Source organism: Solibacillus sp. FSL K6-4121 (genome assembly GCF_038002585.1).
GTDB lineage: Bacteria > Bacillota > Bacilli > Bacillales_A > Planococcaceae > Solibacillus > Solibacillus faecavium.
In genome coordinates this window covers 910,001-1,140,686 of sequence record NZ_JBBOCS010000001.1, presented here as the reverse complement: position 1 = coordinate 1,140,686, position 230,686 = coordinate 910,001, and the positions used below count along the sequence as shown (strand labels likewise).

Below are 230,686 nucleotides of genomic sequence, written 5' to 3'. Positions count from 1 at the left end.
CTTTCTATGGCTTATGGTCGCAAAACCTGACTTTTGGTGATATAGTCGGGTTTTTTCTCGTTTCTACGGGTATTACCTCTATTAATTTTGAAAATAAGAGTGGTACAATCACTATAAGAGATACTTTTTTAGGGAGGGATTTTCATAAATCGTCAACATTTAAGTGTAATTTTAGGGGGAATTCTATTTTTAGCTGTTGCTATGGGTATTAGCCGCTTTGCGTTCACGCCAATTTTACCATTCATGCGTGTCGATGAAAATTTATCCTTTACACAAGGTGGCTGGCTCGCTTCAAGTAACTATATTGGCTATTTTATTGGAGCATTGTGGGCCGGATTTATTTATAAATCAAAAAAGAACTTTCTATTATTAAATGTTGTCATGAATGTCAATTCGATCCTTTTAATGGGATTAGTAGATTCATACATCATTTGGATCGTGTTACGCTTTATTGCTGGCTTAACGAGCGGGTTTATCTTTGTCCTGACATTAAGCATCGTGATGGATTATTTGGCAGCACATTTACTAACGCGCTGGAGTGGTTATCTATTTAGTGGAATCGGCATTGGCATTGCATTATCAGGACTGTTAGTACCATTCTTTGAAGCAAGTTTTCGCTGGCAAGGTTCTTGGTTTGGACTCGGTTTGTTATCCGTATTGTTTTTAGCGACGACACTATTTTTATGGCGTCATTTACAAGTTCTTAATCATGTAAAGGCACCAAAATCAGAAGATAGCAATATTTGGAGAGGCTTCATGCCATGGCTGATTATTGCATATGGCTTAGAAGGATTGGGTTATATTATCACAGGGACTTTTCTTGTGGACATTATATATAATATCGAGGCACTTAGTGCATATGCAGGTTATAGTTGGGTATTGGCTGGACTGGCTGCCATTCCATCTGCACCGATTTGGATGAAATTGATGTCCCGTTATTCAACGATTTCTATGCTGGCTTTAGCTTATGCGATGCAAATAATCGGCATCCTGCTTCCTGTTCTGTCACAATCCGTCTGGAGCGTATTGTTGTCGGCCATTTCATTTGGTTTTACATTTGTCGGACTCGTTACTATGTCAACAGCATACGCAAGACAGTTATATCCAAAGCAAAGTGCGTACGTTGTTTCCATACTGACAACCTTTTATGCCATCGGGCAAATAATTGGTCCTGTTATTGCGGGTCGTTTGGAAACTTATTTCCTCACTTATAAAGCTCCCCTCCTTTTTGCTGGAGGAACAGTAACATTAGCTCTAATAATATTACTGGCCGGGTATTTTTATAGTAGGAAAAAGCCCATCCACGTTGGTCATGAAATGACGCAACCCTAATTTAATAAGAAATGAAATGAGATGAAATAGTGAAACGTATTCCCATATTTTATACTTCGATGTTACTCATATTGTTTGTATTAAGCGGATGCAGTCAAAATGCTGACTCAAAATTAAATATATTTCAATATAAAAATTCCTATGTAGGCGACAACAGTGCGGTTGGAAATATTGTAAATCAATTAGCTCATAGCAATGAGCTAAAACAAATTTCCCTTCATACGAAAGAACAACCATATGGCATTACTTTGGAATATAACGATATAACTGCAAAAAATGCAAATAAAGAAATAAAGGAAACTGTTATAGCAAATGCAACGTATCTTTTTGCCTTAATCCAAAATGTAGATTGGGTTACATTCAAATTTCCGGCTACTGAATTTACTGTAACCAAAACTGAAATTCAACATTGGTACAATATTCAACTGGACGGCTTTGAAAATGAAGAAGACTTAAAGAATCTAATAAAAGAACATTTAAATTCAGAGAACTCCGTAAATCAATTTTTTAGTAAGTAATCAATACTCTTAATAGGAAACTCTTAAGAAGTGTTTATTAAAAATTAAATTAATATTAAACCGTTGATTTCCATTCCGGGACCGATGCTTTCCCCGGGCACGGCTCCAGCTAACTAAATTGTGCCTACAACGGCAGGCACAATTTAGTGGATCTTCCGCGCGTGCGGTTCCCGGTGGAGTCACGGTCCCTCCACTCCAATCAACTTATTCATCGCTTTAAATAAAGTGAGATACGATATCTACGATGATTAGTAATCAATTCAAATTAATGAACGTGAACAATTTGTTTCTGCTAAGCATCTAGTTAAATTTATAATAAAAAGACAAACTCTCGAGACCATTTGTCGACAGTCTGAATCTGAAGACTTAAGTTTGTCTTCAGATTTTTTTCATAACTTCATTTACCTTCAAGCTCCTCCTTCCTGCTAATTTACCCAACTCAACTTTAATGCTACGATACCGTTAATAACGTATATCGGAGGCTATTATGGAAGAAAAACTTTACTCAATTGGAGAAGTATCGAAATTGGCAAATATATCAATACAAACACTCCGTTACTATGATCAAATCGGTTTATTTAAACCTTCACACGTCGATCCTAAAACAAATTACCGGTACTATAAAGACGCACAACTATACTATTTGGACATTATTAAATCACTGAAATATATCGGGGTTTCATTAGAAGAGATTAAAGCTGCACAGGCCTTTACCCCAGCAGAGTTATTATCCTTTTTACAGCAGCAGGAAAATGTAATTGAAAAACAGATAAACCGTATGTATGAAATTAAGCACTCCTTATATAAAACGAAAAAACAGATGGAGGAACAGCTCGCGATTGATATGCTTGATACGGTTTATTTTAAAAACGAGGAAGCAAATCGGATTTTATCGATCCATACAAATGAGCTAACACCGTACTATATACCGAACACATACTACAGCTCACTAATCAAAACGCTAGAAATTGAAAATAGTCTGTTAAGTAACCGATACGGGTGCATATATCCTTATCAGCCATATAATAGCTTGGATGAACTACATTATAGTCATATTTTTACCCCGCTTATTACAGACAGGTATATTACACACTTAACAACTGATATGGAAGTTAAAACAATTCCAGCAGGTCGTTATGTATGTATTGCTTTTATTTTCGAACAGGATACGTATCTCGTTCATTACCAAAAGTTATATCAATATATAGAAGAAAACCGACTAAAGGTAGTGCCCATCGTTTATGAAATTTTTATGCCTATAAATTACTCCCCTAATAAAGCAGACGAATTTATCGTTGAATTAAAAATTAAACTAAAGTAAATAGTTTTTTACAATAATTTAAATCTGAATTATTGACTCTATAGCTACTATAGGGTTTATGTTAGGAAGTGCGGATTATATCGCTACAGTCATTTTCAACTAAATAAGGAGCAACAACTATGAGAGAATATAAAGTAACGTTAGGGCTACTGTTATTAAACTTATTCATCGCTTTTTTAGGAATCGGTTTAGTCATTCCAGTACTTCCAACATTAATGAATGAACTGCAAATAAGCGGAACCGTTGTCGGATATTTAACTGCAGCGTTTGCTATTGCACAACTTATTGTTTCACCCCTCGCTGGTAAAGCGGTTGATAAATATGGACGTAAAATTATGATTGTCCTTGGATTGTTTATTTTCGGTATTTCAGAATTTTTATTCGGGTTAGGGAAAACAATCGAAGTATTATTTATTTCCCGTGTATTAGGCGGGATTAGTGCCGCATTTATTATGCCTGCTGTTACAGCTTTTATCGCTGATATTACTACGATGGAAACTCGTTCGAAAGCACTTGGCTATATGAGTGCAGCGATTAGTACAGGATTTATTATCGGTCCTGGCATCGGCGGATTTTTAGCGGATTTCGGTACACGTGTGCCTTTCTACTTTGCGGGAGCGCTCGGTACAACTGCGGCCATTCTGTCGATTATTTTACTGCGCGAACCAGAGCGCAATGAAGAAAATAATGAAAATGTGCCAAATCAAACATCTGGATTTAAACGTGTTTTGGAGCCGATGTACTTAATTGCCTTTATATTAATTTTTGTCGCATCATTTGGACTTGCGGCGTTTGAATCGTTCTTTAGCCTGTTCGTTGATCACAAATTTGGCTTTACCCCTACAGATATTGCCATCATCATTACCGGTGGCGCAATTGTTGGAGCGGTGGCACAAGTCGCATTGTTCGACCGGTTGGCCCAAAAATGGGGCGAAATTAAACTCATTCGCTATAGCTTAATTTTATCGGGCGTTTTAGTATTTTTAATGACGGTTGTCAGCTCGTACTTTGCGATTTTACTTGTTACTTGTATCGTATTTGTCGGATTTGATTTATTCCGCCCTGCTGTAACAAGCTATTTATCAAAAATTGCTGGCAATGAGCAAGGTTTCGTTGGTGGCATGAACTCGATGTTTACGAGTTTAGCGAATATTTTCGGCCCTATTTTAGGCGGCATGTTATTTGATATTGATGTTAACTACCCATATTACTTTGCAACGGTTGTCATCTTCTTCGGTATTCTGTTAACATTAATTTGGAAGAAACCTGCATCGTATATGTAGATTTTTCGTCTTATGTAATTGATTTCTCTGTTATAAAAGTAAATTTGCTTAAGGAGGATTTCATCATGACAACAAAATCAGAACAACTTATTTCAACTACTGAAAAATTCGGAGCGCACAATTATCACCCGCTGCCAATCGTCATCGAAAAAGCAGAAGGCGCTTGGGTGACAGACCCTGAAGGCAATCGCTACCTAGATATGCTTTCGGCTTATTCAGCGTTAAACCAAGGACATCGCCACCCTAAAATTATTCAAGCATTAAAGGATCAAGCAGATGCGGTAACATTAACTTCCCGTGCTTTCCATAGTGCGACATTAGGGGAATGGTACGAGAAAATGTGTAAGCTCACAGGGAAGAATATGGTACTCCCTATGAACACTGGTGCTGAGGCGGTTGAAACAGCGATTAAAATGGCTCGTCGCTGGGGTTATGAAGTAAAAGAGATCCCTGTAAATCAGGCCAAGATTATAGGCTGTAACGGCAATTTCCACGGTCGTACGATGGGTGCTGTATCGTTATCTTCAGAGGAGGAGTATAAGCGCGGCTTCGGCCCTATGCTGGAAGGCTTTACTTTAGTTCCATATGGAGATATTGAAGCTTTAAGAGCTGCCATTACTCCTGATACGGTAGCATTTATTATAGAGCCGATACAAGGTGAAGCCGGCATTATCATCCCGACTGAAGGCTATTTAAAAGCTGCCTATGAATTATGTAAAGCAAATAATGTTCTGTTTATTGCAGATGAAATTCAAACTGGTTTATCACGAACAGGAAAACTTTTTGCCTGTGAATGGGAAGACGTTATTCCAGATGTATATATTTTAGGTAAAGCGCTAGGCGGCGGTGTTTATCCGATTTCTGCAGTCGTTGCGAATGATGATATTCTTGGCGTATTCAATCCAGGCTCGCACGGCTCGACATTCGGTGGAAATCCATTAGCATGTGCTGTTTCCATAGCTGCAATTGATGTTCTGTTGGATGAGAAATTGACAGAGCGTTCACTTGAACTGGGCAATTATTTTAAAGAGCAACTACAAACGATCGATAATGCTGTGATAAAGGAAGTGCGCGGTCGTGGACTTTTCATTGGCTTGGAGCTTCATGAATCGGCTCGCCCGTATTGTGAAAAGCTTTCAGAACGTAAAGTACTATGCAAAGAAACTCATAACACAGTGATCCGCTTCGCCCCACCTTTAATCATTTCAAAAGAGGATTTAGACTGGGCCATCGAGCAAATTAAAGCTGTGTTCAGTGAATAAATAGATTTTAAGGGCACTGTGAATCCCATAGTGCCCCATTTTTTATCTTAAGGAGCGATTTATGATGAAATCACTTTATATTACCGGCTACCGTCCACATGAGCTTGGTATTTTTAACGATAAACATCCAGGTGTCCCTATCATTAAAACAGCCCTGCATAACCAATTACGTACCCTTATAGAGGATGGATTGGAGTGGGTTGTGATTAGTGGACAGCCAGGTGTTGAAACATGGGCCGCAGAGGTTGTACTGGAGTTAAAAAATGAATATTCCACACTTAAATACTCCATTATAACGCCCTTCTTAGAACAAGAGAAAAACTGGAATGAGCATAAACAAGCGGCCTATATGAATATAGTAAATAATGCCGACTTCGTAACAAGTGTGACGAAGCGTCCATACGAAGCACCTTGGCAGTTTATCGAAAAGGATAAATTCATCATCGATAATACGGATGCGACATTGCTCGTTTATGATGAGGAAAACGAAGGCTCCCCTAAATATGTGCTCCGACTCATCGAAAAGTATAAGGAACAGCATGATGAATATGAATTGTTCATGATCAATGCGTACGATTTACAGATGGTGGCGGAGGAAATGCAGCAAGGAGATAATTGGTAAAGATTCCGTTAATTTTCCCAATTCAGTAAATATTCAGATTATAAATCACCTTTTTGCGGTATAATATACTAAATGAACTTATATATCGAATAACAAGGAGGCAACATTATGAATCAATTATCGATGATTAACGAAACCACACCCGTAAATATCCCACACCATACGTATAAACGTGAATGTCGCTATACGAGAGGTATTAATATTCCCCTTACAGATATAGAAAAGATATTAAGTGAATTGGATAATGAGGCACACATCTATTTTGAATTCCATAATATTGCGAAGGAAATTAAGCAAGGGACGTTATTGAACGGCTACGCGGGCCTCGCAAGTACTATATCAGACTATTATAAGCGCGAAAAAAATATGGAAATTCCAGAATTAACGAACGGTCGGGATTTTTATGTGAAAATTGTTTAACTATTTATAAGGGGCTGACTTATAAGTGTATAACACAAATAGCGACGTCTAAAGCATCGATGAGGTTAATGCTTTGGACGTTGTTTTACATATTTTCTTCAAATTAAATAATTTTTCTAAAAATTAACGCGGTAATCTATTGACTTTCTAATTGATAAAGATTATCATTATCATTGTAAGGCAGACAAATTAGTTGTAGCATATTTTCGATACTGTTCCCCCCAGTTCAGATTCGAAACTCATTAATGACTTTACTCATATTTTGAAAAGATCTTTATCTTTTCTCCTGAAAGAATGGCAAATCCCCTCACACGATTTGCCATTTTTTTATCTAAATTTGGGTATACATATATTAAAGGAGATGATTTAATTGGAATTCCGTATTGAAAAAGACACTTTAGGTGAAATCCGTGTACCTGCAGATAAAATTTGGGGTGCACAAACACAGCGCAGTAAAGAAAATTTCCAAATTGGGACAGAAAGAATGCCCATAGAAGTTATCCGCGCGATGACGATCTTAAAGAAGGCAGCCGCACTCGCAAATAATAAATTAGGCAAGCTGTCTGATGTAAAAACAAAGGCAATTGTCGAAGCAGCAGACGAAATTCTGACAGGTAAATGGGATGACCACTTCCCTCTTGTTGTTTGGCAGACAGGTAGCGGTACACAGACGAACATGAACGTAAACGAAACAATCGCCTACTTAGCAAACAAAAAGTTAGCTGCAAGTGGTTCTGAAGAAAAAATTCATCCGAACGATGATGTAAATAAATCGCAAAGTTCTAATGATACATTCCCTACTGCACTGCATATTGCTGCAGTTGAAATTGTGGAAAGCTATTTAATGCCGAGACTGAAACTTCTTCAGGCAACTTTAAAAGAAAAAGCAATCGCATTTAACGATATTATTAAAATTGGCCGTACCCACTTACAGGATGCCACACCATTAACACTTGGGCAGGAAATCGGCGGCTGGCACCATATGCTGATAAAATGCGAAAAAATGATTATGGTTAATACACAATTTATGAAAGAGTTGGCAATTGGAGGCACAGCGGTAGGAACGGGAATAAACGCTCACCCAGAATTTGGGGCACATGCTGCAGCTGAGATCAGCAAGTTAACAGGGATTCATTTTACAACAGCTGAAAACAAATTCCATGCACTGACAAGCCATGATGAAATCGTTACAGCTCACGGTGCGCTAAAAGCATTGGCTGCAGATTTAATGAAAATCGCAAATGATGTGCGCTGGTTGGCAAGTGGACCGCGTTCTGGTATCGGTGAAATTACCATTCCAGAAAACGAACCAGGTTCATCGATCATGCCAGGTAAAGTAAATCCAACTCAAAGTGAAGCGATGACAATGGTCGTGACTCAAGTTGTCGGCAATGATGCCACAATTGCCTTTGCCGCATCACAGGGGAATTTTGAGCTGAATGTATTTAAACCGGTTATTATTTATAACTTCCTGCAGTCAGCACGCTTATTGGCAGATTCAATGAAATCATTTAACGACAACTGCGCAATCGGTATTGAGCCGAACATGGAAGTATTGGATGCGAACTTGAAAAATTCGTTAATGCTTGTCACGGCATTAAACCCTTATATCGGCTATGAAAATGCGGCCAAAATCGCCAAAACGGCTCATAAAGAAGGTACAACATTGAAGGAAGCCGCGATTGCGACGGGTCTTTTAACTGAGGAAGAATTTGACCGTTATGTCGATCCGAAAACGATGATTTACCCAAATGCTGAATAATTTTTAAATATCCAACACAACCTTCCAACATGTCTAGTCAATTACTCTTTACAGGTAATAAACTAATGTTGAGGAGGTTGATTTTTATTGAAAAAATTCGAGTTTATAAAGGATGGTTATGAAATAGTCATCAATATTCTCGTGAATATACAGAACGAAAACACTAAATACGTTGAAGCAGATGCCTATTATAAAGACTTCGGCAAATATCGCATATTAGTTTTAGCAGATTCCGTGGAAAAAGCGGTAGAAGTGGCAACATATGAATTACTCACGAATCACCCATTTGAAAAAGTTATTATAGATTATTAAGTCATATTTAAAGGGATGCTCCGAAATCGTATCAGAGCACCCCTTCTTTTAATTTATAGTAGCAAATTTAAATACATATCAATAATTTGTTCACCGTAAAAATACACAATGATTGTGGCAAGTGCAATGGATGGTCCAAATGGAACCGGAGTTTTACGCCCTTTACGTCGGACTTTTAAAATAACGATCCCAACAATCGTTCCAATAATGGACGCTATAAATAATGTTAACAGCGTATTATAAGTTCCCAGCACAAGACCGATTAATAAAAATAGCTTAATATCTCCGCCACCCATACCGCCTTTTGAAATAATGGCGATTAATAATAATAGCGAAAAACCAAGCACTGCCCCAACAATACTATCCCACCAAGGCTCCAGCGGGGAAAGAATCCTTCCGACAATTAATAAAGGCAGGAAAAACAATAGAATTTTATCAGGAATGAGCATGTACGCAATATCCGAAACATTAATAATAACCAGTAAGGAAATGAAAAGGAGCGCTACTGCGAGTTCCCATGTAATACCAAGCTGCCATGTAGCAAATGCGAATAAAAGACCTGTTATCAGCTCAGTAAATGCATAAATTGGCGATACTTTTACCCCGCAAGTCCGACATTTCCCTCGTAAAAACACCCAGGAAAGAACAGGTATGAGCTCAAAAGCGCGTAAACGGCGATTACAATTTACACAATGGGAAGGCGGTGTTACAATCGATTCCTTTTTCGGTACACGTAAACCGACTACATTATAAAAAGAACCGAACACTAGCCCGAATATTCCTGCGAAAATTGTATACATTATTTCCATTTTAAACGCTCCTTACCTTTACCTGCTTGATATTATTATTCGTAGTAGAATGTTGTGACTTGTACTTCTGCAGTTACTGCATCAGGCTCATCTGCCATAAGTTCTGCTTCTTCACCGGAAAGCTCAAACTCAACCCTATCTATATGCATAACACGTTCCAATTGTTCAATTTCCTTAATGAAATTCAGCAAGTTCACATCATTTGGTGATGTGACCCCAATTATAAATGTAACTAGTTTTAATGAAGGAGGTAATGTTTCTACAGCAATAGTCGAAACAGGTGCCTCCTCCTCTGTTGATTCCAAATCGTCCAGCAGGCCATCAAGGCTTTCCTGTTCTTCATCTACAGAAGGGTTCTGTATGGCTGAGTCTGAAACAAGAGCATCATAATTATTAAACTCAATACTTCGAATCTGAGAACCTGTTACATATTCAATTTCCTCTATCGACAAAATCAATGTGTCAATTTCACGGTCACTCGGAACTTTTTTACGTAATGCAAATTCATTTACATCCGTTTCGGAATATTGTGACTGATTGTCCCCTAGATTTTGCTCCAACGTTGAAATTTCCGTACGCATATAATTAATTTCTGTACGAATGGATTGTGCTTCTTCCTGCTTTGGCTTTATAACAAATGTATAAAGTGCAAATAAAAGTGCCATGGCAAAAGCAATAACTAGCAACAGCGTCCCATTTTTACTGCTTGTGATTGAATTCATTGCTCGTCACCTCCAGCAGCTAAATATGCTTTATCAATAACGAGGTTAATCTCCAGCTCATAGCGCGGCACTTCAGCAAATTGTTGCTCCAGATTTTTCTCATCATCAGAGGTGATAATTTCAAATGCTTCAATTACCCCTACTTGGACATCATTAAAATAGAGACTTTTTTTAAGCTCACTTACATAGGAAGAAATGGAGTTTAATGTTTCGAAATCCACTGTAGCCTCTACCCCTGTTTCAGAAAATACATAGGAACGTAAATATGTATTTAATGGCAATAAATTTCGCGTTTCAATAATAATAGGTGATACAGCATACGAAACACTTTCCACAAAAGTAACCGACTCCTCTAATGAGCCATTATTTTGCATTTCTGCAGAAGATACCTGTCCCTGCAGTGCATCACGTGTGGCAATTATTGTGGTGCGTGTTACTTCACTATCCGCTATTTCACTTTCTGCATTGAAAAAAATCCAGGCAAAAACAGCTAAAGTTAACAACGATAATATTCCGACTAGTATATATGCAAGTTTTAAACTCGTTTCACCCTTCTCTATCTTGGGCAGGAGGTTAATATCTGGAATCATTCGTTAACCTCCTTTAAAGCTAGTCCCAATAAAGTTGCATGCTTTGCCTTACAATTTGGGAATTGACTTGCTATGACATGATCATCCACAATGCGGATAGGTATTGGTAAATTATCGCCTAACAAAGCTTCAATAATATGGAGTAAAGGATGGTCTCCCATCACAATAATTTCATCTACTTCCTTCTCTCCTTTATGGAGTGAGAATCTAAAAAAGTTCATCATTCGGTCAATTTCAAGAACCTGGTCTGTAGCAGCTCCTCGGAAATCCTCCAAATCAGCCTTATAGGTAAATTGAACTTCCGCATCTTCCAGGACATCTCGTTGCCATTTTTCAGGGGCTGTATCAATCGTTTGGAAACGTAAAAATTCCACATTACCGTCAGAATAAATACAAATCGACAATTCATTGATCGACCAATCTGTCACTAAGTATGTACGGCTCTGATCAATAAACTGAATCTGCTCAAGCAATCTTAAATTGCACAATGCACGAATATCCGCAATTTGCGGATGTAAATGATTGTCCAACAACAGACCAATCATTTTCCCGACCTCATCAGGCGGCGCAGCAAACAGTACTGCCTTTCCATCCCCTTCAATCGGGTCATATATATCTATAAGGGGCTCCTTAAAAGGTAAATGGATGGATTGTCCTAGCTCCATCTGTACGTATTCCTTTAAATTTTTACCACTAATATCCACTGGATGCTCGAATGTTTTTAATAACACGGACGTATCCGGCACTAAAAACCGTACATTTTGTTTTTTGCCACCCCAGTTTGGCACATTTGCCTTTATCAATTCAAACATTGCCATTTCATCCATAATCGTACCTTCCTGCACAACATTGGCTGGCAATGGGATTTCATATATTATTGGTTGCTCCAGGCTTTGCCCTTTTGAAATGAGCGTACGAACAACATAATCATTATAAATAATTGACATATGCGATTTTTTCTTCATCTTAAACATAGAGGAACACCCCTTTTAGTTTAGCGCCAATTGTAATAAGAACTTGCTATTATACTAGCACAATCATCGCCCAATGGAACACCCAAGCGCTATGGGTTGGGTGTTCTTTGGGGGGTGATTATTCATCTATTGTATGACCAGCGTCAGGTATCTCACTACCTTTTGTTGAATCATTATTAATACCACTTATTGTAGCACCTGTAAAAGTGACAGTTTTACTTCCTGAAAATATTATTCCTCCATCTGTTGTTAATGACGTACTTGTAGAACCTGCTCCTTTTGTAATTGTACTTTCACTAGCCTTTATCTCAAATCCACCTGTGCTTTCTAAATAATTTGCTGCTTTCAAATCTGATACAGTAACGTCCGTTTTAGTAAAATCATCAGCGAAGTATAGGTTTGCTGCATTTAAAATATTTATAGCGTCTGACTTCACAGCATTATAACGTGAGTTCTCTATAATCCCCCCAATCGAAGGCACCGCAATTGCTGAAACAATTCCCAAAATAACAATAACCGCTAAAAGCTCAACTAAAGATAAACCTTTTTGATTTTTCAAGCGTTTTTTTAATAACTGTAACATAAAACATTTCTCCTTTTTATTAAAATATTATTTTTGCACAGACGCTTTGTTCCCCTTAGATGCCCCCTTGCAAAACGTCCTTAAATCTTTCCGTTTATAGTAATTACATATTTTCATAAAGGCTAAACATCGGCATGAAGATAGCCGCCACTATAAGCCCGACCGCCCCTGCCAGTATTGCAATCATTATTGGCTCGATCAGGGACTTTAATGTATCGACTGTTCGGTCAACTTCCTCTTCGTAAAAGTCAGCAACTTTTTCGAGCATATAGTCAAGTGAGCCTGTAGATTCCCCGATTCGTGTCATACTTGTAACCATTGGCGGGAAAATCCAGCTTTGTTCAAGCGGCTCGGTTAACGTGCTTCCTTTTTCGAGACTCGCTCGAGCGTCAAGTATGACCTTCCCGATGATAGGATTTCCGGAAATCTTTTCAGAAATCGTTAATGCTTGTAAAATTGGTACCGCACTACTAAATAAAGATGATAGATTACGAGTCAATCTCGCAATCGCACTCTTTTGTAAAAGCGGACCAAATATTGGCATCTTCAGTAGCGCATAATGTACAGAGTAGTGAAACTGTTTATTATTTTTATATAAATATTGGAATACTACAGCTCCTATGACAATGGCACCAATTAGCAACCACCAATATTGTTTTAACCACGTCCCTAACGCCACTGTTGCTACAGTTAATGCAGGGAGTTCTGTATCCATTTGTTCAAACGATTCGACAAACGATGGGACTATAAAGACGAGCATGAAAAACACTACTATTACTATTAGCACTAATAACATGGCAGGGTACGTTAGTGTAGACTGCACTTTTTTAATTAATCGGAAAGACTTTTCATATGAATTGGCTAACCGTTCTAACGTTTCATCAATATTACCCGTTGCTTCACCTGATTTCATCATATTAACAAATAACTCCGGAAAGACTTTTGGGTGCTTTCTTACTGCATCTGAAAAAGGAATACCTGCTCGAATATCCTCTTCCACATTTTCAAGTGCTTTTTTTAATGGTTTACTCGTCGCTTGTTTTGCTAAAATATTCGTTGCTTCCACAAGTGATACACCGGCTCTAATTAATGTAGCAAATTGTCGGCAATAGATAACAAAATCCTGCGTTTTCACTTTTCCGCCGCCTAAGCTGACTTCCTTGTGCCAAATGCTTTTCGATTCTTCAATCTCCCGCGGGTTAATTCCTTTTTCACGGAGCTTCGCTATAGCCGCAGTTTTACTCGCTGCGTCAATAGTACCTTTTTGTGTTGCTCCCATCTTCGTTCTGCCTACATATTTAAAGACGGTCAAATATATTCACCTACATTCAAAAATGGGCGCGCTTCCTCCAATGAAACTTTGCCCGAAGAAACAAGGGATTGAACTGATGTTTCTAATGTATGCATCCCCAGTGCCCGACTCGTTTGCATAATACTTGGAATTTGGTGGATCTTTTCATTACGAATCAAGTTGGATACCGCTGGAATACTTACTAATATTTCAGTTGCCGCTACCCGACCTGCCGCATCCTTCCGAACGAATAAACGTTGTGAAATAATTCCCTGCAATACGTTTGCCAGTTGTATACGGATTTGCCCTTGCTGATGAGGAGGAAAAACATCGATTATTCGGTCAATCGTCGTTGGTGCACTTGAAGTATGCAATGTACCGAAAACTAAGTGACCTGTTTCCGCTGCAGTGATGGCCGTTGATATCGTTTCCAAGTCACGCATCTCTCCGACTAAGATAATGTCCGGGTCCTGTCGTAGTGATGCACGAAGCCCATTGGCAAATGAACCTGTATCAACACCGATTTCACGCTGATTCACGATCGACTTTTTATGTGCATGTAAATATTCAATCGGGTCTTCCAAAGTTATAATATGCTTTGATTTCGTTTCATTAATATAGTCAATCATTGCAGCTAATGTAGTTGATTTACCGGAACCGGTTGGACCTGTTACTAAAATAAGTCCTTGAGGTTTTTCCGCCAATTCATAGAGCACTGCCGGCATATTTAACGATTCAATTGTTGGAATTTCACTTGATATCAAACGTGCAGCAATCGCTCCTGCATTTCGCTGATGATAGGCATTGACACGGAATCGGCAAAGCCCTTCCAACGAGTAATTAAAGTCTGTTTCGCCCTTTTCCTCAAATTCCGCTACTTTATACTTAGGTAAAATATCTTGTACCATCTGTTTGACCATATCTGTCGTAACATCCATAACACCATATTGCTTTAGTTGACCATTTATACGATAAACAGGAGGAATACCGATTGTTACATGTAAATCAGACGCTTTTTCATCATATGCATGTTGGAGTAGTTCTTGAATTGTTAATGTCATTTTATCGATTCCTCCTAGTCAATCGTCGCAACGCGTAGCACTTCTTCAGTGGTCGTCATACCGTCTTGTACCTTTAACAAGCCATCTTGTAGTAAAGTACGATATCCAGCTTTTCGCATATAATTATCTATTTCAGTAGTATTGGCTCGTTTTAAAATTAAATCTTTTAGCTCCCTGTCTACTGGTAATAGTTCATGAATAGCTACTCGACCTCTATAACCGGTATTTGCACATGCGGCACAGCCACGACCTTTTCTTAATTTTTCAATAACTAACCCATTATTGGAAAAAATTTCTATTTCCCGGTTAGTTGGTTCTACTTCCGTACTACAGTCTCTACAATTTTGACGGACAAGACGTTGTGCCAGTATTCCAACGAGTGAGGATGAAATTAAAAATGGCTCAATGCCCATATCCTGCAGACGGGAAACAGATTCAATCGCACTATTTGTATGCAATGTACTTAATACAAGGTGCCCTGTCAATGATGCACGGATTGCAATTTGGGCCGTTTCTACATCACGGACTTCACCTATCATGATAATGTCCGGATCCTGACGTAAAATGGACCGTAACCCTGTCGCAAACGTTAATCCTACTTCTTCTTTCACTTGAATTTGGTTAATGCCGTTCAACTGATACTCTACTGGATCTTCAACTGTAATAATATTGACACCCTCATCATTTAAATCTGAAAGTGTTGCGTATAATGTAGATGATTTTCCGGAACCAGTAGGACCTGTAATCAATACAATGCCATTTGGTTTAGAAACCATTTTTTTAAACAGCGTTTCATTTTCATTAGTAAAGCCTAGTTGCGATATATCTCTTGCAGCATTACTGATATCCAGAATACGCATAACAATTTTTTCGCCATAAACAGTAGGTAATGTCGAAAGTCGAATATCAATTCGTTTAAATTCAATATTTAATTTAAAACGGCCGTCTTGTGGAAGTCGGTTTTCAGTAATATTTAGTCCACCCATAATTTTCACGCGGGCTGTCATCATATTTTGCATATGTTTAGGAAGAGAGCGTTCAGTACGTAACACTCCATCGACACGATAGCGAACTTTATATTCCGTTTCCTGTGGGTCAAAGTGAATATCCGACGCGCGCTGTGCTACACCATTTGCAATAATTTGATTAACTAAACGAACAATGGGCGAATCTTCGTCGGTAATTTCCTGCTGCTGTACCTCTGTCGGATTTATCGCTGCTTCAGATAGAGCGGCGTCCATTGAAGCTTGTAAATCATAATATTTCGTAATTGTTCGATATAAATCGTCCTTCGCAGCGATACTTGTTTCGATTTGACAACCTGTTGCCATTCGGACTTCTTCAATCGCAAAATAATCCATCGGGTCAGACATCGCAATTAACAACTTATTTTTATCACGTCGAACCGGCATAATATTCGCACGCTTTGCCAGCTCTCTTGGTACAAGCTGCAACAGTTCAGGATCTATCGCATATTTATTTAGCGTTATGTGCGGGATACCAAGCTGAAATTCTAATACTTCTATTAATTGCTGCTCCGTCAAAATATTTTCCTTAATGAAAAAGTCCCCTAGTTTTTCGTTACGGCTTTTATTCTCAAGTGCAAAATTAAGCTGTTGCTCATTAATTACGCCTGATTCCAATAGTAGGTCTCCGAGACGTTTTCTTGACGACGATTTCATATTTGCTTCCTCCTTTTCTACGGAGTTATAAGATTTCCACCTTTATCGTAGTAACTACCTTTTGGAATATCTGCATCTTCTGACTGATTATTATTATTTGAACTTGGCTCTGAATTAGGGTTTTCAGGATTACCATTTTGTAAATTATCATTTGGTGGATTGCTATCCGGGAACCCATCCCCATCTAAATCAATTTCGTAATTTTCATTATCGTACAACTCATTATTAGCCGATGTAGGTACTTCAGGTAATTTAGTTGATTTTATGATAATTCGATTCACCGGAGGATAATAATCTCGACTTATTAAACTCTCTTCTCCGAAAACTGAACGGTACACGGAAACTCGTAATCCATTAATTCCTTTTTGCGTTTCCTCGGTTTGTCCGATAGCCAATTCATTTGAATAACGAGTAATTGTACGGGGCTGAATTTCCTCATCTCGTGTTACAGATACAGATACGTCGATTTCCTTCAACGACGTATAAACTTCAGTTAGTAAATTCTCTTCATCCATTGAAAGTCTCATTAATATAGGATTATTAGAACGATTTATAAACTTCAAATCCTTCTTGGTTAATATATCCACTTCCGCCTCAATTCCTGGCTTTAAATAGGAAGGAATTTTATTTTGTGAATGACGCTCCAATATTTCCCCATTTACATTAAGAGCTGCATTATATAAATTGGAAGCAACAAAATTGATTGCTTCACGATTTGCTAAGTTAATTGCATCTCCTAGTACATCAATTAGCGAAAACGTACTATTAGATTCAATAATAGTGTCGTTTAACGCTAATACAAGCTCATTGATTCCCATTGCACTTTTTGGCATTGGTTCTACTGATAAAGAAATACGGTCTGTTTGTAATGTTGTCAGCTCAATTACTACAGCTTCAATTTCGTTTGTACTTAAATATGATGCGTTTTGTTCAACTCGATTATAAGTTTCTTCTGTATCCCATGAAGATATCCTACTAATTTCATTCTTCACTATTTCGTTAGGGCGAATATTTAATGGCAGATGAACTGTTTCATTACTCATCCAAAATGCATACCATGGTTTAATGTAATTTTCCTCATAGTAATTAACTGTACTTTCAATATCAAATTGGAAAGTAGAAGAACTCACTAACATGGTATCACCACCACCGGAAACAGTTAAATTATGGCTATACCATTCATTCACAGCATTTGTTAGCGCAACTTTTAATTGTTCACCTTCCAACCCTCCGATTTCTACTCCACCTATAGTAGAGCCATTTGGCCTTTTATTATCAGAGTCTATAGGACTAGCGATAAAACGAGGTACCCACATTGCCAGTAATATTGCTATTAAAGAAAAGAGAATGGTAGATTTAAATACTATTTTCATTAACTCACCTCCGAAATACCATTAATATATAGTAAATGTAAATAAAATGTAAATTTAAGTTGCTAATTTCAAGTTGATTGGTGAAAATATATATAAAGAATATAAATTTAATAACTAATTAATTATATTCTTTATCAATATTATCCTATTTTGGCATTACGATATTATCTTCATAATACACGATTCAATACTTTATGACTACTATATTTAAAAAATTTGAAATTTATACATACTTAGGATCTTTTGTACTATTTTAAAAAAATCCCATAAAATTCTCTAATACTTTACAAAAGATAATAACAATAAAAATTTATGATAATTAAACATACTTTTATAACATATCTCAAATGATTTTATATACCATATCACCTTCAAAGATCGAAATGGAAACCCTAAAATATAATCACTGTTATTGAATTACAATAGAAAAATTTACCCTTTTTTAAAAATAAATAATACCTATAAATTATCTGATTTTAAATCACCTACTTTATTATGTTGATTGGAGTTATCACATATGAAAAAACACTTTAATAATGAAAATGGGGTATCCTTGCTAGAGGTTGTTGCCTCAATGTTATTATTAACCATTCTACTTTTATCATTCTTCTATTTATTCGTCCAAAATGCTAAAGTGACTTCTAATAATAATGTTAATTATACGGCGAGCACTGTTGCAAGAGAGTTATCTGCAGAAATCACTAAAAAGTGTTCGATTGTGAAGGTAGATAAAGCTTTATCAATATGCAATTATGGCACAGGCTTAACTCAAACAGGATTTATAGAGAAATTTCCTTACCAGCTCACCATTCAAGAAATGAAAGATTCATCAATTATTAAAACAGATTACTATAGGCTAAGAAAAGTTACTATTAAAGTCTGGGATGAAGATGATGATATTTTAACAACGCATCCGAAAACTATTACCTATACATTTCAACGTGAGGTGATCAAATAATGTTACATTCGAGTGAAGAAGGATTCACATTAATTGAAGTTTTAGCAGTTTTAGTAATTGGATCCATAATCACAATATTAACATTCAACATCGTCTCTTCTGGAATGGAAAATTCAAAACATATACAAGAGAAGGCCCTTATACAAAATGAATCAAATTATTTACTAGTTGTTTTAAGAGAATTTCATAAAAGAGGCGAGGAATATAGCATTATATTTAATGATGAAGAAATGATTATAGAGGATGTTAATCAAAAGCATACACTAGTATTCAATAATTACCATTATATAATAAATGGTGGGACGGAACCTATCTCCATTTCACCTAAAGATAATGATAAGTCCTTGAGAGTAAATTTAAAATTAATTAGCAAGAGATATCCTCATATTGAACAAATTACGAATACTATATTACATAGATTATAAGAGAGAGGTTTATCATATGGAAAAACATGAAAAAGGCTTTTCGTTAATAATCGTTTTATTTGCCGTTGTTATTTTTTCTGTAATGGGGCTCTCTCTTTTTACATTAAATTATATTAACGCAAAACAAATTAATCTAACAAAAGATGAATTACTCGCTACAGATTTAGCAGAAATGGGGATTATTTATTACGAGACACTTTATTCAGAACACAGTTTTACTACTTTAAATTCCGCAATAGAAGATGCTAAAAAAAAGATTGAAGATGAAAACAAAAGAAAAAAGTCTGGAGAAACAATCCCTATTAATTCTGAAAATTTACTAAACTATTTAAATAAAGATATCTTTCTAAATAACAATATTATAATCGGTGCAAACGTATTAAATAACTCAAATGGGAATTTTCGAATTACTTCCCATCAAAACGTTGGTTACAACAGTGCTAATAAATCTTTTAAAGTTATTTTCACAAGTGAGGGCTTCACTTATACCGGCAGCAAAGTCGAATTGGACGGTGAAATAATAATTAACTTTGAAAAATTTATCGATGATTATGTAGCGGGAGATATAAAGAATTCCTACAATGTCGTTATCCCAAAAATTGGAGAAATTGAAAATATAAAGAATATTCAAAACAAATGCTTAACAAATTTATTTATTTCCTTAGATAACTGTATTATAAAACAAAATGTAACAGTATATATTTCCCAAATCTACAAAAATAAAAAGGGTGTAATTGATGGGACACTTAAAATCCCCCCTATTACTGGAATAAGTATAAATAATTCTATTTTATATGTTAAAGACGATCTTATATTTAATAATTGGTTTGACCTCAAAGATTCCATAATATATTCAGAAGGTGAAGGAGAGTTTGGAAATGGATCCGGTCTTGATAACACTACTTTATATGTAAAAAATGGAGGATCTTTTGGAAATGTTACGGATGGTATAAGTGGTTCTAGAGTTTATAGTAATGGAGATTTTACTTTCGGGAATATTAGCCCATCCTTCTTTTATAATAATCCCATTAAAAATTCAAAATTTATTATAAATGGGAACTTAAATATGGGAAATATAAACGTTAATATTATGAATTCCACTTTTTATATTAAAGGCGAATTCAAAACCGGGAATATTAATAAATCTATCGACGATTCAACAATCATTTGTGCAGGATCCTTCTCAAGTAAAGTAGCAGAATATAAAAAGAAGAATCCTTCAAAAAAAATATATAATCCGCAATCAAATCCAGACCAATTTAAGGAAGGCGGATTATGTTATTTAGGTGGTGGAACCGGCGAGGTAATAAAAAGAGATCCTACTTCTTTACTGAATAATTTAGATGTAGACTATAATTAGAACTTCAATAATCGAGACAACAATATATCAGTAAAAGCATATACTATATTTCTTTTTATATAATAAGCACCTATTTAAACAATTGTTTAAATAGGTGCTTTCATTTTATCCCCAAACATTGGTATTAAAACTACTATTTAATCTCTCCTTTCCGAAAAAATTAATCACCTTTTTAGCATCTTTCTTCTTCAATATCCTATAAACTTTTCACCGAAAAATCACCCACCTCAACTAAATTAATAGTCAAAGTAGGTGACAACTTTCTAATTCTATCGAGAATGTGGAGTACTCATTAGAATCTAATATTTAATTTTCATATGCTTCCACATGCATCGGATCTCTCCGCTTAGGCCCAATCATATTAAACAAAATATTCAAACCAATCGCCGTTACAGATCCCGCTACAATCCCATTCGAAGTCAAAATCGACATCCAAGAAGGCAAGTTCTCAAAAATTCCTGGTACTGTTGCAACACCAATCCCTAAACCAACTCCTAGTGCTGCGACCATGGCGTTTTCCATTGATTTTTGTATTTCCGGTGCTAGCATTTTCACACCTTGTGTAATTACCATTCCAAACATCGCCAGCATCGCTGCACCAAGTACTGGTGTTGGGATGATCGTAGTTAATGCTGCTAGTTTTGGCAGGAATCCAAGTGCTACTAGCATACCGCCTGTAATGTAAATTACTTTGCGGTCGCGTACGCCTGACATTTGGATTAGTCCTACGTTTTGTGAGAATGTTGTGTACGGGAAGGCGTTGAAAATACCACCGATAATCGATGCTAGTCCTTCTGCACGGTACCCTTTTGATAGATCTTTTGAAGTTAAATCTTTTTTAGTAATATCACTTAAAGCATAGTACACACCTGTTGATTCTACTAATGACACCATTGCTACTAATGTCATTGTTAAAATTGCAGAAGCGTTGAATGTCGGTGCTGCTAAGTAAAATGGCTGCATAATGTGTAACCACGAAGCATCGGCTACTGGTGCGAAATCGACTTTACCCATGAAAATACCGATCATTGTTCCTGTCACCATACCTAGTAAAATCGCAATAGCACGAACGAAACCAACTGTGAATCTATAAATCACTAAAATGATTAGTAACGTAATAAATGCTAAGGCTACGTTTGAACCTGATGCAAAGTCAGCTGCGCCTTGTCCACCAGCCATATTATTAATCGCTACTGGGATTAAGCTGATTCCGATAATCGTTACAACAGAACCTGTTACAACGGGCGGGAAAAACGGAATTAATTTACCGAAAAGACCACCGATCAATACGATGATAATTCCTGATGCGATAATTGCTCCGTATACATCCCCTAGTCCACCGCCAGAACCGATTGCGATAATTGGACTTACTGCTGTAAATGTACATCCGAGTACAACGGGTAATCCAATCCCGATAACCTTCCCTTTCCAAACTTGCAGAAGTGTTGCCACACCGCACATGAAAATATCGATTGCTACTAAATATGTCATTTGTGCCGGACTGAAACCTAATGCCCCACCGATAATTAACGGTACTAAAATCGCTCCTGCATACATTGCCAGCAGATGCTGAATACCAAGCATCGTTGCTTTTGTGTTATTCATAAAAAGTTTTCCTCCAATTATAGATGCACTCTTAATATGTTATTTACATGATTTGAACTGTAGTGTTTTAATGCTTAATCGTAGAATTCTACTTTGCCATTTGCCAGCGACTTAATATTTGCTAAAGATTCAATGCGTAATCCTTGTTCACGTAATGCCTTGCCACCCTGTTGGAAGCCTTTTTCGATTACAATGCCCGCCCCAATAATTGTTGCACCTGCTTGATTTACAATATCAATTAACCCTTTTAGCGCTTCGCCATTTGCTAAAAAATCGTCAATAATAACGACATTGTCATCAGCTGTTATGAACTTCTGCGATACCGAGATTTCGTTTGTCTCGTTTTTTGTAAAAGAATGTACTTTTGATGTGTACAAATTATCCGTTAACGTAAGAGATTTGCGTTTACGTGCAAATACAACCGGAGCACCAAGCGTTAAACCTAAAAATGTCGCTGGAGCAATTCCTGATGATTCAATTGTTAGTACTTTCGTGATGATTTGATCAGAATAACGTTTGGCAAATTCATCACCAATTTCTTTCATTAAAAACGGGTCAATTTGGTGGTTTAGAAATGAATCTACTTTAAGTACTACGTCTGAAAGAACTTCGCCTTCTTTTTCAATTTTTTCTTTTAAAAGTTTCATATACAATTCCCCCTCTATTTTTGGATAAAAAAAATCGGCAGACCTGCTCCCTACAATGAGTGGAGCAAGACTTCCGAATACAGTTCAAAAGTAATAACAAATGAGGTGCACAAATAAAATTGGACGGGTCATTCGTTAACATGCTTCACTCATAGTCGATTCATTTACGGTAAATCGGTAGAAACTTGCAAGCCTTATCCTTGCGATTATATGAGTAAAGTTATTAAGTTTAATATTGAATGTCCCAATTATAATCATGTAAATCTTATATTGCAATAATCTCATAAAAGTAAAACTATTCTTATTTTTCGGAAATTTGAACAAAAAAGCGATTATAACGAAGTGAACGTTCGGTTTTAGGCATTTACCAATAAATTCTTAACTAAATTTTCTTTGAATTGTTCGAAATTTTTCCCCTCAGACCCAAAATAGCTCATACTACGCGTGACAAAAACGAGCGCCTTCTTTCCATTCCCATAAGTAACTTCAGCAATTGCACCCATTTCCTCCAAAACTTGCACTTTCATCTCATCTTCATTGTAAATAACAATATTCTCTTCAAATAGCGTTTTAAATTGATTGAACGTAGCTGACCCTTGCAAAATAATGATTTCCGGCTGAAATTCTCCCATTAATTCTTTGAAAATAGTTTGCCCGCGTTCAAAATTAGCGGCATCTTCTTTTTTTGCACTTTTTGCATGATCTGTCGATTCTATTTGATACGTATTTAAAGATGTATAAATAAGCGATTCGTTATAGTGCTTTTTTAGCCATGCCTCAAATTGTAAAGAACCTTTAAATTCACGAGGGGCTCCCTTTATTTCACTCAAATAAAGATCTTTTAACAGTTCTCTATTTAATAATGACTCTGCAAAAATCTGTTCACTTCTATCCTCTACTTTAAAAAAAGGTACGGCATTTGTGCTGACTAGGAAAATTCGTGATTTGTAGGGGTTTCCATTTGTTAAAAACGGGCGAAACGCTACAGTTTTTCCCTCTTCGCCCATTAACCATTGATGCATTTTCTTATATAAACCTGTTGAGATAGGCATTCCTAACACTTCCTTATAAGTATAGAGATTTTTCATTTCTTCTATAATACCATTCCTTCCTTTTAAAGTATAAAAGGAAGGCTAAAGGGCATTTTATAATCGAGAGCATTTTTTTCGCCACTTCATTTACGATTTAAATACATATATTCGCCACCCTAATGACATTTTAGACACTTGGCTTTAGATATTAGCCACTTTGCATGACTTAATATCCACTTCAGTTTCACTCCACAAAAAAACGCAATGAAAGCTGATGCTCACATTACGTTTTAATTATTATTTATTTGATAGATCGCAGTCCATTAAAGGAACGATTTTTGTTTTATGTTTTACTTTATAGAACATCCATAATGAAGCAAATAACGGTAAACCGATATATGAAACGACTACTCCGTACCAGTCAATTGTCCCGCCCATAAAGGCCATATAGTTTTGACCAAGTACGACAATCATACAGAGGGCAAACGCAAATAACGGACCGAATGGGAAGAATTTCGATACATACGGTAAATCGCTCAATGACTTCCCTTGTGCGACATATGCACGACGGAAGCGGTAATGACTGATTGCAATGCCGAGCCATGCGATAAAGCCGGACATACCTGAAGCGTTTAGTAACCAAATATATACGACACCATCGCCAAAGAAAGAAGCTAAAAATGCTAATGAACCTACTGCTAATGTAGCTAAAAGGGCATACATTGGAATACCGCGCGTCGTTACTTTCATAAACAGTTTCGGTGCTTTTCCGTCTACTGCTAATTGATAAAGCATACGACTTGCTGCATAAAGACCTGAGTTCCCTGCAGAAAGCATTGCTGTTAAAATAATCGCATTCATAACAGATGCTGCAAATGCGACACCTAAGTTTTCAAATACTAATGTAAATGGACTTGTTGCAATATCTTCTGATAAAAGGCGTGCATCTGTATACGGAATAAGTAATCCAATTGCGCCAATTGCGAAAATGTAAAACAGTAAAATACGCCAGAATACTGAACGTACAGCTTTTGGTATGTTTTTGGCTGGATCATCTGTTTCCCCTGCCGTTACCCCTAGCATTTCCGTACCTTGGAATGAGAATCCCGCTGCAAGGAAAATACCGAATAGAGCTAGGAAACCGCCATTAAACGGTGCATCTCCTGCAAAGAAATTCGTGAAGCCGACCGGGTCGTTCCCGCCTAAAATACCGAAAATCATTAAAAAGCTGACAATAATAAATACAATTACTGTTGCGACTTTGATCATCGCAAACCAGTATTCTGCTTCACCAAAAGCTTTTACAGATGCTAAGTTAAATGATAAAACGACTACGATAAATAAAATTGTCCATACAATCGATGAACTGTCCGGGAACCAGTATTTCATAATTAATGACACAGCAGCAATTTCCGCTGCAATCGTAATTGCCCAGTTGTACCAATAGTTCCAACCAAGTGCAAATCCTAATGCCGGGTCTACAAATTTCGTTGCATACGTACTAAACGAACCCGATGTCGGCATATAAGCAGCCATTTCCCCTAATGACGTCATTAGGAAATACACCATAACCCCGATTAATGCATATGCGAGCAATGCCCCACCAGGACCTGCCTGTGCAATGGCGCCACCTGATGCTAAAAATAGTCCTGTACCAATCGTTCCGCCTAACGAGATCATCGTAACATGGCGGCTTTTTAATCCTCTTTTTAACTCGTTTTTATTACCGAGCTGATCTATTTTAATTTCACTCACGATTATAAAACTCCCTTTTTGTTTTGTTTGGCGAGGTGTAAAAATAAAACCACCACAAGTTTTTGTGATGGTTATAATTACACCTCATCAAACTTGAAAGATAGCTCAACACATGCTTACACATGTGACAGTTCTGTTCCTTATCGGAGACAGCCCCAGCGTTATATTTAAGAAGAAAAATAACACTTCGGCAATCATTCCTTTCATAAAGCTTCACAGATTCTTCTCAATCTCCGCTATACTAATCATAATGATTGCGACCTCTACCCCATACATTTACATGAGGTAATATATTTAATTGAAATAATGATTATTAGTCTAACATAATATTTTTTTGATAGCAATGCGTTGCTATTTTTCAGTTTTTTAAGATTATTCTTACTATTTAATTGGCGTTATTGCAGGAAAAGGAGCCTCATTGATGAATGAACAAAAAATAAACCAAAATAGCAAAAAAATACTATCGAATAAACCACTTCTCTTTTTTATGGTTGCTGTATTCCTATTCGCTACTACATTACGTACACCGATTACTGTAGTAGGTCCTATTATTTCCTTTATCCGGGATGGCCTCGGCATTTCAAACGTGCTTGCAGGATTTTTAACAACTATTCCATTAGTCGCGTTTGCTATTGTTTCACCATTTGCACCGCGCATTGCACGTAAATGGGGAATGGAATGGACTTTATTTTATTCAGTTATTTTACTTTGTACCGGAATATTACTACGTTCAGTAGGTGAAACAGCACTACTGATTGGAGGAACAATTCTTATAGGGATTGCCATCGCTTTTGGAAATGTTCTTATTCCGAGCTACTTCAAATGGAAATTCCCGCTGCATATCGGCTTGTTAACAGGGGTGTATTCCGTATCGATGAATATTTCTTCCGGACTTGCTGCCGGGTTTAGTTTTCCGATTGCCACAAATGTAGGCTGGCAAATAGCTTTAGGCTTTTCGATTGTTTTAGGTTTTCTGACATTAGCTATATGGATACCGATTTTGCGAACACCTAAAGGGGACCTGCATATGTCGGCATCACAGAAAATGAAAACCCAAATGTGGAAATCACCGCTCGCCTGGGCTGTTGCAGGCGCAATGGGCTTCCAATCATTTTTATTCTACTGCTCCTCTGCATGGCTGCCGGAAATTTTTATAAGCCAAGGTTTGGATGCTACCGCGGCTGGTTGGATGGTGTCTGTTATGCAATTTGCGCAAATTCCGATGACGTTTGTTATTCCAATTATTGCAGGGAAGCTCATTTCACAGCGTCCGATCGTCATTTTCTTTACAATTTGCTATTTAATTGGCTTTACGGGTGTTTTGATGGAATGGACAAGCCTCGCGATTTTATGGATGATCTTTTTAGGTTTTGCAGGCGGTGCTTCATTCGGTTTGGTATTAATGCTGTTTTCACTGCGTACAGAAACTGCATACGATGCAGCGGAGCTCTCCGGCTTTGCTCAATCTATCGGCTATTTAGTTGCAGCAGTCGGACCTGTTCTATTCGGTTATGTACATGATTTGACGAATAGTTGGTTCATGCCGCTACTGTTATTTATTTTAATTTCAGTTTTGTTATTCTTTGCTTCATTTATAAGCGCAAAGAATCAAACAGTCTAACCAAACATACGTACCCTTTTATGCTATAATAAAAGTGAGTAAATAAAAGGAGTACTGAACTATTGCGTAAAAAACGAAAACGAAATAAAAAACGGCTGCCGATTATACCGTTATTTTTCATTGCATTAGCTGCTGCAGTTGGATTTAATGTAACGAAAACTTTAGAAGGTATGGGTATAGGAATTATCACTTATTTTGTACTCTATATTGGTTTTATAATTTGGCTGAAAACACGAAAAATAAGAAAGTTACGGAAGTCCGGTATTCGGGAAGTCGACCAAATGAGCGGTGAAGACTTTGAAAAGTTTTTAGGTGAACTATTTAAACGCCGCGGATTTAAAGTACGCTATACCGCAACGAGTGGTGATTACGGGGCGGATCTCATTTTGAAGGATGGGAAAGACATCATTGCTGTGCAGGCAAAACGCTATTCCAGTACGGTCGGCGTAAAGGCTGTCCAGGAGATTATCGGTGCAGTGAAAATGTATGAGGCAACAGAAGCATGGGTTGTAACGAACAGCCATTTTACCCGACAGGCCGAAAAACTTGCAGATATTAATGATGTTTATTTAATCGATCGTGATGAATTAATTCAAATCATCTTAAATAAAAGATAAAAGGGTTGTGTTCAGAGTTAATTTAATTTTGAACATAACCCTTTTTGTAGTGCCTCCCCGTTAATATGGTTGCAATTGATAAAAGTAATTTGGCTTTTTGATTGTATTAGCAATCGGCTCATGATAAATGTCCGTTGTTGCCGGTGATAATGGTGGGATAAGCCATACCCAGTTTCCTGTTACATCACGGCCGTTTGTTTTTTCTTGCTGGCTGAAAAGTTGAAACTGCTGTGCTGCTGTATGGTGATCAACTATACTCACTCCGGCATTTTTATAAGAATGAAGTACCGCGACATTTAATTCCACGAGTGCACGGTCTTTCCAAAGAGTAGCATTTAGTGATGTATCCAACCCCATTGCCTCAGCAATTTTTGGCAGGAAATCATATCGGTACGTATCGGCCAAATTGCGAGCACCGATTTCTGTCCCCATATACCAGCCATTGAACGGTGCAGCTTGGTAGTCTTCTCCTGCAATGTTAAAACGCATGCTTGAGATGATTGGGACTGCATACCATTGCATGTTTAGCGTTGAAAGATCATAGTTGGGATGCGTAATTGGCACTTCAAGCACGATCTCTTTAGGCAAATCATAGTAAATCGGCTCACGGTTATCTACTTGAACGACAAGCGGCAATACATCATAATTTGTCCGTGTACCTTGCCACCCAAGACCTTCGCAAATTTTCGTGAATTCTACAGACGTGGAATCCCCAATAATCCCTTCCTCTGTTTCATACCCTGCATAGCGAATGAGCTGATGATTCCAAATCCGTACACGGTTCGGGTCAAATAAAGTAATGGCTGGCCGAATTTTGCCGTTGTTTGTGGCAAATTCAATATGGTTCACAAGTGCTTCGTATATTTCGTCTTCCTTTAGCAATTCACGCTGATCAAAAACAGTTAAGCTATTCCAAAAAAGCCGCCCGATACATTTATTGCTGTTGCGCCATGCAACTCGTGCACCATAAGTAAGTTCCTCGGTCGTTAAAATAAACGCCGGATGCTTTGCTTCCTCTATACGTAACTTTAGCCAGTCATCCGATTGCTTCGTTTCTTGTTTATATAAAGTGAGAAATTCAATTCGTTCTTGTAATTCCTTCGTTGTCGTTATCATCGTTTCATCTCCCTATTCTTTCATTTTGGCGCTTCAAATAAGGAAACTCAACGAAACAACAGCTGATTAAAACATGTATTTTTCATACATGACTAAAAGTGTTCATAAACGGGAGAAATAAAAAGATATGCACATTTTTATGCATACCTTTTCTCTTACTTCTTCCACTTGTCGCTCGCCTTGAAATTATAAACGGGGGTCACATGCTTTTGAATTGATACGGTTTCACCGATTTGCTCCACGATTTCCTGCATTGGCTTGTATGCCATTGGTGCTTCATCCAATGTTTCCTCACTGACAGAGGTTGTCCAAATACCTTTCATCGTTTCCTTGAAATCATCCATTGATAGATTTTTCATCGCCGCTGTTCTTGAATAAATACGACCTGCTCCATGTGGGGCGGATTCATTCCAGTCCGCATTGCCTTTACCGATACAAATTAACGAACCATCTCGCATATTCATTGGGATGACGAGCTTTTCATCCTTTGCAGCACGCACAGCCCCTTTACGCAAAATCATTGCATCGGTATCTATATAATTGTGTACAGAATCAAACTGCTCTGCAAACTCCCACTTCATATGATTAGCAATCGTTTTTGCAATTTGAATACGGTTTTCGTTTGCAAAACGCTGTGCTAATTTCATGTCGGCAATGTAATCATCGAATTGATCCCCAACCAAATAAGCTAAATCTTTTGGGACGAAGGGGTTTTCCTTCTTATACGCTTCTATCATTGTTTGAATTTCTTTTTCTTGTCCCGCTTCTTTTAAAGCTTTAATTTTTTCTGTTAAATCTTCACGCTGCAATGATTCAAATGCACGCTTTTGATGCCAGTTTGCTACTTTTGCCCCGACATAACGAGAACCTGTGTGAATTAGTAAATAATAGATACCTTCATCATCTTTTGCCAGCTCAATAAAGTGATTGCCCCCGCCTAATGTACCAAGAGATCGCTTCGTATAGTCATTTTGTAAGCCGCGTGCAATAAAGTTTTCGTTTGCAAAAAGCTCGTGACTTTCTGGCGTATCATCATGAATTTCATTGCCACTTGGGACGAAACGTCTAATTGTTGCATCGAGCTTGTTAAAGTCCACTGCTCCTGAACCAATTTCAGAAACAAGTACACCACATCCAACATCTACCCCGACCAAATTCGGTACGACATGTTTCTTCAATTGTATCGTTGTACCGATCACACAACCTTTACCTGCATGGTAATCAGGCATAATACGTACTTTCGTTCCTTCCATAAACGATTGATTGACGAGCTCGTTAATTTGCTCGATCGCTGTTTCCTGCGGTGTATTTGTATATATTTTTGCGTGCGTAAATTTCCCGGTAACTTCGATCAATTCTGTTCACGCCTTTCTTTTTTCAGCATCAGTAGAGCAAATAATAGAAGTGTTAGTAGTATATAAATTCCGATTATCATGAGCGGTGACCTCTGTACAATGAAACCGAATGCGACTTCAGATTGTAATACGAAATCATCCGGCGCAAATTGAGGCCGGTATAAAAAAGTTTGAACGATACCAAAAACCAGTTGAGCTAGCGTATAAAGAATAAATAGAAGCAGCGCACCTAGTGATGCGAACATAAATTTACGTTTCAAGACCTCACCCCCCTTTTTATGAAACAATTGGTAGTATTTACGTGCTGAGAGAGGAATAAGTTTCGTTAAACTTTAATGGTGAAGAAAATTTTACCTGTTTATTTTATTCGAAGTAATTGAGCGATATTAGAAGGTTCGGAGCACATTTTAGAAGTTCTACCACTGATATTAGAAAGTTCCAGAGAGTTTTTAGCAACTATGAAGCTTATATTAGAAAGTATAGCTGATCCCAGCATAAAGTTCGGAATACTCAATTATACCCTTGCCAATAAACCTACTATTCTTATAGACTTTATAAAAAGGGGCGGTTAAATTTGAATATTGATCATATTGAGTCTTTTATATACGTAGTGGAGTACAAAAGTGTCCATAAAGCGGCGAATGTATTGTTTCTTTCACAACCTACTATTTCAGCACGTATCAAATCACTTGAAGAAAGTCTAAATGTGAAATTGTTTATTCGTTCTGGACGTAGTTTAAGCTTATCAAAAGAAGGAAACCACTTTTTACCTTATGCCCGAGAAATTGTTTCACTTTACCGTAAAAGCCAAACAGAAATTCAGAAACTTTAACATTTAAACATCATTTCTTAAATGGTGTTTTTTTATTGGCCTAAAAATTCCTCCATACCTCTGTATGTTCCTATTTACTGATAGGATTTTTCTATCAGTACCCCCTTGCATTAATTGTCTGAATAATGTTACGATTCATTCATCAATTACAAGTAATTCAATAGGAATTAAAGGAGATGGCGTCATGGTGAAGAAACAAGTACATTTCGGTGCAATGATACATGGTGTAGGAGGCCATATTTCAAGCTGGCGGCATCCTGAAGTAAATCCAAAGCAAAGTGTTGACCTACAATTTTATACTCAACAAGCTCAAATTGCAGAAAAAGGAAAGTTTGATGTTGTCTTTATTGCAGATGGGCTATTCATAAATGATAAATCCATTCCACATTTCTTAAATCGTTTTGAACCGGTAACTATTTTATCGGCACTTGCTGCAGTTACAAATCATGTTGGTTTAGTTGGAACAATTTCAACGTCTTATAGTGAACCTTTCAATGTAGCCCGACAGCTTGCATCACTTGATTTAATTAGTAACGGTCGTGCTGGCTGGAATGTCGTTACTACCCCACTTGAAAGTACGGCATTAAATTTCAATAAAAAAATTGAAGATCATCCATCTCATCCTGAGCGCTATGAGATTGCCAAAGAATATTTGGATGTTGTAAAAGGGCTCTGGGATTCTTGGGAAGATGATGCTTTTATTGCAGATATTGAGAAGGATTTGTTTTTCGATAAAGATAAACTTCATGTGCTTGATTATAAAGGGAAATACTTCAACGTTCGTGGACCATTAAATATTCAACGTTCGATTCAAGGTCAACCTGTTATTTTCCAGGCCGGTTCATCTCCTGCAGGAATTGAGCTTGCAGCACGTGATGCCGATGCAGTATTTTCAGCGCCAAAATCACTTGAAGAAAGTCAGCAATTCAAACAAAAACTATTAGAAGCTTCTTTAAATGTGGGACGTCATTCTGAGCTGAAACTGTTCCCAGGGATCTCCCCTATTATTGGCGATACAGCCATAGAGGCGGAAAAGCGTTATTGGGAAGTTGCCGAGCTTGTATCCGATGAAAAAGCACTTGCCTATTTAGGTCGCTATTTTGATCATCACGACTTCAGTCAATATGATATTGATGCCCCGTTCCCTGAACTTGGTGACCTAGGACGAAACAGTTTCCAGGCATTTACGGATCGCATTAAGCAATACGCAAAAGAAGAAAAATTAACATTGCGTGAAGTCGCACTTCGTGAGGCTACACCGCGCTCGAATTTCATTGGTACACCTGAGCATATTGCAGATGAGATCATTCGCTGGATTGATGCAGATGCAGCAGACGGCTTTATTATTACAACGGTTGCACCACATACATTGGAAGATTTTGTGGAAAAAGTTGTACCCATTCTTCAAGAAAAAGGTTATTACCGTGAAGACTATCCTGCTTCTACTTTACGCGAGAACTTAGGGTTACCAATTAAAGAAAACCGTTATTTGAAGCAGCTTATTAAATAACTAAGGAGGAGCCACCAAATGATCAAGCTAGAAAATATTCATAAAAGCTTTGGCAAAATGGACGTTTTAAAAGGGATTGACCTTGAAGTAAACAAAGGGGATATTATTTCAATTCTAGGTCCAAGTGGCTCAGGAAAAACAACGTTACTTCGCTGTATCAACTTTTTAGAAAAAGCAAATGAAGGAACAATCGTCATTGATAATTTATCGCTCAATGTAAAAACTGCATCGAAAAAGGACATTATTGCATTGCGAAAAAAGACAGCGATGGTTTTCCAGAGCTACAACTTATTTCAGCATAAAACGGTTTTGCAAAATATAACGGAAGGCTTGCTTGTTGTTCAAAAGAAACCTGTGAAAGAAGCAAAAGAAATCGCACTGGAATTATTAAAAAAAGTAGGTCTTGAACATAAAGCCGATGCTTATCCAAGCGAATTATCAGGGGGACAACAACAGCGTGTCGGTATTGCGAGAGCATTGGCGTTAAATCCTGAAGTTATATTATTCGATGAGCCGACATCCGCTTTAGATCCAGAGTTGGTCGGTGAAGTTTTAGATGTGATTCGAAAAATTTCAAAATCCGGTATTACGATGATTATCGTGACGCATGAAATGAATTTTGCTCGTGAAGTATCAAATCGCATTGTGTTTATGGATGGTGGGGTCGTTTTAGAAGAAGCAGAGCCACACATCATTTTTAATACACCGAAACATGATCGGACAAAACAATTTTTAAAACGGTTAACGCCAGAGCTTACATTTGATATTTAAGGAGAGAGAAGAATGGGTTATCACCTATCTATTTTAGATCAGGCTCCTGTTATAGAAGACGCTTCAAATGCGCTAACCCTTCAACGAACAGTAGAGCTTGCCCAGCTTGCAGAACAGCTTGGGTATAAACGATTTTGGGTTTCTGAACATCATCATTCACATGAAGTGGCGAGTTCCTCTCCAGAAGTGCTCGTCAGCTATATTCTTGCTAAAACAAATAAGATTCGGGTAGGTTCTGGTGGTGTAATGCTTTCCCACTATAGCCCTTATAAAGTGGCAGAGAACTTTCAAGTTTTAACGAACTTGGCGGGAGATCGTGTTGACCTCGGTGTTGGGAAAGCACCAGGTGGACTTCCTTTAGCTACAGCAGCTTTACAATATGGCGTAACTGAAGCAAGTAACGATTTCAATGAACGTCTACGCTTACTAAAGGGCTTTATTGAAAACAACCTTCCAGAGGAAGATCCTTTTGCAAAGCTGGAAGTAACGCCAACTAGTGAAGTCGCGCCAGAGATCATTTTACTAGGCGGTAGTGTTTCAAGTGCCGAGTATGCTGGTCGATTAGGCTTCACGTACGTATTTGCGCAATTTATTAATAGCGATAAACAAGTGCTCATTGACGCAATTGCCGCCTATAAAGAGCATGCTCCAAACGGGAAATTCGGCGTCGCATTTGCTGTTATTGCAGCGAAGGATGAGGCAACTGCACACGCTTATGCAGAAGGTCACGAAATTTATAAAGTGCATTTAGCAAGCGGGCGTACACTCACACTTCATACAAAAGAAGCTGCAGAAGAATTCGGACAGCAATCCGGTGAATCGTATGAGGTCAAACGGTATGAAGCAAACATTTTAAGCGGTACACCCGAACAAATTAAAGAAATACTCGATCAATATTATGCATTAGGTGTAACGGAATTCATTTTCCATACACCGATTAAAAATCACGAAGCCCGTCGCACATCTTATGAGCTACTTAGCCCAAAACATTTGCTTGCGGCAGTGACGGTATAAACAGGAGGAAAAAGAAATGACACAAGTAATTGTTTGGTCTAAAGATGGTTGTTCTTATTGTGAGGAAGTAAAAACGTATTTACAGCAAAAGCAAATTGACTATCGTGTAGTCGATGTAACAAATAATGATTCTTACCGCGATATTTTAGATATTAAATATGGTATTCGCTATGTACCGGTTGTTGAAATCGGTCAGGATAATTCATATGTAGGGGTTACAGAGCTTGGAATTGAGCATTTAGAAAAAGCATTAAAAGCATATGAAGAGGTGAAAGCATAATGAAAAAAAGATTACTATCAGCTATTTTATTGGCTGGAGCATTACTAGCAGCATGCGGCAGTGATTCGGATGTAGCTTCAACGAATGCAAATAACAATGATGATGCGAAGAAGGTTGTTATCGGTACTGGGTCACAATTTATCAATATTTGTTTTTATGATGAGGATGGCAATTTAACTGGATATGATATCGAATTGTTAAAGGAAATCGATCAGCGTCTGCCACAATATGAATTTGATTTTGAGGTTATGGATTTCTCGAATTTACTTCTTAGTTTAGAGACGAAGAAAATTGATGTAATCGCACATAATATGGCTAAAAATCCTGAGCGTGAGGAAAAGTTCCTATTCAATTCACAGCCATATAATGCCGTACCTACTCATGTCGTTGTTAATGAAAAAAATACTGATATTCAATCAATTGATGATTTAAATGGAAAAACAGTTGGTCTTGCACCAACAAGTAATGCAGCACTCTTTGTTGAAGATTACGTAGAAAAAAATAACATGGATACTAAGTTAACGTATATTACTTCGACTCCGGATATATTAAATCAATTAAAAACAGATCGTATTCAGGCGATTTTCCAGTTCCCATTTTCAGTGGAAATCTTTAACCGTGAATCGGATGCACAATTAAAATTAGTTGGTGAGCCGTTAATTTTCTCAGAAATTTTCTTCATGCTAAATAAGCAAGATGAACAATTAGCTGCAGATATTGATGAAGTATTAGTCGAGTTGATTGACGATGGAACTGTTAAGGAATTAAGTGAAAAATGGCTTGGTGCTGATTTCTCAGTGGAACTATAAAAAGGAGGTAATGATGAATGTCGGATTTTTTGGATATTGGCTATGTATTTGAAGCCATTCCAAAACTGCTAAGCTTTTTACACATAACAATCGAAATATTAGTGCTATCGATTTTCTTTGGGCTTATTCTCGGCATCATCATTGCCGTTCCACGCCTTTATAAAATCCCTGTTCTCAAACAAATCGCTACACTTTATATTTCATTTATTCGTGGGACACCAATTTTAATTCAACTATTTTTAATCTTTTATGGATTACCAGTTCTCGTCGGCATGATTGGAATTGATATTACACGAATGGATGCTTTCATCTTTGTCGTTATTACATACACACTCAGCAATGCAGCGGCTTTTGCAGAAATATTCCGGGCAGCAATTCAATCCGTTGATTATGGGCAAGCGGAGGCGGCTCAATCCATTGGGATGACAGGTTGGCAAACTTTCTCGCGTATTGTGTTTCCTCAAGCATTACGCGTTGCTTTCCCGAATATCGCGAGTACTTCTATTAGCTCGTTAAAAGATACGTCCCTCGCCTTTTCAATCGGCGTTATGGATATGATGGGACGAGGCGATACACTCATTACAGCTACGATGAATGCACTCGAAGTATATGTAGCACTCGCTATTATTTATTATGTTATTGTGTTGCTGCTTGAGTATGGCTATAAATTTATTGAACGTTATTTAAATCGCTATCTTGTAAAAGAGGCTATATAGGGGGAATACGATGCAGCTGGATTTCAATTTTATTATGTATGCGCTAAAGGAATTGAGCAAAGTCATTCCTTTTACGTTGTTTTTAGCCTTCACCCCGATCATTGTAGGGTTTGTAATTGGCCTAATCGTTGCCTTTATTCGAATGAGTAATTTAAAAATTTTAAAAGCATGTGCAAACTTTTATGTCTCCTTTTACCGTGGGACTCCAGTGATTATGCATATTTTCATTATTTATTTCGGATTTACAAATTTGGCCCAGGAAGTGCTCAACATTTCCCTAAATGGCATCCCTCTCTATGTTTTCGTTCTAATCGCACTCACTTTAAACGCAGGTGCCTTTTTATCGGAAATTATTCGTAGCGGTATTTTAAGTGTTTCAAAAGGTCAGGTTGAAGCGGCCCATTCGATTGGCATGACGATGAGCCAATTATTTAGACGCATCATTTTCCCGCAAGCGCTTGTTGCGGCGATCCCTAATTTAACAAATATTAGCACTGCCTTTTTACATGCCACATCGATTGCTTTTTTAATTTCCGTGACTGAAATCACAGGTACAGCCAATATTATTGCGGCGAGTAATTTGAAATTTTTAGAAGCTTTTATCGCGGCCGCGGTTATTTATTGGGTGATTTCCATTTTAATTGAAATTGTTTCTGCAAGAATAGAGAAGAAAGTGACAAAACATATTCGAAGTGGCGTTATACACAATACATGAAATGAAGCGTTCCTATTTTGGGCGCTTTTTTTATTTAAAAGAAATTCAGCGATATTAGAAGTTGGAGCGCCTATATTAGCAGGTTTAAGAGGTTTTTTAGAAACTTCGCTGCTTGCTTCGGCTCAACCGATAAAAAAAAGACCGAATTTCCGCCCAACTATGCGAGGGAATTCGGCCAATTTTCATTTCAAATGTACAAACCTCGATACCATCATCGTTAAAAACGCATACGCTCCAGCTTTGACTGTCTGTAGCTCGCTTGTATCCCGATGTGGATCTAAACAAACGAAGTCCATACCGCCGACAATTTCGTACTTCCCTACCTCGTGCAGCAAATCAAATAGCTCATCTGTGCGCATACCACCTGGTGTTGAAGCAGGTACTCCAGGTGCGTATGCAATATCAAGTACATCCATATCGACTGTCACGTAAACAAGATCCACTTTTTCAGCAAGCTGCTGCATGACTTCCGCTATGACCGTAGCCGCGCCATGACGCCGGAAATCCTTTAATGTAATTCGATTTACACCGTAATGATCGGCGGCACGGATGAGGCTTGGGGCATTGTAAAAGCCGTGTAGTCCTATATTGTAAACATCTTCACCGCGCACAACACCTGCATCAAGCAGCTGGCGAATCGGTGTGCCATTTGTCGGACCATCCGAATCCGTTGCTCGCAAATCAAGATGTGTATCAAATTGCAAAATGCCAATACGCTTCCCCGAATGCTTTGCAAAAGCTCGGACAATCGGTGCTGTAATGGAATGATCGCCGCCGATTTGCACATAAAAGCTATTCGGGCAACCTTTTATTACATCCGTCATGGCCTGTTCAATATTTTCATGACACTGTAAAATATTTGTCCCGTGCAATTTTACATCGCCTAGGTCGGCAACACGGAGCGCTCGGAAATCAACGTTTTCATCAATGGAATACGTCGTAAAATAATTCCAGCTTTTACGGAAATACTCCGGATACTCCGAAGCTGCTGAAGCACTAATCGAAGAACGGGATAAAGGAACACCAGTTATGACTACATCAAAGTCATCTGAACATACCCCATAGCTTGGTTCGATCCAGTCCTTGACCTTCATATCTTCATGCTCGATACGGTTCCAAGTAGTCGCTGGGCTTACTAATAACGAATTCACAACAGGCTGCCACCTTTCACCACTACTTTTCCTGCTTTAATTACGGTATCTGTATGATTCATACCATAGAAATATTGAAGCTGCTTATAGTTCGGTACGTCTAAAATAAGGACATCCGCCTGCTTCCCTTTTTCAAGCGTTCCAACACTATCTGCTCGATTAATTGCATGGGCCGCATTAATTGTCGTTGCGCATAGTACTTCTTCCATCGTCATGCCCATATTCATGCATGCCAGATTCTGAATAAATGGCAGGCTAATTGTCGGCGATGAACCCGGGTTAAAGTCTGTGGAAATTGCTACCGGGACCCCGCTGTCTACCATTAGGCGCCCTCTTGCATAAGGTGCACGTAAGAAAAAGGCTGTTCCCGGCAATAGTACTGCGATCGTTCCTGCTTTTGCCATCGCCGAAATCCCTTCATCAGAAGCAACAAGTAAATGTTCCGCTGAAATGGCACCTACTTCCGCAGCAAGCTCTGCCCCTTCATATGGTTCAATTTCATCTGCATGAATTTTTGGTGTCAGTCCATATGCTTTACCTGCCTCTAAAATCAGACGAGACTGCGCTGGCGTGAATACACCTTTCTCGCAAAATACATCATTAAATTCAGCAAGTCCAAGCTCCGCCACTTTTGGAATCATTTGCTCAATAATAATTTTTACAAATTCATCCTCTTTGCCTTTATATTCTTTTGGAACGGCATGTGCACCCATAAATGTTGAAATAACATCTACTTCATGCTCTTCCTGTAATTTTTTCACTACATACAGCTGCTTCAGTTCAGTTTCCAAGTCTAGACCGTAGCCTGATTTTGCTTCCACAGTCGTAATACCATAACGTAAAAAATCATTTAAATGCTGATACGTTTTCTCATATAGTTCATCAAAGGATGCTTCCCGCGTTTTTGTTGTTGTGTAATGAATACCGCCCCCGGCATTCATAATGTCCATATAGGACTTGCCGGCAAGGCGCATATTGAGTTCATGCTCCCTTGTTCCGCCATGCACTAAATGCGTATGGCAATCAACAAAGCCGGGCATGACAATTTTGCCGCGCGCATCAATGACCTCCGCATTATTTACTAAATGCGGAAACTCGTTTTTAATTTCTTCAAGAGGGGCAATCATCGCAATACGATCGTCCTCTATTAGAATGCTCACTTCTTTTTTTAAACCTAACTCGCTCATCTGTTCACGGCGGCGAGGTAACTTGACTTCGCTCGCCATTGTTAATACTTCATTTGCATTGTTAATTAAAATAGCCAAAGTTCATCATCCTTTTAGCATCGGCATGTTAATACCTTTTTCTTTTGCTGTGTTAATTGCAATGTCATACCCTGCATCGGCATGACGTACAACACCCATTCCCGGGTCTGAAATAAGCACGCGGTTAATTTTATCTGCTGCAAGCTGTGTTCCGTCTGCTACTAATACTTGCCCTGAATGCTGTGAATAGCCCATACCTACACCACCACCATGATGTAAGCTTACCCAACTTGCACCGCCTGCTGTATTGACTAATGCATTTAGCAGTGGCCAGTCTGATACGGCATCAGATCCGTCCTTCATCCCTTCTGTTTCGCGGTTTGGTGATGCGACAGAGCCTGAATCTAAATGGTCACGGCCAAATACGATCGGTGCTTTTAATTCACCATTGGCAACCATTTCGTTAACGCGTAATGCAAAGCGGTGGCGGTCTCCATAGCCTAACCAGCAAATTCGTGCCGGTAAGCCTTGCCATTTCACCATTTTTTGTGCCATATCAATCCAGTTTACTAATGCTGCATCTTCTGCGAACATTTCCTTTGCCAATGCATCTGTTTTATAAATATCCTCCGGGTCGCCTGAAAGTGCTGCCCAGCGGAATGGTCCTTTTCCTTCGCAGAACAGTGGGCGAATATATGCCGGTACAAATCCTGGGAAATCAAATGCATTTTCTACACCCATTTCCTTTGCATAGGCACGGATATTATTGCCATAGTCGAATGTCTCTGCACCTGCCTGCTGGAATTCAAGCATTGTACGTACATGTTCTGCCATCGTTTCCTTTGCACGGCGCTCATATGCTTTGACGTCCCTTTTACGTAAATCGAGTGCTTCAGCTAAAGTCATGCCATTTGGAACATAGCCATTTACCGGATCATGCGCAGACGTTTGATCTGTCACAAAGTCCGGAATGATTCCACGATTTAATAATTCACGGTTCACGTCCGCACAGTTTCCTACTAAACCAATTGATGCAGGCTCGTTTGCAGCAGTTAATTTGTTCACTAGCTCCATTGCCTCATCCACTGACTCGACAAGATAATCACAGTAGCCTTCATTTATTTTGCGTTCGATACGTGCGCGGTCTACTTCGACAACTAAAATGACTGCACCCGCCATTTTTCCTGCTAGTGGCTGGGCACCACTCATGCCGCCCATACCTCCAGTTAATATCCACTTACCACGAAGGTCGGCAGTTCCAAACTTCTTTTTTCCTGCTTCAACAAAACTTAAGTACGTTCCTTGTAAAATTCCTTGTGCCCCGATATAAATCCAAGACCCTGCTGTCATCTGTCCATACATCATTAAATTGCGTTCTTCTAATTCATAGAAGTGATCCCAATTTGCCCATCCAGGCACTAAGTTGGAGTTCGCAATCAGTACGCGCGGTGCATTTTCATGCGTTTTGAAAACGGCAACCGGTTTACCTGACTGTACAATCATCGTCTCGTCATTTTCCAGTTCTTTTAAAGTCGCAATTAGTTTATCGTAGCTTTCCCAATCACGCGCAGCCTTTCCGATGCCTCCGTATACTACAAGCTCATCCGGATTTTCTGCTACTTCAGGATCTAAATTGTTCATTAGCATGCGCATTGCCGCTTCTTGTGTCCACCCTTTACATGAAAGTTCCGAGCCACGTGGTGCACGAATATTTGTTTTGAATACCATAAAAATCGCTCCCTTTATTTTTAATATTATTTAGAAGAAGAAAAATGCTATTGGTGTTACTAAAATTAGCGTTAATACAACTCGCTCAAACCAAATAATGATCATTTGGCGAATTGTTAGCGGAATGTCTGTCGATAAAATAACCGGTATTACCGCTGAGAAGAATAAAATAGCCGAAATCGATACAACTGCTACAATAAATTTCGTTATCATCGCAGCTTCTGTAACAATCATTGCCGGTAAAAACATTTCAGCAATCGATAATGACAGTGCTTTTGCCGTCAGCATAGGATCCGGAATTTGCAGTAAATACGTAAATGGTGCAAAGATGTATGCCAGCCAGTCAAATAACGGTGTATAAATCGCCAGTACCATACCTAATAAACCGATTGATAAAATCGAAGGTATGACACCCATTGCCATGATAAAACCCTCTTTTAAATGGAGATAGAGGTTTTTAAGTAAAGATGGATTCTGCTTTGCTGCTTCAACCGCTTCGGTCCATGCCACTTGAAGACGATCCTTCTTTACGATTTTTTCAGGCTGAGGTGTAGACCCCTCGTAATATTCATCTTTAATTTTATTTAGTGGATAAATCCGCGCGGTAATAGCTGTTACAACGAATGTCACGACTAATGTCACCCAGAAAAATAAGTTCCAGTATTCCATTAAATCCAATGTTTTTGCCACTATGATCATAAATGTAGCCGATACCGTCGAGAACCCTGTTGCAATAATAGCCGATTCCCTCGCTGTATACTTCCCCTCTTTATAAACACGGTTCGTCAAAATTAAGCCAACTGAATAGCTGCCAACAAACGAAGCTACTGCATCAACCGCTGATCGTCCGGGTGTTTTAAAAACGGGCTTCATGATTGGTTGCATGAGCACCCCTATAAATTCAAGCAAGCCATAGCAAACAAGTAATGCTAAAAAAATTGATCCAATCGGAATGACTAACCCAACTGGCTTAATTAGTTTTTCTAATAAAAATGGACCGATATCCGGATTAAATAACCATGCCGGACCAAACCCAAAAATAAGCATGACACCTGCAACTAACCCGCCTATTTTAAAAATCGATAACACCATATTCACTTTTGATGTTTTCCATTTTTTCGTTACAAACGGATAAAACGCACCGAGCACTAAAAGAATCAATACATATCCATTCACCAGTGCAGGAGCATATGCAGTAAATGCGCTAACTACGTGGTCGACCAATATCGATGATTTCCCATTCCATTCAAATGACACAAAAAAACTAAAAATACCGATTAAACTGCAAATAATCATTTTCACAAAAATGCCAATTTCGAATTGATTCGCTTTAGGTATGTCTTGCTCTTGTTGATACTTTGTCATTTCACCACCCCTTTGTTATACAAACTATAAATCTCTTTATATTCTGAATAAATAGAATAAAAAACTACATTATAGTAAAATTTAAATAAAATAAAATTAATCTAATTTAAAAATAGAATTTTTATAAGAAATAGAATTTAAGTGAGGTGATTCTTCAGTGAAAATTTTAATTGTAGAACGGGATTTGGAAGAAATTAAAGGAATTGAATGGTATTTAAAAAACTATTTTATGAGTGATATTGAAGTAATTCGAATGATGGATAGCAGTAAAATAATGGCGGATTTTCAGCGAATCCAGCCAGATGTACTTTTAATCGAAATGGAGCTGGCTTCATTTTCTGTCGAACAGTTTTTGCGTAAACAGTCGATTCCTATTATCGGTGTCACAGCTGAGCCTATTTTTCAGCAAGCAATGAAAGCCATCCGCTTAAAGGCCCTTGATCTCTTTGTAAAGCCAATTCCATTGGAGCAGCTAAAGTCTACCCTTCTGCAAGTTTCTTTACCAAGGCAAACGGCAGTTATGGACAGTCCCCTTCCAATCGAGACACCATTGTATTCGGATTTATATTTAAATAAGCCGGATATTTTCCCGTTAAAGGGGCGAGGGTTCTTTTTAATCGAGTGTGCCGACTATGACCACAATTTAATGCTTTACGAGTGGCTGATTGAATTGCCTATTTTTCAGAATCTTACTGCCCTTCCTTTACAAAAGCGGGTTATTTGCATTGCTGAAACGGATGATTTTGCTATGCTATTGAAGCAACTTAGAATTATGAGCCAGGAGTGGGAGAAATTCAGTGGAGATGCGCTGAATATTGCTGTTTATGATGGTGACGAAACAACCCTTTTAACAATGTACCAGGCATGTAAAAAAACATTAACCCAGCGTTTTTATAAAGGGTACTCCCATATTTTCAGAAGCTCGCAAACGCTTTATGTGAAAAGGCTTGAACCCCTTCTGACACCAGAAGAGCAGCATCTGTGGATTACCAGTCTTGAAAATGGTGATTTGAAAGCAATCAAAGCTTTTTTATATAAACTCACACATCCTTCATCCTATTATCACCAGGATGATGTCCGTATTCATTTAACGAGTATTTTAGCGCAAATTCGCCGATTTATGATGAAGTACCATCTTCAACAGCAAGCAAAATTGGAAGAACAGTATCGTGCATTGTTCCATTTTATTTTAGAACATCCGATTTTATATGCGATTGTGCAGGAATTTATTTTGTTTACGCAGCTATTAATCGAGGCACGAAAAAATATGCAGCAGCAACAGATTGCGGATTATACGGAAATCGCCGTTGAAATGATTGAACGCGATTATAGAAACCCTGAACTCACATTACAAGTTGTTGCAAATGAGTTAAATATAAGTGCCAACTACTTAAGCAATATATTCTCAAAAAAGCGAGGTATCCCGTTTCGAAAGTTTATGCAGCAGCACCGAATCCAACAGGCTGAAAAATTATTAATAGAGACTAACGTGGAGATCGGGACAGTTGCAGAAATGGTCGGCTTCACGGACAGTAATTACTTCACAAAAGTATTTCGTGAATATTATCAATTAACGCCCTACCGCTATCGGGTACAGGTGAGGAAAACGGGTGGGTCAAAACACGACATATGAAATCATTAAAACGTAAAAAAAATACCTGTGCCCTCGGTTCAAGAGGTCTAGGTATTTTCGTTTTTCTCTATTTTAAACGGATGTTGTAGAGCGAGTCAGCTAATATCCCTTTAACATTAATTTCTTATATTAATTAAAAAGCACCCAATTGTTATGTTGCCATCAATTGGGTGCCATGTGTTGTTATACGGGCTGATTTCCTCCTAAAACGGAAACAGCAACGGTACCGCAATCATCATGATGATAAACATGATGACCTGTAGCGGAACACCGATTTTGACGAAATCCATGAATTTATAGCCACCCGCTGTTAATACAAGCGAGTTTGTCGGAGATGCAATCGGTGTCGCAAACGCCATACTAGCAGCAGTTGCTACCCCAATCATAAATGTATACGGGTTCGCATCCATAGCAAGTGCTGCAGTGATGGCAATCGGCGAAAACAGTACCGCTGTTGCTGTATTACTAACAAATTGTCCAAAAACAACTGTCAGTAAATAAATCCCCATCAATACACCATATGGTCCGAAATCACCTAGCACACTGATAATTCCTTCTGCAAGAATCGTCATTCCGCCTGTTTTCTCAAGTGCTGTCGCCATCGGAAGCATTGCCGCTACGAGCACAATACTTTCGAAGTTCATTTTACTGTAAGCATCATCCATATTACGCAGACATCCTGTAATAATCATAAGAACGGCCCCGATTAATACAGCAATTACCGCGTCAAACACTTCAAACACCATCAATCCGATCATCAGCAGCATGATGATACCGGCAATCGGTGCCTTTCCGTTAGCGGCAACTGCTCCTGCCTGCTCACGTGGCTGCCCAACTATAACAACATCATGCGTTTCTCGGGATAGGAGCTCAATTTCATCCCAAGTCCCCTGCACTAAAATCGCGTCCCCGAATCGCAGCTTTTGATCCGCCATATTGTTAAGTAAGTAGTCACCCTTTCGATTAATGCCTAAAATATTTAAGTTATACTTTTCACGGAAACCGATTTTACTTACTGTTTCCCCGATTAAACGAGATTGCGGCGTCAATAAAACTTCGGCTACTCCTATTTTTTTTGAAACGAGATCTTCAGCATTGTCTTCGATAGGCTGGATAGTTAATGCAAAATCATGAGCAAAACGTCCAACATCATCCGCCATACCTTGTACATATAGCTCATCGCCAGCATGTATTACGCTTGTCGGACCCGCTAGCTCTTGATAAGTCATCGGGCGTAAATTAATGCCTTCTTGTACAGCACCGCGCTTAATTTTCATAATGTAAATATGGTAAGTTGCAGGGAGCTTTAAATCGATTAGTTTTTGTTCCAAAATTGTCGACTGTTCGCTTACTACGACCCGGAATAATTTATCATGTAGATCATATTCGTGAGCAATTTTCTGTGGAGATAATTTATACCCTGCACTTGATTGCGAACGGTTATTTTCATTTGGCAGCAATCTATTGCGAACGAGAACTAAATAAACAATAACGGTAATTGTCGCGATAATGCCAATTGGTGTAATTGTGAAGAAGCCTAGCTTTTCAAATCCGTGGTCCACAAGTGTTTGGGAAGCTATTAAATTGGTCGGCGAAGCAATAAGCGTCATTAGCCCTGACATACTTGCTATATAGGAAAGTGGCATTAAAAACTTCGATGGACTCACCTTGATGCTAATCGCAATCGATACGACAATTGGTAGCATGAGTGCCACTGTACCTGTATTACTCATAAATGCTCCTACAATTGCTACAATGACGAGCAACAATATAAAGAGACGAAGCTCACTATCACCGGACCATTTCAATAGAAGGTTCCCCGCCATTCCTGCAAGACCCGTTCTTAAAATCCCTGCCCCTACAACAAATAGTCCTGCAATCATAATTACTACAGAATTTGAAAACCCTGCAAGTGCTTCAGCCGGAGTTAAAATATTTAAAATAACAAATGACAATAGCGCCATCATTGCTACTAGATCCGCACGAATTCTATTTGTCGTAAATAAAAGGATTGTAACTGCCAAAATAATAAATGTTAACGTGAGTTGCATGACCTTTTCCTTTCCAATTGTACTATCACCCATTATATAAAAAAAAAACTAACAACCACCCTCAATTTTGTCATTGAAGTGAAATAACGCCAATCTTGACGAGAATTACGATGAAATATTTGTCATTTTTTTCTATAAGTACGTTATAATTTAAGTATAGATTTATAGTGTGAATTTTCAAATAAAGTGGCTCTGCACCTTCTTATAGATAATTAATATTTTAATATAAAGATTCCTTAAAAAGAATTATTATAATCTAGTAGAAATTATGATTTACATTTGTTATATTATAAAAGAAGCAGTTTTCAAATTCATTTTAGGGGGAACTACACATGACAAACGAACGTTTAACAACAATTACTGGTGCTCCAGTAGTATCTAACGATGATTCACAAACAGCTGGTCGTCGTGGTCCAATTTTATTACAAGACGTATTTCTAATTGAGAAATTAGCAAACTTTAACCGTGAAGTAATTCCTGAGCGTCGTATGCACGCAAAAGGTTCTGGTGCATTCGGTACATTCACTGTAACTCATGACATCACAAAATATACAAAAGCAAAAATTTTCTCTGAAGTTGGTAAGAAAACAGAAATGTTCGCACGTTTCTCAACTGTAGCAGGTGAGCGTGGTGCGGCTGATGCTGAACGTGATATTCGCGGTTTTGCATTAAAATTCTACACTGAAGAAGGTAACTGGGATATGGTTGGTAACAACACGCCTGTATTCTTCTTCCGTGATCCATTACATTTCCCGGATTTAAACCACGTTGTTAAGCGTGATCCAAAAACAAACATGCACAACGGTAACTCTAACTGGGATTTCTGGACTTCATTACCGGAAGCATTGCACCAAGTAACAATCGTAATGTCTGACCGTGGTATTCCAAACGGTTACCGCAAAATGCACGGATTCGGTTCTCATACTTACTCAATGATTAACGAAGCTGGTGAACGCGTATACGTGAAATTCCACTTCCGTTCTCAACAAGGTATCGAAAACTTAACAGGTGCAGAAGCTGCTGAAATTATCGGTAAAGACCGTGAATCTTCACAACGCGACCTATTCGAGTCAATCGAAAAAGGCGATTTCCCGAAATGGAAAATGTACATCCAAGTGATGACTGAAGAGCAAGCACGTAACTCTAAGGACAACCCATTCGACTTAACAAAAGTTTGGTACAAATCTGAGTACCCACTTATTGAAGTTGGTGAATTCGAATTAAACCGTAACCCGGAAAACTACTTCGCTGATGTTGAGCAAGCAGCATTCGCTCCATCAAACGTAGTACCTGGTATTTCATTCTCACCAGACCGTATGTTACAAGCGCGTTTATTCGCATACCAAGATGCAACTCGTTACCGTTTAGGCGTTAACCATCACCAAATTCCAGTAAACACACCAAAATGTCCATTCATGGTTTACCACCGCGATGGCGTAGGTCGTGCTGATGGAAACCGTGGTGCAGCTATTACTTACTATCCAAATAGCTACGGTGCATTACAAGGTCAATCGCAATACAAAGATCCTGCATTAGCTCTTGATGGTCCAGCTGACATCTACGACTTCCGTGAAGATGACAACAACTACTTCGAGCAACCAGGTAAGTTATTCCGTCTTCAAACACCTGAACAGCAACAACGTCTATTCGAAACAACTGCTGCTGAAATGAACGGTGTTGAAGAATTCATCAAACGCCGCCACATTTTACACTGCTACTTAGCTGATCCAGCTTACGGTGAAGGTGTAGCGAAGGCAATGGGTCTTTCTTTAGACGGTATGGACCTTTCAAACCCATACGTTATGCATGCTCATAGCTAATTATGAATTTAACGATTGCTCAGACTGTTAAGTTCTAAGCTTTTCATTGATTTAGTGTTTACTAGATTAGAGCGTTATTGATATCCAAACTATAATCGCTTACAGCCGCAAGTATCTTAATAGGATGCTTGCGGTTTTTTGTGGTGCTTTAGTTATTAGAAGTTTTTTTGATTTATTAGAAGCTATGAGGGTGATTTTAGCACTTCCGACGGGGATATTAGCACCTTAGGCATTCATTTTAGAAGACTTGAATGATATATTAGAAAGTCATAATTTTATTAGCACTTCTTTCATTTTATTAGAATATTCCGGTCACATTTTAGAACATCCATCCCCTGCACAACGCATAAAAAAAATCCATGAAAAGAAATCTCTTTCCATGGACAATGTTATACAAATAAAATTGTTGATATATAAATAACAACGGTTACCGTTAAACAACTTATGATTGTGGAAAACAGCACTGTCTGGGCAGCTGTGGCCGACTCGATATCATACTCCAGTGCTAAGCTGGAACTGTTTCGGGATGTCGGAAAGGCACTGGCGATAAAGAGTGATTGTGCAACAACTCCGTCTAATCCTAATGCAAAAATAATGAGCAATGCCACGGCTGGGCCTATGACTAACCTTGTGAAGCAGCTGACAAAAATTGTTTTATTGAACATTGTACGCATTTCAATCGTTGAAAGCTGTGCCCCTAGTGTAATGAGGGCCACTGCTACAAAGCCGTCCGCAATATGTTCGAGCGGAATGCTAAACGTCTCTGGGATTGGTACACTAAAATAATTCAATGCAGCACCTAGTATAAGTGCATGTACTATGGGCATTTTCAAAAAGTCCCGTACAATTGCCAAGCCTGACTTAGTGGAAGAGATTAAATTATACAGTCCGTAAGTATACGTCGTCATATTTTGAAAAATAACAAGAATAACTTGTATTGCTACACCGATTGGCTGTGTCGCAAAAATCATCTGGGCAACCGGAATACCGTAGTTGCCTGAGTTAATAAGGACTACACTATTTTTGAAAACAGCTGACTCCTTTTTATCAAGTTTCAATAGCTTTGCCAGTAGCTGACTTAGTAACATTTGAGAGCCGATAAATAAAATAATGAAAATCGTAATTTGCCCGAGGACACTCATTTCAATAGAGGTTTCATATATATTAATGAAAACGGCTGCGGGCATGAAGCAATATGTAATAAGATGCGATAATGCTTTTAAGTTAAATTGAAACTTGCGCTGTAAAATCGCACCAATGATGAGCAATACTAAAATAGGTGCCACAATCTTGAAGAAAATCATTGATAAATAGACCATGAGAGCACTCCTTCTACGTCTAGTTACTTTAGTATTTTATTATAGCTTATTTTTATGAAGATAGGTCAAGACGCAATTAAACTCCTATAAAAAACGTCCCTAAATAAATTAGAGACGTTTCTTTTTTATAAGTAATCAATCGCGCTTAATGCTTTATAAAATAGCTCGGCAAATTCACCGCGTGAAAGTGTTTGCGTTGGATTGAATGCACCCGTTCCATCCACTATACCGAACAGCTCTAAAATAGCAATGCTTTGACGTGCTTCCAATGTTAAGTTTGCTATATCACGATAGTTTGATGTTAATTCATTATACACCTTTGATAAATCTTGATTTAAATAGCGGTACATGTTTGCGATGATAATTGCAGCTTCTTGCTTTGTTACCGTCGTGTTTGGGGCAAACCGGCTTGACGTTGCACCAGTCATAATGCCAGCTTCCAGTAAGCCTTGTGCACGCTTTAAATGTTGCGAATTATCAATATCTAAATATTTGGATTGTGCATTGCTGGATAAATCCAGTGCAGTCGTAATCATCATGGATACGTCGAGTTTACTTACCTGCTTAGAGCTTTGAACGAGACGTCCGGTTGTATTGAATGTAATGCCGCGCTTAGCAAGTTCCCGAATTGCTTGACCTTGCTCATTATTTTGTATATCTGTATAAAATATGTTGCTTGATACAGCTTTAAATGTACCACTTGTAGATGTACGGATAACAAAATTAGCGCCATCAATTTTAAATGATGCAGGAGATTTGCCCCCTGCTACGACACGCTCAATCACTTGGGCGGCATTTGCCTTTAGCGAACTGATTGGTACATAAACTTCTACTATGCTTGAGAAAGTTTTAGGGTTATTGCCTTCTGTAAATTGTATGTTGAGCTGATTATTCATCAGGCTTAACGAAACCCCCACTGTAGCTGTAGAAGATTGAATTTCCGTTGTTGGAATAACAATTTCTATTTCTCCTGCTTTTAATCTCATATTACGGTCTGAAATATTTTTTACTTGAGAAGCTGTAATTTGTGTTGTATACCGACCGTTTTGATAAGTCATCGTTTCATATGGCGACCATGTAGCCGTTTTCGGAGTCGATGTTGCTACTGAGCTTGGTAGTCGTGTACTTGGCGAATCATCTGGAATATAAAGCGGGTCATAGGTTGGCTTTTCGATAACGATTGCCCCCGGTTTTACTGCATTCACATAATCTGGATAATAAGTGTGTACAAGTTCAATGTATTGCGGGTCATTCCACATTGTTTCAAGACGGACTAGTTTTTCCAATGTCGTTACGTATCTTTTTGCTACCGCCGCTAAATTATTATACAAAGAACGTGCTTTTGCAATTTCAGCCGTTGATGAGTTGCGATTAATTGTATTCATGTGTAGATCAAATGCATTGGCATCCAGTTTTGCCTGTTTCACAACAGTATTTTGGTAAATAACAAAGTTTTCTGCATCGATTAAAATGTTTAAGTTTGTTACAAATGTTTTCGCAAGTTCGCTCAATGCCATGTATGCCATGCGAACACTTTTAATTTGCTCTTCACTGTATCGCGTATTATCAATACGACTAATGCGGTCCATTACGGTTTTTGCTTCTTTTTTTGCTTGTTCGGTTTGTGTTTCCAATAGCTTTTCAAAATATACAAGATTTTCGAGCATACGCTCAGAGATCAGCTTTTTAGCGTTTACGGATAAATTATTATAAGCAGCACGTGCAGCACTGATTTCAGCTGGTGTCGATTCATTATGCAATGCTGGAATCATTTCGATTACCTTATCAGCAGCGGCTTTATTGGCGAATTCGGTTTCCAAGGCCTCCAAAGCTTCGAGCAGCAATTCGACTTTACCGTAATTTTCCACCTGTTCTTTTTGTTCAGTATTAAGCTTGTTGTAGGCTGCTACCACTTTTTCCACGTCTTCTTTAGATGACCTACTTGTTAAAGCTTCGATAGCCTTGTTTACTTCATCAATTGCTTTTTGAATGGCTTCTACTCCGTTAGAAAGCTTCGTCCATAAAATTAGTAAATGATCTTTGTTTTCAACAGCTTGCTGGAGCGCAGGAGTTAAACTATCAAACCGTACCTTCACTTCATTTACTTTCGCAAGTGACGTTGCTTCTGTTAGATGGGCAATCTCATCCATAATGGCTTTTACCGTTGCCTCGTTGTTGTTATTTTCAATGCGTTTTTCTTGTGCTTCCAAGATTGCTAGTTCCGCTGTGAAAAACTTCTGTAACTGTGGATCTAACGCTTCGTATTTCCCACGTAGTCCCTCAATATCACTTACAGAAGCATCGCTAGTTAAAGCCCCCATATCGGCTTTTACTATTTGTGCCTGTCCCGCATTTTCGCTTAGTTTTCGATAAGCTTCTAACCTTGTCTTTGCTTCAACCAATACGAGTGACATAAGTTCATCTTTTGTAATGGAGAATCCTTCTTCTTTCAGTTTTTCAACTACAATATTTGCACTGTCCGCGCTTGCCACTTTTTCCTTCAAGCCTTCCAAAGACACCATGTCATTTATATTTAACGCTAGTAATGTTTTTTCAAATTCTTTTATAAATGGATGTGTAGCAATACCGGTAATTCGATTCATTATGACCGATAAATTGCTCTTGTCACTTTCCTCTATCTCCGTTTTCTGTGCCGGCTTCATTTGAATATATAGGCTTTGTGCTTCCTTTATTTGTGCTACAAGCTCGGGAGTTAATGCTATACTCGATGCGCCCCCTGTAGGAACATTAGCCATCAAGTTATTAAATCGTGTAACTTGTTCTTTCATCGTTACCGCTAATTGAAGCTTATTGTTTACGATAGTTTTATCACTACCGTTAATAATATGCAGTTGGCTAATTAACAGGGACTCATACTTGGCTTTAATTAAATCCATCGAAACTAAAAAATCGAGTGCATTTTCATTAGTGCTTTTTACTTCATTCACTAACATCTTTGTCTCATTACGCAATTGAGCTGCTCTATTACGATATTGTTCTATAGCATTAGCATTAATCCCTACCTCATTGCGAATAGACGGCAAGTAACTATCATATTCAGTTAATAAATTTTCAATAAAATTAATAAAATCCGCAATTTCTTCAAATGGCTCTCCGTTTGGCGGGAGGCTATTTATTTTCTCATCCAACTTTTTCTTAAACAGTGTTGCCTTCTCGATTTTTTGGACAGCTTCAAGCAAGATGGAACGGTTGTATATATCCTGCTCATTTCCGTACCTATTGTAAGCACCGTAAGCGGCTTCTACCTTTTGAACATATTCTTTTTCCATTTCATCTAACTGACTGATTAAATCAATAATATATTTGGACGAAACGCTTCCCTTTGTAAGATCCGATTCAATCTGCTGTAATGTCGCATAATTTGGAACCTGTGCTTTTTGTGCAGGTGTTAAAGCCATGTACATTTGGCGTACTTCCATCACTTTCGTTTTAAAAGATGATGTTGTTTTATCCGCAATTTCTTCTAACTTCTGCACTTCTTCAAATACTTTATCTGCTTTTTCTTTATCCAGTTGATCCGTGGCATCCAAAGGTACAAAGCTTTCCTCGCCTGTAATTGGCTTGTAAATTAATGTAGTACCCGTTTTTTTAATAAATTGTAGCGGCTCCTTTAGTAGTAACTCCGCTAGCGGTGGCTTCGTCAACAAATTATAGCGGTATAGATATTTTCCTTGGCTATCATTGATGAAGTATAAATATTTTGAGACAATCGTTGCCGCATCACCGGATGATTGCTCATAGTAGACAATTCGATCTGATCCTGAAAATGCTATCGATTGTGCGAGCCCTATAGATTTCGGCTCTAATGTCGTTAAATCTAATTGATATAACTCGCCACTATTTTCTGATGATGCGTAGTAAATATGAGTTTTTGACATTGCTTGCGTATTAATGGTTTTAAAATAATTATATTTTTCGTCATTTACCGTAATAGAGGTTTCACTGCCGAATCGAATGCTCCTCTCAAAAGGAGTGTACGTTAAAAAATGTTCATACTTTATTAGAGCACCAGAATCAGGATCATCTGCGGCCACATCTAGGCTGTACCATTTACCATCCAGGTTTACGATATTCCATGAGCGATACTCTCCGTTTGCTACACCATGCACATAACGTACTTCATTATTTGGAAGAAGTTCTTTTAATAATGTATACGCCCATAACGAATATCCGTGCGAAGAGAGGCCGTTATTTGGCAATAAGCGATGATTTAACGCTTTATATGTTGTATTCGTAATGATGTAATCATGTACTGCTTTCACTTTCACGATTTCATTTGCACCAGTAGGAATTAAAATTTTTGTATGATGACTTTTAAGTGCTGCCACTTCCTCTTTACTCGTAAAATAGTTGAACGAAAACTCGAGTTTCACAGAAGTTTTTGTGGTACCTTCCATCGTTTCTGTCGCCTTCACTCGGACATTATTAAATACACCAAATAATACGGAATAATCAATTGCCGTTCCCCTGATATTTTCTCGCTTATTAAGCTTCTCTTTGATTACATTGAATGTATCTTCTACTGTATTTTTATATGTATCGATTGCTTCACCTGTTAACGTTACGGTAAAGCCCTTCCTAAATTCAGCCATTTCGCTTAAAATAGCTTCTTTTAATTCAGCTTCTGTTGTAGCCGTATTTAATTTCGTACTTGGCTGATTTGTATATGTCGCATTCCCTAAAAAATCATTCTTTATTTCAAAGGTAGATGTAATTTCTTCTGCCTGCACTCCCCCTGCAACTACTACGCTTGCCGGAATTGCTACTAAAGCCGCTAGAATTTTCTTTGAATGGTTCATGTATGGCACTTCTCCTTCTCGGTTCAAATATGTGCATTACTATTTATATCGGTTGCTCTACCATATTTTAGAACAAAACTAGGTATAAACCTATATAAAAAGAGAAATTGCGTGAAATTAGGCACGGAGAATTGTAATTATTTTAGTAGGAAGACTTATTTTATTGATTTGCACGACCAGTGGAGACATGCTACAGTCAAATTAATCCAATTACAAAAGGGGGTCCCTTTCATGAAGCTTTTCTTAAAGGCTTTCATATTGATGGCTGGGATTATCATTTGCTTTGCATTCCCATCACAAACTGAAGCAAAGCAAGTGTTTAAAGATGTTCCTACTGACCATTACGCGTATGATGCAATTAAATGGGCGTATGACTTTAATATAGTAAACGGCTATGCAAACGGTACCTTCCGTCCAAATCAGCCTGTAACTGAGCAGCAGTTTGCAAGTATTTTAGTCAGCTATTTTGATTTAGAGCCCGCGGCAGATGAGCTTCAAAAATATACTCCTAACGAAATTCCGTCTGATGGGAATTACAATACACTTGCTGCCTATGGGGTGCCGTTAAATGGCTATTTCCAAAATAGTATTCGAGGTGCTGTAGTAAAGCGTGGAACTGTTGCACAGGCGATTGCTTATATAGCAGATGGGCAAACAACTTTAAATAAGTCTATACAATTTCTGCTCACCCATGATATTTCGAATGGGCAAAACCCAAAGTATGAGCAAATCAACTTGCAACGCTTTTTCGGAGCATCGAATAATTTAACACGAGCTCAACTCGTTTCCCTATTCTACAAAATGCAAAGTAAAAACTTTTTTTATCGTTCACAAGTAGCAGAAGAGCGCTATGCTAATATAGGGTCAACTCCCCTATATAAAATGGCTAATGAAGCAAGGGACATGCTCGACCGTTCGTTACAAAGTGGACGAAACTGGTCTCCTGTAACAAATAAAAAACCGAAGAAAACGTGGGATGGAGAATATACGTACTTTTATACGTATGGAAAAGATGATTTAGATTCCCTGGGGCGCGTGCTTACAATTTCAAATAGTACGAAGGAGAATTTTAACGTAACCTACTATACATTTAATGGCTGGTCCTCTGGAACAATTGAAGGTACGGCTACTCTTACTTCTGAAACGAAAGCAAGAATGACCAAAACAGTTGAGGGAGAACGTTGCGTTATTGAATTTGAACGCGGATTGAATGACTCCATTAAAACAACAGAGTTTTATTGTGAAGCAGGTCGTGAACGTGATACAGATTATAACGGCACTCTTACAATGGAAAAATAAAATGGGAGCAGCCTGAAATTCTTTCTGGCGCTCCCATTTAGTATCAATCTTTCTTTAATTGAAAAATCCATTGCTCCTCTTGCCAATGACGTTCAACTATTCCACGCTCCTGTGCAAGCAATGTTAAGCCTATTATTTCAGAGATAATAAAGATAAAGTGCTTTGCAAAACGGGGACCGTAAATTGCTTCCCCAATAGCCTGTGCCGTTTGATGACCTTCACTTATTTTCTTTACGAGCTTTTGCAGTTTATATTCCGTCTTACTTAAACTGTTCTCAATGACATCATCTAAATTTTGAAAAACGGCTTCGTGCCCAGCAAAAACATACTGAATAGAAGAGTGCCTTACTTTTTCAATTGATTCAATATATTGCATTAACGGATTTATTATAATTCCTGCTTCGTCATGATCAATTAACGCATTTGTCATCCCGGAAGCCAATAAGAAATCCCCCGCAAATAGCCAACCGTTTTCTTTATCCCATAACCCAATAGAATCAGGTGAATGCCCTGGAACAGCTATTACGTGCAGCCCTCCAATTTGCTGTCCCTCTTCTAGTTGAAGAATAGCTGACTGCAACATTACTTTTTCTTTATTGCGAAGGGTGTTTTCCATTTTAGTCAACCGTTCAACTGCAAAATCCGTTACCCCATACTGTTTATATAATTCTTGGTAAAAAGTAAGCTTCTGCTGTAAATATTCTCCTTCACATTTTAAACGTGTAATGGCAATTTGACTGGCATATACAGGAATCGAGTATTCCTTTGTAAGCTTATTAACCAGTCCTGTATGGTCTTCATGAAAATGAGTAAGTATAATCCGTTTAATTTGTTTCATTTCAATCCTATAGTCACTTAATTTCTGGTAAAAAAACTGTTCAAATTCTTCCCCTTTAATGCCTGCATCTATGAGTGTATATTCGTTTCCATTCTGATATATATAACAGTTAATGCTAACCATACTACTATAATTCACTGGAAATATTATGGGATATACTGTTTTTCCACCAGCTTCTATAATTCCATCCATATGTATCTTCTCCCCACTTAAATGTGTTAGTAACTTATTGGTGCCTGCTGTTTCTATCGGGTTGAAACTATTAAAAAGCTAAAATAAGAGAAAAATTTCCCATTTTATTTCTATAATAGGACTAGTTTAGGGCGATAATAAAGACTATTTTTTACGTCCAGTTTGAATTAAGCAAAGTTTTTTCATCTATTAATTGTTTTTTATAATGAAATTTATTTTTAGAATATAAAACCATTCTATAGTATAAGCGTATTTCTACACTACTAGAAAACCTATCATTTTTATAAATGCAAAAAACACATTGCAAAATTGCAATGTGTTTTCTTGTGCATATATGACCCGTACGGGATTCGAACCCGTGTTACCGCCGTGAAAGGGCGGTGTCTTAACCACTTGACCAACGGGCCTATGGCTCCGAAGGCAGGACTCGAACCTGCGACCTGCCGGTTAACAGCCGGATGCTCTACCAACTGAGCTACTTCGGAATAATACTATGGTGGGCCTAAATGGACTCGAACCATCGACCTCACGCTTATCAGGCGTGCGCTCTAACCAGCTGAGCTATAGGCCCATAGTATGGTGGGTTTGGACGGAATCGAACCGCCGACACTTAGAGCTTCAATCTAATGCTCTACCAACTGAGCTACAAACCCATAAAAAAAAATGGCGGTCCCGACCGGGATCGAACCGGCGATCTCCTGCGTGACAGGCAGGCATGTTAACCGCTACACCACGGGACCAACATCATTAAGTAAAAAATATTAAAATGGAGGAGGTAGAGGGATTCGAACCCCCGCGCGGTGTTACCCGCCTGTCGGTTTTCAAGACCGATCCCTTCAGCCAGACTTGGGTATACCTCCAAAGGGAAATTATAAAAATAAATGGTGGAGCCTAGCGGGATCGAACCGCTGACCTCCTGCGTGCAAGGCAGGCGCTCTCCCAGCTGAGCTAAGGCCCCATAAGAATGGTCGGAATGACAGGATTCGAACCTACGACCCCTTGGTCCCAAACCAAGTGCTCTACCAAGCTGAGCTACATTCCGAATATGTCATTAAATAATATATATGGCGCGCCCGGCAGGAGTCGAACCCACAACCTTCTGATCCGTAGTCAGACGCTCTATCCAATTGAGCTACGGGCGCGCATTATTTACTTTATTAAAAAATAGAGTTGGTGCCGAGGGCCGGAATCGAACCGGCACGGTGATCACTCACCGCAGGATTTTAAGTCCTGTGCGTCTGCCAGTTCCGCCACCCCGGCATTTTTGGAGCGGAAGACGAGGTTCGAACTCGCGACCCCCACCTTGGCAAGGTGGTGTTCTACCACTGAACTACTTCCGCAAAATGCATAAGATATTTTTATCCTGACAGTATATGTAATTTATTTAAAAACTGGTGAGCCATGAAGGACTCGAACCTTCGACCCTCTGATTAAAAGTCAGATGCTCTACCAACTGAGCTAATGGCTCTCTAAATGGTGCCGGCGAAAGGAGTCGAACCCTCGACCTACTGATTACAAGTCAGTTGCTCTACCAACTGAGCTACACCGGCATTTAGAAATGGTGGAGGATGACGGGCTCGAACCGCCGACCCTCTGCTTGTAAGGCAGATGCTCTCCCAGCTGAGCTAATCCTCCATTTTATTTTAGCGAAGCGACGTCCTACTCTCACAGGGGGAAGCCCCCAACTACCATCGGCGCTAAAGAGCTTAACTTCCGTGTTCGGTATGGGAACGGGTGTGACCTCTTTGCCATCATCACTTCACTATTTTCGGCTTCCAATACACGGCGCTATCCTTCGTCAACTTCCCTCGCTCTTTCAGTCACGTACTTAAGTACGCTCCTTCCATCACTCAGTCGTTTCCTCGACTAGCTTGTGTCTATGAAACCCTTAGAAAAAATATTCATTCTTTCAAAACTGGATAAACGTTTCATTGAGTTGTGCAATAAAATGTGGTTAAGTCCTCGACCGATTAGTATTCGTCAGCTGCATGCGTCACCGCACTTCCACCTCGAACCTATCTACCTGATCGTCTTTCAGGGGTCTTACTTACTTGCGTAATGGGAAATCTCATCTTGAGGGGGGCTTCATGCTTAGATGCTTTCAGCACTTATCCCGTCCACACATAGCTACCCAGCGATGCCTTTGGCAAGACAACTGGTACACCAGCGGTGTGTCCATCCCGGTCCTCTCGTACTAAGGACAGCTCCTCTCAAATTTCCTACGCCCACGACGGATAGGGACCGAACTGTCTCACGACGTTCTGAACCCAGCTCGCGTACCGCTTTAATGGGCGAACAGCCCAACCCTTGGGACCGACTACAGCCCCAGGATGCGATGAGCCGACATCGAGGTGCCAAACCTCCCCGTCGATGTGGACTCTTGGGGGAGATAAGCCTGTTATCCCCGGGGTAGCTTTTATCCGTTGAGCGATGGCCCTTCCATGCGGAACCACCGGATCACTAAGCCCGTCTTTCGACCCTGCTCGACTTGTAGGTCTCGCAGTCAAGCTCCCTTATGCCTTTACACTCTTCGAATGATTTCCAACCATTCTGAGGGAACCTTTGGGCGCCTCCGTTACTCTTTAGGAGGCGACCGCCCCAGTCAAACTGTCCGCCTGACACTGTCTCCTACCCCGCTAAGGGGCATGGGTTAGAAGTTCAATACAACCAGGGTAGTATCCCACCGACGCCTCCTCCGAAGCTGGCGCTCCGGGATCTCTGGCTCCTACCTATCCTGTACAAGTTGTACCAAAATTCAATATCAGGCTACAGTAAAGCTCCACGGGGTCTTTCCGTCCTGTCGCGGGTAACCTGCATCTTCACAGGTACTATAATTTCACCGAGTCTCTCGTTGAGACAGTGCCCAGATCGTTACGCCTTTCGTGCGGGTCGGAACTTACCCGACAAGGAATTTCGCTACCTTAGGACCGTTATAGTTACGGCCGCCGTTTACTGGGGCTTCAATTCACAGCTTCGCTTGCGCTAACCGCTCCTCTTAACCTTCCAGCACCGGGCAGGCGTCAGCCCCTATACGTCACCTTACGGTTTTGCAGAGACCTGTGTTTTTGCTAAACAGTCGCCTGGGCCTATTCACTGCGGCTTCTCTAGGCTATGCACCCAAAGAAGCACCCCTTCTCCCGAAGTTACGGGGTCATTTTGCCGAGTTCCTTAACGAGAGTTCTCTCGCACACCTTAGGATTCTCTCCTCGACTACCTGTGTCGGTTTGCGGTACGGGCACCTCTCACCTCGATAGAGGCTTTTCTTGGCAGTGTGAAATCAGGAACTTCGCTCTAAAGAGCTCGTCATCACAGCTCAACGTTAAAGTATGCGGATTTGCCTACATACACGCCTTACTGCTTGAACACGCGCAACCAACGGCGTGCTTACCCTATCCTACTGCGTCCCCCCATTTCTCAAACGGTGAGGAGGTGGTACAGGAATATCAACCTGTTGTCCATCGCCTACGCCTATCGGCCTCGGCTTAGGTCCCGACTAACCCTGAGCGGACGAGCCTTCCTCAGGAAACCTTAGTCATACGGTGCATGGGATTCTCACCCATGTTTCGCTACTCATACCGGCATTCTCACTTCTAATCGCTCCACCAGTCCTTCCGGTCTGACTTCAACGCTATTAGAACGCTCTCCTACCACGCATACTCAAAGTATGCATCCACAGCTTCGGTGAATCGTTTAGCCCCGATACATTTTCGGCGCAGCGTCACTCGACCAGTGAGCTATTACGCACTCTTTAAATGATGGCTGCTTCTAAGCCAACATCCTGGTTGTCTAAGCAACGCCACATCCTTTTCCACTTAACGATTACTTGGGGACCTTAGCTGGTGGTCTGGGCTGTTTCCCTCTTGACTACGGATCTTATCACTCGCAGTCTGACTCCCGTGTATAAATATCCGGCATTCGGAGTTTGTCTGAATTCGGTAAAGCGAGATGCCCCCCTAGTCCAAACAGTGCTCTACCTCCGGTATTCTCAATCACGAGGCTAGCCCTAAAGCTATTTCGGAGAGAACCAGCTATCTCCAGGTTCGATTGGAATTTCTCCGCTACCCACACCTCATCCCCGCACTTTTCAACGTGCGTGGGTTCGGGCCTCCAGTGAGTGTTACCTCACCTTCACCCTGGACATGGGTAGATCACCTGGTTTCGGGTCTACGACCACGTACTAATTCGCCCTATTCAGACTCGCTTTCGCTGCGGCTCCGTCTTCTCAACTTAACCTCGCACGTAATCGTAACTCGCCGGTTCATTCTACAAAAGGCACGCTATCACCCATTAACGGGCTCTAACTACTTGTAGGCACACGGTTTCAGGATCTATTTCACTCCCCTTCCGGGGTGCTTTTCACCTTTCCCTCACGGTACTGGTTCACTATCGGTCACTAGGTAGTATTTAGCCTTGGGAGATGGTCCTCCCGGATTCCGACGGAATTTCACGTGTTCCGCCGTACTCAGGATACACTCTGGAGGGAATGAACTTTTGACTACAGGGCTTTTACCTTGTTTCGCGGACCTTTCCAAGTCGCTTCGTCTAACTCATTCTTTTGTAACTCCGTATAGAGTGTCCTACAACCCCAAAGAGCAAGCTCTTTGGTTTGGGCTCTTCCCGTTTCGCTCGCCGCTACTCAGGGAATCGAATTTTCTTTCTGTTCCTGCAGGTACTTAGATGTTTCAGTTCCCTGCGTCTGTCCTCATCACGCTATGTATTCACGTGTAGATACTATCCGATTAAAGATAGTGGGTTCCCCCATTCGGAAATCCCCGGATCAAAGCTTACTTACAGCTCCCCGAGGCATATCGGTGTTAGTGCCGTCCTTCATCGACTCCTAGTGCCAAGGCATCCACCGTGCGCCCTTATTAACTTAACCAAAAGTTAACACTTGGATAAAATCCAAGATTTAAGTTTACACGTCAATTGCTTGACTTGTTTAAATATCTATAAAATAGAAATTTGATTTATTGCTTTCAATGTCGTTTTATCCAGTTTTCAAAGAACGAATAAGCTAACTTATATCAAATTTCGACAAAGTTTGGCTAAAAAAATATTGGTGGAGCCTAGCGGGATCGAACCGCTGACCTCCTGCGTGCAAGGCAGGCGCTCTCCCAGCTGAGCTAAGGCCCCAATGTTTTATTAAGAGGTATATAAAGAATTTATATGGTGGGCCTAAATGGACTCGAACCATCGACCTCACGCTTATCAGGCGTGCGCTCTAACCAGCTGAGCTATAGGCCCTCTTAGAAGTTATAAAATTCATTCATAAACCTTCAAAACTGAACAGCAAACGTTAATGTTTCATTCCCCGAGGGAATGATTCCGAAATAATCCTTAGAAAGGAGGTGATCCAGCCGCACCTTCCGATACGGCTACCTTGTTACGACTTCACCCCAATCATCTATCCCACCTTCGGCGGCTGGCTCCATAAAGGTTACCTCACCGACTTCGGGTGTTACAAACTCTCGTGGTGTGACGGGCGGTGTGTACAAGGCCCGGGAACGTATTCACCGCGGCATGCTGATCCGCGATTACTAGCGATTCCGGCTTCATGTAGGCGAGTTGCAGCCTACAATCCGAACTGAGAACGATTTTATCGGATTAGCTCCCCCTCGCGGGTTGGCAACCGTTTGTATCGTCCATTGTAGCACGTGTGTAGCCCAGGTCATAAGGGGCATGATGATTTGACGTCATCCCCACCTTCCTCCGGTTTATCACCGGCAGTCTCCTTAGAGTGCCCAACTGAATGATGGCAACTAAGAATAAGGGTTGCGCTCGTTGCGGGACTTAACCCAACATCTCACGACACGAGCTGACGACAACCATGCACCACCTGTCACCGTTGCCCCCGAAGGGGAAACTATGTCTCCATAGTGGTCACCGGGATGTCAAGACCTGGTAAGGTTCTTCGCGTTGCTTCGAATTAAACCACATGCTCCACCGCTTGTGCGGGCCCCCGTCAATTCCTTTGAGTTTCAGTCTTGCGACCGTACTCCCCAGGCGGAGTGCTTAATGCGTTAGCTGCAGCACTGAGGGGCGGAAACCCCCCAACACTTAGCACTCATCGTTTACGGCGTGGACTACCAGGGTATCTAATCCTGTTTGCTCCCCACGCTTTCGCGCCTCAGTGTCAGTTACAGACCAGACAGTCGCCTTCGCCACTGGTGTTCCTCCAAATCTCTACGCATTTCACCGCTACACTTGGAATTCCACTATCCTCTTCTGCACTCAAGTTCCCCAGTTTCCAATGACCCTCCCCGGTTGAGCCGGGGGCTTTCACATCAGACTTAAGGAACCACCTGCGCGCGCTTTACGCCCAATAATTCCGGACAACGCTTGCCACCTACGTATTACCGCGGCTGCTGGCACGTAGTTAGCCGTGGCTTTCTAACAAGGTACCGTCAAGGTAGCGCCAGTTACTACGCTACTTGTTCTTCCCTTGCAACAGAGTTTTACGAACCGAAATCCTTCTTCACTCACGCGGCGTTGCTCCATCAGACTTTCGTCCATTGTGGAAGATTCCCTACTGCTGCCTCCCGTAGGAGTCTGGGCCGTGTCTCAGTCCCAGTGTGGCCGATCACCCTCTCAGGTCGGCTACGCATCGTTGCCTTGGTGAGCCGTTACCTCACCAACTAGCTAATGCGCCGCGGGTCCATCTTATAGTGACAGCCGAAACCGTCTTTCAACTTTCAAACATGTGTTTAAAAGTATTATTCGGTATTAGCCCCGGTTTCCCGGAGTTATCCCAATCTATAAGGTAGGTTACCCACGTGTTACTCACCCGTCCGCCGCTAAATCAGAGAGAAGCAAGCTTCTCTCATCATCCGCTCGACTTGCATGTATTAGGCACGCCGCCAGCGTTCGTCCTGAGCCAGGATCAAACTCTCCATAAAAGTAGTTTGAAAGCTCATTTGCTTTGCTAGCGATTCAACTTAATTAAAAGTTGAAATCTATTGTTTGCTTCATTTAAGAAGCTTGTTTCATTAACGTTGCTTGTTCAGTTTTCAAGGTTCATTTCGTTGTTTTGTTATCAGCTCGTTGCTGACGACTATTAGAATATTACACTCCTTTTAATCAACCGTCAACACTTTTTAATAACTTTTTTTGCAATGTTTTTTTACTATTAGTTTCTACCTATTTATATATCAACCAGAAAAAAATTCTCTTTCAGTTCTCTATTCGTATAAAATGCCCCATCTATAAATTTTTAAAGTAAAAAAATCCCCGCTCCATTAATAAATGAAGCGGGGAAAACTGCTACTAAAACAGTTTTTGCAGCAGTTGATATCCTAACCCTTTAAAGGCAATGTCCAACAATGCAGCAACTACAATTACTAGCCCGATACCTAAATATAAATATTTTTTTCCTTTCATAACAGCCTCCAAGTTTTTTCGTTGCCTTTATCATATGCTATTTATTTCATAAATCCTAGATGTTTCTAGAACGGCTATATGTTTGCAGAGACGTTCGTGTGAATTTAAAACCGAATAAAATAAAAACAGGCGATTATTCTCTATATACAAGAGAAATCGCCTGTTATTTTCTTTTTACTCTCTCTTTCTAGTTATTCCATCCATTATCGGAATATTTACATTTTTTATATGTGAAACTATAATATTACATAAATAAAGGAGGAATAAAATGAGTCGCTATACTATTATTATCACATCTAAAAACAATCAAAGGCTGCATTTTCGAACAAGCAATAAAACATTGATTAAGTTCATGTATGAATGCTCCACTCAATCACTGAATGTTCAAGTTGCAAAAACCTTAACACTTGATGAAATGTTGATTGTAGAAGCTTACTTAGACAATCCCCTTTGTTGTGAAGTCCAGGATAATTATACAAAGCAATCAGTCCAGCTCCCCGTTTAATCATACACCAGCACTTAATGGTGCCCGCCATCGATGATTGAACGTCTTTTTATTTTATCTTTTCAACAAAGTGCTTTAATAACCTTGCCGTTAATCCCCATATTGTGTAGTTTCTATATTCATAAAACCATTCTTCCATACGGCTCTTACGCCATTCATAATTTTCCCCATTCGCAATTTTGTCAAATGGGAAATCAATGGAAGGCTTCGGCTCTACCGGAATATAATGCACATATGGCTCATGAGTCAATAGCCAGTTCAGCGGTACCGTAAATAGTTCCTCGACTTCATCCCTATTAAATGAATCCAGCTCAGTCTGCTCGATAACGCCGATGAATGGGTATACGACAAAGTCCGGTGAAACGACGTAAGGGCTTAAATGCCCCAAAATTTGAATGGATTGTTGATCGACTCCTAGCTCTTCATGCGTTTCACGAAGCGCAGCAGCAAGAGGAGATGCATCTGTCTCATCAATTTTCCCTCCAGGAAAACTAATATCCCCAGGTTGTTTTCGCATGGTTAGCGCGCGCACCTCAAATAACACATGCCACTCTCCTTCTTTTTCAACAAGAGGAATTAGTATTGCTGATCGAAAAGCCGTTTCCTCCCCTAAAAATAGGGGTTGTGGTTTTGCCAGTTGTCCCTTCAAATGATTTATTTTCATCGCATTCTCCACCTTATAACAAAAAATAATTACCTTTATCGTATCATGAAAGTTTCACCTTGGTGAAATGTAAAATTGTAGGTAACACCTCTCACCTTCCTGCTGCATACGATACTACAACACTATTTTAAGAAAAGGATGACCAGATGAAATGGCTACGAACGGCCCTTTTTGTGGGGCTTTTATTGTTATTGGCAGGGTGTGGACAAAAGGATTTACAGGAGGTCAAGGTCGGTGAAGTAACTCGTTCCATTTTTTACGCCCCTCTTTATGCGGCGATTGAAGAAGGCTTTTTTGAAGAGGAAGGATTGTCTATAAAACTTTCTACAATTCCAGGTGGAGATAAAACGATGACAGCCCTTTTATCTGATGGGATTGATGTTGCGTTAATCGGGGCAGAAACATCAATTTATGTAGCGGGTCAAAACCCTAATGATGCTGTCATCAATTTTGCGCAGCTTACACAAACAGATGGTACGTTTTTAGTCGCGCGTGATAAAGATGTTGACTTTAGCTGGGATAAATTAAATGGAAGTACATTTTTAGGTCAACGTGTTGGCGGCATGCCTCAAATGGCTGGAGAATTTGTTCTGAAGCAGCAGGGCATTGATCCACAAAATGATTTAACGCTAATACAAAATATTGACTTTGCTAATATTGCTAATGCCTTTGCTTCCGGTACAGGTGACTACGTACAGCTTTTTGAGCCAACTGCAAGTATTTTTGAAGAGCAAGGTCTTGGAAAGATTGTCGCTTCTTTCGGTGAAGAACTTGGTGCAATTCCATACACAGTGTTTATGACAAAGGAAAGCACTTTCGAAGAGAAAGAGTTAGTGGAAAGCTTCACTACAGCTTTATATAAAGCACAAAAATGGGTGTACAGTGCATCGAGCGAGGAAGTAGCAAAAGCAATTGCTCCATATTTCGAGGATACAAAGCCAGAAATTATTGAGCAGGTGGTAACACGTTACCGCGATCAGGAATCCTTTGCGAAAGATCCAATCATCGATGAAAAGGAATTCCAAAATTTACTTGATGTAATGACGGAGGCTGGGGTATTGGAATTTGAACCTTCCTATAAGGACCTAGTAAACCGGTCATTTGCTGATGCGGTTGTGAAGTAAATGACATTTTTAGAAGTGAAAAATGTGACTCATCACTTTTTTAAGGAGCAACAAGTATCAACAGCCATTGAAAATGTAAACTTTTCAGTTGCAGCAGGTGAGTTTGTCTCCTTTTTAGGTCCTAGCGGTTGCGGGAAATCGACACTTCTTTCTTTACTTGCAGGATTATTAACCCCAACGACCGGGGAGATCTCATTTGCTGACCGAGATGTAGAAATTGGCTATATGCTTCAGCAGGATTTTTTATTTCCGTGGAAAACCATCGAGGAGAATGTGGCACTCGGGTTAACACTTTTAAAAAGGGAAAACCGTGAAATAGTGGATGAACTTTTGGAGCAATTCGAATTAGCCCATACTAAAAAACTATATCCGCCACAACTATCCGGGGGGATGCGCCAACGTATTGCACTTGCGCGTACACTTGCCGTCAAACCGACACTACTTCTCCTGGATGAACCATTTTCTGCGCTTGATTTCCGATCAAAACTGTCTTTGGAAAACTTTGTGTCGGAGACGTTAAAGCAGTTTTCCACAACGACCATTTTAGTAACCCATGATATTAGTGAGGCTATTGCGATGAGCGATAAAGTATTTATCTTCAGCACACGGCCAGGTACTATTGTAAAAAGCTTTATCATCCCGCAGGAAATTCGAGAACTTCCACCATTTGATGCAAGGAATGCTCCTGCTTTTCAAGTACTATTCCAGGAAATATGGAAGGAGCTTGATACAGGTGAATATTAAACAGTTACAGCAGCAATATAATGAGCAGCGCCGTCAAGAAAAGCGTAAAATATTCTTCTTTCAATTTGTTATCCTTATTGGTCTTCTACTATTTTGGGAGCTTACGACACATTTCCGGATACTGGACCCACTAATTTTCAGTAGTCCTCGTGCAGTTGGAAGCCTATTCATCACGAAAATAAGTGATGGGACACTGTTCCCCCATATTGCGATTACCATGTTTGAGACGGTTGTCGGCTTTATACTAGGGACATTGTTCGGTACATTGCTCGCGATCTCTTTGTGGTCATCGAAAACCTTTGCCGATGTGATGGACCCCTATCTTGTCGTGTTGAATGCGATGCCTAAAGTAGCGATTGGACCGATTATTCTCGTGATTTTTGGACCGAATATGCTGGCAGTACTTGTAATGGGTGTGCTGATTTCGGTTATTATTTCGACCCTTGTTATCTTTTCCGCATTTCAGCAAGTTAATGAAAACTATGTAAAGGTCATGCAACTTTTTGGTGCTTCTAAATATGAAACATTCCGCCATGTTATTTTGCCTGCCTCTACTCCAACAATTATTTCAACATTAAAGGTAAATGTCGGCCTGTCCTGGGTTGGGGTTATTGTAGGGGAGTTTTTAGTATCATCCAGCGGGCTAGGCTATTTAATTATTTCAGGCTTCCAGGTGTTTAACTTTACGTTAGTATTCTTGGCGCTTTTAATCATAATCGTAATGGCAACTATTATGTACAAAGGCGTGGAAATGATTGAACGGAAGGTACTAGAAAAAAAGTGATTAATGAGATGAAAAGACCACCATGGCAAACTGAAAAACATCCATTTTTCCTTCATAAGAGAAATGGATGTTTTTTGCTAATAGAAGTGACCCACTCACCCCTGTTTCCCCTTAATGAACCAGTTCTCCATTAGCATCATAGTATCCTCTAGAATAGGAGCTTAATTCTTTCGGGGTTTTAAAATAAATTATTGTAGGCTTCTGCTCTTTTAAGGTAGTTTCAGCAGAATAATTCTGTTCATTTTCAACACGTATTTTTGCTACATGATGACCTGCTTTAAAGGCCATTACATTAATAGTATGTGTTTGAACAATTGCCAGCTTACTGAAATTATAACCTGAATGCCATGTCATACCTTGATTTATATATCGGCCATTATCATAATCGAATTCAGCTAGTACCGTCATACCATCCTCAAAGGAGACAAGCGCTGTTCGGGTTTTATGGATAGATGCAGCGTATTGGAGCTCTGGCTGTCCTACCACTTTTACATTCACTTTTTTTAATTCACCCTCAACAGCTTCCACCAATGTCTTTTCATCATAGGCGCTCACATCTTTGAAAGGTTGCCAAAACGGTTGTGAAAAGGATACAAAAGCTAGCAAAATGACAAATGCTGTGATAATAAAATGTTTGTATTTTATCAAATAAATGATAGCCGCCAACAACAAAGCTAAAACGACTACATACGATACCCATCTTTTCGTATCAAACGAAGTATAATTCCATTGCCGCTGCTTTTCATCCGTTACTTTCATATAGGGGATTTCAACATGCGGCTTTAGCTGTGAGATTAGTGCCGGCGCCTGCTCTACAAGCTGGTCGATTGATTTGACCGGGTTGATTTCCACCTGTACGTTATTGTGCCAGATTGCCTCCTGTACATAATGCAACAGCTCGCTTAATACATAGCGATCGCTTTGGGACAGCATTGAATCACTGTAAAATCGGCCGCTGTTCTGCTCAAGCGCGAGTCGCATTAAATAGGCATCTCCATTATGAAATGGATCCTCCTTTTTACCAGGCTCCACCTGTAACTTCGGTGCTTCATTATTAAAATAATCTACAATCGCTTCATCTACATATCCAAACATTGCATCGGCAGCTGTCATTTTCGGTGTCTTTTTTTCCGTATTTGTAAAGAATAGAAACAATGCCAACGCACATATGCAAATTGCTGCGATTTGCGGAATGAAGTTTCGTTTTTTACGAGGCTTCCTACTTAAAATTTGTTGCTTTGCATGTTTTGATAACTTTTTTCCTTCTAACTCATCTGTCAGTGCTTTAGTAATTGAATTCATCCAGTACACCGCCTTTCTTTAATAATTGTCCAAGCTGTTGTCTTCCGCGCCTCAGTCTTGTTTTCACTGTATTTTCGGAACAGCCGAAGAGATCCGCAATTTGCGCGGTCGTCCAGTCAAAGTAATGATAAAATACGAGCACTTCCCGATACTTAACTGGGAGTTTTTCAATTTCTTTATACACCCGCTTCGATTCATCCTTTTGTTCTACTTGTAAGGCGACATCCTCTCTGGCAATTAACTTTTGACCAAGCTCGATCAGCTGTGTTTGCTTGTACCGCCAACTCGTCAAATACGATTTGCAGCGATTAACAGCGATTCGATATAAATAAGTCCTTATATCCGCTTCATGTCGGAACTGCTCCTGCGCTCCGTAAAACCGCAAAAATGTCTCTTGTGTCAAATCCTCAGCCATTTGCCAGTCTTTCGTATATGTATAACAAAGGCGCAATATAAAATCGCCATGTGTATGTAAAATATCTTCAAATGTTTGCGAATTCATAGCTGCCTCCTTTCCCGATTAACCGTTAGACCTGTGTAATTAAAAAATAGTTTCATTAAAATGAAAAAAGCACCCTTTTTACGAGGGCACTTTTTTATGAGGTTCAGTCCCTCCTTAAAAATAGAAGGAGAAATTCCCCTTATTATAAAAATAAACTAAAAAACTGCCAGAATAAGCGGAGAGATTCCGCTTATCACACTAAAAAACAGGAAAATAGTTATTTTTTTGATGAATAAGCGGAAAATCTCCCTTTATTTTCTGTAAAAATAGGTTCAATCCGCAAATAACGGTAAAAACTCCGCTTATTTATGGACAAAAATTTGGAAGGCATTTCTAACAACATCTTCCTTCAACCTTTCCCTAAATAAATGAATTTACGAAGTAGCCATTCTACCGGTCCAATCGAAAAGCGCTTTGCATAAAGAGTGGAGGCGAAAAGTTGAATTGCATAAAACGCAAAGGCAAGAACTAATCCCATTGCGACGCCCAGCTCCCCGAAGAAACCGAATCCATACCCATAGAAAATCGTTGTAAAAATTAGCGACTGCATTAAGTAATTCGTTAACGATAAACGGCCAACGCTTGCAAATGCTTTAGATAACTTGCTTTCATGGTTGGCTAAATAAAGGAGCGTAAAGAGCGCCATATAACCAAGTGCCAGCATATATGTCCCTGCTCCATATAGTAGCTTTCCGGCAAAGTGGTCCCAATAAAACAACGCTTTACATGCTAAACCAATTGGAACGAGTAATACCAAGCGTTTTAATAATGCTGTTTTCCCACTAATATTCGCAAAGAAATCTGTTTTGGCTGCAGCCATTCCTAATAATACGAATGGGCCAATGACGAAAAAGGATATAAGTGCGACCAATCCAATGGCGATCGGTAAAACTAATAATCCAAAGACAGCTGGAATATCCTCTGTAATTCCGATACGTTGTTGTACAACTTCCCAATAGGTACCGCTTGCTAAAACAGCTATAGTTTTCTCAGATTCCGCAAGGGTCAGGAAATCTGTTTTCACTAAAAATAATGGCATCATCAGTAAGGCCAGGATTGTTGCCCATATAAGCATCGTTTTTACTTTACGTTTAATAAATAACATGATGATGACAAGGCCTGCTCCATAGGTAAATAAAATATCGCCATCCCATATAAGACTAATATGTAAGACGCCTAAAATCATTAAACCAATGGCACGCCTCCATAATGGCCCTCTTGTTTTTAAATCCCGATTTTCCAACGCTCGAATAAATAAAATAATGCCGTAGCCAAACAAAAACCCAAATATCGGATAAAATGAAGCTTCTACAAATATTTTTGTGAAATAAAATGCCCCTTTATCCCACCAGGTTGTCGGATCTATTGTATTTTGCGTTATATCACCGTATTGAAAATACAACATATTCGCAATGAGTATTCCTAATAGCGAAAACCCTCTTAAGGCGTCAATAGCTTCAATTCTTTTCTTCATTGTGCACCCCCCTCATTGTTTTACGGGTGTTGTACAAAAAAGTTTCAGAATTATTTGCTTGCTATAGTTATAGACAAGCGATCATCGCCTTTAATCCGCTATCCAAAAACGGTATCCCTTCTTCACGGCCTTCGAGCATAATGGAGAAAATGTAATCATGACCACTCTTCCCTGTTACATAACCGGATAAAGTGTTTACTTCATGGATATATCCTGTTTTGGCGAATATCGTATTTTGTAATTCCGGTTCCAAAAAACGATCCTTTAATGTACCGCCGATGAGACGATTCGTATTTCCTGCAACTGGTAATGAAGCGAAAAACTGCGGGAAGTATGGCTCTTTTTGAAGCTTAAACAAAAGCTGTGAAATCCCATTTGAATGGAGGCGAATGCCATGCGAAAGCCCGGATCCATCAACGAACTGCCATGCTTCAAAATCATTTTGGTGCTTTTCCAAGTAGGCTTGTACCACTTGCAAACCATGCATGTAATCCCCTTCACCGTGCTGAAGTTTCCCCATTGTCTTCACAAAAATATCCGCCATACTATTGTTGCTGAGCTTCATAAAAATAGAGAACATTTTCTCAAGCGTTTGAGATTCGTGTGTATAAATACGTTCCGCCTGTTGGGGAATGACACCACTTGCTATCATGCACTCTTCACTGAAATCGATGCCCACCTGTTCACACAACACTTTAAAAAATTGCAGTGTATTTTTTGTTGGGTCCTGAAGTGATACCCAAACTTTTGCAGTTTCGCCTTCAGGAATTTCACCTGTGATTTTGATTTGATCTGTATTATTAATGCGACGAATTTCGAGTGTATTTTCCTTATCATTTGCTACTGTGAGTGCCTCATTAAAAATCTGCATCCCGCTCAAATGGGGAATGACTATATACTCCGGCTGTTCGCCTACGTTACGCGCAGTCGCTTCTACAATAATCGTACTTGCATCAAAATCATCGTTCGGTGACATCGTAATTGGTGAAATCCGCGCTCCGTAATAGTGCGTCTCTCCCTCCTCGTCAACACCCGGTGGCAACGTATCTCCTGTGAAATATGTATCGTCGCCGATAATCGTCCCGGTTATCTTTTGTATGCCTTTTTCGGACAGCTTTTGTACAAAAAGCTTGAGTGTTGCTTCATTTATTGTAGGGTCACCGTAGCCTTTTATGTAAACATCCCCATACAATGTGCCATCTTCAATTTGCCCGTCCATATAAAGTTCTGTTTTAAAGCGGAAATCCACCCCTAGCTCAGCTAACGCAGTTGCCCCAGTAATGATTTTCATATTGGAAGCCGGACGCATTAAATGCTCCCCTCGATAAGAATATAATATTTCCCCCGAAGCCCGATCTCTCAATGTAACGGTTGCTTTGTTACTTCCTAAAACAGTTTCGACAATAGTATCTAGCGTAGCAATAGTATTCTCATTTAAAGCTATCTCCCTAACCTCCATAAAGCTCCCCCTTTAAATTGTTAGAATTTACCGTAAATTTAGTGTAACAGAAATTTTTAAGGATAGTTAGAAGGAAATAAAGATGGGCTTGCTGTTTAATTTGTTCTATTGAAAAGCCGCACTCATACGGTCTCCCGTGAAAGTGCAGCGCTCTTAACTCATCAAAACTCTATATTTTTTTATAATATGCCTTTATAGCATCTTCCACTTGTTCAAGTTCCGTTTTTAACGTATATACATGGATGCCTGATTTACCAAGTACAGTTATTATCCTGCCGAATGCTTCAACAGGATTTTTCTTTACTGTTTTTCGAATTGCCATCAGTTCACGGCTAACGTTTTCCAGAAGTTGAATTCGTTCATTATGCTGTTTGCCAAGCGCTTGGCTTACAGATGATGGTAGTTTATGAACGAGTACTTTCCATTTTGACTGTTTAATCCCCTCTTTTAAATGGAGGATACTGAGCATTTCATCGATAAGCTGAATCAAAGCTCGAACTAATCGTTCCTCTTCTGGCTTCGCGAACTGTCTTTTAATGACCGATGATAATTTCCCGCCTTGTGCCAAGCCAACATAGGCGCCGACAACCGGAAATACGATTGCACCTGCGCCAGGCATCAGTACAGCGCCAACTGAGCCGAGCATTACTTTACCGGTTGCCGCTAAAGCGGTTCTGCTTACTGTATCCGATGCTACGTTTCGGACAAATGTGGAAGTTAAAATTTCACCTTGGCGTAAACGTTTTGCATTTGAGAAGGCACTCACACCGGCTGTAATCCATGGAATTTCAAAATCGAGCAGATCTTCCGAATGATGGAGTGTCGTCTTCGTATCTGCAATCACTTGTTCACGGCTAACAGAGGATGTCATTACCATCGGATTGTGCTCATAATATTGACCTAGCTCGGCATTTACAATTACGGGCGTCTCTGGATATTTAGTCAAATGGTCTTCTACTACTTGTTTATTTGCAGCGCACTTCACCTGGAATGGTTGACCATCTACAAGCATGTCCCATCCAGCTTGATTTGATGTTTCCGGAAATTGAACATCATGACCAGCTGCAGCTAATTCCTGGGCCATCATTTGTTCCGCTACATATCCTTGAAGCTGTGCCATATCGCCTGTTGCTGTCGCTGTATCGATCGTTGAAGCAAATTGAGAAAGAGAAAAAAGGTTCGATAAATCATCTGCTCGTGCAAAATCAATTCCGTCGACCACAGTCGGATCAATCATCATATAGTCATACAAAAATTCGCCCGCACTTACCGAAGCAATGACCGTCGTTTGTGAAGGCGATTTGAATAGTGCCGCACCTTTTCGCTTTGGTGCTTCGTGCAGCTTGCAGTTTAGCGCTTCTTCAAATTGCCCTTTCCGCCAATAATGCCAAAATTGTTCATTTTTAATCATCCTGTCTGTCCCTTCATACTATATGTTCCAAGCCGTACCACTTTTTTTGATGCTTTTTGCATTCACCCTTCACCTGCTGAATTTGACGTTCCGTTGTGGAAATAGCGTCCTTTGTTTGTTGAATGCTAGTTCGTGTTATTTGAATTTCTTTTTGTAGTTGGTCCAATTCAAATTGATATTCTTCTGCAGTAATGCACTGCGCTTTCAGTTGCTGTGGTTTCATTTTGACTACTTCTTCTGTACGTAGCTGTTCTTTTAGCCCGTATTTCTCATTAAGCTCTTTTAGTTGAGAGGTAATACTTTGATTGGCAAATGTATTTTTCACCGTATTCCACAAACCTGCTTGCTTACGATTTGCTTCGATTTCACTTTGCTTTTTGTTCATCGTTTGCAATATGTTTGCCATCTCACTTGTTAGCTGTATATAGGCAGGAGACTTTTCATGCACCGCAATAAGGTCACTACACTTTTCGATAGCGGCCAGTTTATTAGTTAACATAGCTCTTTTTTTAGCATGTTGATCGGTATGCAGCCTCATTTGTTCTTCAAATGCGTCTTTTTTTGCCTGCTGTTGCTGTTTGGTCATTTCATATGTAGCAATTTCCTGTAAAATTTTCTGCTGCTTATCATAGAGCTTTTGCCATTCTTGTATAAAATGCTCCACTTGGACAGGTTGCTCTTCTTCAATGACGGCAGGCAATAATAGTTGAACGATGCCAATCGGAATAAATGCTTTTCGAACTTTTTGGTTTTGATAATTAATTAGCGCTCCCCCACCAACAGCAATGAGCGCTAAACCAACAGGACCCGTTAAAATAGAAAGGGCTGATGTCGCAAACATATAGGCACCGAAAGGCAATGTTACGCCGAGCAAACCTGCTGTCGCTGCAATAGTGGAAGTTAAGGTTGTAAATGCCGCAAAGCCCGCCACCTCAACAATAATCGCCATTAATACGGCTGTCCCTTGTGTAGCAATCAGCTGTTTAATTGTTGAATTCGTCAGCTCATCGATATTGAGCTTTTCTTTAATTTGTCGCTGCTTTTCGAGTGGCAGCGACTGGATGTATGCCTCAATTTGCTGTATTAAATTTTCAGTTGTTTCATCATCTAAATCCGCTCCCTTTTGATCGAATGACTCAAAGATCTTTTGCATTTGATATAAAACGAGCAAAACAGATGGCTGTTCGTCCCTTTTTTCAGCAAACTGCTTATATTGTTTATCTTGCTTTAATTGAAGAGCATGAGCTTTTTCAACAATTTGCGTACAGGCATATTCGATTTCCGTTAATAAATTGTAGTGCGCCCCTTTAATTTCGAGCTGCTCCAGCATGTATAAAAACAGTTGTAGCTGTAATTGCTCATCTGGATATTGATGTAATCTCTTTATTTCTGCTTGTAAATTTTGCTCAAAATGATTTAAATCTTTCGTCATGACATCTTTGGCCTTTGCCAATAGTAAGTCATACAATTTTGTTTCCATTACGAGCGCATAGACAAGGCGTAAATCATCACCAGTCGCATTCAGCAACCCTTGTGCCAATCGTTTACCATCCAAATTAAAACACTCCTTTTCACCCTATATTTTACCATAATACGGCATTATAATTAGACCATCTTAATACCTCTAAATATGTATTCAAATAATTTATCGGCATTTCTCCTAAGCGTATGATATTTTTCCAAAAAATCATTTAAGTATCTAACTCTTGAGAGGCATGTCATGAAAATCCTACTAATTTCGACAAAATATTTAATTTTTCTGAATTTTATGTTGACTTTTTATATGAAAATAATTAAAGTATTACTAAGTTAAAGTATATTAAACTTATAGGGATTATGGAATTCCTTCATTACATGGTTAGGTTAGAAAGGTCACCACCATTTTTGAATAAAAACCAACTAAATCAATATGTTTATAGTTAATTTCACTTTAGATTGTAGAGGAGAAGATATATATGGCATTACAGTTCGATCATTTTGTTCATTTAACACCTGACCCAACCAAGGCAGCAGAAGCATTTCAAAAGTTAGGCCTGCACGCTGTTCAAGGTGGCCGCCACGAAAATTTAGGCACTTACAACACACTTAGCTACTTTGATTTAAGTTATGTCGAGTTAATCGGCATCTTTGATGAAGCGCTTGTAAAAGAAGCCAGCAGCATAAAATACAGCCTACGTGATACATTCATCGAAAATAATTTACAATCTGGTCCACAGCGTATTGCGCTTCGTTCAGTTAATTTACAGGAGCTGGCAGAACACTTTAAAGCACAAGGGCTGGAAGTGAATGGTCCGACTGATTTTAGTCGTACTCGTCCGGATGGAACATTGGTCACTTGGAAATTATTATTCGCAGGCAAACCAAATGAATCACTACATTTACCTTTCTTTATCGAGTGGGATGAAAAAGATCACGAACGTCGTGAAGATTTAACAGAGCGCGGAGTGATTGCGTCACATGAACTAGGTGATGTTCAAGTAGACGGTGCAGCATTTGCTGTCCGTAATGTTGAAGAGACTGCAGCACTTTGGTCAGAGCTTTTACAGCTTGAAAAAGGCGCAAGTTATATAGATGAAGAATGGAATTCAAAAGTGCAACGCCTATCATTACAAGGTGGCGATATTGTACTGTATGAGCCGTTTGGAGAAGGTGTAGTTGCAGACGTACTGAAAGCCGGTGGTGAAAGACTTTTCGCGCTTCAATTTAAAGGAGCTACACAAAAGGTAGAAGAAATTACAAATGCACTTTATCGATTTGTTTAAAAATGGAGGATAAATAATGAAAAAGCTATTATCAGTATTTGGTTTATTTTTAGTATTAGCAGTGTTGACTGCATGCTCATCCGATGAAAAGGACGGCGCATCAACAGGCAACGCACAAGGGAAAGAGTTAAAGACTATTAATATCGGTTATCAAAAAGGGAATACATTACACATTTTAAAAGAATCAGGGATTTTAGATGAAGCTGCTAAAGAAAAAGATTTAGAGATTAAATGGGAATTATTCACACACGGTAATACTTTAATGGAAGGCATTTATGCAGGGGCAATTCATTTCGGTCACGCTGCAGATGGCCCTGGTATTTTCGCTCAAGCTTCCAATAAGCCTTTCTACTACGTAGGGGCAGATAACCCAAATCCAGAAGGTGTTGGGATTGTCGTATTAAAAAAATCAGGCATCACAAAGCTTGAAGATTTAAAAGGGAAAAAAGTTGGCGCTTTAAAAGGTGGTAACCACCATTATTCTACAGTACTTGCTCTAGAGTCAGTCGGTTTAACAGTGGATGATGTTGAGTGGGTATATCCAGAGGATGCAGCACAAGGTCGCGCATTATTTGAAACAGGGCAAATCGATGCTTTAGCTTCTTACGATCCATTCTTTGCATCAGCAGAGCTTGAAACAGATTCTATTACATTAGTAAACGGGGATATTGACGGCTATCCGAACCGTACATTCTATTTTGCAACAGAAACATTTGTTGATAATTATCCAGAGCTAGTCGAGTTCATTTTAGAAAAAATTGATGAGTCCGATAAATGGGCGAACGAAAATCGTGAGGAAGTAATCGCGATTATGTCTGAAGCACTTGGCATTAAAGAAGAGGTTATTAGTAAGCAAATTAACCGTCGTACTTTCGGTGCATCCGAAATTACAGACGAAATAATTGAAACGCAGCAAAAACAAGCGGATAAATACTTCGAACTAAAATTGATTCCAGTAGAAGTAACGATCCAAGACAAAGTTTGGACTAAATAAGAAATTGAGTAAGCGAGTGCGATCATGCTCTCGCTTACTTTATATAGGAGGTTAAATAGTATGAAACTAGATTTTCGTCCATGGGTTATTCCTGTGGTGCTCGTCGTGGTTTGGGAAATCATTGTACGCTTGGAAGTGATATCAGCATCATTGTTCCCATCCCCTCTGACAATTGTTGAAACGGGTTGGAATTTGCTAGTAAATGGCGATTTAATGACCCACATTGGCGTAAGCTTATGGCGCGCATTAACGGGGATGTTAATCGGTGGTGTCATCGGCTTTGTATTAGGTGTATTAAATGGGTTATCAAAAAAATCCTACATTTATTTAGATACAACGATTCAAATGATTCGGAATATCCCTCACTTGGCGCTTATTCCACTTGTTATCGTATGGATTGGCATCGGAGAAGATGCAAAAATTTTCCTAGTCGCATTAGGGGTGCTCTTCCCTATTTACGTGAATACATTCCACGGTATCCGTAATGTCGATCCTAATTTAGTAGAAATGGGTCGCATGTACAACTTAAAGGGTTGGAGCCTATTCAAAGATGTATTGCTGCCAGGCGCTCTGCCATCTATTTTTGTCGGTTTACGATATGCGCTAGGTGTTATGTGGCTGACTTTAATCATCGCTGAAACAATCCCGACTAATGAAGGATTAGGCTATTTGGCGACAAACGCTCGTGAGTTCATGCAGACAGATGTCATTATTTTAAGCATTATCATTTATGCATTGCTTGGTAAGCTAGCCGATTTGATTGCACAGTTTGGTGAAAACCGCGCATTAAAGTGGAATGCAAGCTATACGAAATAAGGAGGTCATTTAGCATGAAACCAGAAGCAATTCAAATTGATATTAAAAACTTAAAAAAGTCATTCGGACCTAAAGAAATTTTACATGATATTTCCATCTCTTTTGATAAAGGTGAATTCATCGCCATTATCGGTAAAAGTGGTAGTGGGAAAAGTACACTGTTGCGCCTTGTGGCAAGCCTTGAGGAAATTACTGCCGGGGAACTATTATTCGATGGCGTCCCTGCTACGAAATCGGAAGCTAATGTGAAAATGATGTATCAGGATTCGCGTTTACTTCCTTGGAAGAAAGTTATAGACAATGTCGGTTTAGGCTTGACAGGAGATTGGAAAGCAAAGGCCGAAGAAGCTTTAAATAAGGTTGGATTATTACCTTTAAAAGATGAGTGGCCATCTACACTCTCTGGTGGTCAAAAGCAACGTGTTGCATTGGCGAGAGCCTTAATCCATGAGCCGTCATTGTTGATGCTAGATGAACCATTAAGTGCTCTTGATGCCTTAACTCGGATTGAAATGCAAAATCTAATCGAAAATATTTGGGAAAAAAATAACTTCACGGCATTGCTTGTAACCCATGATGTCGGAGAAGCGGTACGATTAGCAGATCGAATCATTTTAATTGAGGATGGTCAAATTGCCTATGATGAAAAGGTGAATGCACCACGTCCGCGTAAATTAACAAATCCGGCACTAATTGAGCTAGAAGAGAAAATTTTAAATCGTCTGATGCACGGTGAAGAAGAGCCATTACAGATTTCAGAGGCCAATCAGGGGGGAAATCTAAAAGCTGTATTGAGTAATTAAAAGTTAAGGGGCTTATCCAGAATATATTTCCGGATAGCCCCTTCTTTATTATGCTCGGAGCTACTTAAATGACAGTATTTTTCAGCTCGTTTTCGATTACCTCTACTAATTCCTCTGCAAAAATCTCACGTGGGTATTGATATTCGTGTTCATTGATAAAGACCGTTGGGACCATTTTTACATTACGTTCAATCGCTTCAGCTGTAATCAGTAAGCTACGGTCGATATTAGCAGGCTCTTCTTTTAAGTCATATTTTTCTTCAATATATTTCTTTATTTCAAAACTCGAATACTTATCCCATGTTGCTTGATTTTTAAATAATTCACTTATGATTTCCAATGTTCTTTCCGGATTGGTGTAATCTAGATTGGCATTAATAAGCGTTCCAGGCAGCAGCATTTCACGAGGCTTATCATAGTGCTTCACAACTAAAGCCACTTTACCTTCTGTAAAATACTTAGGAAGTGTATGATCAACTAATTCATAAAAAGTAGCACAATATGGACATGCATAATTTAAAAATACTTCCATTTTAACAGGTGCATTCACATCACCAATTACTAAATAATCGTTTTTGATTCCTAACATAATGATTACCCCACTATTTTCTATGTATTTTAAATTTTCTATTATTTTATTCTATACTATTACTATAGGAATTGTAAAATATTTTCTATGATTAAAAGAAAAACCAACTCTACATAGATCCGTAGAATTGGTTATAAGTAAGATTAAGAAATTAATTTCAGCGCAATGACACTCCCGATAATTAAAGTGATCGCTGTGATTCTCAAGGCATTTTTCGGTTCTTTAAATAGTAAAATCCCTAAAATTGCCCCCCCTGCTGCACCTATTCCTGTCCAAATTGCATAGGCTAATCCCATTGGCAATACCTTCATAGCAAGGCTCAAGAAAAAGAAGCTAGCAGAAAAGCCGACAATAAGCAGCACAAACGAAAGGATATCCTTACGCTGCTGTAGCCTGCCCATAAATCCAACTGAAACCATTTCAAATAATCCCGCTAAAATTAAATAAATCCAAGCCATTACTGCTCACCTCCCGTACCGCTGTCATCCGGTGTTGCCAGCTTCAACATGATGACACCTGCTAACAATGTAAAAATAAATAGGATTTTCAACGGCTCAACCGGGCTGCCGAATAATACCATATCGCTGATGACTGTACCGAACGTGCCCAGTCCAACGAATACGGCGTAAACTGTACCGACTGGTAACACCCCACTCGCGTATATCAACACGCCGAAACTTACTATAATTGCAATCACTGTTCCAATCCATTCCAAAGGTGTTGCTGCATGCTTTAAGCCGATTACCCAACCGACTTCAAAAACTGCAGCGACGACAACCAATAACCAATATTTCATTTTCCTCATCTCCTCTACTTCTTGTGATGGTTTCATTTCACCCTGTGCTTTTTCAAAATAAAAAAGCCAGGAGGAATGTTCATCAACATATCTCCCAGGCTTTTATCCTTCCGTGACGCAAAAAAATCGCGCACCTTCTCTCGGACCAGACTATGCCTGCGCATACGGAACCCTAGAAGGTGTATTTGTATTAAGTTAACGTAATTATTTCACATTTCAGCAGCTCATTCAAGGATCGGGGGTTATTTCTTAAGTTACAATAATCACAGAATATTTCGGGATTTTTGCGAAAAAATGGATATTCTATCCGTTATATAAAGTATACAAGCTTTTAAGCCAAACGATAAAGGAGAACGTGATGAGGATAAATGAACGTAATTTTATAAAATATCTTCAAGCTGGTCAGGAAAAAGCACTTGATTATGTAATTGACCACTATCTTCCGCTCATAAAAGGGATCGTAGTGAAAACGCTAGGTCCGATTCATAGAGCCGATTTAACAAAGGAATGCATTAATGATATCCTGTTCTCCATTTGGCAAAATGCCTCAAAATTTAGTGGGGATACGACTGACTTTCAAAAGTGGATTTGCGTCATCTCAAAGTATAAAGCTATTGATTATTATCGGACAGAGCTCAAGAGAAAAGAGAGCCCATTTATTGATATGGAGGCAACTTTGGCTGATTCTGCAATAAAGAAAAGCAGCCGGATGGAAGAGTACGAAGAAATACAGGAAATCCTTTCATCCTTAAAGCCTGCCGATCAGAAAATTTTCGTTATGAAATACTTACTCGATTTGAATACAGAGGAAATTGCCCATCAGTTGCAGATGACGAAATCGGCTGTTGATAACAGGCTTTATCACGGGAAGAAAAAGTTGAAAAAAGCGTGGGGAGGAATTTCAATTGAAAAATCTATATAAGCAGTTCAACGATATTGACATCAATATAACTGAGTATGAAGAGATGGATGTAACAGAATTTGAAAACGCCCAGTTTAAAAAAGAGATGAAAAACCGTATTTCCAAAAAAAAGACGAAAAAATGGATGAAAAGCATTTCAGCTGCCTGTCTATCCCTAGGAATTGCCTCGGCGTCTATCGTCGGTTTATCGTACACTGCATTCGCCCAGGAGATTCCGATTCTGAACAGTATACTTAAACTTTTTTCCGATAGAGAAATGCTTACAGGCTATGACGAATTAGCAGAACAGCATCATCTAACAGCCGAAAGTGGCGGAAATAGCATTACGGTAAACGAAATTTTATTTGATAGTAAGTCCCTTTTTGTTACCTATTTCATCGAAACCGAGCAAGATTTAGGAGAAACACCAATGCTGGCAGGCTCCATTGAAGTTAACGGCAAACGCCATGCCCTCCCTTTTGTAGACCATACGCTTAAAAAAACTGGTGAAAATCAGTATGCGGGTTTAACGAAGGCCGTGCTTCAATTGGATGCTTCACTAGAGGAGGGCGATTTTACATTTCATATGAGTAGTATGACAAGTACAGATAAAAAGGATTTTGTACAGTTAGAAACGCAATTCGACTTTTATGCAAAAGCAACGGATAATGTCACACAAATTGTAGATAAAGAAGCGACCGATGAAGATTTAATTCTTCATTTAGAGAAGGTTACGTATACTCCGCTATCCTTTATTGTGAACTTTAACTCAATTATAAAAGACCAAACCATTTTGGATGAGTGGCCCTTTATAAGTAGTGGCTTCCATGTAACGGATGATTTAGGCAATACGTATGAAACAAAAATGAATGGTGGTGCCGGAAGCGGTAGTCATGATATGTCTTATATGTTCACATACGAAAAGCTTCATTCTGATGCAAAAACTTTGACATTTAACCCATACTTCGAGTTACTGGCAGCAGATAAAGTACTTGAAAACGGTGTGCTATACCGTGATCACAGCAGTAATGCTCCTAAGAAAACCGTAGAACTTGAGGAAATCACCATTAACATTAAACGGTAAAATTGTGCAGTTCAACCAAACTTTTTTCTCCCTAATCAACTAGTAAATTAGGGAGGTTTTTTATATTGAACTAATGGAAATTAATTCATCTCCCTTCCATTTGAAATCCTTTAAATTAGCTGGTTAATCCCCCTCCCATCACTAATTTTTTCTAAGCGCTAACGACATGAAATTCTATCAAAACGTATTCCATGATGTTTATTAATTTTCCACAGGGGTATTTTTACACTGTGCAAGAAACTATTGAGAGGATGATAAAAATGGCAAAACATATTGTAGGTTATTATGATACTGAAGAAGAGGCAATCATGAAAATTGAAGATTTAAAACGTCAAGGCTATCGTTCAGAAGATATTTCAGTTGTAAGTAAAAATAGCTCAGATGTAGATACAATTTCAGATGAAACGGGTGCTGTTGCAGAAGGAGCTGCTACAGGAGCAGCTGCCGGCGGAGTAGTAGGCGGTGTTGGCGGCGTACTTGCCGGACTAGGTGCATTAGCAATACCAGGAATTGGACCAATCGTGGCAGCAGGTCCGATTGTAGCCGGTTTAACAGGAGCAGCTGCTGGTGCAGGTGTCGGTGGTTTAGCTGGAGCTCTTATTGGTATGGGGATTCCAGAAGATGAAGCAAACCGTTATAGCGGTTATGTAGAATCCGGCAAAATTTTAGTTATTGTAGACGAAGATTTACGAGGCCCAATTTTATAATTAATTATTATTGAATATATACAGCCGAGGGGGATGAAAGACATGGCAAAGCATACTGTTGGATATTATGATACAGAACAAGAGGCAATCGCCGCAATCGAGGATTTGAAACGACAAGGTTACCGCTCGGAGGATATTTCAATTATTAGTAAAAGCAAAACTGATATAGATCATGTTTCCACTGAAACAGGTGCTGATGTTGCAGGCGGTGCCGCTGCAGGTCTAGCTGCTGGCGGCGCTTTAGGTGGCATTGGTGGTATCCTTTTAGGACTTGGAGCTCTGGCTATTCCAGGAGTAGGTCCTATTGTAGCTGCTGGACCAATCGCTACAGGGCTGACAGGATTAGCTGCTGGCGGTAGTATTGGCGGATTGGCAGGTGCCTTTGTAGGAATGGGTATTTCCGCAGAGGAAGCAGAACGTTATGACGAGGAATTTAAAGCTGGTAAGATTTTAGTCATTGTGGACGAGGATACAAAAGGTCCACTAGTATAAAAGAAGCTTATAGGAAGAAGGCTGTGTTGGAAGTCAAATTGACTTTTAATGCAGCCTTGTTTTCTGTATTCATATTGAATTAAGGGAATAAATTTCCCTTATTATCATTTAAATCCTAAAAACTGCAAAAATAAAGGAAGAAATTCCGCTTATTGCGCTCCAAAACACGAAAAAAGTTAATTTTTCTCTGAATAACGGAAAAAACTACCCTTATTTCTTCTTAAAACTAAGGTCAGCATGCAAATAATGGTAAATTCTCCGCTTATTTTTTAGTGAAACCCGTAAAAAGCCACCCACTATTCATTGGGAATGGCATTTGTTAAAATCTTAACCTTTACTTACTGTTGTTATAGCTGCTTTCGCTAGACGTCGATCGTTATAAGCAAGCCCTTGACTTAAAATCATAGCGCCTACCATTTGCATTACTGTTTTTACAATTATTTGCCCCACAATTGCTGCTGGAACGGCTGCCCAAGGTATAAAACCTGCTCCTAAAGGACTTAGCCCAACAACAACGAACACGATGGAATCCAAAAATCCTCCAACAATTCCACTATAGAACACACGCCACGCCATCGGTAATTTTAAACGTGTGTAAATTTCTGTATCGGCCGTTTCAGCAACTAAAAAAGATAGTGCAGATGCAGCTACAATAATTAACGTATCTCCTAATGAGAACGATACAGTTGCAGATAAAACTAAAGCCAGTAAGATGAACCCATATGTTTTTTTACGACCAAATTTATTTTGCACTAAATCCCGGAAAATAAATGTCGCACCAATTAAAAATGAACCCATCGGTATAATAAACATTCCCAATTCAAGCGGTGCAAAACGTGCTGTTACAACGTTAGCGGTCACAATAGATACTAAATAAAATAAAATTCTAATCATACTACTTCTCCTGTTTCCTTCGAGTGTAAATACGTTTCCATCCCTTGTAATCGCAGCTTACATGCTGGGCAATCCCCGCATCCATCCGCAATAATGCCGTTATAACATGTCAGTGTTTTCTCTCTTACATACTCAAATGCGCCAAGCTCATCGGCTAATGCCCATGTTTCAGCTTTATCAATCCACATAAGCGGTGTATGAATTACAAAGGAGCTATCCATTGATAAATTCAGTGTCACATTCAACGATTTTATAAAGATATCGCGACAGTCCGGATAACCGCTGAAATCCGTTTCGCATACACCTGTGACAATATGCTTCGCGCCAATTTGGCTTGCCAACACACCGGCAAATGATAAAAACAATAGGTTGCGCCCCGGTACAAAGGTTGATGGCAATCCGCCCTCTTCCCCTTCTTCCACTGGAATATCATCACGTGTTAAGGCATTTGGTGCGAGCTGATTCAGTAACTCCATATTTAAAATATGGTGTCGTACATTTTGTTCTTCGGCAATCTTTTTAGCGCATTCAATTTCCAATGCATGCCGTTGTCCGTAATCAAAGGTTACTACTTCCACTGCTTTGAAATTTTTCAATGCCCAAAACAGACATGTTGTACTATCCTGTCCGCCGCTAAATACGACGAGTGCTTTTCCATCCTTCATCTTTTTGCTCCTTTTAAACGAAAAAACAGCACTAAGATTATGTGCTGTTTAATCTTAGTTTTTTATAGAGGGTCGCTAATAACCTCTTTCACCTGCAAGGTCTATTTAATTTTTAACGGTTGTCGATTTTTTCTGGATATAAATCATGGTTCATTAAACGGTAGTTGGCAATTTCCTCATATTTCGTGCCCGGACGCCCGTAATTGCACCAAGGATCAATCGAAATGCCTCCACGCGGCGTAAATTTACCCCACACTTCTATATAGCGCGGGTCTAACAGCTTGATTAAATCGTTCATAATAATATTCACGCAGTCTTCATGGAAATCGCCATGATTACGGAAACTAAATAAATATAATTTTAATGATTTACTCTCCACGATTTTTTGATCCGGGATATACGAAATATACATCGTCGCAAAGTCCGGCTGCTGTGTAATTGGGCAAAGACTTGTAAACTCCGGACAATTGAATTTCACAAAATAATCGCGGCCAACATGCATATTATCAACAGACTCCAACACTTCTGGTGCATACTCAAAAGCATATTTTACATTTTGATTTCCTAATAACGTTAAATCCTCTAAACCATCTTTTTCGTGTCTACTAGACATGAAAAGCCCCTCCTTCATTCATACCAAAGTATCCAAAGGAGGGGTAAGCGTATCATCAATAAAAAACTACCGGATGCAATAAAAAAAAGCCACGTCCGATATGGACATGGCATAATATGCATGTATCCATAGTTTTTTATAGAGGGTATCAGCTATGAACCTCTCCTGAACAACTCAGGTATTTTAATCTTCCCTCATTCTATTAGAAATAAAGTCCATTGTAAAGAAATAATTGAAAATATGGTATCTACTCCCCTACACAATTGGCTTTTCAAATATAAAAACCGATACAGCCATATCCTCTTCCACCTTAATATCCGAAAATAAATGAAGCAGTTTTGAATCGACGAGCTCCTCCAATCCTTCGGGAACCTGTTGCTTATAAATTTCCTGAATCATTTGGGTTCTCGCATTGTGAATAACCTTTTTTCCTTCTTCTGATTGAATAATAAATTTTTCAGTAGGTGTCAAAATGCCGTACATCGTCGTGACAGCCATATTCTCCACGAAATGCGTATAAATTCTATCCGGTCCTTTTCCATATAGCTCTTTACGTACTTTTCGTACGATTTCATTAAAAACGGTTTCCTTCTTCCCCATTTGTACAACCCCCTAGTTTATTCAAACTATACAATATAACTTTTAAAAAAATAAACCCTTCTCTCTCTATCTTGTTCTTTTAAAACAAAATAGTATAATAAAAGAAATAAATGGAATTCCAATAATTGTTTTGTTGGAACGCTATTTGCATTTTATAAAATGGATTGATTCGTTAGTAGGTATTGCTAATTTATTACTCCACTACAAGGTCTTTTTAAAAGACGTCTTGTGGTGGAGTTTTTTGTATTTTAAAGGAGGTTATATAAAGATGTCATGGATTGTTCTTCATTTTATCGGGATTATTTCATACGCAGCAACAGGGGCTTTTGTCGCGCTTGAAGCGAGATTTTCATTTATAGGTGTATTTGCTTTAGGTTTTATTACAGCGTTTGGAGGAGGGCTGATTCGAAATGTAATTATAGGGATTCCTGCTACTGAACTGTGGGAGCAATCCACTATTTTAACAGTGTTCATAACATTAATTATCATCGTATTAATTCCACTAAAATGGATTGATCATTGGAGAAGGTGGGGAATGCTTTTCGATTCAATTGGGCTTGCTTCCTTTGCACTTCAAGGTGCCATGCTGGCGAGTGAAGTTTATTCCAATGATTTAGGTGTGATGATTTTGGCCGCCCTATTTACAGGTGTCGGCGGTGGAGTCATGCGGGATGTGATCGCTGGTCGAAAACCACTTGCATTGAAGGAAGAAATTCACGCGATATTAACGATTCTATGTGCCCTCTCTATTTGGCTAGGCTGGAGCTCACCTCTAGCACTTACACTCATCGTTGTTATTGTAGTTACCATACGTTTGTCAGCCATTCACTATAAGTGGCGGCTTCCTCTACCGTGTCATTCTGAGGAAAATAGCTTTACTGATAGTGAAGTGAAATCAATTTCAAAGTTAAAACTTGATAAATCAAATGAAAGCTAGTAAACTATTCAAGTGCTCGTTTTATTACAAAACAATATAGTAATATAGTACTGTATAACCTCAAGGATACGGCTTGAGGGTCTCTACCAGGAACCTTAAAATCCTGATTACAGAAAATGATTAATCTCATTTTTTGTAATCAGGATTTTTTTATTTTCTAAATTTTTCATCAGAAAGGATGTATAGCAGATTATGAATTTCAAAGTTATTATACTCGCATTATCAACTGTTGCTGTAGGTTTGGTTGAATTAATCGTCGGCGGTATTCTTCCAATTATTGCAAAGGATTTAGATATTTCAATAAGCAGTGCCGGACAGCTAATTACGGTATTCGCTCTTATTTATGCGATTGCCGGTCCAGTGCTATTAGTTTTAACGAGTAAGGTCGAACGGAAAAAGTTATACCTTATTTCGTTGTTTATATTTTTCATCAGTAATATCATGACTTATTTCAGTACGGATTATACCTTTATGATGATTGCCCGTGTTTTAAGTGCCATGAGTACATCACTGATTACTGTGCTCTCTTTAATAATCGCTGCAAAAGTTGTAGCTCCGACACATCGAGCTAAGGCGCTAGGCCTTATTTATATGGGTATTAGTTCTTCGCTTGTATTAGGTGTACCACTTGGAATTTTAATTTCCGATTATTTCGGTTGGCGTGTTATTTTCCTAGGGATTGCCATATTATCGGTAGGCTCTTTTATCCTGATTTCTATTTATTTAGAGCGCATTCCTGGTGAAATGGCCGTTCCACTTTCACAACAATTAAAGGCCGTTGCCAGTTCAAAAATTGGTACAGCCCATCTTGCCACGATGTTTATGCTGGCAGGACATTATACAATATATGCATATTTCACTCCATTTTTGGAAACAGAGCTTAATCTGAGTTCAAGCTGGATCAGTCTTTGTTATCTATTATTCGGGATTGCCGCAGTGAGTGGTGGCGCATTTGGAGGCACACTTTCAGATAAGATTGGTGCTCCTAAAAGTATTATTATTGTCATCATTTCGTTTGCTGTAGTGCTGTTCTTGCTGCCATTCACGACATTTTCACTTATTGTATTTATACCGGTCATGATGATTTGGGGTGCATTAAGTTGGAGTCTATCTCCACCCCAGCAAAGCTACCTGATTCAAACAGATCCAGCTACTTCGGATATTCAGCAAAGCTTTAACAATTCAGCGTTACAAATCGGTATTTCAATGGGTTCAGGATTTGGGGGAATTGTTTTAAATCAAACAAGTACGATCTCTCATGCTGCCTGGTATGGTGGTGCCCTTGTTCTTATAGCCCTAGCATGTGCAGTCTTCTCTTTAACAAGAAAGACGAATGTAAGAAGAGAATATAAAACGACGGCTTCGAACGTTGAACAAACAAATATCTAATTTTAAATAGCATCATTCGGATTATAATCGAATGATGCTATTTTTATTTGGTCAGAGAACATATAGTTAATAAATGTATATTATGTTATGATAAGTAAGCCTAAAACACTCTCGAATTAAAGACATAATAATTGGAGAAAACACTATGAAAAATATTAATCACTTACTAGAAGAACACAGCGAATTGGAAAGCGAACGTCTCTTTTTACGTCCGATTTCTCTTGAGGATGCCGAAGATATGTATGAATATATGGCGGATGAGGAAACAGTTAAATTCCTATTCGAACCCCATAAAGAGCTGACTCAAACGAAGAAAATGATCGAAAATTATTTTTTGAAAGAACCTCTTGGCAAGTATGCACTCGTGTTAAAGGAAAGCAATAAAATGATCGGGGCAATCGAGTTCCGCGTGCACGAATGGAACAAAAGTGGTGAACTCGGCTTTACAATGAACAGAAACTTCTGGGGAAAAGGCTATATGAATGAAGCCGGAAACTTAATACTTAATTTAGCTTTCAATACGCTAGGCTTAGAACGGGTATTTTCGGAATCCGATACTAGAAATGCAGCATCTTCAAAATTGATGAGTCGTTTAGGTATGGCCCATGAAGGTACAATGAGAAAAAATCATATGATCCGCGGAACACTAGTGGACAGTGTGTATTATTCTATATTAAAAGAGGAATATCAACAGGCTTAATGAAGTAGAAACACCACCGATAAAAATATATGGGGCTGGGACAAAACCCGCTTCAAAATCAAACACCGTTCAAATTTTACGATTAGTAAATTTGAACGGCTTTATTATTGTGTATACTTCGTAGCCGTTGTTCTCCGTTACGGCGGACGCTTTCCTGGGGGCACGAGGCCAACAGGATGTTGGTCACAAAAGCGTTGCCATAGGACGTGGCGTTTTTAGCTTTTGTTCCTTACGTCTCTCCCACGTGCTCCTGCGGTTACTCGTCGCATAAATAATTGCTCCTGCGGTTACTCGTCACATAAATAATTGCTCCTGCGGTTACTCGTCGCAAAATAAATTTTGCTTGTCCCCTGGGAGTCGCCACCTTCACTTCGAACAACTTATTTCCCTTCTATATCAAGTAAATTTCTGCATAATTTCAAGCATTGCATTGTGCACTTTCTCTTGGCGCTTATATAATATAGCCCATTTCAAGACGCACTTCGTTATTTTTAACATCCTCATTTGAATAGGAATTTAAATTTAATCCAATCATTTGAAAACCTTCCTTCAAATAAAACTGAATGGCTGGATAATTAGAAGTTTGTGTTTCTAACACAATCATTCTGACACCCATTTCACGAGCACGTTTTTGGGCAATGGCTACTAAGGCACTGCCTATACCTTTTCTTTTAAACCGGTTATCAATATATAAGTCATGAATTAATAATGTATTATTCCACTCCATGTGCTGGATTACTATAATTCCCGTTTCTTCACCATTATGCTCTGATACATAAACCTCTGAACCTTCTTTATGTGAATCAAAAATCTCCTCTTCAAGATTTTTTTCAAATGGAATTTCAAATACTTCTTCCGTCAGAGAAAAGTTCCATCCCATAGAGTTAGCATCCGTTTGAACTTTATAATACTTTTCAGATGTATAATGATAAGATACTTGTTTTCCCGTTGGGTAATTTTTTTGATCAATACGGCGTATAGATACCATTAAAAACCTCCTAATTTATATGACTTAAATCTATTGAACATTAACTCATACTCGTAAATTTAACAGTGCACTGCTTCATTTTTCCTTCTGTTCATCTTAACGTTAAGAATTATTTGTGCTCTTTCATTATTACTTCGCTCCCAATAAATAATGGGAATTGTGCGTAAATTAATTATATAAATAAACATAGCTTCAAGCTGGAAATGCTTGAAGCGTTTTTTTGCCCTTTTTTATCATTTCCTTTAAATATATATTGATAAATATTACATAAATTCTTTTATCTGTTAAAATTATATTACCAATTATACAATACACTTATAGTACGAGAGTTAAAAGAAACGCTTGCCTCATTGTTGGCAGGAAAAATATTAAAGTAAGGAATAAAGAAAATGAAAAAAAGAAAATGGGGTATTTTAGTTTTACTGATTATCATCGCAATCAGTTTTTACTTGACGCAAGGGCCAAAACCATTAGCTCGAGATTTAAAAAATTCTTTTCTGGAACTTAGTGAAATGACGGAGCTGGTCGTTATGGACTATCAACATGATAGTATGTACAGGACATCCGATAGAGGACAACTGAATGAGATTTATAAACAATTAGCAAAGATTAACGTCACACGAGGACAAGATATCGAATTTAATGAGTCCGTTTTTCGTGACGATGAGATACTAAAAGTTCGCTTTTACAATAACGAAACTACTTTTGCCATTAATTTCACATTTTATGAGGATAGATCTCTTATTGTTGAGGAGCAAGCATTCGTAACAAAAACGACATTAGGTCGCCAAGTGTCAGAAAATGAATTTTTACAGTTTTATGAGTTTATACATGATGGTAGAACTTTTGAGTGAAGGCTACTAGCTTCCATCAATAATTAAAACGCACTCACTTATAATACGGTTCTCCGTAATAAGTATAAGTGAGGTTTTTCCGCCAAAAAATACAGCAACAATTGGTTGAAACAATTAAGCTACGTATAAATCGGATTTCATTATTTTATTTGGATCTTTTTCAAAAGGTACTATGTTTCATTGACGATTTTAAAGATTTCACGAAAATAGTATTAAAACTTGAAGCATAACTAAATAAAATAGGCCGTTTCCTTTTAAAGAAACGCGGCCTATTTTTTCTAGCTATATAATATAATTTCAATTTTTATTATTCACTATTGGAACTTTCTTCGTAGGCAATCGATTGAACAGGGCCGAATTTATTGTACGATTGAGTCTGTTCTTTTATATATCTTTTATCCTCATACATATGCACATCGCAAGTATGATAGAGATGCTCATAATTAGTACCCTCTTCTTCAACAAAAGCAATGCCAATACTTGGTACAACTTCGATTTCGATGTTGTCCTGCTTATACAGATTAACTCGGAATACATCACGGGCCTTTTCTATTTGCTTTAAAAACTTATCCTTCGACCCGATTTGTTCAAAAAACATGACAAATTCATCGCCACCTAAACGTGCTAGTATATGTGGCTTTGGTAAATTCTCATGCCAGCAGTTCGCCGTAAAAATCAACACATTATCTCCTGTTAGATGACCATATTTATCATTGATTTCTTTAAAAAAGTTTAAATCACATATCATTAATGCGCCGTCTTTTTTTCCGGACTGCGCCAATTTTCGTTTTACTTCTTCCTCGAAATAAGTACGATTATATATACCTGTTAGTATGTCGTGATGAGCTAAATATTCAAATTGTTTGGATTGCTGAAGTAAACTTTCTTCGTACTTTATCGATTCTGTAATATCATGTAATATTAGCATTTTGCCCACTGGTTTATTATTACTTCCATTGATATAAGAAAAATGAACATTATAAAATTTTTCTCCTAATTGCATTGATTGGGTTGTTAGTTTGTCTATTTCCGGGTTTTGTTCAATAAATGTCAATAGAGGCGGGAAATGAGATAGAACTTGTGATGCAAAGCTACCAATTAACTTTTTATCGGGTAACTGTTCAAACAATATATTGGAGGATTTATTATAGCTTTTTAAAGTATTATCTATATCGAAAATAATTACAGCATCATTTATAGATTCGAAAACTTTTTTCATCGCTAAAGGAGATAATTTAAGCATATTAAATTGGTATATTCCCCATAAATAAAATACAGCCGAAAAAACAAGTCCAAAAGGAGATATATCGATTGGTATTTTTATTACACCTATTGAATGAATGAATGGAAAACCAAATACAAATGAAGAACCAATCATCATTAGCGCGACCTGTTTTTTCCTCTCCTTATTTGACTTAAGGAACATATGGACTAATAGACATAGACCAATTAAATAGTAACTATAAGCGTAACCAATATGTAAGTAAAAAAGCGGACCTCTATCCAAAAAGATAAGTGGGAACCCTTGGGAATAATCTAAAGTCATGCTTCTATAAAATAATTGATGCCCCTCATTTGTAAAGTGGGTAACTAATGTGGAAAGTGGACCAATTGATAATAAAGCAATGTTCCTCTTTGTTAAAATCCTCTGATTACCTGTGAACTGTAATATCATAATTATCCAAATAAACGGCCCAAAAGGAATACCTATATACTGAACATGTATCCAAAAAAGCATTTGTTCCACTGTCGTACTTACGAGTTGAAAAGCATATCCAAATGTATAAAAAGAAGCGGCTAACACACCTAAGCCATAACTAATCGAAATTGGGGTGTCTCTATTTTGCCAAGAATAGTAGAGCAACACTATGAAACAAAAGCTGAAAAGAACTAGAATTGCTGAAAGTACAAAGTTATAGCTCATAATGTGATTTCCTCCTTATAATCATTTTGTAATTACTTGATTATCTAAATATGTGATTATGAAAATTTTAGTAATATCATTATGAGGTTTCTTATTCACACTTTTATTTTCTTATACGAATATGTTTGACTTCACAACTTTCTCCAACTCTTGTCTATGCGCAGCTTAGAGTGCAATCATATTAATATTATTCAATAACTTTATTATTTTTACAATTCATTATATAAATAATGAGTAATTTTCCAATTACAATCACTAAAAAAGTAAAGCCATTTAATGACTTTACTTAGTTTTGGCATAAAATATTCTTTTAAAGTCATTACTTTAGAAAAATATATGTAAATCTGTCTCTATTTATTATAAAATTCACCATACCACATGCGATTTTCTTTTAATGATGTAGCTCTCTAACTGAACTGTCTTTTTGGGAAAAGTCGCTTACGTTCTCATCTCCGACTAAATCCAGCCCTTTTCCACCGCTTTTTGTACAGCCTGCTGCCTTGTTTCAACTTCGAGCTTCTGAATGGATAAAGATAGGTAGTTGCGGATTGTGCCTTTAGTCAGGAATAACTGCTTACTAATTTCATTCGTCGTATAACCATCCTTCACGAGCTTTAGCACATTAATTTCCCGTTCGTTTAGAGGATTTTTTTCATTCATAAATAAAGCAGCAGCAAGATCCTGACTGATTACCCTCTCACCTTGCATTATTTTACGTACAGCACCCATTACATATTGGATCGGCTCATCTTTCAGGACATATGCATCTATATGAAGATCCATTGCCTCCTGCAAATAACCGGACCTTGCAAAAGTTGTCATAATCATAATTTTGCAAGGATAATTATGACGGCGAATGTTCGCAGCTACCTCCAATCCGGATAAATGCGGCATTTCAATATCCAAAATGCATACATCCGGCATTTCCTTTTCTATTAAAGCCCATGCTTCTTTGCCATCTGCTGCCTCACCTACAATTTGTAAATCCTCCTCAAGCTCCATAATCGATATTAAAGCTCCCCTTAGCAGTTGCTGATCCTCGGCGATGCAAATTCTAATCATTTTTCCCCCTCCTGTATTGAGTACAGTGGAATTGTCAGAAACACCTTCGTCCCCTCCGTGTCATACGTCACTTCTGCATTTCCCTTTAATGACCTCATCCGTTCCTTCATTGTAAATAGTCCATTGCCATGCCGCTTATCGGATAAACCTACTCCGTTATCAACAATAGCTACTTCCACTCGGTCCTCTGTTTGATAAAGGTGTATTTTACACATAGATGCGTGACTGTGCTTCACAACATTTGTTACCGCCTCCCGAATACTATAGGCAAGCATCGTTTCCTGCACACTGGATAGCAGAGTGTTTTTAAGCTGATGCTCAATCTGTGCACGGATCTCAGCATTCTTAAGCAACTCCTCACAATGTTTCAGTTCAACATCCAAGGATAGAAAGTTCATTTCCGATATAATTTCACGCACTTGCTTATGGGCTGTGCGGACTGTCAGTATAATATCATCGAGCTCCTTATGAATCCGGCAATCATCGTGTGGCACTAGCCTGGAAACGAGCTCTGTTTTCACCTTTATGACTGTTAACGTATGCCCTAAAGTATCATGCAGATCACGGGCAATTCGCTGACGCTCCTGCTGCATCGCAATATGTACTGCCGCTTCATCGACCTCACGTTGAAGCAGCTTGGATTTCTCAATATAATAGCGTAACCATGGCAATAGCAAAATAAAAACCATAGCCGCCAGTACAATTGACTGGGCGTTTGAAAACAGCACATCCTGATAGCGCCAGACGAGACTGGCAAGAAGGAGAAAATTTATACACGTAGCAATCCACAAAATACGTCGATTAACAGCGCGCCCAACAAGGTCTGCAAAGGCAAACTGAAAGAAGATCCACTGCGGTCCACTTATATAAGCCAAATACGCCGTAATAACAAAACCCAGCACGGTAGCAGGAAGCAATAGACCATCCTGATGCCACAGTGCTATATAATAGGCACCTAAATAAATAGCTATAACTACAATTTTGAAAATAAGTGACGGAATTTGCTCCGACACGACAACCGCATAACTGAACAGTAGGACCGTCAGTACATCGATGATTAAATAATATCTTGCCTGACTTTTAGGATACCATTCCAGCATGTAGCCCCCCTATCTTTCCAGTCTCTGCAGAATTCCTTTCCGTAGCCATTCGATTGGTCCATACGGAAATTTAGCTAACCACAGATTTGAGAGTATTATTTGTCCTACTACTATCATACAAAAAATCCCTATAATTTCCACACTATTTAAATTACCACCAAGGCCTAAACCCCAACCGTAAAAAATAGCTGTAGCAGTTATGTTTTGCAGAATATAACAGCTTAAAGACGTACGACCCGTTTTCTCAAGCCATTTCCAAATGCGCCACGTACTCCAAGTCCGAACAAGAAAGGCAATCAGCCCTAAATAACCAAATGCGAGCACAGGCGCAAATATATAACGGACAGGAAAATCAAAGAGACCGCCTGGTACAAACGTCAATACATTCAAAGGCAATCCAAGACCTAGACCCCAAGTGAGCAATTTTCGCTGAATGGCAATCCCACGCTCATTAAAGGAGAAAGCACCGCTTCGCTTAAGCTTTATACCGATAATAAATAAACAGATATTTAAAGGGATAATAAAAATTGCCTCTGTTCTAAAGAACATAAAATTCGCCAGACGATTCTGTACCTGCTCCAGCCATGTTCCTTCTGCATAAATCGCAATCAGTTCCGGAGAGCTTGCCATAGAAAACGCTGGCCCTAGCAACATGGAAGTGAAAATGAGCGCAATCATCCCTAAATGTATTGCTCCAGCAACCCATAACGCCCGTGTCATCGCCCGTTCTCCGCGCTTTAGAATGACAGCGATAATTGCTGCAGTGACGGCATAGCTCATGAGCACATCATACTCCATTACAAATACATAGTGCAGAAGGCCTTCCACCATTAAAAATACGATGACCCACTTATACACCCCAATCCACGGCTTATTACGTCGGATGGACTGCTCGTATTTTATCGCCATTCCTACTCCGAACATAATCGTTAACATGCCGAGCAGCTTACCGTTAAATACAAACAGTACAAGCATGCGTAAAATATCATTCATATTCGACCAACTGCTAAAATCCGTCGTCGTTATATACTTGAGATCCCCTAAATGAGCAAAAATCCAAATATTCGTTCCAAGTGTCCCTAAAATAGCGATTCCTCTTAAAATATCGATTAAAGCGATACGTTTCATCTTAATCCCCCTCCAATTCCTTACCTTTATCGTACATTGGAGGATACTTACGAAAATATCGACAGGCGTCAATAAATCCAGATGACACGTGTCATTTATTAATTTAGCTAACTCTGCTTTTCGGAATTGGAATATATTGTATAATAATGTTAAGAAATTTTAAAGGGGGTAAGATTTGAGTATTTATATTTTCCTGATTACTTTATTGGTGATTGATAGATTGGTAGCTATTTTTACTAGCAAAATTTTTAAAATAAACTACGTGCCATTGCTCATTAATTCCGCTATCAATAAAGTTCACCCAAAATTATATAAGAATACTTTTTCTTATAATGATGTTTCTTGTTCTTATTAATATTTTCGTCAATTCGTCATACGAAAAAAGAATTAATGTACATCCCGATTGGACATTTATTTTCATAATCGGGTTCATCGTTCAGCAAATTGTTATTGAACTTAAATTTATTAAAGAGAAAAATTAGCATATAGCTACTTAGATTAGAGGGGGTGTACATGTTGTTTTGTTGTTGAGTTTTTTATTCATTTATTTATTGTAAAAATAAAAAGTTCAATATCTCTAACCTTCATTTCTTTCTAGTAGTTGTTCAATTTTATAATCTACCTTTCGTAATACCTGCTTTATTTGTTTAATGTTATTTTCCCTTTGTACCTTCTGTTCGTATTTGTTTTGAAATAGTTCTTTTATTTGGAGAACATTTTGAACTTCCTCTTGTGTTAATTCTTTGTTTTGATCTGTATTGTTCGACCATTCAATAAGCATTTTAATTTCCTGTAATGAAAATCCGGTTTGTTTAAGTTTAATAATGGTTTCAACTAAAATGATGTCATGATTTTGATACTCACGATGTTTGTTTTTTACTTCTGGCTGTAATAAACCTATTTTTTCATAGTATCGAATCGTATCTTTACTTATGCCAGTACACTCTGCGAATTCGCCTATTTTCATCAATATCACCCACTATTTTATAAATTTTTAAACCATTAGAATAATTATACAATGGAAAATGAATCGAATGATATGATGTCTATAATTAATACGGCCATTTGTTGCGATCCCCTGGGCAATCGCCAATAGATGCAACAAGATAAAGGCAACAAGAAGCAATAAAAACTGCCACTCTTTATTTGGGATGAATAGACTTACAATGATACCTATTGATACAAGGACAAACATGAAGCTTCTAACTTGAAATCCTTCTGTCCTGCATTGTTTAATCCCTGCAATACCCGTTAAAAATGCATATAACCCAATCAACATTGTCACAACTGCCATTTATATCACTCCATTCTTTTCATACGTTCACTTTAAAAGATGGAGTTAGCTCCATGTCAATCAATTAAAAGCAGTATCTTTATTTATACGTACATACTCATTTTTTTCGGGAAACTGCGTATGAAGCATCTGATTTACTCTTTCATAATCAATCCGGTACCATTTCGAGCGATCGACATAAAAACGGTTAAACTTGTCGGTCGAGATAACGATTTTATTTTTTTCCAATTTGATTAACAAGCTTTTCACTTTTGGAGCACTCCACATGCCGAGTTGCTTTGACCAATTTTTATAAGTTTGGCGATACCATTTCTGCCCCTCTTTCATTACACCTTGGTTTTCCAAACGATAATGGAGTTGCTGCAACAGTAATGCTTGATCAGCCCCAATCACGGTCCCTAATTTTTTGGATACAAAGAAATATTGATGCTCTAATAATAAGCTCATTTTTCAAACCTCCCTCTGCTATAATCTGTTGCTCTATATATGTCAGATTTAAATAAAAAAAGGGACATATTTTAAAATTTTCTTAAAATAAAAAAATACATACCGTCGTGTTTTAACACGACAATATATATTTTAATTTACTTAAAATTTATTAAATCTTTTTGATCGGACGAGTTGTGACGGTCTGACAAATCAAATTTGATACGATCAACAAGGGATGATTTTGAAAAATGGAAGGCTCAATTTAATCTCCTAGAAAAATATATTAGAATATTAATAGCTTTTTTATTTTTATAAAGAACATAGAACTATTAACAAAATTAGATTAATGCGCGTAAATAGGATCCAGTACAACAAAATTGCCCTTCACTTCAAATACAAGTAAAGGGCTTCTTTGTTTCTTTATTTAGAGAATAGGATTCCAGTTTAAATACTTTAATGAATTTTAATTTGTGAAATTTTAAATGCACCGTTTTGATCGATCACAACTGTATACGTTTTGTAACGATCGAAATGTTCGTAGTCTCCCGATGCACTATAAAAATCAAATGTCTCATTCATATTGACGGCATATTCACCATTTTCATATATAACATCCAAAATATCATTTGTTAAAAAATCAAAAGTATGTCCCTCATATGAAATGTCGGCAATATATTCTTCCAGTTCTATATAGGCACTATCAATAATCATATCCGCAATCCAGGAAAAATTGCTCTCGTTAAGCGCTTGTTCATAATACATTCGGAATGATTGGACAAATTGACCTGCTAAAACGGAATCAATTTCGTTCTCAGAAGGCTCATCGTAATTTTCCTCGTACAGATCATAAGACTCATAAATACCTGCAACTGCCAGTACTCTATCACGGGACATAGGTGCTTGAATCCATTCATCAAAATACTTAGTCATGCTATAGAGCGGAATTGAAAACCCAAAATTTGTACTAGTTTCAGAGGTATAAAGTAAAGAATTAATGCCAATTACCTTACCAGTTGTGGCATCTACTAACGCTCCCCCACTACTCCCTTTATCGATTTGTGCATCAACCTGGTAAATTTCTTTATAAATAAAGCGACCCACTTCCATATCCCGGTCATGTCCTGTAATAAAGCCGGGCGATGCGGTATTATCAAACCCTTGTGGGCTACCAAAAGCAATAACTTCAAGACCAGTTGGTGATTTTTTGGACTCGATTGGTAATGGAGATTCATTTTGATAATCCGGTACATGAAGTAATGCAATATCAAAGCTTTCTGAAATACCAATAACTTTCGCTTCAAATTCTTGACCATTGAAATTCCGTACCAATACATCAACTTCCCCATCCACAACATGTGCGTTTGTAACGACATAACCTCCCTTTGCATAAAGGAAGCCGGACCCCCGCCCATAATCGGTAATCACCGTAAATACTTTTTGCTGTACATCTCTAATAAGTGTTACGCGGTCAACTGGTTTTTCATCGATGCTATTTGTTATATCTTTTACAACTTGTTCAATAGAGGCGTCATCTGAAGTAGCTTCTGCCGTAATATTTTTCGAATCCGGTTGTGAGATTCTTTGATACACTTCCCATACACCATAACCTACTCCACCAGTAGCAATAATCAGCACTACTAATAAAGCATAAATCCATGTCGGGGTCTTTGCTTGGTTAAATTGCTTCCCACAAGAAGAGCAGAAGTTTGCTTGCGGTTCATTTTGAAAGCCGCATTTATTACATTTCACCTAATATCCCCCTTAGTTATAAACACCTATACTCCTAGAATAATACAAAAATTGTAATTAATCCATAACGAAATGATTGAACTTTATTAAAATTTATTAAAAAGTAATTTACACTAAAAAAAACTAATCCCACTCTGCAATTGCATTGTGGGATTAGCTTGAGGTTTTCGTAAATTACATGATTTCAATGCATATAACTAATGCGTATCAACTACTGTACTGTAATTTTGAGTTCGTATATTTTCATTCATAACCCAGTTAAGGTTGCCGTATCTATCCAACGTAATCATATATACTTTTTGACCTTTACGGAAAACATTGGATGCTCCATTAGCAACTAAAGTAATTTGCTTACTTGTGTCGGCTGGGCTACCAATCATTATTTTGCCATATAGATTAATTGTGACTGCTGAAGGCTGTCGGCCGTATCTCACAACATTTAAGATATCTGTTTCTGTTGGAGCATATGTTACGCCATCATTTACAACAACATAGAATACCTCTTTAACATCTGAAGCACTTAATTGTGGTGTAATAATAATTTCTTTCGAGTTGTTAGGGTCCGCCATTCTCGTTCCTAACAGAGCGTTAGACATAATATTTATTTTATTTGAAGGGTAAATATATTTACCAAGTTTAGAAATATCGAATGTACGGTTACCTTTATAATCATACGCATTCGTTAAATTATCTCTTAGAGTTACTGTAATTGATTTATCAGCATCGCTTGGGTTATTAGGTTTAATTACCAATTTAGATTCATCGGTAGTTTTAGCACCTAACGTATAGCCATCAAATGCAAATTCCCCCGTTATATCTTCCCCAGCTGAGTTTGTAATTTTCAGTATGGACGAGAGATTTAATGAATTGGCAATTTTAATTTGCGACTTATTATAATTTGTTAAATTCGTTTCATCCTGACGTAAAATAGCTTCATTAAAAGTAATTTCAAATTTAGCATCTGGTGTTCGATAAATTATGGCTTCAGTAGTTATAGAAGCATATGGATTGTCCTTACTAGACATTATAAATGGACTAATCCCATCCGTATAAAACGTTTCCTGCATTGGTGCACCTTTTGGCTCGTCTGCTTCTAGACTGGCTTCGGAGCTGCGCTGTAAAACCGTAAAGTTTCCAATCGAGTCAACCGCACCTACATAAATTCCGTACGCCTCATGTGCTGTTAAATTCAGGTTGTTTGGTGTAAAGCTAAAAGATCCTTGACCAGTCGATTGACCAATATCCCTTGCTCCCAAACTTTTGAATGTATCAAACAAATCAGGTGCATTTGGTGTCGTATTCAGTACCGTTGCCAAATCTTTTAATTTACCGGAAGCATCAAAGTAGTCACGGTTTAATTCATAGGATCCATCCGGCTTTCTAATGTATTTGCGGACAGGTAATGCAAAGAAGTTTGCCTTTTCATCAACATTAGCCGATACGCGAATTCTTGTATCACTGCCTTCCACATTCTCTACTTCAAATCCGGAAACAAGCGGTGGTTTTGAATCGCTGATCAATGGTCTGCTTTCAATTTTCGAAAGTTGACCCGAACGATCTTTTAGCACCATAAAAATCTTATAATTTTTAAATGGATTCAACTTTGGTGGTGTTGGCTTTGTTACATTAAATTTAAAAGCACCCAGTTGAGCCGGATTTTGCCCATCCGCAATATAATCATCTGTTGTACCCGCTGGTGTAGTCGTTTGGAATTTCCCTTTCACTACATTCGGATCCGTAGAAAATTCATCAACGAAATGACGGCTTGTAATACCGCGGTCCGCAATTATTTGATCATAATCTGATGGTAAAATCATGTAGTAGTACGTACCCGCTTTATTTGTATTTACTTCAATTTCATATTGAGATGTACCGGTTACAACATTTTTAATATCAATTTTTGGCAGCAGTGCATCCGAGTGATTGTAATGTGCATAGTTACGCGGTGACATCCCTACAGGAATAACGTCTTTGTTTTCAAATTCGTTTTCCGCTAAGTCTTTGACACCTTTTAATATTGTCGCAACAATCGTATCCCCGTTAACTAAAGAGCTTACTGAAGGAATCGTTAAACGAATTCGCTTATTCGAATATTGTACCTCGACTGGCTTCATTTCCTTATGACCAGATATATTCACAATCCCTGTACCGGATAGTAAATAATTATCCGGATTTTCAGCAGTTGCCTTGTCCAGTTCTTCACTTACGTTAATGTAGAAATAGCCTTTTTCCTTATCCGCCAATTGTAGCTCTGGCGGATCCAGTACATACGGATATGTCGTATCAGGCGCTTCCGTCTTCAATGTAATTTTCGGAGCAGGGTTGCGCATTTTATTTCCGGATTTATCCACCATGATAGCATAAATTTCATACTCTGTATTTGGCTTAATGTCGCCAATGGCTGGGGTTGCACCGTATTTTGTTTCGGTAATAACCACATCTTCAGGCTTTGCTATCGTCCCTTTTCCTGTATAACGTTTCATAATTTCATCAACAGTCGGATCAGGCAATGTAACCGGTGATTTCTCACGGATATAGTAGTAATATTCGCCAGGCTCAGTAATTCCTTTAATGACCAACTGCACGCGTTTCCCGCCGTACATCGTTTCCCCTTTGTCTAAGCGGAATGTAGGTGGTCGGTTATCAATCGTCGAGAACTCCTGCTCCTCTTTTTCCGATACGTTATCCATTTTATCGATGACAATGACATAAATAACATAATCCGTCATTGTTTCTAAACCGCTTACTGTAAACTTAACTGGCTCGTCCATTACGAGCGGGCCGTTGCCATTGTATTTAGTGCCGCCTGTTTTAATTTCGTTAATCGTTGGCGCTTTTTCCTTAGCCGGTTTTACAACATAGTAGTAAGTTCCATCTTCATCAGCTGTCAATGTCACTTCCGCTGTCGATCCGCCAGCAGCCACATCCAACTGTGTAATCCTGGGTCCAGTAACATCCGGTATAATCGTGTTTTCCACCGGATCACGATCGACCGCCTTCCCATTTTCGTCCTTTACATAGCCAATGTTCGGGTCATCCGTTTTATAATCGTCAAAAACATCATTCACTGTTTTGTTCGGCGGAATAATGGCGTTTGTAATATAAGCATGTGTGCCAATATCCGTAAAGCCATTACTTGAAGTGATGTAATAATAGTCATATGTACTATCTGTTTTAAAGGACACATTTTTTAACGTGTTTTTGTATACATACTGGATATCATGTACACCAAAAACCGATATATTGTAGTCTGTGTCGATGTACATCGCATTCGGACTTGCATACAGCTCAACATTTGCCACATTTCCTTGTAATGTCAGACGGTCAATTTCGTAATTGGCTTTTACAAATGTACGATCGGACGTTACATATAAATGACGGATATCCGCGTTTTCAAAGTCCACATACTTCTTTAAGTTCGACATACGATCTGTATACTTCTGTAAATGAGGTGGCTTTGTTGGGTCTGGCTTGTCTTGTAATGTTTCTTTATCAATTGGGTTCAGGAAATCTTCATTTTTTGGGACAGTCGGTTTTCCCCAATCGATGAATGACGCGATATTGCCAACACTTGCAATACGTATATTGCTTAAAGTTGCAAGTGAACGTCGTGGTGCTTCTGCCACTTCCACACGTCCGGTAAAGTTAATATTTTTAAAGCGCACATAGCTGCCGTGGACGATGAGCTCCCCTGCAAATGAAGAATAGCCCCCATCAAGCGCCAATAATCGAGAAGAATTTCCACTCGCATTAATCGTTAGCTTTGAAATATTTTGAACTGTGTTTCCGGAAAATTTCCCTTCAATGTAGGCACCTTGCAATACGTTTTTATTCGCTGCATTTAAAATGCTTCTTAAGTGTGGCGCAATCGTATGCGCAACACCGTTTATGTAAATTTGATTGCCAGTAATATCGCCAACCTCATATACAGGATTGCCTCGATCCGCCTTTTCCGCGCGCCAAATAAATGTCGCCATTTGTGCACGAGTTACAGTATTAAACGGATCAAATGAAACAGGTGTCTTCCCCTTCGTTACATTCAGGTCATAAAGTGTTTGAATGAAGTAGGCGTTTGCATTTTTTGCAGTTACATCCTTAAATCCGTGGTTTAGCTTTGAAGAAACCCCAAATTTGAAACCAAGTGTTAAGATTTTCGCCATTTGTCCGCGCGTAATGGGTTCATTCGGCTTAAAAGTTTTATCGGAATACCCGTTAATAACCCCTGCCTCTGCCAATGCTGCGATGTAGCGGTAGTTTGGATTGCTCATCTTTACATCTTTGAAGCCTGGATTTTTTGGGTTTGTTATATTAACATCAATCGTCAGTGCCAGCATTTTAGCGGCATCTTCCCGAGTAATTGCTTGATTTGGTTTAAAAGAGCCATCTGAATAGCCCGTCGCGATTTTGCGGTTGGCCAAATCTAAAATCGGCTCATAATAATCTGCAAATGGATTTAAATCGTTAAATGAATAGGCATTTGTCTGTTGCGGCATTGCTACTATGACACCACTCGCTGCTAAAACTGTTGCGACTGTAGCCTTCGAAAGCTTTTTCCCTTTTTTCGAATCCATGCTAGAAAATCCCCCCTTTTTGAAGTATGCAAATTTGTACATTTTTTTAGCACGTACGCTCTTTATATCGGCCAATAGTGCACAAAACTGTATCAAATTTATATAGTTTTTCTTTCTAAAGTAGGAAAATCGTTCACATATTACTTAAAAGAAGTATCCTCTACTTCTTTATACACAAAAAGGAACGGCTTTGCTTTCTGACATGAAAGTCAGAAAGCAAAGCCGTTCTATAATAAATAGCCAACCATTTATACATTACCCGCTCAAAAATAGTTCTAATCACTAGCAAACAATCAACAAATGACAGTCTCTGTAAGACGCCATATAAAATTGTCTATTTTCATTCTTTTTATTATTATTTTATTCGTTTTCCACATGCACTAACTAAAAAATAATTCAAATTACCCAGTTTAAAATGATAAAAAAGTGAATTTTAAATTTCCATTGCTATAAAATAAACTATAATGTTATATTTTACTCCTTAATACATTTATACTTTAAACTTATGCACCTTTATTCTAATTGTTATTTTTATACATAAAAATTATAAACTGGCGCTATATGGAATTCACCAAAACTAACGTAGGTATTTTTACATATTACCTGTAATAACTTTACCGTTTTTTTAAAACTAAGCAAATCACCTTTCATGAAAGTTTCATAGTAATTGCGCTAATATAGTATTCGTGAGTAGTAGAATAAAATATAAATATAAGATTATGTGATATATTCATTGAAATCGGCAAAGGGGAAAGCGATGAATCAAGATGTTCTTATTCCATTAACAACTGAGTCTACGGTAGTCACAAAAACAACAGCAATCAAAACTTTTGCATCAGAATATGATTTAAAATGGAGCATCCCCTCTTTAGACTATAACCAGTTCCATTTAATTGGCACGAAAAACAACATTGCGGTAGCCGGCTATGAAACGCGCATTGGGCAAGCGGTCTGTGGTATTTCCATTGGCGACTCGCGTCAGGCAGTAAAAGCACAATACGGCGAACCAATAACACATATTATAAAAAACAATCGACGCTTCCGACAGTACTATGATGATAAATACAATGCTGAAACAAGCGGTACTTATTTAATTGATCATCAATATATAACATTCTTTTATGATGTGCATAAAAACTTCCAAGTACGATCCATAATGGCGATAGATGCCGAAACAGAAATGTCCAAAGTAGGCTTCTTTGCTGCGCCATCACCGGATTTACGAGACAGCTTTGAAGATTTGATGATGGAACTAATTAATGCTTCCCGCGTTTCGGAAGGGTTGCTTCCTTTACAATATACACCGGAATATAACGCCATTGCCCGTAGCCATAGCTTAAGCATGGCCACTTACAACTATTTCGGTCATATGGATATGCAAGGCTTACGTGGTGGAGCCCGCATGAAAAATGGCGGCATGGCATATGACTGGTGGGGCGAAAACTTAGCATGTGGTCAATATAGTGCCATTTACGCACATGAAGCGTTAATGAACTCCTTGACTCACCGGGAAAACATTTTGCGTAAGCAATTTACCCACGCATTTGTTGGCGTCGAATTCAATACCCAAAGCCTGCCTTACTTTACCATCAATTTTTATTCCTTATAATCTACAGGTCGTATTAAGAGTGATGTTACTTTTAATGCGGCCTTTTATCTTTCCATTTGAGAAATAGTTGTCCAAAATAACCCTTTTTTCTGCATATTTTGCTACATTTGCTTATTTTTGCACTATAATTTTCTGAGTATTTAAAATATAATAATAGAATACTATTGAAAGAGATAGTTGTTTTCTTATGTACATCCTGAATAAATTTTAAAATTTTTCATATTAAAAAGGATAAATATAGGAATTTATCTTATTAACTGTTATAATACAATAAATTTATATTAACCTGTATTAATACAATGTGTGATCATTAAGGGGGATGGGCATGACAATTTTAAATGGATTAAAAATACTGGATTTTTGTTCTCTATTACCGGGACCACTTGCTACGATGATGTTTGCAGACTTAGGGGCAGAAGTCATCCATATTGAATCAAATCGCCGAGTGGATTTAATGCGTATAATGCCGCCTTATGATGAAGAGAAGGAATCCTACATTCATCAGCATTTAAACCGCTCGAAAAAATCACTGCAACTAAATCTAAAATCTGAAGAAGGCATTGAAATTGTTAAAAAGCTTGTGAAGGATTACGACATTATTATCGAAGGTTTTCGCCCAGGTGTCATGAAGCGTCTAGGCATTGATTATGATACATTGCGTGAGATTAATCCGCGCCTTATTTACTGTGCAATCACAGGATACGGTCAAACGGGTCCATACGCAACACGCCCAGGTCATGATAATAACTATTTATCAGTTGGCGGGGTATTGAATCATTCACGTTTAAAGGATAAAAAGCCTGTTGCGATGGGGATTCAGATTGCGGATATTGCCGGGGGGACAATGCATGCTGCCATCGGAATATTAGCTGCGGCACTGCATCGTGAAAAATCCGGTGAAGGGAAATTCATTGATGTATCTATGACCGATGCCATGTTTGCGATGAACGCGCTGTACGGCACTCAATACCTTGGAAGCGGGCGCCCTCCTCAGCCGGAAGAGGAAATTTTAAATGGCGGCACATTTTATGATTATTACCGGACAAAAGACGGGCGATATTTTTCAGTCGGCAGTCTAGAGCCGCAATTCCGTAAACTATTATGTGAAGCGTTAGAAATTCCGGAGCTTATTGACAGCACATTTAATGACTCATCCTATACACAGCAGCGATTTAAAGAGGCAGTAACGGACGCCTTTTGCACAAAAACATTTGATCAATGGCTGGAAATTTTTAATGAAGATTTCGAAGGTTGCGTAGAACCCGTACTTACATTTGATGAAGCATGCAACCATCCACAAATCCAAGCCCGCAATATGCTCGTAGATGTGAAAAAATCAGATGGCTCAACACAGCGCCAAATCGGCACAGCCTTAAAAATTAGTGGAGTCGAGCCTACGTACCAATATGTTGGGGCAAAAATGGGTGCACATACTGAGGAAATTTTAAAAACATACGGCTATACTCAAGAAGAAATTGAAAAGCTCAAAGCAAATGGTGTGTTAATTTAAATAAAAAGGTGAATCTAGATTCCAAAGAATCCGTTGATTCACCTTTCTTCCATCCTACTTTTTATCGTTAACGGGTTACCATAACCCGATGCTCAATAAACTGACGCAGATTATAAAAATGAGCAGGTACGAGTAAATATTTCTTATATACAGCCAATAACTTTTCCACTAAGTTATCTTCCTCTGCATAAAACAGGATTTTCAACAAATTGCAAATATGTTGGGATGTCATTAGAGCAATTGCATTATATGGACTTCGTGAATCCAAATATTCAATTTGCCATGTCGCCAGCGATTCACGAACTTTATGAATGGAACCATCTACTAAAATGGCAATATCACGTTGAATCGTTGCCTCAATTTTATGTAAAATATCCTCATAGTCATCAGATTGCAGCAATTCGAAAATAACTGTACAAGTTGCAAGCTCATAATTTCTCAAAAGCTCAATTCCTTGTTCAAATTTCTCCTCTTTTACTACGCTATCTATCAGTTCATAAAACACATGCTCTATATAATTTTTCCGGTAATGCTTTACGAGTGCATCCGGCTGAGGATTCATACTACTTAAAACGTCCGTATATTCGACGACAAGCTCGATGGCGTGGTTATTCAGTCGTTCTTCCTCAATTAAGTACATCCCCTGCATTAAAATATTCCTGTAATCCTTTTTAAATACGGCCTCTTGAAATAGCATATAACCAAGCAACGTATACTCTTTGTTATTGAGTGCAAATTCCCCGGTCGACCAATTTCGCTGAAGGGCATAGATGCATTTGCGGAGCTTTAACATATGGCGGCGTCCACTCGTAAAATGTGTGCGTACATTCAATAGATGGAGCTGCTTTAATTCATCGGATTTCGGATTTTCAAAATCGATTTTCTGTATGAGCTTATGAACGATTGTCGCCACCCGATTAACGGTCAACTGCTCGGCAAGCAGTGCTTTAAAAGTTGCCATTAATTCCACAGGGCGCGAGATTTTCTTCAAAGGAAGCTGTAAAAATACTGAATATATTTTTTTGGCGCCAATCACTTGCCAGAACTTTTCATGCTCACAATAGATGGGCTGTACAAAAAATTGATTGTTGACTTTATAAACATAAATTTTATTAAGCCCTGTTTGTGGACGGGGTGTACGAATAGCCTTTGCAAAGATAAATTCTATTAACTGTTCAAATTCGACTTCCCCTTGCGTATGTAAAAATGTGAATAGTTGTTTTCTGTTTTGTGGCTGTGCAAAAAATTGCCCCAACTTTTCATTGGCCATATCGACATTCATATTTGCCTTGCTAAAAGAATCGTAAAAAAATAAATCAAATTTATCCCAATAATATTTCACTAGCTGAAAACAAAATTTCTCCGCACGCTCCTGCTTCAACAAAAAAGTGTCACTATACATGGGAGCGCCCCAAATAGGGAGGTTTTCATCAAACAGAGATGGTTCTTCCAAAGCTTGCTCAAGCTTCTCCCCTATTTGTCCGTTCGTTTGTTGGAAAAGCTGCTCATCATATGAAAGCAACAACAATATCCTCCTCCTTCCCTTGTCTTTTCTCTATACAAAAATATAACAAAATTTAGAAGTACATGAAAAGGAAATTTATTTTTTCCCATAAGAAAAGCATACCGATCTATTAACGCAACTCCGTATCAGAATGGTAGTAAACTCATACGACTGCGGGTAAAAACCGATATGCCCTTTCACTATTTAGTATGCACTATAAGGTGTCACAATGAGTTTCGTTGGATTTGCTTGTACTGGCATGCTGCGTGTTGCACGGTCATAGAAAACGAATACCATTTTTTCAGTCAATTCGCTTCGATCCACTCGCTTCCCAGTTAAATCCACTATTTCTGTTCCTTCATTAATATGGAGCTTGAGATTCAACTGTTCGCAATAGAGCATTTTATCAAACGCACCAACACATACTTCTCCTTTTTTATCATACTGATCATAAATAACGAGCAGTGGCGTAATATGTGGGGGCGAGACCATTGGCGATGGACTTTTAGAATCAACGAACACAATAATTTTTGCCTTCACCGGGATGGCTGAAATACCAATTTGATAGCCGTCCTTTGTCATTAATGGCGTTTTTGACGTAATTTGAAAGATTGCCTTTTTGCTGTCGTCCTTTTCACTTACGGCCTCGATAGTCCCCACACCTGACTGAACTCCAATGGAGATGACAACTGCTTCTATTTTCCTAATTAATGGTTGCATAGCATCACCCCTTCTGTTTTTCTATTACAATCCTGTTTCCCGAAAAGCAATTGAAAAAAACTTCCAGTACTTAAGCTCCTTAATCGTACTGGCGTTTAATTGTTTTAAAGAGTCTAGCCTTTTTTAGAAGTGATTTCGGCATTTGAACTGTAGCAGTTACGACACCGGGATGACGACCTATTTCAATTGAGCCTGTTATTGTCGCACGGTTTCTCACTTCATCCACTGTCATTTCAAATAGTTTCGCTGTACGCTCCAGTGCATTGTCTGTTGCTATATTTAAATTTTGTCCTGTACCAACTATTGACAATGGGAAACTATCTTCCACCTGCTTCACACCGAATTCCTCCGCCAGTTCGCGTGCCTTGCGTTTCTCTTCTTTAGTAAACGGTTTCGCCGTGTACGGTAAGTCCTCTTCATTAGGTAGAATAATTGGCCCTTCCAAATTCACTTTCTTTAATACACTCACCTGCAGCTGCACAATCCCTGCTACATCTGTCGTATGCCCGGCAATTTCTCCATCACCTTGCATTGCATGCATATCCCCTACATAAACACCTCCGCCCGGTACCTTTACCGGACAGATTACTACCGCCCCTTCACGAACGCGGTTAATATCCATATGTCCATCTGTACGGTGAATATCAAGTTCATCTTCCGTCATCGTAAACTCATGTGGTGCTCCAATTAAGAACGTGCCAAAATCACCTGCATTATGGGAATCCGGCATTGCCTTGGATGGTGTTGTTCCTAGCTGCCCGACAAAAGGGCGCATTCTTGCCATCACACCAATTAAATCACTTGGTCCAAACGACGTAATTGGATTTTGAATGGACTTTTCCGGTGTTCGCATAAAATTCTTTGCATCCAAGGCGATTCGACGTGCTGCTTCTTTTCCAACAGTCAATCCGATTTCGCCTTTTGAATTAAATGTCATCGTGTAGCCATTCGAGATTTTAAACGGTGTCGTATCCGTACCACATGTCACACATTTTACCGACTCCTGCCCAATACCTTGTACGACGGTTGTAGGATGCAACTTACCGCAGCCCGGACATTTCACCTTCACAAATGGATCTCCGATAAATCGATCTAGCTGTGCTTCATCCGTACCTGAAGAAGTAGCAATCGATGTCACTTGAATGGACTTAATCTGGATAACGATTGCGTCCCCTACTTCCGCGCCTTCCACATACACAGGTCTTGTCACTTCATGTCCACCTCGAATGGTCGGTGTAATCATTGGTCCCCAACACCCAGGTGCTGTATTAGCGATAATCGTGCCGCCATCCTTTACCGGTCCCAGCATCGGTGCATTTGGATTTAGTATCCCATCTGTAAATTCATTGACGAATAATGTTTCAGCAGCTTCAATAGCTGGTTGCTCTGGATTCAATAAATCCTCTTGTTGTTCAAAATTAGGTGCAAGATCATTTAACATAAAAAAACCCTCTCCCCTTTAAATTGTATGTATATTCAGTAAATTTCAAATGTATTTCGTTTCTGTTCATAAAAATATGCTCTTACTCTATTATACAATTTTTTACATACTAATATCGAGGTGATTTATTAACAAATGTAAAACATTTCTTTATCTTATATAATGATAATAAGAAGGAAATTATTCAATATAAGAAGGGGGTAGCATTGTATGAACCAAAAGCAGACCGAGCAGTTATGGCGGGAGGAAAAATATCGTGTCATGTTCCATAGCCAGAACCACTATAATGCGATCCGACAAGCAATGAAGGATAATTTATCATATGACGAGGTGGCTCAGCTCATCACGGATGCACATAATCAAACAGCGACAAACGGCAGTATGCGCAATGCATGCCAGCATATGTGGGGATACTTTAAAAAATGTGCAAGTGCCGAAGAAAAAATGCAGTATGAACGATTGCTGGAGGAAACAGATTTTACTGGACTATTACAATTACTAAAAGGATTGGCTCAAAAATATGAAGTAAACTATTTACTGGAAAGTCGTATTTTGAAGGATTGAATGATTCGGGATCGATGCTTCCTGAAAAATAAAAAACCTATAAAAGCGCTTTTTATTTCGCTCTTATAAGTCGTTTGATTAATATTTATATGATTGTCCGCCATCAATTGGAATAACAGCACCATTAATGAAGTCAGCTTGATTGGATAATAAAAATGCCACTAAGTAACCTATTTCTTCTGGCTTACCAAAGCGTTTCATCGGATTGCCCTGGACAAATTGTTTACCGGCTTCTTCCCAGTTATCGCCGCCCATTTGACGCAAAGATCCTTCGACCATAGGTGTCATAATCGCACCAGGGGCAATTGCTTTTACAGAAATCCCGAACTCACCATACTCTACCGCGGAGTTTCTTGTTAACCCAACTACGCCATGCTTACTCGCAGCATATCCTGACTGATTTCCCACCCCGCGAATACCGCCGACAGACGCCGTATTGACGATTGTTCCATAGCCTTGTTCCTTCATTACCTTTAATACATACTTCATACCGTAAAATACGCCATTTAAGTTGATTGAGACAACTTTTTGGAACTCATCGGTCCCATAGTCTTCTGTTAAATTTTGTTTTCCTTCCACTCCGGCATTGTTAAAGAAGGCATCAATCTTGCCGAAGCGTTCCACCGTTTGATTGACAAAGTTCTCTACTTCGCTTTCCGTTGCCACATTTGCTGTAACTAGAAGTGTCTCCACTTTTGGCGCTACCGCTTGTACCTTTGATTTCGTATCATCTAATCCGGCCTGGTTAATATCAACAAGCACTAGCTTAGCGCCTTCTTTTGCCAGCTGTAATGCTGCAGCCTGTCCTAATCCCGAGCCAGCACCCGTTACAATTACGACCTTTTCTTCAAAACGATTCATGAGTTGTCCTCCTTTATAATAAAAAGCTCTTCATTCAGAATTTATTATTTTCTTTTTAACTGAAATTTATAGCTCTAATAAGGAATTTAGTTTTCTAAATATTAAATATGGTAAGATGATGGAAAAACAAGAGGCGAGCCAACTAATAAAAAATGTTTGTTCTTTTAGAAATGTATCTAACGATGTAGAGCAAATGGGCTAGAACGCAGAAAAAACCCTTCAAGCATTGGCTTCCAAGGGTTTTTTAAGATGGTTTTTTTGTTGTTTTTATTACAAACTAGAACTTTATAAACCTGATTTGATACATTTATGGGAGAAGTAGGATGGTATTATTTACGGCCGATCGCCTATCTCTAAAGTGCAATTAATAATTTACTTTATATATTCACAACAAATGAAGCTTCTGTCTTTTCTTTAACTTCCTCTAATGTAACTTCTGGTTGTAATTCGATGAGAATCATTTCTCCATTCTTAAAATCGAAAACTGCTAATTCAGTTATTAATCGATGAACGACACCTTTACCTGTAAGTGGAAGAGAGCAAGTTTGTTTAATTTTTGCTTCACCATGTTTATTCGTATGCTCCATAATCACAACAACTTTTTTTGCACCTACTACTAAGTCCATTGCTCCTCCCATACCTTTAACTAGTTTTCCTGGAATCATCCAGTTAGCTAGATCACCGTATTGAGAGACTTCCATTCCACCTAAAATCGCTACATCAATATGTCCTCCACGGATCATAGCAAAGCTTTCTGCACTATCAAAATATGAAGCGCCTTTGCTAGCTGTAACAGTTTCTTTACCCGCATTTATTAAATCCGCATCAACTTGCTCTTCCGTAGGGTAAGACCCAATGCCAAGCAAACCATTCTCAGACTGTAGAAACACTTCATAATCTGAAGGTATATTATTCGCTATCAATGTGGGCATTCCGATGCCTAAATTTACATACATCCCATTTGAAATTTCCTGAACAGCACGTTTTATAATCACATCTCTAGACACTATGCATTCTCCTTTACAACGAGACGTTCAATGCGTTTTTCATAATTTTGACCAACTACTATACGCTGAACGTAAATACCCGGTAGGTGAATAAAGTCCGGATCTATTTCTCCAACCTCTACTAATTCCTCCACCTCTACTATAGTTATTTTAGCAGCCATGGCAGCTAATGGATTAAAATTCCGAGAGGTTTTTCGGAATACTAAATTACCACTCTTATCTGCTTTCCATGCTTTAACTAAAGCAAAATCCCCTTTAATTGCTTTTTCTAATAAATACACTTCACCATCAAATTCTTTCACTTCTTTACCTTCTGCAATAGGTGTTCCAACGCCTGTTGCAGTATAAAAACCGGGAATTCCAGCACCTCCAGCTCTAAGTTTCTCGGCTAAGGTACCTTGTGGTGTTAATTCGACTTCTAGCTCTCCTGAAATAAATTGTTGCTCAAAAGTTTTATTCTCACCAACATAGGATGCAATCATTTTTTTTATTTGTTTATTTTTAAGTAATAAACCTAATCCAAAATCATCTACTCCACAGTTGTTACTCACAACGGTTAAATCTGTTACATCCTTTTTTTCTAACGCCGCAATTAATTTCTCAGGAATACCACACAGACCAAATCCACCAGCAATAATAGTAGAACCATTCGTAATATCCTCGACTGCACGTTCAAATGAATCGTATACTTTCTTCATTTCAACCCCCCTGAAAAGATAACTCTAATTTTTTTGAGAACTTAATTTTAAGGCTTATGATAGTTCTAACTCTAATACGCTGTAACTTAAGGTTTTCCCATGCGTGTCCATTGCTAATGATGTAGTAACTCCCGTATCTAAAGCTTCGTGACAAATAAATTGCAATGCTCCTAGAGAAGGAATTTCATAACGCTCAACATCACCTAAGACGATGCCTTGTAAGTGTTCTTTCACTTTGTCGACTGTTACTTGTTCTAAAATCAATGGATAGTTCTCTTTTTTGAAAGCAATAATTGACATAGTTAAAGTATTACCTTTATCACCAGTTCTGCAGTGTGCCACCTCATATAATTTCATTGAAATGAACCTCCTTCTTTTCAGTACTAATTTCGATTTGGTTCTCCTCAATAAAAGTAGAAACGATACCTACGACATCCAAAATATTTTTACGCGCCCCACCGCCACCAGCTGGACCATTTGTATATAACGCTTCAACTTCCTCACCAATTAATTCTGCTAAACTTGGACTCTGTGTCTTACCAGCAACTCTAAGTCGAACTTCATAAGGTTCTATTTGTCTGAATGCTTTTCTATGAGTAGCATTTACACCAATCAAATCTACCCTAAAATCTGTGTATAAATGACGAATTCTTTCAGAAATGATCTCCCCAGCTAACTCAGCACGTGCTAATGCATTTTCTCCAGCATATGAGATTTCGCCTTCACCAATAAAGCCCGCATTATAGCCAATACTTACTTTTAGTTTTTCAGGCTTCCCTACGGCGGTAACACCACTTACTTTAATAGTGCCAGGATTAACTTCTTCAAAAACCACTTTGGAGAAATCGGCAATGATATCAGGTGTTATATATGCAGTAGGATTCAAAACTTCATAGAGCAGTTGTTCTTTCATTGTTTGTAAAGTAATTTGACCACCTGTATTTTCAACCTTGCTAAAAATAGCTGTTCCATCATTTGATACATCTGCATATGGGAAACCAAGATTTGCTAAATCAGCAACATCTTTTTTACCTGGGTCTGCAAAATATCCTCCTGTAAGCTGACCTGCACATTCTAATAGATGGCCAACTACTGTTCCCTGTGCTAAATAATCTAATTCATTAAGCTCCCACTTAAATTCATGAATCATCGGTGCTAAAAATAAAGATGGGTCTGCAACACGCCCTGTGATAATAATCTGAGCATCTGATTGTAAGGCAGACAATAATGCATTCGCGCCAATATAAGCATTTGCAGATAAAATTTCCCCATATTCACTTAATAACTTGCCTGTTTCCCACACCGTTTCATCTAATGAAATTTTTGAAAGGACATCGTCTCCAGTAACCACAGCGACTTTAATCGGAATTCCTAGCTGTTTTGCTATCTCCAAGATTTTTTCCGCTCCTGCTTGTGGGTTAGCAGCCCCCATATTCGTAATAATTCGTGTTGCTTTGTTTTTTAATTTAGGCAGTAAGCTTTGCATACGCTTCTCTAATAGAACATCATACCCTAATGAAGGATTAGCTTTTTTCCTTTTTTGCGCTAACGCTATCGTTCGCTCTGCCAAACATTCTAGAACTAAATAATCTAAATTACCTTTTTCTAATAAGATTTCAGCAGGCTCGATACGATCACCAGCAAACCCAGTACCTACGCCTATTCTAATTGTATTTTTTTTCATATAGATATCGCCCCAATCAATACAGCTACTATTGTCATAACAACCGTTGTCATAAACGCCCACTTAAAAATAAATTTTTGATGATCTACTAAATCTACTTGTGCTAATCCAATTAAAATAAATGTTGAAGCAGTTAAAGGACTTAATGGGAATCCAACTGTCATATGACCTAAAATTGCTGCTCGTCCAATTTCATGTGGATTAATGCCCAATGTAGAAGCAGTTTCGGCAATTACAGGTAGCACCCCGAAATAATATGCATCAGGTGTAAAAACAAGACTCAAAGGCATACTAGTAATTGCTACAATTACAGGTAAAAAGCGCCCCATAGAATCAGGAATAATATTTACTAATGCAAGTGCCATGTCTTCAATCATTCCTGTACCATTAAGTATTCCTGTAAAAATACCTGCGGCAAATATCATTGTAGCAACTAAAAGTACACTCTTAGAATGTGCAGCAATACGCGCCTGTTGGTCATCGTGTTTTGGATAGTTAACCATTAATGCGGCTACAAAAGCTAATACAAATAATATTGGCATCGGTAACCATGCACCTACTAAAGAAACTAATAGTGCAATAGTTAATAAAAGATTATAAATAAATAATTTTGGTTTTCTTAATTTCTGTTCTTCTTCACTAACGGAAAATTGCAAATCTGATTCATCTAATTGAAGAATACCTAAACGTTTTCTTTCCTTTAATCCGATTAATGCCGAGGCAATAATAACCCACACAATTCCGGCTATCATTGCAGGAATGACAGGATTAAAAATATCTTTAGCTTCCGCACCTAAAGTTGTCATGGCACGTGCCGTTGGACCGCCCCATGGAACAATATTCATTACACCCGCACCTAAAGCGACAACACCAGCTAAAACTAATCTATTAATTCCTAGTTTTTTATAGATTGGTAGCATAGCCGAAATTGTAATGATAAACGTAGCTGAACCATTACCATCTAAATGTACTACCATTGCTAAAATAGCTGTTCCCACTACCACTTTTAAAGGATCACCTTTTACAACCTTTAAAATGAATTTAATCATTGGGTCAAATAATCCTACATCTAACATCAGACTAAAATATAAGATAGCGAACACAAGCATAATACCTGTTGGCGCAACCGTTGATAATCCACTTAACATCATCTCGCCTAGCTCTAATCCAAATCCCCCGATTAGACCAAATATTACTGGCACCATTACTAATGCGACAATTACCGAAACTTTTCTTGTGAATATGAATATTAAAAATACACTGATTGTTAGAAATCCTAATAAAGCCATATAATCCCTCCTTTTTTCTGCTTTGTATACAGAAAATTCTATTACAAACAACATTATTAGTAAAAGGAATAATAGGAATATCAATCATTCCCAATGAGCATATTAAATTATTTTTTTATTAAACTAATGAATTTTTCTAATACAAACGATTTGTATGAATCTTTTAAAGTTATGAAGGAAAGCTTCCACAACAAAGGTTCGCCTTTAATTTTAATTAACTTTATATTAGGATTAAGATTCTTTTTATAGATTGAACTCGGAAGTAATGTAACACCATTACTAGAGACTGTTAACTCTAAAATTAAATCCCATTGAGAACTTTTATATACAATTTCTGGTGAAAAACCCGCTTCTTTACATGCATTAATAACGTAGTCATGTAAAGTGAATTCTTCCGTGAAAATAATAAATTTTTCATCTCTTAATTCGCTAATTGAAATTTCTGCTTTAGATGCTAGTACATGATCTTTATGTAAGAAAACAAAGAACTCATCTTCAATATAAGGGTATATATCATACATGTTATTTTTAAAGTATGGAGAGACAACTAATGCTATTTCTACCTTTCCATCTAAAACTATTTCTTCGAGCTTTTTTGCTCCACGTTCGAATAATTCAATTTTTATGTTTGGGAACTTATCATTAAACGTTTCAGCTATTTCCGGGAAAAATAAAGTTCCAATTAAAGGTGGCATACCTAATTTCAAACGCCCAACCTCTATATTTTTACTCTTTTTGATAAGTAAGTGTAAATCATCAATCGCATAAAGAATCTCTTTTCCTTGTTGGTAAACTAACATTCCTATATCTGTTAACTTAACTTTTTTGGATTTTCTGTCGAGCAGGTCAGAAGCCAATTGTTTTTCTAAGCGCTTAATACTTTTACTTAAAGAAGATTGCGTAACATACATTTCCTCAGCCGCTTTTGTAAAGCTATCATGATCTATGACTTGAATAAAATTTTGTAAATCTCTAATTTCCATGTTGAATTCCTTTCATTTGTAAGAATGGATTTATATTTTATGCACTATCCTTATTTATTTCTTTATTTCTTTTGGACTTCAAAATCGCAATTTATAGTTAAAATAATACAGAAAAAATATTTTAATACACTTTAACCTTACACTTTTCCTATTCTAAATCCATCAGTATCTTTGTACTAATTCTTTTATTATCCATTTGATTCTGATTTTGTTCGTAATCGGTTGACTAAAACTGATTTATTGCACGATTGTTATTTTGATTCAATTCTAACGTGAGTAGCATAAAACGAATGATGTAAATCTTGAGAATTATCAAGCTGAAATTGAAGTGTTAAAAGTGAAGAAGGAAAATAAAAAATCACCAAATCCTTTTCACCAAAGGATTTAGCGATTTTCGCCTATTTTACTTATTACATCTAACTGCTGAAATAGGAATAAACATTTCGTAATTTTTTGATTTTAACTTCTATATTATAAAATACAAACTTCTAATACTTGTTAAAATAATTGTTTCTTCTTTCAAAAGAGCAATCGGTCAGTTGCGCTTATTCCCTTTGTTTTTATTTCCCGTGTTCCTCATGCCTAGCGCTCGCTTTAGTAGGTTCAACCGTCCCGAATGGATGATTTGGTGGTGCATAAATTGTATAAAGCTTTAATGGCATCTGTCCTGTATTTGTAACATTATGCCACGTTCCGGCAGGCACAAAAATCGCAGAACCATCAAATACCATTCTATTAAAATTCAGGTTATCTTTTGTTTTCCCCATTTGGGTAATCCCCTGGCCCTGCTCAATCCGAATGAACTGGTCCACATGTGGATGCACCTCTAGCCCAACATCCTCACCAGGATTTATGCTCATTAATGTAAGCTGTAGATGATTTCCTGTCCAAAGAGCGGTACGATACGTCTGGTTCTGTCTCGCCGCTTCCTCAATATTGATGACAAACGGATTTTTTCCATAATCTTTTAAAACTACTCCCTGATGATTTGAGGCGTCGCCCTGCCAATTATATGGGGCTGTAGTATTTACCCACATTGGATAATTTACATTACCTGGCGTACCCCCATATGGGTTGACCGGTATATGTGTAGGATACTGGTATTGCTGATATGGGTACCCATAAGGATAATACATTTTACCATTCCTTTCGAAAATTCATTCTATTATCATATGCTTTGTTTTTTTAAATGGTTTTTAACTCTTGCACAAGATCAAATAACGGGACTGTCCGTTTATTGAATTCATCTACGTTTAATGCTGCATCTACTGCTTCACGGACTTTCCGTTCTTCGTCGGCATATTGTTTGGCAAATTCCTTCGCTTCTTGCATAGTCGATTTATACTTTGCGACAAGCTCATTAATGTTGTTTAGCTCCACTTCTGTTGGATGGCAGTGCTGAGCGATGTCGAAAATTTCATCGCCAGGACGATTCTCATCCGGGAAATATACATGTGGCTCAGTACTATCAAATATACAGAACTTTAATTCAGGCAAAATGACCATATCAATCGAATTGGAATCCAACCCACACCATACGAGCTGCACATCATAGCCACGACTCTGTGCTTCTTTTGCCAATTGCTTCATCATCGAGGATTTCCCTGTCCCAGGATACCCTTTGATGAAAAGCCTCTTTTCCAGGTTTTGCGTAATACTTTGAACGGTATCACGTGCTCCTGCCGGTGTTAATGTTCCGAGTAGCCTGTGGGTCAACTGACTGGATTTATCTAATTTCGTGTCACCGAATAATTGATTCATCAAATCGGCAAATTGCTGATTCAATCCGTTCCAATTCATATACTTCCTTGTTTCCACTTCCCAGTCATCATGAATATGAATCGCCTTGGAAAGTGCAGCAAAGCATTGATTATAGTAGGTTTGTTTTTTTTCATTCAAAGAGAACAACGCTTCATTCGCCGAAAGCTGTTCTTCATCCACACAGTCATAAAGGGAAATGACATGATCCCGTCCCCCAAGAATAGTAGGTTCTATTGAAGGATTGGTTGCCTGAAGAATTAAAATCCGATACGGCGCTTGAATAAAAATGCCTTCAACCGTGTCCTCAAATAACGGGTCATGGAAATACTCGATACTAGCGCCCTTTTTAACATAGTAATCACCGATGTTTTGAAGCAGCTCGGAAACTTTGAAGCCGTGCGCACCCTTTAGTAAATACACCGTTTGTGCTTCATTCATTAAATCCTTGTATATATTTTTTATGCCCTGCCCTGTCATTGCCTGACCGAAGAAATACTTAACTGTTGTGCTTATGACGTCACCCTTCCATAACCTTGTTAACTTTATTGTTATGTTAAAAGCCTAAAAAAGTTGCCATCTCGCGTAGTATTTAATCTAAAAACGCATGCAATTATGTTCATGCATGCGCTTTATATTCAAGCAGCTCTCTTTAACTCGCTTTGAAAAATAGTTTATGAAGCTGAATTATAATTAGTGGAACTAATGATAAACCATAAATGATTAAATATTGGAAGTTATTCAATCGCGCTACTTCAAATAATCCAGAAAGCAGCACAAAGTTCAGTATTGAAAATCCTAATAAAAATGCAATCCATACAGCTAAATTCGTGAAGATTCCCAGTTTAAAAATGGATTCATCCGAACGGCAATTAAAGCCATGCACCAGTCTTGATAAACATAATGTCGCAAATGCCATCGTTGTGGCGACTGCAGTATCACCTGTCGACAATCCTATTTGGAAGGCGATGATTGTAACCGCCGCAATAATTGCTCCCTCAAATCCTACTTGGGAAACAAACTTCTTATTTAGCAATGGCTCCTTTATGTTACGGGGCTTTTCTTTCATAAGCTTTTTATTATGTGGTTCTAGCCCAATCGCAATTGCCGGCAAACTATCCGTTAATAAATTTATAAATAATAGATGAATCGGTAGAAACGGTGCAGGCAATGCAAAAAGCGTTGCATATAAAACGACAATAATCGCACCCGCGTTTCCGGATAACAGGAATTTAATAGCGTTACTAATATTGGCGTAAATACTTCGACCATTCGAAATCGATTTGACGATCGTCAAAAAGTTATCATCGGTTAAAATCATCGAAGAAGCATCCTTTGCCACTTCAGTCCCTGTACCCATTGCTACACCAATTTCGGCCTGTTTTAGCGCTGGGGCATCATTTACACCATCTCCCGTCATGGCGACTACATGTCCTTTGTCTTGCCATGCTTTCACAATCCGTATTTTATGTTCCGGGGAGACACGTGCATAAACTGAGATTTTTTCTACCTTTGCCTTCAATTCTCTATCTGAAAGCTTTTCGATTTCTTTTCCTTCAATCGCTTCACTCGGATTTTTTAAAATGCCGAGTTTCTTTGCGATCGCCATTGCCGTAATTTTATGATCACCTGTAATCATGACCGGTTTGATACCTGCTTTAATACAATCCGCCACTGCTTGTGCCGATTCTTCGCGTGGTGGATCCATCATTGCGATTAATCCAACAAATGTTAAGTTATGCTCCTCTTTTTCCGTTAAGGTAGGAGAATATACATCTTTATACGTAATCGCCATTACCCTTAGCCCGGCATTTGAGAAGGTTTCATTTACGTGATTTATCTTTTCTACTTGCTGCGTCGTTATGTTGGACCCGCCATGACTTGAATGAATGCGGCTAACACGCGGCAGCAGTACATCTACCGCCCCTTTTGTAATCATAACGGAACGATTTCCCATGCGGTGAACTGTGCTCATTACCTTACGAGTCGAATCAAAAGGCAATTCACCAACACGTTGATGAAGCCCACGTACAATATGTTCATTTAAGTCATATTCACGTCCAAATTTTACGAGTGCCAATTCCGTTGGATCTCCGATTTCCTTATCCTTCATTACAACGGAATTATTGCAGAGTATGGCCAATTCGAGCAGTTTTTTATGGTTTTCATTAGCTAGCTTTAGCTCATTAAAAGGCAGAACTTGATCGCCTGTATAAACCTCTTGAACCGTCATTTTATTTTGCGTAAGTGTCCCTGTCTTATCTGAACAGATAATTGATACACTCCCCAAACTTTCTACTGCATGCAGCTTACGAATAATGGCATTTTCCTTCGCCATATTTGTAGTCCCCACTGCTAAAACGATTGTCACAATCGAACTAAGTGCTTCCGGAATTGCTGCAACCGCCAGCGAAACGGCGAACATAAAGGAGTCAATTAACTCCCGCCCTCGAATAAGATCAAGCCCGAATATAATTAAACAAATAATGATAATGCCGAGTGCAAGACGTTTTCCAAAACGATCCAAGCTCACTTGTAATGGCGTTTTTTTCTCCTGTGCATTGTCCAAAAGAGTGGCAATTTTACCGATCTCGGTATTCATTCCAATAGAAGTAACGACCGCTTTTCCACGACCATTCGTTACAAAGCTCCCGGAGAAAACCATGTTCCTTTTATCGCCTATAGCAAGTTCCTTTTCGTGGATGGTATTCGCTATTTTATCAATGGCTAATGATTCACCGGTTAACGAACTTTCATTTATTTGCAAACTATAGCTTTCAATTACTCTACCGTCAGCACTAATATAATCGCCTGCTTCCAAAACAAGCAGGTCACCGACAATAACATCTCTTGACGGTATTTCAACTACTGCTCCCTCACGGATGACTTTAGAAACGGGTGCAGCCATTTCCTTTAGACTGTTTAGCGATTTTTCCGCTCTTACATGCTGAACAGTTCCCAGTACGGCATTTAAAACAAGTACGATTAGAATAACAACAGAGCTATCTACATCACCAAGAAACATAGAAATAATGGCAGCAGCAATTAAGATAATGACTAAAAAATCCTGAAACTGCTCTAGCATAACTTGAAAGATATTCTTTTGTTTACCTTCTTTCAGTTCATTATAGCCATATTTTTTATGCCGAGAACGTACTTCGTAATCTGTCAGTCCATATGGTGTTACGTCCAGCTTCTTCATAACTTCCTGTACGGTGTTACGGTAATAGTCAGATAAATTCATGAGAACCTCCCTTCAAGTTCTAAGTATAGATAACCACTTTATTTTGTTATTGCATGGAAAATATGAGCACTCTCACAAGAACACTGTATGAGAGTTTTATTGTTAAAATGAATATCTCACAATAAAAAATTCATAAAGTTGAAATTCTGCCTTTTTACTAAATAAAAAAACGTTAATCCCATTAAGATTAACGTTTTGATTGAAGTATTATTTATAATAATTTTTTCTAGCTTGAAAAGCTTTTTTTTCTCTTATTTGTTCTTCCAATTGTGCAATGGCCGTTTTACGTCGCGCATTTTTTTCCTCTAAATTTTCCAATTCTTCAGGAAATGCGAATTCTTTACTAATTTCCGCCTCTTCGATATTTTCTTTCGTATTTTCAATCATCTTCCCTAAACTTAGCGCATTTTTGGACTTTTTATTAAATATATCATGTCTATCATTTTTCATGCTTATTCCTCCTTGTTCCTAATTGAAGTTAGTTTGTTTTTCTTTGATTTTTTTATGCAAAGTGATTTTTCCAAATCAATTCGCATTTAGGTTCGTCACACATGTCACATTATTGTTATAAAAACAATATAAAATAATAAAAAAATACAAAAAAACCTTCAGAAACACTTGCTATTACGGGTTTTCATGTGTAATCGGCTATTTTACATATTTTTTACAACTTTATTAAAATGCCATTTTCTCCATAAACTTGCGCTATAGTATGTATAAGTTCAAAGCAAAGTAGATAGCCTTCTCCATGATTCCACCTTGCAGATCAAACATAGCTGCCAGCATGGTCGAACGTTTATCTATTGATAATTCATTTGGACAAAATTTGGCTAACACCTCTTTTAAACACAAAGCAAGCTCCAGCTATTTCCCAATAATAGCTGGAGCTTGAGACGTTTTTAATTCTTTTTCCCATACCGCTTCGGTGCCTGCATGAGCGCATCCCATACGCCACTAAATGGTGGGGCATAAGCTAAGTCCAGGTCCAATAATTCTTCAAAAGTCATTTCATTGTAAAGGGCTGTAGCAAATACATCAATTCGCTTATCGACACCGTGTTTCCCGACAATTTGCAATCCAACGAGCTTGCGACTTTGTTGTTCGACTAACATGCGCAGCTTCATCTTACTTGGATGAGGATAATAGCTGGCAATGTCGTTCACTTCCATTACATATGCCTCTATCAACGCATTGGACTTATCCGCAGCATCATTAGTTAATCCCGTCATTCCTATTTGTAGATCAAAAAACTTCAAAATGGAAGTGCCTACAATTCCTTTGAATTTTTGATTAAAACCGGCAATATTCAAACCAGCGATTCGTCCTTGCTTATTCGCTGTCGTACCAAGAGGCAAGTAATCATCCTGCTGTTTCAGTCTGTTATAATGCGATGCACAATCCCCTGCTGCATACACATTAGCAATGGATGCCTCCATTTTTTCATTAACGATGAGCGCTCCATTTTCAAGCTTTGCAAACCCTGTCGCAAATTGTGTGTTTGGACGTACACCAGTCGCTACGATAACTAATTCAGTAGGGTATGTCCCCGTTTTAGTACGAATTGCTTCGACAACTTGTTCGCCCTCAAAACCTATTGTCTCTTCATTCAGTAAAACATCCACCCCTTTTGAAATCGCCTCTTCATAAATGATTTTCGCAAGTTCCGGATCTAAAACCGACATGAGCTGACTCCCTTGATGGATTAGACGAACATCTAGACCGCGCTCACGAACCGTTTCGACAACTTCCAGTCCTATATAGCCGCCACCTACGACTGTAACATGCTTCACATTCGGTAATTGTTCCATCAACTTATTCATTTGGGGAATTGTCTTAATCATATGAATTCCTTTTAAATCGGCATTTTCCAGTCGTGGCATTGTCGGCGCAGCACCTGTTGCAATCAGCAGTTTATCGTATGCAAATTCAAATGGCTCCTTACTATTTACATCATGTCCGCTCACCTTTTGTAATTTCGTATCAATTGACGTCACTTCATGAAAGATTCTCGCATCAATGTCGTATTTAGAACGGAATTCCTCGACATCGCGCGCAATGAGTTCTTCAGTATTAGGTACCTTACCGTTAATTACATACGGCAACCCACATTGCCCGTACGAATAAATATCCCCTTTTTCCAAAACAACGATATGTGCGGATTTATTATTACGGACAATTTCCATTGCCGCACTCATCCCAGCAGCGTCCCCACCGATAATTACAACTTTCATCACCGTCACTCCTTGCTTGTTTATAAAACTTATTTTTTTATTTTGTATACTTTTACGAATTTAATTAGTTATATAAGTAAGTTAACTTACAATAAGTAAAGCATATTTCGTTTTTTTTCACACGATTAAGGCTTCTTATTTTCAACATATGGATATCCGGAAGTTGGTGAACTATGGACAAGTCATGGGAAAACTATTTGCTTGAAGAAGCACAAATTGTTTTCAAATATTTATTAAAAATCGGGGCTACAAAGGAAGATGCCGAGGATGTCACACAAGAAACCATTATGAAAACAATTGAATGCTTATCGCAAATTCAAGCAAAAAATTTGCGCGCATGGCTTTTTAAAGTGGCATTACATCGGTATTACACGTTATATAACAAAAATAAAAGATCCGTCTCAAACGACATCGTTGTAACAGGTACTGCCGAGAGCTTAAAGCAATTGCGGGATTTACCTTTCATAAAGGCTTCTTCGCTTGGTGTTGTAGTAGATAAATATTAATTGTAGGCGCAAAAGCATTCTGAAGATGTTTTTGTACTTTTCTTTTTATTATCATAATCTCAAAATATGCTACACTAACTATCAGAAAACTCTCAACTTTTAAAAGGAGCACGAACTAAATGACAAAAACAACAATTGGTATTATCGGCACTGGTGTTGTCGGTGAGCGCATTATTAACCAGGCATTACAAAACGAACACTACGAAATTGCTGCTATATTCGACACGAATGAGGAGCGTACAGCGCAGTTGGCAGAAAAATATAATGTACCGACAACAAATGATTTACAGGATTTACTGAATTTAAAGCCTGACTGGGTTTACATCGGGACGCCCCCTGTCAGCCATGCGACTCTTGCTGAGGAAATTGCGAAGCATGGACTGCATATTTTATCGGAAAAACCACTTGCCCATGATGCTGCAGATGGAGAAACAATGGTACGTGTTGCCAATGATGTAAAGGTGAAAACAGCGATGCACTTCCCATTAATGTATGGAGCAGCCGTACATCAGCTTAAAAAAGAGCTTACATCTGGTATGGGGGATATTACACGCATTGAACTACATACATACTTCCCGGAATGGCCGCGTAAATGGCAACAAAATCCTTGGATTGCCTCACGTGAACAAGGCGGCTTTATCCGTGAGATTTTCCCGCATTATTTACAGCTGACACACCACTTATTTGGGGATCTCAACATTCTCGCTTATGAAACAACCTATCCGGAAAACACGGAGCTATGTGAAACAGGTGTATCTGCTTTAGCAAAAACAACAAGCGGCATACCTGTTGTAATAAACGGACTTGCCGGCATCGGTCAGGAAGAGCGCATTGATTATAAAATTTTCGGTTCAGAAAAAGTTGTCACATTACGTAACTGGTCACAAGTATATACGAGTAAAGCTTACGAACCGGAAGTGGAAGTCCCTGCGAATACAGCACCGGAATCCATGCTGGATGCTTGTAGAAAAGTCCTTTTAGGTGAAGAAGCGTTCATCGTCCCATTCGAGGAAGGCTTAAAAGTACAGCGCTGGATTGATGAACTATTGAAATAAAAATCCTTTGCATTTTGAGCTGTTTGGACAATGCTACAGCATGCCAAACAGCTTTTTTTAGGGGAATTTATTTCGGATTCTGAAATATTTATTTGTAAATAACCCCCTTCTATACTAAAATAGTCATAATATTCATTTTTTAGATTACTATTTGTTAAGGGGGAATTTTTATGGACTTTTTACATTACCCATTTCCGAGTAAGCGCAACACTGTTATCGCGAATCGTGGAATGGTCGCAACATCTCAGCCATTAGCAGCACAGGCAGGTTTGGATATTTTGAAAAAGGGCGGAAATGCAGTCGATGCTGCCATTGCTACAGCAGCAGCCTTAACGGTTGTGGAACCAACATCCAACGGTATTGGAAGTGATGCCTTTGCACTCGTTTGGATGAAGGATGAACTTTACGGATTAAACGCTTCCGGACCTTCTGCTAAGACCATTTCGAAAGAGGCATTAGCTGAACAAGGACACGATAAAATTCCGATGCATGGGGTCATCCCTGTTACTGTTCCTGGTGCTCCTGCGGCATGGGCTTCCTTATCAAAGCGTTTTGGAAAACTGCCATTAAGCGAAGTATTGGCACCTGCTATTTCCTATGCGGAAGATGGCTACCCGATTTCAGCAACACTCGGACAAAATTGGCAATCTGCCTATAAAAAATATAAACAATCACTTACAACCGAAGAATTCCAACACTGGTTTGATACATTTTCAATTGATGGACGCATGCCGGAAATCGGTGAAGTGTGGCATTCACCCGGACATGGAGATACATTACGCAAAATCGCGAAAACAAATGGTGAGGCATTTTATAAAGGTGATATTGCTGATAAAATCGATGCCTTTATGAAAAAACATAATGGCTTTATTTCTAAGGAAGACTTAGCAAGCTATGAACCTGAATGGGTAAATCCGATTAAGGTTCATTATAAAGGCTATGACGTGTGGGAAATCCCTCCGAATGGTCAAGGTATTGTTGCCCAAATGGCACTAAACATTTATCAACATTCAGAGCCGAAATGGCAAGATGCTGAGACATTACATAATCAAATCGAAGCAATGAAACTTGCCTATACAGATGGGAAAGCATTTGTTACAGAAAGCAGTGAAATGCCGGTCGATGTGGAAACATTATTATCAAAAAACTACGGGGAATCTCGTTTTGCAGAAATTATGGATACAGCAATGGATCCTAAGCCATTTGACATTCCGAAGGGCGGAACGGTGTATTTAGCGACTGCCGATGCGGACGGCAATATGGTGTCTTATATTCAGAGTAACTATATGGGCTTCGGCTCCGGTATTGTCATTCCGGAAACAGGTATATCGCTACAAAACCGAGGTTATGACTTCTCACTTGATGAAAATCATCCTAACTTCTTAAAACCTGGTAAACGTACCTATCATACAATTATTCCTGGATTCCTAACAAAGGATAATCAGGCTGTTGGTCCGTTTGGTGTAATGGGAGGCTATATGCAGCCACAGGGACATTTCCAGGTGATTACATCTACAGTAGATTTTGCTCTCAATCCGCAGGCAGCTCTTGATATGCCACGTTGGCAATGGATGGGTGAAAAACGAATTGAAGTAGAGCCGCATTTCCCTAATTATTTAGTTCAGGCGTTACAACGTAAAGGCCATGACATTCATATTGCAGTGGACGGTGGCAGTTTCGGACGCGGGCAAATCATTTGGCGTGATCAAAAAACAGGCGTCTTGTATGGCGGAACAGAGCCGCGTACAGATGGGTCAATTGCCGCTTGGTAAAATGTAAATAATAAAAAAGCACCTCATTTCGAACGACTCCCAACAGTTGGTGGCGTAAAGTTCAATGACGAGGTGCTTTTTTTATTTTTATTGCTCTTCTACTTCTGTTGAATCAGCAAATAATTCTTCTTTACAAAAGGCCAAAATTTCTGCTTCCTCATCTTCTTCCAATGCGAAATCCAAAAACTCATTATTTGCTTTATCCATAATAAAGTAGTTTACAATGCGTACATTTTCTTCGATTACACCAACGATGACACGGATTTCTAAACCTGCTGCAGAATATAGCTCGTCTTCCTCATCTACTTCTACATCTAATAAAAACTCATATCGCTTACCTTCAATAATATTTGTTGGATCTAAGATTTCTTCTACTGAAAACTGTGTAATATTCATATTTGTACTCCTCCCGGAAAATCCTTCTTTCTCATCATAAACGAAATTTCCCGCGCGTCAAATAACAACGATTATTTTACCGTGACAGCAACGTTTTCATATGACAAACTAGAAATTAAGGAGTGATGGATTTTGAAAGAGTTATTTTATTATGAAGACGCAATGATAAAAGAATTTACAGCAGAAATTGTAAAAACAGGTAGTGAAGAAACACGTAATTTTATTGTCTTAAACAATACGGCATTTTACCCTACAGGGGGTGGGCAACCCCATGATACCGGCTGGATTAATGACTTGGAAATTATCGATGTCGAGAAAGTGGATGATGAAATCCGTCATTATACTGTGGGAAATTTGTCGAATATTTCCGGGGAAATTAAAGGGAAATTAAATTGGGGGCGCCGATTCGACCATATGCAACAACATGCGGGACAGCATATTTTAACAGCTGCTTTTGTGGAGTTATTTGATTTCACTACAGTGAGCTTCCACTTAGGAACTGAACTTGTTACAATCGATTTAAATGTGAGTGAGATATCAGATGATCAGCTAGCTGCCGCAGAAAAGCGGGCAAATGAAATTGTTTTGGAAAATCGGCCAATTGAAACTAAATGGGTTACAAAAGACGAGTTAGCTCAGTATAACTTGCGAAAAGATGTAAAAGTCGATGAAGATATACGTTTAGTTATTATTCCCGACTATGATTACAACGGGTGTGGTGGTACCCATCCTACCTCTACAGGTCAGGTTGGTTTACTGAAAATTTTAGCTACTGAGAAAATGAAGCAGCAAATTCGTGTACATTTCGTTTGCGGCAATCGTGTATTACAGCAACTCGCTATGCGTAAAAACGTATTAAGTGATGTTGCTCGTCAATTAAGCGCACCAGAAGAAGAAGCCGCAGAAGCATTAAAAAAGTTTGTAAAAACGGCAAAAAGCACTGAAAAAAGCTTGGCAGAGGCACAAGATGCACTGCTTGAATTTGAAGCACAGGCTTTGGCGAAAGAAAAAATCGCGGCAGCAATGTTTGAAAACCGCTCTATCCAAAGCTTACAAAAATTAGCCCGTTTCATTACTCAGCAAAATGAAGATGCAATTGCTCTTCTCGTTGCCAACAATGAGGACAAGCTTCAGTTTGTCGCTGCACGTGGCAGTCAACAAGCGCAATCAATGAAAGAAATTTCCGCAGCCGTTTTACCCCTTATGAACGGTAAAGGCGGCGGCAACGATGCACTTGTCCAAGGTGGTGGCGAGAAAATCATTTCCGCACAGGCACTGCTAGATGCCATGAAAAAGGCAATCCAATAAAAAATGGGAGAAGCAGATAAAGGGTATTTCCCTTATCTCTTCTCCCTTCTTTATTTAGCCTTCTCGCAGCCCATTCATCCCACGACGAACATTCGTGACATCAGTATAGCCTAGCTTTACAAGTTCCTTACTTGCTTTGTTGCTTCGTACCCCACTTTGACAAATAACGACAATTGGCCGATCTTTCGGCAGATCACCTAAATACGTGCCAACAGGGCGATTTATAAATTGAGGAATATGTGCCTCTTTATATTCCTTCTCCGTTCGAACATCCACAAATACATACTGTTTATCTTCCAGTAATGGCTGCAAATCTTTTGTCGTAATATATTTCACACCTTTTTTCGGCATAAAACGCACAACCATCACGACAATTCCCACCATTGCCAATAAAGTAATAATACCTTCCATTTTGCATACCCCTACAACTTGTTTTCTCTATTTTACGATACTGTTGCTGCGCTGACGAACAATTTGCGTTTTTTTAGGGGGAGCAAAGATTTTGTAATAATTTATTAGAAAAGTTTTACCCGTTATTAGAACTGTACAATGTTTTTTTCGAAAATTTCGGACCTATATTTGAACAAGTGAATCCGATTTTAGAAAATCCCCAGCATATATTAGAACACTCATAATTTATTAGAACTTTTTCTGTTTTTTTAGAAACACAACCACATTTATTAGATACGCGCCCATGCCCCCCGCTCCCTCTCAAACAAACAGCAGCGCAATAAAAACCCATTGCACCGCCGTTTACATTATAGTTTAAACTGTTTAATTGTGACCTGTAAGTCTTTTGCCATTTCAGACAGCTTTACGGCTTGATTAGCCATTGCATCTACTATTTCTAACTGACCGGATGCTGAATGCGCAACATCCCTTACATACGTTGCTGCTGATGTAACCGAAGCTGACATTTCTTCCATTGATGCCGATACTTCTTCTGTATTGGCGCTCATTTCTTGAGCAGAACCACTCAGCCCTTCAATTTCAACTGCAATTCTGGAAACTGCTTCTACAATTTCGCTGAAGCGTTCGTCTAATTGGCTTATAGATTGTAAACCTTGCGCAACATTTTCCTCTCCTGATTCTGCTGCTTGAACGGCTTCCACAGTATATTGTTGTACTTTCTGAATCAGGACATTAATTTTCGCTGCTGAATCAGCCGTTTGCTCAGATAATTTGCGTACTTCCCCTGCCACTACTGCAAAACCGTGTCCAGCCTCCCCAGCACGGGCAGCCTCAATCGATGCATTTAAAGCCAGTAAGTTTGTCTGAGATGAAATATCGGTAATCATTTTTGAAATTAGCCCGATTTCCTGCGACTCTTGCTTTAGCTTATGGATGACTTCCAATTCAAATTCAGTCCCGGATTGTATTGCATTCATTTTTGCAATCGAATGGCGAACTGCCTCATGACCATCGCGGACTTTCTTTTCTATAAAGTCCGTATGCTCAGAAACAGTACTGGCTACTTCGGCTACTTCCTGAATACCAATTGCCATCTGCCCCATCGTCTCCGCACTTTCTTCCGTTACTTTCGCCTGACTATCAGATCCCCGCTCTACCTCTTCTATTGATTGAGAGATAATTTTCGCATTGTCGGTCACTTTCATAACATCTCCCATTAACTCACAGGAGGCTTCACTTACATTTGCAGAGTTTGTTTGCACTTTCGTAATCATCATATGCATATTTTCCACAACTTTAGTCAACGAACGAGAGAGCACCCCGAGCTCATCATGCCGTTTTTGAAGACGCTCATGTGGCTTATGAGTGAAATCCCCCTGCCCAATAAATTCGCTTACTTTTACTACTTCACGAATTGGACGACTGATACTGTTGGATAAGAAGAAGGCAATAATTAACCCAATAAATAGCACACTAAATGTAGAAATCGTTAAAGTAATCCTCATTTTCATTAAACTAACGAACATCTCATTTTCCTTTGCCATAATTCCGATAGACCAGCCATTATCTAAAGTATGATAGCCGAGGAAGTGATTATCGCCATTAGTATCCTTATATTCAAAGAATCCTTCTTCGTTTGATATAAGTTCCTCAACAGCAAAAGCCTCTCCAGTCATTTTGCCGGACTCTTTTGCCTTAGTTAAAAAGTTAACTTGTTCCTTTACATATTCATGGTTCGGATGCGCCTGAATGGTACCCTCTTCATTTATTAAATAGGCATATCCCGTTTTTCCAACAACGATATCTTCCAATACCGATGATAAGAAATAACCATCCATACGTGCGAGTAACAATGCCTTTTCCCCTGTCAAGGTCTCAATAGGTGTCGCAATCATAATTACCGGCTCATTTGTTACACGGCTTATAATTGTATCAGACATTGCCGTGTTTCCTTCAAATGCAGCTTGAATGTATGCGCGATCCGCTAAATCGGCTGTTGTATTATCCAAATAACGGGCAACCCCATTTGCATCGACGATTCCAAAACCTAAATAATCTTCACTTTCGGCTAGACGCTTATTCAAATATGCTGCTTGTTCTGTAAAATCCATACTTTGAATGGCAGAATGCTCCGCGATTCCTTGTATTTCAGTATGTGTACGTTTAAAAAATTCCTCAATATAATGTGATACATCGCCGGCTTTTGACTGTAAATTATCACGAATTTGTATTTCTAATGAATTGTAACTATTATAATAGCTCGAAACACCTAAAACGGCGCAAGTTAAAGTAAGTAATACTACGATGGATAACGTTAACTTTGCCCCAATCCCTCTATTTTTCATCCAATACCCTCCATAAATTATAGAAATATAGTAATCACAATGAATTTTATGCTATAAATTACCTATTAACAATTACCTAACACATAATATAAAATTGGTAATGGTATGTAAACAAAATATTGGGAACAACAAAAAAACGTCACATCTTCGTGACGTTTTCGGCTATTTTTTTAATTGAATGACATAAACTTCGGGTAGGTTAAAGATTCGATAAGGAAACAGACTATTACCTAGCCCTCTATTTACAATCATCTTCGTTTGTTGTTCTTCAAATATCCCCGCTGAATATTTCGGCATTATGCCTTGCGAAGGTGCGACAAGTCCCCCTATAAAAGGCACTCGAATTTGCCCCCCATGGGCATGACCCGTCATGACTAGATCAATTTCTGCTTTCACATAGGCATCAAACTGTTCTGGACGATGTGATAACAAAACAGTAAACAAATCCTTATCAATACTTTGCATGACCTGATCAATTGATTGCCCTACATCCTGCCCCATCAGCGGATCCTCAATACCAGCAATGGCGATTTGTTCCCCATTACGCTCTAACAGCACCGCATCATTTGGCAATACATGGACACCGATCTCTGTTAATGCTGCATAAATTTCATCCATTAAATTCAACGCAACCTCATGATTGCCGATTACATAATAAACATCCGCAATTTCGGTAAATTGACGCACAGCCTGCAAGCTATTTTCTAGATCATAGCGTCTGCTATCAACAATATCACCTGTAATGAAAATAACATCCGGATTGGTAGCCCGTACTTTTTCTACTAAGCGTGACTGATTTTCCCCAAACGTTGCATCATGTAAATCGGTCACCTGCGCAATTCGAAAACCATCAAAGCTCGCAGGAATTTTGTCAGACTCATGGATATGCTCTGTCGTTACAAGCCAATTATTATTAATATATAAAAATATATAGACTACTACTATAAAAATGATTAATTTCAAGATCTTTTTCAACACATAATTCGCTCAATTCATTGTGAGTTTTAAGCAGTCGTTAATACCGCCCATCCTTATCAATAATATTGAACTGTTTCGGAACATTCAAGTGTAAAATACGTTGACCAATTAAATCATGGAGCGAATCATCAAATCGGGAATGAAAACCAACATTTAACAATTGCGAAGAAAAGTGTACCGATTTCATTTTTACCTCTGTATCTGCTTCTACAATATATAGCTTATTTTCATTCCATTCAATTCGAGGTTCTTCAACAAATGGCGTAATATACACACCATTTAAATAAAGCGGTGTTTCATAATAGGATACGGTTATTTCATTTTCATTCGTTTCTGCCCACGATATATATACAGGTAAGTAATAGCTGTTTTCATTACGGAGAATTTCAATGTTCTCTGCCGTTGCTTCAAATGTCTTAGTAAACTTTAAATGCTCTTCTTTTAAACCTTCATATTTTCGTAACTTTAAATCGCTTGAAAGTTGTTCATTAGTAACACGCTGCTCTTGTAAAAACTCCTTGGAAGGCGCTTTAGCGATATCTCCTGACATAAACAATAAATAGACAAAGGCTAGAAGTCCACAACCAAAATAGATAGCGGAAAACAGCAATGTCCGCTTTGGTTTCCATATACGGATTTTCGTTATGAAAAAACCTGCTATCGTTACCCCTATAATTAATAAATACAAATAAACAAAAGCGATACTCATGTGCGCGTCACCTCTCTACGTTGGCGCATCAATACAATGAACAGCCATAATAAAATAATATAAATTGTACTACGGCCAATAATTTGAACCGCGCTCCCCCCAAAAAGAATTCCCCAAAGTTCCATTGTATACTGGCGAATTAGGAGGAACACCCCTGCACATAAAAGCGCAAACACAATTTTCGAAAAATCAAACACAGCATGGATAAAGTAGCCAATGGATGCTGCCAGTAACGAGCAAACCGTAAAACTAATAAATGTTAGCAATGCATATTCCATGCTATGGAATATAAATAAATCACCCGTCCGTAAAATGTCGACCAATATCGAAATCCATAATGTACTGATTGCAGCAACCAATGTAAAAATACATAACACAACTAGGAACAATGTAGATGAAATAGCCTCTGTATAGTTTGTCGTGACAATCGAAAAGTTATCTCGTGAAATGGACTTTGATGCAAGCATCCAACCAAATATAAGCATCATGATGACAGTAAACATAAAGAGGGAATCCAATGTATAATATTGTTCCTTATAACTAACGAATTCGTGTCCCATACCTAAAGTTCCACTTCTTCCATCCGTAAGTACTGTCAGTAAAATATATACAATCAGCACCGTACTAAACATTGAACTATATGCCTTACACTTCCACTTCACCTGCTCATAAATATTACGCGCGGGACTCACTGTTACGATAGATGTCATCAATGGACCCTCCTTCCGTTGCCGTTAATACTTTGCATACATCACTTGCGGATAAACTTTGCATCCGGACGTGATCTGGTAATAGCCAATCATTCTTTCCTACAATCGCTTCAAAAATCGGACCATTTTCATATGTAGCCAGCACTTCATACTTTTTTAAAGCGGGCTCCACATTTTCCCTTTGTCCAACAAGCTTTACCGCCAACTCCTGCACTTCCTCTACCGGTGCAAATAATGCTACTTTCCCTTTATGAAGCAGTATAATTTCTTCAATTAAATGCTCCATTTCATTTAAGTAATGACTTGAAATCATGATGACACGCGGATACGCTAAAAAATCCTTTAATATTACTCTGTACATATCATCCCGAATCGTTTCATCCATCCCGTTCATTGGCTCATCTAGTAAAGTGATCGCACTGCGGCTGGCAATTCCGTAAATGAGATTGAAGGTCGCCTTCTGACCTTTGGATAATTGGTAGTGGTAATTTTTTTCAGAGATATTACTAAATTTCAATAGCTCAAATGCTAGCTCCGTTGCAAAATTTATGTAGAACTTTTCTGCTGATTTAAAAATTTCCCTTAAAGTTAAAACAGCTGGAAATGTCATTCCATCCTCTATAAAAATTGTATTTGCTGCAACCGTTAAGTTTTGAAAAGGCTTTTTACCGAATACTTCTATGTTTCCATTAGAAGCTTTTGCATGACCGGCTATTATTTTTAATAATGTTGATTTTCCTACACCATTCCTCCCGATGAGACCAATTATTTTGGGTTCATCAATTTGAAAAGAAACATCGGTTAAAATCACTCTCTTCCCATAATGCTTTTCTAACTTCTCACACGTAATCATGTCCTCACCCCTCTTTTTGAATATGCTTAATCAGTTCAATCAAATCTTCATCCAGCACGCCTAAACGTTTTGATTCCTGTACAATTTCCTTGGCCATTTTTGTCAGTGTTTCACTGCGCCGTGTTGTTAAAATCCGATGTTTTGCATCCGTTACAACGAACATCCCCAATCCTCTCTTTTTATATAAAATCTCTTTTTCAACTAAAATCGTTAAGCCTTTCCCTGCTGTTGCTGGATTAATGTTAAAAATTTCTGCCAGCTGATATTGGGAATACACTTTTCCATCTGGAAGCAACCGATCAGCTAATATTTCATTTTCAATCCATTCTGCAATCTGAATATAAATAGGGGCTGTATTTTGACCATTGAAATTCAAGGAAATCCTCCTTTCATTGTTATCTAGTGCATTAGTGTTGTAATGTACTATATACAAAATTAGCTTTTTTGTCAATAAAACGAGAAATATTATCCACATATACTATTTATCCACAAAGTTATCCACTTCTGATTGAGTTATACACATTTTAATCACGATTTTTCAACAGGTAGACCAAAACTTATCCACAAACCCTTAGTTAGAGCTCATAAAATATCCTCTATTTCTTTATGGAAATGCCATTTTTATATAATTTTTTACTATAATAAGTATCATTTTTTATAGATTGTGGATAACTAAAATAATTTAGGCAACAAAAAAAGCATTTTAGAAGTGCCGTTCCCCCACTTCTAAAATGCTTTACAGTTATATTATTTAATTTCCTTTAAGGTAGCTTCTACTTCTTCTTTTACTTGGATATTTTCTTCGCCAAATAGAATTTCATTTAAGGCATCATCTCCAGAACCTTCTGCTAGCGGTACGCGTGAACGATACGCTGCCCGACATACTAAATGCCCGGCTACCGGTGCTGTGATAAATACGAAGATAATCCCTAAAATTAAGCGAATACTTACATAGCCATCATGAATCCAAAAATACACGAACCCACCAAATAAGCAAAGTAGTACAGAAAGTGTCGCACTTTTCGTGGCAGCATGCGAGCGTGTATATACGTCCGGCAATCGAATCATACCGAATGCACTAATCACACTCACGATGGCGCCTACTAAAATTAGAAGTGCCGCCATTAACTCAATCAGCTGATTTACGTTCAACAATGACACCTCTTTCGATATATTTCGAGAATGCAATTGTTCCGATAAACGCTAAAATACCTAAAATTAGAATAGCCTCTAAAAATGCCTTTGTATTTAATACGATAGAGACAATGGCAATTGCGGAAATCAGATTAACACCAATGGTATCGAGTGCAATGGCACGGTCAGGTAGTGACGGTCCTTTTATTACACGATAAAGGGAAAGCGCGATTGCTAGCATAAATAAAACAAGTGCCGTTTTTAAAATCAGATCGATCATTGTGTCACCTCCAAAATGGCACGTTCAAACTTGCCGATTGAACGAATTACCGTTTCTTTCGATTCCTCTATATCCATCGCATGAATATAAAACGTACTGTTATCTTCTGATACTTCCATCACAACAGATCCCGGTGTTAACGTTAGTAACAGCGCTAATGTTGTGACTTGGTAGTCGCCTCTCAATTTTGTTTCATAAGTGAAAATACCCGGTGTAATTTTTAGTTGCGGGTCCAACACGTGTTTTAATACAGAAATACTTGATGAAAGCAGCTCTCGAATAAATAAAAGGATGAGCTTGATAATTTTTAACACACGGCGTAAATAAAATTGTGTTCCAAAGAATCGATGCATGGCATATAAAATCAATGTTCCTACTAAAAAGCCTGACATGAATGTCGTAAAATCGGCCGTTGGATCATCTTTCAATAAAAACCAAAGCGTTGCAATAAATAAATTAATAATAAATTGACCTAACATGTGCTCACCCTCCTTTACTTATTCGTATTTAAAATTGCATCGATGTACACAGAAGGGTTCGATAATGTGTAAGCTGCATCATTCACATAAACTGCCAAACCTTCTGCACCAACGCCTAACCCAATAATGAAGATGGCCAATAGTACAAATGAAGCCATTACACTTCGTGGAATCGGCATTTTGTCTTCCTCATTAATCGATGTTTCCCCAAAAAACGAAGCCAGGAAAATACGTAGTAACGAATACATCACGATAATACTTGAGCCAAATGCCAACGCCAGTAAAACATATGATTCCGTTTCAACTGCGCCTTGACCAATCAGCACTTTTCCGATAAAACCACTCAACGGCGGGATACCGACAAGTGCACACATCATAATAAAGAACAGCCAACCGAACAATGGATAAATTCGGATTAATCCATTCATATTTTTCACGACAATCTCACCCGTTACAAGTACCATTGTACCAATAAGTAAAAACAGAAATGCCTTTCCAAGAATGTCGTGAACTAAATAATAAACCGCACCTGCCATAGCTGATTCTGTGCCAATTGCAAGAGCAACTAATATAAAACCAACACTAATAATAACATTGTACGTAGCAATCGTTCGAACGTCTCGTCCCGCTAATGCACCCATACATCCTGCAATAATCGTTACCCCTGCCATTACCCCAATGATTGTATGAGTAATTTCGGGTTGCAACGGGAACATGAGCATAAATGTACGGAACAATGCATACATGCCGACCTTCGTTAATAATGCAGCAAATAATGCCTGCACAGCTGTAGGTGGAACACTGTAGGAGCCTGGCAGCCAGAAGAACAATAGTAAACCAGCCTTTAATCCAAATACAACTAAGAAAGTAAGTGACACGACCGTCAGCAATGGGTCTTGCCCTGCCTCTGCCACACGCTGTGCAATATGCGCCATATTAAGCGTCTTTAATGTTCCGTACAAGTATGCTAGTGCAACTAGGAACATCCACGATGCCACAACATTGATTAATACATACTTGATTGACTCCCGGAGCTGTATCTTACCTCCGCCTAAAGCAATCAGTACATATGAAGCGAGAAGCATCACTTCAAAACAAACAAATAGATTGAATATATCACCTGTCAAAAAGGAACCATTTACCCCTGCAATCAAAAACAATACGAAAGGGTAAAAGTACATTTTCTCATGACGCTCACCTATTGTTGAAAATGCATAAATTAAACAAATTGCCGTTACGATACTTGCTGCTAATACGAGCAGTACCGAAAAGGAATCGGCTACAAACAAAATACCAAATGGCGGCATCCATCCACTGAAGTCTAAACGAAGTATTCCTTCATTTTGGATAAGCTGTAATAAGACGACAGAGATGCACGCTACAAAGACCATCGTAACCAAACTTACAATTCTTTGGAGCTTAATATTATTATTTAAAAATACTAATAGTGTTGCCGTAATAATTGGCACAATTAAAGGTAAAACAATTATATTATTCATCGGATGACCCTCCAAGCTCCTCTAGATCATCGGTTCCATTCATTAAGTACATCCGGTAAGCCAGTACTAGTAAAAATGCCGTAACCGCAAAACTAATTACAATCGCTGTTAAAATCAAAGCCTGTGGCAAAGCATCAGTAAACGGAGCTGCCGCCTGTCCTAAAAGCGGAACACTCCCCTTCTTCAAGCCACCAACCGTCAATAATAATAAATGAACGGCATGTGAAAGAATGGCTGTGCCGACAATGACGCGTATTACACTACGAGAGAGGATTAAGTAAGTAGCGACTGCGACTAGAATGCCGACAAGTACAATCATTAATGATTCCATACTATTCATCCTCACTTATATTTAAAATAATCGTTACGAGTGTACCGACAACTGTCAATGCGACACCTGCTTCAAAAATGGTAACAGTCGACAAATGCTTTTCCCCTAATAGCGGGAGATTAAAGTAGCCATCTGCCTGCGTTAAAAAGGGTACATCAAAGAAAATAGAGGCGATGGCCGAACCAGTTGCCAGCAATACCCCGATTGCAGCAACTTTTTTAAAGTCGAACGGCATTCCTTTATGCACAGTTTCAATATCGTACGTCAAATACAGAAGGACGATCCCCGAGCCAAGTACTAATCCACCGATGAATCCACCGCCTGGGGCATTATGTCCTGCAAAAAATAAGTACATACCAAGCGTAAAGACGATGAACACAACGCCTCGTACGACTGATTTTAAAATAACATCATTTACTTTCAACGTCTGCATCCCCCTTTTTCGCCTTTAGCTTAATAAGTGTGTAGATGCCTAGACCCGCAATAAAGAGTACAACTACTTCCAGCATCGTATCAAATGCACGGAAATCCCCTAAAATCGTGTTGACGATATTTTGCCCGCCTGCTAAATTATACGAGTCCTCAAAGTACTTCGAAATCGGCTCAAATCGATCGTAGTTCATTACCGCTAAGCCGATAAGTGTAACAGTTGCGCCAACCGCTATGGAAATAGTTATTTTCGCAAATCTCCAGCTCTTCGATATATACTCGTTTTTAAGCTTCGGTAAATATTTAAAAGATAGTAGGAACAGCGCTGTTGTCACAGACTCGACGACCAACTGTGTAAGCGCTAAATCAGGTGCTCTAAACACGACAAAGAAAAATGCTACAGAATATCCGAGTACCCCGTTTAACAGAACTACAGTAATACGCTGTTTTGCAAAAATAATTGCCACGGCAGCCATAATCATAACGAACACTAAAACCAATTCATAAGGCTCGATTACCGAGTCCTTTGAAGGATTCCAGCTAAATGCATCCGCATAAATCATATAACCCGCTAAAAGGGCAACAAAAAACACATAAATATACACGAAATAATAGGTTAAATTACCGTTCATATAACGATTCGTTGCACGTCCTGATACATTCTCACTTGAAGTAATCACACGTTCATACAAAGCGTTTAATGTAAAACTTGGTGGAATCAGCTGATAGATAGGACGCCACTTTTTTAATACTCGGTACAATAGAACCCCTAATAAAATGACACCTGCTGTCATAATAAGCTCTGTATTTATATATCCATGCCATGCCGCAATATGAGGCGTCATATCCTCTACCGACGGAAACATTGGATAGATGCTTGCCATTGCCGGACTTAAAATATAATGTCCCAGCACATTAGGGAAGATAAAAATCCCTACAACAAATGCAATTAAAATATAAGGAGAAATCAACATGCCAAATGGTGCTTCATGCGGCGGCTTCTCCAAACGATCTGGCTGGATTTTGCCGAAGAATGTACGCATAACAATAATGACACAGTAAATAAAGGTGAATATACTTGCTACCCATGCAATAATGGGGAATAAAACTCCGATGCTATTAAGTGAGAAAAGATCCAGCTCGGTAATTTTTAACGTTGCCGTAAAGAACATTTCCTTACTTAAAAAACCATTGAATGGTGGTAATCCCGCCATAGAGGCACTACCGATGACAGCTATCGTAAATGTAAATGGCATAAGTGACATCAATCCACCTAAACGGCGAATGTCACGCGTCCCCACTTCATGATCGACAATACCTACCATCATAAAGAGTGCACCTTTGAACGTTGAGTGATTGATTAAATGGAACAAAGCCGCAAAAGTGGCCTGTGTATAAATGACGGATTCCGTTGAATAACCGGAATGGAGTGCAGCAGAGCCAAGACCAAATAGACACATAATTAATCCAAGCTGGCTAATTGTTGAGTAGGCAAGTAATGCCTTTAAATCGAACTGTTTGACGGCATTAAATGATCCCCAGAATAAAGTAAGGAGACCTACCCCACTTACCGCCCAAAACCATACTTCGTGACCTCCGAAAATAGGCGTTGTACGTGCAACAAGGTAAATACCTGCTTTAACCATAGTGGCAGAGTGCAAATAGGCAGAAACCGGTGTAGGCGCCTCCATTGCATCAGGCAGCCAAATATGGAAAGGAAATTGGGCGGATTTTGTAAATGCCCCTAAAAGCACTAAACACATCGCTGGTACAAAGTATGCACTGGATTGCACAACATCTAAATTTGCGACAATTTCCCGTATACTAAACGTACCGGATGCAACATATAACATTAAAAAACCAGCTAACATCGCAACGCCACCAGATACTGTGATGGTCATTGCTTTTCGTGCACCTGCACGAGAGGCTTTACGGTGATGCCAAAATGCGATTAAAAGGAACGAGGAAACACTCGTTAATTCCCAAAATACATAAAGCACCATTAAATTATCTGAAAGGACGACGCCTAGCATAGCGCCCATGAATAGTAATAAATAACAATAGAAATGGTGTAAAGATTCTTTCGTTGATAAATAGAAAATTGAATACAGTATGACTAAACTACCTACCCCTGTAATGAGCAAACTGAATATCATGCTCAATCCATCTAGATACGTAGTAATATTAATACCGAAAGAGGGGATCCACTCAAACGTCTTGACGAATACTTCGCCATTCGCAACTCGAGGGATATATGTAGCTAAAATCGAAAATAAAACGACTGGTACGACTAATACAAACCATCCTAAGTGAATGTTCTTAAAACGCTTGTATATTAATGGAATCAATGCTGCAGCAATAAAGGGCAGCACAATTGAAAGCGTGACAATCAAAAGCAAAAACCTCCCACAAAAAAGTAACAAAACTATGTATCACACTAAAATTAATTAATCACACTTGACTATCTATATAACTCACTTCATAATAATGTGGCATATAGAGATTATATTTATAAATAAATTCCAATTTATTTAAAATAAAAAGATTCAAGCAAGGAAAAAATTACGTAAAATTTACTGAAAACAAAAAAACATCACAGAAATAAGTATACAATAATAAAGTGTGTAATGCACTGTAATAGCCTTCGTTTTATCTCAATTATGCTTAATTTCTCAAAACATATTTTGATTCAATAAATTATTATAGGATAAGAAAAAGAGGTGCGAACTAAAATGAAACATGTAAAAGGCCGATTGGATGAAAGTATTTTAGTTTGTGTATATTATGGACAAAATGGTGAGCGATTAATTCGCCGTGGACACAAACTTGCGACATTACTCGACTGCCCATTATATGTGCTGACAGTTGACTCAAAGCCACTTGACGCTTTTGATGCGGAAAAATCCGGTTACATTGAACAGTGGAAAGAACTAACTGAAGAGTTGGATGTTGAAGAGTTCTTCATTAAAGATAATGAAAAACGACCAATTCATAAAGTGATTACTGAAGTAGCGACAAACTATGATATTACGCAAATCATCGTAGGTCAAAGTGCGCAAAGCCGCTGGGAGGAAATTACGAAAGGCTCGTTTTTAAATGTCCTTTTAAAAGAAGTACCTTTTGTTGATTTCCATATCGTTTCGGTTAAACATCCATCAGACGATGAACTGATCGATATTTTTGAAAAAGGCGTCCGCGCTTATTTGATTAAAGAAAACGGTCATTACAAAATTGCGTTTACTTGTCCTAAAACTGCCTTTATCGAAGGTATTTTCTTTAAGGAAATTGGCACCGATTTTGATAATGGAATCTTTAAATTTAATTTTGATAACAAGATGCAGGAAGTAAATATTACCGAAGCACTAGTAACGGATCCGGATCGTATTCCTCCTGCCTGCCGCCTAGAAAACGAATAACATACATCATCCCCCTCACCGATTCATGCGCGAGGGGGGTTTTTTCTTTTAAAATTAGTGTGCCTTTCGAACCTGGTCTCTCGGCAATAAAAACGCAACGAATAATAATAACGTTAAAACAGACACAGCATTCATCGTAAAATGAATCCCCATCTCATCAATGAGCTTGCCAATGACAATCGAGCCTATTGCCCCCATACCAAATGCGACACCGATTGTTAACCCAGCCATTGTCCCAATTTTAGACGGAACAAGCTCCTGTGCATAAACGACGGTCACAGTAAAGCTAATCATAATAAGCATACCGATAATAATAAGAAAGAGTAATACAGCCGGCAATGGAATAAATGGCAGTGCTAAGCAAAATGGAATAGGTGCTATAACCGATAGCAGTATAATGTTTTTTCTTCCGAAACGATCCGATAAAGGACCTCCAAAAAAAGTTCCTACTACTCCGAATGCCATAAACACGAAAATAAATAGCTGTCCGCGCTCAACACTCATTCCATATTGCTCAATTAAATAAAATACATAAAAGTTCGTAATATTCGTCACGTAAAACGAACGGGCGAAAATGAGTAATAGCAAAACAGTAAGCGCCATTTTTACTTGATTTTTTGTTAAAGGCGGCAATGAGGAAACGAGAACCTTCTTTATGTTGGACTTTTTCTCCGCATCAAGCTGACGTTTATACCACATTGAAATTTTTGTTAACAAGAAAATCCCAATGGACGTAAAAATGAGGATATATGCTACACCATTCATTCCAAACGGTAAGATTAAAAAAGCACTTAATAATGGAGCTAACGCCTGTCCACTATTTCCCCCTACTTGATAAATTGACTGTGCCAATCCACGTTTATTCCCTGCCGCCATGAAAGATACACGCGAGCCCTCAGGATGAAAAATCGCAGAACCGATACCTAAAAAGATGACCGACACTAAAATCATCCAGTACTGTCCTGATAAGATCAGCAATGATAGACCAATAAACGAACTGACCATCCCTATTGGCAATGCATAGGGAAATGGCTTTTTATCCGTCATAAATCCTACAGCTGGTTGTAATAGGCTTGCAAATATATTGAGTACGAAAGAAATCATACCAAGCTGAGTAAACGTTAACCCTAAATCACGTTCCAGTAGCGGAAACATCGCCGGTATTACCGCTTGCATCGTATCATTAATTAAGTGACATATCCCGATTGCTACCATAATGGGATAGACAGGATTTGATTGTTTTTCAATTGTAGCCGACATCTGTTTTCACATTCTTTCTATTAGATAAAGTCGCATATTTCCTTTTATGTTTGCCCATGCTATTCGCTATAAGGAGTGATCATAAATTGGAATTAAACTTATTTGAAATGCTCTGGCGTTCAAGTTGTGCATTTTTTGCTATATTACTACTTGCGCGCATAATTGGCAAAAAACAATTAAGCCAGCTTACTTTTTTTCATTATGTAACAGGTATTACATTTGGTTCAATTGCCGCGGAAATTTCCGCTCAGGTAGAGACACCTTTTTTGGATGGACTTATCTCCCTTATATGGTGGGCACTACTTACTCTTTTAGTCAGCTTTATTACACTTAAGTCGAAAAAAGCCCGTGTCTTATTTGATGATAAGCCGACAATCGTCATTCAAAACGGTGTTATTCTGAACGATAATCTCAAAAAGGCAAGGCTTCATACGGATGAACTTGCCATGTTACTAAGAGAGCAAAGTATTTTCGGGTTTGATGAGGTGCAGTTTGCTGTCTTCGAAACAAATGGTGAATTAAGTGTGCTGAAAAAACCACTTGCCCGCACTGCTTCAAAACAGGATGTGAATGTTTCAGCTCCTGCACCACAGTATTTACCAACCGAGGTCATATCAGACGGGAAAATTATTACAAAAAATTTAAATGACCTCCAATTAACAGAAGAATGGCTGCTTAAAAAACTATCCAAGAAAAACTATCATTCCGTTGAAGACCTTTATTATGTTCAAGTTTTAGAAAACGGCTCACTTTATATTAGCGTCAAAAATGCCAGTCCGCCTTCCTCATAATATTTTCCTTAAATAAAAAAGAGAGACCGATTTAAAACATCGGTCTCTACTGAATAATTAGATCTTTAGTTGGCCCATATTTTTTCGGCTCATGACTATACCAAGAATACTGGACAAAATCGTCAGACCCACAACCATAAGTACTGTAAGCCAATAAGTTTTCAAAAGTACACTATCTGTTAGAAGCGCTATTCCATAATTCGCAAGCTTCCATGGTGTTAAACTCCAAAAAGCCCCAAACAGTGAATCGATGAACAAACCTAACGATATAATTACAATCGTAACGGCTGCTGCAATCGATGTGTTGAATGCCGCACTCATTGCAACAGTTACAGCCATAACAAATAGTAACCATAGACAATACGTCCCCAACATCGCAAAGAACTTCATCCAGTCAACAGTACCATACAACAATGCAGTATAATACATGCTCCCCGCATAGCCGGCAATCGCACTAATCATAGCGATGATGCTTGCTACCATCCATTTACTCATGTACATTGCCGTAAAAGAAACAGGACGAACATAGATGAGTGTCGCCGTGCCATTTTGTCGTTCCCGGCTGAATATACCAATATAAGCTGCTATTAAGACGAGTAAACCAATCGACTGAAACTGACCCGTCGAAGCCATTAAAAGGTCGGCTGGCTGTAATTCAGGCATCGTCAACATAAACCCTTCCGGCATATTGCCGACAGCTTTTAAAATATCTTCCATAAAGTAATTCATTATTGGGTCACTAATTCCAAGCAGTATAAATACGAGCGGTATCCATATTAATTTAAAGCTCCGTACACTTTCACGCCATTCCTTTAAAAAAAGTGCTTTAAATTGTTGCATTCTCGCCAGCCACCTTCATAAAGATTTCTTCCAAGCTTGCTGTCTCTCTTTCCACCTTCAATACTTCACATGGTGAAACAGCAAGCTGGTATAAAAGCTGCTGCATAGTCGGACGATCTTCCAAAATCTCAACATAGACAATATTTCTCGCCCTTTGAGTTTGAAATGCCGTTTGTTCCGTAAACTGCTGCGCTTCGTTCTCATGAGAAAACGTAATTTTATAGCGTGGCTCCTGAAATTTTTCCTTTACTCGCTGCAATGAGCCTTGCTCTACTAATTGTCCGTCACGTAAAAACAATAGTTGATCCGTCATTTCCTCTGCATCATTTAAAATATGTGTCGAATACAATATCGTCGTTTGCTCCTGCACTTCCTTAAGCAAATTCATTACTTCACGACGCCCTACAGGATCCAGTGCGGATACCGGTTCATCCAATAATAAAAGTTTTGGCTTATGAACGAGTGCCTGTGCAATACCCAACCGTTGCTTCATTCCACCTGAAAAAGTGACGGTTTTCTTATTCATGGCGCCCTCTAACCCAACAAACGAAAGCATCTTTTTGCACTCACTTTTTAAAGTACGTTTATCAAGATTACTTAAACTCGCCACCATTTCCATATACTCCAGCGCAGTCAGCCACGAGTAGAATTGTGGATATTGCGGCAAAAAGCCGATTGCACTACGCATATCTTTTATATTAGGCATAATAATTTTTCCACTTGTCGGCTCCATTAAATGGGCTAGCATCGAAAGCGCAGTTGTCTTCCCAGCACCATTTGGACCAATTAGTGCTGTAGACGTATGCATTGGTAATGAAAACGATAGGCCATCTACTACTTTTTTAGGGCCAAACTGCTTTGTTAAGCCTTCCACTTCAATACATATCATTGGTTTTTACGTCCAAAAAGAAAATACGCAATTGGTCCAAGCGTATTGACAAATAGTGACACGACAATCCAAAACCATTTTGGTCCGCGGGTTTCATGAATACGAATAATATCAACAATCGCTACTGCCGCCAACACAAACTGCAATACTAATAGCGGGGCAATTAATCCCCAAGGAACATTTGATAAAGCTTCCATCTTACAATTCCTCCTCTAATTTTAAATGATGCTTCAAATTAACGATTAAATTTTTATAACGTACATCTTGCTGGACATTCACTAACATCGGATTATTGGTGATACCATCTATTATTGACCGTCTTATTGTTTCCTCATCACGGGGGGCTTGCGAACTAAGCATTACTTCCCTTGCAATCCACCCGTCCAGTAAATAAAAATAATCATCGCCTACAAGCTGAAGAGGGAAATTAATTTTCATACAAATTTTCACATAGCACTCAACACAACGAAGGGCCTGCTCTATATTATTTTGTACTGCATATCCGCTTGAAGCCCGTATATAAAATAGGAGTGCTGTATGAGCATTTAATCTTCCAATATTAAAGGTTTCGATCATTGTTTCGATACGGCGAACGGATTGTTCAAAATATGCCTCATTGTCTGCTTCTAACATTAATGCTTCACTCGCATTTGAAATGACACATAACAATTGCTGGTACATATTGACCTGGAAAATTTCCTTCGCCTTCTCCGTGTTGCCGAGCATCATTTGGGCTGTTGCGATTAACTGTTCATTCCCTAGCTGAATAATTGCATCTTCTCCTAAAAGCTCAAGTACTTGTTGGGGCTCCCCTTTTAAAATATACGTAAGGGCCTCCAGTAAATTTGCTTCATTTGTCAGTTTATAATCTCCACTAAACTCCTTTACACGGATGCAAAGTCCTTGGATTTTTTTAGTTACCTGCTCTTTGTCATCGGCCTTGTTGAAATAATTCACATAAAGTTGCGCCATCTTCAGCAAAAAAGGAAAGCAGGAATAGTATTCCTCAATCAGTAACTCGATAGTCCTATCTACCTCTTCAAATGGCTCTTTCGAAAAGCGTCTTGCCAACTCCTCATACATATTCATAATCCGCTCATTCGTCAACTGTGGTTTATACCCTAACAATTCATCAATCGATACGTTAAAATATGTTGCAAGCTTTGGCAATATTGATATGTCGGGATAACTTTGCCCTTTTTCCCATTTCGACACAGCTGCTCTGGAAACCCCCATAAAACGAGCAATATCCTCTTGTGTTACATTTAATTTTTTTCGATTATTCATAAAAATGGTCGCAAATTGAAAGTTATCCATCCCTTCACCTCTTAACCTAATTATAAGAAGAAATGATATGTTTTTATAGCGACTAATTGTTTCAATTTAATGATTTTGTCAACTAATGGTTTCTTCATAACAAAAAAACAGACTGTCCAATAGCTAGACACCCTGCATATTTTCTACTATTTAATTAAATGTTTTATATCTTCATAGTTTGGCAGTGCAGTTAATGCACCCGCTTTTGTTGCAGCCATTGCGCCTAGCTTATTACCAAATGCCACACAGTCTACTAAATCCTCTTTCACTGTTGGCAGTCCATTGAAATGAACATAGCGCAGAACGCCTGCCATAAACGCATCTCCAGCACCTGTTGTGTCTACTGGAACAACCCGGTCAACAGGAACATGTGTAACTTCACCATTGAGTACAGCATATGCACCGTCAGCCCCTACTGTAATTAAAACAATCGGTACTAATAGCTCGTCCAGCTTTTGTAAGCCTTCTTCAATTGTTGTTGTTTCTGTTAAGAAAAACAACTCTTCATCTGTTAGCTTTAAAATGTCGGCATCTTCAAAAAATGATGCAACCGTTTCGCGGCAAATTTCTTCGGATTCCCAACGTAATGGACGAATATTCGCATCGATGGCGATAATCGCTCCTTTATCCTTAGCCATTTCTACAGCAGCACGTGTCGTTTTTAAAGCTGTTTCTTCAAACATTGTTCCTGAACATACATTTAAAATAGAAGCACGCTTGAAAGCTTCCTCATTCAATTGCTCAGGTGTTACTTGTAAATTCGGCGTCTCATCGACATAATCTTTAAATACTCGCTCACAGTTTTCTGTTAAATGTACGTATACTCCACTTACACGCTTCTTCGCATCAAATACTGCAAAATCTAAATTGACGCCTTCTTTTGAGATCTCCTGGCGACAAAATTCCGATGTTTCGTCATCCCCTGTAATGGTAATAAGGGCTGACGGAGCACCAATTCGACTAATTCCCGCGGCTACATTGATTGTTGCGCCACCCAAAAACTTCGTGAATGACGTATTCGTTTTGTCATTTGCAATATAATCAACGAATGCATCTCCATAAACTAAGATGAATTCTTTGTCTAATTGACTCATTAATTGTCTAACCTCCGACGTTTTATGTTCTTACTAATTTACCATAGAAAAGAACGATTTATAAAACTTTATACTATTCTGACACTAATCGTTTTTTCGCTTACTATATTTATTTCTGTTATACTGTGTTTCGGTAAGGAGAGGATTTTGATGACGATTATTACTCGTAATGCGGAAATAAAAGATGCCGCTGCTATTGCCCCTTTAATTTATGATGCTATTGGCGACATTGCAAATAATTTGACTGGACAAAATGTCCCTCAAAAAATATTAGCATCTTTAGAACAGTTAGTTACAGAAACAACGAATCGACATAGCTATTTAAATACATATGTAGCTGAGAAAAATGACGAAATATTGGGGATTGTCGTGTTATATGACGGACTTCTTGGTAACAAGCTGGATCGTCAACTGGAAGCACAGCTAGCTGAAAGAGGTATCCATATTACGTTAGATGTAGAGGCTCATATGGATGAATATTATATTGATACAATTTGTGTCTCTAAAGAAGCACGCGGTCTTGGTATTGGAACGCGCCTTTTACAGTTTGCTGAACAAAAGGGTAAGCAATTAGGCTACAGCAAAATTTCTTTAAATGTGGAATTGGAGAAAATTGATGCTAGACGCTTATATGAACGGATGGGCTACACTACAACCGAAAGCTGGACAATTATTAACGAACCATTTCATCATATGGTGAAATCGCTATAGAATAGGAAGAAACACAATGAAACAAAATTGGATTTACTCACTGCTTGTTGTTATTGCGGCAAGTAGTTATGGCGTACTCTCTACTATTGTAAAAGTTGCCATGCAGCATGGCTATACAACAGCAGAAGCTGTCACTAGCCAATACTTTTTTGGCTTTTTGATGGCCCTTTTACTATTTATTTTAACACAGCGAACATTACCGAACATTACAAAGTCCGGTGCAGTGACACTTATCTTTGCCGGGATATTTACTGCCCTTACAGGAATTGTCTACGGTCAATCGCTAAATTATTTACCGGCCTCACTAGCGGTCGTTATGCTTTTCCAATTCACTTGGATTGGACTCTTTATGAATTGCTTCGTAAACAGACGATTACCAACCCGTATTGAGCTATTCTCTTTGGCCTTCTTACTTGCGGGAACGATTTTAGCCGCTGGAATTATCGATGTAGATTTATCACAAATTGCTTGGCAAGGATGGGCACTAGGCTTGGCAGCTGCTTTTACTTTTGCCGCCTTTCTACAGATTAATGCCCGTAAAGTTGAGGGTGTGACAATGGTTGGTAGAACATTTATTTTATCCGTTATTGCGCTCATTGTTATTTCAATCTTTTTAACACCTGAAATTATCTGGAACGGACAATTAGGTACCGGACTATGGAAGTTTGGGATGGCACTTGGGTTATTCGGTATTATTTTACCGATTCTATTATTCTCGATTGCTGCACCAAAAGTTGGCGGAGCACTCGTTTCAATTTTAAGTGCGATGGAACTGCCGGTAGCAATTATCGTATCCGTAATTGTATTAAATGAAAGCTTAACAATGATTCAAGTAAGCGGAATTATTCTCGTATTATTCGGTATGGTATTGCCTTCTTACTTTGCTTCAAAGAAATTGCGTGTAATAGAAAAGAAGAACAGTGGAACGAACTCCATTTAAAAAGCTGTTGTCTGTATTTTTACAGGCAGCAGCTTTTTTAGTTGCAGAGCTTGAATTTTATTTGAACAAATGTTGTAGATATTAGAAACTTCTTCGGTGATATTAGAACATCTGTACCTTTTTTAGAACGTTTCCGTCACTTATTTGAACAACTGAAATAGATTTTAGAAAATCAGGTCTTTATTAGAACTTTTATGCATATATTAGAAGATTTTAAATAATTATTAGAAAATTTAACCATATTTAATGAAGTAGTAATTCTATTTGAATTATAGGCCAGAATACTTATTCTCATTAATTATTATAATTGATTAAATTTTCCAACAATTGTAGAATGAAAGTATTACCTAGTAGTTTCTATCATTTGATTGGAGGCCCATTCATCATGTTTTTTCAAAATTTCCGCGATCAAGTAAACGAGAAAGAAGGTATTTTATTTCCTTCCAACAGTTATCGTCAAATGGTTCTACAGCCTGCGTATGACGAAGCACGTAAGCACTTTTTAGATGCAATGCTTCAAATTCATATTGCACACTTGAAAATGTTAGAGGAGCAGGAGCTAGTAACCACAGATGAAGCACGTCGAATTGGGCAAGCCATACAGAAATTGGACCTGGAATATTATAAAACACGCGATTATAATCCACAGTTTGAAGATTTATTTTTCCGTATTGAAAATAAATTAATCGAACTCGGTGGCGATATTTCAGGAAATTTACATATTGGCCGCAGTCGAAACGATATGGGAATTGCTATTTATCGCATGACATTACGCAAAAAGATGCTGACCCTTATGCAGGAGCTTATAAATTTACGCCATTCTTTAATTCTGTTTGCCGAGGAACATGTCGAAACGATCATGATTGGCTATACACATACCCAGCAAGCACAGCCGACAACGTTTGCCCACTATTTAAAAGCGGTTATTGACCAATTGACTCGTGACTATAAACGGATGCAGGCTGCCTACGAGAACATTAACCGCAGTAGCATGGGCGCTGCCGCTTTAACAACAACGGGCTTCCCTATTAGCCGCGAACGGGTGCAGGAGCTTCTTGCCTTCGATGATTTAATTGAAAATGCATGGGATGCCGTTGCTGGCGCTGACTATATTGCCGAAGCAGCCAGCACTGTACAACTTGCCGCTTTAAACTTAGGGCGTACATCACAAGACTTTTTATTGTGGGCAACACAGGAGTTTAATGCTTTTAAGCTTGCGAGCCCATATGTACAGATCAGTTCAATAATGCCTCAAAAGCGAAATCCTGTTTCTATTGAGCATACACGTTCCCTACTATCTTCTGTTGTAGGGGATGCAAGTACGGTTTTACAAATGGTTCATAATACACCCTTTGGAGACATCGTTGATACAGAGGATGATATGCAGCCCTATTTATGGCGGGCAATTGACCGTTTAGTCGGAATTTATAAGTTGTTTGGAAGCTTGATTGTGACAATGGATGTAAACAAAGAAAATCTGCTAAAGCGTGCGCAAAACAGTTTTGCCAACGTAACAGAGCTTGCGGATTCTCTTGTTCGTTCAGAAAATATTTCATTCCGCCAATCCCATAAAATTGTAAGTCTTTGTGTGCGAGAGCTTATAGCAAATAATGAAGAATCGCTTGCAAGCCTAACGTGGGACTTAGCAAATGAGAAATGCCTTGAAATTACAGGGAAGCCTCTCCAAATAAATGAAATTGCCTTTTATCAAGCCATTCAACCTGAATACTTCGTCAATATCCGCACTTTGAAAGGGGGTCCTGCCCCTGTGACGATGAGAAAGTCACTTGTACAGGCGCAGGATGACTCTGTACCGCTTGAAAACTGGCTACGGGAAAAAACAGAATCAATTTTACAGGCAGAAGAGCAATTAGATAAATTTTTAAAGGGGTGGACGACTAATGAATGAACAATTTATTTTAGCTGTTGACGGTGGCGCAACAAAAACGGTTATGACAATTCGTTCGTCAGAGGGACGCGAGTTATTTTCCGCAACCTCTACTAGCTCGAATTATCAAGCGGCAGGAATTGAACATGTACAACATGTATATACAGGATTACTAAGAAGTGCAGCAGCCCATTTACCTAGTCTATTTATCGATGTGGCGGTATTTGCCATTTCTGGGGTTGATACGGATCAAGATAAAAAAATTATCGAAGAAATTATTGAAGAAAGTATCGCACGCTGTCCATTCACTTTTGGTCACGTTATTATTGAAAATGATGTGGAAGCGACATTAAAAGGATTAGGTCATCATGATGTGAGTTTACTCATTTCAGGGACTGGAGCCATATGCTATAGCTATATGAATAACAGAATTATCCGTGCAGGAGGTTGGGGTCATCGCGTTGGGGATGAAGGTAGTGGCTACTGGATAGGTAAGCATATCGCCAAGGCCATTTTCCGCGCTGCAGACGGTCGCAATAAGCCGACTGCATTAACAGAGCTTGTTTTAAAAGGCCATCACGTAAACAGTACGGATGAACTGTTTAACTTAATCTATTCCCCGGATTATACGAATGCACGGTTAGCAAGCTTAGGTTCCTATTTACAGCAGGCGGTGGACATGGACGATGCAGTTGCCCATAAAATTATGCTTAAAGCGGTGGACGAACTTGTATTACTAGCAGCAACAACGTTAAAAAATGCCGGCTATGCAAATGAAGTGCATACACTGTTCTTAAATGGCGGTGTATTGAAAAACAATCCGAGCATAATGAATGGAGTCATCACACAACTTGAACAAACGCATCCAAATCTAACTGTAAAACTATGTGAAGAAAAACCAATAGAATCTATTTTCAATCGAGGCTTACGGGAAATTAACGGGACCCTCTATATCAACTAAAAACAAAGAGGTCAAGTACGATGAAAATCGCCTTGACCTCTTTTTACTTACTGCGCCTCAAATTTCGAATCAATCATTTGCTTCGCTTCCAACTTCATTTCATCAGTAATAGATAGATACACTTTTCCAAGCGCAGTTAAAATAATAAACGCATCATCCGTCAAACCAACTAGCGGTAAAAAGTCGACAATTAAATCAATCGGAAAAATGAAATAACCGAGCGCCCCCAGAACAATCAGTTTATTCGCTTTCGACATATCCGGGCTACGTAATGCCACAAAAAGTGTAGCTGCTGCATGCATTGCTTTATAGCCTAAACCGCCACCGAATTTTTTAAATTTATTGAGGAATTTATTTTCTGAATAGTGTTCTTCCTGACCATCGATCATTTTATCAAAATTAAATTGTTCAGCCATTATTTCTCTCCTCCATTCTCCCTATATATTCCCTTAATTTTGCTGTTTGTAATCATTTACGTTTCCGCTTTGAAGATAATTCTTTTGGCATTTTGCCTTTACGAAGAAAGTTTAACCAAAGTTGCTGGAAAATTTTCGTCGGATCCAATACTTCGTCATAATAAGTTATCGAGTTTTTCCGGAGTTTGGCATAACCGATGGGTACTTCATATAAAGGGACATTTCGTTTAATCGCTTCAATGAGCATATTCGTGTCATAGTTAAAGGACTCCCCTTTTACTTTTGACAGCCAAGATAAATGCTCCCTCGGAATAAAACGTAAACCAGTCTGAATGTCGAGTAGACGTTTATGTATAAATAGCTCAAACAATATCGAATTCGCACGGTTTTGAAGTTTACTTAAAAAAGGATAGTCTGAAGCTTTAAAATCGCGAATACCTAGTATAATCCCATCCGAGAAAATCTTTGTACTTGAAAGCACTTGCTCTACATCCAATACAGAATGCTGACCATGTGCACCTACTGTAATAATACCTTTTGGCCGTTCTGCAGATTTTAGTATGTATTCCATCCCCGTTTTCAGCGAACGACCTTTTCCCAAATTTTTTTCATGCGTTAAAACAATGCAGTTTTCCTGCTTTAATTGCTCAAATGTACTGTTATATCTTTTATCACTGCCATCATTGATAACAATAATGCCTGCAAGTGGCAGTGCCTGTAATTTCCGAACAAAGTCTACAACTGCGGGTAACGGGTTCAATGCTGGTATAACAACTATGACTCGATCCATTTTGCATGCTCCTTAGAAATAGAGATATTCCCTAAATTCTATCGGTTAATGCTGGAAAATTCAATGAGATTCCCCACCGTCAGTTATTTCTACCGGAATATGCTTAAACGCTTTCACATCGAATAAGCCCGTATCAGTTAGCTTAATATCCGGAATGACCGGCAAAGCTAAAAAGGACAATGTTAAAAACAAATGATAATTAAGTGTAGGATGAATAATATGAAGTCCTTCATGTAATTTTTGAAGTTCCAATTTCGCTTCTTCTGCTGAACAATCCGTCATAAGCCCTCCAATAGGTAAAATCAACGAAGCAATGATCTCTCCTTCATTTACTATGACCAGTCCACCTTGCATTTCCTGAAGTGCATTGAGTGCTACGAGCATATCATCATCATTTGTTCCAACGACAATTGCATTATGGGAATCGTGGGCAATCGTTGTTGCTACCGCCCCGCTTTGTATGCCGATCCCTTGTACAATGGCCACTGCCTTTGTTCCTAAATGATGGTGGCGCTCCACAACCGCAAGCTTCAGCAAATCCTTTTTAACAGAAGGAATAAATTCCCCATTCACTACATCAACTTTTGCTTCAATCCGCTTCGTAATTAATTGATTAGGAACGATTTGCATTACATTTGCTCGATTTCCTTTAAACGGCAAGCGTAAATCCTCTTTTGATAGCTTTGGTAAATGCATCGAATGTAAAATAGACGTTTCAATAATAGATTTTTCCGGAGCCGGAGTAAGCATTTTACCATGTTCAGCAACCTTTTTACCGTCCTTCCATACAGCTAAAGCTTTCATCGTCTGCAGGTTATCTACTAATAAAAAGTCCGCGTCAAAACCTGTAGCGATTGCCCCTTTATTATTTAAGCGGTAACATTCGGCAGCATTTAATGATGCCAACTGAATTGCAAGTAATGGATCCATGCCTTCTTCAATGGCAAGAGCAACAGCATAGTTTATGCTCCCTTGTTCTATAAGCTCATCCAAATGTTTATCATCGGTGCAAAATGCAAATCGCCGCGCATTAGCAACCGTCACAGCGGGTAAGATCGCTTTTAAATTCTTAGCAGCAGAACCTTCACGAATCAACACATACATCCCTTGTTCCACACGATCTAGCGCCTCTTCTGCTGTTACACATTCATGATCAGTAGCAATCCCTGCAGCACGGTACCCACGAATTTGCGCACTAGTTAAACCTGCACCATGCCCATCTATAATCATATCAGCATCTTGCGCAAGCTTAAGCTTTGAAAGCATCCCTTCCTCACCGTTTAAGACAGCAGGAAAATCCATTACTTCTGCCAGCCCTAACACACTCTCATGATGAACAAACTCCGCTAAATCTTTTGCTGTTAATACAGCCCCTGCATTTTCAAAGGATGTCCCCGGCACGCTGGATGGCAGCATATAATAAATATCCATTTCAACATCTTCTATTTCCCGCAACATAAACTCCAGGCCAGCTTTTCCAGCAACATTGGCAATTTCGTGCGGATCGGTTACGACAGCCGTCACACCATGAGGAAGGATAATCCGGTTAAATTGCTTCGGCGCCAGCATGGAAGACTCGATATGTATATGGGCATCAATAAAACCCGGCACAATATACTTTCCCCTTGCATCAATAATTTCATCCGCTTCAAATTCACCTGGTTCGGAGATGGCAATGATTTTCCCGTCAGCTACTACGACGTCCCCCTGTCGCCAGCGAAGATTAAATACATCTGCTATTTGTGCATGTTGAATAATGAAATCTGCTTTTTCCCTTTTTTGCGATTTATCTATAATCCGTTTCATACTGTCCCTACCACCCATCCAGCTGTTTTCCAATTATCATACAATATTTTCTATATTATTGGTGTTATAAATGCTTCCTATTCATTTTTAATCTTCCTCTCCGATAAAAAGATTACTTAGTGTTATTGAAGGGAGTGAATATTTATGGTAAATCGTGACTTACTTACAAAAGTTATTAATTCAATTCCGGAAACACATCGCCCTTTAGCAGAAGCACTGCAGGGTTCTGCCCGTTACACCATTTCCAACCCTATGCTCTCTTTAAAGAAATCTAATATTGCGCTCCGCATGATCGTACGGGATTTATATGCAAAGGAGATGCAGAAAGACGGAACAGTAAGCGAACTACGTACCCTCCTGAACAATAAATACTTTATCGAAAAAATAAAACCGCGCCGCATTTATTTGCTCATGAATTTAATTCTGAAAATGACCGAAGCCCAGGCAAATGATTTAATCGATACGAAGGCTGCAAAAATCGTGCTGGATTATTTAATGGATTTAACTAGCTGGTACACAAAACAGTTGCTTACAGAAGAAAAGTTATCAGTACCATTCGAAATCGAAAGTCTCACTCCCTCTTCTTTCGGGAAGTTAGATTTGCCGGCCTATGACTATGAAGCGGCCGCTAAATGGTTTTTAATTGCTGCAGAAAAAGGCAATACCATTGCACAATACAATCTCGGCGTTTTATACAATCATGGCAAAGGTGTCCCTCGCAATTTAAAAGAAGCGGCAAAATGGTACTCTTTAGCTGCTGAAAAGAGGGATAGTAACGCACTGTATGCACTTGGCATCTTGTATCAGCTCGGGCAAGGTGTTGAACAGGATGAAAAAAGGGCAGCCGAATTATATGAACTAGCTGCAAACGCAGGAAATGCAGATGCCCAGTATAATCTCGGTTCGCTATATAATCAGGGGACTGGTGTTTTGCAAAATTATGAAACAGCTGCACAATGGTATAAAAAAGCGGTCCAGCAAGGAAACACAAGCGCCATGAATAATCTAGGTTTCTTATATCATAAGGGACAGGGCGTAGAACAAAATTACGAAAAGGCTGCGGACCTCTTTTTACAGGCAGCCAAAATAGGAGATGCTAGTGCGCAATATAACCTAGGCTATTTATATACAAAAGGCGATGGTGTCAAACTTTCCTATAACGTTGCAGCTTGCTGGTATTTATCAGCCGCTATTCAAAACCATACGAATGCTCAATTCCAACTCGCATTACTTTATAAATCAGGTCAAGGCATCGATCAAAGTGAAGAAGAGGCGATTAAATGGCTGACACTCGCGGCAAATAACGGCCATACAAATGCCCAATATACTCTCGGTCTTATTTATAAGCAACAAAATACAACGCTTGCCCAAATAAATGCCTTAGAATGGTTACTAAAAGCTGCCTCAAGCGAACATATTAGTGCAAACTATGATTTAGGTATGCTTTATTTAGAAACCGGTGCTACAGAAACAGCGGTAAAATGGTTGAAACGCGCAGCTATTCAGAACCATGCAAAAGCACAGCTCCAGCTAGGGCTTTTTTACCTTGGTGATGAACACCATTTACCGAATTATCAAGAGGCACTTAAATGGTTTTACGCAGCTGTTAGCAAAAATGAGGCGGAAGCTGAATACCAGCTTGGATTACTTTACGAAAGAGGACTCGGTACTTCTGTCAATTATGATGAAGCCCGCCGCTGTTACCGCTCCGCAGCAGAACAAGGACATCTCCATGCACAATATCAGCTCGGCAATCTGTTTGATAAAGGACTTGGGACAAAGCAAGATTACACCGAGGCATTTAAATGGATTCAACAAGCCGCACAAAAGGGGCATCCAAAAGCACAATTTCAATTGGGCCAAATGTATGCAAATGGCGAAGGAATAATGAGAGATTATCAAGAAGGCGCTAAATGGTATCGCCTCGCTGCTATACAAGGACATACTAAAGCCCAGTTCCAACTTGGAATGCTCTATAAAAAAGGACTTGGTGTAACACAAGACTATACAGAAGCAACACGCTGGTTAAAACAGTCGATGGAACAAAGTATGAGTGAGCCATCATTCTGACTTCATCATAAAAAGGGAGCTAAAATTACTCTTTAGCCCCCTCTATCTTCTATAAACTTAACTTTTTACTGTTGCCTGTTCAATTTGCTGTGAGAACACCTTTTTCGCTTCTTCGATATTTACTTCTATATTCTGTTCTTGCAATGCTTCACCGATCGCAATAATGGCCTGCTGCAGCATCTCGGAAGTCGCATTACCCATATGTCCCATACGGAATGCTTTTCCAGCCAAATGAGCTAACGAGCCTGCTACAATAACGCCTCGACTTGCCAGACTTGCACGAAACTTCCCGTCATCCACCCCTTCAGGATATAAAATGCAGCTTAATGTCGGTGCCGCTACTTCTTCCTCTGCAAGTGGTGTCATGCCATATGAACGTAACGCTGTACGCACCGCTTTTCCATAGGCAATATGTCGAGCTTCGCGCTTTTCCATGCCTTCTTCCAATACAATTTTCAATGCAACATCATATGCATAAATTAAATTTACTGGTGGTGTCGCAAAATACATCGCTGGGTTTTCCATAATATTGCGCCAGTTATGTATATCCGCATAATACGCAGGAACTGTCCCAATTTGTTCACGGGCAGCCAAAGCCTGTTGACTAAAGGCAACGATTGCAAGACCTGGTGGAATACCAATCGCTTTTTGTGAACCTGTTAAGACGATATCAATCTTATAATCTTCCTTACCATACGATTTACCCATATCCTCTTGAAGAGCTGCCGTCGCTACGACACCATCCACAATTACAAGCGCACCCGATGCTTTAATGATCGGAATAAGCGTATCTAAATCGGAAGCAACACCTGTTGATGTATCTGCATGTGTAATCGTGACTGCCTTATATGACTTTGCTTTTACAGTTTCTTCAACAAGTTGCGCATCCACACGCTCCCCCCACGTAGACTGTAGCACGTCGACTTCAATACCAAATGCCTTTGCCAGTGGTGTAAAACGATCCCCAAAATAACCATGACTAATGACTAAAAGACGTTCCCCTTTAGCAACAGTATTTACAATGGCCATTTCCATTGCCAATGTACCGGAGCCCGCTACTACATACACCTCTCCATCAGTATTAAAAAGCTTTTTCGTATTCGTAATTGCATTTTTAAATATTTCCACAAAACGAGGATCTGTATGTCCTCTCGTTTCACTTGCCAAAGCATCATAAATTTCATCCATTACAGGTGTTGGTCCAGGTACAAGTAATAGTTCTTTATTTTTCATATAAACGGCTCCCCTATCAATTAGTAATTAAAAGCTCCTAAAATAATTTCCTATCTACTAAAATGGAAAATGCCTTTCCAGCCCCATCCAAGCTAGAAAGACATATTTCCATTTATACAAAACCCCTAAGTTTGCTTCTATTTTGGGAGGCAATCCCATTCTAAATCGCGGTCCAATTCGATATAGATTGTATCGTAGTTAAGATGTTCAAGTTCAAAATCCAAAATCCTATCTCTTTTCCCCAACCTTCGTATTACTTTCGAAATCGCCCATTACATAACGGTTATCTACTAAGTGCTACATCCCCGATAACACTTTGAATAGGAAGGGCGGGTAAAAAGAGATAATTTATTACATATAGAGCAGTTCCCCGTTTATGAATTATTTTCATAATCCTGCTCTTTTAAAAGTCTATACTTATTAAGCAAATTGCTCTGTCTCAGTAGAACCAGACATAGCCGTTGTCGATGATGTACCACCTGAAATTGTTTGTGATACTTCATCAAAGTAACCAGTACCTACTTCACGTTGGTGACGAGTTGCCGTGTAACCTTTAGACTCTGCAGCAAACTCAGCTTGTTGTAGCTTAGAGTAAGCAGCCATACCATTGTCTTTGTAGTCATGCGCAAGCTCGAACATACCGAAGTTTAAGCTGTGGAAACCTGCAAGTGTGATGAATTGGAACTTGTAGCCAAGCTTCCCTAATTCACGTTGGTATTCTGCAATTTCCTCATCCGATAATTTAGCTTTCCAGTTGAATGATGGCGAGCAGTTGTACGCTAACATTTTCCCTGGGAATTCAGCGTGAATTGCCGCAGCAAACTCACGAGCTTCTTCTAAAGATGGGTGAGATGTCTCACACCAAATTAAGTCTGCATATGGTGCATAAGCTAAACCACGAGCAATTGCTTGCTTAATACCCGGTTTTGTACGGTAGAATCCTTCTGGAGTACGTTCACCTGTTAAGAATTCTGCATCGCGTGGGTCAATATCAGACGTTACCATGTCAGCAGCGTCAGCATCAGTACGAGCGATTAAGATTGTATCAACACCCGCAACATCCGCAGCAAGACGTGCAGCAATTAAGTTGCGTACTGCGTTTTGAGTTGGTAATAATACTTTACCACCTAAGTGACCACACTTTTTCTCAGAAGCTAATTGGTCTTCTAAATGGACACCAGCTGCACCAGCTTCAATCATTCCTTTAACTAACTCAAATACGTTTAATGGACCACCAAAGCCTGCTTCAGCATCAGCCACAATTGGTGCAAACCAATCGAAGCCATCATCGCGACCTTCAGCATGATCGATTTGATCAGCACGTTGTAAAGCTTGATTAATGCGCTTTACTACTGCTGGTACAGAGTTTGCTGGATATAAAGATTGGTCCGGATACATTTGTCCAGAAAGGTTCGCATCAGCCGCTACTTGCCACCCCGATAAGTAGATTGCTTTTAAACCTGCCTTTACTTGCTGTACTGCCTGATTCCCCGTTAAAGCACCTAAAGCATTGATAAACGGCTCTTCATGTAATGAATTCCATAAACGAGCAGCTCCACGCTTTGCTAATGTTTGCTCTTGGATGAATGAACCTTGTAACTTTACAACCTCTTCAGCTGTATAGCCACGCTCAATACCCTCCCAGCGTTTATTTTCTGCCCATTGTTTTTGTAAAGCTTCAATTCTTTCTTGACGTGTTGACATGATAAATTTCCACCTTCCCCATTGTGTATGAAAATTCTGTTAGGAAAATTTGCTATCCCCTGTTCCATAACAGAACATCTTGCTGTAATATAATGTATAACAGAAAGATTAACTTTTCATTATTTTCTGACAAATTAAGTTTAAATGAGGATGAATTATCTTATTTGGAGGACGAAACATATTTAGGCAATAATACAGAAGGAGTGGATTTACTTTGTCATTACAAAAAATTGATGTCGAAAAAGATATTTTTAATCAGTACAAAACTATTTTAGAAGACTGGATTCCAGCAGAAGCATCGATAGCAATAGCAGTAAATAACACTTATATTTATTTCAGTACGGGTCATCACCAATTCACATTAAAGGTAGGCTCTGCTGTTCCAGAAGACAGTATTGCTTTCCAAGTTCTCCAGACAGGACAAAAAACAGATGCAGTCATGGAAAGTACACTTTTTGAGACACCTTATTATGCAATCGGTTATCCCATCCTTGTAAACGGAGAGCAAGGGGCTTTAATTGTTGTCCTTCCTCCCCTTTTTACAATTAAGAAACCGGATACTTACAAATTTTTAACAGGCAAGCAAGTAGAAGACTGGATGCCTATTCCTATTGATCAAATTTCACATATTGAAAGCCTTCAAAAACGAACTTGGTTTTATTCTCAAGGTGAACAATATAAAACGGCTGTCACATTGAAAGAATTACAGACAAGGTTGCCGTCCAACTTTATCCGCATTCATCGATCTTGTATTATTAATATTTACTATATAAAGAAAATCTCACGGGATTTAACTTCCAACTTTATTGTTCAGCTAAATGAGGGGACAGAATTACCAGTAAGTCAATCTTACATTAATAATTTACGGGAGGTTTTGGAATTTTAACATCTTCAAATAGGAATTAGACAATAAAAAAACCACTGATTTCTCAGTGGTTTTTTTGTGTGCGAAGCGACGTCCTACTCTCACAGGGGGAAGCCCCCAACTACCATCGGCGCTAAAGAGCTTAACTTCCGTGTTCGGTATGGGAACGGGTGTGACCTCTTTGCCATCATCACTTCACTATTTTCGGCTTCCAATACACGGCGCTATCCTTCGTCAACTTCCCTCGCTCTTTCAGTCACGTACTTAAGTACGCTCCTTCCATCACTCAGTCGTTTCCTCGACTAGCTTGTGTCTATGAAACCCTTAGAAAAAATATTCATTCTTTCAAAACTGGATAAACGTTTCATTGAGTTGTGCAATAAAATGTGGTTAAGTCCTCGACCGATTAGTATTCGTCAGCTGCATGCGTCACCGCACTTCCACCTCGAACCTATCTACCTGATCGTCTTTCAGGGGTCTTACTTACTTGCGTAATGGGAAATCTCATCTTGAGGGGGGCTTCATGCTTAGATGCTTTCAGCACTTATCCCGTCCACACATAGCTACCCAGCGATGCCTTTGGCAAGACAACTGGTACACCAGCGGTGTGTCCATCCCGGTCCTCTCGTACTAAGGACAGCTCCTCTCAAATTTCCTACGCCCACGACGGATAGGGACCGAACTGTCTCACGACGTTCTGAACCCAGCTCGCGTACCGCTTTAATGGGCGAACAGCCCAACCCTTGGGACCGACTACAGCCCCAGGATGCGATGAGCCGACATCGAGGTGCCAAACCTCCCCGTCGATGTGGACTCTTGGGGGAGATAAGCCTGTTATCCCCGGGGTAGCTTTTATCCGTTGAGCGATGGCCCTTCCATGCGGAACCACCGGATCACTAAGCCCGTCTTTCGACCCTGCTCGACTTGTAGGTCTCGCAGTCAAGCTCCCTTATGCCTTTACACTCTTCGAATGATTTCCAACCATTCTGAGGGAACCTTTGGGCGCCTCCGTTACTCTTTAGGAGGCGACCGCCCCAGTCAAACTGTCCGCCTGACACTGTCTCCTACCCCGCTAAGGGGCATGGGTTAGAAGTTCAATACAACCAGGGTAGTATCCCACCGACGCCTCCTCCGAAGCTGGCGCTCCGGGATCTCTGGCTCCTACCTATCCTGTACAAGTTGTACCAAAATTCAATATCAGGCTACAGTAAAGCTCCACGGGGTCTTTCCGTCCTGTCGCGGGTAACCTGCATCTTCACAGGTACTATAATTTCACCGAGTCTCTCGTTGAGACAGTGCCCAGATCGTTACGCCTTTCGTGCGGGTCGGAACTTACCCGACAAGGAATTTCGCTACCTTAGGACCGTTATAGTTACGGCCGCCGTTTACTGGGGCTTCAATTCACAGCTTCGCTTGCGCTAACCGCTCCTCTTAACCTTCCAGCACCGGGCAGGCGTCAGCCCCTATACGTCACCTTACGGTTTTGCAGAGACCTGTGTTTTTGCTAAACAGTCGCCTGGGCCTATTCACTGCGGCTTCTCTAGGCTATGCACCCAAAGAAGCACCCCTTCTCCCGAAGTTACGGGGTCATTTTGCCGAGTTCCTTAACGAGAGTTCTCTCGCACACCTTAGGATTCTCTCCTCGACTACCTGTGTCGGTTTGCGGTACGGGCACCTCTCACCTCGATAGAGGCTTTTCTTGGCAGTGTGAAATCAGGAACTTCGCTCTAAAGAGCTCGTCATCACAGCTCAACGTTATAGTATGCGGATTTGCCTACATACACGCCTTACTGCTTGAACACGCGCAACCAACGGCGTGCTTACCCTATCCTACTGCGTCCCCCCATTTCTCAAACGGTGAGGAGGTGGTACAGGAATATCAACCTGTTGTCCATCGCCTACGCCTATCGGCCTCGGCTTAGGTCCCGACTAACCCTGAGCGGACGAGCCTTCCTCAGGAAACCTTAGTCATACGGTGCATGGGATTCTCACCCATGTTTCGCTACTCATACCGGCATTCTCACTTCTAATCGCTCCACCAGTCCTTCCGGTCTGACTTCAACGCTATTAGAACGCTCTCCTACCACGCATACTCAAAGTATGCATCCACAGCTTCGGTGAATCGTTTAGCCCCGATACATTTTCGGCGCAGCGTCACTCGACCAGTGAGCTATTACGCACTCTTTAAATGATGGCTGCTTCTAAGCCAACATCCTGGTTGTCTAAGCAACGCCACATCCTTTTCCACTTAACGATTACTTGGGGACCTTAGCTGGTGGTCTGGGCTGTTTCCCTCTTGACTACGGATCTTATCACTCGCAGTCTGACTCCCGTGTATAAATATCCGGCATTCGGAGTTTGTCTGAATTCGGTAAAGCGAGATGCCCCCCTAGTCCAAACAGTGCTCTACCTCCGGTATTCTCAATCACGAGGCTAGCCCTAAAGCTATTTCGGAGAGAACCAGCTATCTCCAGGTTCGATTGGAATTTCTCCGCTACCCACACCTCATCCCCGCACTTTTCAACGTGCGTGGGTTCGGGCCTCCAGTGAGTGTTACCTCACCTTCACCCTGGACATGGGTAGATCACCTGGTTTCGGGTCTACGACCACGTACTAATTCGCCCTATTCAGACTCGCTTTCGCTGCGGCTCCGTCTTCTCAACTTAACCTCGCACGTAATCGTAACTCGCCGGTTCATTCTACAAAAGGCACGCTATCACCCATTAACGGGCTCTAACTACTTGTAGGCACACGGTTTCAGGATCTATTTCACTCCCCTTCCGGGGTGCTTTTCACCTTTCCCTCACGGTACTGGTTCACTATCGGTCACTAGGTAGTATTTAGCCTTGGGAGATGGTCCTCCCGGATTCCGACGGAATTTCACGTGTTCCGCCGTACTCAGGATACACTCTGGAGGGAATGAACTTTTGACTACAGGGCTTTTACCTTGTTTCGCGGACCTTTCCAAGTCGCTTCGTCTAACTCATTCTTTTGTAACTCCGTATAGAGTGTCCTACAACCCCAAAGAGCAAGCTCTTTGGTTTGGGCTCTTCCCGTTTCGCTCGCCGCTACTCAGGGAATCGAATTTTCTTTCTGTTCCTGCAGGTACTTAGATGTTTCAGTTCCCTGCGTCTGTCCTCATCACGCTATGTATTCACGTGTAGATACTATCCGATTAAAGATAGTGGGTTCCCCCATTCGGAAATCCCCGGATCAAAGCTTACTTACAGCTCCCCGAGGCATATCGGTGTTAGTGCCGTCCTTCATCGACTCCTAGTGCCAAGGCATCCACCGTGCGCCCTTATTAACTTAACCAAAAGTTAACACTTGGATAAAATCCAAGATTTAAGTTTACACGTCAATTGCTTGACTTGTTACATTTCTATAAAATAGAAATTTGTTTTATTGCTATCAATGTCGTTTTATCCAGTTTTCAAAGAACGAAAAAATAAAATTGGTGGAGCCTAGCGGGATCGAACCGCTGACCTCCTGCGTGCAAGGCAGGCGCTCTCCCAGCTGAGCTAAGGCCCCAATGTTTTATTAAGAGGTATATAAAGAATTTATATGGTGGGCCTAAATGGACTCGAACCATCGACCTCACGCTTATCAGGCGTGCGCTCTAACCAGCTGAGCTATAGGCCCTCTTAGAAGTTATAAAATTCATTCATAAACCTTCAAAACTGAACAGCAACCGTTAATGTTTCATTCTCCATGAGAATGATTCCGAAATAATCCTTAGAAAGGAGGTGATCCAGCCGCACCTTCCGATACGGCTACCTTGTTACGACTTCACCCCAATCATCTATCCCACCTTCGGCGGCTGGCTCCATAAAGGTTACCTCACCGACTTCGGGTGTTACAAACTCTCGTGGTGTGACGGGCGGTGTGTACAAGGCCCGGGAACGTATTCACCGCGGCATGCTGATCCGCGATTACTAGCGATTCCGGCTTCATGTAGGCGAGTTGCAGCCTACAATCCGAACTGAGAACGATTTTATCGGATTAGCTCCCCCTCGCGGGTTGGCAACCGTTTGTATCGTCCATTGTAGCACGTGTGTAGCCCAGGTCATAAGGGGCATGATGATTTGACGTCATCCCCACCTTCCTCCGGTTTATCACCGGCAGTCTCCTTAGAGTGCCCAACTGAATGATGGCAACTAAGAATAAGGGTTGCGCTCGTTGCGGGACTTAACCCAACATCTCACGACACGAGCTGACGACAACCATGCACCACCTGTCACCGTTGCCCCCGAAGGGGAAACTATGTCTCCATAGTGGTCACCGGGATGTCAAGACCTGGTAAGGTTCTTCGCGTTGCTTCGAATTAAACCACATGCTCCACCGCTTGTGCGGGCCCCCGTCAATTCCTTTGAGTTTCAGTCTTGCGACCGTACTCCCCAGGCGGAGTGCTTAATGCGTTAGCTGCAGCACTGAGGGGCGGAAACCCCCCAACACTTAGCACTCATCGTTTACGGCGTGGACTACCAGGGTATCTAATCCTGTTTGCTCCCCACGCTTTCGCGCCTCAGTGTCAGTTACAGACCAGACAGTCGCCTTCGCCACTGGTGTTCCTCCAAATCTCTACGCATTTCACCGCTACACTTGGAATTCCACTATCCTCTTCTGCACTCAAGTTCCCCAGTTTCCAATGACCCTCCCCGGTTGAGCCGGGGGCTTTCACATCAGACTTAAGGAACCACCTGCGCGCGCTTTACGCCCAATAATTCCGGACAACGCTTGCCACCTACGTATTACCGCGGCTGCTGGCACGTAGTTAGCCGTGGCTTTCTAACAAGGTACCGTCAAGGTAGCGCCAGTTACTACGCTACTTGTTCTTCCCTTGCAACAGAGTTTTACGAACCGAAATCCTTCTTCACTCACGCGGCGTTGCTCCATCAGACTTTCGTCCATTGTGGAAGATTCCCTACTGCTGCCTCCCGTAGGAGTCTGGGCCGTGTCTCAGTCCCAGTGTGGCCGATCACCCTCTCAGGTCGGCTACGCATCGTTGCCTTGGTGAGCCGTTACCTCACCAACTAGCTAATGCGCCGCGGGTCCATCTTATAGTGACAGCCGAAACCGTCTTTCAACTTTCAAACATGTGTTTAAAAGTATTATTCGGTATTAGCCCCGGTTTCCCGGAGTTATCCCAATCTATAAGGTAGGTTACCCACGTGTTACTCACCCGTCCGCCGCTAAATCAGAGAGAAGCAAGCTTCTCTCATCATCCGCTCGACTTGCATGTATTAGGCACGCCGCCAGCGTTCGTCCTGAGCCAGGATCAAACTCTCCATAAAAGTAGTTTGAAAGCTCATTTGCTCTGCTAGCGATTCAACTTAATTAAAAGTTGAAATCTATTGTTTGCTTCATTTAAGAAGCTTGTTTCATTAACGTTGCTTGTTCAGTTTTCAAGGTTCATGGTGGAGCCTAGCGGGATCGAACCGCTGACCTCCTGCGTGCAAGGCAGGCGCTCTCCCAGCTGAGCTAAGGCCCCTAAATAATGGTCGGAATGACAGGATTCGAACCTACGACCCCTTGGTCCCAAACCAAGTGCTCTACCAAGCTGAGCTACATTCCGAAATATGGCGCGCCCGGCAGGAGTCGAACCCACAACCTTCTGATCCGTAGTCAGACGCTCTATCCAATTGAGCTACGGGCGCAAAATATAAAGTAAAGATGGTGCCGAGGGCCGGAATCGAACCGGCACGGTGATCACTCACCGCAGGATTTTAAGTCCTGTGCGTCTGCCAGTTCCGCCACCCCGGCATTTTTGGAGCGGAAGACGAGGTTCGAACTCGCGACCCCCACCTTGGCAAGGTGGTGTTCTACCACTGAACTACTTCCGCAAAATGCATAAGATATTTTTTACTCTGACAGTATATAAAATTAAAATGGTGCGGGTGAAGGGAGTCGAACCCCCACGCCTTGCGGCGCTAGATCCTAAGTCTAGTGCGTCTGCCAATTCCGCCACACCCGCAGCAGACAATATAAAACTGGTGAGCCATGAAGGACTCGAACCTTCGACCCTCTGATTAAAAGTCAGATGCTCTACCAACTGAGCTAATGGCTCTCTAAATGGTGCCGGCGAAAGGAGTCGAACCCTCGACCTACTGATTACAAGTCAGTTGCTCTACCAACTGAGCTACACCGGCATTTAGAAATGGTGGAGGATGACGGGCTCGAACCGCCGACCCCCTGCTTGTAAGGCAGGTGCTCTCCCAGCTGAGCTAATCCTCCTGGGTATAAAAGCCTAGCGACGTCCTACTCTCACAGGGGGAAGCCCCCAACTACCATCGGCGCTAAAGAGCTTAACTTCCGTGTTCGGTATGGGAACGGGTGTGACCTCTTTGCCATCATCACTAGACTATTTTTTTAAAAAGACAAGATTCATTATATCATACTTTACTCGAAGGTCAAGCATTTTTTATAATTTATCGTTCTTTCAAAACTGGATAAACGTTTCATTGAATTGTGCAATAAAATGTGGTTAAGTCCTCGACCGATTAGTATTCGTCAGCTACATGCGTCACCGCACTTCCACCTCGAACCTATCTACCTGATCGTCTTTCAGGGGTCTTACTTACTTGCGTAATGGGAAATCTCATCTTGAGGGGGGCTTCATGCTTAGATGCTTTCAGCACTTATCCCGTCCACACATAGCTACCCAGCGATGCCTTTGGCAAGACAACTGGTACACCAGCGGTGTGTCCATCCCGGTCCTCTCGTACTAAGGACAGCTCCTCTCAAATTTCCTACGCCCACGACGGATAGGGACCGAACTGTCTCACGACGTTCTGAACCCAGCTCGCGTACCGCTTTAATGGGCGAACAGCCCAACCCTTGGGACCGACTACAGCCCCAGGATGCGATGAGCCGACATCGAGGTGCCAAACCTCCCCGTCGATGTGGACTCTTGGGGGAGATAAGCCTGTTATCCCCGGGGTAGCTTTTATCCGTTGAGCGATGGCCCTTCCATGCGGAACCACCGGATCACTAAGCCCGTCTTTCGACCCTGCTCGACTTGTAGGTCTCGCAGTCAAGCTCCCTTATGCCTTTACACTCTTCGAATGATTTCCAACCATTCTGAGGGAACCTTTGGGCGCCTCCGTTACTCTTTAGGAGGCGACCGCCCCAGTCAAACTGTCCGCCTGACACTGTCTCCTACCCCGCTAAGGGGCATGGGTTAGAAGTTCAATACAACCAGGGTAGTATCCCACCGACGCCTCCTCCGAAGCTGGCGCTCCGGGATCTCTGGCTCCTACCTATCCTGTACAAGTTGTACCAAAATTCAATATCAGGCTACAGTAAAGCTCCACGGGGTCTTTCCGTCCTGTCGCGGGTAACCTGCATCTTCACAGGTACTATAATTTCACCGAGTCTCTCGTTGAGACAGTGCCCAGATCGTTACGCCTTTCGTGCGGGTCGGAACTTACCCGACAAGGAATTTCGCTACCTTAGGACCGTTATAGTTACGGCCGCCGTTTACTGGGGCTTCAATTCACAGCTTCGCTTGCGCTAACCGCTCCTCTTAACCTTCCAGCACCGGGCAGGCGTCAGCCCCTATACGTCACCTTACGGTTTTGCAGAGACCTGTGTTTTTGCTAAACAGTCGCCTGGGCCTATTCACTGCGGCTTCTCTAGGCTATGCACCCAAAGAAGCACCCCTTCTCCCGAAGTTACGGGGTCATTTTGCCGAGTTCCTTAACGAGAGTTCTCTCGCACACCTTAGGATTCTCTCCTCGACTACCTGTGTCGGTTTGCGGTACGGGCACCTCTCACCTCGATAGAGGCTTTTCTTGGCAGTGTGAAATCAGGAACTTCGCTCTAAAGAGCTCGTCATCACAGCTCAACGTTATAGTATGCGGATTTGCCTACATACACGCCTTACTGCTTGAACACGCGCAACCAACGGCGTGCTTACCCTATCCTACTGCGTCCCCCCATTTCTCAAACGGTGAGGAGGTGGTACAGGAATATCAACCTGTTGTCCATCGCCTACGCCTATCGGCCTCGGCTTAGGTCCCGACTAACCCTGAGCGGACGAGCCTTCCTCAGGAAACCTTAGTCATACGGTGCATGGGATTCTCACCCATGTTTCGCTACTCATACCGGCATTCTCACTTCTAATCGCTCCACCAGTCCTTCCGGTCTGACTTCAACGCTATTAGAACGCTCTCCTACCACGCATACTCAAAGTATGCATCCACAGCTTCGGTGAATCGTTTAGCCCCGATACATTTTCGGCGCAGCGTCACTCGACCAGTGAGCTATTACGCACTCTTTAAATGATGGCTGCTTCTAAGCCAACATCCTGGTTGTCTAAGCAACGCCACATCCTTTTCCACTTAACGATTACTTGGGGACCTTAGCTGGTGGTCTGGGCTGTTTCCCTCTTGACTACGGATCTTATCACTCGCAGTCTGACTCCCGTGTATAAATATCCGGCATTCGGAGTTTGTCTGAATTCGGTAAAGCGAGATGCCCCCCTAGTCCAAACAGTGCTCTACCTCCGGTATTCTCAATCACGAGGCTAGCCCTAAAGCTATTTCGGAGAGAACCAGCTATCTCCAGGTTCGATTGGAATTTCTCCGCTACCCACACCTCATCCCCGCACTTTTCAACGTGCGTGGGTTCGGGCCTCCAGTGAGTGTTACCTCACCTTCACCCTGGACATGGGTAGATCACCTGGTTTCGGGTCTACGACCACGTACTAATTCGCCCTATTCAGACTCGCTTTCGCTGCGGCTCCGTCTTCTCAACTTAACCTCGCACGTAATCGTAACTCGCCGGTTCATTCTACAAAAGGCACGCTATCACCCATTAACGGGCTCTAACTACTTGTAGGCACACGGTTTCAGGATCTATTTCACTCCCCTTCCGGGGTGCTTTTCACCTTTCCCTCACGGTACTGGTTCACTATCGGTCACTAGGTAGTATTTAGCCTTGGGAGATGGTCCTCCCGGATTCCGACGGAATTTCACGTGTTCCGCCGTACTCAGGATACACTCTGGAGGGAATGAACTTTTGACTACAGGGCTTTTACCTTGTTTCGCGGACCTTTCCAAGTCGCTTCGTCTAACTCATTCTTTTGTAACTCCGTATAGAGTGTCCTACAACCCCAAAGAGCAAGCTCTTTGGTTTGGGCTCTTCCCGTTTCGCTCGCCGCTACTCAGGGAATCGAATTTTCTTTCTGTTCCTGCAGGTACTTAGATGTTTCAGTTCCCTGCGTCTGTCCTCATCACGCTATGTATTCACGTGTAGATACTATCCGATTAAAGATAGTGGGTTCCCCCATTCGGAAATCCCCGGATCAAAGCTTACTTACAGCTCCCCGAGGCATATCGGTGTTAGTGCCGTCCTTCATCGACTCCTAGTGCCAAGGCATCCACCGTGCGCCCTTATTAACTTAACCAAAAGTTAACACTTGGATAAAATCCAAGATTTAAGTTTACACGTCAATTGCTTGACTTGTTACATTTCTATAAAATAGAAATTTGTTTTATTGCTTTCAATGTCGTTTTATCCAGTTTTCAAAGAACGAAGTTTTGAAGTATCTCATTCAATTAAGAATGAACCTTCAAAACTGAACAGCAAACGTTAATGTTTCATTCTCCATGAGAATGATTCCGAAATAATCCTTAGAAAGGAGGTGATCCAGCCGCACCTTCCGATACGGCTACCTTGTTACGACTTCACCCCAATCATCTATCCCACCTTCGGCGGCTGGCTCCATAAAGGTTACCTCACCGACTTCGGGTGTTACAAACTCTCGTGGTGTGACGGGCGGTGTGTACAAGGCCCGGGAACGTATTCACCGCGGCATGCTGATCCGCGATTACTAGCGATTCCGGCTTCATGTAGGCGAGTTGCAGCCTACAATCCGAACTGAGAACGATTTTATCGGATTAGCTCCCCCTCGCGGGTTGGCAACCGTTTGTATCGTCCATTGTAGCACGTGTGTAGCCCAGGTCATAAGGGGCATGATGATTTGACGTCATCCCCACCTTCCTCCGGTTTATCACCGGCAGTCTCCTTAGAGTGCCCAACTGAATGATGGCAACTAAGAATAAGGGTTGCGCTCGTTGCGGGACTTAACCCAACATCTCACGACACGAGCTGACGACAACCATGCACCACCTGTCACCGTTGCCCCCGAAGGGGAAACTATGTCTCCATAGTGGTCACCGGGATGTCAAGACCTGGTAAGGTTCTTCGCGTTGCTTCGAATTAAACCACATGCTCCACCGCTTGTGCGGGCCCCCGTCAATTCCTTTGAGTTTCAGTCTTGCGACCGTACTCCCCAGGCGGAGTGCTTAATGCGTTAGCTGCAGCACTGAGGGGCGGAAACCCCCCAACACTTAGCACTCATCGTTTACGGCGTGGACTACCAGGGTATCTAATCCTGTTTGCTCCCCACGCTTTCGCGCCTCAGTGTCAGTTACAGACCAGACAGTCGCCTTCGCCACTGGTGTTCCTCCAAATCTCTACGCATTTCACCGCTACACTTGGAATTCCACTATCCTCTTCTGCACTCAAGTTCCCCAGTTTCCAATGACCCTCCCCGGTTGAGCCGGGGGCTTTCACATCAGACTTAAGGAACCACCTGCGCGCGCTTTACGCCCAATAATTCCGGACAACGCTTGCCACCTACGTATTACCGCGGCTGCTGGCACGTAGTTAGCCGTGGCTTTCTAACAAGGTACCGTCAAGGTAGCGCCAGTTACTACGCTACTTGTTCTTCCCTTGCAACAGAGTTTTACGAACCGAAATCCTTCTTCACTCACGCGGCGTTGCTCCATCAGACTTTCGTCCATTGTGGAAGATTCCCTACTGCTGCCTCCCGTAGGAGTCTGGGCCGTGTCTCAGTCCCAGTGTGGCCGATCACCCTCTCAGGTCGGCTACGCATCGTTGCCTTGGTGAGCCGTTACCTCACCAACTAGCTAATGCGCCGCGGGTCCATCTTATAGTGACAGCCGAAACCGTCTTTCAACTTTCAAACATGTGTTTAAAAGTGTTATTCGGTATTAGCCCCGGTTTCCCGGAGTTATCCCAATCTATAAGGTAGGTTACCCACGTGTTACTCACCCGTCCGCCGCTAAATCAGAGAGAAGCAAGCTTCTCTCATCGTCCGCTCGACTTGCATGTATTAGGCACGCCGCCAGCGTTCGTCCTGAGCCAGGATCAAACTCTCCATAAAAGTAGTTTGAAAGCTCATTTGCTTTGCTAGCGATTCAACTTAATTAAAAGTTAAAATCTATTGTTTGCTTCATTTAAGAAGCTTGTTTCATTAACGTTGCTTGTTCAGTTTTCAAGGTTCATTGCGCTGCCCTTTATGACAACTCTTATATCTTACCAACTTTCGTTTTGAATGTCAATAACTTTTTTAAAAAAGTTTTAAGAAACATTCAATCTTTCAAATCGGCAACTTTTATACTTTATCACTCTGAAGTTGATAAGTAAAGAAGTTTTTTTAAAAGTGTGTGACGCGTTTCAGCGACAAGTAATAATATATCACCTTGCAAACTATATTGCAATAGTTTTTCGAAATTTATTTTCAAAGTTTTTAATTCGTTAAATATACATGGTCCTCCTACCCTTTTCAATAAGAGAGAGGTAATTGTTGTTCCTACTTATATAGAAGTAAAGAGCCATGCAAATAATATTGCATGACTCTTTAAAGGCTTATTTCGTTGTGTGGCGCATTGTTGGGAATAATAGTACGTCACGGATAGATGGAGAGTTTGTTAATAACATAACTAAACGGTCGATACCGATACCTAAACCACCAGTTGGCGGCATACCGAATTCTAATGCTTCAATGAAGTCGTTATCCATTTCGTGCGCTTCGTCATTACCCGCTTCTTTTTCTGCCATTTGTGCTTCAAAACGCTCACGTTGATCGATAGGATCATTCAATTCCGTGAAGGCATTTGCATGTTCACGACGAACGATGAATAACTCAAAACGATCTGTAAAGCGTGGGTCTTCAGAGTTTTTCTTCGCTAATGGAGAAATTTCCACAGGGTGACCCGTAACAAATGTTGGTTGAACTAATGTTTCTTCGATTTTTTGCTCGAAGAATTCATTAATAATATGCCCTACTTCGTGGGAATCTTTAATTTCTACACCGTGTTCAGCAGCATGTTTGCGTGCCTCTTCGACAGTCATTGGAGCCCAGAAGTCTACACCTGTTGCCTCTTTAACTGCATCTACCATGTGAACACGTTTCCAGCCAACACCTAGTTCAATTGTATCTTCGCCGTATTGTACAGACGTAGAACCTAGAACTTCCTTAGCTACGTGTGCGATAAGGTTTTCCGTTAAGTCCATAATATCATTGTAATCTGCATATGCTTCATATAATTCAATCATCGTAAATTCTGGGTTGTGACGAGTTGAAATTCCTTCGTTACGGAATACACGACCGATTTCATATACTTTTTCTAAACCACCAACAATTAAACGTTTTAAATGTAGCTCAATTGCAATACGCATATAAAGTTCCATATCTAATGCGTTGTGGTGTGTAATGAACGGACGAGCCGCTGCTCCACCAGCAATTGTGTGCAACATTGGTGTTTCTACTTCTAAATAACCGTTGTTATCTAAGTAGTTACGGATTGCACGGATAATTTTAGAACGTAAAATGAAAGTTGCCTTTGACTCTTCATTCGTCATTAAGTCTACATAACGTTGACGGTAACGTTGTTCTACATCTGTTAACCCGTGGAATTTATCAGGTAGTGGGCGTAATGCTTTAGTTAGGAACGTGAATTCCGTTGCTTTAACAGAAAGTTCTCCTACTTGTGTGCGGAATACGTTTCCTTTTACCCCTACAATATCACCAAGGTCTGCTTTATTAAATAATTCGTAAGCTTCTTCACCGATTGCATCTTTACGTACATAAATTTGGATTTGACCTGCTAAGTCTTGGATATGCGCAAAACCAGCTTTACCTTTACCGCGCTTAGTCATGATACGTCCTGCGATTACAACTTCGCGAGGGTTTTCTTCTAATTGTTCTTTATCAAATTGATCGTTTTCTGCAACTACTTCATTTGATAAATGTGTGCGCTCAAAACGGCTACCGAATGGGTCCATACCGTTTTCGCGAATATCAGTCATCTTCTGGCGTCTCACCAAAAGTTGGTCGTTTAATTCTTCGATATTTGACACGTATTTCACTCCTTAATGTTTTTGCGCTCCAAAACGGCACAATAGTCCATAATGTTTCTATTGTACAGTATTTCGTTTTGTGATTCACCTGTTTCGAATTAATTAGAAATGTTTAATAATTCTGTTAAGTGAATGGCAGTATCTAGATAGCGAGATACTGGAAAGTCATTCCAAAGCTAGTCCCTTGCGCAGCGTAACACTAGAATAGATTACATAGTACTTACTTATAAAAAAGAAAGGCTATGTTAAAAGTTTATTCACTTTTAACATAGCCCCACCTATTAATAATATTATGGATCTCTGACTTAAGCTAACACTAATTCATCTTCATCGCGTTCTTCTACAACATTATTAAGAAGTGCACGTAGCTCTTGCTCAGTCTCCGCTAAATTAATGGCGTTACGGATTTTTCCGTTACCGCGAATTCCTTTTAAATACCACGAAGCATGTTTTCTCATTTCACGAACAGCAACTTTTTCACCTTTTAATGCTTTAAGTCGTTCAAAGTGCAACAGACATACATCCATTTTCTCACGCACAGACGGTTCCGGCATTAATTCACCCGATTCTAAATATTTTACCGTTTGGTACATCATCCATGGATTTCCTAATGCTGCGCGACCAATCATGACTGCATCGGCCTTCGTATGATCCAGAATCCGTTTTGCATCTGCTGGTGTTTCCACGTCTCCATTAGCAATGAATGGGATATTAATATTTTTCTTCACTTCTGCCAAGACGTCCCAGTTTGCTTTACCTTCATACATTTGAACACGAGTCCGCCCATGCATTGCAATCGCTGCTGCTCCTGCACGTTCTGCTGCTTGTGCATTTTCAACAGCAAATACACGCTCATCGTCCCATCCAATACGCATTTTTACTGAAACTGGCTTATCAACTGCATCCACTACAGCCGAAACCATTTCATAAATTTTATTCGGATCTAGCAACCATTTCGCGCCAGCTTCGCATTTAATAATTTTATTAACGGGGCAGCCCATATTAATATCGATAATATCCGCTGTTGTATTTTTATCTACGAATTTTGCTGCTTCTACTAAATTTTCTTTGTCTCCACCAAAAATTTGTAGTGTCATTGGATTTTCGCGTTCATCAATATAAAGCATATCCAACGTTTTTTTATTGCGAATATTTAATGCTTTGTCACTAATCATTTCCGCATATACTAAACCTGCACCAAACTCTTTCACTGTTAAACGGAAAGCCGAGTTACAAATCCCTGCCATCGGGGCAAGTACGACACGATTATCCATTATAATATCACCAATTTGGAAAGGCTTTTGGTCAATGTTTGACACCTGTTGTTCCCCCCGCACTAGGTTATTCACCTTTTAATTCTTGAATATCTATTTGTAATACATCCGCGATTTTTTGGAACTGTTCTTCAGAGGGGATTTTTTCGCCTCGTTCAATACGTCCCAAAATCGTAACAGACATACTAATCTGTTTTGCAAATTCGGTTTGCTGAATACGTTTTAGCTTTCGAAAGGCACGAATTCTTCGACCGTAGCGATTTTCTTCCACAGCTTGACGCCCTCTTTCTCTATGTCGAGTGCTAGTAGTGCTTTTTGCACGGATACTAGCATACCACATTTTTGCGTCATAATCTCCTCAAGCGGCACTAATACAAACGCACGTTCGAACATGCGAGGATGTGGGACAATTAAATTTTCTGTTTCATATTTTTCATTATTGTATAACAAAATATCAAGATCTATAATTCGTGGACCCCATCGGAATTCGCGTACACGCCCTAAATCATTCTCGATCTTTTGACATTGTGCAAGCAGCTCAAAAGCATTTAGGCTTGTTTCAACGGCGACCGCAATATTTAAAAAATCTGCCTGTTCCGTAAATCCGACCGCTGCTGTCTCAAAGATTGAAGAAATGGCTGTAACTGTTATTTCCTTATGTGAAAGGAGCAGCTTTACTGCGTCTTGCAGGTTTTGCTCCCGTTCCCCGATATTTGTTCCAATGGATAAATAGGCTGTTGTCATATAAATTGTCCTCGCACAATTTCAACTGCGACTTCTTTATAATGACCTGGAATTGGAGGATCAGGCTTAATCACTTCCACACGACAACCGAAAATTTGTCCTTCGTATTGTGTTAAAATGCGTGTAGCAATCGTTTCGGCAACCGCCTCAATTAATTTATACGGTTTACCTTCCAATACTTCTTTACATATATCATAAACTCCTACATAGCTTACAGTGTCATCCAGCTCATCTGTTTCACCGGCACGCTTCATATCAACAGCAAGCGATACATTAGCACGAAAGCGTTGACCTAATACGTTTTCTTCCGGCAACACACCATGATAACCAAAAAACTGCATCTCTCTTAAATGAATATAATCCATTACAATCTCCTTAATGTCTCGGTGCTAATTCACCTTGTACTTCAAACTTTCCAACAAGCGCATCCATCATTTTCACAGTCCGCGCCACTTCTTTTACATCATGTACCCGCATAATATGACAACCCTTCTGTACACCGAATGCACAAGTTGCGGCTGTTCCTTCTACACGTTCATCAACAGGTAAATCCAATACCGAACCGATCATACGCTTTCGGGAAGTCGCCAGTAACACGGGATAACCCAATGCAACAAGCTCATCTAAACGCTGCATTGTCTCGATACTTTCACTTAAGCTTTTCACAAACCCTATACCTGGATCAAGAAAAATATGTTCATCGCGAACACCGGCTTCTTTGGCAATTTCAATACTTTCATGCATATCTGCCATATAATCATTGAAAAAGTTATTATACTGATTATTTTCTCTATTATGCATTAAAATAATCGGTACATTTAGCTCTGCCGCCACTTTCGCCATTTCCGGGTCTGCTTTTGCTCCCCAAATATCATTAATGATATGGGCGCCTGCTTCAATTGCTGCACGTGCAACATTCGATTTATACGTATCAATCGAAATGATCGCTTGTACTTCTTTTAACAGCGCCTGGATTACTGGGACAACACGCGCAATTTCTTCTTCATCGGATATCCGTGTATAGCCGGGACGTGTGGATTCTCCACCAACATCAATAATTTTCGCACCATCTGCTACCATCTTTTTCGCTTGCGCAACTGCTTTTTCAACCGAATTAAACTTCCCGCCATCCGAAAAAGAGTCTGGTGTCACATTTAATATTCCCATAACGAATGTTTCTTTCGTAAAATCCAATTCAATTCCATTTAGTGTAAGTGTTTTATAATTTTCTAACATGACTTTCTCCTAAGTGCATAACAATTTTTTGTAAATAAGCCGTATGAAGCTTTTTATAAAGCCTGCCTTCACTTCCAGCAAAACGAATCTTTCCAATATGTGAAATCGGTACAAGCTCCTGCACCGCTGTCGTAACAAAACATTCGTCCGCCTGCTCTAATTCCCATGCCATAAAACTGCCTTCCCTAACCGGAATCGCAAGCTCTTTAGCAAGACGGATAACAATTGCTCGTGTGATGCCTGGCAAAATACCCAACCTTGTGGAAGGCGTATACAGTATATCATCTTTAATCCAGAATATATTCGATGTAATGCCCTCTGCTACTACCCCGTTTTTATCGGTAAAAAAGCCTTCTTGGTTGGCTAGACTAGCTAATTCCAGACGTGCACGGACATTATTACCATAATGGTGACTTTTATAGCGTGTTTGTTGTTCGGGAGAATTACGCGCAGTTTTCAGCCAAACTGCCTCTTTTTCAGTCCCGCGCATCATTTTAGGCAGTTCTTTGCGAAACAGAATGATTGTCGGCTCCGTATATTCGGACGGAGCAAGACCAATTGGATGTACACCTGCTGATACATTTAAGCGAAAATACCCTTCGTTACCGTCCTGAGCATTAAGGTTTTCGATTACTTCCTCTATATCTTGAATAGTATATGGAAAATGAATACGGTATTCTTTCAATGCTTCTATTAAGCGGTTGAAATGTTGCTGTAAGTATACAGCCTTTCCCTCATATGTACGAAACGTCTCGAAAAATCCAAGGCCATACAAAAAACCGTGATCAAAAGGAGAAATTTTCAATTCATGTTCATCGATATAATGTCCATTCATCCAACAAAGCATTGATCCCCACTCCTTCTAACAATATGTTTCGATAAATGTACGTAAAAGTTGTTTACCATCTTCAGTCATAATGGATTCCGGATGATATTGAACCCCTTCAATTGGATACGTTTTATGACGCAGCCCCATTATTTCGCCTTCTTCTGTCCAAGCTGTCACTTCTAAACAATCTGGTAAAGTTGTCGGCTCCACAATCAATGAATGATAGCGTGTCGCAGCAAATGGATTGGTGTTTTTCCTATGTAGACCAATGCCTTTATGAAGTACAGGAGATGTTTTCCCGTGCATCAGTCGCTCTGCCCGAACGATATCTCCACCAAAAACCTGGGCAATTGCTTGATGGCCTAAGCACACTCCTAAAATCGGAAGCTTTCCAGCAAAATGTTCAATAATACGAAGGCTTTGACCAGCTTCATTTGGTGTACATGGCCCTGGTGATATAACTACCATCATCGGCTGAAGCTCTTCAATTTCCTCTATCGTTATGTCATCATTACGCTTTACTACTAACTCATGCCCGAACTCCCCAAAATATTGCACTAAGTTATACGTAAATGAATCATAGTTATCAATCATTAAAATCATTTGCTCACCTCTTCTGCCATTGCCTTTGCTTGCCACATCGCTTTTGCTTTATTCATCGATTCGATAAATTCATTTTCTGGAATCGAGTCGATGACAATTCCCGCCCCTGCTTGTATGTACACAATTCCATCTTGTATATAAGCTGTACGAATCACAATATTTAATTCTAAATCACCTGTATAGCCAATCCAGCCAATTGATCCAGTATAAAGGCCGCGGCGAACAGGCTCAAGCTCTTCAATAATTTCCATCGTTCGAATTTTAGGTGCACCCGTTATCGTCCCACCTGGGAACATTGCGCGAATGACATCTGCATTCGTTTTCCCCTCAGCAATTTCTCCACGTACATTCGACACAATATGCATTACATGGGAGTAATGCTCAATAACCATAAATTCATTAACTTCCACCGTTCCATACTTGCTTACCCGTCCTAGATCATTACGTTCTAAATCGACAAGCATCACATGTTCGGCACGTTCTTTTTCATGTTGAATCAATTCGTTAGCCAACGCCAAATCCTGTTCTTCTGATTCTCCACGCGGACGCGTCCCTGCAATAGGTCTTGTTGATAATTCATTGCCTTTACGCTTCACAAGCAATTCAGGCGAACCGCTTACAATCGTAAAATGCTCACTTTCAATATACGCCATATAGGGAGAAGGGTTAAATGAACGAACCGCCTCATACATTGTGATCGGTGCAGCAGAAAGTTTTTTTGCCTGACGTACAGACAAATTCACTTGGAATACATCACCCTGACTAATATAATGTTGAATTTTACGTACGGCTGCTTCAAAAGCCGCTCCCTTAAATGATACTTGTAATTCCGTTTCATCTTGCTGGATGTTTTTTGCTGTTTCCTGATTGAAATGGCGTTTCTCTAGCCCAACTACAGCTTTTTCCTGCCAATTTGTCTGCCATGCCTGTAAATCTAATTCACATGTAGAAAACTTCATAAGTGTCACTTCATTAGTTTTTACGTTATGTACAGCCCAATGATCAAATAAATAAAAATAAATGTCTGGTATTTGTAGATCATCTTCTGCCTCAAGTGGAAGCACTTCAATGGTACGAGCGTAGTCATAGGAAATAAACCCAATTGCGCCACCTTGGAAATCTGGCAATTGCGAATTCACTTCAAGCTTGTATTCAGAAATTACTTGTTCTAATTCGGCTAGTGCTTCCCCTGTCTTCAACTCAATATTTCCATTTGCCCAAGTCAGTTCAAGTCCTTGTTCTACAGATTTGGCACTAGCAATTGGATGCCATGCTGCAATCGAATAATGCCCTCCACGTCCACTTTCTAAAAATACACGTTGCTTTTCAGCCATTGACTGCTCTTGAAAACTATAGAAAAATTCATCTTTAGTCATTTGAAATGTATGATATTCTAGTTGTTGCATCTATTTACACCCGCTTTATTCTTTTCCTTAATTAAACTCGAAAACACTCTAAAAATCCAATTTTATCTTAGAGTAAACTAAGAAAAAGCTATTTTACGAGTGTTAGCCCATAAAATAGCTTTAGAGAATGACTTATTGGTTTTAATTAGTCTTCAAATTGATATAAAGGTGTTGATAAATAGCGCTCACCATTTGATGGGATGATTGCTAATACGTTTTTGCCTTTACCTAAACGTTTTGCTGTTTCTATCGCTGCATAAATAGCTGCACCTGAAGAAATACCTGCTAAAATACCTTCTTCACGCGCTACTTTACGTGCATTTTCAAATGCAATTTCATTTTCTACCGGGAATACTGAATCATATATTTCTGTATTTAATACGTCCGGAACGAAACCTGCACCAATACCTTGAATTTTATGTGGTCCAGGGTTACCACCTGAAAGAACTGGTGAATCTTTAGGCTCAACAGCAATAATTTCGATATCTGGGAATTTATTTTTCAATACTTCGCCTGCACCCGTAATTGTACCACCAGTACCTACACCAGCGACAAAGGCATCCAGCTTTAAGCCATCTTGCTCAAATGCTTCTGCAATTTCAGGACCTGTTGTTAAACGGTGAATTTCTGCGTTAGCTTCGTTTTTAAATTGTTGTGGTAAGAAGTAGCCTTCTGATTTTGATAACTCCTCCGCCTTTGCAATTGCACCTTTCATTCCTTCTGGACCAGGTGTTAATACTAGATCAGCTCCATATGCACGTAATAGGTTACGACGCTCTAAAGACATTGTCTCTGGCATTACTAAAATTGACTTATAACCTTTTGCTGCTGCAATCATTGCTAAACCAATACCTGTATTACCTGAAGTTGGTTCAATAATTGTACCGCCTGGCTTTAAAGAGCCATCCTTTTCAGCCGCTTCAATCATCGCTAAAGCTAAACGGTCTTTTACTGAAGATCCCGGGTTAAAGTATTCTAATTTTACGTATACCGTTCCGTCATTTTCACCTGTAGCATTATTTAACTTTACGATTGGTGTACGTCCTACTAAATCTGCCACCGAATTTGCTAATTTACTCATCTAATCCATCCCTCTCTCAATCCCTACAAAGTCAATAGGTTTTACTTAATCGTATCTTATCAATTTTTTATACTACTTGTCAATTGCTTGGATCGTAATTTTTGGAAAATTTCTGACTATTTTACTGAATTTTTCGTTTAGTTTAAAAATGGCTGTATTAGAAGCAGCGCATACTAATACAACCATTTATTATGTTTTATTTTATTTTTTCGATTCTCCATAAATCCAAGTAGCATTAAACTCTTTCCAGAAGGTTTCCGGTGTAATCGAAGGTGGTAGTTGTTCCAATGCCAGCTGACGCTTCACATGCCCTGTCACCTGATCAAAGCTAAAGGACTGCCCTTCCATCTTTTCTGTAACCGTAGCAATCGCATATCGGCCATCACTTAACACAAAAGGCTTAGAAGTCTCTTTTTCCTTAAGTTTCTCCACTTCTTGTAAAACGGCTGGGTCGAGTGTCGATTGACTGGATGTAATAAAACCAATATCGCCGCCTAAACTCGCCGAGGCTGCATCCACTGAATGCTCACGTGCTAAAACCGTAAAATCAGAGCCACTTTTCAGCTCTTTTTCCACTCGCTCCGCATCTTCCTTAGAGTTCACGATAATCATACTAGTTCGATAGGTCGTCGGAATATTATAGAGTGACTTGTTATCGTCGTAATATTTTTTTGCCTCTTCCTCTTCTACAACAACATCATTTGTTAATACTTTATCTAAGATGAGCTGAGCACGCACTTTTTGACGGAGTTGCTCTGGGGAGAGGCTATGTAGAGTTGTATCATTTGAATCTTGTGCCGAACGCAATAAAGCGATTTCTAAATCGATTTCTTCGTCTTTGACATCGATTTTATATTTTTTAGCGGCCTTCTCCATCACCGCTTCATTCACTAAACCTTGTAAAGTTTCTTTTCCATAACGATTTTCCATCGCGGATAACCATTGTTGGCTTGTAATAGGCTCTCCGTCAACGGCAGCAATTTCCTCGCTGCCGTCTTGAGATGCTGGAGATGTCGCATCATCTGAAGGGAGTAGCCATAATACTAGCCAAAATAAATTTCCGATTAACAAAATAAGCAATAAAAGTAACGTTGGTTTTGTTTTTAAGCGTCGTTGTGTGTACGGTAAATTATTTGGTGTGTTTTGTGGTGTTTGGTGTAAATTACGATTACGATTGGATTTCATTCACAAAGCCTTCAAGTTCATTTTTGTCGAATTGATATTTCTCTAAACAGAAATGACATTGCGCTTCTGCTCCACCATCTTCGTCAATCATTTCTTGAATCTCACCGACACCTAGACTGATAATTGCCGCACCAAAACGCTCTTTTGAACATTGACATTGAAACTGCACAGGCATTGATGTAAGAATTTGAACATTCCCCTCACCTAATACCGCATCTAAAATCTGCTCAGGTGAATAGCCTTTTTCAATCATTTTTGAAACAGGCTCAATGGATGACAAACGTCGTTCAATCTCTTCGATTGTTTCCTCATTACAGCCTGGCATTAATTGAATGATAAAGCCACCTGCAGCTAAAATTGTATTATCCGGATTTACTAATACGCCTAAACCTACTGATGAAGGTACCTGTTCAGATGAAGCGAAATAGTATGTGAAGTCTTCAGCGATTTCGCCGGAAACAATTGGTGTTTGACCTGAGAACATATCACGTAAACCTAAATCTTTTACGACTGTTAGTGCACCTTCTGTACCGACACCTGCACGAACATCTAGTTTCCCATGTTCATTTAATTCAAAATGAACATGCGGATTCGTAACAAACCCTCGCACATCTCCTTTTGCATCTGCATCAATTACCATTGGACCAATTGGACCGTTACCTTCGATTTTTATCGTAACTTTATCATCACCTTTTAACATCGCCCCCATCATTACTGATGCTGTCATCGAACGACCTAAAGCAGCAGATACGATTGGCCATGTATTATGACGACGTTGTGCTTCTCCTACAGTCTCTGTTGTATTAGTTGCAAATGCACGAACCTGTCCGTCAAAAGCAATTGCTCTTACTAAGTAGTCTTTCATATTGAAATTCCTCTTTTCTACTGATTTCTTTTATAAATAATCGCTAATCCCTTTAAGGTAAGGAATGAATCGACAATATCAATCATTTGTGTTTCATCGGCAATTAGTTTTGCTAGTCCACCTGTGGCAATAACCATTGGCTCCTCTTTACTTTGATCCTTCATACGACTTACAATGCCCTCCACTTGTCCGATAAAACCGTAAAATACACCTGCTTGCATTGCGGCAATCGTATTCTTCCCCACAACCTGCGATGCTCGGGCAATTTCAAAGCGGGGTAATTTTGCTGCCCGTACATTTAACGCTTCTACAGAAATCGCAATTCCGGGTGCAATGGCGCCTCCTAAATAATCCCCACGCTCATTTATAAAGCAGTACGTGATAGCTGTTCCAAAATCGATAATAATTAAAGGTCTGCCACCATATTGCTCTAAGGCCGCAACAGCATTAACAATACGGTCAGCCCCCACTTCACGTGGATTTTCATACTTTATATTCAAGCCGGTTTTTACACCTGGTCCAACAATTAAAGGCTGGGTATGGAAATATTTTTTGCACATTAATTCAAGTGCAAACATTATAGGCGGCACAACTGAGGATATAATAATCCCCTTTATTTGTTCAAATGAAATGCCTTCATGAGCAAAAAACGCCTTAAATTGCATCGCATATTCATCTTCTGTCTTCCGTATATTTGTTTCTGTCCGCCAATGATGTATGAGTTTATCATGATGATAAATACCTAAAGTAATATTGGAGTTTCCTGCATTCATCACTAAAATCAAAAGCGACACCTACTTTTCATGTTCTGAAAAAAATCATACCATATTTGGTCATTCACTATACAGTATTCCGTTTTTTCCTTTATTAGTTTAATCATAAAAAACCGGAAGAAAAAACTGACTATCTCCTTTTCCTAGGAAATAGTCAGTTTGCTTATATTACTTTGGACGGTCTTCATCAATGCCTTGTGGGCGATCATCCGACACATCTTTCGGTAAATCTTCTACAGTTGGAGGCGTTTTATCACCTTGTACCTCTTCATTAATTGAAGCATTGCCTGCCGTTTCAATTGTTGGCGTTACTTCTTTTTCTGTTTGAGGCTCTGATTCTACTACCTCTTCTTCAGGAGGCAGTACACCATGGTCACGTAAATGTTCGATTTGCTGTGCATTTAACGTTTCAATTTTAATTAACGTATTTGCAATTAAATCAAGCAAGTCACGACGCTCTGTTAAAATACGTTTTGTACGAGCATATTGCTCATCGACAATACGTTGAACTTCTTTATCAATTTCATATGCTACTGTATCTGAGTAGTTTTGGTCTGAGCCGAAATCACGTCCTAAGAACGGATTACCACCTTGGTTTGAGCCATACTGAACAGCACCTAAACTATTGCTCATCCCATACTCTGTTACCATCGCACGTGCAATGCTCGTTACTTTTTGGAAGTCATTATGTGCACCTGTTGATACTTCACCAAGTACGATTTCTTCCGCAACACGTCCACCTAAAAGACCAGCAATACGGTCAAGTAACTCTTGCTTTGTCGTAAAGAAGCGCTCTTCTTTCGGTAACATAATTGCATAACCACCCGCTTGACCGCGTGGAACAATTGTTACTTTATGAACAGTATCTGCTTCATCTAATTCTAACCCAACAACAACGTGACCCGCTTCATGGAAGGCAACAAGCTTTTTCTCTTTTGGAGAATAAACGCGGCTTGCTTTTGCCGGACCAGCGATAACGCGGTCCGATGCTTCATCAATATCAGCCATCGTGATTGTTTTTCTGTTTTTACGAGCTGCAACAAGGGCACCTTCGTTTAATAAGTTTTCTAAATCAGCACCTGAGAATCCTGGTGTACGCTGTGCAACGGCCGCTAAATCAACTGTATCCGCTAATGGCTTATTGCGTGCATGTACTTTTAGAATTGCTTCACGGCCTTTTACGTCTGGGTGACCAACCGTAATTTGACGGTCAAAACGACCAGGACGTAATAATGCTTTATCTAGGATGTCTGGGCGGTTTGTCGCAGCGATAATGATAATCCCTTCGTTTGCACCGAAACCATCCATTTCAACTAATAATTGGTTTAATGTTTGTTCACGCTCATCGTGACCGCCACCAAGACCCGCACCACGTTGACGACCTACTGCATCAATCTCATCAATGAAAATGATACATGGTGCATTTTTCTTCGCGTTTTCGAACAAGTCACGAACACGAGATGCACCGACACCGACGAACATTTCTACGAAGTCAGAACCTGAAATCGAGAAGAATGGTACACCAGCTTCACCTGCTACCGCACGTGCAAGTAATGTTTTACCCGTACCTGGAGGACCTACAAGTAGAATCCCTTTAGGAATACGTGCACCGATATCAGTAAATTTACGGTGATCTTTTAGGAAGTCGACTACTTCGACAAGCTCTTGTTTCTCTTCATCGGCACCTGCTACGTCGTTGAAGCGAACTTTTTTCTTTTGGTCATCATAAAGCTTAGCTTTAGATTTACCAAAGTTCATCACCTTATTACCGCCACCTTGAGATTGGCTTAATAAGAAGAAGAATAAAATGATAATGATAACAAATGGAATAATGCTCGTAAGGAATGTTACGAACCCGCTTGTTTGCGGTTGTTCTAAAATTTCCACTCCTGGATATTCACCGTTTGCAACTTGATCTTGCATCTGCATAATACGGTCTACAGAAGTTTGGTCATTTTGTAAAACGTTTACTGTGAAAGTCTCGCCTTCTTCAGCACCGTTCATTTGACCTACGATTTTGTACACGCCTCGCTCAGGCTGTATTGTAATAGAGGCAACCTCATTACTTTCTAAAGCCTCAAAAAATGCGTGATAATCAAGATTTTCAGTTGTCTGTTTTCCACCATTAAATGTTCCAAAAATCCCGATAATTACGAGAAAAATTAGTAAATAAAATATGGTGTATCGAAATATTCGATTCATCCCCAGCCTCCTCACAACGTTACAGAAAAACTATAAGTAAAATCTTAACATACGTTGAAATTTTCATACAACGAAAAGCACTCTAATTTTAAATGTTCAAACGAATTATGACAAAACCCGCTCTTTTTATCGATTATGCCAATAAAAAACAGCATTTGTATCGACTTTAATACCCATTAAAATGAATAAACTTCACGTTTTAAAATTCCGATATATGGTAAGTTACGATATTTTTCCGCATAATCTAAACCGTAACCAACTACAAATCCGTCTGGAACTTCGAAGCCAACAACATCTGCTTCTAAATTTACTTTGCGTCCAGATGGCTTATCTAGCAATGTAACAATTTTTATTGATTTTGCTTTACGGTACTTAAATAAATCGACTAAATAGCTCAAAGTTAATCCGCTGTCGATGATGTCTTCAATAATAATGACATCGCGACCTTCTACACTCGTATTTAAGTCTTTGACAATTTTTACTTCCCCTGATGAAACTGTTGCATTACCGTATGAAGTAACGTCCATAAAATCCAACTCAACATACGAATCAAAACGCTTCATTAAATCTGTCATAAAAGGCATAGCACCTTTTAATACACCAACTGCCAATGGGAAAAGTTCTTTATATTCCTCTGTCAGTTCTGCACCAAGTTCTTTAATACGCTCTTGAATTTGTTCTTCTGTAATCATAATTTTTTCAATATCATTTTGAATCATGAGTAGATTCCTCCTTTAATTAATTAAACTTTCTAAAGACGTTCATTGCTGTCGACAAGAAGCACCATTGAATGCACTGTCGATTTTACATTAGAAAATTTATTGTTTACGCGCACAGCTAATATGGAGAGCAACTCATCATTAGCATCTACTAACAACGGCCAACTAGCTCTTTTTAAGAAAGGAATCTTGTCATCAATAAAAATGCGAGATACTTTTTTCTGGTGCTGCATGCCATGTAGCGCAATACGATCCCCTTGTTTTGGAGACCTTATGAATAATGGAAATGATACAGATGACGCTTCGAAAAAATGTGGATGATATTGTTGTAATAGAGTATCATCACATAACGCAAGTTCTCCGATATAAATGCGCATCGTCCCAAGCATGTACCACTCATTCAAAACGATTTGTTGTTTTTCCATCAAAAAGCTCTTCTTTTTAGTTTCAAATACAACTTCATCGTATTGTCGCCGGGCAATAAAATTCTCAGGTAAATCAAGTGTACGACTTCCTTCAGACGTTGAAAACAACGCCAAAACCGTCGTACAAAGTACATAGCTTTGAAACGTTTTTGAATCGTTATAAAGATAACTTAATAGTATTAAAACGAGCCTTCTTTGTAAAGCAAGTGGTTCTTTTTGAAATGCGGAAACATTCACTTTGTAATAATTTTTGTCAAATTTATTAAAAAGCTCAGAAAAACGCACTTTTGCAAGGTCCATTAAATACGAATCATCTTCTGTAAGTTGTTGTGCGATTTGTACGGCATGTTGGGACACGAGGGGATTTTCTTCTTTTAAAATTGGCACGACATGATGACGAAATCGATTGCGGGTATAATCATTCTTTGCGTTGCTTGGATCTTCACGGTATAAAATGCTTTTACTATGTAAATATTCCCCAATTTCATGTTTTGTAACCATTAAAAACGGACGAATTACCGTATAATCATAAAATTTTCGAAGCGGTAAAATTCCTTTTAATCCATTTAATGAACTCGCTTTCGTCAGGGCCATTAACATGGATTCCAATTGATCGTCTGCATGATGGGCCGTTACTAGTTTTGTGCATTTGTGTGCATCCATGACCTCTTCAAAATAACGATAGCGCTCTTGACGGCAAATTACCTGCATATTACCTCCGTCTCTTTGCTGAATTTCTGCAATAGGAATAGCACAGCTGTAAAAAGGGATTCCCCAAGTTTTACACGTCTGTTCCACAAATTTGCAATCCTCAGCCGATTGCTCGCCGCGTAACATATGATCGACATGGGCTACGGCGAGCTCGATTTGAAAGTAGCTTTGAAAATGGTGAAAAAAAGAAAGAAGCGCCATCGAATCAACGCCTCCTGAACAAGCAATTAATAGTTTTTCACCATCTTCTATAAGCTGATGCTCTTTTATAAAAGCTAAAACACGATGTTCTAAACTGTGCATTTTTTCACCTCATAACCCGTTCAATGTTTGATTGTTGGTCGAAATACTTGCCATGGCTTTGTTACATGTTGCAGACGGAACAGCATAACCGTACAGTCGTCCGCAATTGGGTACATTTGTTTGAATTGAGTCATTACATCATATAGTACAACTTGGATAGAGGCTCCTTTTTCGATTCCTTGACGAATCAAACGGATAAATAATTGTTCTTGAGCATCCCATTGTGCGGATGGTGAAAACAATCCATCCGAAATCATTAAAATAACATCCTCTGATAATAATGGGGTCATTTCAGTGTCGATCGCGAAATTCGGTAAAAAGCCAATTGGTGCACTTGTACTCTCTATTTTAAATAAATCTGGTCCTCTCAACACGTAAGTTGTCATGCCGCCTGCTTTCCAGCACCATAAATGACCGAACTGTAAATCAACCAAGGCAAAATCCATCGTAGCATACATATCCGAATCATTTTTTAATGACATAACGTAATGCATCGTATGCATAGCCGTTTCAGGATCCATGTTATACGTTATACAATCTTGCATCATTTGAATTAAACGTTCACTTTCTTCGTGTGCCCTCACATTCGTTCCCATACCATCTGATAGCATAACTGCCATTAATCCCGGGTGAATCGGAAATACCCGGTAGGAATCTCCGGAAATCGTATGGTGCGCATGTGAATACGTATATATATCATACTCCAATTGATAACGGATTGCCGAGCGAAACTTTATTTGTCTATAAAAAATAGGCGATTGTTGTTCATAAATCGATTCGCCTTTCAGTGGTTCATGAAGCAAATCGAACAATTGCTGTTCTAGCTGCTGAATCACAACGTGTGCATCTCGCTGGTCTGCAATATAACAAATAAATTCACGATCCCCTATTTCTGTTTTTAACCACTGGATGTGCAGACAATGGATATCACGTTCATTTAAATATTGCTGAATATCACCGTCTACTTCTGTTGAGCCGACATCTAACTGGTGACTGCTTAAAAGTTTTTCAAAATGACTGCTTAAGTCACGCAGCTGTAAAGCAATCATCTTTTTACCATGATAATACTCACGTTCCATATGTTCTTTTTGCATAGCCGACTCCAACTCTTCTAGCAGCTTAGAAGACTTTATACACTTTCCTTTAAGTTGCTCCTCAACACGCATCCATGCAACAGGTTTTGGACTCCTTTTTGCTAATCTCCAAGCATTGATCGTCTCTTCCATTTCTCTATTTTTCCCCCAGCATTGTTCATATTTAAAACAGCTAGAGCAAATTAAAAACGGCTCTACTTTCTTTTCATTTTTTGTTGATGGTTGTGTAAAACGCTCAAAAACAAGTTCCTTCATGAATGACACAAAGTGCTGAAATTGCTTGAGCTGGACTTCCACTACTTCATTGCGATTCACTTGAACGATACTGACCGTTTGCTGCTTATAATACATTTGACAGTAGGAGAGCACATTTTTCGGTACTAATAAAAATCCAATTGCTCCTGTTAACATCGATAAAAAATAAACACTGTCTATCGGTAATGTCGCATCATAGAAAAAGAAAAAGATACTTGGGAGCAAGCTAAACAATGCTACAATATAACGCCCTTGATTTTGTACTAATGCTGCCACCAAACCTGTACAAGCATACAAAATCATCATACCCGTGAAGGATAAATTGGCGAGTCCCATAAAGAACCCAAGAGATAACGAAAAGATTACAGTAGCCCCTACTGTCGAAGTATAGGCAACGAGGCAAATTAGAAAGTGAAGTAAAATAAGCGGTAATGAAAAGTAAAGTAGAGTCATGCTTTGCATACCTACCATTACCCCCGCCAAAATGATCATGATTGCCGTGATTTTGTCCCTTGTCCATTCAATATGACCTGCTTCGTTAGTCTGTAATGTCAGAAGTCGAATAAAAAATAACATGGAAACGGAGAAAAAGCATTCATAAATAATATAGAATAATACCATGATAGACGGTGTACCACTATGCAGCATCATTTGCCACAATAATTGTACGATGACAATGCTGCTTGCCAGCAAAATATATGGAGATAGTTTCAAAAACTTAAATCTTACGAGACATTCCATGAAAAGCAATTGTACTAAAACAATAGCAACTTGCCCAAAACCAAGGAAGCAAGTTCCGATTATCCCTCCTAGTAATACACTCTTTTGAAAAGCAGCAAACCGGGTCCGTATAATAAGCCAGAAAGGTAGAAACAATGGAACAACTGCTTCAAAAAAAACAGCCTGAGCAAAACAAAAGGCTAGAAAGACTATAGCACTTGATATTATCATTTTTGATTTTTCTTTATATAATAATAGGCTTAAATTAAATGTTTGAAACTCATTTTGATTGTTTAATGTCACCATTTTTACTATCACCTTTTCTTTTTATCGCTATTATACAAATGCTTGAAAAGTGAATTTTGTCTGTTTGTAGGACTGCTTATAAAAAATTGTTCGACGGATTTTTTAAGGGAATATGCACGTTTTTAACTTAATTTCTAATCAAAATACAAAAAAATAATTATTACCCATTTTCCCATCCATAAAGGCCTCAAAATTTAGCGGAAATTGTTGTTGACACTTATTACAACGCATTGTATTATTAGTTCTGTTGTTAATTTTGGCGGTGTAGCTCAGTTGGCTAGAGCACTCGGTTCATACCCGAAAGGTCGTGGGTTCGACTCCCTCTGCCGCCACCATTTTTAGGCCCGTTGGTCAAGTGGTTAAGACACCGCCCTTTCACGGCGGTAACACGGGTTCGAATCCCGTACGGGTCATCTTAAGGGCTGTTTAGGAAAACATTATTTCCTAGGCGGCTTTTTTCTATTTTGGGATTTCATAACAATCTTTTTGCTTTATACTTTATAATGTTGAAGTAAGAGGAGGCGTTTTCTTTGGTACAAAACTTTACATACTTGGCTTTTCTTTGTGGTGTGAGCATGCTTTTAGTTGTTGGAGGCGTTATTTTAACCAACTTGCCTCTCCCTCTACAAATTATAATGATTGCAGTTGGTCTTGTTGGAGGGATCTTCTGTTTTATTACACTCATCCGCTTGCTAATAAAACATAATGCAGAAAGAGAATAGCTTATACGTATAGGGCTTTACGCGGTAGCATAGCTTTGCGTTGAGTTTACTGCGGAGCCGGAATATTTATACAAAGAAAGGCAGTGTTAAAAGTCAATTTGACTTTTAACACTGCCTTATCTTTCATCTATTCGACACTTTTTCTACGTTCAAACAGCCAGCAAAATTATCCTCTGCGAGCTCCACGGCCACCGCGTTTAGACTCAGTTGCACGCTTTAGTGTAGTTAAACGCTCATCGCTATCTTTTAAGAAACGCGCCATCTTCTGTTCAAAGTTCTCTTTTGGTTGACGATCATTACGATCGTTAGAACGGTTGTTTTCGCGACGAGGACGCTGTGGACGCTCTGGTCGCTCAGCTTGAGGCTTTGCTTTACGAATAGAAAGACCAATCTTTCCATCCGCTTCAACATTCATCACTTTAACTTCATCGCCTACTTTAAGATGCTCGTTAATATCTTTTACGTAGTTATCTGCCACTTCACTAATGTGAACTAAACCTGTTTTCCCATCTGGAAGCTCAACGAATGCGCCAAAATTTGTGATGCCTGTTACCTTACCTTGTACTTTGCTGCCTACTTCAATTGACATAAAAAAAATGCTCCTCCTTAAATTTTAAGAGACTCTTCGATTGAAAAGCCATTTATCAATTATAATGAAACTTTTGTTCAATAGCTTCTTCTCTAATTATAGCTAACATAAAAAGAGTGTCAACAAGACACTCTAACTAGAGGCAAATAATACCAAGTATTTTATGACAAAATGAACATAATGATTGGTTTTTTTATTTAATTTTCAAAGTAGCAGTCCTTCTTAAACAATTGTAACCAACAACCGTTAAAACGCTTTCTAATCATCATCTTCTTCATCATTAGCTTTTTCGGATTTGTTAGGGATAGTAAAAATAATTTCGCCTTCATCGGAAAGGAAAAACTCTTTCCGTGCCAACTTAGCAATATATTCATCGTCTTCCAGTTTTGCTATTTGCAAGTTTAAAAGCTCTTGTTTGTGTAATGCTTCATCTAGTAGTGCAGTAGCAGCAACTTTTGCTTCCTCTTTCGCAGCGAGACGTTCATGTTGAACCATATTTGCCTTAACTAATAAAACAATTGCTACCGTTGCAAGAATGAAAAATACAGCGATTCTTCTTCGACGTCTAACAGCTATTTTTGCTTTAATTTGAGCTCGAGCTTGCGGATTTGATCGGACATAGTCGTTATTTAACGGCTGTACATTCTGATTATGTAGCTCTTCTTGCACATTTCTTCTTCCCATTCCCGTCGCCTCCCTCACTATAACTATTCGTTCTAATTATACAAATTCCCTACTGCGTTTTAAAGTTTTTTAACAAATATTTCCTAAATAATTTGATAAATGGATTACATAGAAAAATAATTATTGTTTTTAATAACCTTATAATACTTACTATGACTTTGGCAACTACATGTCCTATAAATAAAATGGGCCTGATAAATATATTGATGAATACCCTTCCGAGGAAACGTATGCTATTTTGAAAAACGACTTCATAAGCTGCAATTCCAGCTATTTGGGCAAGTGGGTCCACAAATCTCCATTGCCCTCCTTTTACTAAAAATAACAGATAAAACGTACTAACCCCTAATATCAACCAAACGTGCCATTCTAAAAGCCATGTGATCCGTCTAATATTTTTAAGGGGGATACGATTTAAATTAATTCTTATACAGTCAATGATGGCACCTACAGCTAGTCCACTTATAAACATGACGAGGATGCTTACAAGTTGCGCACTCATCATCATCCAAACAATTTATGAAGGAAACTTTTTGACAAACCATTCTCGCTTTCATCGTATTGGAATGCCTTTACTTCCCCTTCCAACGTTAGCAATCCTTTATCGACATCCAAATGTACGATGCGCAGCTCTTCTCCACGTATTAGTAAGTGGCCTTGTGATGTATTTACGTAGAATTCTTCCTGATCAAACCGTTCAATACTTTTTACAGAAGTCATGTCCATACGCTTTCTATTGCGTACCGTCACTAAGTGATCCCCAGATGAAATGGTATAACGACTACTTTCTTGATGAATAGTCAATGCAAGTCCCCCTTTGAGCTTATAGTTGTACACTATATGCAACAATTAAAAAAAGCATGACTCAAAAAGATGGTCATGCTCTCTTCATTATTCTTCATCATCAATAAATTCTGGTTCAACCTGCTCAAGACGCTCTTCTTTTACAATAGTAAACATTTTTAAAGCATCTTCTTTTTTTACATTTTCACGCAATTCCTCAACACGTGCGGTTACAATTTTTTGACCGAAACGTATCGCTAGCTCATCGCCAACTTTTACTGTGCTGCTTGCCTTGGCTACTTTACCATTAATCATAATACGACCTTGTACTGCAACTTCTTTTGCTAATGTACGACGTTTAATTAATCGCGAAACTTTTAAAAATTTGTCTAAACGCATAAAATTACTCCCCTTTTTCTAATTGTTTGGCTTCATTCCAAAACGCATCTAATTGTTCTAAAGTAAAGTCATTAAATGCTTTTCCACTATTTTTCACACTTTGTTCAACAAAATGAAAACGACGGGCGAACTTCTCATTTGCATGAAGCATTGCTTCTTCCGGTGAAATTTTATAGAAACGGGCGATATTAACAAGTGTGAACAATACATCTCCAAACTCATCTGTTCGACTAATTGCTGAACCTTGTTTAATTTCATCGCGGAATTCTTGCCATTCTTCGGTAAACTTCTCCCACGCAAATTCGGCATTCGGCCAATCAAATCCGACTGTAGCTGCTTTTTTCTGATAGTTGTATGATGTCTGGAGTGATGAATAAGGACTATATTCATTTTCTAAAAGGGACTCATGTGCTGTATCGGCCTTTTCTTGTTTTTTTATCTCTTGCCAATTGACCATAACCGTCTCGGCATCTTCTGCTATGCCATCACCAAATACATGAGGATGACGACGGATCATTTTTTCACTGACCGTTGCCAGTACTTCCTCCAATGTAAAATAACCATTATCTTCACCAATCTGTGCATGTAAAAATACTTGTAAAAGTACATCTCCCAACTCTTCTACCATCGCAAAATCATCTTCTGCATCCACTGCCGCCAAAAACTCATGTGCTTCTTCCAATAAGTATTTTTTTAAAGATTCATGTGTTTGTTTTTGATCCCAAGGGCAGCCATTTGGACCGCGCAATGTCGCAATGATTTGACGGAATGTCGTCCAATCGCGCAGTGCATCTTCATCGGAGGTAACAGGTGGTACATAAACTGTCGTTAAGTTATTAATTTCAGCCGCCTGATCGAGCTCATACAGTGGAACTGTGCGCAGCTGCTCCTGTGATGATCCAGCTGCCGTTACAATCGTTACTGGGTAGTCATCTCGGTATTTCTCCATTAACGTCAACTTCACCTCAGAAGCGCTGAATGAATCGTATACTTGCGCAATTAAAATATGTTGTCGCATATTGATATCATGTTGCGACATGCTCGTCCCATCCAATAACTGAAACCCTTCAATAGGGTCAATCTTTAAAGCTCCAAAGATAGGATCTAAAAAGCTTTGCCCACCTTCAATAATCAGCTGAATACGCCCTTCACGGTCAGCTTCAATTAAATGCTGCACTGTCTGTTCCGCTACAAGGGGATGACCAGGAACCGCATACATAATATCTTCCTGTGCAGCCGCTTCAATTAAACGCTCTGCAATTTCCTCATAAACCGGACCAAACGAACCATGCTTGACGTACACTTCATCAAAGCTCGTAAATTCAATTCCTTCTCGCTTTAAATCCTGTAAAACAGGATGGTCCTCTGTGCGAACATATAACTTTTTAGCAGATTTAATTTTTTTATAAACACCCATTTGCATTTGTTCAAAATCGGCCGCACCTAAACCGATGACTGTTAATTGATTCAATATAAACACCTACTTCTTTCGATTTAACAATAGCTGATATGCGGCCATTCTTCTACCGAGCGGGATTAAAAACCAATCCTTTTCCGTTAATACACGCATTTTCGCCACTGCTGTTATAAAACTAAAAGCACCCAACCCCACGAGCAGCACACTATAAATGAGTGCATCAACCCGACTCAGCATAGTTGGAAACACGAAATCCAAGCCAAAAATAGTACCATTTACAACAATAGCCATAATGATGGAGGCCAGTGCCAACCTTTTATAAAACTGAAAACCGGCGAAACGAATTGACGTCAGTTTTTTTAAATAAACAATTAAGGCAATGGCAGTAAAAATCAGTCCGATGTTGCTTGCCATTGCTGCTCCTAAAATTCCAAGTTTCGGAACGAAATAGGCATTCCCTAAATACTTCAGTATAATGCCCATTCCTAAACAGATCGCCGGAAATTTTAATTTACTATATCCTTGAAGGATTGCCGTAAATGTCAAAATAATTGATAGTGGCACAATTTGAAACGAATAAAGCTTTAGTACTTCCGAATATGCATCTGTCATAAACAGCATTTGGTTGATATATGGCATGACTAATATTAATCCAAGTGCTGATGCCACTCCGAATAATAATGAACTTCGATATGTCAACTGAATGAATGGCTTTTCACCACGGCCGTTCGACTTGTGCGCCTTCAATGCTACAAGCGGCACAATGGCTAACGATAATGAGGTAGCAATAACGATACCAAGTTGAACAAGTGGTTGTCCTCGATCGTATATCCCTTTTATTTCCATAGCTTGTTCTGAAGCCACCCCTGATTGGATGAGCATTTTAAAGATTGTAAAGGAGTCGACAAGTTGGAAGCATAATAATAACAGGGCACTCATGCTGATCGCGATGCTATATAGCGTTACTTCTTTTAAAATTGGCCAAATCTTTATTTTTATAGCGGTTTTGCCTAAAGGCTTATATGACCGTTTTAAAAAATATAAGAGGAGCACAATACCGGCAACTTCCCCAATGACTGTTCCGAGCATCGCGATTTTTCCCGCTGAATAAACCGATTGAGTATATTGTATTAAAATAATCGTACCAATTAAAATAATCGATACTCGAATCGTCTGTTCAAAAACTTGTGCATAGGCTACCGGCTGCATATGGCTATTAGCTTGAAAGTTACCTTTTAAAATGGCCAGAAGCGGCATGCATAATGTAATAAATGAACCGACCTTCAGTAATCCTGCTAACTGCGGATCCTCCATTAAATTTGCCAATGGTTGCGCTCCAAAAAACAATAGACAAAAAAATAGCAGGGATAACGCTGTTAAGTAATAAAAGATAACCCGTGACACTGATCTTTTATATTCAGAGGTACCCCCATTTCCTTCAATATCCGCAAGCATTTTTGAGATTGCAACGGCAAATCCACTAGATGTCCAAACAACAAAAAATGAGATAAATGGATACACTTGCTGATAGACGTAAAATCCTTGATCCCCTACTAAGTTTTGATAAGGAACACGGTATACAGCACTTAATACTTTTACTATGAGTGCTGCAACTGTTAAGAGAAGAGCACCCTTCATATAATTTTTCATACCAAATCTTTGCGAAGTCATTCTATTTCCTTCCTCTATTTCATACAATGTACTAATTATATCATGAAAAACCACTCATATTTTTAGACGTTAAAGGTAATCACTACTTTTAGCGTTTGGCAAACAAATAAAAAAACGCCCATCTTTATGGACGTTTTTAAGTAATTTTAGTTTTCCATTTGTTTTGCTAGGAAGTTTGCTGCCGTTTCAGCTGTCTTTTGCTCGGTTTCACCGATAAAGTGTGCTCTTGATATTAAATAGATCGCACCAATCGGATCTCCATTCGCAATAATAGGAACGATGCAATACGATTTCACTTGTTCATACTGTCCTGCTACAAGTTCAATCGACATTTCTAACTTTTCACTAGCAATTGACCGATTTTTAATAATATCTTCTGCAAAAACCGTTAACCGTCTTGCGACATAATCCTTTTTGGAAACGCCCGCAACGGCAATTACCTCATCTCGGTCACTTATTAATGTTGGCGTACCTAATGTTTCAAATAGTGATTCCGCATATTGTTGTGCAAATTCACCTAGATCATTAATTGGTGAGTATTTTTTTAAAATGACTTCACCTTCACGATCCGTATAAATTTCCAAAGGGTCGCCCTCACGAATACGAAGAGTTCTTCTAATTTCTTTTGGGATAACAACACGACCTAAATCATCGATGCGGCGAACTATTCCTGTTGCTTTCATCGTTTATGTTCCCTCACTTTCACATCATTTAACAGCATGATGCAACTAGTATGGTATGAAAAACTTGAAACTATGCATAAATGTAACAGTAAAAAAACAAAAAATTACCTTAAGTCCCTTTGAATAACTGGGCTTTATGGCCCGATTTTCAATAAGAGGCATAGGAAATTACAACGCTTTAATTTAAAAATGGTTTTGTTTTAAAAAGAAAGGGATATTTACAAATGATAGATAACTTTTTGGGAGGTGCTTTACATGCTAAAAGTAGACCGTACTACTACAACACCTGATGCATATCGTCAACAGCAATATTATGCAGGAACACATTTAGCTTATTATCCTGATTTATCCAAAGAACGTGCTACAACTATTACAAAGTTTGAAAACGGCATTTTTAAACGTTATTTGGAAAAACAGAATGGTCAGCGCGAATTAGTTTCATTTTCGACGACAAGAGAAAAGCAATTATTGGAGTTGCGTGAAGAACATCGAAATCGTGAAGAATTACTTCAACGTCTGAATTATGCGAGTGGTGTTCATTATAGTGTGCAACCAAACTTCCTGTAATTCATTTAGCATTAAAAAAGAGAGGAAATGTTAAAAGTTAAAAACTTTTAAGATTCCCTCTCTTTTTATGATTATTTTTTTGCTGATGCAATAATTTTTATCACTTTTTCAACTACATCGAATGGCAAGTGGTTTCCACATTTATGATAATCTACTGTTACTACTAGCTGTGCGCCTTCCATTCCGAAGCCTACTGCTCGACCAAATTCCATCGATTGCTCTACAATTTGCGCGCCATTTGTATTGGCTGTGCCTTCCTCCGAGAGGATAATCGATACGGTTTGCTGCTTTTCTTTAATTGACAGCACACCTGCCTCCATTGCCCATACCTTCATACGTGCAATGCGCATGAGTCGCTCCGTTTCTACTGGTAGATCCCCAAAACGGTCCTGTAATTCATCAATTATTTCTAAATAATCCTCAATGCGCTCCATTGCTTTAATTCGTTTATACATCTGGATTTTTTGAAAGCCATCCGGAATATATGCGTCTGGTATATACGCATCAATGTGCAGCATAATTTCAATTTCCTGCTTCTCTTCTTTTTTCACACCACTGCGACGTTCTTCCACCGCTTCTTCCAGCATTTGTGAGTACAGATCAAAACCGATGGAATCAATGAACCCATGCTGCTGCGCACCGAGTAAATTTCCTGCCCCACGAATTGATAAATCACGCATTGCTATTTTAAAACCTGAACCAAGTTCCGTGAATTCCTTAACTGCCTGTAAACGCTGCTCTGCTACCTCTGTCAGTACTTTATCGTGTTCATACATAAAGTAGGCATAGGCAATACGATTCGATCGACCAACACGTCCACGCAGCTGATATAGCTGAGAAAGACCCATTCGATCTGCATCATGTACAATTAATGTATTTACGTTTGGAATATCAACGCCTGTTTCGATAATTGTTGTCGTTACTAAAACATCAAATTCCCCTTCAATAAACGCTAAAATAACGGATTCAAGCTTTGCTTCCGTCATTTGCCCATGTGCAAAAGCAACCCGCGCATCAGGAACAAGCATTTGAATCTCCTCTACACGTCTTGTAATATCTTCTACTCGATTGTATAAATAAAAGACTTGCCCTCCACGCGCCATTTCACGCTCAATTGCTTCGCGAATGAGCGCACCATTATGCTCCATTACATAGGTCTGTACAGGGAAACGGTTTTGCGGCGGTGTTTCAATTACGGATAAGTCACGAACCCCAACCATGGACATATGGAGTGTACGTGGAATCGGTGTAGCCGTAAGTGTCAACACATCGACATTAGTCCGTAGCTGTTTAATTTTCTCTTTATGAGTAACACCAAAACGCTGCTCCTCATCGACAATAAGTAAACCAAGATCCTGATACACTACATCTTTCGATAAGATACGATGTGTACCTATAACTATATCAACGATTCCTTCCCGTAAACCTTTTAATGTGTCCGTTTGTTGCTTTTTAGTACGGAATCGACTTAATAGCCCAACATTAATTGCATATTCCTCAAAGCGCTTCGATATTGTTTCATAATGTTGCTGTGCCAAAATCGTTGTTGGCACTAAAAAGGCTACCTGTTTGCCATCTAAAATTGCTTTAAATGCAGCGCGAATCGCAACTTCAGTTTTCCCATAACCTACATCTCCACAAACAAGGCGGTCCATCGGGCGTTCACGTTCCATATCTTTTTTCACTTCAGCGATTGTACGCAGTTGATCTTCTGTTTCTTCATAAGGGAAGGCTGCCTCAAAACCACGCTGTTCATCGGAATCAGGTGAAAATGCAAAACCTTTTTCTGCTTCACGCTTTGCATAAAGCTTAATTAAGTCGTCTGCTATATCTTGTACAGCATTCGAAACTTTAGTGCGCGTCTTTTTCCATTCAGTCCCGCCCAGTTTATGAAGCTTAGGCTCCTTTTCACCTGATGGCACATAACGCTGAATGAGTTCAATTTGATCAACAGGCACATATAATTTATCATCTTCACGGTAGCGAACATGTAAATAATCCTGATGAGTCCCATTTACAACGAGTGTTTCAATACCGATATATTTCCCGATTCCGTGATGTACATGGACAACATAGTCTCCAGGTTTAATTTCGGTATAGGATTTAATTCTCTCCGCATTTGTCATTTGCTGCGGACGTGATTTTTTCTTTGCCTGTTGTTTAAACAGTTCATCATCTGTAACAACTGCTATTTTTTGTAGTGGGAGCTCAAAGCCTGATGACAATGCTGTGTTCACTAAATAAATACCCGGTGCATCTGAGTAACCAATTGTTGATGCTATATGATAGTCGTCCAATAAATTTTGCATAGCTTTTATGCGATTTTCGGAATTAGCCGTAAACAGAACAACAAATTTTTCATGGGTCCAACGTTCAATCTCATTTTGTAATAATGCAATCTGTCCATGGAATTGTTGCATTGGCTTGCATGAAAAATTAATCGTCTTCTTAAGCGTGACACCTGCAAATGTACGTGTAAATAACGCAAAATACACCTTTTGCTGATTTAACATGGCAAGTAGTTCTTTCATCGAATGGGAAGGCTTTACTTCATGAAGCATTTTCCCTTCTTCGATTAACGAAATAAACCAGCCACTCTCCTCACGTTCCCATGCTTCCATTACTTCTTGTATTCGTCCTAGTTCATCAAAAAGAACGAGGCCATCTTGCATGAAGTAATCACCTAGAAAATGAGGCTTCTCAAATAGTAACGAGCCATATTTTGCAATATGATCCGGTAAATGACCATGACGAAGCATTTCAATATCCTGTGTGATATTTTGCATAAGTAGTTCCTGTGTTTCTTGCTTACGAACCTTCTTTAAGCTTGCTGCCAGAGATACTTCTAGGCGATCTGCAAGAATGATTCGTTCGTCTTTTGTAAGAATTAATTCCGTTGCAGGCAAGATTTTAATATCATTTAATTTCTCAATAGAACGCTGATTGTCAGCCGAAAATGTACGGATTGAATCTACTTCTGTATCAAATAATTCAATTCGAATTGGATTTTGCGCATATGGTGGGTAGATGTCCAAAATCCCTCCGCGCATGGCAAACTCCCCAGGGGTAGTTACCATTTCACTTCTCGTATAGCCCATTTCCACAAGTTTATTTAACCACTGACTAATGTCGACATCCTCACCTAAAGATGTTGAAAGCTCGTGTCCAAGCCAGTCTTGCGGGGCATTTAACATCCTGCGCATTCCTGCGGCTGGAATGATATAAATACCGCGCTCTTTATTTACTAATCTTCCTAAAGTCGCAATACGCTGTGCACGAAGCTCTGGAGAAGAAATTGTCATATTCGCTGCGATAAATTCTTCCGCAGGATAATAATGAACATGTTCCTCACCGACTAATGCACTTAAATCATCGACCAATTTCTGTGCCTGCAGCAAATTGGAGGATACGATATAAATGGATTTGTTCGTTTCCTGGTAAATCGTATGAATTAAAGCCGGCCTCGCACTACCGGTCAACCCTGTTATGAGGTAGTCATTCGCTAAATTCTTGGCTATTTGCTCTATAACATTATCAATCTGTTTATCTTTTTTTAATAACTGATGAATCGTATCCACGTATAGTCCCCTTCCTCTATTTTAAGTAAGTGGATATAGAAACGGAAAAAGCCTTGGCGCACTGTATGCGACCAAAGCAACTCCTTTACTGTAACCATTTTTTAAGCGCATAATAATCTGGGAACTGACGCAAGGAATCTTCACAGTGCTCACAAATACTATGAATTGTCGTTTCTCCACGCTCGTTTTTTTCAAGATAATCATCTATTTCACCTATTTCAAATAAATGAAGTTTTTGAATTGTCTCTTCCGCCTCAAAAGGTAAAGTACCAATCTCTACCTTACAATGTCTACATAGGTAGCGTACAGGCATCTCCCATGGCCTCCTTTAAAACACTTATGTATGTTAAAGTATAGCCATCATTTAATTAATTTATGCGCCGTTGAATTTGTTCATCACTTCCAAAAATGGCTTTGTTAATGCTGTTTCAATTGCATCACAACTCTTATCAATAGCATCTTTTACTATAGGCTGATCATCTTTTGAAAACTTCGATAATACATAATCAGCCACTTTCATGCCTGCAGGAGGACGATTCACACCGACACGGATTCGATTAAATTCTTGTGTACCTAAATGCTGTATTAAAGATTTAATCCCATTATGACCACCAGCGCTTCCCTTGCTGCGTAATCTTAGTTTACCCGTTTCTAAATCTAAATCATCATAAATAACAATAATATCTTCAATTTCTATATCAAAATAATCCATTAAAGGTCTTACACTTTCTCCTGATAAATTCATATATGTTAATGGCTTCAATAAAATGACTTTTCCTTCAGGACGATGAACCGTTGCATACATGCCATTAAATTTTGTCTGGTTTAATGGTGCATTCCACCGATTTGCTAATTCATCAATCACATCAAAACCTATATTATGACGTGTATGTTCATATGGTTTCCCTGGATTCCCTAATCCAATAATTAATTTCACTAGTAATCGCATCCTTTTTCTCTAATCGCCTTTATTTTATCACACATTCTCTTAGAACGTATGCATCACCGATTAGTATGGCGCTAACGAACTATCTCTTTTTTTCCTCACCATATACAGCACGAAAAAGCCTACCGCTGCTAGAAAACGTACAACTGTCGATAAATACATTGCTACTTCCATCGTATATGCTTCGAGGAGCCAAATGCCGATTTGAGGGGAAGTAAATGCTATAGTGGCAAGTAACACATTATAAGTCGTAATACAATAAGTACGCACTTCCTGTGGTGAGTTTTCCAGCAATAAATTAAACAATATTAATACAGTTCCTGAAACGAATAACCCTGAAATCAATGACATTACTACTAAATAATAAAGGTTTGTCGATAAAACCATTAGTAAAGGTGCTGTCGACATGCCAAAGGCTACCCAGACGAATACATACATATTGCCATATTTTTGAGACCACTTCCGCCATAATGAAAAGGAGAATATTTGTGCCGACATATTCGCTACATTGAACATACTAATCCAAAAAATAGTTGCTCCTGCATAACGTACATTATAAATATTAAAAAGTCCCCATGCCATTTGCCAACCAAAGTTAAAAATAAGGGCAACAATTAAAAACAATACATACTTATTATTTTTAAAAATGGACCAATCCATCGCACGCTTCTTTTCCAAACTTAGTTCTCGTACAGGCTCATTGTGTTTTAATAAAAAATAGAGCTCTACAATCCCAACAACAAAAGTAAACATAAATAAGATTTGATAAGCTATTTGATTAGCCGTCATATCTTTCATAACAACGCCAATAGTGAGTGTGACAATTAAGCCTACAATTGTTAACAATCTGTTACGATCACTGAAAAACTGTGCCCTGCGTGTTTCCTCGATAATATTCCCGATAAAAGATTGCCACCCCATATTAGCCATCGTATTCGGTACACTCATCGCAGCAATTAATGCTAAAAGCAGCCATGAACCAAAGCTTCCAGGCACATAACTAACAAATGCAATTAGCAAAAATACAAAGCGCGCGGCTAATACAGAAAAAGCAACAAGCCTTTTTTGTTCAATAGACCGATTCAGTAAAATGGCGGCAGGTAATGTCATTAGTAATGTAATGAGTGGTGGTAAAGAACTAATTAACCCCACCTGATAATTTGTTGCACCGAGAATGGTCATAGCAAATATTGGAATATAGCTATTTGAAGTATTTTGTGCAACGGCAGAAGCCATTCCATGATAAATACTCATCTTTTCATTATGTGTTCTCATAAATCCCTCTGATTTTTCTTAATATTTACGCATCTTCATATTATTATACTGATTTTCTTTCGGATGTCGAAGCTTTTTTGAAGCAAAAAAAAAGCCACCCTATAGGGCGACTTTTTTAAATGCTAATCTTCTCTACCTGGTTTTTCAGGTGTTAATTTTTCTCCCGTTGCTTCAACATCATCGGCTGTAACATTTTCTGCATCTGCATTAACATCTTCAACTGGTGCCGCTGGTGGTGTTACCGTTGCTAATGTATAATCGTCATCTTGTACTATTGAAAATCCTGTAAACTGATCACGAACATTACCCACAGATAACGTATCACCAACTTCTAATCCGGATACATCAATTTCTACAGTATCTGGAATATCGCTTGGATTTACTTTCACTTTTAATGTATGATTCGGTTGAGTTAACACTCCACCTTCCTTCACACCAACTGAAGTTCCTATAAATGCTACAGGAACATCTACTTCAAGCTCTTCTTTCATATTGATAGCAAGGAAGTCAACGTGTTTTACAAGACCTTTAATTGCATCACGTTGGATATCAGTAAGTACTGCATTTACTCTTTTCCCGTCTACTTCAATTTTAAACACGCTTGCTGTACCATATGTTTGAACTACCTTTGCCGTTTCTCTATAATCTAACGAAATCGGCGTTGTATTTGTTTCGTAGCCATATAGCACACCTGCTAACTGACCATCTTTTCTAAGTTGGGTTAATGTCGAACGTTTCCCAGTATTGCGCTTTTTTGCTTTTAAAACTGCAGTCATATTCCATCGTCCCCCTTAAGTAGTTATACAATAGTTTATTTACCCTGCATTTGTAGAAATTAAACATATTAATAATCTGACTTTTTAAAAAATTAATAGTTATATCTCAATCAAAAAAGAAAAACAGCCCAGGGAATAATATCCCTGAGCTGTCCAAATTTTATTAATCAAATAATGTACTAACTGATTTATTTTCATAAACACGAGAGATTGCATCTGCCATTAATTTAGCAACAGATAATTGCTTAACTTTTGGAGAAATTTTATCTTCGCTTAATTGAATGGTATTTGTTACAACCAACTCTTTAATTGAAGAATTTTCAATACGCTCAATTGCTGGACCAGATAATACTGGGTGAGAACAGCAAGCATAAACTTCTTTTGCACCACTCTTAATTAATGCCTCTGCACCAATCGTAATTGTACCTGCCGTATCAATAATATCATCGATTAAAATACATACTTTACCTTCTACATTACCAACAATGTTCATAACTTCCGCTACATTCGGCTTTGGACGACGTTTATCAATAATGGCAATTGGAGCTTTTAAGCGCTCAGCCATTTTACGAGCACGTGTTACTCCACCATGGTCTGGAGAAACGATTACTAATTCCTCTTCTTTAAATCCTTTAGAACCGAAATGTTCAGCAAGTAGTGGTACTGCCACTAAATGGTCAATTAAAATATCGAAGAAACCTTGAATTTGAGGTGCGTGTAAATCTAATACGATTACACGAGTTGCACCGGCAGTCTCGAGAAGATTTGCTACTAATTTAGCAGTAATTGGTTCACGCGCTTTTGCTTTACGGTCTTGACGTGCATAGCCATAGTAAGGCATAACAACGTTTACCGTGCGAGCAGATGCACGTTTAACAGCATCAATCATAATTAAAAGTTCCATTAAATGTTCATTAACAGGAGCAGAAGTAGATTGAACGATAAATACATCCATTCCTCGAATACTTTCTTCAATGCTAATTTGGACTTCTCCATCACTGAAGTGTTTTACAGATGATTTCCCTAGTTCTACACCCATTTCATCAGCAATCTCTTTTGCAAGGGGATTGTTTGAATTTAATGAGAAGATTTTTAATTTTGAGTCAGCGTATTGATACGGCATGATGGCCTCCTGTATTTTAAATAATTTTATTTTGAATTTAATTTACTCATATAGCCTAGCTTATTTTCCTGACGAGCACGTGCAATCGCTAATGCATCTTCTGGAACTTCTTTTGTAATTGTTGAGCCAGCTGCAATAAATGACCCTTTTTTCAAAGTTACCGGGGCAACTAAATTTGAATTGCATCCAATAAATACATCGTCTTCAATAATTGTCTTATATTTATTTTTACCATCATAGTTCACAGTAATAGAACCACAACCAATATTTACATTGCTGCCTACTTCTGCATCACCAATATAACTTAAGTGGGACACTTTTGTATCATCACCTAGCGTGCTTTTCTTAACTTCCACAAAGTTACCAATTTTTACATGGTTTCCTAATGACGATTCCGGACGTAAATGCGCAAATGGACCAACTGCCGTTTCATCACCCACTTGGCTATTTAGCACAACTGAACTGTGAATCGTAGTTTTATTTCCAATTTGGCTATCAACGATGTGGCTGTTCGGACCAATTTTGCAGTCTTCCCCAATTACCGTTTTACCTTCAATAATTACACCAGGTAAAATAACAGAGTCACTGCCAATAATCGCATCTGCACTAATATGTGTAGTTGCCGGATTAATAATCGTTACACCATTTCTCATATGACGTTCATTAATACGAGCTCGCATTAACTCTTCAGCTTGAGACAGCGCAAAGCGATCATTAACACCCAGCGTTTCATCAAAGCTATCTGTCACATGTGCTGCAACAATTTCACCTTGCTTTTGAAGGATTTCAATGACATCCGGTAAATAGTATTCACCCTGTGCATTTTCATTTTTCACTTGCTTTAGGGCCTCAAATAACGCTTCATTATCAAAGCAGTAAGTACCTGTATTTATTTCTTTTACAAGCTGTTGCTCCTGTGTTGCATCTTTTTGCTCAACAATTTGAGAAACCTGACCATCTTCGTTACGTAAAATACGTCCGTAGCCGGTAGGGTTATCTGTAACCGCTGTCAAAATAGTAGCTTTTGCATTTTCTGAAGCATGGTGATCTAGTAATGCTTGCATTGTTTCAGGACGAATTAAAGGCGTATCTCCACATACTACAAGTGTAGTTCCAGTAAGTCCTTTTAAAATAGGCTCTGCTTGCTGAACAGCGTGTGCAGTACCAAGTTGCTCTGCTTGTAAAACATACTCACTTTTATTTCCAAGTGTTTCTTGAACAAGCTCTGCACCATGTCCTACAACAGTCACGACGCGTTCAACATCGAGAGAACCAATATGGTCGATTACATGTTCTACCATTGGTTTTCCACATACTGGGTGAAGCACTTTATATAATTTGGACTTCATTCGTGTACCTTGACCAGCAGCCAAGACAACTGCATAAATATTTGTCATATTACAAGTCCTCCATTTTCAGCTCATTTTCTCTTATGACTATATAGTAAATTCACAATCTTTTCAAGGTATTCAGACTTGACAAAAGTTTGAAATCACATATTTAAATGCGATTAAAATATATAATTATTATGGCTTTTTCGACATTATTCCCTTTTTTTCTGTTATAGAACATTTTTATCAAAAAAATAAAAAAAGAGCCTCCTCAAATGAGTGACCCCTTAGTTTTATTATTAAACATTTGCTTCTTCCAATTCCATAGCATCGCCCTGATTTTCATCAGCCGAAGCATGGAATGCCTCTAAAACGATGTCCTGGATTTTATTACGTGTATTCGAATTGATTGGGTGTGCGATATCCCGGAATTCACCATCTGGTGTTCTTTTACTTGGCATCGCTACAAATAAACCAGTATTTCCATCAATTACACGAATATCATGAATAACAAATTCATCATCTAGTGTAATTGATGCAATTGCGCGCATACGTCCATCTGTTTGAACACGTCGTAATCTTACGTCTGTTATTTCCATTATGAATTCTCCCCCTATACTTAGGTGCTTCATTTTGTAATACTGAAAAAAAGGGAATTTCTTCTCTTCCATTCATTTAATCACTTAAATTGCACCTTTTATCATAGAATACAATAGAATGTAATTTTTTTCTATCTACAATTTTTATAATTGTTAAAATAAACAAAATATTCTGCGTTTTATTTATTATTTTGTAATAATTCAACGAAAAAATCTATAATAACATTTATAAAATAGAAAAACCTACACCCTTTTCTATAGTAAAGGTGTAGGCTGTATTATTATTTAACTAACGCTATAACTTCAATTTCAACTTGTACATCTTTCGGAAGCCGCGCAACTTCTACTGCCGACCGTGCTGGTTTATGATCGCCAAAATGACTTGCATACACTTCATTCATTGCAGCAAAATCATTCATGTCTTTCATAAATACTGTTGTTTTTACAACCTGATTTAAAGACGAACCTGCAGCAGCCAAAACTGCCTTTAAGTTTTCAAATACTTGATGTGTCTGTACTTCAATATCGCCTTCTACTAGTTCCCCTGATGCTGTAAGTGGGATTTGACCTGAAGAGTAAAACATATTATTTACGACGATCCCTTGTGCATATGGTCCGATTGCTGCAGGTGCATTTGTTGTTGATACTGTTTTCATACTAATTTCTCCCCTTTTGAAAAAAATTACCTTCACTTAATGCAATAGTGCGATCTTTCTCATTTACTTCTTGTAGCTTTACTAATGAATAATAGTCTCCTACTAGTGTTTCATCTGCATGTTCTGCTTCGACTAAGACAGCAATACCTGCAAGTTCACAATCAAATTCTTCTAGTAAGTTTTTCATTCCATTCATCGTACCTCCGACTTTCATAAAATCATCGGTAATTAATACGCGCTGGCCGCTTTTCATACTACGCTTAGATAAAACCATCGTTTGAATACGACGGGAAGATCCTGATACATAATTTATACTTACAGTTGAACCCTCTGTTACTTTGCTGTCACGACGGACTACGACTACAGGCACATTTAAATGTCTTGCAATCGCATGGGCAATTGAAATACCCTTTGTTGCAACTGTCATGATGACATCAATTTTTTGGTCACCAAATGCACTCGCAAATACTTTCCCTACACGATTCATCAACTCAGGATTTCCCAATAAATCCGTCATAAACAAATACCCACCAGGAAGTAGACGATCTGATTGGCTTAATTCAGCAATTAATTCCCTAGTAATTTGACGAACTTCATGTTCCGCCATTCTAGGAATATATTTAACACCACCTGCTGCGCCAGGTACGGTTGTCAATAACCCGATTCCTTTTTCTTCAAATGTTTCCTTTACAATTGTTAAATCTTCACTAATCGAAGACTTTGCAGAACTGTAAAGCTCAGAAAAATAAGTTAGCGGGATCAACTGATGTGGATGCTCAAGTAAATAATAAGTCATATCTACAAGGCGTTCACTACGCTTCCATTTCATGCGACCCTCTCCTAAACATTAATAATTAAAATACGAATATTTAATAGTCAAATTACCATAATTATACGTATTTATGCAAGTGGATTACGTTCCCCTAACATACGAACTACATATACTTCCTCACAAAAACCTCTTAATCCATTGTAAATGCGACTAACACGTGCTTCATTTTCGACTAGGCCAAACACTGTCGGACCACTGCCACTCATCAGTACGGCATCAGCACCAAAGCGTTGCATCTGCTCTTTAATCGTAATTACTTCTGGATGTAATTTAAATGTTACAGTTTCCAAAACATTTCCAAGCGACTGGCACATTAATTCATAATCATCCGTCTCAATAGCTTTTATCATTTGTTTTGTATTTGGATGATTTAAACCTTCAATATTTAATCCACCATATACATCTGCAGTAGAAACGCCAATTTTCGGCTTTGCTAATACAACCCAACAAGTTGGGGGTGCTGTTAGTTCCTGAATTTTTTCTCCGCGCCCAGTTGCTAGGGCCGTACCACCGTATACACAGAACGATACATCGGAACCAATTTTCGAACCTAGTTCAGCTAGCTCGTCTAAAGATAAATTTAAATTCCAAAGCTCATTTAAACCGCGCAACGTAGCAGCTGCATCGCTACTTCCGCCAGCTAAACCTGCCGCAATTGGAATTTGTTTTTCAATTGAAATGTCGACGCCTTCTTTAATATCGTATGTACTTTTAATTAGCTCAGCCGCTTGATAAGCGAAATTACGTTGGTCATCCGGCACAAAATTATCGGCCGAGATAATTTTAATTTGTCCGTCTTTACGCGTCTCGAGTCCAATCCGGTCAGCTAAATCAACCGTAGTCATAACCATCTCTACTTCATGATAATTATCTGGACGCTTATAAAGCACATCGAGTGTTAAATTAATTTTAGCGGGTGCTTTTACATACAACATTGAAAATTCCTCCTACTAGATAAGGCACGCAATTTTAATTACGTAATCAATTTATTAATATACCTATTTTAACATACGACGTGCTTGAGCAATGTACTAAAGTAGATACTTTTTACGCATATTTCAACTTATAAAAAGAACACCCTCGCAAGGATTACCTTGCTTAAGGGTGTCACTTTTCGTCAACTTACTTTTGGTTGTTCTGCGAGTTCTGTTTGGCTAAGTTATTCTCGGCCATTTCAATTGCACGCTTTACCATGTTTCCTGCATCACGGGATTTAATACCGCCCCAACCCTCACGTTCCACTACGTCATAAAATCCAAGTTCTTTTGCAATCTCTTCCTTTAGACGGCTAGACATGATTTTTTGTTTCGCCATGCAAAAAACCTCCCTTTTCGTTGACGCACTTAGCATGTGTAAAAAATAAAAAAACACTCATATAAAATGAGCGCTTTTTTAAAAAATATTAAAATAAGTACTAGAAAAACTATTTGATGGTAGCAACAGCATCATCTAAAAAAGTAATCTCTACTGCTTCAGTAAGTATATCTGTGTAACTGTAAGAGACGCGTTTATTCGCATTATCCTCTTGCTTTAGTTCGATAACGAACACTGCGTGATAAGTATCACTTAAGACACCCTCACATTCAATCGTTTTCTTGCGGCCTCCATTTGCTTTTAATTGCAAACGTTTACCCAAGTGACTATCTAATGATTTTTTAATGTCTGCTAACGTTTTTGGCATTTTTGCATACACCTCACTATAAACCAGTTTAACACAGTGTATTTTAAATGTCAATAAAATATAATATTTTATCACCGCTATTCGAAGCCGTCAACTTTTTTCTGAAGTTTTTCTGAAGTTTTTTCAACTCTACATTCACATTATTGTCGAACACAAAAGGCTGGATGTAAGCAATCTGATAATTTTCCAAATTCTTGAATACTCAACGTTTCGCCACGGCGACTTGGATCAATCCCCGCTTCTGCTAGAGCTTGAATAATGAGCTCTTTATTTTGTTTCCCATTTACAAGTCCGTTTTGTAAATTATTTAAAATCGTTTTGCGACGTTGTGCAAACGATGCACGAGAAACTTCGAATAAAAAGTCTTCATCAATGACTTTAACTGGCGGTGTTTCATGTTTTATAAGTCGAATAACCGCAGAATCTACATTAGGCTGTGGCATGAATACCGTCTTCGGTACAATCATGGCAATTTCTGCAGTTACGTAATATTGAATTGCAATGGATAATGAACCATACGCTTTCGTACCTGGTTTTGCGGTAATACGGTCCGCTACTTCCTTCTGCATCATGACCACAAAGCCACGAATAGGTAAACGATCATTCAAAAGTTTCATTAAAATTGGTGTTGTAACGTAATAAGGTAAATTTGCTACAACCATTATATCTTCAATGCCCGGCATTTCCTCAGCAATTACTTGTTCTACATCTGCTTTTAAAATGTCTGAATGAACAATTTTTACATTATTATAAGGGCTGAGCGTATCTTCCAATACTGGCAACAGTCGTTGGTCAATCTCAAACGATACAACCTTCTTGGCTTCCCGCGCTAAATGCTCTGTTAATGCACCAATACCAGGACCGACTTCAATCGCCCCACTATTTTCTGTTAAATTCGCATGGCTAACAATGTTTCGTAAAATATTGGGATCTATTAAAAAGTTCTGTCCTAAACTTTTTTTAAATGAAAATCCGTACTTCTCTAAAATTTCCTTAGTACGTACCGGTGTGGCAATGTCTTTATACATGCATATCCTCCTGATCTAATTGCAAAATGGCTTCTGCGAATTGCTCGATTGAAATCTGAAACATCATTAATCGTTTATGCAATTGCTTCCCGTTTGTCATTCCTATATTTAAAATTTCCCCTAACTGTTCACGTCGCTTTTTCGATTGGGGGTGACCTATCAGTTTGGCTATCATTAAATCTTCCAATGTAATTTTCTCATCAATTTGTGATTCAGCTAATGTATATACATTACTTAATGCTTCACGAATATCTTCATCACTCGCATGCTCAACCCCTAAACCTTTGCCGTTTTTTGCAATGGTTTTTGCCTTTGCTAAAAATGCATGTTTTACTCCGGGGATACGCTCTTCAATAATGGCACGAATTCGGCGTCCAGGGTAATCCGGGTCAGTAAAAACGATGACGCCTCGTTTCTTTTGCGCATGTGCAATTCTACGTAATACTTCATCCGAAATTGCTGAGCCATTTGTTTCAATTGTATCTGCACCTGTCGCACGCTTAATTGCAGTTGTATCATCTTTTCCTTCGACAACAATAATCTCTTGAATATCCAAGAAATGTTCCTCTTTTCTAACATAGTCTTTCGCTATTTTACCATAGAATGCGTTTTGTTACTTCTGTACTTACTATTTGAGCTAAAGCACATATCCCCCGTACAACTCTGAATCCTACATTTGATTATTTCCAATACAGCGAAAAAAGCTTCCTCGCTATCAGTCAAAAAGCGAGAAAGCTACTATACATTTTGGAATAATATTTTATAGAATATACTTTATCTCTACTAATCCAAACCCCTATATTGAAAATTACTGTAAAACTTCCAAAAAGCCAAGAGCTGTGGCGACTAACAGATGATAAGAATATTCTTTAACAAACACATTTCTATTTGTTTAATTTACGGGATATTATTTTAATACTTTAAGACGTACTTTTTTACGTCCCCAGTTATATGCCTCAGATTTTGTTGGTACTAAAACGTCAATCTTATTACCTTTAATAGCTCCACCTGTATCTGCAGCTACCGCGTTACCATAGCCCTCAACCCAAACTTTTGTGCCTAATGGGATAATACGAGGATCCACCGCAATAACCTTCATATCTGGATTTGCGCGCAGGTTAAGACCAGCTGCTGATATACCTGAGCAGCCTGTGCAGTGTGGTGTATATGCAGTTGCTTCAACATAAAACTCTTTTCCTGACTTCGGTTCACTAGAACGTGATACTTTTGCAGTTACAACTTTTGTACCTACTGATAAAACCTTTGTTTTCGGTTGGTCAATTATTTTTTCAGAAGCTACCTTTTTAGATACAACTTTACCGTTTTCTTTCACGATATTATACGTACGCTCGACTTTACCTTTTTTACCTTCTGTTACAACTTTCTCTTTACCCTTCAATAACGAAGAATCGTTTTTTCTTTCAATTGGGAAATCTACTGATTCCTCCACTACATCGGTAACCTTTTCTACGCGAACAACTGCGATTTTATCATTCGGAGTGATAACGTCCTCCAAATTTTTATCGACACGATCCGATTCACCTAGTTGAATCTCTTGTTGTTTTAAAAAGTTAGCGACCGTAGTCGAAGTGGACCATACTTGTCTCTCTTTTGTGCCATCGACAAGCGTTAACTGAAACGCCTTTTGAATATCGATTTTGTTATCGGCTCCTACTTCTGTATCTAAGCTTTGTGATACAAGATCCTGCTCTGTTACTTCAATATTTGCTTCTTCCAAAATGTTCTTCACTACTTTTTCAGTTGTCCAAACTTTTGACTGATTTCCATCAACTGAAATTACTATTTCTTTTGCCTGTTCCCATTCGATTGACATTCCACTATCAATCTTGGTGCTCAGTGAGGGTGATACTTTATCATAATTAGTTAAATCTATATTTTGAGCTGTAAGTAGCTCATCAACCGTAGTTGCGTGTGTGTATAATTTTGATGTCTCACCGTTTGCAATAAGCGTAACGGGAGTTTTCGTTCCATGATAAAGAACGAATGCAATTACAGATACAAACAGGACTACCGATAAAACCCGAATTCCTGTTTGCTTACTCCTCAATGATCCTAAGAACTGGCTTTTCATGGATTGATTTGACATGAAAATAACGCCTCCTTAATACAAAGTTGGATTATACGCGACTACTTTTCGTACTGTCAATAGAAATGAATTTTTGTAAAATTGGGTGTTTTATTTAAACTCGTGACACAACTAGTATTGGAGACGTATTAAAACTTTAATCAATTCCAAATAAAAAATAATCCAAATAAGTATTCCATCAATTTGATAAATATTTTTTTGGATTATTTATTTTGCAATTTTACTTCATGGTTATTAATCAATTTTAAAAAAGCGCTTTGCATTTTCAGTCGTTTTTAAGGCAACTTCTTCCACTGGTAATTCCTTAAGTCGTGCAATTTCCTCCGCGACTAAAGTAACGTACGCAGGTTCGTTTCGTTTCCCTCTGTAAGGATGAGGTGCTAAATACGGAGCATCTGTTTCTATTAATAGGTGTTCCAATGGTATTTCAGTGGCTACTTCTTTTGGCTGACGCGCATTTTTAAATGTTACAGGTCCTCCTAAACTAATCATAAAGTTCATGTCTATGCATTCACGGGCAGTTTCAACACTCCCACCAAAACAATGCATAATACCACCCACAGCTGCTGCATCTTCTTCATGTAAAATGCGAACAACATCTCCTGTTGCATCACGGTTATGAATAATAATTGGCAAATTAAGTTTTTTTGCTAGTTGGATTTGCTTTCGGAACCAGTACTGTTGGATATCTTTCGGTGATTTATCCCAATAATAATCCAGTCCTGTTTCACCAATCCCAACTACTTTAGGATGTTTTGCAAGTTGTTCAATCCAATTTAAGTATTCATCTGTACAATCTATTGCATCTACTGGATGCCAACCAATCACGGCATAAATAAAATCAAACTCTTCTATAAGTTGCATCGCTCGTTCTATTGTTTTTTTATCAAAGCCGATAACAACCATTTTTTCTATTTTTGCAGCAATTGCTCGGTCAATTACCTCATGTAAATCTTCCTCATACTGATCTGCGTTTAAATGGACATGTGTATCGATATATGTGCTCATCATCATTTCTCCTATCGTGTATTGTACTCAGTGAACATATTTCTTAGTTTTCAGTATTATTACATTCAAATTACAAAAATAAAACCCCTTGTTATATTACCTGTTCAAAAATAGTAATTATAATTCCAAATAACTATAGAATTAACTATTTCTCTCAACAAAATATTATATCAATATACTTTATAGCGGATTAAAATACAAAAGCCTGTTGAACATCATTCGTCCAACAGACTCCATTTAAATCACTTCACTTGTGCACCGTTTGCCAATTTAGGATCGACAGTTGCCAATGTTAATATGCCATCGTGCGAGCCCGCTAAAATCATACCTTGAGATAATTCTCCACGCAATGTAACCGGTTTTAAATTTGCTACTACAATTACTTTTTTACCAACTAATTCTTCTGGTTTATAATGCTCAGCAATACCTGAAACAACTTGACGTTGCTCATAACCTAAGTCCACTTGTAACTTTAACAGCTTCTTCGCTTTTGCAACCGGTTCACAAGCTAATACTGTCGCAACTCTTAAATCAATTTTCATGAAATCGTCTATTGAAATTTCTTCTGTATTAGGTGCTTCTACACTTGTAGATTCTTCTTGTTCTGTTGTTTTTACAGAGCCTTGCATTTGTTCACGAATATAGGCCACTTCAATTTCCGCATCTAAACGTGGGAAAATTGGTGTTCCTTTTTCTACCACTTTAATGTTTCCTGGAATAACATTGCCGAATGTTTCAATTGTGTCCCATGCTAATAATTTATCATCTAGTCCTAATTGCTCCATAATTTGCTTTGGTGCATTTGTCATAAACGGTTGAATCAGCACTGCAATATGACGTAAACTTTCTGCTAAATTATTCATTACAGCAGCTAACTTATTTCTATCCGCCTCGTCTTTTGCCAATACCCAAGGAGATGTTTCATCAATATACTTATTTGTACGTGATACAAGTGACCAAATCTCCGAAAGTACGACACTAAATTGCATTTTTTCCATACTTTCTTCATATCTAATACGTACACTTTCAGCATGTGATTTTAAAGCTGCATCAAATTCCGTTTCCTGTAAGTTTTCAGTAGGAATTTCTCCATCAAAATACTTGTTCATCATTGAAACAGTTCGATTTAAAAGATTTCCTAAGTCATTTGCTAAATCAAAGTTTGTACGTTCCACAAATGATTCTGGTGAGAAGACACCATCTTGACCAAATGGCAATTCACGTAATAAGAAATAGCGTGTCGCATCTAGACCATATCGCTCGATTAACATTTCTGGATAGACAACGTTTCCTTTAGATTTCGACATCTTGCCATCCTTCATCATAATGAAACCGTGTGCAAAAATCTTTTTCGGTAAAGGCAACTCCAAGGCCATTAGGAAGATCGGCCAATAAATCGTATGGAATCGCACGATATCTTTACCTACTACATGGACATCGGCTGGCCAGTATTTATTGAACAACTCTTCATTGTCAGAACCATACCCTAATGAAGTAATGTAGTTCGATAAAGCATCTACCCAAACATAAATAACATGTTTCGGATTTCCTGGTACTTTAATACCCCAGTCGAATGATGTTCGAGAAACCGATAAATCTTCCAATCCCGGTTTAATGAAGTTATTAATCATTTCATTTTTTCGAGATTCAGGTTCTATAAATTCTAAATTATCCTCATAATAAGCAAGTAATCGATCTGCATACTTTTTCATATTAAAGAAGTAAGATTCTTCATTTACCTTTTGAACACCCCGACCACAATCCGGGCACTTTCCGTCCATTAATTGCGTCTCAGTATAGTAAGATTCACAAGGCACACAATATAACCCTTCGTATTCACCTATATAAATATCGCCATTATCCAAAAACTTTTGGAAAATCTTTTCGACTGCATCAACATGGCGCTTTTCAGTAGTTTGAATAAAGTCATTATAGGAAATATCCATAGTATCCCATAATTTCTTTGCACTCTCTGCAATTTCGTTTACGTAATCTTGTGGGTGCATACCAGACTCTTGCGCTTTTTCCTGTATTTTTTGACCGTGTTCGTCCATACCTGTTAAAAAGCGTACATCAAAACCTTTTAAACGCTTATACCGCGCTATTGCATCTGATGCAACCGTTGTATAGGCGGTACCGATGTGAAACTTACCGCTTGGATAATAAATTGGGGTTGTTATATAAAATGTTTGTTGTTCACTCACGAAAGTGCCTCCATTTGTTTGTTAAGTATAATCTTTATTCTAACCAAGTACGAAACTTGTTTCAATGAAAGTTTATCGGAATCCCAACATGTCGAAAAATCAACACACAAAATTGGGAATTTCTTAAAGCTTTTTGACTATTGCAAAAAATTTTTGGTAAATATTTTTCATATCTGCACATTATAGTACAAATATGACAAAAAAGTTTCTCAAACGAAGAAATTATGAATGCTAATTAATTGACGTTTATGGTATTAGTTGGTATGATTCTAAATAGACAAGGTAAATGTCGAATTTTGACGAAATTTAAATAAGTTAATTAAGAATATAGGAGGAAATATTAATTATGAAATCAACAGGTATCGTACGTAAAGTAGACGAATTAGGTCGTGTGGTAATTCCAATTGAATTGCGCCGTACATTAGGTATTGCAGAAAAGGATGCTTTAGAAATCTACGTAGACGACGACAAAATTATCTTAAAAAAATATATGCCTAACATGACATGTGCAGTAACTGGTGAAGTTTCTGATGAAAACATGCGCTTAGTAGGCGGTAAATTAATCTTGTCTTCTGAAGGTGCAGAAGCATTAATGAAAGAAATCCAATCAAACCTAAAAAAGTAAGTGAATAAAAATTTTCTAAGTAAATGATACTTTTCTAATATAAAGTATTATTTTACCAAACGAAAAAAGCATTGAAAAGTAAGATGACTTTTCAATGCTTTTTTTATTGATGATATGCTTGATATACATCGCGTTTAGGTAAATTGCGTAATTTAGCTACTTCTTTAATTGCTTCTTTTGAAGAAACTTTCGTTTCCTCTATTATATAAAAGACATGTTCTTCTAAAGACATGTTTGTCCAATAGCTTTCTTCCTCATCTTCTATTTCATCAGCAGTGTTACCTTCCAAAACAATACAAAATTCCCCTCGAATTTCATTTTCGCTTGCCCACACTATCGCTTCCTCTATAGTCCCACGTAAAAACTCTTCAAATTTCTTTGTTAGTTCACGTGCCAATGTAATTTGACGATTTCCTAAAACAAGCTGTAAATCTTTCAAAGTTTCCTTTAAACGATGAGGTGCTTCATAAAAAATTAGCGTTTCTTGTCGTTTCGATAATTTATCCAGTTGCTCTCGACGTTCCTTTTTATTCCGTTTTAAAAAACCAAAGAAATAAAAGGGCTGAGGGGATAAGCCTGATGCAATCAAGGCGGTCAATGCTGCATTTGCCCCTGGGATAGGTACGACAGCAAAATCTTCGGCAATTGCTTTCACTACAATATCTGCACCAGGATCTGAAATGCACGGTAGACCCGCATCACTTACTAATGCGATGGATTTCCCTTCACGCAAATAGCCCAATAACTTCTCCCCACCTACTTCTATATTATGCTCATGATAACTGATAAGCGGTGTTTGTATATCATAGTAATTACATAGCTTTTTCGTATTTCGCGTATCTTCTGCAGCAATAATATCCACTTCTTTTAGAATTCGTAATGCTCGCATAGTCATATCTTCTAAATTGCCAATTGGTGTGGCTACTAAGTACAGGCAGCTTCCTTGCTCATGTTGACTACTTTTCTGTGATTTCATCTGAAGCCCTCCTAATATAATCAATTTTTTGAGAACGTTTAAGTTGTTTGAATGCATATTCAGCCGACATCGCTTGTTCCTTTGTTGTAAAGGTTTCATAGTAAATACATTTTACAGGACCTCGTGCGCGCGTATATTTAGCACCTTTACCTGCATTATGGGCAGCAATACGCTTCTCTAGATTGTTTGTATAACCTGCATAGAATGATGTATCTTTGCACTCTAACACATAAAAATAATGTTTATTTTCCTTCTCCATATAAAAGTGCCCTCACTTCTGCCGTATATTCGTTATCATCCTTATATACGTATAATGGAGGAAGAATTTTCAAATCAGGCTTACCATCTTTTATCGCTTCGATTAATAGCGTATTGGCTTCTTTCCCATGTTTCGGATAGACAAATTGAATTCGCTTCGGCTCTAAACGATTTGCCCGCATTGCTGTCACAATATCCAAAAGTCTACCTGGTCTGTGCACAAAAGCCGCCTTGCCACCTTGCTTTAATAAACGGCTTGCCGCTTCTACTGCCTCGTCTAGTGTTAAATGGATTTCATGCCTCGCAATCGCATAATGTTCACTCGTATTTTTTTCACTTAGTTCGTGTGCTAAAAAATACGGCGGATTACATGTAACTACATCGTATTTTTCGATTCCCAATGTTTGTGGTGTTTCCTTTACATCTCCCAATTGCATATCTATTTGATGTGATAAATCATTATAGGCAATGCTGCGAGTTGCCATGTCATGTAATCTAGGTTGCAGTTCTACTCCTGTAATCTTTGCCTTTGTTCGAGCACTCAAAAATAGCGGAATTACTCCATTTCCCGAACAAAGGTCAATTATATGACCTTTACTTTTTGGGATTTGCACAAAGCGTGCTAATAATACTGCATCTAATGAAAACGAAAAGACTGATGGACTTTGAATAATTCTTAAATCTTCAGCAAGCAAATAGTCCAGTCGTTCATCATTCTTTAACCATTGTTCCAAATCACAATCCTCCACATAACTACTATTTATAAATTCTTACCTAAACAAAAGACTGATATCTACTTTTGCAGATTCAGCCTTTTTTTTTTAACCATTTTGTTTATTTAAAAATGATAGACAGAACAAACAATCTTCACTTTTACGCGAGCTACCAAAATGCACATGGCATACGTGGAAACCTTCGTTATAAAGCCTTGCTAAATTATCGTAACCTTCGCCAATATCTACGGGTTCCTTTTTTATCTCTTCAACTTGTTTACTTGCAATCGCTTCATTCGCCAATAGTTCCTCTAAACGCGTACGTAGGTGAAGGTTTTCTGTTTGAAGCGTCTGATGCTCCTCCATCATATGCGCAACAAATTGCTTAAGTGCGCTAAATTGTTGTTGCATTGATTCAAGCTGTTGTTCGAACTCCATAACAGTATCTAAAAAATTACGGTCCTTCACTCAAGCCACCCCATTAATTCTATCTATATCAGATTTTTCTCATACTGCATGAGCTCTTCAAGCGTATATTCAACCATACGCTCCTGCTTCGTTAAATATACTTGAATAAGTCGCTCTAATACATTTAATCCGATGACTTTGCCTTCTCCTTCTGGTGTCATAGATAGATCACCAATGTCGGGCATACCTTCTTTTGCAATTTCATAATCATCATTTTCATATTTTAAGCAGCACATTAAACGTCCGCATAGCCCGGAAATTTTTGTCGGATTTAATGATAAATTTTGATCCTTTGCCATTTTAATTGACACTGGCTCAAAATCTCCTAAAAATGTCGAACAACAAAGCATTCTTCCACAAGGACCTATTCCGCCAAGTAATTTGGCTTCATCACGAACACCTATTTGGCGAAGTTCAATACGTGTACGGAAAACACTAGCTAAATCTTTTACTAGTTCTCGGAAATCTACACGTCCCTCTGCTGTAAAATAAAAAATAATTTTATTACGATCAAATGTATATTCTACGTCCACGAGCTTCATTTCTAACGAATGTTCAATTATTTTCGTATTCGCTAAATCAAAAGCCCGCTTTGACTCAAATGTATTTTCTTCTACTTGAAAACGATCACGCTCATCTGCAGGTCGAACAACTTGCTTTAATGGTAAAACAACGTCATTTTCCCCGACTTGTCGCATGGGCACTACTACCTTGCCATATTCAATTCCGCGTGCAGTTTCTACGATGACATATTCTCCAACATCCAAAATATATGCTGCTGGATCAAAATAATATATTTTACCCGCTTTTTTAAAGCGAACTCCGACTACATTATACAAATGTATACCCCTCCTGAAGATTCAGCATAAGCTGTTCCATCAATAACGTACGATTCATATTACGATTTAAGTTTGTTCGGGCTTGTAATATTGCCTGCATTTGACTCGATAACTTTTCATACGTCAATACTAAAGCCATCTCATTAAATCGTTGATACATATCGGGATACGTAGACACAGCTTGTTGATTTGCTTTAATCGCAACAATATCACGATACGCAAATAACAATAAATCCAGTGCCCGCTCCATTTCTTCTTTCTCTTTAAATAATGGAAGCCATTCTTCATGAAGGAATAATAAAGCTTCATGAATATTTTGATGAACAATCTCTACTAATTTTAACACTGTTTTCCGTGCAAGTACAAACTGCTCATCATTTGCTAGTGCAAAAGCTGTATCAATATCATTCGTTACCATACTTGTTGTCGATGCCATAGATTTTGTAAGCCCTTGTTCTATGAGCTGCTCCATTAAATTAATACGGGGAGCTTTTGCAAATTTAATTTGCTGACAACGTGAACGAATTGTAGGAATAATAGATTGAATTTGCTCTGTTAATAAAATTGCCACAACTTGTCCATCTGGCTCTTCTAAAAACTTTAAAAGCATATTGGCAGAGGCAATATTTAATTTGTCTGCATGATGCAGAACATAAATTTTCTTCCCTTCCTCTACACCTGTCATTTTCACTTCAGCAACTAATTCCCGTATTTGATCAATTTTAATAAATTGACCATCTGGCTCTATTTGCCAAATATTCGGATGATTTCCCGAATCAATACGTCTGCAATTTCGACATGTTTCACATGGAACATTTTTTGACAAATTTCCGCAAAGGAGAAGTTTCATAAAAAAAGAGACGACATCTCGTTTGCCCGTACCTTTTTCACCTTCAAAAATATAGGCATGTGCTAAACGATTTTTTTCTACAATGGTTTGTAATTGCTTCATTACTACGGGCTGCAGCTTCGTAAGCTCTTCAATAGTTCGTGTCATTTCCTTCACCTTTTCATTTACTGCTTCTTTTTATTTGAATGGTCCTATGTACAATTCAAACAATTTATCTTCTGCTTGGAAAAAAGCCCGTGTCTAGTGCACAACAAAGACACGGGCATATTTTACATATACAGATTTATTAATAGTCCTTTAATTTCGCCAATTTTCGATAATAGCTCAATGGACTCTTTTTCTTCATTTAAAATATCTTCGGTTAATTCGACAAGTCGCTCATCAATTGTTTCGACAATTTTCAGGCGACGTCCTTCACCAAAGCGATTCCATGTATGGGATTGCTTCATTTCAAGACCATAATCAACGGCTTCTTGTAAAAAGCGTTTAATAAGCATTTTAAAACGTGCCAATTCCCTCAAATTTCGAGAACGGGCTACACGATCACCAGCTGTTGATATATCGCCTAAAAGTCTCGTGAGTTGCTCTGATTGCATTTTTGAACCTTGTTTTACAACCATATCTCCAAAACGATTACCATTTTGGTTTGCTGGACGTAAATCATTACGATTTGCATTCAAATTTACCCGGAGATCCTGATTAATTTTCATTTATCATTCGCCTCCAAAAAGTCAATTATGCCTCGGCATAATTGCATCCGAAATCCGCTTTGCCCTCGAAAGAACATGCTGAATTCGTATATCTACCAGAGGCCTTAATATCTTTCATTCTGTTGAAAGATATTAAAAATGATGGAATTGTTCGATTGGCAATACAAATACAATCGCTCCACCAACTTCAACTTCTACAGGGTACGGGATGTAGGAATCAGCATTCCCTCCCATTGGTGAAACAGGAGCGACCATTTGCTCGCGTGAACGACAGTTTTCACGAATAATTTCTAACAACTTTGGAATTAATGAATCATCCGTACCTATTAAAAATGTCGTATTTCCCGACCGTAAAAAACCACCTGTACTCGCTAATTTTGTTGCCCGATAGTTGTTTTTCGTTAATGCATTGGATAAACGGTTACTATCTTGATCCTGTACTACTGCTACTACTAACTTCATCCGTACTCACCCCTTCATTGAATTGGTTCCTCTATTATATCATAAATAAAAGGTACACTTCATTTACTTTTACCCTAATAACGGATTTAAAATCATCCATACATCCTCAATCACTTGCTCTAACTCCTGATCTGCATTAATAATTTTAAAGCGTTCCGGATAACGTCTCATGGCCTCTTCGTAGCCTTCATATACTTTTTCATGGAAGGTTAAACTCTCTACATCTAATCGGTTTAATTCATCCGTACGGGTTGTATGAATACGAGCTAAACCTTTTTCAGGAGATATATTAAAGAATATAGTCACATCTGGAAGGCGTTTTCCTATGGCAAATTCATTAATAGCCAATACTTCATTAACACCGATTTCACGTGCATAGCCCTGATACGCTAATGACGAATCGATGAATCGGTCACATAGTACATGTTTCCCTTTATCTAAAGCAGGTACTATTTTTTCATAAAAATGCTGTGCACGTGCTGCTGCATATAGTAATGCTTCTGTCCGTTCATGCATTTCAGTATGTGATGGATCTAAAATAACAGCACGGATTTTTTCTGCTATTTCAATCCCACCTGGTTCACGTGTTAATAAAGCATCAATCTGTCTTTCTTTGAGACGGTCACCTATTGCTTTTAACACACTCGTTTTACCTGCCCCTTCTCCGCCTTCAAATGTAATAAATAAATTCCTTTGCATTTTTATATTCTCCCTGCATCTATTTTATGACTTGTATTAATTTCTCTTGTAGACGGTGCTCCCCTTGGAACACTGCTCCAATCGCAAGAAGCTCTTCCAATTGACTCAGTTTTGCGACTGTGATTTTCTCACCTGGTACAAATAACGGTATACCGGGTGGATATGGAATTATTGTTGAAGCGGCCACTCGTCCGATTGCTCTCATATACGGGAGCCACTCTTTCTCAGCCCGTTCAATTTCGTCAAAGCTATACTCCGCTTTTATAATAGGTGTCATTTCAAAATTAGCCTGATTATCATACTCTTTCTTTCCTGGTAAGTCCTTCAAATGAATAAGTGCTTCTTTCATTCGGATTCGTAAATCAGCAAATGAATAACTATCTCCCTGCTTTAACAATGGCAAAATAATCAGTACTTGTTTCGCATCAGCCAACTCTACATAAACCTGTTCTTTTTCTAATGCTTCTTTTAATTGGAAGCCTGAATAGCCAGGTGCTCGAATTAATAATTTTAACGTATCATCGACTTCTACTACTTGCAATTCTGTCGATGATGTTAAAGATTCAATAAATCGCTGACGTTTATCCATTAAATAGGAATAGTCAATATCCGTATAATTTGCAACATAGCTTCTCGCATCATCGAGTGAAGCTAACAATAAATAGGACGGACTACTTGATTGTAACATACGTAAATAATGGTTTACCCTTTGTTCGCTTATTAGCGATGTTTTCATATGTAAAAAAGAGGCCATCGTCATTGCCGGCAATGTTTTATGAGCAGACTGTACAACAATGTCTGCACCGGCATCTAAAGCGGATTGTGGCAGTTTTTCTGTCACTTTCAAATGAGCTCCATGTGCTTCATCCACTAATACAGGAATATTGTAAGAGTGGCAAAGGTCAATTTGCTCCACTAAATCACTAGCTGTTACCCCATAATAAGTTGGATATGTAAAAATGGCTGCTTTTGCATATGGATAGCTCGCTAATGCAGAACTCAGTGTATTCAATTCAATACAGCCAGGAGTTTGACTTTCAGTATGCCATTTAGGAGCAATATATACTGGGTTTACCCCAACTAGTTCAAGAGCATGAAAAATAGATTTATGCGCATTACGTTGGACAAGGACCGTATCCCCTCTTTGACATGTTGCATAAATCATCGCCAAGTTACCAACTGTAGAACCGTTAACTAAAAAGAAACTGCGGTCTGCTCCATATGTAGAAGCAAGTAACTGTTCTGCTTGTAAAATAATTGTTTCTGGATGATGGAAGTCATCTAAGCCTGTCAACTCGGTTACATCGTATGTTAATGCGCGCTTAACCACACTTGGTAAATTTGAAAGCAACCCATTTTTATGTCCAGGCACATGAAGGGATTGCGGTTCATTCGCTACAAATTCTTTTAATGCTTGAACAATTGGTCGGTTGTTTTTCACCGTCGTCACCTCATTTATTATAGTCCTTCTATTATAAGACGATTATGCAAATAAAAAAACTAGCCAACAACCCTCATTAGCTAGTGAAATATCTCAGTGAATTTTCACTTTCACTACTGCGAAAGACAATCCCAACAGATTGCGCAGATTATTAAATAACTCCGATATTTTAGTTTAACTTTGACAATAATTAAAGTCCTTCATATTTAATATTCTTTTTTAACTACTTTTTTTTGAAAATTAATTTGTACTAACTTATTAAACAACAAAAAAACCACTGAAAATTCAGTGGTTTTGCGTGTGCGAAGCGACGTCCTACTCTCACAGGGGGAAGCCCCCAACTACCATCGGCGCTAAAGAGCTTAACTTCCGTGTTCGGTATGGGAACGGGTGTGACCTCTTTGCCATCATCACTTCACTATTGAAAGAATTTCATTCTTTCAAAACTGGATAAACGGTTCATTGAATTTGTGCAATAAAATGTGGTTAAGTCCTCGACCGATTAGTATTCGTCAGCTACATGCGTCACCGCACTTCCACCTCGAACCTATCTACCTGATCGTCTTTCAGGGGTCTTACTTACTTGCGTAATGGGAAATCTCATCTTGAGGGGGGCTTCATGCTTAGATGCTTTCAGCACTTATCCCGTCCACACATAGCTACCCAGCGATGCCTTTGGCAAGACAACTGGTACACCAGCGGTGTGTCCATCCCGGTCCTCTCGTACTAAGGACAGCTCCTCTCAAATTTCCTACGCCCACGACGGATAGGGACCGAACTGTCTCACGACGTTCTGAACCCAGCTCGCGTACCGCTTTAATGGGCGAACAGCCCAACCCTTGGGACCGACTACAGCCCCAGGATGCGATGAGCCGACATCGAGGTGCCAAACCTCCCCGTCGATGTGGACTCTTGGGGGAGATAAGCCTGTTATCCCCGGGGTAGCTTTTATCCGTTGAGCGATGGCCCTTCCATGCGGAACCACCGGATCACTAAGCCCGTCTTTCGACCCTGCTCGACTTGTAGGTCTCGCAGTCAAGCTCCCTTATGCCTTTACACTCTTCGAATGATTTCCAACCATTCTGAGGGAACCTTTGGGCGCCTCCGTTACTCTTTAGGAGGCGACCGCCCCAGTCAAACTGTCCGCCTGACACTGTCTCCTACCCCGCTAAGGGGCATGGGTTAGAAGTTCAATACAACCAGGGTAGTATCCCACCGACGCCTCCTCCGAAGCTGGCGCTCCGGGATCTCTGGCTCCTACCTATCCTGTACAAGTTGTACCAAAATTCAATATCAGGCTACAGTAAAGCTCCACGGGGTCTTTCCGTCCTGTCGCGGGTAACCTGCATCTTCACAGGTACTATAATTTCACCGAGTCTCTCGTTGAGACAGTGCCCAGATCGTTACGCCTTTCGTGCGGGTCGGAACTTACCCGACAAGGAATTTCGCTACCTTAGGACCGTTATAGTTACGGCCGCCGTTTACTGGGGCTTCAATTCACAGCTTCGCTTGCGCTAACCGCTCCTCTTAACCTTCCAGCACCGGGCAGGCGTCAGCCCCTATACGTCACCTTACGGTTTTGCAGAGACCTGTGTTTTTGCTAAACAGTCGCCTGGGCCTATTCACTGCGGCTTCTCTAGGCTATGCACCCAAAGAAGCACCCCTTCTCCCGAAGTTACGGGGTCATTTTGCCGAGTTCCTTAACGAGAGTTCTCTCGCACACCTTAGGATTCTCTCCTCGACTACCTGTGTCGGTTTGCGGTACGGGCACCTCTCACCTCGATAGAGGCTTTTCTTGGCAGTGTGAAATCAGGAACTTCGCTCATAAGAGCTCGTCATCACAGCTCAACGTTATAGTATGCGGATTTGCCTACATACACGCCTTACTGCTTGAACACGCGCAACCAACGGCGTGCTTACCCTATCCTACTGCGTCCCCCCATTTCTCAAACGGTGAGGAGGTGGTACAGGAATATCAACCTGTTGTCCATCGCCTACGCCTATCGGCCTCGGCTTAGGTCCCGACTAACCCTGAGCGGACGAGCCTTCCTCAGGAAACCTTAGTCATACGGTGCATGGGATTCTCACCCATGTTTCGCTACTCATACCGGCATTCTCACTTCTAATCGCT

At 39.2% G+C, this 230,686-nt stretch carries 201 protein-coding genes, 29 tRNA genes, 11 rRNA genes, 1 pseudogene and 5 riboswitches (2 of these 247 cut by a window edge); of the genes and pseudogenes, 62 read left to right on the top strand and 180 right to left on the bottom strand.

Annotated features, from left to right (window positions below):
* From MHH95_RS05810 to MHH95_RS05765, 10 genes are all read left to right on the top strand, one after another.
* Window positions 1-40, top strand: partial view of a hypothetical protein gene (locus tag MHH95_RS05810; RefSeq protein ID WP_340726741.1) — the end only. It extends 395 nt beyond the left edge of the window; 40 of the gene's 435 nt are visible here — the last part of the coding sequence; its start codon lies off the left edge, out of view; its stop codon occupies window positions 38-40.
* 98 nt (window positions 41-138) lie between these two features.
* Window positions 139-1,332 carry a YbfB/YjiJ family MFS transporter gene (locus MHH95_RS05805; protein WP_445683001.1) on the top strand — a complete coding sequence of 398 codons (1,194 nt, stop codon included), beginning with the start codon at window positions 139-141 and terminating at the stop codon, window positions 1,330-1,332.
* A 59-nt stretch (window positions 1,333-1,391) separates the two neighbouring features.
* Entirely contained in the window at window positions 1,392-1,850 is a 459-nt protein-coding gene (locus MHH95_RS05800) for a DUF4825 domain-containing protein (RefSeq protein WP_340726740.1), read from the top strand.
* Window positions 1,851-2,337: 487 nt separating this feature from the next.
* A complete protein-coding gene (locus MHH95_RS05795; RefSeq protein ID WP_340726739.1) occupies window positions 2,338-3,171 on the top strand; it encodes a MerR family transcriptional regulator in 834 nt (277 codons plus the stop codon).
* Between the two features lie 119 nt (window positions 3,172-3,290).
* Window positions 3,291-4,454, top strand: coding sequence for an MFS transporter (locus MHH95_RS05790; RefSeq protein ID WP_340726738.1), 1,164 nt, complete (start codon window positions 3,291-3,293; stop codon window positions 4,452-4,454).
* Window positions 4,455-4,519: 65 nt separating this feature from the next.
* Window positions 4,520-5,716: an ornithine--oxo-acid transaminase gene (locus MHH95_RS05785; protein WP_340726737.1), complete on the top strand. Its 1,197-nt coding sequence runs from the start codon at window positions 4,520-4,522 to the stop codon at window positions 5,714-5,716.
* A gap of 61 nt (window positions 5,717-5,777) precedes the next feature.
* Complete coding sequence (locus MHH95_RS05780) at window positions 5,778-6,338, top strand: DUF1273 domain-containing protein (RefSeq protein ID WP_340726736.1); 561 nt, start codon at window positions 5,778-5,780, stop codon at window positions 6,336-6,338.
* 108 nt (window positions 6,339-6,446) lie between these two features.
* Window positions 6,447-6,758, top strand: coding sequence for a hypothetical protein (locus MHH95_RS05775; RefSeq protein ID WP_340726735.1), 312 nt, complete (start codon window positions 6,447-6,449; stop codon window positions 6,756-6,758).
* A 370-nt stretch (window positions 6,759-7,128) separates the two neighbouring features.
* Window positions 7,129-8,520, top strand: coding sequence for a class II fumarate hydratase (fumC, locus tag MHH95_RS05770; protein ID WP_340726734.1), 1,392 nt, complete (start codon window positions 7,129-7,131; stop codon window positions 8,518-8,520).
* 87 nt (window positions 8,521-8,607) lie between these two features.
* Entirely contained in the window at window positions 8,608-8,832 is a 225-nt protein-coding gene (locus MHH95_RS05765) for a hypothetical protein (RefSeq protein ID WP_191701300.1), read from the top strand.
* 53 nt (window positions 8,833-8,885) lie between these two features.
* Here the strand turns inward: MHH95_RS05765 and MHH95_RS05760 are convergent, their stop codons facing one another.
* The 9 genes from MHH95_RS05760 to MHH95_RS05720 all read right to left on the bottom strand — a co-directional run bounded on the left by MHH95_RS05760 (window position 8,886) and on the right by MHH95_RS05720 (window position 17,917).
* Window positions 8,886-9,641: a prepilin peptidase gene (locus tag MHH95_RS05760; protein WP_340726733.1), complete on the bottom strand. Its 756-nt coding sequence runs from the start codon at window positions 9,639-9,641 to the stop codon at window positions 8,886-8,888.
* A 35-nt stretch (window positions 9,642-9,676) separates the two neighbouring features.
* Window positions 9,677-10,363: a potassium transporter gene (locus tag MHH95_RS05755; RefSeq protein WP_340726732.1), complete on the bottom strand. Its 687-nt coding sequence runs from the start codon at window positions 10,361-10,363 to the stop codon at window positions 9,677-9,679.
* The gene (locus MHH95_RS05750; RefSeq protein ID WP_340726731.1) at window positions 10,360-10,953 is read right to left on the bottom strand and encodes a malate synthase; all 594 of its coding nucleotides are present in this window, start codon (window positions 10,951-10,953) and stop codon (window positions 10,360-10,362) included. Before MHH95_RS05750 ends, MHH95_RS05755 begins: the two co-directional genes overlap by 4 nt.
* The gene (gene pilM, locus MHH95_RS05745; RefSeq protein WP_340726730.1) at window positions 10,950-11,927 is read right to left on the bottom strand and encodes a type IV pilus biogenesis protein PilM; all 978 of its coding nucleotides are present in this window, start codon (window positions 11,925-11,927) and stop codon (window positions 10,950-10,952) included. The genes MHH95_RS05750 and pilM overlap by 4 nt, the downstream gene beginning before the upstream one ends.
* A gap of 118 nt (window positions 11,928-12,045) precedes the next feature.
* On the bottom strand, window positions 12,046-12,510 hold the full coding sequence (locus MHH95_RS05740) for a type II secretion system protein (RefSeq protein WP_340726729.1): 465 nt from the start codon (window positions 12,508-12,510) through the stop codon (window positions 12,046-12,048).
* Window positions 12,511-12,613: 103 nt separating this feature from the next.
* Entirely contained in the window at window positions 12,614-13,822 is a 1,209-nt protein-coding gene (locus MHH95_RS05735) for a type II secretion system F family protein (protein ID WP_340726728.1), read from the bottom strand.
* Window positions 13,819-14,862 (bottom strand): type IV pilus twitching motility protein PilT, encoded by a 1,044-nt coding sequence (locus tag MHH95_RS05730; protein ID WP_340726727.1) that lies wholly within the window; start codon window positions 14,860-14,862, stop codon window positions 13,819-13,821. Before MHH95_RS05730 ends, MHH95_RS05735 begins: the two co-directional genes overlap by 4 nt.
* A gap of 14 nt (window positions 14,863-14,876) precedes the next feature.
* Window positions 14,877-16,544 (bottom strand): GspE/PulE family protein, encoded by a 1,668-nt coding sequence (locus MHH95_RS05725; RefSeq protein WP_340726726.1) that lies wholly within the window; start codon window positions 16,542-16,544, stop codon window positions 14,877-14,879.
* Between the two features lie 17 nt (window positions 16,545-16,561).
* On the bottom strand, window positions 16,562-17,917 hold the full coding sequence (locus MHH95_RS05720) for a VanW family protein (protein ID WP_340726725.1): 1,356 nt from the start codon (window positions 17,915-17,917) through the stop codon (window positions 16,562-16,564).
* A gap of 517 nt (window positions 17,918-18,434) precedes the next feature.
* On the opposite strand from MHH95_RS05720, the gene MHH95_RS05715 reads away from it, so the two are divergent.
* From MHH95_RS05715 to MHH95_RS05705, 3 genes are read left to right on the top strand one after another with little or no spacing between them, the layout of a single operon-like run.
* Window positions 18,435-18,875 carry a hypothetical protein gene (locus MHH95_RS05715; protein WP_340726724.1) on the top strand — a complete coding sequence of 147 codons (441 nt, stop codon included), beginning with the start codon at window positions 18,435-18,437 and terminating at the stop codon, window positions 18,873-18,875.
* Window positions 18,875-19,300, top strand: a complete 426-nt coding sequence (locus MHH95_RS05710) for a PulJ/GspJ family protein (protein ID WP_340726723.1) — start codon at window positions 18,875-18,877, stop codon at window positions 19,298-19,300. Before MHH95_RS05715 ends, MHH95_RS05710 begins: the two co-directional genes overlap by 1 nt.
* A 16-nt stretch (window positions 19,301-19,316) precedes the next feature.
* Complete coding sequence (locus tag MHH95_RS05705; RefSeq protein ID WP_340726722.1) at window positions 19,317-20,660, top strand: type IV pilus modification PilV family protein; 1,344 nt, start codon at window positions 19,317-19,319, stop codon at window positions 20,658-20,660.
* A gap of 306 nt (window positions 20,661-20,966) precedes the next feature.
* Here MHH95_RS05705 and MHH95_RS05700 read toward each other — a convergent pair whose 3' ends face one another.
* The 4 genes from MHH95_RS05700 to MHH95_RS05685 all read right to left on the bottom strand — a co-directional run bounded on the left by MHH95_RS05700 (window position 20,967) and on the right by MHH95_RS05685 (window position 25,698).
* A complete protein-coding gene (locus MHH95_RS05700) occupies window positions 20,967-22,265 on the bottom strand; it encodes a nucleobase:cation symporter-2 family protein (RefSeq protein ID WP_340726721.1) in 1,299 nt (432 codons plus the stop codon).
* 74 nt (window positions 22,266-22,339) lie between these two features.
* A complete protein-coding gene (locus tag MHH95_RS05695) occupies window positions 22,340-22,912 on the bottom strand; it encodes a xanthine phosphoribosyltransferase (protein WP_191701313.1) in 573 nt (190 codons plus the stop codon).
* A gap of 132 nt (window positions 22,913-23,044) precedes the next feature.
* Window positions 23,045-23,146, bottom strand: a riboswitch (purine riboswitch).
* A gap of 122 nt (window positions 23,147-23,268) precedes the next feature.
* Window positions 23,269-24,000, bottom strand: coding sequence for an RNA 2'-phosphotransferase (locus tag MHH95_RS05690; protein ID WP_340726720.1), 732 nt, complete (start codon window positions 23,998-24,000; stop codon window positions 23,269-23,271).
* Between the two features lie 240 nt (window positions 24,001-24,240).
* Window positions 24,241-25,698 carry an amino acid permease gene (locus MHH95_RS05685; RefSeq protein WP_340726719.1) on the bottom strand — a complete coding sequence of 486 codons (1,458 nt, stop codon included), beginning with the start codon at window positions 25,696-25,698 and terminating at the stop codon, window positions 24,241-24,243.
* A 93-nt stretch (window positions 25,699-25,791) separates the two neighbouring features.
* A riboswitch (Lysine riboswitch) is annotated at window positions 25,792-25,972 on the bottom strand.
* Window positions 25,973-26,119: 147 nt separating this feature from the next.
* Between MHH95_RS05685 and MHH95_RS05680 the strand changes: the two genes are divergently transcribed.
* Both MHH95_RS05680 and MHH95_RS05675 read left to right on the top strand, forming a co-directional pair.
* A complete protein-coding gene (locus tag MHH95_RS05680; RefSeq protein WP_340726718.1) occupies window positions 26,120-27,319 on the top strand; it encodes a CynX/NimT family MFS transporter in 1,200 nt (399 codons plus the stop codon).
* Between the two features lie 62 nt (window positions 27,320-27,381).
* A complete protein-coding gene (locus MHH95_RS05675) occupies window positions 27,382-27,936 on the top strand; it encodes a restriction endonuclease (RefSeq protein WP_339214810.1) in 555 nt (184 codons plus the stop codon).
* Between the two features lie 60 nt (window positions 27,937-27,996).
* On the opposite strand, the gene MHH95_RS05670 is transcribed toward MHH95_RS05675, so the two are convergent.
* From MHH95_RS05670 to MHH95_RS05660, 3 genes are all read right to left on the bottom strand, one after another.
* The gene (locus tag MHH95_RS05670) at window positions 27,997-29,052 is read right to left on the bottom strand and encodes a nitric oxide synthase oxygenase (RefSeq protein ID WP_340726717.1); all 1,056 of its coding nucleotides are present in this window, start codon (window positions 29,050-29,052) and stop codon (window positions 27,997-27,999) included.
* Between the two features lie 155 nt (window positions 29,053-29,207).
* Window positions 29,208-30,407 (bottom strand): RtcB family protein, encoded by a 1,200-nt coding sequence (locus MHH95_RS05665; RefSeq protein WP_340726716.1) that lies wholly within the window; start codon window positions 30,405-30,407, stop codon window positions 29,208-29,210.
* Window positions 30,404-30,667 carry a hypothetical protein gene (locus MHH95_RS05660; RefSeq protein ID WP_340726715.1) on the bottom strand — a complete coding sequence of 88 codons (264 nt, stop codon included), beginning with the start codon at window positions 30,665-30,667 and terminating at the stop codon, window positions 30,404-30,406. The genes MHH95_RS05665 and MHH95_RS05660 overlap by 4 nt, the downstream gene beginning before the upstream one ends.
* Before the next feature lie 314 nt (window positions 30,668-30,981).
* Between MHH95_RS05660 and MHH95_RS05655 the strand changes: the two genes are divergently transcribed.
* The 8 genes from MHH95_RS05655 to MHH95_RS05620 all read left to right on the top strand — a co-directional run bounded on the left by MHH95_RS05655 (window position 30,982) and on the right by MHH95_RS05620 (window position 37,054).
* Window positions 30,982-31,239, top strand: coding sequence for a LysR family transcriptional regulator (locus MHH95_RS05655; RefSeq protein ID WP_340726714.1), 258 nt, complete (start codon window positions 30,982-30,984; stop codon window positions 31,237-31,239).
* Window positions 31,240-31,423: 184 nt separating this feature from the next.
* On the top strand, window positions 31,424-32,749 hold the full coding sequence (locus tag MHH95_RS05650) for an LLM class flavin-dependent oxidoreductase (RefSeq protein ID WP_340726713.1): 1,326 nt from the start codon (window positions 31,424-31,426) through the stop codon (window positions 32,747-32,749).
* Between the two features lie 18 nt (window positions 32,750-32,767).
* Window positions 32,768-33,520, top strand: a complete 753-nt coding sequence (locus tag MHH95_RS05645) for an amino acid ABC transporter ATP-binding protein (RefSeq protein WP_339214799.1) — start codon at window positions 32,768-32,770, stop codon at window positions 33,518-33,520.
* 12 nt (window positions 33,521-33,532) lie between these two features.
* Window positions 33,533-34,534, top strand: coding sequence for an LLM class flavin-dependent oxidoreductase (locus MHH95_RS05640; RefSeq protein WP_340726712.1), 1,002 nt, complete (start codon window positions 33,533-33,535; stop codon window positions 34,532-34,534).
* Window positions 34,535-34,550: 16 nt separating this feature from the next.
* Window positions 34,551-34,814: a glutaredoxin family protein gene (locus MHH95_RS05635; protein ID WP_340726711.1), complete on the top strand. Its 264-nt coding sequence runs from the start codon at window positions 34,551-34,553 to the stop codon at window positions 34,812-34,814.
* On the top strand, window positions 34,814-35,623 hold the full coding sequence (locus MHH95_RS05630; protein ID WP_340726710.1) for a transporter substrate-binding domain-containing protein: 810 nt from the start codon (window positions 34,814-34,816) through the stop codon (window positions 35,621-35,623). Before MHH95_RS05635 ends, MHH95_RS05630 begins: the two co-directional genes overlap by 1 nt.
* Window positions 35,624-35,640: 17 nt before the next feature.
* A complete protein-coding gene (locus tag MHH95_RS05625) occupies window positions 35,641-36,339 on the top strand; it encodes an amino acid ABC transporter permease (protein ID WP_340726709.1) in 699 nt (232 codons plus the stop codon).
* Between the two features lie 10 nt (window positions 36,340-36,349).
* A complete protein-coding gene (locus MHH95_RS05620) occupies window positions 36,350-37,054 on the top strand; it encodes an amino acid ABC transporter permease (RefSeq protein ID WP_340726708.1) in 705 nt (234 codons plus the stop codon).
* A gap of 182 nt (window positions 37,055-37,236) precedes the next feature.
* Here the strand turns inward: MHH95_RS05620 and MHH95_RS05615 are convergent, their stop codons facing one another.
* From MHH95_RS05615 to MHH95_RS05600, 4 genes are read right to left on the bottom strand one after another with little or no spacing between them, the layout of a single operon-like run.
* Complete coding sequence (locus MHH95_RS05615; protein WP_340726707.1) at window positions 37,237-38,205, bottom strand: agmatinase family protein; 969 nt, start codon at window positions 38,203-38,205, stop codon at window positions 37,237-37,239.
* Window positions 38,202-39,431 (bottom strand): imidazolonepropionase, encoded by a 1,230-nt coding sequence (gene hutI / locus MHH95_RS05610; RefSeq protein WP_340727309.1) that lies wholly within the window; start codon window positions 39,429-39,431, stop codon window positions 38,202-38,204. The genes MHH95_RS05615 and hutI overlap by 4 nt, the downstream gene beginning before the upstream one ends.
* A 45-nt stretch (window positions 39,432-39,476) precedes the next feature.
* The gene (hutU, locus tag MHH95_RS05605; RefSeq protein ID WP_340726706.1) at window positions 39,477-41,138 is read right to left on the bottom strand and encodes a urocanate hydratase; all 1,662 of its coding nucleotides are present in this window, start codon (window positions 41,136-41,138) and stop codon (window positions 39,477-39,479) included.
* 30 nt (window positions 41,139-41,168) lie between these two features.
* A complete protein-coding gene (locus MHH95_RS05600; RefSeq protein WP_340726705.1) occupies window positions 41,169-42,503 on the bottom strand; it encodes a YjiH family protein in 1,335 nt (444 codons plus the stop codon).
* A gap of 157 nt (window positions 42,504-42,660) precedes the next feature.
* On the opposite strand from MHH95_RS05600, the gene MHH95_RS05595 reads away from it, so the two are divergent.
* On the top strand, window positions 42,661-44,136 hold the full coding sequence (locus MHH95_RS05595) for a response regulator transcription factor (RefSeq protein ID WP_340726704.1): 1,476 nt from the start codon (window positions 42,661-42,663) through the stop codon (window positions 44,134-44,136).
* A 203-nt stretch (window positions 44,137-44,339) separates the two neighbouring features.
* On the opposite strand, the gene MHH95_RS05590 is transcribed toward MHH95_RS05595, so the two are convergent.
* A complete protein-coding gene (locus MHH95_RS05590) occupies window positions 44,340-46,187 on the bottom strand; it encodes an SLC13 family permease (protein WP_340727308.1) in 1,848 nt (615 codons plus the stop codon).
* A 332-nt stretch (window positions 46,188-46,519) separates the two neighbouring features.
* On the opposite strand from MHH95_RS05590, the gene MHH95_RS05585 reads away from it, so the two are divergent.
* On the top strand, window positions 46,520-48,007 hold the full coding sequence (locus tag MHH95_RS05585; RefSeq protein WP_340726703.1) for a catalase: 1,488 nt from the start codon (window positions 46,520-46,522) through the stop codon (window positions 48,005-48,007).
* Between the two features lie 389 nt (window positions 48,008-48,396).
* Here the strand turns inward: MHH95_RS05585 and MHH95_RS05580 are convergent, their stop codons facing one another.
* Both MHH95_RS05580 and MHH95_RS05575 read right to left on the bottom strand, forming a co-directional pair.
* On the bottom strand, window positions 48,397-49,326 hold the full coding sequence (locus MHH95_RS05580) for an AEC family transporter (protein WP_340726702.1): 930 nt from the start codon (window positions 49,324-49,326) through the stop codon (window positions 48,397-48,399).
* 125 nt (window positions 49,327-49,451) lie between these two features.
* The gene (locus MHH95_RS05575) at window positions 49,452-54,146 is read right to left on the bottom strand and encodes an S-layer homology domain-containing protein (RefSeq protein WP_340726701.1); all 4,695 of its coding nucleotides are present in this window, start codon (window positions 54,144-54,146) and stop codon (window positions 49,452-49,454) included.
* A 231-nt stretch (window positions 54,147-54,377) separates the two neighbouring features.
* Here MHH95_RS05575 and MHH95_RS05570 point away from each other — a divergent pair, with 231 nt between their 5' ends.
* The gene (locus MHH95_RS05570; RefSeq protein ID WP_340726700.1) at window positions 54,378-55,445 is read left to right on the top strand and encodes an S-layer homology domain-containing protein; all 1,068 of its coding nucleotides are present in this window, start codon (window positions 54,378-54,380) and stop codon (window positions 55,443-55,445) included.
* Between the two features lie 43 nt (window positions 55,446-55,488).
* Here the strand turns inward: MHH95_RS05570 and MHH95_RS05565 are convergent, their stop codons facing one another.
* The 20 genes from MHH95_RS05565 to MHH95_RS05470 all read right to left on the bottom strand — a co-directional run bounded on the left by MHH95_RS05565 (window position 55,489) and on the right by MHH95_RS05470 (window position 63,371).
* Entirely contained in the window at window positions 55,489-56,475 is a 987-nt protein-coding gene (locus MHH95_RS05565; RefSeq protein WP_340726699.1) for an MBL fold metallo-hydrolase, read from the bottom strand.
* A 335-nt stretch (window positions 56,476-56,810) separates the two neighbouring features.
* Window positions 56,811-56,882: transfer RNA gene (locus MHH95_RS05560), tRNA-Glu, on the bottom strand.
* 2 nt (window positions 56,883-56,884) lie between these two features.
* Window positions 56,885-56,960 (bottom strand) — tRNA-Asn (locus MHH95_RS05555).
* A 9-nt stretch (window positions 56,961-56,969) separates the two neighbouring features.
* A tRNA-Ile gene (locus tag MHH95_RS05550) sits at window positions 56,970-57,046 on the bottom strand.
* Window positions 57,047-57,052: 6 nt separating this feature from the next.
* Window positions 57,053-57,128, bottom strand: a tRNA-Phe gene (locus MHH95_RS05545).
* An 11-nt stretch (window positions 57,129-57,139) separates the two neighbouring features.
* Window positions 57,140-57,215: transfer RNA gene (locus MHH95_RS05540), tRNA-Asp, on the bottom strand.
* A gap of 27 nt (window positions 57,216-57,242) precedes the next feature.
* Window positions 57,243-57,335, bottom strand: a tRNA-Ser gene (locus MHH95_RS05535).
* Between the two features lie 22 nt (window positions 57,336-57,357).
* Window positions 57,358-57,433, bottom strand: a tRNA-Ala gene (locus MHH95_RS05530).
* A gap of 7 nt (window positions 57,434-57,440) precedes the next feature.
* Window positions 57,441-57,517: transfer RNA gene (locus MHH95_RS05525), tRNA-Pro, on the bottom strand.
* A 23-nt stretch (window positions 57,518-57,540) separates the two neighbouring features.
* A tRNA-Arg gene (locus MHH95_RS05520) sits at window positions 57,541-57,617 on the bottom strand.
* A 29-nt stretch (window positions 57,618-57,646) separates the two neighbouring features.
* Window positions 57,647-57,735, bottom strand: a tRNA-Leu gene (locus MHH95_RS05515).
* A 5-nt stretch (window positions 57,736-57,740) separates the two neighbouring features.
* A tRNA-Gly gene (locus MHH95_RS05510) sits at window positions 57,741-57,815 on the bottom strand.
* Between the two features lie 52 nt (window positions 57,816-57,867).
* Window positions 57,868-57,943: transfer RNA gene (locus MHH95_RS05505), tRNA-Lys, on the bottom strand.
* Between the two features lie 6 nt (window positions 57,944-57,949).
* Window positions 57,950-58,025, bottom strand: a tRNA-Thr gene (locus MHH95_RS05500).
* Between the two features lie 9 nt (window positions 58,026-58,034).
* A tRNA-Val gene (locus MHH95_RS05495) sits at window positions 58,035-58,110 on the bottom strand.
* Between the two features lie 11 nt (window positions 58,111-58,121).
* Window positions 58,122-58,237: ribosomal RNA gene (gene rrf / locus MHH95_RS05490) — 5S ribosomal RNA — on the bottom strand.
* A 188-nt stretch (window positions 58,238-58,425) separates the two neighbouring features.
* Window positions 58,426-61,354: ribosomal RNA gene (locus MHH95_RS05485) — 23S ribosomal RNA — on the bottom strand.
* Between the two features lie 178 nt (window positions 61,355-61,532).
* Window positions 61,533-61,608, bottom strand: a tRNA-Ala gene (locus tag MHH95_RS05480).
* A 34-nt stretch (window positions 61,609-61,642) separates the two neighbouring features.
* Window positions 61,643-61,719 (bottom strand) — tRNA-Ile (locus MHH95_RS05475).
* A gap of 97 nt (window positions 61,720-61,816) precedes the next feature.
* Window positions 61,817-63,371: ribosomal RNA gene (locus MHH95_RS05470) — 16S ribosomal RNA — on the bottom strand.
* Together the 16S, 23S and 5S rRNA genes with 16 tRNA genes alongside form the textbook arrangement of a ribosomal RNA operon.
* 749 nt (window positions 63,372-64,120) lie before the next feature.
* On the opposite strand from MHH95_RS05470, the gene MHH95_RS05465 reads away from it, so the two are divergent.
* Window positions 64,121-64,357, top strand: a complete 237-nt coding sequence (locus tag MHH95_RS05465; RefSeq protein WP_340726698.1) for a hypothetical protein — start codon at window positions 64,121-64,123, stop codon at window positions 64,355-64,357.
* Between the two features lie 49 nt (window positions 64,358-64,406).
* Here MHH95_RS05465 and MHH95_RS05460 read toward each other — a convergent pair whose 3' ends face one another.
* Window positions 64,407-65,021, bottom strand: coding sequence for an NUDIX hydrolase (locus tag MHH95_RS05460; protein ID WP_339214770.1), 615 nt, complete (start codon window positions 65,019-65,021; stop codon window positions 64,407-64,409).
* A gap of 146 nt (window positions 65,022-65,167) precedes the next feature.
* Here MHH95_RS05460 and MHH95_RS05455 point away from each other — a divergent pair, with 146 nt between their 5' ends.
* Genes MHH95_RS05455 through MHH95_RS05445 form a run of 3 tightly spaced genes read left to right on the top strand, consistent with a single transcriptional unit; the run spans window position 65,168 to window position 67,673 of the window.
* The gene (locus MHH95_RS05455) at window positions 65,168-66,145 is read left to right on the top strand and encodes an ABC transporter substrate-binding protein (RefSeq protein ID WP_340726697.1); all 978 of its coding nucleotides are present in this window, start codon (window positions 65,168-65,170) and stop codon (window positions 66,143-66,145) included.
* Window positions 66,146-66,889: an ABC transporter ATP-binding protein gene (locus tag MHH95_RS05450; protein WP_340726696.1), complete on the top strand. Its 744-nt coding sequence runs from the start codon at window positions 66,146-66,148 to the stop codon at window positions 66,887-66,889.
* A complete protein-coding gene (locus tag MHH95_RS05445) occupies window positions 66,825-67,673 on the top strand; it encodes an ABC transporter permease (protein WP_445683000.1) in 849 nt (282 codons plus the stop codon). Before MHH95_RS05450 ends, MHH95_RS05445 begins: the two co-directional genes overlap by 65 nt.
* Before the next feature lie 111 nt (window positions 67,674-67,784).
* On the opposite strand, the gene MHH95_RS05440 is transcribed toward MHH95_RS05445, so the two are convergent.
* The 6 genes from MHH95_RS05440 to MHH95_RS05415 all read right to left on the bottom strand — a co-directional run bounded on the left by MHH95_RS05440 (window position 67,785) and on the right by MHH95_RS05415 (window position 75,376).
* Complete coding sequence (locus tag MHH95_RS05440) at window positions 67,785-68,975, bottom strand: hypothetical protein (protein WP_340726694.1); 1,191 nt, start codon at window positions 68,973-68,975, stop codon at window positions 67,785-67,787.
* Window positions 68,959-69,477, bottom strand: coding sequence for an RNA polymerase sigma factor (locus tag MHH95_RS05435; RefSeq protein WP_340726693.1), 519 nt, complete (start codon window positions 69,475-69,477; stop codon window positions 68,959-68,961). Before MHH95_RS05435 ends, MHH95_RS05440 begins: the two co-directional genes overlap by 17 nt.
* Window positions 69,478-69,826: 349 nt before the next feature.
* Window positions 69,827-70,951 (bottom strand): DUF418 domain-containing protein, encoded by a 1,125-nt coding sequence (locus MHH95_RS05430; protein ID WP_340726692.1) that lies wholly within the window; start codon window positions 70,949-70,951, stop codon window positions 69,827-69,829.
* A gap of 67 nt (window positions 70,952-71,018) precedes the next feature.
* Window positions 71,019-72,410, bottom strand: a complete 1,392-nt coding sequence (dacB, locus tag MHH95_RS05425; protein WP_340726691.1) for a D-alanyl-D-alanine carboxypeptidase/D-alanyl-D-alanine endopeptidase — start codon at window positions 72,408-72,410, stop codon at window positions 71,019-71,021.
* Between the two features lie 169 nt (window positions 72,411-72,579).
* A complete protein-coding gene (locus tag MHH95_RS05420; RefSeq protein WP_340726690.1) occupies window positions 72,580-73,821 on the bottom strand; it encodes a hypothetical protein in 1,242 nt (413 codons plus the stop codon).
* A gap of 13 nt (window positions 73,822-73,834) precedes the next feature.
* Window positions 73,835-75,376: a hypothetical protein gene (locus MHH95_RS05415; protein ID WP_340726689.1), complete on the bottom strand. Its 1,542-nt coding sequence runs from the start codon at window positions 75,374-75,376 to the stop codon at window positions 73,835-73,837.
* A 400-nt stretch (window positions 75,377-75,776) separates the two neighbouring features.
* Between MHH95_RS05415 and MHH95_RS05410 the strand changes: the two genes are divergently transcribed.
* Genes MHH95_RS05410 through MHH95_RS05395 form a run of 4 tightly spaced genes read left to right on the top strand, consistent with a single transcriptional unit; the run spans window position 75,777 to window position 79,196 of the window.
* Window positions 75,777-76,583 carry a VOC family protein gene (locus tag MHH95_RS05410; RefSeq protein ID WP_340726688.1) on the top strand — a complete coding sequence of 269 codons (807 nt, stop codon included), beginning with the start codon at window positions 75,777-75,779 and terminating at the stop codon, window positions 76,581-76,583.
* A gap of 16 nt (window positions 76,584-76,599) precedes the next feature.
* Window positions 76,600-77,577, top strand: coding sequence for an aliphatic sulfonate ABC transporter substrate-binding protein (locus MHH95_RS05405; RefSeq protein ID WP_191704868.1), 978 nt, complete (start codon window positions 76,600-76,602; stop codon window positions 77,575-77,577).
* Between the two features lie 60 nt (window positions 77,578-77,637).
* Window positions 77,638-78,393 carry an ABC transporter permease subunit gene (locus MHH95_RS05400; RefSeq protein ID WP_191701616.1) on the top strand — a complete coding sequence of 252 codons (756 nt, stop codon included), beginning with the start codon at window positions 77,638-77,640 and terminating at the stop codon, window positions 78,391-78,393.
* Window positions 78,394-78,407: 14 nt separating this feature from the next.
* Window positions 78,408-79,196, top strand: coding sequence for an ATP-binding cassette domain-containing protein (locus MHH95_RS05395; protein ID WP_340726687.1), 789 nt, complete (start codon window positions 78,408-78,410; stop codon window positions 79,194-79,196).
* A gap of 64 nt (window positions 79,197-79,260) precedes the next feature.
* Here the strand turns inward: MHH95_RS05395 and MHH95_RS05390 are convergent, their stop codons facing one another.
* From MHH95_RS05390 to MHH95_RS05380, 3 genes are all read right to left on the bottom strand, one after another.
* Window positions 79,261-79,785, bottom strand: a complete 525-nt coding sequence (locus MHH95_RS05390) for a thioredoxin domain-containing protein (protein ID WP_340726686.1) — start codon at window positions 79,783-79,785, stop codon at window positions 79,261-79,263.
* Window positions 79,786-79,928: 143 nt separating this feature from the next.
* Window positions 79,929-80,243, bottom strand: coding sequence for a DMT family transporter (locus tag MHH95_RS05385; protein ID WP_340726685.1), 315 nt, complete (start codon window positions 80,241-80,243; stop codon window positions 79,929-79,931).
* Complete coding sequence (locus MHH95_RS05380; RefSeq protein ID WP_340726684.1) at window positions 80,243-80,581, bottom strand: DMT family transporter; 339 nt, start codon at window positions 80,579-80,581, stop codon at window positions 80,243-80,245. The genes MHH95_RS05385 and MHH95_RS05380 overlap by 1 nt, the downstream gene beginning before the upstream one ends.
* 89 nt (window positions 80,582-80,670) lie before the next feature.
* Window positions 80,671-80,768: riboswitch (guanidine-I (ykkC/yxkD leader) on the bottom strand.
* Window positions 80,769-80,939: 171 nt separating this feature from the next.
* Between MHH95_RS05380 and MHH95_RS05375 the strand changes: the two genes are divergently transcribed.
* From MHH95_RS05375 to MHH95_RS05360, 4 genes are all read left to right on the top strand, one after another.
* Window positions 80,940-81,503, top strand: a complete 564-nt coding sequence (locus MHH95_RS05375; protein ID WP_340726683.1) for a sigma-70 family RNA polymerase sigma factor — start codon at window positions 80,940-80,942, stop codon at window positions 81,501-81,503.
* A complete protein-coding gene (locus MHH95_RS05370; RefSeq protein ID WP_340726682.1) occupies window positions 81,487-82,566 on the top strand; it encodes a DUF4179 domain-containing protein in 1,080 nt (359 codons plus the stop codon). The genes MHH95_RS05375 and MHH95_RS05370 overlap by 17 nt, the downstream gene beginning before the upstream one ends.
* A 260-nt stretch (window positions 82,567-82,826) precedes the next feature.
* Window positions 82,827-83,273 (top strand): general stress protein, encoded by a 447-nt coding sequence (locus tag MHH95_RS05365; RefSeq protein ID WP_340726681.1) that lies wholly within the window; start codon window positions 82,827-82,829, stop codon window positions 83,271-83,273.
* Between the two features lie 42 nt (window positions 83,274-83,315).
* Window positions 83,316-83,765: a general stress protein gene (locus MHH95_RS05360; RefSeq protein WP_340726680.1), complete on the top strand. Its 450-nt coding sequence runs from the start codon at window positions 83,316-83,318 to the stop codon at window positions 83,763-83,765.
* A gap of 327 nt (window positions 83,766-84,092) precedes the next feature.
* Here the strand turns inward: MHH95_RS05360 and MHH95_RS05355 are convergent, their stop codons facing one another.
* The 4 genes from MHH95_RS05355 to MHH95_RS05340 form a co-directional block, all read right to left on the bottom strand.
* The gene (locus MHH95_RS05355; protein ID WP_340727307.1) at window positions 84,093-84,656 is read right to left on the bottom strand and encodes a VUT family protein; all 564 of its coding nucleotides are present in this window, start codon (window positions 84,654-84,656) and stop codon (window positions 84,093-84,095) included.
* Window positions 84,656-85,324 (bottom strand): 7-cyano-7-deazaguanine synthase QueC, encoded by a 669-nt coding sequence (queC, locus tag MHH95_RS05350; protein WP_340726679.1) that lies wholly within the window; start codon window positions 85,322-85,324, stop codon window positions 84,656-84,658. The genes MHH95_RS05355 and queC overlap by 1 nt, the downstream gene beginning before the upstream one ends.
* A 112-nt stretch (window positions 85,325-85,436) precedes the next feature.
* Window positions 85,437-85,937: a preQ(1) synthase gene (gene queF, locus MHH95_RS05345; protein ID WP_191701623.1), complete on the bottom strand. Its 501-nt coding sequence runs from the start codon at window positions 85,935-85,937 to the stop codon at window positions 85,437-85,439.
* Window positions 85,938-86,059: 122 nt separating this feature from the next.
* Window positions 86,060-86,106, bottom strand: a riboswitch (PreQ1 riboswitch).
* Between the two features lie 86 nt (window positions 86,107-86,192).
* Window positions 86,193-86,537 carry a DUF2294 domain-containing protein gene (locus MHH95_RS05340; protein WP_340726678.1) on the bottom strand — a complete coding sequence of 115 codons (345 nt, stop codon included), beginning with the start codon at window positions 86,535-86,537 and terminating at the stop codon, window positions 86,193-86,195.
* A 268-nt stretch (window positions 86,538-86,805) separates the two neighbouring features.
* Between MHH95_RS05340 and MHH95_RS05335 the strand changes: the two genes are divergently transcribed.
* From MHH95_RS05335 to MHH95_RS05325, 3 genes are all read left to right on the top strand, one after another.
* The gene (locus MHH95_RS05335) at window positions 86,806-87,474 is read left to right on the top strand and encodes a trimeric intracellular cation channel family protein (protein ID WP_340726677.1); all 669 of its coding nucleotides are present in this window, start codon (window positions 86,806-86,808) and stop codon (window positions 87,472-87,474) included.
* A 30-nt stretch (window positions 87,475-87,504) separates the two neighbouring features.
* Window positions 87,505-87,604, top strand: a riboswitch (purine riboswitch).
* 62 nt (window positions 87,605-87,666) lie between these two features.
* A complete protein-coding gene (locus MHH95_RS05330; protein ID WP_340726676.1) occupies window positions 87,667-88,863 on the top strand; it encodes an MFS transporter in 1,197 nt (398 codons plus the stop codon).
* A 145-nt stretch (window positions 88,864-89,008) separates the two neighbouring features.
* Entirely contained in the window at window positions 89,009-89,563 is a 555-nt protein-coding gene (locus tag MHH95_RS05325) for a GNAT family N-acetyltransferase (RefSeq protein WP_340726675.1), read from the top strand.
* A gap of 451 nt (window positions 89,564-90,014) precedes the next feature.
* On the opposite strand, the gene MHH95_RS05320 is transcribed toward MHH95_RS05325, so the two are convergent.
* A complete protein-coding gene (locus MHH95_RS05320) occupies window positions 90,015-90,551 on the bottom strand; it encodes a GNAT family N-acetyltransferase (protein WP_340726674.1) in 537 nt (178 codons plus the stop codon).
* A 389-nt stretch (window positions 90,552-90,940) separates the two neighbouring features.
* Between MHH95_RS05320 and MHH95_RS05315 the strand changes: the two genes are divergently transcribed.
* The gene (locus MHH95_RS05315) at window positions 90,941-91,405 is read left to right on the top strand and encodes a hypothetical protein (RefSeq protein ID WP_340726673.1); all 465 of its coding nucleotides are present in this window, start codon (window positions 90,941-90,943) and stop codon (window positions 91,403-91,405) included.
* Between the two features lie 307 nt (window positions 91,406-91,712).
* On the opposite strand, the gene MHH95_RS05310 is transcribed toward MHH95_RS05315, so the two are convergent.
* The 9 genes and pseudogenes from MHH95_RS05310 to MHH95_RS18640 all read right to left on the bottom strand — a co-directional run.
* Window positions 91,713-93,329, bottom strand: coding sequence for a histidine kinase N-terminal 7TM domain-containing diguanylate cyclase (locus tag MHH95_RS05310; protein ID WP_340726672.1), 1,617 nt, complete (start codon window positions 93,327-93,329; stop codon window positions 91,713-91,715).
* Between the two features lie 456 nt (window positions 93,330-93,785).
* Complete coding sequence (locus MHH95_RS05305) at window positions 93,786-94,391, bottom strand: response regulator transcription factor (protein ID WP_191701629.1); 606 nt, start codon at window positions 94,389-94,391, stop codon at window positions 93,786-93,788.
* Window positions 94,388-95,491 carry a sensor histidine kinase gene (locus tag MHH95_RS05300; RefSeq protein WP_340726671.1) on the bottom strand — a complete coding sequence of 368 codons (1,104 nt, stop codon included), beginning with the start codon at window positions 95,489-95,491 and terminating at the stop codon, window positions 94,388-94,390. Before MHH95_RS05300 ends, MHH95_RS05305 begins: the two co-directional genes overlap by 4 nt.
* 9 nt (window positions 95,492-95,500) lie before the next feature.
* Window positions 95,501-96,619: a DUF418 domain-containing protein gene (locus MHH95_RS05295; RefSeq protein WP_340726670.1), complete on the bottom strand. Its 1,119-nt coding sequence runs from the start codon at window positions 96,617-96,619 to the stop codon at window positions 95,501-95,503.
* Window positions 96,620-97,196: 577 nt separating this feature from the next.
* On the bottom strand, window positions 97,197-97,586 hold the full coding sequence (locus MHH95_RS05290; RefSeq protein ID WP_191701632.1) for a MerR family transcriptional regulator: 390 nt from the start codon (window positions 97,584-97,586) through the stop codon (window positions 97,197-97,199).
* A 27-nt stretch (window positions 97,587-97,613) separates the two neighbouring features.
* Window positions 97,614-97,913: a hypothetical protein gene (locus MHH95_RS05285; protein WP_191701633.1), complete on the bottom strand. Its 300-nt coding sequence runs from the start codon at window positions 97,911-97,913 to the stop codon at window positions 97,614-97,616.
* Window positions 97,914-97,973: 60 nt separating this feature from the next.
* A complete protein-coding gene (locus MHH95_RS05280; RefSeq protein ID WP_191701634.1) occupies window positions 97,974-98,360 on the bottom strand; it encodes a hypothetical protein in 387 nt (128 codons plus the stop codon).
* Window positions 98,361-98,795: 435 nt separating this feature from the next.
* Window positions 98,796-100,091, bottom strand: a complete 1,296-nt coding sequence (locus MHH95_RS05275) for a trypsin-like peptidase domain-containing protein (protein WP_340726669.1) — start codon at window positions 100,089-100,091, stop codon at window positions 98,796-98,798.
* A 3,983-nt stretch (window positions 100,092-104,074) separates the two neighbouring features.
* A pseudogene (locus MHH95_RS18640) lies at window positions 104,075-104,584 on the bottom strand (S-layer homology domain-containing protein); the annotation flags it as partial.
* Between the two features lie 835 nt (window positions 104,585-105,419).
* Between MHH95_RS18640 and MHH95_RS05265 the strand changes: the two are divergent.
* Complete coding sequence (locus MHH95_RS05265) at window positions 105,420-106,271, top strand: CAP domain-containing protein (RefSeq protein ID WP_340726667.1); 852 nt, start codon at window positions 105,420-105,422, stop codon at window positions 106,269-106,271.
* Between the two features lie 325 nt (window positions 106,272-106,596).
* Window positions 106,597-107,781, top strand: coding sequence for a CaiB/BaiF CoA transferase family protein (locus tag MHH95_RS05260; protein WP_339214727.1), 1,185 nt, complete (start codon window positions 106,597-106,599; stop codon window positions 107,779-107,781).
* 67 nt (window positions 107,782-107,848) lie between these two features.
* On the opposite strand, the gene MHH95_RS05255 is transcribed toward MHH95_RS05260, so the two are convergent.
* From MHH95_RS05255 to MHH95_RS05245, 3 genes are all read right to left on the bottom strand, one after another.
* Window positions 107,849-109,303: a Fe-S-cluster redox enzyme gene (locus MHH95_RS05255; protein WP_340726665.1), complete on the bottom strand. Its 1,455-nt coding sequence runs from the start codon at window positions 109,301-109,303 to the stop codon at window positions 107,849-107,851.
* Window positions 109,304-109,489: 186 nt separating this feature from the next.
* The gene (locus MHH95_RS05250; protein WP_339214724.1) at window positions 109,490-110,005 is read right to left on the bottom strand and encodes a hypothetical protein; all 516 of its coding nucleotides are present in this window, start codon (window positions 110,003-110,005) and stop codon (window positions 109,490-109,492) included.
* Between the two features lie 79 nt (window positions 110,006-110,084).
* Window positions 110,085-111,446 carry an acetamidase/formamidase family protein gene (locus tag MHH95_RS05245; RefSeq protein ID WP_340726664.1) on the bottom strand — a complete coding sequence of 454 codons (1,362 nt, stop codon included), beginning with the start codon at window positions 111,444-111,446 and terminating at the stop codon, window positions 110,085-110,087.
* A gap of 210 nt (window positions 111,447-111,656) precedes the next feature.
* On the opposite strand from MHH95_RS05245, the gene MHH95_RS05240 reads away from it, so the two are divergent.
* A complete protein-coding gene (locus MHH95_RS05240) occupies window positions 111,657-112,010 on the top strand; it encodes a YbgA family protein (protein ID WP_340726663.1) in 354 nt (117 codons plus the stop codon).
* A gap of 78 nt (window positions 112,011-112,088) precedes the next feature.
* Here the strand turns inward: MHH95_RS05240 and MHH95_RS05235 are convergent, their stop codons facing one another.
* From MHH95_RS05235 to MHH95_RS05180, 12 genes are all read right to left on the bottom strand, one after another.
* Window positions 112,089-112,871, bottom strand: a complete 783-nt coding sequence (locus tag MHH95_RS05235) for a glucose 1-dehydrogenase (RefSeq protein ID WP_340726662.1) — start codon at window positions 112,869-112,871, stop codon at window positions 112,089-112,091.
* Window positions 112,872-113,248: 377 nt separating this feature from the next.
* Entirely contained in the window at window positions 113,249-113,881 is a 633-nt protein-coding gene (locus tag MHH95_RS05230) for a 3-oxoacid CoA-transferase subunit B (RefSeq protein WP_191701692.1), read from the bottom strand.
* Window positions 113,878-114,576, bottom strand: coding sequence for a CoA transferase subunit A (locus MHH95_RS05225; RefSeq protein WP_191701644.1), 699 nt, complete (start codon window positions 114,574-114,576; stop codon window positions 113,878-113,880). Before MHH95_RS05225 ends, MHH95_RS05230 begins: the two co-directional genes overlap by 4 nt.
* A gap of 54 nt (window positions 114,577-114,630) precedes the next feature.
* Window positions 114,631-114,933 (bottom strand): AtuA-related protein, encoded by a 303-nt coding sequence (locus MHH95_RS05220; protein ID WP_225231387.1) that lies wholly within the window; start codon window positions 114,931-114,933, stop codon window positions 114,631-114,633.
* A complete protein-coding gene (locus tag MHH95_RS05215) occupies window positions 114,920-116,260 on the bottom strand; it encodes an acyclic terpene utilization AtuA family protein (protein ID WP_191701645.1) in 1,341 nt (446 codons plus the stop codon). The genes MHH95_RS05220 and MHH95_RS05215 overlap by 14 nt, the downstream gene beginning before the upstream one ends.
* Window positions 116,257-117,549 (bottom strand): CitMHS family transporter, encoded by a 1,293-nt coding sequence (locus MHH95_RS05210; RefSeq protein WP_340726661.1) that lies wholly within the window; start codon window positions 117,547-117,549, stop codon window positions 116,257-116,259. The genes MHH95_RS05215 and MHH95_RS05210 overlap by 4 nt, the downstream gene beginning before the upstream one ends.
* A 107-nt stretch (window positions 117,550-117,656) precedes the next feature.
* Window positions 117,657-118,532 (bottom strand): LysR family transcriptional regulator, encoded by an 876-nt coding sequence (locus MHH95_RS05205; protein ID WP_191701647.1) that lies wholly within the window; start codon window positions 118,530-118,532, stop codon window positions 117,657-117,659.
* A gap of 560 nt (window positions 118,533-119,092) precedes the next feature.
* Entirely contained in the window at window positions 119,093-119,668 is a 576-nt protein-coding gene (locus MHH95_RS05200) for a cupin domain-containing protein (protein WP_191701648.1), read from the bottom strand.
* Between the two features lie 49 nt (window positions 119,669-119,717).
* Window positions 119,718-120,731 (bottom strand): nucleotide kinase, encoded by a 1,014-nt coding sequence (locus MHH95_RS05195; RefSeq protein WP_340726660.1) that lies wholly within the window; start codon window positions 120,729-120,731, stop codon window positions 119,718-119,720.
* A gap of 211 nt (window positions 120,732-120,942) precedes the next feature.
* Window positions 120,943-123,534 carry a cation-translocating P-type ATPase gene (locus MHH95_RS05190; protein ID WP_340726659.1) on the bottom strand — a complete coding sequence of 864 codons (2,592 nt, stop codon included), beginning with the start codon at window positions 123,532-123,534 and terminating at the stop codon, window positions 120,943-120,945.
* A gap of 207 nt (window positions 123,535-123,741) precedes the next feature.
* Window positions 123,742-123,984 carry a spore protein Tlp gene (locus MHH95_RS05185; protein WP_340726658.1) on the bottom strand — a complete coding sequence of 81 codons (243 nt, stop codon included), beginning with the start codon at window positions 123,982-123,984 and terminating at the stop codon, window positions 123,742-123,744.
* A 449-nt stretch (window positions 123,985-124,433) separates the two neighbouring features.
* On the bottom strand, window positions 124,434-125,765 hold the full coding sequence (locus MHH95_RS05180) for an FAD-dependent oxidoreductase (RefSeq protein WP_340726657.1): 1,332 nt from the start codon (window positions 125,763-125,765) through the stop codon (window positions 124,434-124,436).
* Between the two features lie 173 nt (window positions 125,766-125,938).
* On the opposite strand from MHH95_RS05180, the gene MHH95_RS05175 reads away from it, so the two are divergent.
* From MHH95_RS05175 to MHH95_RS05165, 3 genes are all read left to right on the top strand, one after another.
* Window positions 125,939-126,271, top strand: a complete 333-nt coding sequence (locus tag MHH95_RS05175) for an RNA polymerase sigma factor (protein ID WP_340726656.1) — start codon at window positions 125,939-125,941, stop codon at window positions 126,269-126,271.
* A 119-nt stretch (window positions 126,272-126,390) separates the two neighbouring features.
* On the top strand, window positions 126,391-127,326 hold the full coding sequence (locus MHH95_RS05170) for a Gfo/Idh/MocA family protein (protein WP_340726655.1): 936 nt from the start codon (window positions 126,391-126,393) through the stop codon (window positions 127,324-127,326).
* Between the two features lie 170 nt (window positions 127,327-127,496).
* A complete protein-coding gene (locus MHH95_RS05165) occupies window positions 127,497-129,098 on the top strand; it encodes a gamma-glutamyltransferase family protein (RefSeq protein WP_340726654.1) in 1,602 nt (533 codons plus the stop codon).
* 87 nt (window positions 129,099-129,185) lie between these two features.
* On the opposite strand, the gene MHH95_RS05160 is transcribed toward MHH95_RS05165, so the two are convergent.
* A complete protein-coding gene (locus tag MHH95_RS05160; RefSeq protein ID WP_340726653.1) occupies window positions 129,186-129,494 on the bottom strand; it encodes a DUF6509 family protein in 309 nt (102 codons plus the stop codon).
* Window positions 129,495-129,626: 132 nt separating this feature from the next.
* Between MHH95_RS05160 and MHH95_RS05155 the strand changes: the two genes are divergently transcribed.
* Window positions 129,627-130,802 carry an alanyl-tRNA editing protein gene (locus tag MHH95_RS05155; protein WP_340726652.1) on the top strand — a complete coding sequence of 392 codons (1,176 nt, stop codon included), beginning with the start codon at window positions 129,627-129,629 and terminating at the stop codon, window positions 130,800-130,802.
* 54 nt (window positions 130,803-130,856) lie between these two features.
* Here the strand turns inward: MHH95_RS05155 and MHH95_RS05150 are convergent, their stop codons facing one another.
* The 14 genes from MHH95_RS05150 to MHH95_RS05085 form a co-directional block, all read right to left on the bottom strand.
* Window positions 130,857-131,213 (bottom strand): rhodanese-like domain-containing protein, encoded by a 357-nt coding sequence (locus tag MHH95_RS05150; protein WP_340726651.1) that lies wholly within the window; start codon window positions 131,211-131,213, stop codon window positions 130,857-130,859.
* 347 nt (window positions 131,214-131,560) lie between these two features.
* Window positions 131,561-133,558, bottom strand: coding sequence for a methyl-accepting chemotaxis protein (locus tag MHH95_RS05145; protein WP_340726650.1), 1,998 nt, complete (start codon window positions 133,556-133,558; stop codon window positions 131,561-131,563).
* Between the two features lie 162 nt (window positions 133,559-133,720).
* On the bottom strand, window positions 133,721-134,533 hold the full coding sequence (locus MHH95_RS05140; protein WP_340726649.1) for a metallophosphoesterase: 813 nt from the start codon (window positions 134,531-134,533) through the stop codon (window positions 133,721-133,723).
* Between the two features lie 40 nt (window positions 134,534-134,573).
* The gene (locus MHH95_RS05135; protein ID WP_340726648.1) at window positions 134,574-135,245 is read right to left on the bottom strand and encodes a glucose-6-phosphate isomerase; all 672 of its coding nucleotides are present in this window, start codon (window positions 135,243-135,245) and stop codon (window positions 134,574-134,576) included.
* On the bottom strand, window positions 135,242-135,955 hold the full coding sequence (locus tag MHH95_RS05130) for a silver transporter (protein ID WP_340726647.1): 714 nt from the start codon (window positions 135,953-135,955) through the stop codon (window positions 135,242-135,244). The genes MHH95_RS05135 and MHH95_RS05130 overlap by 4 nt, the downstream gene beginning before the upstream one ends.
* Entirely contained in the window at window positions 135,921-136,808 is an 888-nt protein-coding gene (locus MHH95_RS05125; RefSeq protein ID WP_340726646.1) for an ABC transporter ATP-binding protein, read from the bottom strand. Before MHH95_RS05125 ends, MHH95_RS05130 begins: the two co-directional genes overlap by 35 nt.
* Before the next feature lie 4 nt (window positions 136,809-136,812).
* Window positions 136,813-137,184 (bottom strand): GntR family transcriptional regulator, encoded by a 372-nt coding sequence (locus MHH95_RS05120; protein ID WP_340726645.1) that lies wholly within the window; start codon window positions 137,182-137,184, stop codon window positions 136,813-136,815.
* 371 nt (window positions 137,185-137,555) lie between these two features.
* Complete coding sequence (locus MHH95_RS05115) at window positions 137,556-137,960, bottom strand: Na+/H+ antiporter subunit G (RefSeq protein WP_191701664.1); 405 nt, start codon at window positions 137,958-137,960, stop codon at window positions 137,556-137,558.
* Window positions 137,938-138,222, bottom strand: coding sequence for a Na(+)/H(+) antiporter subunit F1 (locus MHH95_RS05110; protein ID WP_191701665.1), 285 nt, complete (start codon window positions 138,220-138,222; stop codon window positions 137,938-137,940). The genes MHH95_RS05115 and MHH95_RS05110 overlap by 23 nt, the downstream gene beginning before the upstream one ends.
* Window positions 138,219-138,701 (bottom strand): Na+/H+ antiporter subunit E, encoded by a 483-nt coding sequence (locus MHH95_RS05105; protein WP_191701666.1) that lies wholly within the window; start codon window positions 138,699-138,701, stop codon window positions 138,219-138,221. The genes MHH95_RS05110 and MHH95_RS05105 overlap by 4 nt, the downstream gene beginning before the upstream one ends.
* A gap of 14 nt (window positions 138,702-138,715) precedes the next feature.
* Window positions 138,716-140,200, bottom strand: a complete 1,485-nt coding sequence (locus MHH95_RS05100) for a Na+/H+ antiporter subunit D (protein WP_340726644.1) — start codon at window positions 140,198-140,200, stop codon at window positions 138,716-138,718.
* Complete coding sequence (locus MHH95_RS05095; RefSeq protein WP_191701668.1) at window positions 140,193-140,531, bottom strand: Na(+)/H(+) antiporter subunit C; 339 nt, start codon at window positions 140,529-140,531, stop codon at window positions 140,193-140,195. The genes MHH95_RS05100 and MHH95_RS05095 overlap by 8 nt, the downstream gene beginning before the upstream one ends.
* A 1-nt stretch (window position 140,532) precedes the next feature.
* Window positions 140,533-140,955: a Na(+)/H(+) antiporter subunit B gene (locus tag MHH95_RS05090; RefSeq protein ID WP_340726643.1), complete on the bottom strand. Its 423-nt coding sequence runs from the start codon at window positions 140,953-140,955 to the stop codon at window positions 140,533-140,535.
* Window positions 140,942-143,353 (bottom strand): Na+/H+ antiporter subunit A, encoded by a 2,412-nt coding sequence (locus MHH95_RS05085; RefSeq protein ID WP_340726642.1) that lies wholly within the window; start codon window positions 143,351-143,353, stop codon window positions 140,942-140,944. The genes MHH95_RS05090 and MHH95_RS05085 overlap by 14 nt, the downstream gene beginning before the upstream one ends.
* A gap of 339 nt (window positions 143,354-143,692) precedes the next feature.
* On the opposite strand from MHH95_RS05085, the gene MHH95_RS05080 reads away from it, so the two are divergent.
* On the top strand, window positions 143,693-144,376 hold the full coding sequence (locus MHH95_RS05080; protein ID WP_340726641.1) for a histidine kinase: 684 nt from the start codon (window positions 143,693-143,695) through the stop codon (window positions 144,374-144,376).
* Between the two features lie 54 nt (window positions 144,377-144,430).
* On the opposite strand, the gene MHH95_RS05075 is transcribed toward MHH95_RS05080, so the two are convergent.
* On the bottom strand, window positions 144,431-145,636 hold the full coding sequence (locus MHH95_RS05075) for an MFS transporter (protein ID WP_340726640.1): 1,206 nt from the start codon (window positions 145,634-145,636) through the stop codon (window positions 144,431-144,433).
* A 107-nt stretch (window positions 145,637-145,743) separates the two neighbouring features.
* Here MHH95_RS05075 and MHH95_RS05070 point away from each other — a divergent pair, with 107 nt between their 5' ends.
* Window positions 145,744-146,427 carry a DUF421 domain-containing protein gene (locus MHH95_RS05070; protein WP_339216813.1) on the top strand — a complete coding sequence of 228 codons (684 nt, stop codon included), beginning with the start codon at window positions 145,744-145,746 and terminating at the stop codon, window positions 146,425-146,427.
* 57 nt (window positions 146,428-146,484) lie between these two features.
* Here the strand turns inward: MHH95_RS05070 and MHH95_RS05065 are convergent, their stop codons facing one another.
* The 5 genes from MHH95_RS05065 to MHH95_RS05045 all read right to left on the bottom strand — a co-directional run bounded on the left by MHH95_RS05065 (window position 146,485) and on the right by MHH95_RS05045 (window position 150,567).
* The gene (locus MHH95_RS05065; protein ID WP_340726639.1) at window positions 146,485-147,267 is read right to left on the bottom strand and encodes an ABC transporter permease; all 783 of its coding nucleotides are present in this window, start codon (window positions 147,265-147,267) and stop codon (window positions 146,485-146,487) included.
* Complete coding sequence (locus MHH95_RS05060) at window positions 147,254-148,156, bottom strand: ABC transporter ATP-binding protein (RefSeq protein ID WP_191701674.1); 903 nt, start codon at window positions 148,154-148,156, stop codon at window positions 147,254-147,256. The genes MHH95_RS05065 and MHH95_RS05060 overlap by 14 nt, the downstream gene beginning before the upstream one ends.
* On the bottom strand, window positions 148,153-148,353 hold the full coding sequence (locus MHH95_RS05055; protein WP_340726638.1) for a PLD nuclease N-terminal domain-containing protein: 201 nt from the start codon (window positions 148,351-148,353) through the stop codon (window positions 148,153-148,155). Before MHH95_RS05055 ends, MHH95_RS05060 begins: the two co-directional genes overlap by 4 nt.
* Before the next feature lies 1 nt (window position 148,354).
* Window positions 148,355-149,443, bottom strand: a complete 1,089-nt coding sequence (locus MHH95_RS05050; protein ID WP_340726637.1) for a helix-turn-helix domain-containing protein — start codon at window positions 149,441-149,443, stop codon at window positions 148,355-148,357.
* A gap of 176 nt (window positions 149,444-149,619) precedes the next feature.
* Window positions 149,620-150,567, bottom strand: a complete 948-nt coding sequence (locus tag MHH95_RS05045; RefSeq protein WP_191701677.1) for a carbohydrate kinase family protein — start codon at window positions 150,565-150,567, stop codon at window positions 149,620-149,622.
* Window positions 150,568-150,717: 150 nt separating this feature from the next.
* Between MHH95_RS05045 and MHH95_RS05040 the strand changes: the two genes are divergently transcribed.
* From MHH95_RS05040 to MHH95_RS05025, 4 genes are all read left to right on the top strand, one after another.
* Entirely contained in the window at window positions 150,718-151,278 is a 561-nt protein-coding gene (locus MHH95_RS05040; RefSeq protein ID WP_340726636.1) for a GNAT family N-acetyltransferase, read from the top strand.
* 16 nt (window positions 151,279-151,294) lie between these two features.
* On the top strand, window positions 151,295-152,218 hold the full coding sequence (locus MHH95_RS05035; RefSeq protein WP_340726635.1) for a DMT family transporter: 924 nt from the start codon (window positions 151,295-151,297) through the stop codon (window positions 152,216-152,218).
* A 385-nt stretch (window positions 152,219-152,603) separates the two neighbouring features.
* Window positions 152,604-154,127 (top strand): argininosuccinate lyase, encoded by a 1,524-nt coding sequence (argH, locus tag MHH95_RS05030; RefSeq protein ID WP_191701680.1) that lies wholly within the window; start codon window positions 152,604-152,606, stop codon window positions 154,125-154,127.
* On the top strand, window positions 154,120-155,067 hold the full coding sequence (locus tag MHH95_RS05025) for an N-acetylglucosamine kinase (protein ID WP_191701681.1): 948 nt from the start codon (window positions 154,120-154,122) through the stop codon (window positions 155,065-155,067). The genes argH and MHH95_RS05025 overlap by 8 nt, the downstream gene beginning before the upstream one ends.
* A gap of 47 nt (window positions 155,068-155,114) precedes the next feature.
* On the opposite strand, the gene MHH95_RS05020 is transcribed toward MHH95_RS05025, so the two are convergent.
* From MHH95_RS05020 to ade, 3 genes are read right to left on the bottom strand one after another with little or no spacing between them, the layout of a single operon-like run.
* Window positions 155,115-155,483 carry a YkvA family protein gene (locus MHH95_RS05020; RefSeq protein WP_191701682.1) on the bottom strand — a complete coding sequence of 123 codons (369 nt, stop codon included), beginning with the start codon at window positions 155,481-155,483 and terminating at the stop codon, window positions 155,115-155,117.
* A 52-nt stretch (window positions 155,484-155,535) separates the two neighbouring features.
* Window positions 155,536-156,273: a glycosyltransferase family 2 protein gene (locus MHH95_RS05015; protein ID WP_340726634.1), complete on the bottom strand. Its 738-nt coding sequence runs from the start codon at window positions 156,271-156,273 to the stop codon at window positions 155,536-155,538.
* 60 nt (window positions 156,274-156,333) lie between these two features.
* Window positions 156,334-158,079: an adenine deaminase gene (gene ade, locus MHH95_RS05010; protein WP_340726633.1), complete on the bottom strand. Its 1,746-nt coding sequence runs from the start codon at window positions 158,077-158,079 to the stop codon at window positions 156,334-156,336.
* A gap of 144 nt (window positions 158,080-158,223) precedes the next feature.
* Between ade and MHH95_RS05005 the strand changes: the two genes are divergently transcribed.
* Window positions 158,224-160,149, top strand: a complete 1,926-nt coding sequence (locus MHH95_RS05005) for an SEL1-like repeat protein (RefSeq protein WP_340726632.1) — start codon at window positions 158,224-158,226, stop codon at window positions 160,147-160,149.
* A gap of 57 nt (window positions 160,150-160,206) precedes the next feature.
* Here the strand turns inward: MHH95_RS05005 and MHH95_RS05000 are convergent, their stop codons facing one another.
* Both MHH95_RS05000 and aceA read right to left on the bottom strand, forming a co-directional pair.
* The gene (locus tag MHH95_RS05000) at window positions 160,207-161,382 is read right to left on the bottom strand and encodes a pyridoxal-phosphate-dependent aminotransferase family protein (RefSeq protein WP_340726631.1); all 1,176 of its coding nucleotides are present in this window, start codon (window positions 161,380-161,382) and stop codon (window positions 160,207-160,209) included.
* 420 nt (window positions 161,383-161,802) lie between these two features.
* Window positions 161,803-163,086: an isocitrate lyase gene (gene aceA, locus MHH95_RS04995; protein WP_340726630.1), complete on the bottom strand. Its 1,284-nt coding sequence runs from the start codon at window positions 163,084-163,086 to the stop codon at window positions 161,803-161,805.
* Between the two features lie 214 nt (window positions 163,087-163,300).
* On the opposite strand from aceA, the gene MHH95_RS04990 reads away from it, so the two are divergent.
* The gene (locus tag MHH95_RS04990) at window positions 163,301-163,972 is read left to right on the top strand and encodes a LytTR family DNA-binding domain-containing protein (RefSeq protein ID WP_340726629.1); all 672 of its coding nucleotides are present in this window, start codon (window positions 163,301-163,303) and stop codon (window positions 163,970-163,972) included.
* A gap of 61 nt (window positions 163,973-164,033) precedes the next feature.
* Here MHH95_RS04990 and rrf (MHH95_RS04985) read toward each other — a convergent pair.
* The 34 genes from rrf (MHH95_RS04985) to MHH95_RS04820 form a co-directional block, all read right to left on the bottom strand.
* A 5S ribosomal RNA gene (gene rrf, locus MHH95_RS04985) occupies window positions 164,034-164,149 on the bottom strand.
* A 188-nt stretch (window positions 164,150-164,337) separates the two neighbouring features.
* Window positions 164,338-167,266 (bottom strand): 23S ribosomal RNA (locus MHH95_RS04980).
* Window positions 167,267-167,406: 140 nt separating this feature from the next.
* Window positions 167,407-167,482, bottom strand: a tRNA-Ala gene (locus tag MHH95_RS04975).
* Window positions 167,483-167,516: 34 nt separating this feature from the next.
* Window positions 167,517-167,593: transfer RNA gene (locus MHH95_RS04970), tRNA-Ile, on the bottom strand.
* 97 nt (window positions 167,594-167,690) lie between these two features.
* Window positions 167,691-169,245 (bottom strand): 16S ribosomal RNA (locus MHH95_RS04965).
* A 121-nt stretch (window positions 169,246-169,366) separates the two neighbouring features.
* Window positions 169,367-169,442: transfer RNA gene (locus MHH95_RS04960), tRNA-Ala, on the bottom strand.
* Window positions 169,443-169,449: 7 nt separating this feature from the next.
* A tRNA-Pro gene (locus MHH95_RS04955) sits at window positions 169,450-169,526 on the bottom strand.
* A gap of 5 nt (window positions 169,527-169,531) precedes the next feature.
* A tRNA-Arg gene (locus MHH95_RS04950) sits at window positions 169,532-169,608 on the bottom strand.
* Window positions 169,609-169,625: 17 nt separating this feature from the next.
* A tRNA-Leu gene (locus MHH95_RS04945) sits at window positions 169,626-169,714 on the bottom strand.
* 5 nt (window positions 169,715-169,719) lie between these two features.
* A tRNA-Gly gene (locus tag MHH95_RS04940) sits at window positions 169,720-169,794 on the bottom strand.
* A 46-nt stretch (window positions 169,795-169,840) separates the two neighbouring features.
* A tRNA-Leu gene (locus MHH95_RS04935) sits at window positions 169,841-169,925 on the bottom strand.
* A gap of 17 nt (window positions 169,926-169,942) precedes the next feature.
* Window positions 169,943-170,018: transfer RNA gene (locus tag MHH95_RS04930), tRNA-Lys, on the bottom strand.
* A gap of 6 nt (window positions 170,019-170,024) precedes the next feature.
* Window positions 170,025-170,100, bottom strand: a tRNA-Thr gene (locus MHH95_RS04925).
* A gap of 9 nt (window positions 170,101-170,109) precedes the next feature.
* Window positions 170,110-170,185: transfer RNA gene (locus tag MHH95_RS04920), tRNA-Val, on the bottom strand.
* An 11-nt stretch (window positions 170,186-170,196) separates the two neighbouring features.
* Window positions 170,197-170,312 (bottom strand): 5S ribosomal RNA (rrf, locus tag MHH95_RS04915).
* A 119-nt stretch (window positions 170,313-170,431) separates the two neighbouring features.
* A 23S ribosomal RNA gene (locus MHH95_RS04910) occupies window positions 170,432-173,360 on the bottom strand.
* 230 nt (window positions 173,361-173,590) lie between these two features.
* Window positions 173,591-175,145 (bottom strand): 16S ribosomal RNA (locus MHH95_RS04905).
* A gap of 485 nt (window positions 175,146-175,630) precedes the next feature.
* Window positions 175,631-177,133, bottom strand: a complete 1,503-nt coding sequence (gene lysS, locus MHH95_RS04900) for a lysine--tRNA ligase (protein WP_340726628.1) — start codon at window positions 177,131-177,133, stop codon at window positions 175,631-175,633.
* A gap of 296 nt (window positions 177,134-177,429) precedes the next feature.
* On the bottom strand, window positions 177,430-178,443 hold the full coding sequence (gene dusB / locus MHH95_RS04895) for a tRNA dihydrouridine synthase DusB (protein WP_340726627.1): 1,014 nt from the start codon (window positions 178,441-178,443) through the stop codon (window positions 177,430-177,432).
* Window positions 178,444-178,465: 22 nt separating this feature from the next.
* Entirely contained in the window at window positions 178,466-178,669 is a 204-nt protein-coding gene (locus tag MHH95_RS04890; RefSeq protein ID WP_340726626.1) for a helix-turn-helix domain-containing protein, read from the bottom strand.
* Entirely contained in the window at window positions 178,621-179,142 is a 522-nt protein-coding gene (folK, locus tag MHH95_RS04885) for a 2-amino-4-hydroxy-6-hydroxymethyldihydropteridine diphosphokinase (protein WP_340726625.1), read from the bottom strand. The genes MHH95_RS04890 and folK overlap by 49 nt, the downstream gene beginning before the upstream one ends.
* The gene (folB, locus tag MHH95_RS04880) at window positions 179,139-179,507 is read right to left on the bottom strand and encodes a dihydroneopterin aldolase (RefSeq protein WP_340726624.1); all 369 of its coding nucleotides are present in this window, start codon (window positions 179,505-179,507) and stop codon (window positions 179,139-179,141) included. The genes folK and folB overlap by 4 nt, the downstream gene beginning before the upstream one ends.
* A gap of 10 nt (window positions 179,508-179,517) precedes the next feature.
* On the bottom strand, window positions 179,518-180,378 hold the full coding sequence (gene folP / locus MHH95_RS04875; protein ID WP_340726623.1) for a dihydropteroate synthase: 861 nt from the start codon (window positions 180,376-180,378) through the stop codon (window positions 179,518-179,520).
* Entirely contained in the window at window positions 180,362-181,225 is an 864-nt protein-coding gene (pabC, locus tag MHH95_RS04870; RefSeq protein ID WP_340726622.1) for an aminodeoxychorismate lyase, read from the bottom strand. The genes folP and pabC overlap by 17 nt, the downstream gene beginning before the upstream one ends.
* Before the next feature lie 15 nt (window positions 181,226-181,240).
* Window positions 181,241-181,810 (bottom strand): aminodeoxychorismate/anthranilate synthase component II, encoded by a 570-nt coding sequence (pabA, locus tag MHH95_RS04865; protein ID WP_340726621.1) that lies wholly within the window; start codon window positions 181,808-181,810, stop codon window positions 181,241-181,243.
* Complete coding sequence (locus tag MHH95_RS04860; protein WP_340726620.1) at window positions 181,807-183,216, bottom strand: anthranilate synthase component I family protein; 1,410 nt, start codon at window positions 183,214-183,216, stop codon at window positions 181,807-181,809. Before MHH95_RS04860 ends, pabA begins: the two co-directional genes overlap by 4 nt.
* 145 nt (window positions 183,217-183,361) lie before the next feature.
* Window positions 183,362-184,297, bottom strand: a complete 936-nt coding sequence (cysK, locus tag MHH95_RS04855) for a cysteine synthase A (protein ID WP_191705313.1) — start codon at window positions 184,295-184,297, stop codon at window positions 183,362-183,364.
* A 201-nt stretch (window positions 184,298-184,498) separates the two neighbouring features.
* Window positions 184,499-185,482 (bottom strand): peptidyl-prolyl cis-trans isomerase, encoded by a 984-nt coding sequence (locus tag MHH95_RS04850; protein ID WP_340726618.1) that lies wholly within the window; start codon window positions 185,480-185,482, stop codon window positions 184,499-184,501.
* Window positions 185,466-186,347, bottom strand: a complete 882-nt coding sequence (hslO, locus tag MHH95_RS04845) for an Hsp33 family molecular chaperone HslO (RefSeq protein WP_340726617.1) — start codon at window positions 186,345-186,347, stop codon at window positions 185,466-185,468. The genes MHH95_RS04850 and hslO overlap by 17 nt, the downstream gene beginning before the upstream one ends.
* A 17-nt stretch (window positions 186,348-186,364) precedes the next feature.
* On the bottom strand, window positions 186,365-187,132 hold the full coding sequence (locus tag MHH95_RS04840) for a type III pantothenate kinase (RefSeq protein ID WP_340726616.1): 768 nt from the start codon (window positions 187,130-187,132) through the stop codon (window positions 186,365-186,367).
* Between the two features lie 156 nt (window positions 187,133-187,288).
* Window positions 187,289-189,322, bottom strand: coding sequence for an ATP-dependent zinc metalloprotease FtsH (gene ftsH, locus MHH95_RS04835; RefSeq protein ID WP_340726615.1), 2,034 nt, complete (start codon window positions 189,320-189,322; stop codon window positions 187,289-187,291).
* 176 nt (window positions 189,323-189,498) lie between these two features.
* Window positions 189,499-190,041, bottom strand: coding sequence for a hypoxanthine phosphoribosyltransferase (gene hpt / locus MHH95_RS04830; protein ID WP_191701710.1), 543 nt, complete (start codon window positions 190,039-190,041; stop codon window positions 189,499-189,501).
* 32 nt (window positions 190,042-190,073) lie between these two features.
* Window positions 190,074-191,480, bottom strand: a complete 1,407-nt coding sequence (gene tilS, locus MHH95_RS04825; protein ID WP_340726614.1) for a tRNA lysidine(34) synthetase TilS — start codon at window positions 191,478-191,480, stop codon at window positions 190,074-190,076.
* A gap of 20 nt (window positions 191,481-191,500) precedes the next feature.
* The gene (locus MHH95_RS04820; RefSeq protein ID WP_340726613.1) at window positions 191,501-193,855 is read right to left on the bottom strand and encodes a SpoIIE family protein phosphatase; all 2,355 of its coding nucleotides are present in this window, start codon (window positions 193,853-193,855) and stop codon (window positions 191,501-191,503) included.
* 258 nt (window positions 193,856-194,113) lie between these two features.
* Between MHH95_RS04820 and MHH95_RS04815 the strand changes: the two genes are divergently transcribed.
* From MHH95_RS04815 to MHH95_RS04805, 3 genes are all read left to right on the top strand, one after another.
* Window positions 194,114-194,190: transfer RNA gene (locus MHH95_RS04815), tRNA-Met, on the top strand.
* A gap of 6 nt (window positions 194,191-194,196) precedes the next feature.
* Window positions 194,197-194,268: transfer RNA gene (locus MHH95_RS04810), tRNA-Glu, on the top strand.
* Window positions 194,269-194,385: 117 nt separating this feature from the next.
* Window positions 194,386-194,577, top strand: a complete 192-nt coding sequence (locus MHH95_RS04805) for a sodium:potassium antiporter (RefSeq protein ID WP_191701713.1) — start codon at window positions 194,386-194,388, stop codon at window positions 194,575-194,577.
* Between the two features lie 166 nt (window positions 194,578-194,743).
* Here the strand turns inward: MHH95_RS04805 and MHH95_RS04800 are convergent, their stop codons facing one another.
* The 8 genes from MHH95_RS04800 to spoVT all read right to left on the bottom strand — a co-directional run bounded on the left by MHH95_RS04800 (window position 194,744) and on the right by spoVT (window position 200,803).
* Window positions 194,744-195,166 (bottom strand): S1 domain-containing RNA-binding protein, encoded by a 423-nt coding sequence (locus MHH95_RS04800; protein WP_340726612.1) that lies wholly within the window; start codon window positions 195,164-195,166, stop codon window positions 194,744-194,746.
* A 258-nt stretch (window positions 195,167-195,424) separates the two neighbouring features.
* The gene (locus MHH95_RS04795; protein WP_340726611.1) at window positions 195,425-195,850 is read right to left on the bottom strand and encodes an FtsB family cell division protein; all 426 of its coding nucleotides are present in this window, start codon (window positions 195,848-195,850) and stop codon (window positions 195,425-195,427) included.
* Window positions 195,851-195,899: 49 nt separating this feature from the next.
* Entirely contained in the window at window positions 195,900-196,352 is a 453-nt protein-coding gene (gene yabQ, locus MHH95_RS18635; protein WP_445682991.1) for a spore cortex biosynthesis protein YabQ, read from the bottom strand.
* Between the two features lie 2 nt (window positions 196,353-196,354).
* The gene (gene yabP, locus MHH95_RS04790) at window positions 196,355-196,654 is read right to left on the bottom strand and encodes a sporulation protein YabP (protein ID WP_191701716.1); all 300 of its coding nucleotides are present in this window, start codon (window positions 196,652-196,654) and stop codon (window positions 196,355-196,357) included.
* Between the two features lie 87 nt (window positions 196,655-196,741).
* Window positions 196,742-197,032 carry an RNA-binding S4 domain-containing protein gene (locus tag MHH95_RS04785; RefSeq protein ID WP_191701717.1) on the bottom strand — a complete coding sequence of 97 codons (291 nt, stop codon included), beginning with the start codon at window positions 197,030-197,032 and terminating at the stop codon, window positions 196,742-196,744.
* Window positions 197,033-197,036: 4 nt separating this feature from the next.
* On the bottom strand, window positions 197,037-198,503 hold the full coding sequence (mazG, locus tag MHH95_RS04780; RefSeq protein WP_340726610.1) for a nucleoside triphosphate pyrophosphohydrolase: 1,467 nt from the start codon (window positions 198,501-198,503) through the stop codon (window positions 197,037-197,039).
* Between the two features lie 9 nt (window positions 198,504-198,512).
* A complete protein-coding gene (locus tag MHH95_RS04775) occupies window positions 198,513-200,120 on the bottom strand; it encodes a putative polysaccharide biosynthesis protein (protein WP_340726609.1) in 1,608 nt (535 codons plus the stop codon).
* Between the two features lie 146 nt (window positions 200,121-200,266).
* Window positions 200,267-200,803 (bottom strand): stage V sporulation protein T, encoded by a 537-nt coding sequence (gene spoVT / locus MHH95_RS04770; protein ID WP_191701720.1) that lies wholly within the window; start codon window positions 200,801-200,803, stop codon window positions 200,267-200,269.
* 255 nt (window positions 200,804-201,058) lie between these two features.
* On the opposite strand from spoVT, the gene MHH95_RS04765 reads away from it, so the two are divergent.
* Window positions 201,059-201,370 (top strand): hypothetical protein, encoded by a 312-nt coding sequence (locus MHH95_RS04765; protein ID WP_191701721.1) that lies wholly within the window; start codon window positions 201,059-201,061, stop codon window positions 201,368-201,370.
* Window positions 201,371-201,441: 71 nt separating this feature from the next.
* On the opposite strand, the gene mfd is transcribed toward MHH95_RS04765, so the two are convergent.
* The 18 genes from mfd to metG form a co-directional block, all read right to left on the bottom strand.
* A complete protein-coding gene (gene mfd, locus MHH95_RS04760) occupies window positions 201,442-204,948 on the bottom strand; it encodes a transcription-repair coupling factor (RefSeq protein WP_340726608.1) in 3,507 nt (1,168 codons plus the stop codon).
* Window positions 204,949-205,033: 85 nt separating this feature from the next.
* Window positions 205,034-205,261, bottom strand: coding sequence for an anti-sigma-F factor Fin (locus MHH95_RS04755; RefSeq protein ID WP_191701723.1), 228 nt, complete (start codon window positions 205,259-205,261; stop codon window positions 205,034-205,036).
* Between the two features lie 60 nt (window positions 205,262-205,321).
* Window positions 205,322-205,885, bottom strand: a complete 564-nt coding sequence (gene pth / locus MHH95_RS04750) for an aminoacyl-tRNA hydrolase (RefSeq protein ID WP_340726607.1) — start codon at window positions 205,883-205,885, stop codon at window positions 205,322-205,324.
* A gap of 72 nt (window positions 205,886-205,957) precedes the next feature.
* Complete coding sequence (locus tag MHH95_RS04745) at window positions 205,958-207,148, bottom strand: MFS transporter (protein WP_340726606.1); 1,191 nt, start codon at window positions 207,146-207,148, stop codon at window positions 205,958-205,960.
* Between the two features lie 143 nt (window positions 207,149-207,291).
* Entirely contained in the window at window positions 207,292-207,945 is a 654-nt protein-coding gene (locus tag MHH95_RS04740; RefSeq protein ID WP_340726605.1) for a 50S ribosomal protein L25/general stress protein Ctc, read from the bottom strand.
* 163 nt (window positions 207,946-208,108) lie between these two features.
* Window positions 208,109-209,068 (bottom strand): ribose-phosphate diphosphokinase, encoded by a 960-nt coding sequence (locus MHH95_RS04735; RefSeq protein WP_191701727.1) that lies wholly within the window; start codon window positions 209,066-209,068, stop codon window positions 208,109-208,111.
* A 26-nt stretch (window positions 209,069-209,094) separates the two neighbouring features.
* Window positions 209,095-210,465, bottom strand: coding sequence for a bifunctional UDP-N-acetylglucosamine diphosphorylase/glucosamine-1-phosphate N-acetyltransferase GlmU (gene glmU / locus MHH95_RS04730; RefSeq protein WP_340726604.1), 1,371 nt, complete (start codon window positions 210,463-210,465; stop codon window positions 209,095-209,097).
* Window positions 210,466-210,698: 233 nt separating this feature from the next.
* Complete coding sequence (gene spoVG / locus MHH95_RS04725; protein WP_340726603.1) at window positions 210,699-210,998, bottom strand: septation regulator SpoVG; 300 nt, start codon at window positions 210,996-210,998, stop codon at window positions 210,699-210,701.
* 281 nt (window positions 210,999-211,279) lie between these two features.
* Window positions 211,280-211,654, bottom strand: coding sequence for a RidA family protein (locus tag MHH95_RS04720; RefSeq protein ID WP_191701730.1), 375 nt, complete (start codon window positions 211,652-211,654; stop codon window positions 211,280-211,282).
* Between the two features lies 1 nt (window position 211,655).
* Entirely contained in the window at window positions 211,656-212,483 is an 828-nt protein-coding gene (gene purR, locus MHH95_RS04715) for a pur operon repressor (protein ID WP_191701731.1), read from the bottom strand.
* Window positions 212,484-212,554: 71 nt separating this feature from the next.
* Complete coding sequence (ispE, locus tag MHH95_RS04710; protein WP_191701732.1) at window positions 212,555-213,421, bottom strand: 4-(cytidine 5'-diphospho)-2-C-methyl-D-erythritol kinase; 867 nt, start codon at window positions 213,419-213,421, stop codon at window positions 212,555-212,557.
* 187 nt (window positions 213,422-213,608) lie between these two features.
* Window positions 213,609-213,800, bottom strand: a complete 192-nt coding sequence (locus MHH95_RS04705) for a small, acid-soluble spore protein, alpha/beta type (protein ID WP_191701733.1) — start codon at window positions 213,798-213,800, stop codon at window positions 213,609-213,611.
* A gap of 109 nt (window positions 213,801-213,909) precedes the next feature.
* Window positions 213,910-214,167 (bottom strand): biofilm formation stimulator Veg, encoded by a 258-nt coding sequence (gene veg, locus MHH95_RS04700; protein WP_191701734.1) that lies wholly within the window; start codon window positions 214,165-214,167, stop codon window positions 213,910-213,912.
* A gap of 140 nt (window positions 214,168-214,307) precedes the next feature.
* A complete protein-coding gene (gene rsmA, locus MHH95_RS04695) occupies window positions 214,308-215,195 on the bottom strand; it encodes a 16S rRNA (adenine(1518)-N(6)/adenine(1519)-N(6))-dimethyltransferase RsmA (RefSeq protein ID WP_340726601.1) in 888 nt (295 codons plus the stop codon).
* Window positions 215,188-215,751: a ribonuclease M5 gene (gene rnmV / locus MHH95_RS04690; RefSeq protein ID WP_340726600.1), complete on the bottom strand. Its 564-nt coding sequence runs from the start codon at window positions 215,749-215,751 to the stop codon at window positions 215,188-215,190. Before rnmV ends, rsmA begins: the two co-directional genes overlap by 8 nt.
* Before the next feature lie 351 nt (window positions 215,752-216,102).
* Complete coding sequence (locus MHH95_RS04685) at window positions 216,103-217,302, bottom strand: ubiquitin-like domain-containing protein (RefSeq protein WP_340726599.1); 1,200 nt, start codon at window positions 217,300-217,302, stop codon at window positions 216,103-216,105.
* Window positions 217,303-217,536: 234 nt separating this feature from the next.
* Window positions 217,537-218,310 (bottom strand): TatD family hydrolase, encoded by a 774-nt coding sequence (locus MHH95_RS04680; protein WP_340726598.1) that lies wholly within the window; start codon window positions 218,308-218,310, stop codon window positions 217,537-217,539.
* Between the two features lie 242 nt (window positions 218,311-218,552).
* Complete coding sequence (metG, locus tag MHH95_RS04675) at window positions 218,553-220,514, bottom strand: methionine--tRNA ligase (protein ID WP_340726597.1); 1,962 nt, start codon at window positions 220,512-220,514, stop codon at window positions 218,553-218,555.
* A 346-nt stretch (window positions 220,515-220,860) separates the two neighbouring features.
* Between metG and MHH95_RS04670 the strand changes: the two genes are divergently transcribed.
* Entirely contained in the window at window positions 220,861-221,139 is a 279-nt protein-coding gene (locus MHH95_RS04670) for an AbrB/MazE/SpoVT family DNA-binding domain-containing protein (RefSeq protein ID WP_191701740.1), read from the top strand.
* A 103-nt stretch (window positions 221,140-221,242) separates the two neighbouring features.
* Here the strand turns inward: MHH95_RS04670 and rsmI are convergent, their stop codons facing one another.
* The 12 genes from rsmI to MHH95_RS04610 all read right to left on the bottom strand — a co-directional run.
* Window positions 221,243-222,115: a 16S rRNA (cytidine(1402)-2'-O)-methyltransferase gene (gene rsmI / locus MHH95_RS04665; RefSeq protein WP_340726596.1), complete on the bottom strand. Its 873-nt coding sequence runs from the start codon at window positions 222,113-222,115 to the stop codon at window positions 221,243-221,245.
* On the bottom strand, window positions 222,096-222,374 hold the full coding sequence (locus MHH95_RS04660) for a GIY-YIG nuclease family protein (RefSeq protein ID WP_191701742.1): 279 nt from the start codon (window positions 222,372-222,374) through the stop codon (window positions 222,096-222,098). The genes rsmI and MHH95_RS04660 overlap by 20 nt, the downstream gene beginning before the upstream one ends.
* On the bottom strand, window positions 222,358-223,107 hold the full coding sequence (locus tag MHH95_RS04655; protein ID WP_340726595.1) for a tRNA1(Val) (adenine(37)-N6)-methyltransferase: 750 nt from the start codon (window positions 223,105-223,107) through the stop codon (window positions 222,358-222,360). Before MHH95_RS04655 ends, MHH95_RS04660 begins: the two co-directional genes overlap by 17 nt.
* Window positions 223,108-223,194: 87 nt before the next feature.
* A complete protein-coding gene (gene yabA / locus MHH95_RS04650) occupies window positions 223,195-223,554 on the bottom strand; it encodes a DNA replication initiation control protein YabA (protein WP_340726594.1) in 360 nt (119 codons plus the stop codon).
* Between the two features lie 23 nt (window positions 223,555-223,577).
* A complete protein-coding gene (locus MHH95_RS04645) occupies window positions 223,578-224,393 on the bottom strand; it encodes a PSP1 domain-containing protein (protein ID WP_191701745.1) in 816 nt (271 codons plus the stop codon).
* Window positions 224,386-225,390: a DNA polymerase III subunit delta' gene (gene holB, locus MHH95_RS04640; RefSeq protein ID WP_340726593.1), complete on the bottom strand. Its 1,005-nt coding sequence runs from the start codon at window positions 225,388-225,390 to the stop codon at window positions 224,386-224,388. The genes MHH95_RS04645 and holB overlap by 8 nt, the downstream gene beginning before the upstream one ends.
* A 122-nt stretch (window positions 225,391-225,512) precedes the next feature.
* The gene (locus tag MHH95_RS04635) at window positions 225,513-225,953 is read right to left on the bottom strand and encodes a YaaR family protein (protein WP_191701747.1); all 441 of its coding nucleotides are present in this window, start codon (window positions 225,951-225,953) and stop codon (window positions 225,513-225,515) included.
* Between the two features lie 132 nt (window positions 225,954-226,085).
* Window positions 226,086-226,415 (bottom strand): cyclic-di-AMP receptor, encoded by a 330-nt coding sequence (locus MHH95_RS04630; protein ID WP_191701748.1) that lies wholly within the window; start codon window positions 226,413-226,415, stop codon window positions 226,086-226,088.
* Window positions 226,416-226,484: 69 nt separating this feature from the next.
* Window positions 226,485-227,114 carry a dTMP kinase gene (gene tmk / locus MHH95_RS04625; RefSeq protein WP_340726592.1) on the bottom strand — a complete coding sequence of 210 codons (630 nt, stop codon included), beginning with the start codon at window positions 227,112-227,114 and terminating at the stop codon, window positions 226,485-226,487.
* A gap of 19 nt (window positions 227,115-227,133) precedes the next feature.
* Window positions 227,134-228,555 (bottom strand): aminotransferase class I/II-fold pyridoxal phosphate-dependent enzyme, encoded by a 1,422-nt coding sequence (locus tag MHH95_RS04620; RefSeq protein ID WP_340726591.1) that lies wholly within the window; start codon window positions 228,553-228,555, stop codon window positions 227,134-227,136.
* A 302-nt stretch (window positions 228,556-228,857) separates the two neighbouring features.
* Window positions 228,858-228,973 (bottom strand): 5S ribosomal RNA (gene rrf / locus MHH95_RS04615).
* A 64-nt stretch (window positions 228,974-229,037) separates the two neighbouring features.
* Window positions 229,038-230,686: ribosomal RNA gene (locus MHH95_RS04610) — 23S ribosomal RNA — on the bottom strand (it continues 1,280 nt past the right edge of the window).

What these genes read in the sequence shown, in the direction of transcription:
- MHH95_RS05265 (WP_340726667.1), top strand. Translation starts at nt 105,420, where the DNA reads ATGAATCAAGATGTTCTTATTCCATTAACAACTGAGTCTACGGTAGTC.
- MHH95_RS05430 (WP_340726692.1), bottom strand. Translation starts at nt 70,951, where the DNA reads ATGAAGAAAAGAATTGAAGCTATTGACGCCTTAAGAGGGTTTTCGCTA.
- MHH95_RS04740 (WP_340726605.1), bottom strand. Translation starts at nt 207,945, where the DNA reads ATGACTGCAGTTTTAAAAGCAAAAAAGCGCAATACTGGGAAACGTTCG.
- MHH95_RS05320 (WP_340726674.1), bottom strand. Translation starts at nt 90,551, where the DNA reads ATGGTATCTATACGCCGTATTGATCAAAAAAATTACCCAACGGGAAAA.
- MHH95_RS05670 (WP_340726717.1), bottom strand. Translation starts at nt 29,052, where the DNA reads ATGATAACGACAACGAAGGAATTACAAGAACGAATTGAATTTCTCACT.
- MHH95_RS05465 (WP_340726698.1), top strand. Translation starts at nt 64,121, where the DNA reads ATGAGTCGCTATACTATTATTATCACATCTAAAAACAATCAAAGGCTG.
- MHH95_RS04860 (WP_340726620.1), bottom strand. Translation starts at nt 183,216, where the DNA reads ATGCAACAACTAGAATATCATACATTTCAAATGACTAAAGATGAATTT.
- MHH95_RS05105 (WP_191701666.1), bottom strand. Translation starts at nt 138,701, where the DNA reads ATGTTAGGTCAATTTATTATTAATTTATTTATTGCAACGCTTTGGTTT.
- MHH95_RS05095 (WP_191701668.1), bottom strand. Translation starts at nt 140,531, where the DNA reads ATGGAATCATTAATGATTGTACTTGTCGGCATTCTAGTCGCAGTCGCT.
- MHH95_RS05695 (WP_191701313.1), bottom strand. Translation starts at nt 22,912, where the DNA reads ATGAAACTTTTAAAAGAAAAAATTGAAAAAGAAGGCGAAGTTCTTTCA.
- spoVG (WP_340726603.1), bottom strand. Translation starts at nt 210,998, where the DNA reads ATGGAAATAACAGACGTAAGATTACGACGTGTTCAAACAGATGGACGT.
- MHH95_RS05235 (WP_340726662.1), bottom strand. Translation starts at nt 112,871, where the DNA reads ATGAATCGTTTTGAAGAAAAGGTCGTAATTGTAACGGGTGCTGGCTCG.
- MHH95_RS05335 (WP_340726677.1), top strand. Translation starts at nt 86,806, where the DNA reads ATGTCATGGATTGTTCTTCATTTTATCGGGATTATTTCATACGCAGCA.
- MHH95_RS05170 (WP_340726655.1), top strand. Translation starts at nt 126,391, where the DNA reads ATGACAAAAACAACAATTGGTATTATCGGCACTGGTGTTGTCGGTGAG.
- MHH95_RS05710 (WP_340726723.1), top strand. Translation starts at nt 18,875, where the DNA reads ATGTTACATTCGAGTGAAGAAGGATTCACATTAATTGAAGTTTTAGCA.
- MHH95_RS05135 (WP_340726648.1), bottom strand. Translation starts at nt 135,245, where the DNA reads ATGAGTATCGCTTTTGTTTATTTGTATTTATTAATTATAGGGGTAACG.
- MHH95_RS05040 (WP_340726636.1), top strand. Translation starts at nt 150,718, where the DNA reads ATGACGATTATTACTCGTAATGCGGAAATAAAAGATGCCGCTGCTATT.
- MHH95_RS05570 (WP_340726700.1), top strand. Translation starts at nt 54,378, where the DNA reads ATGAAGCTTTTCTTAAAGGCTTTCATATTGATGGCTGGGATTATCATT.
- MHH95_RS04785 (WP_191701717.1), bottom strand. Translation starts at nt 197,032, where the DNA reads ATGCGTTTAGACAAATTTTTAAAAGTTTCGCGATTAATTAAACGTCGT.
- MHH95_RS05210 (WP_340726661.1), bottom strand. Translation starts at nt 117,549, where the DNA reads ATGGCTTTATTAGGATTTCTAACAATCAGTGTATTTTTAATATTCATA.
- MHH95_RS04800 (WP_340726612.1), bottom strand. Translation starts at nt 195,166, where the DNA reads ATGTCAATTGAAGTAGGCAGCAAAGTACAAGGTAAGGTAACAGGCATC.
- MHH95_RS05080 (WP_340726641.1), top strand. Translation starts at nt 143,693, where the DNA reads ATGAAACATGTAAAAGGCCGATTGGATGAAAGTATTTTAGTTTGTGTA.
- MHH95_RS05365 (WP_340726681.1), top strand. Translation starts at nt 82,827, where the DNA reads ATGGCAAAACATATTGTAGGTTATTATGATACTGAAGAAGAGGCAATC.
- MHH95_RS05410 (WP_340726688.1), top strand. Translation starts at nt 75,777, where the DNA reads ATGGCATTACAGTTCGATCATTTTGTTCATTTAACACCTGACCCAACC.
- MHH95_RS05800 (WP_340726740.1), top strand. Translation starts at nt 1,392, where the DNA reads ATGTTACTCATATTGTTTGTATTAAGCGGATGCAGTCAAAATGCTGAC.
- MHH95_RS04745 (WP_340726606.1), bottom strand. Translation starts at nt 207,148, where the DNA reads ATGAGTATTTATCATGGAATGGCTTCTGCCGTTGCACAAAATACTTCA.
- glmU (WP_340726604.1), bottom strand. Translation starts at nt 210,465, where the DNA reads ATGACAAATATTTATGCAGTTGTCTTGGCTGCTGGTCAAGGTACACGA.
- MHH95_RS04850 (WP_340726618.1), bottom strand. Translation starts at nt 185,482, where the DNA reads ATGAAATCCAATCGTAATCGTAATTTACACCAAACACCACAAAACACA.
- MHH95_RS05200 (WP_191701648.1), bottom strand. Translation starts at nt 119,668, where the DNA reads ATGTATTATCCTTATGGGTACCCATATCAGCAATACCAGTATCCTACA.
- MHH95_RS05390 (WP_340726686.1), bottom strand. Translation starts at nt 79,785, where the DNA reads ATGTTAGGAATCAAAAACGATTATTTAGTAATTGGTGATGTGAATGCA.
- MHH95_RS05625 (WP_340726709.1), top strand. Translation starts at nt 35,641, where the DNA reads ATGTCGGATTTTTTGGATATTGGCTATGTATTTGAAGCCATTCCAAAA.
- ade (WP_340726633.1), bottom strand. Translation starts at nt 158,079, where the DNA reads ATGAAACGGATTATAGATAAATCGCAAAAAAGGGAAAAAGCAGATTTC.
- tilS (WP_340726614.1), bottom strand. Translation starts at nt 191,480, where the DNA reads ATGCACAGTTTAGAACATCGTGTTTTAGCTTTTATAAAAGAGCATCAG.
- MHH95_RS05175 (WP_340726656.1), top strand. Translation starts at nt 125,939, where the DNA reads ATGGACAAGTCATGGGAAAACTATTTGCTTGAAGAAGCACAAATTGTT.
- MHH95_RS05775 (WP_340726735.1), top strand. Translation starts at nt 6,447, where the DNA reads ATGAATCAATTATCGATGATTAACGAAACCACACCCGTAAATATCCCA.
- MHH95_RS05125 (WP_340726646.1), bottom strand. Translation starts at nt 136,808, where the DNA reads ATGATTACGTGTGAGAAGTTAGAAAAGCATTATGGGAAGAGAGTGATT.
- MHH95_RS04705 (WP_191701733.1), bottom strand. Translation starts at nt 213,800, where the DNA reads ATGGCGAAACAAAAAATCATGTCTAGCCGTCTAAAGGAAGAGATTGCA.
- MHH95_RS05680 (WP_340726718.1), top strand. Translation starts at nt 26,120, where the DNA reads ATGAATGAACAAAAAATAAACCAAAATAGCAAAAAAATACTATCGAAT.
- hutI (WP_340727309.1), bottom strand. Translation starts at nt 39,431, where the DNA reads ATGGCGAGCGAAGTCAAGTTACCTCGCCGCCGTGAACAGATGAGCGAG.
- MHH95_RS05585 (WP_340726703.1), top strand. Translation starts at nt 46,520, where the DNA reads ATGACAAACGAACGTTTAACAACAATTACTGGTGCTCCAGTAGTATCT.
- MHH95_RS04685 (WP_340726599.1), bottom strand. Translation starts at nt 217,302, where the DNA reads ATGTCAAATCAATCCATGAAAAGCCAGTTCTTAGGATCATTGAGGAGT.
- folB (WP_340726624.1), bottom strand. Translation starts at nt 179,507, where the DNA reads ATGGATTATATTCATTTAAGAGAGATGCAGTTTTTTGGTTATCATGGT.
- rsmI (WP_340726596.1), bottom strand. Translation starts at nt 222,115, where the DNA reads ATGAAATCACAGAAAAGTAGTCAACATGAGCAAGGAAGCTGCCTGTAC.
- MHH95_RS05025 (WP_191701681.1), top strand. Translation starts at nt 154,120, where the DNA reads ATGAATGAACAATTTATTTTAGCTGTTGACGGTGGCGCAACAAAAACG.
- MHH95_RS05785 (WP_340726737.1), top strand. Translation starts at nt 4,520, where the DNA reads ATGACAACAAAATCAGAACAACTTATTTCAACTACTGAAAAATTCGGA.
- MHH95_RS05395 (WP_340726687.1), top strand. Translation starts at nt 78,408, where the DNA reads ATGAAACCAGAAGCAATTCAAATTGATATTAAAAACTTAAAAAAGTCA.
- hpt (WP_191701710.1), bottom strand. Translation starts at nt 190,041, where the DNA reads ATGATTCAAAATGATATTGAAAAAATTATGATTACAGAAGAACAAATT.
- MHH95_RS05715 (WP_340726724.1), top strand. Translation starts at nt 18,435, where the DNA reads ATGAAAAAACACTTTAATAATGAAAATGGGGTATCCTTGCTAGAGGTT.
- MHH95_RS05250 (WP_339214724.1), bottom strand. Translation starts at nt 110,005, where the DNA reads ATGCAACCATTAATTAGGAAAATAGAAGCAGTTGTCATCTCCATTGGA.
- MHH95_RS05280 (WP_191701634.1), bottom strand. Translation starts at nt 98,360, where the DNA reads ATGAGCTTATTATTAGAGCATCAATATTTCTTTGTATCCAAAAAATTA.
- dacB (WP_340726691.1), bottom strand. Translation starts at nt 72,410, where the DNA reads ATGGAGGTTAGGGAGATAGCTTTAAATGAGAATACTATTGCTACGCTA.
- MHH95_RS05190 (WP_340726659.1), bottom strand. Translation starts at nt 123,534, where the DNA reads ATGAATTTATCTGACTATTACCGTAACACCGTACAGGAAGTTATGAAG.
- MHH95_RS05165 (WP_340726654.1), top strand. Translation starts at nt 127,497, where the DNA reads ATGGACTTTTTACATTACCCATTTCCGAGTAAGCGCAACACTGTTATC.
- hslO (WP_340726617.1), bottom strand. Translation starts at nt 186,347, where the DNA reads ATGAAAGACTACTTAGTAAGAGCAATTGCTTTTGACGGACAGGTTCGT.
- hutU (WP_340726706.1), bottom strand. Translation starts at nt 41,138, where the DNA reads ATGGTATTCAAAACAAATATTCGTGCACCACGTGGCTCGGAACTTTCA.
- yabQ (WP_445682991.1), bottom strand. Translation starts at nt 196,352, where the DNA reads ATGAGTGCGCAACTTGTAAGCATCCTCGTCATGTTTATAAGTGGACTA.
- MHH95_RS05630 (WP_340726710.1), top strand. Translation starts at nt 34,814, where the DNA reads ATGAAAAAAAGATTACTATCAGCTATTTTATTGGCTGGAGCATTACTA.
- MHH95_RS05720 (WP_340726725.1), bottom strand. Translation starts at nt 17,917, where the DNA reads ATGAAAATAGTATTTAAATCTACCATTCTCTTTTCTTTAATAGCAATA.
- holB (WP_340726593.1), bottom strand. Translation starts at nt 225,390, where the DNA reads ATGACACGAACTATTGAAGAGCTTACGAAGCTGCAGCCCGTAGTAATG.
- MHH95_RS05725 (WP_340726726.1), bottom strand. Translation starts at nt 16,544, where the DNA reads ATGAAATCGTCGTCAAGAAAACGTCTCGGAGACCTACTATTGGAATCA.
- MHH95_RS05460 (WP_339214770.1), bottom strand. Translation starts at nt 65,021, where the DNA reads ATGAAAATAAATCATTTGAAGGGACAACTGGCAAAACCACAACCCCTA.
- MHH95_RS04765 (WP_191701721.1), top strand. Translation starts at nt 201,059, where the DNA reads ATGCTAAAAGTAGACCGTACTACTACAACACCTGATGCATATCGTCAA.
- MHH95_RS05070 (WP_339216813.1), top strand. Translation starts at nt 145,744, where the DNA reads ATGCTCTGGCGTTCAAGTTGTGCATTTTTTGCTATATTACTACTTGCG.
- MHH95_RS05445 (WP_445683000.1), top strand. Translation starts at nt 66,825, where the DNA reads ATGCTCCTGCTTTTCAAGTACTATTCCAGGAAATATGGAAGGAGCTTG.
- MHH95_RS05060 (WP_191701674.1), bottom strand. Translation starts at nt 148,156, where the DNA reads ATGATATGTATTGAAGTGGAAGGCTTAACAAAGCAGTTTGGCCCTAAA.
- MHH95_RS05065 (WP_340726639.1), bottom strand. Translation starts at nt 147,267, where the DNA reads ATGCAACAATTTAAAGCACTTTTTTTAAAGGAATGGCGTGAAAGTGTA.
- MHH95_RS05215 (WP_191701645.1), bottom strand. Translation starts at nt 116,260, where the DNA reads ATGAAAAAAAATACAATTAGAATAGGCGTAGGTACTGGGTTTGCTGGT.
- MHH95_RS05045 (WP_191701677.1), bottom strand. Translation starts at nt 150,567, where the DNA reads ATGAGTCAATTAGACAAAGAATTCATCTTAGTTTATGGAGATGCATTC.
- MHH95_RS05440 (WP_340726694.1), bottom strand. Translation starts at nt 68,975, where the DNA reads ATGAATTCAATTACTAAAGCACTGACAGATGAGTTAGAAGGAAAAAAG.
- MHH95_RS05195 (WP_340726660.1), bottom strand. Translation starts at nt 120,731, where the DNA reads ATGAATGAAGCACAAACGGTGTATTTACTAAAGGGTGCGCACGGCTTC.
- MHH95_RS05450 (WP_340726696.1), top strand. Translation starts at nt 66,146, where the DNA reads ATGACATTTTTAGAAGTGAAAAATGTGACTCATCACTTTTTTAAGGAG.
- folK (WP_340726625.1), bottom strand. Translation starts at nt 179,142, where the DNA reads ATGACAACAGCCTATTTATCCATTGGAACAAATATCGGGGAACGGGAG.
- MHH95_RS05075 (WP_340726640.1), bottom strand. Translation starts at nt 145,636, where the DNA reads ATGTCGGCTACAATTGAAAAACAATCAAATCCTGTCTATCCCATTATG.
- MHH95_RS05225 (WP_191701644.1), bottom strand. Translation starts at nt 114,576, where the DNA reads ATGAAGAAAGTATACGATTCATTTGAACGTGCAGTCGAGGATATTACG.
- MHH95_RS05405 (WP_191704868.1), top strand. Translation starts at nt 76,600, where the DNA reads ATGAAAAAGCTATTATCAGTATTTGGTTTATTTTTAGTATTAGCAGTG.
- MHH95_RS05305 (WP_191701629.1), bottom strand. Translation starts at nt 94,391, where the DNA reads ATGATTAGAATTTGCATCGCCGAGGATCAGCAACTGCTAAGGGGAGCT.
- MHH95_RS05110 (WP_191701665.1), bottom strand. Translation starts at nt 138,222, where the DNA reads ATGATCGATCTGATTTTAAAAACGGCACTTGTTTTATTTATGCTAGCA.
- MHH95_RS05050 (WP_340726637.1), bottom strand. Translation starts at nt 149,443, where the DNA reads ATGAATAATCGAAAAAAATTAAATGTAACACAAGAGGATATTGCTCGT.
- MHH95_RS05755 (WP_340726732.1), bottom strand. Translation starts at nt 10,363, where the DNA reads ATGAATTCAATCACAAGCAGTAAAAATGGGACGCTGTTGCTAGTTATT.
- pabA (WP_340726621.1), bottom strand. Translation starts at nt 181,810, where the DNA reads ATGATTTTAATGATTGATAACTATGATTCATTTACGTATAACTTAGTG.
- ispE (WP_191701732.1), bottom strand. Translation starts at nt 213,421, where the DNA reads ATGTTGTATGTAAAAGCACCCGCTAAAATTAATTTAACACTCGATGTG.
- MHH95_RS05635 (WP_340726711.1), top strand. Translation starts at nt 34,551, where the DNA reads ATGACACAAGTAATTGTTTGGTCTAAAGATGGTTGTTCTTATTGTGAG.
- tmk (WP_340726592.1), bottom strand. Translation starts at nt 227,114, where the DNA reads ATGCAAAGGAATTTATTTATTACATTTGAAGGCGGAGAAGGGGCAGGT.
- MHH95_RS05645 (WP_339214799.1), top strand. Translation starts at nt 32,768, where the DNA reads ATGATCAAGCTAGAAAATATTCATAAAAGCTTTGGCAAAATGGACGTT.
- MHH95_RS05220 (WP_225231387.1), bottom strand. Translation starts at nt 114,933, where the DNA reads ATGAAATTATATGAGGTGGCACACTGCAGAACTGGTGATAAAGGTAAT.
- MHH95_RS05150 (WP_340726651.1), bottom strand. Translation starts at nt 131,213, where the DNA reads ATGGAAGGTATTATTACTTTATTGGCAATGGTGGGAATTGTCGTGATG.
- MHH95_RS05375 (WP_340726683.1), top strand. Translation starts at nt 80,940, where the DNA reads ATGAGGATAAATGAACGTAATTTTATAAAATATCTTCAAGCTGGTCAG.
- MHH95_RS05245 (WP_340726664.1), bottom strand. Translation starts at nt 111,446, where the DNA reads ATGTTAAATGATCTTGCACCTAATTTTGAACAACAAGAGGATTTATTG.
- MHH95_RS04755 (WP_191701723.1), bottom strand. Translation starts at nt 205,261, where the DNA reads ATGCCTGTACGCTACCTATGTAGACATTGTAAGGTAGAGATTGGTACT.
- MHH95_RS05750 (WP_340726731.1), bottom strand. Translation starts at nt 10,953, where the DNA reads ATGATTCCAGATATTAACCTCCTGCCCAAGATAGAGAAGGGTGAAACG.
- MHH95_RS05180 (WP_340726657.1), bottom strand. Translation starts at nt 125,765, where the DNA reads ATGAAAGTTGTAATTATCGGTGGGGACGCTGCTGGGATGAGTGCGGCA.
- MHH95_RS05325 (WP_340726675.1), top strand. Translation starts at nt 89,009, where the DNA reads ATGAAAAATATTAATCACTTACTAGAAGAACACAGCGAATTGGAAAGC.
- MHH95_RS05590 (WP_340727308.1), bottom strand. Translation starts at nt 46,187, where the DNA reads ATGCAACTCACGTTAACATTTATTATTTTGGCAGTTACAATCCTTTTA.
- MHH95_RS05330 (WP_340726676.1), top strand. Translation starts at nt 87,667, where the DNA reads ATGAATTTCAAAGTTATTATACTCGCATTATCAACTGTTGCTGTAGGT.
- MHH95_RS04660 (WP_191701742.1), bottom strand. Translation starts at nt 222,374, where the DNA reads ATGGAGAAGGAAAATAAACATTATTTTTATGTGTTAGAGTGCAAAGAT.
- MHH95_RS05260 (WP_339214727.1), top strand. Translation starts at nt 106,597, where the DNA reads ATGACAATTTTAAATGGATTAAAAATACTGGATTTTTGTTCTCTATTA.
- MHH95_RS05420 (WP_340726690.1), bottom strand. Translation starts at nt 73,821, where the DNA reads ATGATTAAAAATGAACAATTTTGGCATTATTGGCGGAAAGGGCAATTT.
- MHH95_RS05640 (WP_340726712.1), top strand. Translation starts at nt 33,533, where the DNA reads ATGGGTTATCACCTATCTATTTTAGATCAGGCTCCTGTTATAGAAGAC.
- MHH95_RS05795 (WP_340726739.1), top strand. Translation starts at nt 2,338, where the DNA reads ATGGAAGAAAAACTTTACTCAATTGGAGAAGTATCGAAATTGGCAAAT.
- MHH95_RS05620 (WP_340726708.1), top strand. Translation starts at nt 36,350, where the DNA reads ATGCAGCTGGATTTCAATTTTATTATGTATGCGCTAAAGGAATTGAGC.
- MHH95_RS05020 (WP_191701682.1), bottom strand. Translation starts at nt 155,483, where the DNA reads ATGGCTGAACAATTTAATTTTGATAAAATGATCGATGGTCAGGAAGAA.
- MHH95_RS05455 (WP_340726697.1), top strand. Translation starts at nt 65,168, where the DNA reads ATGAAATGGCTACGAACGGCCCTTTTTGTGGGGCTTTTATTGTTATTG.
- MHH95_RS05205 (WP_191701647.1), bottom strand. Translation starts at nt 118,532, where the DNA reads ATGGAAATTAGAGATTTACAAAATTTTATTCAAGTCATAGATCATGAT.
- MHH95_RS04720 (WP_191701730.1), bottom strand. Translation starts at nt 211,654, where the DNA reads ATGAAAACAGTATCAACAACAAATGCACCTGCAGCAATCGGACCATAT.
- MHH95_RS04795 (WP_340726611.1), bottom strand. Translation starts at nt 195,850, where the DNA reads ATGGGAAGAAGAAATGTGCAAGAAGAGCTACATAATCAGAATGTACAG.
- aceA (WP_340726630.1), bottom strand. Translation starts at nt 163,086, where the DNA reads ATGTCAACACGTCAAGAAAGAATTGAAGCTTTACAAAAACAATGGGCA.
- MHH95_RS04735 (WP_191701727.1), bottom strand. Translation starts at nt 209,068, where the DNA reads ATGCCGTATCAATACGCTGACTCAAAATTAAAAATCTTCTCATTAAAT.
- pabC (WP_340726622.1), bottom strand. Translation starts at nt 181,225, where the DNA reads ATGCTTTGTTGGATGAATGGACATTATATCGATGAACATGAATTGAAA.
- MHH95_RS05285 (WP_191701633.1), bottom strand. Translation starts at nt 97,913, where the DNA reads ATGGCAGTTGTGACAATGTTGATTGGGTTATATGCATTTTTAACGGGT.
- MHH95_RS05240 (WP_340726663.1), top strand. Translation starts at nt 111,657, where the DNA reads ATGAACCAAAAGCAGACCGAGCAGTTATGGCGGGAGGAAAAATATCGT.
- MHH95_RS05160 (WP_340726653.1), bottom strand. Translation starts at nt 129,494, where the DNA reads ATGAATATTACACAGTTTTCAGTAGAAGAAATCTTAGATCCAACAAAT.
- rsmA (WP_340726601.1), bottom strand. Translation starts at nt 215,195, where the DNA reads ATGTATAAAGACATTGCCACACCGGTACGTACTAAGGAAATTTTAGAG.
- MHH95_RS05000 (WP_340726631.1), bottom strand. Translation starts at nt 161,382, where the DNA reads ATGAAAAATAAAGAACTATTACTTGTACCTGGACCAACACCTGTAATG.
- ftsH (WP_340726615.1), bottom strand. Translation starts at nt 189,322, where the DNA reads ATGAATCGAATATTTCGATACACCATATTTTATTTACTAATTTTTCTC.
- MHH95_RS04820 (WP_340726613.1), bottom strand. Translation starts at nt 193,855, where the DNA reads ATGGTGACATTAAACAATCAAAATGAGTTTCAAACATTTAATTTAAGC.
- MHH95_RS05005 (WP_340726632.1), top strand. Translation starts at nt 158,224, where the DNA reads ATGGTAAATCGTGACTTACTTACAAAAGTTATTAATTCAATTCCGGAA.
- MHH95_RS05740 (WP_340726729.1), bottom strand. Translation starts at nt 12,510, where the DNA reads ATGTTACAGTTATTAAAAAAACGCTTGAAAAATCAAAAAGGTTTATCT.
- MHH95_RS05385 (WP_340726685.1), bottom strand. Translation starts at nt 80,243, where the DNA reads ATGGCTTGGATTTATTTAATTTTAGCGGGATTATTTGAAATGGTTTCA.
- MHH95_RS05790 (WP_340726738.1), top strand. Translation starts at nt 3,291, where the DNA reads ATGAGAGAATATAAAGTAACGTTAGGGCTACTGTTATTAAACTTATTC.
- MHH95_RS05015 (WP_340726634.1), bottom strand. Translation starts at nt 156,273, where the DNA reads ATGGATCGAGTCATAGTTGTTATACCAGCATTGAACCCGTTACCCGCA.
- MHH95_RS05730 (WP_340726727.1), bottom strand. Translation starts at nt 14,862, where the DNA reads ATGACATTAACAATTCAAGAACTACTCCAACATGCATATGATGAAAAA.
- MHH95_RS05100 (WP_340726644.1), bottom strand. Translation starts at nt 140,200, where the DNA reads ATGAATAATATAATTGTTTTACCTTTAATTGTGCCAATTATTACGGCA.
- MHH95_RS04670 (WP_191701740.1), top strand. Translation starts at nt 220,861, where the DNA reads ATGAAATCAACAGGTATCGTACGTAAAGTAGACGAATTAGGTCGTGTG.
- spoVT (WP_191701720.1), bottom strand. Translation starts at nt 200,803, where the DNA reads ATGAAAGCAACAGGAATAGTTCGCCGCATCGATGATTTAGGTCGTGTT.
- veg (WP_191701734.1), bottom strand. Translation starts at nt 214,167, where the DNA reads ATGCCAAAAACGTTAGCAGACATTAAAAAATCATTAGATAGTCACTTG.
- MHH95_RS05035 (WP_340726635.1), top strand. Translation starts at nt 151,295, where the DNA reads ATGAAACAAAATTGGATTTACTCACTGCTTGTTGTTATTGCGGCAAGT.
- MHH95_RS05130 (WP_340726647.1), bottom strand. Translation starts at nt 135,955, where the DNA reads ATGACATCTATCGTAACAGTGAGTCCCGCGCGTAATATTTATGAGCAG.
- purR (WP_191701731.1), bottom strand. Translation starts at nt 212,483, where the DNA reads ATGAAATGGAAGCGTAGTGAACGCCTTGTAGATATGACTTATTATTTA.
- MHH95_RS05300 (WP_340726671.1), bottom strand. Translation starts at nt 95,491, where the DNA reads ATGCTGGAATGGTATCCTAAAAGTCAGGCAAGATATTATTTAATCATC.
- cysK (WP_191705313.1), bottom strand. Translation starts at nt 184,297, where the DNA reads ATGAGTAAATTAGCAAATTCGGTGGCAGATTTAGTAGGACGTACACCA.
- MHH95_RS05760 (WP_340726733.1), bottom strand. Translation starts at nt 9,641, where the DNA reads ATGGAAATAATGTATACAATTTTCGCAGGAATATTCGGGCTAGTGTTC.
- MHH95_RS04630 (WP_191701748.1), bottom strand. Translation starts at nt 226,415, where the DNA reads ATGAAGTTAGTAGTAGCAGTAGTACAGGATCAAGATAGTAACCGTTTA.
- MHH95_RS05340 (WP_340726678.1), bottom strand. Translation starts at nt 86,537, where the DNA reads ATGGGGAAGAAGGAAACCGTTTTTAATGAAATCGTACGAAAAGTACGT.
- MHH95_RS05145 (WP_340726650.1), bottom strand. Translation starts at nt 133,558, where the DNA reads ATGAAAAATAGAGGGATTGGGGCAAAGTTAACGTTATCCATCGTAGTA.
- MHH95_RS05290 (WP_191701632.1), bottom strand. Translation starts at nt 97,586, where the DNA reads ATGAAAATAGGCGAATTCGCAGAGTGTACTGGCATAAGTAAAGATACG.
- MHH95_RS05705 (WP_340726722.1), top strand. Translation starts at nt 19,317, where the DNA reads ATGGAAAAACATGAAAAAGGCTTTTCGTTAATAATCGTTTTATTTGCC.
- MHH95_RS05580 (WP_340726702.1), bottom strand. Translation starts at nt 49,326, where the DNA reads ATGGTCTATTTATCAATGATTTTCTTCAAGATTGTGGCACCTATTTTA.
- MHH95_RS05295 (WP_340726670.1), bottom strand. Translation starts at nt 96,619, where the DNA reads ATGAAACGTATCGCTTTAATCGATATTTTAAGAGGAATCGCTATTTTA.
- MHH95_RS05055 (WP_340726638.1), bottom strand. Translation starts at nt 148,353, where the DNA reads ATGGAAGCTTTATCAAATGTTCCTTGGGGATTAATTGCCCCGCTATTA.
- MHH95_RS05435 (WP_340726693.1), bottom strand. Translation starts at nt 69,477, where the DNA reads ATGAATTCGCAAACATTTGAAGATATTTTACATACACATGGCGATTTT.
- argH (WP_191701680.1), top strand. Translation starts at nt 152,604, where the DNA reads ATGTTTTTTCAAAATTTCCGCGATCAAGTAAACGAGAAAGAAGGTATT.
- MHH95_RS04680 (WP_340726598.1), bottom strand. Translation starts at nt 218,310, where the DNA reads ATGAGCACATATATCGATACACATGTCCATTTAAACGCAGATCAGTAT.
- MHH95_RS05315 (WP_340726673.1), top strand. Translation starts at nt 90,941, where the DNA reads ATGAAAAAAAGAAAATGGGGTATTTTAGTTTTACTGATTATCATCGCA.
- queC (WP_340726679.1), bottom strand. Translation starts at nt 85,324, where the DNA reads ATGAAGGATGGAAAAGCACTCGTCGTATTTAGCGGCGGACAGGATAGT.
- MHH95_RS04775 (WP_340726609.1), bottom strand. Translation starts at nt 200,120, where the DNA reads ATGACTTCGCAAAGATTTGGTATGAAAAATTATATGAAGGGTGCTCTT.
- MHH95_RS05185 (WP_340726658.1), bottom strand. Translation starts at nt 123,984, where the DNA reads ATGAAAAATGATAGACATGATATATTTAATAAAAAGTCCAAAAATGCG.
- pilM (WP_340726730.1), bottom strand. Translation starts at nt 11,927, where the DNA reads ATGTTTAAGATGAAGAAAAAATCGCATATGTCAATTATTTATAATGAT.
- MHH95_RS05360 (WP_340726680.1), top strand. Translation starts at nt 83,316, where the DNA reads ATGGCAAAGCATACTGTTGGATATTATGATACAGAACAAGAGGCAATC.
- MHH95_RS05565 (WP_340726699.1), bottom strand. Translation starts at nt 56,475, where the DNA reads ATGGATGGAATTATAGAAGCTGGTGGAAAAACAGTATATCCCATAATA.
- MHH95_RS05400 (WP_191701616.1), top strand. Translation starts at nt 77,638, where the DNA reads ATGAAACTAGATTTTCGTCCATGGGTTATTCCTGTGGTGCTCGTCGTG.
- MHH95_RS05600 (WP_340726705.1), bottom strand. Translation starts at nt 42,503, where the DNA reads ATGACAAAGTATCAACAAGAGCAAGACATACCTAAAGCGAATCAATTC.
- MHH95_RS05575 (WP_340726701.1), bottom strand. Translation starts at nt 54,146, where the DNA reads ATGAACCATTCAAAGAAAATTCTAGCGGCTTTAGTAGCAATTCCGGCA.
- MHH95_RS05650 (WP_340726713.1), top strand. Translation starts at nt 31,424, where the DNA reads ATGGTGAAGAAACAAGTACATTTCGGTGCAATGATACATGGTGTAGGA.
- MHH95_RS05690 (WP_340726720.1), bottom strand. Translation starts at nt 24,000, where the DNA reads ATGAAAAATCTCTATACTTATAAGGAAGTGTTAGGAATGCCTATCTCA.
- MHH95_RS04635 (WP_191701747.1), bottom strand. Translation starts at nt 225,953, where the DNA reads ATGAAAATTAATCAGGATCTCCGGGTAAATTTGAATGCAAATCGTAAT.
- folP (WP_340726623.1), bottom strand. Translation starts at nt 180,378, where the DNA reads ATGTTAGAAAATTATAAAACACTTACACTAAATGGAATTGAATTGGAT.
- MHH95_RS05310 (WP_340726672.1), bottom strand. Translation starts at nt 93,329, where the DNA reads ATGAGCTATAACTTTGTACTTTCAGCAATTCTAGTTCTTTTCAGCTTT.
- queF (WP_191701623.1), bottom strand. Translation starts at nt 85,937, where the DNA reads ATGTCTAGTAGACACGAAAAAGATGGTTTAGAGGATTTAACGTTATTA.
- MHH95_RS05780 (WP_340726736.1), top strand. Translation starts at nt 5,778, where the DNA reads ATGATGAAATCACTTTATATTACCGGCTACCGTCCACATGAGCTTGGT.
- MHH95_RS05380 (WP_340726684.1), bottom strand. Translation starts at nt 80,581, where the DNA reads ATGAAATATTGGTTATTGGTTGTCGTCGCTGCAGTTTTTGAAGTCGGT.
- MHH95_RS05700 (WP_340726721.1), bottom strand. Translation starts at nt 22,265, where the DNA reads ATGAATAACACAAAAGCAACGATGCTTGGTATTCAGCATCTGCTGGCA.